Origin of the sequence: Sinomonas notoginsengisoli, from assembly GCF_021554725.1 — a bacterium.
Taxonomy (GTDB): domain Bacteria; phylum Actinomycetota; class Actinomycetes; order Actinomycetales; family Micrococcaceae; genus Sinomonas; species Sinomonas notoginsengisoli.
In genome coordinates this window covers 57,237-286,828 of the sequence record NZ_JAIZDP010000002.1, presented here as the reverse complement: position 1 = coordinate 286,828, position 229,592 = coordinate 57,237, and the positions used below count along the sequence as shown (strand labels likewise).

General features: G+C 69.4%; 198 protein-coding genes, 2 tRNA genes and 2 pseudogenes (1 of these 202 only partly in view). 106 read left to right on the top strand and 96 right to left on the bottom strand.

The features are described from left to right. The first annotated feature begins 44 nt into the window (after positions 1–44). Positions 45–305: an immunity protein Imm33 domain-containing protein gene (locus LF262_RS06910; protein WP_308190498.1), complete on the top strand. Its 261-nt coding sequence runs from the start codon at positions 45–47 to the stop codon at positions 303–305. A 56-nt stretch (positions 306–361) separates the two neighbouring features. Here LF262_RS06910 and LF262_RS06905 read toward each other — a convergent pair whose 3' ends face one another. Next, a complete protein-coding gene (locus tag LF262_RS06905) occupies positions 362–592 on the bottom strand; it encodes a hypothetical protein (protein WP_235779554.1) in 231 nt (76 codons plus the stop codon). A 334-nt stretch (positions 593–926) separates the two neighbouring features. On the opposite strand from LF262_RS06905, the gene LF262_RS06900 reads away from it, so the two are divergent. From LF262_RS06900 to LF262_RS06890, 3 genes are all read left to right on the top strand, one after another. Beyond that, complete coding sequence (locus LF262_RS06900) at positions 927–2,249, top strand: hypothetical protein (RefSeq protein ID WP_235779553.1); 1,323 nt, start codon at positions 927–929, stop codon at positions 2,247–2,249. Positions 2,250–2,406: 157 nt separating this feature from the next. Further along, positions 2,407–3,858: a TIGR00366 family protein gene (locus LF262_RS06895; protein ID WP_235779552.1), complete on the top strand. Its 1,452-nt coding sequence runs from the start codon at positions 2,407–2,409 to the stop codon at positions 3,856–3,858. After that, positions 3,851–5,116, top strand: coding sequence for an amidase (locus tag LF262_RS06890; protein ID WP_235779551.1), 1,266 nt, complete (start codon positions 3,851–3,853; stop codon positions 5,114–5,116). Before LF262_RS06895 ends, LF262_RS06890 begins: the two co-directional genes overlap by 8 nt. 135 nt (positions 5,117–5,251) lie before the next feature. Here LF262_RS06890 and LF262_RS06885 read toward each other — a convergent pair whose 3' ends face one another. The 3 genes from LF262_RS06885 to LF262_RS06875 all read right to left on the bottom strand — a co-directional run bounded on the left by LF262_RS06885 (position 5,252) and on the right by LF262_RS06875 (position 8,503). Further along, positions 5,252–6,859, bottom strand: coding sequence for a carboxyl transferase domain-containing protein (locus tag LF262_RS06885; protein ID WP_235779550.1), 1,608 nt, complete (start codon positions 6,857–6,859; stop codon positions 5,252–5,254). A 129-nt stretch (positions 6,860–6,988) separates the two neighbouring features. Then, the gene (locus LF262_RS06880; RefSeq protein ID WP_235779549.1) at positions 6,989–8,206 is read right to left on the bottom strand and encodes an aminotransferase class I/II-fold pyridoxal phosphate-dependent enzyme; all 1,218 of its coding nucleotides are present in this window, start codon (positions 8,204–8,206) and stop codon (positions 6,989–6,991) included. Positions 8,207–8,245: 39 nt separating this feature from the next. Then, positions 8,246–8,503, bottom strand: coding sequence for a metal-sensitive transcriptional regulator (locus LF262_RS06875; RefSeq protein WP_235779548.1), 258 nt, complete (start codon positions 8,501–8,503; stop codon positions 8,246–8,248). A gap of 133 nt (positions 8,504–8,636) precedes the next feature. On the opposite strand from LF262_RS06875, the gene LF262_RS06870 reads away from it, so the two are divergent. From LF262_RS06870 to LF262_RS06860, 3 genes are all read left to right on the top strand, one after another. Then, positions 8,637–9,419, top strand: coding sequence for a sulfite exporter TauE/SafE family protein (locus LF262_RS06870; RefSeq protein ID WP_235779547.1), 783 nt, complete (start codon positions 8,637–8,639; stop codon positions 9,417–9,419). A 192-nt stretch (positions 9,420–9,611) separates the two neighbouring features. Continuing rightward, the gene (locus LF262_RS06865; protein ID WP_235779546.1) at positions 9,612–10,430 is read left to right on the top strand and encodes an oxidoreductase; all 819 of its coding nucleotides are present in this window, start codon (positions 9,612–9,614) and stop codon (positions 10,428–10,430) included. Positions 10,431–10,468: 38 nt separating this feature from the next. Then, positions 10,469–11,014, top strand: a complete 546-nt coding sequence (locus LF262_RS06860) for an SRPBCC domain-containing protein (protein WP_235779545.1) — start codon at positions 10,469–10,471, stop codon at positions 11,012–11,014. A gap of 105 nt (positions 11,015–11,119) precedes the next feature. On the opposite strand, the gene LF262_RS06855 is transcribed toward LF262_RS06860, so the two are convergent. Next, entirely contained in the window at positions 11,120–12,409 is a 1,290-nt protein-coding gene (locus LF262_RS06855) for a serine/threonine-protein kinase (protein ID WP_235779544.1), read from the bottom strand. Between the two features lie 305 nt (positions 12,410–12,714). On the opposite strand from LF262_RS06855, the gene LF262_RS06850 reads away from it, so the two are divergent. The 3 genes from LF262_RS06850 (at position 12,715) to LF262_RS06840 (ending at position 15,656) form a co-directional block, all read left to right on the top strand. Then, positions 12,715–13,131, top strand: coding sequence for an SRPBCC family protein (locus tag LF262_RS06850; RefSeq protein ID WP_235779543.1), 417 nt, complete (start codon positions 12,715–12,717; stop codon positions 13,129–13,131). After that, the gene (locus LF262_RS06845) at positions 13,128–14,525 is read left to right on the top strand and encodes an MFS transporter (RefSeq protein ID WP_235779542.1); all 1,398 of its coding nucleotides are present in this window, start codon (positions 13,128–13,130) and stop codon (positions 14,523–14,525) included. The genes LF262_RS06850 and LF262_RS06845 overlap by 4 nt, the downstream gene beginning before the upstream one ends. Positions 14,526–14,600: 75 nt before the next feature. Continuing rightward, a complete protein-coding gene (locus tag LF262_RS06840; protein WP_235779541.1) occupies positions 14,601–15,656 on the top strand; it encodes a lactonase family protein in 1,056 nt (351 codons plus the stop codon). 65 nt (positions 15,657–15,721) lie between these two features. On the opposite strand, the gene LF262_RS06835 is transcribed toward LF262_RS06840, so the two are convergent. Continuing rightward, positions 15,722–16,297 (bottom strand): hemerythrin domain-containing protein, encoded by a 576-nt coding sequence (locus LF262_RS06835; RefSeq protein WP_235779540.1) that lies wholly within the window; start codon positions 16,295–16,297, stop codon positions 15,722–15,724. 145 nt (positions 16,298–16,442) lie between these two features. Continuing rightward, positions 16,443–17,048 carry a LysE/ArgO family amino acid transporter gene (locus LF262_RS06830; protein ID WP_235779539.1) on the bottom strand — a complete coding sequence of 202 codons (606 nt, stop codon included), beginning with the start codon at positions 17,046–17,048 and terminating at the stop codon, positions 16,443–16,445. 69 nt (positions 17,049–17,117) lie between these two features. On the opposite strand from LF262_RS06830, the gene LF262_RS06825 reads away from it, so the two are divergent. Both LF262_RS06825 and mgrA read left to right on the top strand, forming a co-directional pair. Next, entirely contained in the window at positions 17,118–18,023 is a 906-nt protein-coding gene (locus tag LF262_RS06825) for an ArgP/LysG family DNA-binding transcriptional regulator (RefSeq protein WP_235779538.1), read from the top strand. Between the two features lie 62 nt (positions 18,024–18,085). After that, positions 18,086–19,117 (top strand): L-glyceraldehyde 3-phosphate reductase, encoded by a 1,032-nt coding sequence (mgrA, locus tag LF262_RS06820; protein ID WP_235779537.1) that lies wholly within the window; start codon positions 18,086–18,088, stop codon positions 19,115–19,117. Here mgrA and LF262_RS06815 read toward each other — a convergent pair. The 3 genes from LF262_RS06815 to LF262_RS06805 are packed head-to-tail and all read right to left on the bottom strand — an operon-like array spanning position 19,086 to position 23,771. Beyond that, complete coding sequence (locus LF262_RS06815) at positions 19,086–21,365, bottom strand: MMPL family transporter (protein ID WP_235779536.1); 2,280 nt, start codon at positions 21,363–21,365, stop codon at positions 19,086–19,088. The two genes, mgrA and LF262_RS06815, sit on opposite strands and share 32 nt — an antisense overlap. Further along, positions 21,355–22,902, bottom strand: a complete 1,548-nt coding sequence (locus LF262_RS06810) for an SDR family oxidoreductase (RefSeq protein ID WP_235779535.1) — start codon at positions 22,900–22,902, stop codon at positions 21,355–21,357. Before LF262_RS06810 ends, LF262_RS06815 begins: the two co-directional genes overlap by 11 nt. Then, positions 22,899–23,771 (bottom strand): TspO-related membrane protein, encoded by an 873-nt coding sequence (locus LF262_RS06805; protein WP_235779534.1) that lies wholly within the window; start codon positions 23,769–23,771, stop codon positions 22,899–22,901. The genes LF262_RS06810 and LF262_RS06805 overlap by 4 nt, the downstream gene beginning before the upstream one ends. A 101-nt stretch (positions 23,772–23,872) precedes the next feature. Here LF262_RS06805 and LF262_RS06800 point away from each other — a divergent pair, with 101 nt between their 5' ends. From LF262_RS06800 to LF262_RS06735, 14 genes are all read left to right on the top strand, one after another. Beyond that, the gene (locus tag LF262_RS06800) at positions 23,873–24,979 is read left to right on the top strand and encodes a polyprenyl synthetase family protein (protein WP_235779533.1); all 1,107 of its coding nucleotides are present in this window, start codon (positions 23,873–23,875) and stop codon (positions 24,977–24,979) included. 1 nt (position 24,980) lies between these two features. After that, positions 24,981–25,910 (top strand): phytoene/squalene synthase family protein, encoded by a 930-nt coding sequence (locus LF262_RS06795; protein ID WP_235779532.1) that lies wholly within the window; start codon positions 24,981–24,983, stop codon positions 25,908–25,910. Next, positions 25,907–27,685 carry a phytoene desaturase family protein gene (gene crtI / locus LF262_RS06790; protein WP_372462747.1) on the top strand — a complete coding sequence of 593 codons (1,779 nt, stop codon included), beginning with the start codon at positions 25,907–25,909 and terminating at the stop codon, positions 27,683–27,685. The genes LF262_RS06795 and crtI overlap by 4 nt, the downstream gene beginning before the upstream one ends. Then, entirely contained in the window at positions 27,673–28,011 is a 339-nt protein-coding gene (locus tag LF262_RS06785) for a lycopene cyclase domain-containing protein (protein ID WP_235779531.1), read from the top strand. Before crtI ends, LF262_RS06785 begins: the two co-directional genes overlap by 13 nt. Next, on the top strand, positions 28,008–28,451 hold the full coding sequence (locus LF262_RS06780) for a lycopene cyclase domain-containing protein (protein WP_235779530.1): 444 nt from the start codon (positions 28,008–28,010) through the stop codon (positions 28,449–28,451). Before LF262_RS06785 ends, LF262_RS06780 begins: the two co-directional genes overlap by 4 nt. Then, on the top strand, positions 28,448–29,362 hold the full coding sequence (locus LF262_RS06775) for a prenyltransferase (RefSeq protein ID WP_235779529.1): 915 nt from the start codon (positions 28,448–28,450) through the stop codon (positions 29,360–29,362). The genes LF262_RS06780 and LF262_RS06775 overlap by 4 nt, the downstream gene beginning before the upstream one ends. Further along, positions 29,359–30,855, top strand: a complete 1,497-nt coding sequence (locus tag LF262_RS06770; RefSeq protein WP_235779528.1) for a cryptochrome/photolyase family protein — start codon at positions 29,359–29,361, stop codon at positions 30,853–30,855. The genes LF262_RS06775 and LF262_RS06770 overlap by 4 nt, the downstream gene beginning before the upstream one ends. Positions 30,856–30,865: 10 nt before the next feature. Further along, on the top strand, positions 30,866–31,480 hold the full coding sequence (locus tag LF262_RS17090) for a MarR family winged helix-turn-helix transcriptional regulator (RefSeq protein WP_235779527.1): 615 nt from the start codon (positions 30,866–30,868) through the stop codon (positions 31,478–31,480). Positions 31,481–31,692: 212 nt separating this feature from the next. Further along, on the top strand, positions 31,693–32,592 hold the full coding sequence (locus tag LF262_RS06760; RefSeq protein WP_235779526.1) for a ribonuclease Z: 900 nt from the start codon (positions 31,693–31,695) through the stop codon (positions 32,590–32,592). 15 nt (positions 32,593–32,607) lie between these two features. Next, positions 32,608–32,856 carry a hypothetical protein gene (locus LF262_RS06755; RefSeq protein WP_235779525.1) on the top strand — a complete coding sequence of 83 codons (249 nt, stop codon included), beginning with the start codon at positions 32,608–32,610 and terminating at the stop codon, positions 32,854–32,856. A gap of 222 nt (positions 32,857–33,078) precedes the next feature. After that, a complete protein-coding gene (locus LF262_RS06750; RefSeq protein WP_235779524.1) occupies positions 33,079–33,900 on the top strand; it encodes a histidine phosphatase family protein in 822 nt (273 codons plus the stop codon). After that, entirely contained in the window at positions 33,869–34,819 is a 951-nt protein-coding gene (locus LF262_RS06745) for an ADP-dependent NAD(P)H-hydrate dehydratase (protein ID WP_372462746.1), read from the top strand. The genes LF262_RS06750 and LF262_RS06745 overlap by 32 nt, the downstream gene beginning before the upstream one ends. An 83-nt stretch (positions 34,820–34,902) precedes the next feature. After that, positions 34,903–35,238 carry a hypothetical protein gene (locus tag LF262_RS06740; protein ID WP_235779522.1) on the top strand — a complete coding sequence of 112 codons (336 nt, stop codon included), beginning with the start codon at positions 34,903–34,905 and terminating at the stop codon, positions 35,236–35,238. Between the two features lie 173 nt (positions 35,239–35,411). Further along, positions 35,412–36,191, top strand: a complete 780-nt coding sequence (locus tag LF262_RS06735) for an isocitrate lyase/PEP mutase family protein (RefSeq protein ID WP_235779521.1) — start codon at positions 35,412–35,414, stop codon at positions 36,189–36,191. Here the strand turns inward: LF262_RS06735 and LF262_RS06730 are convergent. Beyond that, the gene (locus LF262_RS06730) at positions 36,188–37,609 is read right to left on the bottom strand and encodes a 2-dehydropantoate 2-reductase N-terminal domain-containing protein (RefSeq protein ID WP_235779520.1); all 1,422 of its coding nucleotides are present in this window, start codon (positions 37,607–37,609) and stop codon (positions 36,188–36,190) included. The genes LF262_RS06735 and LF262_RS06730 overlap by 4 nt on opposite strands. 323 nt (positions 37,610–37,932) lie before the next feature. Between LF262_RS06730 and LF262_RS06725 the strand changes: the two genes are divergently transcribed. After that, complete coding sequence (locus LF262_RS06725) at positions 37,933–38,559, top strand: nucleoside/nucleotide kinase family protein (RefSeq protein WP_235779519.1); 627 nt, start codon at positions 37,933–37,935, stop codon at positions 38,557–38,559. Positions 38,560–38,564: 5 nt separating this feature from the next. On the opposite strand, the gene LF262_RS06720 is transcribed toward LF262_RS06725, so the two are convergent. Next, positions 38,565–39,506 (bottom strand): 5'-3' exonuclease, encoded by a 942-nt coding sequence (locus tag LF262_RS06720; RefSeq protein WP_235779518.1) that lies wholly within the window; start codon positions 39,504–39,506, stop codon positions 38,565–38,567. A gap of 61 nt (positions 39,507–39,567) precedes the next feature. After that, a complete protein-coding gene (locus LF262_RS06715) occupies positions 39,568–40,257 on the bottom strand; it encodes an HAD family hydrolase (RefSeq protein WP_235779517.1) in 690 nt (229 codons plus the stop codon). A gap of 252 nt (positions 40,258–40,509) precedes the next feature. On the opposite strand from LF262_RS06715, the gene LF262_RS06710 reads away from it, so the two are divergent. Then, positions 40,510–40,971 (top strand): DUF4383 domain-containing protein, encoded by a 462-nt coding sequence (locus LF262_RS06710; RefSeq protein ID WP_235779516.1) that lies wholly within the window; start codon positions 40,510–40,512, stop codon positions 40,969–40,971. A 98-nt stretch (positions 40,972–41,069) separates the two neighbouring features. Here the strand turns inward: LF262_RS06710 and LF262_RS06705 are convergent, their stop codons facing one another. Both LF262_RS06705 and LF262_RS06700 read right to left on the bottom strand, forming a co-directional pair. Beyond that, positions 41,070–41,699: a phosphoribosylanthranilate isomerase gene (locus LF262_RS06705; protein WP_235779515.1), complete on the bottom strand. Its 630-nt coding sequence runs from the start codon at positions 41,697–41,699 to the stop codon at positions 41,070–41,072. Then, positions 41,699–42,400, bottom strand: a complete 702-nt coding sequence (locus tag LF262_RS06700; protein WP_235779514.1) for an alanyl-tRNA editing protein — start codon at positions 42,398–42,400, stop codon at positions 41,699–41,701. Before LF262_RS06700 ends, LF262_RS06705 begins: the two co-directional genes overlap by 1 nt. 78 nt (positions 42,401–42,478) lie before the next feature. Here LF262_RS06700 and LF262_RS06695 point away from each other — a divergent pair, with 78 nt between their 5' ends. Genes LF262_RS06695 through LF262_RS06685 form a run of 3 tightly spaced genes read left to right on the top strand, consistent with a single transcriptional unit; the run spans position 42,479 to position 45,250 of the window. Then, the gene (locus LF262_RS06695; RefSeq protein WP_235779513.1) at positions 42,479–43,498 is read left to right on the top strand and encodes a zinc-dependent alcohol dehydrogenase; all 1,020 of its coding nucleotides are present in this window, start codon (positions 42,479–42,481) and stop codon (positions 43,496–43,498) included. A gap of 56 nt (positions 43,499–43,554) precedes the next feature. Beyond that, on the top strand, positions 43,555–43,956 hold the full coding sequence (locus LF262_RS06690; RefSeq protein ID WP_235779512.1) for a 6-pyruvoyl trahydropterin synthase family protein: 402 nt from the start codon (positions 43,555–43,557) through the stop codon (positions 43,954–43,956). A 1-nt stretch (position 43,957) separates the two neighbouring features. After that, a complete protein-coding gene (locus LF262_RS06685) occupies positions 43,958–45,250 on the top strand; it encodes a glycosyltransferase family 4 protein (RefSeq protein WP_235779511.1) in 1,293 nt (430 codons plus the stop codon). Between the two features lie 73 nt (positions 45,251–45,323). Here LF262_RS06685 and LF262_RS06680 read toward each other — a convergent pair whose 3' ends face one another. Further along, positions 45,324–45,581, bottom strand: coding sequence for a hypothetical protein (locus tag LF262_RS06680; protein WP_235779510.1), 258 nt, complete (start codon positions 45,579–45,581; stop codon positions 45,324–45,326). A gap of 47 nt (positions 45,582–45,628) precedes the next feature. Continuing rightward, a complete protein-coding gene (locus tag LF262_RS06675; RefSeq protein ID WP_235779509.1) occupies positions 45,629–45,955 on the bottom strand; it encodes a cell division protein CrgA in 327 nt (108 codons plus the stop codon). Positions 45,956–46,125: 170 nt separating this feature from the next. Between LF262_RS06675 and LF262_RS06670 the strand changes: the two genes are divergently transcribed. Continuing rightward, the gene (locus LF262_RS06670; protein WP_235779508.1) at positions 46,126–46,767 is read left to right on the top strand and encodes an aminodeoxychorismate/anthranilate synthase component II; all 642 of its coding nucleotides are present in this window, start codon (positions 46,126–46,128) and stop codon (positions 46,765–46,767) included. A 33-nt stretch (positions 46,768–46,800) separates the two neighbouring features. On the opposite strand, the gene pknB is transcribed toward LF262_RS06670, so the two are convergent. From pknB to LF262_RS06635, 7 genes are read right to left on the bottom strand one after another with little or no spacing between them, the layout of a single operon-like run. Further along, positions 46,801–48,813 (bottom strand): Stk1 family PASTA domain-containing Ser/Thr kinase, encoded by a 2,013-nt coding sequence (gene pknB, locus LF262_RS06665; RefSeq protein ID WP_235779507.1) that lies wholly within the window; start codon positions 48,811–48,813, stop codon positions 46,801–46,803. 49 nt (positions 48,814–48,862) lie between these two features. After that, positions 48,863–50,527, bottom strand: coding sequence for a serine/threonine-protein kinase (locus LF262_RS06660; protein WP_235779506.1), 1,665 nt, complete (start codon positions 50,525–50,527; stop codon positions 48,863–48,865). Continuing rightward, entirely contained in the window at positions 50,524–51,987 is a 1,464-nt protein-coding gene (locus LF262_RS06655) for a peptidoglycan D,D-transpeptidase FtsI family protein (protein WP_235779505.1), read from the bottom strand. The genes LF262_RS06660 and LF262_RS06655 overlap by 4 nt, the downstream gene beginning before the upstream one ends. Next, complete coding sequence (locus LF262_RS06650) at positions 51,984–53,417, bottom strand: FtsW/RodA/SpoVE family cell cycle protein (protein WP_235779504.1); 1,434 nt, start codon at positions 53,415–53,417, stop codon at positions 51,984–51,986. The genes LF262_RS06655 and LF262_RS06650 overlap by 4 nt, the downstream gene beginning before the upstream one ends. Beyond that, on the bottom strand, positions 53,414–55,147 hold the full coding sequence (locus LF262_RS06645) for a PP2C family protein-serine/threonine phosphatase (RefSeq protein ID WP_235779503.1): 1,734 nt from the start codon (positions 55,145–55,147) through the stop codon (positions 53,414–53,416). The genes LF262_RS06650 and LF262_RS06645 overlap by 4 nt, the downstream gene beginning before the upstream one ends. Positions 55,148–55,149: 2 nt before the next feature. Beyond that, on the bottom strand, positions 55,150–55,623 hold the full coding sequence (locus LF262_RS06640) for an FHA domain-containing protein FhaB/FipA (RefSeq protein WP_235779502.1): 474 nt from the start codon (positions 55,621–55,623) through the stop codon (positions 55,150–55,152). Next, positions 55,620–56,342, bottom strand: coding sequence for an FHA domain-containing protein (locus LF262_RS06635; RefSeq protein ID WP_235779501.1), 723 nt, complete (start codon positions 56,340–56,342; stop codon positions 55,620–55,622). The genes LF262_RS06640 and LF262_RS06635 overlap by 4 nt, the downstream gene beginning before the upstream one ends. A 312-nt stretch (positions 56,343–56,654) precedes the next feature. On the opposite strand from LF262_RS06635, the gene LF262_RS06630 reads away from it, so the two are divergent. Continuing rightward, positions 56,655–56,737, top strand: a tRNA-Leu gene (locus LF262_RS06630). Positions 56,738–56,798: 61 nt separating this feature from the next. Here the strand turns inward: LF262_RS06630 and LF262_RS06625 are convergent. Next, positions 56,799–58,313, bottom strand: coding sequence for a lipase maturation factor family protein (locus tag LF262_RS06625; protein WP_235779500.1), 1,515 nt, complete (start codon positions 58,311–58,313; stop codon positions 56,799–56,801). 63 nt (positions 58,314–58,376) lie between these two features. Between LF262_RS06625 and LF262_RS06620 the strand changes: the two genes are divergently transcribed. Together LF262_RS06620 and LF262_RS06615 are read left to right on the top strand one after the other, a co-directional pair. Then, positions 58,377–58,967, top strand: a complete 591-nt coding sequence (locus tag LF262_RS06620) for a fluoride efflux transporter FluC (RefSeq protein WP_235779499.1) — start codon at positions 58,377–58,379, stop codon at positions 58,965–58,967. Continuing rightward, positions 58,964–59,341 carry a fluoride efflux transporter FluC gene (locus LF262_RS06615; protein WP_235779498.1) on the top strand — a complete coding sequence of 126 codons (378 nt, stop codon included), beginning with the start codon at positions 58,964–58,966 and terminating at the stop codon, positions 59,339–59,341. The genes LF262_RS06620 and LF262_RS06615 overlap by 4 nt, the downstream gene beginning before the upstream one ends. Positions 59,342–59,361: 20 nt before the next feature. Here LF262_RS06615 and LF262_RS06610 read toward each other — a convergent pair whose 3' ends face one another. Further along, entirely contained in the window at positions 59,362–59,898 is a 537-nt protein-coding gene (locus LF262_RS06610) for a YbhB/YbcL family Raf kinase inhibitor-like protein (RefSeq protein ID WP_235779497.1), read from the bottom strand. Between the two features lie 158 nt (positions 59,899–60,056). Here LF262_RS06610 and LF262_RS06605 point away from each other — a divergent pair, with 158 nt between their 5' ends. From LF262_RS06605 to LF262_RS06590, 4 genes are all read left to right on the top strand, one after another. After that, a complete protein-coding gene (locus LF262_RS06605; RefSeq protein WP_235779496.1) occupies positions 60,057–60,791 on the top strand; it encodes an alpha/beta hydrolase in 735 nt (244 codons plus the stop codon). Positions 60,792–60,912: 121 nt separating this feature from the next. Next, on the top strand, positions 60,913–61,800 hold the full coding sequence (locus LF262_RS06600) for an ABC transporter substrate-binding protein (protein WP_235779495.1): 888 nt from the start codon (positions 60,913–60,915) through the stop codon (positions 61,798–61,800). Positions 61,801–61,875: 75 nt separating this feature from the next. Further along, complete coding sequence (locus tag LF262_RS06595) at positions 61,876–62,790, top strand: LysR family transcriptional regulator (protein ID WP_235779494.1); 915 nt, start codon at positions 61,876–61,878, stop codon at positions 62,788–62,790. Positions 62,791–62,834: 44 nt separating this feature from the next. Then, positions 62,835–64,895 (top strand): thioredoxin domain-containing protein, encoded by a 2,061-nt coding sequence (locus LF262_RS06590; protein WP_235779493.1) that lies wholly within the window; start codon positions 62,835–62,837, stop codon positions 64,893–64,895. 45 nt (positions 64,896–64,940) lie between these two features. Here LF262_RS06590 and LF262_RS06585 read toward each other — a convergent pair whose 3' ends face one another. Next, positions 64,941–65,933: a LacI family DNA-binding transcriptional regulator gene (locus LF262_RS06585; protein WP_235779492.1), complete on the bottom strand. Its 993-nt coding sequence runs from the start codon at positions 65,931–65,933 to the stop codon at positions 64,941–64,943. 175 nt (positions 65,934–66,108) lie between these two features. On the opposite strand from LF262_RS06585, the gene hisD reads away from it, so the two are divergent. From hisD to LF262_RS06565, 4 genes are all read left to right on the top strand, one after another. Then, positions 66,109–67,455 (top strand): histidinol dehydrogenase, encoded by a 1,347-nt coding sequence (hisD, locus tag LF262_RS06580; RefSeq protein ID WP_235779491.1) that lies wholly within the window; start codon positions 66,109–66,111, stop codon positions 67,453–67,455. A 3-nt stretch (positions 67,456–67,458) separates the two neighbouring features. Then, entirely contained in the window at positions 67,459–68,205 is a 747-nt protein-coding gene (locus tag LF262_RS06575) for an SDR family NAD(P)-dependent oxidoreductase (RefSeq protein WP_235779490.1), read from the top strand. A 43-nt stretch (positions 68,206–68,248) separates the two neighbouring features. Next, the gene (locus tag LF262_RS06570; protein ID WP_235779489.1) at positions 68,249–69,247 is read left to right on the top strand and encodes a 3-hydroxyacyl-CoA dehydrogenase family protein; all 999 of its coding nucleotides are present in this window, start codon (positions 68,249–68,251) and stop codon (positions 69,245–69,247) included. Between the two features lie 120 nt (positions 69,248–69,367). Next, positions 69,368–69,820, top strand: coding sequence for an acyl-CoA thioesterase (locus LF262_RS06565; protein WP_235779488.1), 453 nt, complete (start codon positions 69,368–69,370; stop codon positions 69,818–69,820). A 12-nt stretch (positions 69,821–69,832) separates the two neighbouring features. Here the strand turns inward: LF262_RS06565 and LF262_RS06560 are convergent, their stop codons facing one another. Then, positions 69,833–70,744: a LysR family transcriptional regulator gene (locus LF262_RS06560; RefSeq protein ID WP_235779487.1), complete on the bottom strand. Its 912-nt coding sequence runs from the start codon at positions 70,742–70,744 to the stop codon at positions 69,833–69,835. A gap of 128 nt (positions 70,745–70,872) precedes the next feature. Here LF262_RS06560 and LF262_RS06555 point away from each other — a divergent pair, with 128 nt between their 5' ends. Beyond that, positions 70,873–72,009 (top strand): PrpF domain-containing protein, encoded by a 1,137-nt coding sequence (locus tag LF262_RS06555; protein ID WP_235779486.1) that lies wholly within the window; start codon positions 70,873–70,875, stop codon positions 72,007–72,009. 60 nt (positions 72,010–72,069) lie between these two features. Then, a complete protein-coding gene (dctA, locus tag LF262_RS06550) occupies positions 72,070–73,380 on the top strand; it encodes a C4-dicarboxylate transporter DctA (protein ID WP_235779485.1) in 1,311 nt (436 codons plus the stop codon). Positions 73,381–73,470: 90 nt separating this feature from the next. Here the strand turns inward: dctA and LF262_RS06545 are convergent, their stop codons facing one another. From LF262_RS06545 to mmsB, 4 genes are read right to left on the bottom strand one after another with little or no spacing between them, the layout of a single operon-like run. Continuing rightward, complete coding sequence (locus LF262_RS06545) at positions 73,471–74,313, bottom strand: enoyl-CoA hydratase/isomerase family protein (RefSeq protein ID WP_235779484.1); 843 nt, start codon at positions 74,311–74,313, stop codon at positions 73,471–73,473. Next, the gene (locus LF262_RS06540; protein WP_235779483.1) at positions 74,310–75,542 is read right to left on the bottom strand and encodes a CaiB/BaiF CoA transferase family protein; all 1,233 of its coding nucleotides are present in this window, start codon (positions 75,540–75,542) and stop codon (positions 74,310–74,312) included. The genes LF262_RS06545 and LF262_RS06540 overlap by 4 nt, the downstream gene beginning before the upstream one ends. Continuing rightward, positions 75,539–77,050 carry an aldehyde dehydrogenase family protein gene (locus tag LF262_RS06535; protein WP_235779482.1) on the bottom strand — a complete coding sequence of 504 codons (1,512 nt, stop codon included), beginning with the start codon at positions 77,048–77,050 and terminating at the stop codon, positions 75,539–75,541. Before LF262_RS06535 ends, LF262_RS06540 begins: the two co-directional genes overlap by 4 nt. Before the next feature lie 31 nt (positions 77,051–77,081). Then, a complete protein-coding gene (gene mmsB / locus LF262_RS06530; protein WP_235779481.1) occupies positions 77,082–78,002 on the bottom strand; it encodes a 3-hydroxyisobutyrate dehydrogenase in 921 nt (306 codons plus the stop codon). A 132-nt stretch (positions 78,003–78,134) separates the two neighbouring features. Here mmsB and LF262_RS06525 point away from each other — a divergent pair, with 132 nt between their 5' ends. Then, positions 78,135–79,040, top strand: a complete 906-nt coding sequence (locus LF262_RS06525; RefSeq protein WP_235779480.1) for a LysR family transcriptional regulator — start codon at positions 78,135–78,137, stop codon at positions 79,038–79,040. An 83-nt stretch (positions 79,041–79,123) separates the two neighbouring features. Here LF262_RS06525 and LF262_RS06520 read toward each other — a convergent pair whose 3' ends face one another. Next, positions 79,124–80,509: an MFS transporter gene (locus tag LF262_RS06520; RefSeq protein WP_235779479.1), complete on the bottom strand. Its 1,386-nt coding sequence runs from the start codon at positions 80,507–80,509 to the stop codon at positions 79,124–79,126. A gap of 236 nt (positions 80,510–80,745) precedes the next feature. Here LF262_RS06520 and LF262_RS06515 point away from each other — a divergent pair, with 236 nt between their 5' ends. Beyond that, positions 80,746–81,501, top strand: coding sequence for a MerR family transcriptional regulator (locus tag LF262_RS06515; RefSeq protein WP_235779478.1), 756 nt, complete (start codon positions 80,746–80,748; stop codon positions 81,499–81,501). A gap of 79 nt (positions 81,502–81,580) precedes the next feature. On the opposite strand, the gene LF262_RS06510 is transcribed toward LF262_RS06515, so the two are convergent. Continuing rightward, positions 81,581–82,603, bottom strand: a complete 1,023-nt coding sequence (locus tag LF262_RS06510; RefSeq protein WP_235779477.1) for a zinc-dependent alcohol dehydrogenase family protein — start codon at positions 82,601–82,603, stop codon at positions 81,581–81,583. 204 nt (positions 82,604–82,807) lie between these two features. On the opposite strand from LF262_RS06510, the gene LF262_RS06505 reads away from it, so the two are divergent. Beyond that, the gene (locus LF262_RS06505) at positions 82,808–83,674 is read left to right on the top strand and encodes a helix-turn-helix transcriptional regulator (protein WP_235779476.1); all 867 of its coding nucleotides are present in this window, start codon (positions 82,808–82,810) and stop codon (positions 83,672–83,674) included. A 127-nt stretch (positions 83,675–83,801) separates the two neighbouring features. Further along, entirely contained in the window at positions 83,802–84,308 is a 507-nt protein-coding gene (locus LF262_RS06500) for an MEDS domain-containing protein (RefSeq protein ID WP_235779475.1), read from the top strand. 130 nt (positions 84,309–84,438) lie between these two features. On the opposite strand, the gene LF262_RS06495 is transcribed toward LF262_RS06500, so the two are convergent. From LF262_RS06495 to LF262_RS06485, 3 genes are all read right to left on the bottom strand, one after another. Beyond that, complete coding sequence (locus tag LF262_RS06495) at positions 84,439–85,041, bottom strand: class I SAM-dependent methyltransferase (protein ID WP_235779474.1); 603 nt, start codon at positions 85,039–85,041, stop codon at positions 84,439–84,441. Positions 85,042–85,088: 47 nt separating this feature from the next. Then, positions 85,089–85,718 (bottom strand): TetR/AcrR family transcriptional regulator, encoded by a 630-nt coding sequence (locus LF262_RS06490; protein WP_235779473.1) that lies wholly within the window; start codon positions 85,716–85,718, stop codon positions 85,089–85,091. A 93-nt stretch (positions 85,719–85,811) separates the two neighbouring features. Next, positions 85,812–86,774, bottom strand: coding sequence for a metal ABC transporter solute-binding protein, Zn/Mn family (locus tag LF262_RS06485; RefSeq protein ID WP_235779472.1), 963 nt, complete (start codon positions 86,772–86,774; stop codon positions 85,812–85,814). 224 nt (positions 86,775–86,998) lie between these two features. Between LF262_RS06485 and LF262_RS06480 the strand changes: the two genes are divergently transcribed. From LF262_RS06480 to LF262_RS06465, 4 genes are all read left to right on the top strand, one after another. Beyond that, on the top strand, positions 86,999–88,342 hold the full coding sequence (locus tag LF262_RS06480; RefSeq protein ID WP_372462745.1) for a YibE/F family protein: 1,344 nt from the start codon (positions 86,999–87,001) through the stop codon (positions 88,340–88,342). 213 nt (positions 88,343–88,555) lie between these two features. Then, positions 88,556–88,774 carry an alpha/beta fold hydrolase gene (locus LF262_RS06475; RefSeq protein ID WP_235779470.1) on the top strand — a complete coding sequence of 73 codons (219 nt, stop codon included), beginning with the start codon at positions 88,556–88,558 and terminating at the stop codon, positions 88,772–88,774. 223 nt (positions 88,775–88,997) lie between these two features. Continuing rightward, positions 88,998–89,372, top strand: a complete 375-nt coding sequence (locus LF262_RS06470) for a VOC family protein (RefSeq protein WP_235779469.1) — start codon at positions 88,998–89,000, stop codon at positions 89,370–89,372. A 120-nt stretch (positions 89,373–89,492) separates the two neighbouring features. Next, positions 89,493–90,323 (top strand): glycoside hydrolase family 25 domain-containing protein, encoded by an 831-nt coding sequence (locus LF262_RS06465; protein ID WP_235779468.1) that lies wholly within the window; start codon positions 89,493–89,495, stop codon positions 90,321–90,323. 179 nt (positions 90,324–90,502) lie between these two features. Here LF262_RS06465 and LF262_RS06460 read toward each other — a convergent pair whose 3' ends face one another. After that, complete coding sequence (locus LF262_RS06460) at positions 90,503–90,955, bottom strand: DUF5997 family protein (RefSeq protein ID WP_372462744.1); 453 nt, start codon at positions 90,953–90,955, stop codon at positions 90,503–90,505. A 22-nt stretch (positions 90,956–90,977) separates the two neighbouring features. On the opposite strand from LF262_RS06460, the gene LF262_RS06455 reads away from it, so the two are divergent. The 3 genes from LF262_RS06455 (at position 90,978) to LF262_RS06445 (ending at position 92,853) form a co-directional block, all read left to right on the top strand. Next, the gene (locus tag LF262_RS06455; RefSeq protein ID WP_235779467.1) at positions 90,978–91,730 is read left to right on the top strand and encodes a LysR substrate-binding domain-containing protein; all 753 of its coding nucleotides are present in this window, start codon (positions 90,978–90,980) and stop codon (positions 91,728–91,730) included. Positions 91,731–91,829: 99 nt separating this feature from the next. Then, the gene (locus LF262_RS06450; RefSeq protein WP_235779466.1) at positions 91,830–92,042 is read left to right on the top strand and encodes a hypothetical protein; all 213 of its coding nucleotides are present in this window, start codon (positions 91,830–91,832) and stop codon (positions 92,040–92,042) included. 10 nt (positions 92,043–92,052) lie between these two features. Beyond that, the gene (locus LF262_RS06445; RefSeq protein ID WP_235779465.1) at positions 92,053–92,853 is read left to right on the top strand and encodes an alpha/beta fold hydrolase; all 801 of its coding nucleotides are present in this window, start codon (positions 92,053–92,055) and stop codon (positions 92,851–92,853) included. A 161-nt stretch (positions 92,854–93,014) separates the two neighbouring features. Here LF262_RS06445 and LF262_RS06440 read toward each other — a convergent pair whose 3' ends face one another. The 3 genes from LF262_RS06440 to LF262_RS06430 all read right to left on the bottom strand — a co-directional run bounded on the left by LF262_RS06440 (position 93,015) and on the right by LF262_RS06430 (position 100,011). Further along, entirely contained in the window at positions 93,015–95,756 is a 2,742-nt protein-coding gene (locus LF262_RS06440) for a cation-translocating P-type ATPase (protein ID WP_235779464.1), read from the bottom strand. A gap of 84 nt (positions 95,757–95,840) precedes the next feature. Next, positions 95,841–96,308: an NUDIX hydrolase gene (locus tag LF262_RS06435; RefSeq protein ID WP_235779463.1), complete on the bottom strand. Its 468-nt coding sequence runs from the start codon at positions 96,306–96,308 to the stop codon at positions 95,841–95,843. A gap of 46 nt (positions 96,309–96,354) precedes the next feature. After that, the gene (locus LF262_RS06430; protein ID WP_235779462.1) at positions 96,355–100,011 is read right to left on the bottom strand and encodes a proline dehydrogenase family protein; all 3,657 of its coding nucleotides are present in this window, start codon (positions 100,009–100,011) and stop codon (positions 96,355–96,357) included. A 100-nt stretch (positions 100,012–100,111) separates the two neighbouring features. Between LF262_RS06430 and LF262_RS06425 the strand changes: the two genes are divergently transcribed. Then, positions 100,112–101,023 carry a LysR substrate-binding domain-containing protein gene (locus tag LF262_RS06425; protein ID WP_235779461.1) on the top strand — a complete coding sequence of 304 codons (912 nt, stop codon included), beginning with the start codon at positions 100,112–100,114 and terminating at the stop codon, positions 101,021–101,023. A 29-nt stretch (positions 101,024–101,052) separates the two neighbouring features. Here LF262_RS06425 and LF262_RS17215 read toward each other — a convergent pair whose 3' ends face one another. The 3 genes and pseudogenes from LF262_RS17215 to LF262_RS06415 all read right to left on the bottom strand — a co-directional run bounded on the left by LF262_RS17215 (position 101,053) and on the right by LF262_RS06415 (position 102,566). Further along, positions 101,053–101,214, bottom strand: coding sequence for a hypothetical protein (locus LF262_RS17215; RefSeq protein WP_372462743.1), 162 nt, complete (start codon positions 101,212–101,214; stop codon positions 101,053–101,055). A gap of 106 nt (positions 101,215–101,320) precedes the next feature. Beyond that, a pseudogene (locus LF262_RS17210) lies at positions 101,321–101,509 on the bottom strand (Dps family protein); the annotation flags it as partial. A 70-nt stretch (positions 101,510–101,579) separates the two neighbouring features. Continuing rightward, the gene (locus tag LF262_RS06415; RefSeq protein ID WP_235779460.1) at positions 101,580–102,566 is read right to left on the bottom strand and encodes a bile acid:sodium symporter family protein; all 987 of its coding nucleotides are present in this window, start codon (positions 102,564–102,566) and stop codon (positions 101,580–101,582) included. Positions 102,567–102,808: 242 nt separating this feature from the next. Between LF262_RS06415 and LF262_RS06410 the strand changes: the two genes are divergently transcribed. Further along, positions 102,809–104,404: a S53 family peptidase gene (locus tag LF262_RS06410; protein ID WP_235779459.1), complete on the top strand. Its 1,596-nt coding sequence runs from the start codon at positions 102,809–102,811 to the stop codon at positions 104,402–104,404. 15 nt (positions 104,405–104,419) lie between these two features. On the opposite strand, the gene LF262_RS06405 is transcribed toward LF262_RS06410, so the two are convergent. Continuing rightward, the gene (locus tag LF262_RS06405) at positions 104,420–105,520 is read right to left on the bottom strand and encodes a GTP pyrophosphokinase (RefSeq protein ID WP_235779458.1); all 1,101 of its coding nucleotides are present in this window, start codon (positions 105,518–105,520) and stop codon (positions 104,420–104,422) included. Between the two features lie 320 nt (positions 105,521–105,840). Here LF262_RS06405 and LF262_RS06400 point away from each other — a divergent pair, with 320 nt between their 5' ends. The 4 genes from LF262_RS06400 to LF262_RS06385 all read left to right on the top strand — a co-directional run bounded on the left by LF262_RS06400 (position 105,841) and on the right by LF262_RS06385 (position 108,777). Then, on the top strand, positions 105,841–106,797 hold the full coding sequence (locus LF262_RS06400; protein ID WP_235779457.1) for a carbohydrate kinase family protein: 957 nt from the start codon (positions 105,841–105,843) through the stop codon (positions 106,795–106,797). Next, a complete protein-coding gene (locus tag LF262_RS06395; protein ID WP_235779456.1) occupies positions 106,794–107,312 on the top strand; it encodes a YbhB/YbcL family Raf kinase inhibitor-like protein in 519 nt (172 codons plus the stop codon). The genes LF262_RS06400 and LF262_RS06395 overlap by 4 nt, the downstream gene beginning before the upstream one ends. Before the next feature lie 45 nt (positions 107,313–107,357). Then, on the top strand, positions 107,358–108,200 hold the full coding sequence (locus LF262_RS06390; RefSeq protein ID WP_235779671.1) for an HAD family hydrolase: 843 nt from the start codon (positions 107,358–107,360) through the stop codon (positions 108,198–108,200). A 67-nt stretch (positions 108,201–108,267) separates the two neighbouring features. Continuing rightward, positions 108,268–108,777, top strand: coding sequence for an OsmC family protein (locus LF262_RS06385; RefSeq protein WP_235779455.1), 510 nt, complete (start codon positions 108,268–108,270; stop codon positions 108,775–108,777). Between the two features lie 37 nt (positions 108,778–108,814). Here LF262_RS06385 and LF262_RS06380 read toward each other — a convergent pair whose 3' ends face one another. From LF262_RS06380 to LF262_RS06370, 3 genes are read right to left on the bottom strand one after another with little or no spacing between them, the layout of a single operon-like run. Next, entirely contained in the window at positions 108,815–110,095 is a 1,281-nt protein-coding gene (locus LF262_RS06380; protein WP_235779454.1) for a hypothetical protein, read from the bottom strand. 52 nt (positions 110,096–110,147) lie between these two features. Further along, positions 110,148–111,686, bottom strand: coding sequence for a S8 family serine peptidase (locus LF262_RS06375; RefSeq protein WP_235779453.1), 1,539 nt, complete (start codon positions 111,684–111,686; stop codon positions 110,148–110,150). A gap of 2 nt (positions 111,687–111,688) precedes the next feature. Next, a complete protein-coding gene (locus LF262_RS06370; protein WP_235779452.1) occupies positions 111,689–112,216 on the bottom strand; it encodes a DUF4231 domain-containing protein in 528 nt (175 codons plus the stop codon). 349 nt (positions 112,217–112,565) lie between these two features. Here LF262_RS06370 and LF262_RS06365 point away from each other — a divergent pair, with 349 nt between their 5' ends. Continuing rightward, complete coding sequence (locus LF262_RS06365; RefSeq protein ID WP_235779451.1) at positions 112,566–113,282, top strand: hypothetical protein; 717 nt, start codon at positions 112,566–112,568, stop codon at positions 113,280–113,282. Between the two features lie 72 nt (positions 113,283–113,354). Continuing rightward, entirely contained in the window at positions 113,355–114,053 is a 699-nt protein-coding gene (locus LF262_RS06360; protein WP_235779450.1) for a hypothetical protein, read from the top strand. 82 nt (positions 114,054–114,135) lie between these two features. On the opposite strand, the gene LF262_RS06355 is transcribed toward LF262_RS06360, so the two are convergent. Together LF262_RS06355 and LF262_RS06350 are read right to left on the bottom strand one after the other, a co-directional pair. Then, entirely contained in the window at positions 114,136–114,285 is a 150-nt protein-coding gene (locus LF262_RS06355; protein WP_235779449.1) for a hypothetical protein, read from the bottom strand. A gap of 133 nt (positions 114,286–114,418) precedes the next feature. Then, positions 114,419–114,568 carry a lmo0937 family membrane protein gene (locus LF262_RS06350; protein ID WP_235779448.1) on the bottom strand — a complete coding sequence of 50 codons (150 nt, stop codon included), beginning with the start codon at positions 114,566–114,568 and terminating at the stop codon, positions 114,419–114,421. A 149-nt stretch (positions 114,569–114,717) separates the two neighbouring features. Between LF262_RS06350 and LF262_RS06345 the strand changes: the two genes are divergently transcribed. Further along, on the top strand, positions 114,718–115,662 hold the full coding sequence (locus tag LF262_RS06345) for a S1C family serine protease (protein WP_235779447.1): 945 nt from the start codon (positions 114,718–114,720) through the stop codon (positions 115,660–115,662). Between the two features lie 32 nt (positions 115,663–115,694). Here LF262_RS06345 and LF262_RS06340 read toward each other — a convergent pair whose 3' ends face one another. Then, positions 115,695–116,180 (bottom strand): NUDIX domain-containing protein, encoded by a 486-nt coding sequence (locus tag LF262_RS06340; RefSeq protein ID WP_235779446.1) that lies wholly within the window; start codon positions 116,178–116,180, stop codon positions 115,695–115,697. A gap of 56 nt (positions 116,181–116,236) precedes the next feature. Here LF262_RS06340 and LF262_RS06335 point away from each other — a divergent pair, with 56 nt between their 5' ends. Next, positions 116,237–116,977, top strand: a complete 741-nt coding sequence (locus tag LF262_RS06335) for a glycerophosphodiester phosphodiesterase family protein (protein ID WP_235779670.1) — start codon at positions 116,237–116,239, stop codon at positions 116,975–116,977. Between the two features lie 43 nt (positions 116,978–117,020). Here the strand turns inward: LF262_RS06335 and LF262_RS06330 are convergent, their stop codons facing one another. Next, a complete protein-coding gene (locus LF262_RS06330; protein WP_235779445.1) occupies positions 117,021–117,611 on the bottom strand; it encodes a TMEM175 family protein in 591 nt (196 codons plus the stop codon). 78 nt (positions 117,612–117,689) lie between these two features. Here LF262_RS06330 and LF262_RS06325 point away from each other — a divergent pair, with 78 nt between their 5' ends. Then, positions 117,690–118,805, top strand: a complete 1,116-nt coding sequence (locus LF262_RS06325; protein WP_235779444.1) for a glycerate kinase — start codon at positions 117,690–117,692, stop codon at positions 118,803–118,805. A gap of 26 nt (positions 118,806–118,831) precedes the next feature. Here the strand turns inward: LF262_RS06325 and idi are convergent, their stop codons facing one another. Genes idi through LF262_RS06260 form a run of 13 tightly spaced genes read right to left on the bottom strand, consistent with a single transcriptional unit; the run spans position 118,832 to position 131,259 of the window. Beyond that, entirely contained in the window at positions 118,832–119,374 is a 543-nt protein-coding gene (idi, locus tag LF262_RS06320; RefSeq protein WP_235779443.1) for an isopentenyl-diphosphate Delta-isomerase, read from the bottom strand. 31 nt (positions 119,375–119,405) lie between these two features. Then, positions 119,406–120,707, bottom strand: coding sequence for a uracil-xanthine permease family protein (locus LF262_RS06315; RefSeq protein ID WP_235779442.1), 1,302 nt, complete (start codon positions 120,705–120,707; stop codon positions 119,406–119,408). Positions 120,708–120,750: 43 nt separating this feature from the next. Then, positions 120,751–121,176, bottom strand: coding sequence for a MaoC family dehydratase (locus LF262_RS06310; RefSeq protein ID WP_235779441.1), 426 nt, complete (start codon positions 121,174–121,176; stop codon positions 120,751–120,753). 14 nt (positions 121,177–121,190) lie between these two features. Next, positions 121,191–121,961, bottom strand: coding sequence for an SDR family NAD(P)-dependent oxidoreductase (locus LF262_RS06305; RefSeq protein WP_235779440.1), 771 nt, complete (start codon positions 121,959–121,961; stop codon positions 121,191–121,193). Further along, positions 121,961–123,232 (bottom strand): acyl-CoA dehydrogenase family protein, encoded by a 1,272-nt coding sequence (locus LF262_RS06300; RefSeq protein ID WP_235779439.1) that lies wholly within the window; start codon positions 123,230–123,232, stop codon positions 121,961–121,963. Before LF262_RS06300 ends, LF262_RS06305 begins: the two co-directional genes overlap by 1 nt. Then, entirely contained in the window at positions 123,225–124,082 is an 858-nt protein-coding gene (locus tag LF262_RS06295; protein WP_235779438.1) for a 3-hydroxyacyl-CoA dehydrogenase family protein, read from the bottom strand. The genes LF262_RS06300 and LF262_RS06295 overlap by 8 nt, the downstream gene beginning before the upstream one ends. A 5-nt stretch (positions 124,083–124,087) precedes the next feature. Beyond that, complete coding sequence (locus LF262_RS06290; RefSeq protein WP_235779437.1) at positions 124,088–124,882, bottom strand: enoyl-CoA hydratase/isomerase family protein; 795 nt, start codon at positions 124,880–124,882, stop codon at positions 124,088–124,090. A 4-nt stretch (positions 124,883–124,886) separates the two neighbouring features. Beyond that, a complete protein-coding gene (locus LF262_RS06285; protein WP_235779436.1) occupies positions 124,887–126,107 on the bottom strand; it encodes an acyl-CoA dehydrogenase family protein in 1,221 nt (406 codons plus the stop codon). After that, complete coding sequence (locus tag LF262_RS06280) at positions 126,104–127,768, bottom strand: AMP-binding protein (protein ID WP_235779435.1); 1,665 nt, start codon at positions 127,766–127,768, stop codon at positions 126,104–126,106. Before LF262_RS06280 ends, LF262_RS06285 begins: the two co-directional genes overlap by 4 nt. Before the next feature lie 38 nt (positions 127,769–127,806). Continuing rightward, positions 127,807–128,553 carry an SDR family NAD(P)-dependent oxidoreductase gene (locus LF262_RS06275; protein WP_235779434.1) on the bottom strand — a complete coding sequence of 249 codons (747 nt, stop codon included), beginning with the start codon at positions 128,551–128,553 and terminating at the stop codon, positions 127,807–127,809. A 27-nt stretch (positions 128,554–128,580) separates the two neighbouring features. Continuing rightward, a complete protein-coding gene (locus LF262_RS06270; protein ID WP_235779433.1) occupies positions 128,581–129,726 on the bottom strand; it encodes an acyl-CoA dehydrogenase family protein in 1,146 nt (381 codons plus the stop codon). 9 nt (positions 129,727–129,735) lie between these two features. Beyond that, positions 129,736–130,578 (bottom strand): enoyl-CoA hydratase-related protein, encoded by an 843-nt coding sequence (locus LF262_RS06265; RefSeq protein WP_235779432.1) that lies wholly within the window; start codon positions 130,576–130,578, stop codon positions 129,736–129,738. A gap of 12 nt (positions 130,579–130,590) precedes the next feature. Further along, positions 130,591–131,259 carry a TetR/AcrR family transcriptional regulator gene (locus LF262_RS06260; protein WP_235779431.1) on the bottom strand — a complete coding sequence of 223 codons (669 nt, stop codon included), beginning with the start codon at positions 131,257–131,259 and terminating at the stop codon, positions 130,591–130,593. A gap of 198 nt (positions 131,260–131,457) precedes the next feature. Between LF262_RS06260 and LF262_RS06255 the strand changes: the two genes are divergently transcribed. Next, positions 131,458–132,066, top strand: coding sequence for a malonic semialdehyde reductase (locus LF262_RS06255; RefSeq protein WP_235779430.1), 609 nt, complete (start codon positions 131,458–131,460; stop codon positions 132,064–132,066). Positions 132,067–132,246: 180 nt separating this feature from the next. Here the strand turns inward: LF262_RS06255 and LF262_RS06250 are convergent, their stop codons facing one another. From LF262_RS06250 to LF262_RS06225, 6 genes are all read right to left on the bottom strand, one after another. After that, positions 132,247–133,770, bottom strand: a complete 1,524-nt coding sequence (locus tag LF262_RS06250; protein ID WP_308190497.1) for an MFS transporter — start codon at positions 133,768–133,770, stop codon at positions 132,247–132,249. Beyond that, positions 133,767–134,234, bottom strand: coding sequence for a MarR family winged helix-turn-helix transcriptional regulator (locus tag LF262_RS06245; protein ID WP_235779429.1), 468 nt, complete (start codon positions 134,232–134,234; stop codon positions 133,767–133,769). The genes LF262_RS06250 and LF262_RS06245 overlap by 4 nt, the downstream gene beginning before the upstream one ends. An 81-nt stretch (positions 134,235–134,315) precedes the next feature. Then, positions 134,316–135,968 (bottom strand): phosphoglucomutase (alpha-D-glucose-1,6-bisphosphate-dependent), encoded by a 1,653-nt coding sequence (pgm, locus tag LF262_RS06240; protein WP_235779428.1) that lies wholly within the window; start codon positions 135,966–135,968, stop codon positions 134,316–134,318. A 128-nt stretch (positions 135,969–136,096) separates the two neighbouring features. After that, positions 136,097–136,423: a protealysin inhibitor emfourin gene (locus LF262_RS06235; RefSeq protein ID WP_235779427.1), complete on the bottom strand. Its 327-nt coding sequence runs from the start codon at positions 136,421–136,423 to the stop codon at positions 136,097–136,099. 8 nt (positions 136,424–136,431) lie between these two features. Beyond that, complete coding sequence (locus LF262_RS06230; protein ID WP_235779426.1) at positions 136,432–137,721, bottom strand: M4 family metallopeptidase; 1,290 nt, start codon at positions 137,719–137,721, stop codon at positions 136,432–136,434. Then, positions 137,708–138,580 (bottom strand): DNA/RNA non-specific endonuclease, encoded by an 873-nt coding sequence (locus LF262_RS06225; RefSeq protein ID WP_235779425.1) that lies wholly within the window; start codon positions 138,578–138,580, stop codon positions 137,708–137,710. Before LF262_RS06225 ends, LF262_RS06230 begins: the two co-directional genes overlap by 14 nt. Positions 138,581–138,750: 170 nt before the next feature. On the opposite strand from LF262_RS06225, the gene LF262_RS06220 reads away from it, so the two are divergent. Further along, positions 138,751–139,446, top strand: coding sequence for a DUF4190 domain-containing protein (locus tag LF262_RS06220; RefSeq protein ID WP_235779424.1), 696 nt, complete (start codon positions 138,751–138,753; stop codon positions 139,444–139,446). On the opposite strand, the gene LF262_RS06215 is transcribed toward LF262_RS06220, so the two are convergent. Next, a complete protein-coding gene (locus LF262_RS06215; RefSeq protein WP_372462752.1) occupies positions 139,440–140,894 on the bottom strand; it encodes an amidase in 1,455 nt (484 codons plus the stop codon). The genes LF262_RS06220 and LF262_RS06215 overlap by 7 nt on opposite strands. 96 nt (positions 140,895–140,990) lie before the next feature. Here LF262_RS06215 and LF262_RS06210 point away from each other — a divergent pair, with 96 nt between their 5' ends. From LF262_RS06210 to LF262_RS06200, 3 genes are read left to right on the top strand one after another with little or no spacing between them, the layout of a single operon-like run. After that, complete coding sequence (locus LF262_RS06210; RefSeq protein WP_235779422.1) at positions 140,991–141,317, top strand: rhodanese-like domain-containing protein; 327 nt, start codon at positions 140,991–140,993, stop codon at positions 141,315–141,317. Between the two features lie 10 nt (positions 141,318–141,327). Beyond that, a complete protein-coding gene (gene pheA / locus LF262_RS06205; RefSeq protein WP_235779421.1) occupies positions 141,328–142,251 on the top strand; it encodes a prephenate dehydratase in 924 nt (307 codons plus the stop codon). Then, positions 142,244–143,116: an arylamine N-acetyltransferase family protein gene (locus LF262_RS06200; RefSeq protein ID WP_235779420.1), complete on the top strand. Its 873-nt coding sequence runs from the start codon at positions 142,244–142,246 to the stop codon at positions 143,114–143,116. The genes pheA and LF262_RS06200 overlap by 8 nt, the downstream gene beginning before the upstream one ends. A 9-nt stretch (positions 143,117–143,125) precedes the next feature. On the opposite strand, the gene LF262_RS06195 is transcribed toward LF262_RS06200, so the two are convergent. Then, positions 143,126–144,172 carry a diacylglycerol/lipid kinase family protein gene (locus tag LF262_RS06195; protein WP_235779419.1) on the bottom strand — a complete coding sequence of 349 codons (1,047 nt, stop codon included), beginning with the start codon at positions 144,170–144,172 and terminating at the stop codon, positions 143,126–143,128. Between the two features lie 101 nt (positions 144,173–144,273). Here LF262_RS06195 and serS point away from each other — a divergent pair, with 101 nt between their 5' ends. Then, on the top strand, positions 144,274–145,560 hold the full coding sequence (gene serS, locus LF262_RS06190; RefSeq protein ID WP_235779418.1) for a serine--tRNA ligase: 1,287 nt from the start codon (positions 144,274–144,276) through the stop codon (positions 145,558–145,560). A 110-nt stretch (positions 145,561–145,670) separates the two neighbouring features. Continuing rightward, a complete protein-coding gene (locus LF262_RS06185; RefSeq protein WP_235779417.1) occupies positions 145,671–146,507 on the top strand; it encodes an HAD family hydrolase in 837 nt (278 codons plus the stop codon). Positions 146,508–146,529: 22 nt separating this feature from the next. Here the strand turns inward: LF262_RS06185 and LF262_RS06180 are convergent, their stop codons facing one another. Both LF262_RS06180 and LF262_RS06175 read right to left on the bottom strand, forming a co-directional pair. Continuing rightward, positions 146,530–147,159 (bottom strand): hypothetical protein, encoded by a 630-nt coding sequence (locus LF262_RS06180; RefSeq protein WP_235779416.1) that lies wholly within the window; start codon positions 147,157–147,159, stop codon positions 146,530–146,532. Positions 147,160–147,295: 136 nt separating this feature from the next. Next, complete coding sequence (locus LF262_RS06175; RefSeq protein ID WP_235779415.1) at positions 147,296–147,784, bottom strand: inorganic diphosphatase; 489 nt, start codon at positions 147,782–147,784, stop codon at positions 147,296–147,298. A 163-nt stretch (positions 147,785–147,947) separates the two neighbouring features. On the opposite strand from LF262_RS06175, the gene LF262_RS06170 reads away from it, so the two are divergent. From LF262_RS06170 to panC, 14 genes are all read left to right on the top strand, one after another. Further along, positions 147,948–149,447 carry a D-alanyl-D-alanine carboxypeptidase/D-alanyl-D-alanine-endopeptidase gene (locus tag LF262_RS06170; RefSeq protein ID WP_235779414.1) on the top strand — a complete coding sequence of 500 codons (1,500 nt, stop codon included), beginning with the start codon at positions 147,948–147,950 and terminating at the stop codon, positions 149,445–149,447. Between the two features lie 74 nt (positions 149,448–149,521). Further along, positions 149,522–150,628 carry an Rv3626c family coenzyme F420 biosynthesis-associated protein gene (locus LF262_RS06165; protein ID WP_235779413.1) on the top strand — a complete coding sequence of 369 codons (1,107 nt, stop codon included), beginning with the start codon at positions 149,522–149,524 and terminating at the stop codon, positions 150,626–150,628. A 74-nt stretch (positions 150,629–150,702) separates the two neighbouring features. Beyond that, complete coding sequence (gene tilS, locus LF262_RS06160; RefSeq protein ID WP_235779669.1) at positions 150,703–151,773, top strand: tRNA lysidine(34) synthetase TilS; 1,071 nt, start codon at positions 150,703–150,705, stop codon at positions 151,771–151,773. A gap of 55 nt (positions 151,774–151,828) precedes the next feature. After that, positions 151,829–152,380: a hypoxanthine phosphoribosyltransferase gene (gene hpt, locus LF262_RS06155; protein ID WP_235779412.1), complete on the top strand. Its 552-nt coding sequence runs from the start codon at positions 151,829–151,831 to the stop codon at positions 152,378–152,380. A 214-nt stretch (positions 152,381–152,594) separates the two neighbouring features. After that, positions 152,595–154,625: an ATP-dependent zinc metalloprotease FtsH gene (gene ftsH, locus LF262_RS06150; protein WP_235779411.1), complete on the top strand. Its 2,031-nt coding sequence runs from the start codon at positions 152,595–152,597 to the stop codon at positions 154,623–154,625. Between the two features lie 46 nt (positions 154,626–154,671). Beyond that, positions 154,672–155,286 carry a GTP cyclohydrolase I FolE gene (gene folE / locus LF262_RS06145; RefSeq protein ID WP_372462742.1) on the top strand — a complete coding sequence of 205 codons (615 nt, stop codon included), beginning with the start codon at positions 154,672–154,674 and terminating at the stop codon, positions 155,284–155,286. Between the two features lie 8 nt (positions 155,287–155,294). Continuing rightward, complete coding sequence (folP, locus tag LF262_RS06140) at positions 155,295–156,200, top strand: dihydropteroate synthase (RefSeq protein WP_235779410.1); 906 nt, start codon at positions 155,295–155,297, stop codon at positions 156,198–156,200. 29 nt (positions 156,201–156,229) lie between these two features. Beyond that, positions 156,230–156,616: a dihydroneopterin aldolase gene (folB, locus tag LF262_RS06135; RefSeq protein ID WP_235779409.1), complete on the top strand. Its 387-nt coding sequence runs from the start codon at positions 156,230–156,232 to the stop codon at positions 156,614–156,616. Then, positions 156,606–157,133: a 2-amino-4-hydroxy-6-hydroxymethyldihydropteridine diphosphokinase gene (gene folK, locus LF262_RS06130; RefSeq protein ID WP_235779408.1), complete on the top strand. Its 528-nt coding sequence runs from the start codon at positions 156,606–156,608 to the stop codon at positions 157,131–157,133. Before folB ends, folK begins: the two co-directional genes overlap by 11 nt. Then, the gene (locus tag LF262_RS06125; protein WP_235779407.1) at positions 157,130–157,639 is read left to right on the top strand and encodes a DUF3180 domain-containing protein; all 510 of its coding nucleotides are present in this window, start codon (positions 157,130–157,132) and stop codon (positions 157,637–157,639) included. Before folK ends, LF262_RS06125 begins: the two co-directional genes overlap by 4 nt. Then, positions 157,632–158,153 carry a PH domain-containing protein gene (locus tag LF262_RS06120; RefSeq protein ID WP_235779406.1) on the top strand — a complete coding sequence of 174 codons (522 nt, stop codon included), beginning with the start codon at positions 157,632–157,634 and terminating at the stop codon, positions 158,151–158,153. The genes LF262_RS06125 and LF262_RS06120 overlap by 8 nt, the downstream gene beginning before the upstream one ends. After that, entirely contained in the window at positions 158,150–159,712 is a 1,563-nt protein-coding gene (locus LF262_RS06115) for a PH domain-containing protein (protein WP_235779405.1), read from the top strand. The genes LF262_RS06120 and LF262_RS06115 overlap by 4 nt, the downstream gene beginning before the upstream one ends. Then, the gene (locus LF262_RS06110) at positions 159,709–160,656 is read left to right on the top strand and encodes a Rossmann-like and DUF2520 domain-containing protein (protein WP_235779404.1); all 948 of its coding nucleotides are present in this window, start codon (positions 159,709–159,711) and stop codon (positions 160,654–160,656) included. The genes LF262_RS06115 and LF262_RS06110 overlap by 4 nt, the downstream gene beginning before the upstream one ends. After that, positions 160,656–161,618 carry a pantoate--beta-alanine ligase gene (panC, locus tag LF262_RS06105; protein WP_235779403.1) on the top strand — a complete coding sequence of 321 codons (963 nt, stop codon included), beginning with the start codon at positions 160,656–160,658 and terminating at the stop codon, positions 161,616–161,618. The genes LF262_RS06110 and panC overlap by 1 nt, the downstream gene beginning before the upstream one ends. Before the next feature lie 24 nt (positions 161,619–161,642). Here the strand turns inward: panC and LF262_RS06100 are convergent, their stop codons facing one another. Next, on the bottom strand, positions 161,643–162,491 hold the full coding sequence (locus tag LF262_RS06100; RefSeq protein WP_235779402.1) for an alpha/beta fold hydrolase: 849 nt from the start codon (positions 162,489–162,491) through the stop codon (positions 161,643–161,645). Positions 162,492–162,601: 110 nt separating this feature from the next. Between LF262_RS06100 and lysS the strand changes: the two genes are divergently transcribed. From lysS to LF262_RS06080, 4 genes are all read left to right on the top strand, one after another. After that, the gene (gene lysS / locus LF262_RS06095; protein ID WP_235779667.1) at positions 162,602–164,056 is read left to right on the top strand and encodes a lysine--tRNA ligase; all 1,455 of its coding nucleotides are present in this window, start codon (positions 162,602–162,604) and stop codon (positions 164,054–164,056) included. After that, a complete protein-coding gene (locus LF262_RS06090; RefSeq protein WP_235779401.1) occupies positions 164,056–164,202 on the top strand; it encodes a hypothetical protein in 147 nt (48 codons plus the stop codon). Before lysS ends, LF262_RS06090 begins: the two co-directional genes overlap by 1 nt. A 170-nt stretch (positions 164,203–164,372) precedes the next feature. Continuing rightward, the gene (locus LF262_RS06085; RefSeq protein ID WP_235779400.1) at positions 164,373–164,720 is read left to right on the top strand and encodes a histone-like nucleoid-structuring protein Lsr2; all 348 of its coding nucleotides are present in this window, start codon (positions 164,373–164,375) and stop codon (positions 164,718–164,720) included. A gap of 304 nt (positions 164,721–165,024) precedes the next feature. Further along, positions 165,025–167,547, top strand: a complete 2,523-nt coding sequence (locus LF262_RS06080; RefSeq protein WP_235779399.1) for an ATP-dependent Clp protease ATP-binding subunit — start codon at positions 165,025–165,027, stop codon at positions 167,545–167,547. Positions 167,548–167,639: 92 nt separating this feature from the next. On the opposite strand, the gene LF262_RS06075 is transcribed toward LF262_RS06080, so the two are convergent. The 7 genes from LF262_RS06075 to LF262_RS06045 all read right to left on the bottom strand — a co-directional run bounded on the left by LF262_RS06075 (position 167,640) and on the right by LF262_RS06045 (position 175,656). Then, entirely contained in the window at positions 167,640–168,533 is an 894-nt protein-coding gene (locus LF262_RS06075) for a DUF6454 family protein (protein WP_235779398.1), read from the bottom strand. Further along, the gene (locus LF262_RS17085; RefSeq protein WP_235779397.1) at positions 168,523–170,157 is read right to left on the bottom strand and encodes an inositol monophosphatase family protein; all 1,635 of its coding nucleotides are present in this window, start codon (positions 170,155–170,157) and stop codon (positions 168,523–168,525) included. Before LF262_RS17085 ends, LF262_RS06075 begins: the two co-directional genes overlap by 11 nt. Then, entirely contained in the window at positions 170,154–171,245 is a 1,092-nt protein-coding gene (locus LF262_RS06065) for an ABC transporter ATP-binding protein (RefSeq protein ID WP_235779396.1), read from the bottom strand. Before LF262_RS06065 ends, LF262_RS17085 begins: the two co-directional genes overlap by 4 nt. Positions 171,246–171,252: 7 nt before the next feature. After that, entirely contained in the window at positions 171,253–172,077 is an 825-nt protein-coding gene (locus LF262_RS06060; RefSeq protein ID WP_235779395.1) for an ABC transporter permease, read from the bottom strand. Then, positions 172,077–173,060 carry an ABC transporter permease gene (locus LF262_RS06055; RefSeq protein ID WP_235779394.1) on the bottom strand — a complete coding sequence of 328 codons (984 nt, stop codon included), beginning with the start codon at positions 173,058–173,060 and terminating at the stop codon, positions 172,077–172,079. Before LF262_RS06055 ends, LF262_RS06060 begins: the two co-directional genes overlap by 1 nt. After that, positions 173,057–174,214, bottom strand: coding sequence for an extracellular solute-binding protein (locus tag LF262_RS06050; protein ID WP_235779393.1), 1,158 nt, complete (start codon positions 174,212–174,214; stop codon positions 173,057–173,059). Before LF262_RS06050 ends, LF262_RS06055 begins: the two co-directional genes overlap by 4 nt. 251 nt (positions 174,215–174,465) lie before the next feature. Further along, on the bottom strand, positions 174,466–175,656 hold the full coding sequence (locus tag LF262_RS06045) for an ROK family transcriptional regulator (protein ID WP_235779392.1): 1,191 nt from the start codon (positions 175,654–175,656) through the stop codon (positions 174,466–174,468). A 231-nt stretch (positions 175,657–175,887) separates the two neighbouring features. On the opposite strand from LF262_RS06045, the gene dhaK reads away from it, so the two are divergent. From dhaK to LF262_RS06025, 4 genes are all read left to right on the top strand, one after another. Next, positions 175,888–176,889, top strand: a complete 1,002-nt coding sequence (gene dhaK / locus LF262_RS06040) for a dihydroxyacetone kinase subunit DhaK (RefSeq protein WP_235779391.1) — start codon at positions 175,888–175,890, stop codon at positions 176,887–176,889. Continuing rightward, positions 176,886–177,539, top strand: a complete 654-nt coding sequence (gene dhaL / locus LF262_RS06035) for a dihydroxyacetone kinase subunit DhaL (RefSeq protein ID WP_235779390.1) — start codon at positions 176,886–176,888, stop codon at positions 177,537–177,539. The genes dhaK and dhaL overlap by 4 nt, the downstream gene beginning before the upstream one ends. Next, positions 177,536–178,210, top strand: a complete 675-nt coding sequence (gene dhaM, locus LF262_RS06030; protein ID WP_235779389.1) for a dihydroxyacetone kinase phosphoryl donor subunit DhaM — start codon at positions 177,536–177,538, stop codon at positions 178,208–178,210. Before dhaL ends, dhaM begins: the two co-directional genes overlap by 4 nt. A gap of 96 nt (positions 178,211–178,306) precedes the next feature. Next, positions 178,307–180,424: a S9 family peptidase gene (locus LF262_RS06025; RefSeq protein ID WP_235779388.1), complete on the top strand. Its 2,118-nt coding sequence runs from the start codon at positions 178,307–178,309 to the stop codon at positions 180,422–180,424. A gap of 61 nt (positions 180,425–180,485) precedes the next feature. On the opposite strand, the gene LF262_RS06020 is transcribed toward LF262_RS06025, so the two are convergent. The 3 genes and pseudogenes from LF262_RS06020 to LF262_RS06010 form a co-directional block, all read right to left on the bottom strand. Then, entirely contained in the window at positions 180,486–182,075 is a 1,590-nt protein-coding gene (locus LF262_RS06020; RefSeq protein WP_235779387.1) for an HNH endonuclease signature motif containing protein, read from the bottom strand. Between the two features lie 822 nt (positions 182,076–182,897). Then, a pseudogene (locus LF262_RS06015) lies at positions 182,898–183,895 on the bottom strand (IS1595 family transposase). Positions 183,896–184,084: 189 nt separating this feature from the next. Then, on the bottom strand, positions 184,085–184,891 hold the full coding sequence (locus tag LF262_RS06010) for an alpha/beta fold hydrolase (RefSeq protein ID WP_235779386.1): 807 nt from the start codon (positions 184,889–184,891) through the stop codon (positions 184,085–184,087). A 270-nt stretch (positions 184,892–185,161) separates the two neighbouring features. Here LF262_RS06010 and LF262_RS06005 point away from each other — a divergent pair, with 270 nt between their 5' ends. After that, positions 185,162–185,716 carry an amino-acid N-acetyltransferase gene (locus LF262_RS06005; protein ID WP_235779385.1) on the top strand — a complete coding sequence of 185 codons (555 nt, stop codon included), beginning with the start codon at positions 185,162–185,164 and terminating at the stop codon, positions 185,714–185,716. Positions 185,717–185,842: 126 nt separating this feature from the next. On the opposite strand, the gene LF262_RS06000 is transcribed toward LF262_RS06005, so the two are convergent. Continuing rightward, the gene (locus tag LF262_RS06000; protein WP_235779384.1) at positions 185,843–186,304 is read right to left on the bottom strand and encodes a hypothetical protein; all 462 of its coding nucleotides are present in this window, start codon (positions 186,302–186,304) and stop codon (positions 185,843–185,845) included. Positions 186,305–186,394: 90 nt separating this feature from the next. Continuing rightward, complete coding sequence (locus LF262_RS05995; RefSeq protein ID WP_235779666.1) at positions 186,395–187,393, bottom strand: iron-sulfur binding domain-containing protein; 999 nt, start codon at positions 187,391–187,393, stop codon at positions 186,395–186,397. A 250-nt stretch (positions 187,394–187,643) separates the two neighbouring features. Here LF262_RS05995 and LF262_RS05990 point away from each other — a divergent pair, with 250 nt between their 5' ends. After that, a complete protein-coding gene (locus tag LF262_RS05990; protein ID WP_235779383.1) occupies positions 187,644–188,399 on the top strand; it encodes a hypothetical protein in 756 nt (251 codons plus the stop codon). Positions 188,400–188,420: 21 nt separating this feature from the next. On the opposite strand, the gene disA is transcribed toward LF262_RS05990, so the two are convergent. The 3 genes from disA to LF262_RS05975 all read right to left on the bottom strand — a co-directional run bounded on the left by disA (position 188,421) and on the right by LF262_RS05975 (position 192,296). Then, positions 188,421–189,497: a DNA integrity scanning diadenylate cyclase DisA gene (gene disA / locus LF262_RS05985; protein WP_235779382.1), complete on the bottom strand. Its 1,077-nt coding sequence runs from the start codon at positions 189,495–189,497 to the stop codon at positions 188,421–188,423. Between the two features lie 130 nt (positions 189,498–189,627). Next, positions 189,628–191,061: a DNA repair protein RadA gene (gene radA, locus LF262_RS05980; RefSeq protein WP_235779381.1), complete on the bottom strand. Its 1,434-nt coding sequence runs from the start codon at positions 191,059–191,061 to the stop codon at positions 189,628–189,630. A 68-nt stretch (positions 191,062–191,129) separates the two neighbouring features. Further along, entirely contained in the window at positions 191,130–192,296 is a 1,167-nt protein-coding gene (locus LF262_RS05975; RefSeq protein ID WP_235779380.1) for an FUSC family protein, read from the bottom strand. Between the two features lie 237 nt (positions 192,297–192,533). Between LF262_RS05975 and pstS the strand changes: the two genes are divergently transcribed. The 4 genes from pstS (at position 192,534) to pstB (ending at position 196,681) form a co-directional block, all read left to right on the top strand. Continuing rightward, complete coding sequence (pstS, locus tag LF262_RS05970; protein WP_235779379.1) at positions 192,534–193,652, top strand: phosphate ABC transporter substrate-binding protein PstS; 1,119 nt, start codon at positions 192,534–192,536, stop codon at positions 193,650–193,652. A 78-nt stretch (positions 193,653–193,730) separates the two neighbouring features. Further along, on the top strand, positions 193,731–194,747 hold the full coding sequence (gene pstC / locus LF262_RS05965; protein ID WP_372462741.1) for a phosphate ABC transporter permease subunit PstC: 1,017 nt from the start codon (positions 193,731–193,733) through the stop codon (positions 194,745–194,747). A gap of 1 nt (position 194,748) precedes the next feature. Beyond that, positions 194,749–195,855: a phosphate ABC transporter permease PstA gene (gene pstA, locus LF262_RS05960; RefSeq protein ID WP_235779378.1), complete on the top strand. Its 1,107-nt coding sequence runs from the start codon at positions 194,749–194,751 to the stop codon at positions 195,853–195,855. A 46-nt stretch (positions 195,856–195,901) separates the two neighbouring features. Beyond that, the gene (pstB, locus tag LF262_RS05955) at positions 195,902–196,681 is read left to right on the top strand and encodes a phosphate ABC transporter ATP-binding protein PstB (RefSeq protein WP_235779377.1); all 780 of its coding nucleotides are present in this window, start codon (positions 195,902–195,904) and stop codon (positions 196,679–196,681) included. A gap of 12 nt (positions 196,682–196,693) precedes the next feature. Here pstB and LF262_RS05950 read toward each other — a convergent pair whose 3' ends face one another. The 3 genes from LF262_RS05950 to LF262_RS05940 all read right to left on the bottom strand — a co-directional run bounded on the left by LF262_RS05950 (position 196,694) and on the right by LF262_RS05940 (position 199,240). Continuing rightward, entirely contained in the window at positions 196,694–197,710 is a 1,017-nt protein-coding gene (locus LF262_RS05950; RefSeq protein ID WP_235779376.1) for an inorganic phosphate transporter, read from the bottom strand. Position 197,711: 1 nt separating this feature from the next. Then, positions 197,712–198,329 (bottom strand): nuclease PIN, encoded by a 618-nt coding sequence (locus tag LF262_RS05945; protein WP_235779375.1) that lies wholly within the window; start codon positions 198,327–198,329, stop codon positions 197,712–197,714. Between the two features lie 254 nt (positions 198,330–198,583). After that, positions 198,584–199,240, bottom strand: coding sequence for a hypothetical protein (locus tag LF262_RS05940; RefSeq protein ID WP_235779374.1), 657 nt, complete (start codon positions 199,238–199,240; stop codon positions 198,584–198,586). A 146-nt stretch (positions 199,241–199,386) separates the two neighbouring features. Between LF262_RS05940 and LF262_RS05935 the strand changes: the two genes are divergently transcribed. After that, positions 199,387–199,462 (top strand) — tRNA-Lys (locus tag LF262_RS05935). A gap of 114 nt (positions 199,463–199,576) precedes the next feature. Here LF262_RS05935 and LF262_RS05930 read toward each other — a convergent pair. Then, positions 199,577–199,786 (bottom strand): dodecin, encoded by a 210-nt coding sequence (locus LF262_RS05930; protein WP_235779373.1) that lies wholly within the window; start codon positions 199,784–199,786, stop codon positions 199,577–199,579. Between the two features lie 76 nt (positions 199,787–199,862). Here LF262_RS05930 and LF262_RS05925 point away from each other — a divergent pair, with 76 nt between their 5' ends. After that, positions 199,863–200,696, top strand: a complete 834-nt coding sequence (locus LF262_RS05925; RefSeq protein WP_235779372.1) for a putative protein N(5)-glutamine methyltransferase — start codon at positions 199,863–199,865, stop codon at positions 200,694–200,696. A gap of 95 nt (positions 200,697–200,791) precedes the next feature. Here LF262_RS05925 and LF262_RS05920 read toward each other — a convergent pair whose 3' ends face one another. Beyond that, positions 200,792–201,307, bottom strand: coding sequence for a hypothetical protein (locus tag LF262_RS05920; protein ID WP_235779371.1), 516 nt, complete (start codon positions 201,305–201,307; stop codon positions 200,792–200,794). 292 nt (positions 201,308–201,599) lie between these two features. Here LF262_RS05920 and LF262_RS05915 point away from each other — a divergent pair, with 292 nt between their 5' ends. Together LF262_RS05915 and LF262_RS05910 are read left to right on the top strand one after the other, a co-directional pair. Further along, the gene (locus tag LF262_RS05915) at positions 201,600–202,358 is read left to right on the top strand and encodes an SDR family NAD(P)-dependent oxidoreductase (protein ID WP_235779370.1); all 759 of its coding nucleotides are present in this window, start codon (positions 201,600–201,602) and stop codon (positions 202,356–202,358) included. A gap of 366 nt (positions 202,359–202,724) precedes the next feature. Next, on the top strand, positions 202,725–229,592 hold the 5' portion of the coding sequence (locus LF262_RS05910; RefSeq protein ID WP_235779369.1) for a hypothetical protein. The gene runs 9,834 nt beyond the window's last position; the window shows 26,868 of its 36,702 coding nt (coding positions 1–26,868); it begins with the start codon at positions 202,725–202,727; its stop codon lies beyond the right edge, outside the window.

Below are 229,592 nucleotides of genomic sequence, written 5' to 3'. Positions count from 1 at the left end.
ACGAACGTACCTCGCACAATCACAACTACCGGAGTCGGTAGAAGGTGTTGGTCAGCCGTCGAAGCCTAGAGAGGGACCTTCGTCCGGAGTATGTGTATCGTGAAAATCCCGACAATGAACGTGATTCTGGCTGGGGTGCCATGATCGGTGACGAGACTGACACCGAAATCAACGACGCTTCGAACGTGATGGTCCAGGCGCTTGAGTATCTGCGGAACCGCTGGCCGGAGCTGCGGCCCGTATTCGAAACGGAGCCGCGCAGGCTGCGATCGATCACCATGTCCGGCAAGCGCACGCCCGAGTGATTGCCGACGCGGGGCGAACCCTCGAGTTATATCGCAATTGGAACGGGTCCGGCGCTCTAGGCGAAGAGGGACCGTGCCTCTTCGAGCGAGATCTCGCGCCCCGGGTAGTCTCGTCGTCGCTGTGGGAGCCTGGCCGGTCCGTAGGAAGCATCGCTGTCGGCAGGGATTCCTAGCGCAGCCAGATACTCGAGGAGCAGTGTCCGATCGAACCTGTGGCGGATACGACGGGCGGTGTACCGTTCTGGCCTCTCGAAGTCGAAGAGATATCTCCCGAGGAGAACCCTCATCGGCCATCAGTCGTTGTCGCTGATATTGACCGGACCTACATGAGCGGCGGGCTGCCGGTGGGCCCGAAGACTTCTCATTGGGTTTCGCTGTGCTCGGGGCCATACGGAGGCCGCAGCTCGCCACGGCACATCGAACTCCGAGGCGGCTGGACAGAGCCGGGCGAGGGGCCGTCTTCCGAGCGGGCGAGCGAGCTGTAGACGAGGCCGAGGTGAGCACACCGTAGACGCAGTGGAAGACAAAGTTGCTCAAAATGTACTTCCAGCCGAGAAGCGATCACCGCGCTATGGTGTCTCCGGGACAGGGAACCGATCGGTCGGCCGCTTAGGAGTTCCGATGACCAGCACGCCAGTGACCAACGCCCAGGAGCTCGCGGAGGCCCTCAGCAGCGGGGCTAGCGAGATCGAAGTGCAGGGGACCATCACAGGCTCTGGGATGATCACGCTGCCGCCGGGCACTACGCTGCGCGGGGGGACGCTGCAATTCGGTGCGAAGGGCGTTCGCCTCACCAAGGACAACACGCTCGACCGCGTCACGGTGCTCACTGAGCCAGACGAGATGGCCATCCTCAACGACACCTCTGTCGAGGACTTCGGCCGGCTCACGCTCAAGAACGTGACGACGCGGGGCCAAGTGTGCCTCATGGCACAGGACGCCGTCCGGGCGGGCCACGTGCAGATCGAGGGCCTAACAATCGAGGCTGCCGATGTGCGCGGACGTGCGCTGCGCCCGCACGGATTCGGCGTCGAAGCGCTCCAAGGGGCGCTCACCGTCTGGAACCGCCAGCCCGACCCCGTCGTGACGATCACCGCCGAGGTGCTCGACGTCGTCGTCGGTTCAAAGGAGCAGCCGGTGTGCGGCAGCGGAGTGCTCGTGGGCGGCCACGGCGACTGGTCCGGCAAGGCCGACGGCGGCGCCCTCTCCGTCGGTGAGCTGCGCACCGGGGAGATCCACACCGACGGGCGCATCCCCGGGGGCACCCCGGACGTCATCTCTGGAGGAGTGTTCGTCATCTCCGGGGCAAGCGTGGACAGTGTGGTCAACGCCGGCCCGGTCACCACTTACGGGCAGAACGACATGGTGCTGGACAACTGGGGCATGGTGAAGAGATGGACGGCGCAGGCGCCGGTGACCTCGCACGGGCCGAGTGGGATCGGGTTCGTGAATTTCGGAGACATCGACGTGCTGGATGTGGAGGACACCATCCGGACCACCGGCAAGGGTGCCCGGGGGTTCAACCTCTACGACGGCTCGCTGCGCGAGGCCCGCTTCGCCTCCATTGAGACGACCGGGGACGGGTCGGTGGGCATCCAGATCAGCAAACCTCTCGGTAGCCTCTCGGTGGTCGGAGATGTCATTACCAGTGGCGGCGAGGGCATGAGCCTCGTCAAGGGCGTCCAGATGCCGCTCAAGGCCATCGCGCTGAGCATCAAGCCCGGAGGCGAGGTCGACTCGATCACCATCGGCGGCAGGCTCGCGACCACGGGGGACAACGTGGCCACCGTCGAGATCGAGGGCACGGTCAGGGAATTCGAGGTCGCGGGCGGAATCAGCGCCGAAGGCAAAGGCTCTGATGCCGCCTGGCTCGGGCCGAGCGTGGCCGCCCTCGAGGGGGCGGACATCACGGCCTCCGACGGCGAAACCGTCGTCCGCCTCTGATGCGGGTGGACATGGGCACCGAGGAGTTCGTAGCCTCAGAGTGATCCGGACCACCGGCGTTGCGCCTTGATGTGGTCCTACCAAGTGGTAGCTTCCCGTCTGTCGGCCAACGGAGCCCAGACAGCGGGACGAGCCGACCCGATCACTGAGGAAGACCATGTCCAGCTCACCGAAGACCGGCCCACACGGCGCCACCGCGGTCGAGGCCCCGCGGAAGACCCTGATCCAGCGCTTCACGGACCTCTGCGTCCGCTACGTCGAGCGCTTCATGCCGGATCCGTTCCTCTTCGCGGTCATCCTGACCCTGCTCGTGGTGGTCATGATCGTGTTGTGGGTCCCGCACGCGTCGCCCCAGGGCATCCTCGAGGGCTGGTACCAGGGCGTCTGGGGCACCAACAACATCTTCACCTTCGCGCTGCAGATGGTGCTGATCCTCGTTAGTGGCTACACGCTCGCCGAGGCACCGGCCGTGAAGAGGGGCCTGATCTGGCTGGCCTCGAAGCCGCGGAACCAGATCGAGGGCGCGTTGATGTGCTTCGGCGCCGCCGCCGTGGCGAACATCCTCAACTGGGGCCTCGGCCTCGTGGTTGGCGCGCTGCTCGGTCGCCGTGTCTTCGCGCGACTGTCCAAGGCCAACTTCGGATACATGATTGCCGCGGGATACATGGGCTACATGCTCTGGACCAACGGCTTCTCCAGCTCGATCGCCCTGGCCAACACCGACCCGACGAGCAAGCTCAACGTCATCTACACGGCGACCCACCAGCTCGTGCCGCTCGAGCTCACCATCCTGCAGCCCTACAGCTGGGTGACCGTTCTCGTGGTCACCGCGGCACTGGCACTGCTGATCTGGAAGATGGCCCCGCACGAGACGGACGAGGTGGACCGCGAGGCCCTGCTGGGTGCCGACGCGATGGGCGCTCAGCCGCCGCAGGCGGGGGCGAGGCCGGGCGTCCGGCGGTCCTTCGCCGAGCGCCTCGAGGGGCTGTGGATCCTCAACGTGCTGCTCTTCCTCGCCGGCGCCACCTACTTCGTCATCAGCGGCTTCAACCTGAACATCTCCTCCATGGTGATGCTCTTCACCATCCTCGCCGCCCTCCTGCACGGCACGCCGATCCGGTTCATCCGGGCCTTCACGGACGCGGCCAAGACCTGCGGGCCGCTGCTGCTGCAGTACCCGCTCTACGGGGGCATCGTGGGCCTGCTCGCCTATGCCCCGGACACGCACACCAGGCCGCTGCAGGCCGTCATCTCCGCGTCCATCGTGGCGGGTGCCACGACCGCGACGCTGCCGTTCCTGAACTTCATCGGGTCCATCATCATCTCCCTCTTCGTCCCCTCGGGCGGCGGGCACTGGGGTGTCCAGGGCCCCATCGCGGTCGAGGCCGCCCGGCAGCTGGGCGAGAACTCGCCCGCCTACCTCGGCAAGGTCTCCATGTCCGTCGCGGCAGGAGAGGCGGTGGCCAACATGATCCAGCCCTTCTGGCTCCTGCCGGTGCTCGCGATCGCCAAGCTCAGCGTGCGGAAGGTCATGGGGTACACGGTGGCCGCGTTCCTGGTCGGCTCCGTCATCTTTGGCATTGCGATGCTGATCATGCCGCATGTCTGACCTGCCTGGGCAGGGCCGCGGCGTGAGCGTGGCCGAGGCTGCCGAGGCGTGCCTCGCCGTGATCAGAGAACGGGAGCCGGCCCTGAGGGCGTTCGCCCATCTGGACGAGGACGCAGTGCGCCGGGCGGCCAGGGGGCTGGACGAGGCTGAGGATAAGCAGCTCCCGCTCAGGGGACTGCCTGTGGGGGTCAAGGACTTGATCGACACGGCGGACATGCCCACGGAGTACGGATCGCCGATCTACCGCGGGCACCGGCCGGTGGCCGACGCGGCCGTGGTGCGTGCCCTCCGCGCTGCTGGGGCAATTCCCATGGGCAAGACGGTCACCACCGAATTCGCCCTGTTCCAGGCTGGCCCCACCCGCAATCCGCTCGATCCCGACCGGACCCCGGGTGGCTCCTCCAGCGGCTCCGCGGCGGCCGTCGCGGCGGGCCTGCTCCCCATCGCCTTGGGCACCCAGACCGCCGGCTCGATTACCCGGCCCGCCTCGTTCTGCGGAATCGTCGGATTCAAGCCGACCTTTGGAGCGATCGACCGCGAGGGCGTGCTCCCGGTCAGCGGGACGCTGGACACTGTGGGACTGCTGGGCCGGGATGTGGAACGCGTGGCCGCGGTGTTCGACGTGCTGCGTGCCGATCAGCCTGCCCCCCAGCCGGTGCCGCCAGCGCGGCCAACCCTCGGATTCGCGCGTCCTGCAGAGTGGGAGCAGGCGGAGCAGTACACGCGGGACGGCATCGACGGGCTGGAGCAGCGCCTGCCGGACGGCGGATTCGGTGTGGTGGACGTCGAGCTGCCCGCGAGCTTCGTTGGCCTGAGCGCGGCCCAGAACACGGTCATGGAATACGAGGCCGCCAGGAACCTCGGGCCTCGCTGCGAGGGGAACTGGGCCTTGGTTAGCCCGCGGCTGACCGAGCTGCTGCACCGCGGCGCCTCAATCCCAGAGCGCGACTACCGTCAGTCCCTCGAGCTCGCCGAGGCATGCCGGGACGAGCTCGGTTCCGTCTTCTTTGGGATCGACGCTCTGGTTGTCCCAGCCGTCCTGGGCGAGGCCCCGCCAGCCTCGGAAGGGACCGGTGATCCGCTCTTCTGCCGCGCGTGGACGCTGCTGGGGTGCCCTACCGTGGCGCTGCCGCTGCTCTCCGGACCGTCCGGGCTCCCGGTCGGGATCCAGCTGGTCGGCAACCTCCACGACGACGACCGCCTGCTGGCCACGGCGGCGGCCCTTGCTCGGTGGAAGCAGGCCTACGCCTCCCACTGACACGACCAGGGGCGGACGGGGACGCACGACGCCGGTGCGTGGGCTGGCGTCGTCGGCCCGCCTCAGGCGATCTCGCCACAATTGGCCACGAGGACCTTGGCGAAGAGTGGGGCTTCCTTCAAGTGGGTCAGGTCCTCACATCCTGAAGACGCCGAACGAGGTGTCCGGCAGTGGCGATTGGGCCACAACTGCGAGAGCCATCCCGAGCACGCGGCGCGTGTGGGCGGGATCGATCACGCCGTCGTCCCAGAGCCGGGCGGTCGAGTAGTAGGGGCTGCCCTGGTGCTCGTACTGGTCCTTGATGGGCGCCTTGAAGGCCTCTTCGTCTCCGGCCGGCCAGTCCTCGCCGCGCGCCTCGAGCTGGTCCCGCTTGACCGTCGCGAGCACGGAGGCGGCCTGGTTCCCGCCCATTACCGAGATGCGGCTTGCCGGCCACATCCACAGGAATCTGGGCGAGTACGCGCGGCCGCACATCGAGTAGTTTCCCGCGCCGAACGAGCCGCCGATCACCACAGTCAGCTTGGGCACGCGTGTGGTCGCGACCGCGGTGACCATCTTCGCCCCGTGCTTCGCGATCCCCCCGTGCTCGGCCTCGCTGCCCACCATGAAGCCGGAGATGTTCTGCAGGAACACGAGCGGGATGCCGCGCTGGTCGCACAGTTCGATGAAGTGCGCGCCCTTCATGGCCGACTCGGAGAACAGGACCCCGTTGTTCGCCACGATCCCGACGGGGTGGCCATCGATGCGCGCGAAGCCAGTGACGAGGGTCGCCCCGTAATCCTTCTTGAACTCGTGGAACTCGCTGCCGTCGACAAGCCGGGCAATGACCTCGTGCACGTCGTACTGGGCGTTGACGTCGGTGGGCACCACACCGTAGAGCTCGGCCTGATCGGCCTTGGGCTCGACGGCGGTGCGCACCTCCCAGGCCGGGCCCGCAGCGGGCGGCAGGGTCTCGACGATGCTCCGGACCGTCTCGAGGGCGTGCTCGTCGTTCTCCGCCAAATGGTCCGCGACGCCGGAGACAGCGGCGTGGACGTCTCCTCCGCCCAGCTCCTCCGCTGTGACGATCTCGCCGATCGCGGCCTTCACGAGAGGCGGGCCGCCCAGGAAGATGGTGCCCTGGTTCCGGACGATCACGGTCTCGTCGCTCATCGCGGGCACGTACGCCCCGCCGGCCGTGCACGAGCCCAGGACGGCGGCGATCTGCGGGATCTTCGCCGCCGACAGCCGGGCCTGATTGTAGAAGATGCGGCCAAAGTGCTCCCGGTCGGGGAACACCTCGTCCTGCTTGGGCAGGAACGCGCCGCCGGAGTCGACGAGGTAGATGCACGGGAGGCGGTTCTCGAGCGCGATTTCCTGGGCGCGGAGGTGCTTCTTCACGGTCATCGGGTAGTAGGTCCCGCCCTTGACAGTCGCGTCGTTCGACACGACCATGACGTGCCGGCCGTGGACGAGGCCGATGCCGGCGATGATCCCCGCCGCCGGGGACGCGCCGTCGTACATCCCGTCCGCAGCAAGCGGAGCGATTTCTAGGAATGGGGAGCCCTCGTCGAGGAGCACATCGATTCGTTCCCGCGGGAGCAGCTTGCCTCGCGCAAGATGCCGCTCCCGGGACCGCTCGGGACCGCCGAGCGCCGCTGCGGCGAGGCGCTCGCGCAGCTCGGCGGCGAGGGCACGCTGGGCGGCGTCGTTCCCGGCAAAGTCTGCACTCCCGGGGTCGACGCGGGTGAGCAAGGTCTCCATCGGTCCTCCGTTGAGTTAGTGGTAATTAACTGAACTCAAATTTACCCGAACGAACTCAAATGTCTACAGGTGTCCCGATGCGGAGGATGTGCGAAGTGACCCGGGAACCTGCGCCTTTGCCCGGTGCGCTCAGGCGCGGCGCTGGAAGCGGAGGATGCGCTCGATCGCGGTCTCCACGGCCTCCTGGCCCGCCGCGAAGGAGAGCCGCACACCCCGGGTGCCGTGCAGGCCGTCGAAATCAGTGCCCGGGACGAGGGCGACCGCCTCGGCCTCGAGCAGCTGCCGGGCATACTCCCGGGAATCCCCGAACCGCTCGAGCTGGTTCCCCAGCTCGGCATAGAGGTAGAACGCGCCATCAGCGGGGGCCGCCGGCCCCCAGCCCAAGGCTGGAAGGGCGTCGAGCAGTGTCCGCCGGGTGCGTGCGTAGTCCGTGACCCAGGCATCCGCCTGGGCGTACGAGTCGAGCGAGAACGCCTCAACCGCCGCGAGCTGGGACGGCGCCGGCGGGCACAGGGCCACGTTTCCCGCGAGGGCGTCCACCGCCCCCACGAGCTCCTCGGGCAGGAGGGCCCAGCCGAGCCGCCAGCCCGTCATGCCCCAGTACTTCGAGAAGCTCGAGATGACGATGCTCTCCCGATCCAGCTCCCACGCGCACACGCCGCGTGGGTCATCCTCCGTGGCGCCGGAGGCATCCGGGTACGTGATCCCGTGGTAGATCTCGTCGCTCACAAGCCGCACGTCGTTGATCGCGCACCAGTCCGTCAACGCGGTGAGCTCGGCGCGGTCCACCATGGTCCCTGTCGGGTTGGCGGGCGAGGCGAGCACTAGTCCGGCGAGCGGGCCACGCGCGGAAGCGGCGGCGTCGAGCATCGCAGGGGTGGGCTGGTAGCGGGTGTCCGGACCGGCGTCGAGCTCCACGACCTCGCAGCCCAGCGCGGCGAGGATGTTCCGGTAGGCGGGGTAGCCAGGACGGGCGAGGGCCACCCGGTCGCCGACCTCGAATGAGGCGAGGAAGGAGAGGAGGAACGCGCCCGAGGAACCTGTGGTCACCGCGACTTGGGCCGGATCGACGTCCAGGCCGTACCAGCGGTGGTAGTGGCCGGCGATCGCAGCGCGGAGTTCTGCGGTGCCGAGGGCGGGGGTATACGTGAGGGCCCGGCCGGAGGCGTGGATCGCAGCGGCCTTCGCGGAGACGGCTGCCGGCGCCCCGCCCGAGGGCTCGCCTGCGCACAGGCTTACGACGTCCCGCCCAGCCGCCCGCAGCGCGTCGACGCGGGCCAGGATGTCCATGACCGCGAACGGAGGGACCTGCGAGCGAGACGAGGCGGCGAGGCGGCGGAGGGTCATGGCCCCCAGCTTGTCATACGAGGTTAGAGGGCGGCCGCCTCAGGCGAGGCTGAGGAACATCTTCTCGAGCTCGGCCACGTCTCCGCCGCGCTCTGGGTGGGCGATGCACTGCTGCAGGTTCGTGGCGATGATCGCGAATCCTGCCTTGTCCACCGCGCTCGAGACGGCCGAGAGCTGCGTGATGATCGCCTTGCAGTCCTGGCCCTCCTCGAGCATGCGCACCACCGCGTTGAGCTGGCCCTGCGCCCTCTTCAGCCGGTTGATGGCCGCCCTCATCGACTCAGGCTCGACATCCATGGAAATCCTCCTTCAAGTAGTCGCGCCGCAAGACGCTTCATTCAGTGTACCCCTGTGGGTATTTTGACATACCCCCTACGGTATTACATACTCGAACTACGTGATTGGCCGCACCATTCCCCAGGAGCTCAGCATGATCGCCCTGCCTCTGCTCGCGGCGCTCGCCGTAGGCGCCGTCATCGGCCTCTTCGGCTCCGGCGGAGGGATCCTCGCCGTCCCGGCGTTCGTCCTCCTCGGGCTCGAGGCGCACGACGCCGTCGCCGCCTCGTTGCTCGTCGTCGCATCTGCCGCCGTAGTCGCCCTCATCGGGGGTGCATGGCGGAATGCGCGCTGGGGGATTGCCGGGACCTTCGCCATCCTCGGTGCCCCTGCCGCAATGGCTGGCGCCGCAATCGGGCGCGGAATCCCTGGGCCCTACCTCCTCCTCGGTGTCGCCGTCCTCGCGGCAGCGGCCGCGGTCGCCGCCCTGCGGCGCAAGACCGAAGCGGGCGACGAGATCCGCTGCTCGACAGGCAGCACCGCCGCTCGCCTGCGCTGCTGGGCGCCGAGCGCGCTGGCCGCGATCGGTGTGGGCTTCCTGACCGGACTCCTCGGCGTGGGCGGCGGCTTCCTCCTCACCCCGGTTCTCCTGGTCGCCATGCGGCTCCCCCTCCGCGCCGCCGCGGCGACGTCCCTGCCGGTCATCGCCGTCAACTCGCTGGCCGGGCTTGCCCAGCACGGCGAACAGCTCCTGCGGGCCGGTGCCACGGGGGTGCCCCTAGCGCTCCTGGCCGTGGCCGCCGTCGTGGGATCCCTCGCTGCCGCGCGCCTCGGCGGCAAAATCCCGCCCCACGCCCTGCAGCGCGCGTTCATCGTGCTGCTCGCGGCGGTCGGCGCCGGCACCGCCGTCGTGGGGACCGCCGGCCTCCTCGCCTGAACTTCCGTAGACCCGCCGCCCACGGATGGGGGCATGGCGCGCCGCGGGCCTTCAATGATAGTTTTCCCGCCAACTGTTAAATAAACTGGTAGACACCCCGTGGGGTATCGAGGCCTGGTGGGGTCCCCCCTTCCCACCAGCGCCTCTGCTCCACGGGGCCCACTTCCGCAGGGGCAGGGTAGCGTGGTCGGCATGCAGGTTGCTCTGGTGACAGGTGCGTCGAGCGGGATCGGCGAGGCTACGGTGCGCGCCCTCCTGCGTGCGGGCTACATCGTCTACGCCGCCGCACGCCGGGTGGAGCGGATGGAGGGCCTGAGGCACGACGGCGCCCGCCTCCTAGCGCTCGACCTCACCGACGACTCCTCGCTCACGGACGCAGCCCGCAAGGTCCTGACAGAGGCCGGCCGCATCGACGTTCTCGTGAACAACGCCGGCTATGGCTCCTACGGGGCGCTCGAGGAGGTCTCGATCGCGGAGGGCCGTCGTCAGTTCGAGGTCAACGTCTTCGGGCTCGCCCGCCTGATCCAGCTCGTCATCCCGGGCATGCGCGAGCGCCGCTCCGGCACGATCGTGAACGTGTCGTCAATCGGCGGGCAGTACTACGAGCCGCTCGGGTCCTGGTACCACGCGACCAAGTTCGCGGTTGAGGGCCTCTCCGACTCCCTGCGGATCGAACTGCGCCCCTTCGGCGTCCGTGTCGTGGTCATCCAGCCGGGATCCATCAGGTCGGAGTGGGCCGAGATTGCCCGCTCCTCCCTCCTCGAAACGTCGTCGAAGGGCCCGTACGCGAAGAACGCCCGCCGCGTTGCCGGGGTGCTCACGTCCGCGTACCTCCCCGGGATCGCGTCTCCGCCGGAGGTCGTTGCGCGCGTGATCGTCCGTGCCGTCCAGTCCCCGAATCCGGCGCCCCGCTATCGCGTGGGGATGGGTGCCAAGCCGATCCTCGCGCTGCGCAAGATCCTGCCGGACCGGGTCTTCGACGTCATCGTGCGCGCGGTCTACCGCCACTAGGCATAGGGAACATCCCGACCTATTCATGAGGGGAAGCGATGGAGGAACTTGACGGCCAGTACGCCGAGATCGAGGGCCGCGGGGCCGTGACGTTCATCCGGTCCTTCCCGGTGGGCGCCAGCCACGCGTGGGCGGCCGTGAGCACTGCGGAGGGGCTCGCCGGCTGGTTCCCCTCGAGCGCAGCGGTGGATCTTGAGGGCGGAACGGTGACGTTCAGCGGTGACCCGAATGCAGCTGCTGGAGCAGAGGGCAGCCCCGAGCGGATTGTCGACTGGGATCCACCCCGGCGCTGGGCTTTCGAATGGGGCGGGGACCTCATGGAGTTCCTCGTCGAGGGCTCCGAGGCGGAGGCCGAGCTCACGCTGCGGAACTGGCTCGCCGACAACTCCGCCGCGGCGCGCAACGCCGCTGGGTGGCATGTATGCCTCGGCGAGCTCGCCAAGAAGTTCGGGGGAGCGCTCCCGGCGGGTCCGCATGCCACGCCGGGGCCCGAGGGGCCGGCGGACTGGGGACCACTGTACGAGGGCTACGTGAAGGCAGGCCTTCCGAGTGGGGCGCCGATTCCCGGGCGAGACAGCGCCTGATCCATGTGGCGGCGGTCTTGGCGAGTCCAGAGCACCCGCAACGGGCCACCAGAGACCCCCTCACGTGGGGCAGAGGCGGGGGCAGGGCCGGGGAGTCTGGCCGGCTCAGTCGTCGGCGGACTGTGGTGCGCTCTGGGCCTTCTTGGCCTTCCCGTTGGCCTTGGGAGGTTCGGGGGCGGGGACCGAACTAGCGGCCGGCGTTGGCTCCGCGGCCTGGGCGGGCAGCACGTCGGCAGGAGGGGAGGCGAGTTGGCTGGGTGCGACTGAAGACACCGTGGCCGGCGGCACCTCCTGAGATGGTGCGGGGATGGCGGCCCTGAGGATGAGCGGAACGACCACGAGCAACGCCGACAGGACCCCTACTACTGTGGCGCCCCAGACGAGGCGGCCGCGCCGAGGCCGGCTCGTTGCCCCCGGCCGCGCTCCCGAACGCGCGCGCGAGTGCCCGCGGTGGGGTTCGTCGGCCAGTCCGAGAACCCTCGTCCCCAAGGCAGGAGTGGCCGGGGCCATCGCCTCTGTCACCACCTCCGTCGCGGATGCGGTTGTCCCGGCGGCCGGGAGATCGCCTCGGAGAACCCCGAGGACTTCGGAGGCCTCGGGGCGGTCGGCGACATTGCTCGACGTCATGCGCGTCAGGAGAGCGACCCAGGACTCTCCGAGGTGCGCTGGGATGTGCGGGGAGCGCAGGAGGCGCGCCACAGCCGCCTCGACCGCGCCACCGGTGAACTCCATGGCGCCCTTGAGGGCCTCGAGCAGCACGAGCCCCAGCGAGTAGATGTCCGAGGCGGGCCCGACCTTCTCCCCGCGTGCCTGCTCCGGACTCAGGTAGTTCGCGGTGCCGATCGTCGTGTTGGTCACGGTGAGCTTCGAGGCATCAGTGAGGCGTGCTATCCCGAAGTCCGTGAGCTTGGCCGGCCGTTCGCTGCCGGAGGCGGCGGGGACGAGGATATTGGCCGGCTTGATATCGCGGTGCACGATCCCGAGCGAATGGACATACGCGAGCGCGGAGGCGAGGTCGACGCCGAGCCGCCGCACGGCGTCGGACGTGAGCCGTCCGGCGGCAAGATGCTGGCGCAGGTCCGTCCCGTGCACGAACTCCATGACGAGGTAGGCAACGTGGGCGGTGCCGTCTTCCTGGGTGTCCGTTCCGGCGTCGTAGAGCCGGACAAGGCTGGGGTGGTTGAGGCGCGCGAGGACCTGCATCTCGCTCCGACGCCGCTCTTCGTGGCGCGGATCCGGGGCGTGCGTGCGGAACGTCTTGACGGCCACATCGCGGCCCAGGACCTCATCACGGGCCCGGTGCACTGTGGCCATCGCACCGCTTCCCGCGAGCTCGAGGAGACGGTACCTGCCGCCGACAATGACAGGCTCGAGCTCAGTCTTGCCCTCGGCCACGTCTTGCCCCTTCTCGCCCCTCCACCCGCCTCCTTAAGCCTAGTCGACGCAAGGGCGTGCACCGCGCAAGACTCGGCGCACGAGAAGGCCCGATCCTGCGCGGGAACCACGTGTGGTCGGGCCTCTCGTACATGGCTGGAACCACACCGACTGGCAGGTGTATTCCCTGCGGCGATTCTCAGCCGTCGATGACTTGCGGCCGGCCGAGGGCTTGAGGCCTTCGACGCCAGCCTTGACCGGCCGCGCCCGCTGCTTGACGCGGCGTCCACGGTTCGGGCTGGCGGCGCCTGGCGTACCCTGATCGGGTGTCTGAGTTCCGTCATCTGGGCGTCCCGATCGCCCTGTCGCAGCGCGCCGTCGCGGCGTTCGCCGGCAACCCCGCGAACCTCCCGCGGTGGGCGGCGGGCCTGGCCGCGGGGATCCGCGAAGAGCGCGGGCGCTGGCTCGCAGAGTCACCCATGGGTCCCGTCGAGGTGCGCTTCGTCGGGGACACCGCCGCGGGCATACTCGACCATGAGGTCGCCCTCCCAGACGGGACCAGAGTTTTGAACCAGTTCCGCATCCTCGACGACGGCCCCCACAGCCTTGCGGTGTTCCACCTGCGCCGCGCAGAGGGCGCCACGGAAAAGGCCTTCGAGGCCGACGCCGCAGCAGTCCAGTCGGATCTCGAGGCACTCCGCCGTGTCCTCGAGGGCGGTTTGCCCGAGGCGGGTGCTGTATGACCGAGACATCCCAGCAGACCCGGGCGCGCGGCGCCGTGCGCGTAGCCCTGCGTGGCGGGCCGCACCGCGCATGGCTCGTCGCCGCAGTGACCCTGCTCGCCCTCGTGGCCGCGGCCGCGTTCCGCTCGACCACCGGCGCTCTGTTCGAGCCGCTCGAGGCCGAGTTCGGCTGGACGCGCGCCGAGACGTCCGGCGCCGTGACCGCGAACCTCGTCATCTACGGGCTCGTCGCGCCGTTCGCCGCGGTGCTCATGGAGCGGTTCACGCTGCGCAAGGTTGTGGCCGCGGCCCTCCTGCTGGTCGCGGCGGGGAGCGCGCTGACCACCGTCATGACGGCCGCGTGGCAGCTGTGGGCCCTGTGGGGGGCGTTCATCGGGGTCGGGACGGGCATGCTCGCGCTCGTCTTCGGCGCTGTCGTGGCGAACCGGTGGTTCGCTCAGCGGCGGGGCCTCGTCATGGGCTTCTTCTCAGCGGCGAACGCGTGCGGGCAGCTCGTGTTCCTGCCCGTCGTGGTGCACCTGGCCGCTCACGAGGGCTGGCGGACCGCCGCTCTGCTCGTCGCGGTGTTCGCGCTCGCGATCGTGCCCCTGCTCGCGTGGCCGTTCGCGAACTCGCCCGCCGAGGTGGGCCTCGCCCCCTACGGCACCGCCCCTGTTGACGCTGTTGGCGCTGCTGGCACTGATGGCGCGGGAACGGAAGCAGCGCACGACGCCGCCCGGTCACCCGAGCGCGAGGCGCCGGCCCAGCGGGAGGAGGCACCCGCCGTCGTGCGCCGGAACGCAGCCGCCGAGGCGCTCGCGGTGCTCCGCGAATCGCTGCGCTCGCGCCCGTTCTGGATCCTGCTCTTCACGTTCTGGGTGTGCGGCTGGAGCACCAACGGGCTCATGCAGACCCACTTCATCCCCGCCGCCCACGATCATGGCATGCCACCCACCACTGCCTCGGGGCTCCTCGCGCTCATCGGCGTCTTCGACGTGATCGGCACCGTCGCTTCCGGGTGGCTCACCGACCGCATGCGCCCCTGGATCCTGCTCGTCGCGTACTACGCGCTGCGCGGAGCCTCGCTGCTGACGGTCAACGCGCTGCTCGGGCCGGACGTCGAGCCGCCGCTGTGGATCTTCATCGTGTTCTACGGCCTCGACTGGGTCGCGACCGTTCCACCCACCGTGGCGCTGTGCCGCGAGTACTTCGGGGCGGCGAGGAGCTCGGTGGTGTTCGGATGGGTGTTCGCCTCGCACATGGTGGGCGCCGGGGTGGGTGCGTTCCTTGCTGGATGGGGCCGTGAGGCGACCGGGACGTACCTGGCGGCATGGATTTCCGCAGCAGCGCTGTGCTTCGCGGCCGCCGCGAGCCTGTTCTTCCTGCCGCGGAACCGGCCTGCGCTCGTGGGCTGAGGCCTCTTGCGTGTGCGGCGCGGGAGTTCGGGGTAGGACCGGGGGACACACCTCCCACCGGAAGGCGGACCGCCCGTGACCGACCAGCGAACCCTCGTCGCCATCGCCTGCGCCGGAGCCGGCGCCGTCGACCTCCTCGCGCTCCATACCGCGAGCGGCAAGCTCGAGCCGCTCACCCGGCACACCGGGCTCGACGGCGTGGCCGCCCTTGCCTTCGGTCCCGATGGCACGCTTAGCGCCGCGTGCAACGGCGAGCCGCCGCGCGTCGTCGTGCTCCCTGCGGACGGCGGCGGGGAGGGCCAGGCGCGCAAGCTCCCGGCCTCGACGTGCTTCATCACGCTGGCGCCGGGCGGTGACGCGCTGTTCAGCGCATCGTACGGGGAAGGGCGGCTCGACCTGGTTCCCCTGCCGGGCAGGCCGGGCGCGGTGCACACCTATCAGACTGGGCGAAACACGCACTGTGCGGTGGTCAGCCCTGACGGCCAGTTCCTCTATGCGACCTCCCTCGGCGACGACCGGGTGAGCTGGTTCGCGCTCGATCCGTCCGGTCTAGGGGAGGCGGCGCACGACGCCGCGACCTCCCCGAGCGGCCACGTCGCCGCGGAGCAGGGCTCCGGGCCAAGGTACATCCGGCTGAACCGGGCCGGCGACCGTGCCTACGTGGTGCACGAGCTTTCCGGTGAGGTCGCGGTCTACGAGCGGTCTGCCGAGACAGGCCGGCTCAGCCTGCTCCAACACGTTTCCGCCGTCCAAGGGCTGGACCTGGCGCCGGGCGAGGTGCGCTCGGCCGAGAGGCCGGATCCGGGGCCGCACGTCATCTGGGCAGCTGACCTGCGCCTCACCCCCGACGAGCGCTTCGTGTACGTGACCGAGCGCTCCACCAGCACCGTGGCAGGGTTCGCGGTGCGCGGGGAGGGCCTGCTCGAGTTCCTGGGCCGCATCGAGACCGAGAATCAGCCGTGCGGAACGGCCGTGGACCCCTCCAGCCAGTTCCTGCTGGTGGCCGGCGAGGGTTCGCATCACGTGACGGCATACCGGATCGACCAGGACGGGGCCCTGTCAGAGGCGTCCGGGGCGCGGACCAGCTCGGGGCCGCTCTGGATTGAGTGCGGCCCCATGGCCACCGGGTAGTCCGAACTTTCCGGCGGGTAGTCCGGGCTTGTCGGCGGGTGGTCCAGGCTTTCTGAAGGGGCCGTTCAGCCCGTGTGACGTCCGCTGAGCTTGTCCAGCAGGCGGTCCACCATTCCCACGCCGGGTCCCACCGTTTTGTGGAACAGCTCGGAGTGCGGCGCGTGCGGGTGCGGGCGGGTGGGGGCGAGCTTCTTGGCGCCCTCGACCTTCTTGCCCATCTCGACGAGATCGTCGTATGGGATGTGGGCGCGCAGCTTCGGGAACTGCTCGGACTCCTCGTCATGGGCGTGGTGGCGCAGCTTCTCCTCGAGCTCCTGGACGAGCGGCATGAACCCGGCGTTCGCCGCGTCGACTGCCTCGAGCTGCTTCATGAGGTGCACGAGTTCGGCGTGCTCGCCCTTGTCGTGCTCGACCTCTTCGGTCCCGTTGGGGATGTGCTTCTCCATGGCGGGGTACACGTACATCTCCTCGGCGACGGCGTGGCGCATCACTTCGGCGATCACGGTGTCCGCCAGATCGCGACGACGGGCTGGATCGCCGGCCTCCTCGATAGTCTCTATCAGGTCCACCATGTCTTGGTGGTCTCGCGTGAGGATGGAGACGACGTCCGGCTCGGTAGGCCCTGCGGGAACTGCGGTCACGGCTTCCTCCTTGGTCGTGGGGCACTCATACCGCGTGCTTACCCCGTCCCGAGGATGGCAAGCAGCCAGGAGGGCCGCCGGCCTGCGGCCCACGGTGCGCCGCAGGCCGATGCGCCCGTGCGCTTCGACAGCGGCTTGCCGTGGATCACCCACTGAAGGTGAGCATCGCCGCGAGGCTGACCATGAGCGCGGCCACGAACCCGTCCAGCACCCGCCATGCGGCCGGGCGCGCGAAGAAGCCGCTCAGGGCCCGGGCCCCGTAGCCGATGGTGGGGAACCAGACGGCGCTCGCGGTCGCGGCACCGGCACCGAAGGCCCAGCGGCCGTCTCCCTGGGCATTGGCCAGCGAGCCGAGGAGCACGAGCGTGTCGAGGTACACGTGCGGGTTGAGCCAGGTGAGCGCGAGGGCGGTGCCGAGCGTGGCCCACAGTGTGCCGTTGCCGCGGCCCTCGGCGGCGTGCAGCGTGCCGGGACGCAGTGCGCGTTTTGCCGCGAAGAACCCGTACGCCACGAGGAAGGCAACGCCCACCCAACGGATCACCTGCAGGACTGCCGGCGCCCCCTGCACCACGGCTCCGATCCCTGCGACGCCGGAGAAGATGAGCATGGCGTCGCTGGCGGCGCACACGAGCACCACGGCCAGCACCCATTCGCGTTTGATCCCCTGTCGGAGCACGAACGCGTTCTGAGCGCCGATCGCCACAATGAGGCCCAAGCTCGCGCCGAGGCCGGCGAGGTAGGAGAGGAACACTCTTCGACGGTACGGGTCGAATATATGAAGATCAACTAACCCATTTTCAGCCTCCATTAGAATCTTTTCATGGACTTGGAGCAGCTGCGGGCGCTGGCCGCCGTCGTGGACCAGGAGACGTTCGAGGCCGCCGCGGATGAGTTGCGGATCACGCCTTCCGCCGTGAGCCAGCGGATCAAGGCACTCGAACGCAGCGTGGGCAGCGTTCTGGTCCGGCGCCTCAAGCCCGTGGTGCCCACGCCTGCGGGGGAGCGGCTCCTGCGCTCGGCACGCCAGCTGCTCCTGCTCGCCGACGAGGCGCTGCTCGCCCTCCGTTCGGACCACGCGCACGACGCCGCCGGGCCGGGTTACGAGGGCGGCGCCGGCACCGAGCGGCTGCGGGTGCCGATCGTGGCCAACGCGGACTCGATCGCCACCTGGCTGCCGCACGCGATCCGCGAGGTCGCGCTGGGAGGACGGATCGCCGTCGAGCTTCTCCGCGACGACGAGCACGCGACCGCCGACCTGCTGCGCTCCGGGGATGCCGTCGGGGCAGTGACGGCGGACCCGCGGCCGGTGCAGGGGTGCAGCGTGCGGCCGCTGGGGACGATGGTGTACAGGGCCAAGGCCTCGGCCGAGTTCGTGGCGCGGTGGTTCCCCTCGGGGGCGACGCCCGAGGCGCTCGCGGCCGCTCCGGTGATGCAGTACGACCGCAAGGACAGCCACCAGCTCGCGCTCCTGGCACGCGTTGCGCCGGAGGCAACGCCGCCACAGCACTTCATCCCCGACTCGGTGCAGTACGTCGAGGCCGTATGGGCCGGGCTCGGGTGGGGCATGGTTCCGGACCAGCAGGACCCGGACGGGCTGCTCGTGGAGCTGGACCCCTCATGGAGCGAGGACCTCGAGCTGTACTGGCAGTCATGGACCCTCGACTCGCCGGGACTCGCGGAGGTCGGCGACGCGATGGTGCGCGCCGCAGAAGTGCTGCGCCGCTGACGATGGGGATCATGGTTGAGCAGGGTGGGGCGCGTCGTGGCCAGCCCCCGTAGGCTGTGGGGATGACCTATACGGCAGCCGAGAACCGCTACGACACCATGGAGTACCGCTTCACAGGCAGGAGCGGGCTCAAGCTGCCCGCCCTCTCGCTCGGGATGTGGCAGAACTTCGGCAAGGACCGGCCGAAGGAGACCCAGCGGGCCATCCTTCGAAGGGCGTTCGACCGCGGCGTCACCCACTTCGACCTCGCGAACAACTACGGCCCGCCCTACGGCCGCGCCGAAGAGAACATGGGCCGCTACCTGAAGGATGACTTCGCACCGTACCGGGATGAGCTCATCATCTCCACCAAGGCCGGGTGGGACATGTGGCCCGGCCCCTACGGACAGGGCGGCGGGTCCCGCAAGTACGTGCTGGCGAGCATCGACCAGTCCCTCAAACGGCTCGGCCTCGACTACGTGGACATCTTCTACAGCCACCGGTTCGATCCGGAGACACCTATCGAGGAGACCATGATGGCCCTCGACGCCGCAGTCCGCTCCGGCCGGGCGCTGTATGTGGGGATCTCGTCCTATTCGGCGGCGAAGACCCGCGAGGCGGCCGAGATCGCCCGGGACCTGGGCACGCCGCTGCTCATCCACCAGCCCTCCTACTCGATGCTGAACCGGTGGATCGAGGCCGACCTCCTCGACGAGCTGGCCGCGCAGGGCATGGGGTGCATCGTCTTCACGGCCCTCGCCCAGGGAGTCCTCACCGACCGCTACCTCAGGGGCATCCCCGAGGACTCGCGCGCCGCCCGGGAGGGCTCCACGATCAAGTCCGACCACCTCGACGAGCGCACGCTGGACCACGTCCGCGAGCTCAACCGCATCGCCCAGAGCCGCGGTCAGAAGCTCGCCCAGCTCGCCCTCCAGTGGGCACTGCGGGACCCGCGCGTGACGTCCGCGGTCATCGGGGCCTCCTCCGTCGAGCAGCTCGACACCAACCTCGACGCGCTCGCGGGGCCGCCCCTCACGGTGGCGGAGCTGAACGTCATCGACCAGCACGCCGTCGATTCCGGCGTCAACCTCTGGGCGAAGCAGACTGCCGAGTGAGGCTCGCCCCGGACCGCGGTGAGGGGTCATGTCCCTGGGGTGAGGGGTCATGTCCCTGGGGTGAGGGGTCATGTCCCTGCGATGCCAGGCGGGACGGCCACCAGATCGCACGGCCGAGGTCGTAGGCCACGGCCGGGACGAGCAGGGACCTCACCACCACGGTGTCCAGGAGCACGCCGAACGCCACGATGAACGCGATCTGCACGAGGAACAGGATGGGGATGACGCCCAGCGCGGCGAACGTCGCCGCGAGGACGACGCCCGCAGACGTGATCACCCCTCCGGTCAGGGCGAGGCCCCGCAGGATCCCGGGCCGCGTGCCGTGGGCGAGCGACTCCTCCCGCACCCGGGTCATGAGGAAGATGTTGTAGTCCACGCCCAGGGCCACGAGGAACACGAAACCGAACAAGGGTACCGTCGCATCGGCCCCGGGGAACCCGAAGGCGTTATTGAACACGAGCGCGGAGACCCCGAGGGCGGCGGCGTACGAGAGCACCACGGACCCGATGAGGATCAGCGGCGCCACGAGCGAGCGCAGCAGCAGGATCAGCACCAGGAGGATCACCCCGAGGACTAACGGGATGATCTTGCGCAGGTCGGTCTGCGCGGTCACGTTCGTGTCCAGGGCAATTGCGGTCACTCCGCCCACGAGCGCGCCGGGGTCGGCGGCGTCCAGCGAGGAGCGGAGGTCCGTCACCGTGCGCTCGGCCTCGGGGGAGTCGGGCTGATTCGCGAGCACGGCGTTGATGAGCACCCGCCCGTCGCGCACGACGGCGCCGCTCGCCGGAGCGCCCGGGGCGCCGGGTCCGGGACGCGCGGCCCCGGTGTACACGGCCGCGGAAGCAATCCCGGGCGTCTCCTGGACCTTCTTCAGGACCGCATCAGCAGTGCTCTCAGAGGCCACGATCGCCAGAGGGCTGCCCGAGCCGGCGTCGAAGTGCCTCGCGAGGGTCTTCTGGCCGGCCACGGAGTCCGTGGCAGTGAGGACGAGCTGCGTCTGCTCGACTCCGTTGGCCTTGAGCTGGGGCAGGCCGGCCACTCCGAGGACGAGCAGCACAAGCGCCGCGACCCACGTGATCCGCGGTCGGCGGGAGATGAGCGTCCCGACACGGCGCCACACTCCACGGACTCCCTCGAGGCCACTCGCGCCGTTGGCGGAGTCGGCGGCCCACGCGCTCGGTGCGGTGTGCCGCGCAGGTGAGTGCGCGGCGTCGTGCGCGGGCCGCAGGGGCCAGAACGCAGACCGTCCGAAGAGCACGAGCAGGGCGGGCAGCAACGTGAGCGAGGACAGCAGGGAGAAGCCGATGCCCACAGCGGCGATCGGGCCTAGGCTCCGATTCGAGTTCAGGTCTGAGAAGAGGAGGCACAGGAGGGCGAGGATCACGGTCGCCCCCGAGGCGAGGATGGGTTCGAAGGCCGCCCGCCAGGCGCGGCGCATCGCCTCCCACCGAGACTCGACGGTATGGAGGGCCTCACGGTAGCGGGCCACGAGGAGCAGGGCGTAGTCGGTCGCGGCGCCGATCACGAGGATCGACAGGATGCCCTGGCTCTGCCCATTGAGGGTGATCCATCCCGCGCGCGCCAGCCAGTACACCGCGAGGACAGCCCCGCACAGGGCGGCGACCGCGGCGAAGAGGACCACGAACGGCAGGACAACCGAACGGTAGACGAGGGCAAGGATCACGAAGACTGCGCCGCCCGCCACGAGCAGCAGGATCCCATCGATCCCTCCGAAGGCCGAGACGAGGTCTGCCGTCAGCCCAGCCGGTCCCGTCACGTAGGCCCTCATCCCGTCGGGCACCCCGGCGGCCGCATTGCGCAACGAGGCGACGACGGCCCGCAACCGCCCGCTGTCCGCGATCGGGACCACGAATTGCGCAGCGAGTCCATCCTTCGAGGGGATTGGCCCTGCGACACTCGACGCCGCCCCTGCCGGGGGCGCAGCCACCCCTTCGACCGCACTCAGCTTCCCCGAGAGGGTGCCCAAGGCCGCAAGATCTGACGGGTTGAGTGGCGAGTCCTTCTCCACGACCACGAGCGCAGGAATCGCGTTCGATGCGGTGAACTTCTCCTGCCAGGCCCTTACCTCAGTCGATTCCGCGCTTGCTGGCAGGAACGATGCCTGGTCATTGCTCGAGACCGAGGAGAGCTTGCCGAAGGTGGGTCCGCCGAAGCCGCTCAGCGCGAACCATACGGCCACGAGGCCCACGGGGAGCAGCCATCGGACCCATCGCGCCCTACGAGTCATGGGTGGTGTTCCTCTGCGTTCTGGGCGCTGGGCGCCGGGCTGCGTCCGTGCGTGGTTGCCCGGGGGTGGCTTTCAGGTCTGTCTCGGCTCTGGCGGCGATACGCGAGGCCATGGTGCTGAAGATGATCCCGTGGAACGGCAGCACGGCGAGCCAGTACAGCCGGCCGGCGAGCCCCTGGGGGACGAACACGGCACGCTGGGCGTAGACGCTGCCCCCACGCCGGGGCTCCACGGTCATCTCGAGCCACGCGCGTCCCGGGACGAGCATCTCCGCCCGCAGGCGCAGGAGTCGCCCCGGTTCGAGCGCCTCCACCCTCCACCAGTCCAGGGCCTCACCGAGCTGCAGCCGGTGTGGATTCCGGCGGCCCCGCCGCAGGCCGACCCCACCCGCGAGCTTATCGATCCAGCCCCGCACGCCCCACGCCAGGGGAAGCGAGTACCAGCCGTTCTCCCCGCCGATCCCCTCCACGACGGACCACAGCCGCTCAGGCGAGGCGGAACTCTCCGTAGTGCGCAGGTCGGTGAATACGGTCCCGCCAGACCAGTCGGGGTCGCTCGGCAGCGGGTCGCTGGGAGCGTCCAAGGGTGAGGAGCTGGCCCACGTCGTCTCGACCTCGCCCCGCTCGATCTTGCCCAGCGCAAGCTCGACTGCCCTCTGGTAGCCCGTAAGACCGTCGGGGGGCCGCGGTACGAATTCGTCGATGCCGTGCTCGCGCACCACGCAGTCGTTCTGCAGCGACTCCACGAGGGGGATCGCCAAGGCCCGGGGGATCGGCGTGACGAGGTTGACCCACTGTGCCGCGAGCCACGGCGTGAGGACGGGCAGGGCCAGGATGACCGGCTCGCGCAGCCCCTTGGCGCGCGCATAGCCGCGCATCATGTCCGCGTACGTGAGGACGTCCGGCCCGCCAATGTCGAAGGCCCGGTTGACGTTGGCCGGGAGGTCCGCGGCGGCTTCCAGATAGTGCAGCGCGTCCCGCACTGCGATGGGCTGGACCCGGTTGAGCACCCAGTGAGGAGCGGGCATCACAGGCAGGACGTCGGTGAGGTGCCGGACCATCTCGAAGCTCGCGGAGCCCGAGCCGATCACGAGCCCGGCCTGGAGGACGGCGGTGGGGACCCCCGACTCCATGAGGATGCGCCCGACTTCTGCCCGGGAGGCCAAGTGGCGGCTGAGGCCTGCGCCGGGGTTGAGGCCGCTGAGGTAGATGATCCGCTGCACTGCGGCCTCCTGGGCGGCTGCCGAGAGTGTTTCGGCGCACGCACGCTCCCGGGCGGCAAAGTCCTCGTCACCGCGTGCGCCCATCGAGTGCACGAGGTAGTAGACCACCTCCGCCCCGTCGCAGAGTGAGCTCGCCGCATCGGCGTCGTCGAGACTGCCGACGACCACCTCGACGTCGCGCCCCCACGGCACATCGCGGAGCTTCGCGGCGTCCCGCGTCAGGACGCGGACGCGGTGGCCCGCGGCGAGGAGCCGCGGCACGAGCCGGCCCCCGATGTATCCGGTGGCGCCTGTGACGCTGATGACGCGGCTCACGCGTGGGCCTCGCGCGAGGACGTCCGCAGGCGGAGGCGGGGGCGCCGGAGTCCGAGAGCCCCGGCACCGAGCACCACGACGGCGGCGGCCGCCGCTGCCGCCCCCACTGACGGCATCTCGAGAGGCCCGGCAATGCGGCCCGCCGCGATCCACGCCAGCCCCCACGCTATTCCAAGGGGAGGGACCCAGTGGCCTCGGACGCCGAGGGCGAGCCCGAGCGCGGTTGCCGCCGCGAGCACGACGACGGCCAACGCCTCCGCGGGCAGCGCGCCGGGGAGGACGGGGGCCGGGTCGCCGGGACGGACGCCGAGGGCCCACCCGAGCAGCGCTGCGAGATTCGCCATCGTCGCAACGCTGATCCATCCCAGATAGAGCCCGAACGTGCCATCCGAGAGGAGGGCCTCTGCCCCTGACCCTGCGGGAGAAGAGCGGTGCAGGACGACCATGCGGCACAGGACTGCGAGCAGGACGAGCATGACTGCGAGGGTGGCCGGCAGCGCAATGGCCGGAACCGGGATCTGGGACGCCCACAGCCACGCGGCGTTGAGCAGCATCGACGCTGCGGCCCACGGCCGGACTCTGCGTTGGCGCTCGCTGGCGCGTGCGGCTGCCAGCGGCTGCCAGATGGCATATGCGAGCAGGCCCGCGTAGATGACGCTCCACACTGCGAAGGCGGCTGCGGCAGGAGCGACCGGCGTCGCAGTGGCCGAGAGGTAGCCACCGCCGGTGTCCTGGACACGGGTTCCCCCGAAGGCGCCGCTGCCGAAAGTGGCCAGAACGAGTGCAGCCACAGCTGCGAAGGCCGTCAGCGCCGCCGGTATCAAATGCCGGCGACGTGCGGCTTCGGGCCGGACGTCGGAATGTTCCATCGCTGACTCTCCCTAGGGCCTTTACTTCCACACCGTTCTCGACGATCATAAATCTCGATAAGCGAGACATCAAGAAAACGAGAATCCTGAAGGAGGACCTCGTGCGAACAGCCACCCGAAGCCCCGAGAGGCCCACACCTGACACCACCGGCGAGCCCATGACGTGGGAAGGGGTGGCGGCAGAGACGGAGAAGGTGCTCGCCGACGCGGTGAACTCCTTCCGGACTACGGCGGCGACCCCGGGCCTCGCACTCCTGTGGGAACGGATAGGCGAGGGCCTGGCCGGAGGGAAACGCCTCCGGCCCCAGCTCACCTTCCATGCCTACGCAGCCTTCGGGGGCCACGACGCCACTGCCTGTGCGACTCTAGGGGCCGCCCTCGAGCTCCTCCATGGCGCGCTCGTGGTGCACGACGATGTCATTGACCGGGACTTCGTGCGCCGTGGTCGTCCCAATGTGGCGGGGCTCTACCGAGACGACGCCGCGGCGCGCGGGCGGAGTGATGCTGAGGCGCGGCATCTCGGCGCCTCGGTGGCAGTCATCGCCGGCGACCTTCTCCTCGCCGCGGCCTTCCGCCTCGCCGACCGGGTCAGTGACGATCCGGGCATCCGCGATCGGATCAGCGGCGTCATGCACGCGGCGGTTGCCGACGCAGCCGCGGGGGAGCTCGATGATGTCCTGATGGCCCATGACTCCGAGCGCACCCTCGAGGACGTCCTTGAGATGGAGCAGCTCAAGACCGCCGCCTATTCGTTCGCCGCCCCCCTCCGGCTCGGCGCGATCCTCGCGGAAGCGCCCTCCGGCCGCGCCGAGGCCGTGGCGCGGGTCGGGATGCTCGTAGGAACCGCGTACCAGGTCATCGATGACGTTCTCGGCACGTTCGGCGACGAGGAGCAGACCGGCAAGCCTGCCACGTCCGATCTACGCGAGGGCAAACTCACCGTGCTGACCGCGTACGCGCGAAAGAACCCGGACGTTGAGCGGCTCCTTGCGCCAGTCACCGAGGAACTGGACGAGCCGGGTGGGGCGGGTGAAGTCGAGCGCGTCCGTGCAGCACTTCAGGGCGCCGGTGCGGACGCCTACGCGCTCACCCTCGCGCACTCGATGGTTGCGGACGCACTCGAGGAGGCGGGGCGGTCCGAACTCCCGCCGGCCCTGCGCTCCGAGCTGACCCGGATCTGCAACCACGTCCTCCACCGGGAGCGCTGACATGGGCACACGGCAGGGCTCCCCGCTCGAGCGCTACTCCGGTATGGCAATGGCGGGCGCCGCAGTCGTCATCCGCCGCTACTCGACGTCATTCGGGCTCGCGTGCCGTCTGCTCGGGCCGCAGAAGCGAGCGGACATCGAGAATCTGTACGCCCTCGTGCGCATCGCGGACGAGGCGGTGGACGGCGCCGCCGCGGAAGCCGGGCTCTCTGTCGACGCCGTCCTCGCCCAGCTCGGGCGACTCGAGGAGGAGGCGATGGCTGCCCTCGCAGCCGGGTACAGCACCAACCCGGTGGTCCACGCGTTCGCCCTTACAGCCAGGCGCGCAGGGATCGGCGCCGACCTCATCGAACCGTTCTTCGCCTCGATGCGCCGCGACTGCGACCCCCGCGCACATTCCGAGGACTCCCTCGGCGCCTACATCTACGGCTCGGCCGAGGTGGTTGGACTCATGTGCCTGCGCGTGTTCCTCACGGGGCTCACCGTCCTCCCCGCCGAGAGCGCCGTGCTCGAGGAGTCCGCGCGACGGCTCGGAGCCGCGTTCCAGAAGGTCAACTTCCTCCGAGACCTCGGGCAGGACGGCGAGGAGCTCGGGCGCCGCTACTTTCCGGGCGTCGAGCCCAGCAGCATCACTGAGGAGCAGAAAGGCATCCTCTTGGCGGACCTCCAGACGGACCTCGATGCCGCGCTTCCCGGCCTCCGCCTGCTTCCCGGGACCTCCCGCCGGGCGGTCGCCCTCGCCCACGCCCTCTTCTCTGAGCTCGCCGCCCGGATCGCCGCGTGTCCCACGGAGGTCCTCGTCACTACCCGGATCAGGGTCCCCACCCACGTCAAGCTGCGTCTTGCGGCCGGCGTGCTGGCTGGCGCCGGGCCGGCGTTTGCGCACGACGGCGCGCGGTCGGCTGCGGGGTTCGAGGGGAGGGCGGCATGAACCGGCCCGAGTGGAGGCGGCGCGAGCGGATGGTGGGCAGGCCGCGGCCATCGCGCACTGTCGTCGTCATCGGCGGAGGCATCTCCGGGCTCGCCACGGCAGGGCTTCTGGCCCGGGACGGGTATGCGGTGCGGCTCCTCGAGCAGAACGACGTCCTCGGCGGCCGCGCGGGCCGCTGGGAGTCAGAGGGCTTCGCCTTCGACACAGGGCCCTCGTGGTACCTCATGCCCGAGGTGATCGACCACTGGTTCCGGCTCATGGGCTCGAGCGCACAGCAGGAATTGCGGCTGTCCCGTCTCGACCCGGCGTACCGGGTCTACTTCGAGGGGCAGGCCGCGCCCGTGGACGTGCCCGAGGGACGGGCGGGTGCGGAGGCCCTCTTCGAGTCGCTGCGGCCCGGCTCCGGCGCCGCCCTCGGAACGTACCTCGATGAGGCCGAGGAGGCATACGGCGTCGCGCTCGAGCACTTCCTCTATGACGACTTCCGCAGCCTCCGAGGCCTCACCCGCCCCGCAGTACTCCGCCGAGGTGCCCGGCTCGCCGCGCTGCTCGCGCAGTCTCTGCACGAGCGCGTCGAGCGGCGCTTTGCGGACCCGCGACAGCAGCAGATCCTCGGCTACCCGGCCGTGTTCCTGGGGACCACCCCCTACCGGGCGCCGGCGCTCTATCAGCTGATGAGCCACCTCGACCTGACCCAGGGCGTCCTCTACCCTCAGGGCGGGTTCGCGGCGCTGGTCGATGCCATGGAGCGGCTTGCCCGCGCGGCGGGGGTACGGATCCACACGGGCGCCCGCGCCACGCAGATCGTCACCGGGCCGGCCCCCGGCGGTCCACGGGTCGAGGGGGTCGTCTGGACCGACCGCATGGGGCACGAGCACCGAACGGGAGTCTCGACGGTCGTCGGCGCCGCAGACCTGCACCACCTTGAGACGGAGCTCCTTCCCGAGGGCCTCCGGACCCACTCCGAGCGGTCGTGGAATCGTCGCGATCCGGGCCCGGGGGCCGTGCTGGCGTGCCTCGGCGTACGCGGACGGTTGCCGCAGCTCGCCCACCACACGCTCTTCTTCGCGCGAGACTGGCAGGACAACTTTGCCCGCATCGGTGACGGCCGCAGCCCAGGGGACCCCACGTCGATCTATGTGTCCCGAACGAGCGCGACCGATCCGGGCACCGCGCCCGCCGGAGACGAGAACCTTTTTGTCCTCGTACCCACCGCTGCGGCGCCATCATGGGGTCGCGGGGGCGTGGGCGGGGCCGGGGCTCCCGCCGTCGAGTCCGTCGCAGACGCCGCCATCCGCCAGGTGTCGGCATGGGCCGGCGTCCCTGATTTGGTCAACCGAATTGCTGTCCGCCGAACCTACGGCCCAGCTGACTTCGAGCACGACGTCAATGCGTGGCGCGGGGGAGCGCTCGGGCTGGCCCACACCCTCCGGCAGAGTGCTTTCCTCCGCCCGGGCAACGCGAGCTCCAAGGTCTCCGGGCTGCTCTACGCGGGTGCCTCGGTGCGACCCGGGATCGGGGTGCCGATGTGCCTCATCAGCGCGGAGCTCGTGCTCAAGCGTGTCCGAGGCGAACGCCGGCCTGGACCAGTGGGGCCACCCGTTGTTCCTGTACGGGTGCCCGCGCTGGCCGGACCAGCCTCGGCTCCACGGGCCCTTGACGAGGCGCACATGGCGGGTGAGCACACGCGGACCCGGAGAGGTGGGCGCGGCACGTCCCCGGACGTCCTGGCGGATGAGTCCCACATGCCTGAAGGGGTGCCATGGCCTACCTGATCGCCCTGCTGGTCTCTGCCTCGGGGGTCGCCGTCCTCGATGCGCGCTTCCGGCTCGCGTTCGGACGCGATCCGCGCGCTGCGGCCCTCACGGTCGCCGCGGGGACGGCCTTCTTCCTCGCGTGGGACGCCGCGGCGATCGCCGCAGGCATCTTTGAGCACCGCGCGTCGCCGCTCACGACTGGACTGATGCTCGGGCCCGAGATGCCGGTCGAGGAGCCCGTCTTCCTCGCCTTCTTCTCCTACACCGCGCTCGTGCTCTACAGCGGCGCCAGGCGTGTCCTCGTCCGGCGCCCCGCGACCCGGGCGGCAAAGGAGTCGGCATGAGCTATCTGGCCCTTGACGTCGTATTCCTCGCGGCGGCGATCGCTCTCACAGTGCTCGCGTCCATGCGGCGCCGGACACAGCCCACCACTCCCCAGGGTCTTCAGCGCGGCCAGCGGCTCCGGCCCGTACCGATTCTCGTCAGCGGCCTGGTCCTTGTGGCGCTCACGGCGGTGTTCGACAACGCCATGATCGCCAGCGGACTCTTCGGCTATGCTCCCCACGCCCTCAGTGGGATCGCGCTCGGCCTCGTCCCGGTCGAGGACGTCGCCTACCCGGTCGCGGCGGCATTCCTGATCCCGGCCCTGTGGCACCGGCTCGCACGGCATGACGATGACGCTGGTGACCGACACGGTGGGCTGGACACCCGTGACGGAATGCCCGTTCGGAAGCACCCGGCGAGGCGCGCGATGAGGCGCTCGGCAAGTGGGTCGCGCCCGTGACCGCCGCCTCGCTCCCCACCCATGCCGGGCCCGCCGCCGGGCTGGCCCGGGCACTCCTGATCTCCTCCCGGCCGCTGTCCTGGGTGAACACGGCCTATCCGTTCGCAGCGGCGTACCTCCTCGCCGCCGGGGCAGTGGACTGGAGGCTCGCGGTCGGCACGTTGTTCTTCCTCGTGCCCTACAACCTCGCCATGTACGGCACCAACGACGTCTTCGACTATGCGTCCGACGTCCTCAATCCCCGCAAGGGCGGGGCCGAGGGGGCCGTGCTGCCGCCGCCGTTGCACCGTGCCGCGCTCGCGTGGGCGTGGGGCGGGTGCGTGCCGTTCGTCGTCGTGCTCGTCGCTGCCGGCCCGCCGGCGAGCTGGGGGGTGCTCGCGGTCTCGCTCTTCGCCGTCGCGGCGTACAGCGTCCCGGGGCTGCGATTCAAGGAGCGCCCGGTTCTGGACTCTGTCACGTCCAGCACCCACTTCGTCTCACCCGCCGTGTATGGGATGGCGCTTGCAGGCGGGGCGGCGACGCCGATCGCCCTCGCCGTCCTCGGGGCCTTCTTCCTGTGGGGGATGGCGAGCCACGCGTTCGGGGCGGTGCAGGACATCGGCCCGGATCGCGAGGCCGGCATTGGCTCGATCGCGACCCTCTTCGGGGCGCGGGCCACCGTCCGGCTGGCCGTGGCAGGCTACCTCGTGGCGGGCGTGCTCCTTCTGGCACTCGCGGGCGGGGCGTCCGGACCGGCCCGCTTCGCGGCAGTCCTCGCCCTCCCGTACGCTGCCAGCTCGGCCGTGTTCTGGAACGTCACCGATGACGACGCGGGGCGCACCCGCTCAGGATGGCGCCGCTTCCTCTGGCTCAACTACGTGACGGGATTCCTCGTCACGCTCCTGCTCATCTCCGTATGGATGCTTCCATGACCCAACCCAGCAGCCGCACCGGCGCCACCTCCCTCGTGTGGTTCCGGGACGATCTCCGTGTCCGCGACAACCCGGCGTTGCGCGCTGCCCAGGCCCGCGGGCGGGTGGTGGCCCTGTACGTCCTCGACGAGGAGTCGCCCGGGATCCGCCCCATCGGCGGTGCGGCCCGATGGTGGCTCCACCACGCCCTCGAGGAGCTCGCGGCATCGCTCGGGCAGCTCGGCGTGCCGCTCGTCCTCCGGCGCGGCCCAGCCGCCCGTGTGGTGCCCGAGGTCGCCGAAGAGTGCCGCGCAGGCTTCGTGGCGTGGAACCGGCGCTACGGGGGGCCGGAACGGCGGGCGGATGCGGCGGTGAAAGCGCTCGTCAGCAGGTCAGGCCGCGAGCCGGAGAGCTTCCACGCCTCGCTCCTGCACGAGCCGTGGGACGTCCTGACCCAGCAGGGCACCCACTACAAGGTCTTTACCCCCTTCTGGAAGGAGCTCTCGAGGCGCGACCACCGCCATCCGCTGCCCCCGCCGGAGCGCCAGCGAGCGGTGCCGGAACGCGTCCCGGCGAGCGATGATCTCGCCACGTGGCATCTGTTGCCCCACGACCCGGACTGGTCCGCGCCGCTGGCCGAGGCGTGGGTCCCAGGGGAGGAGGCTGGGCTCGCCGTCCTGGCTGACTTCCTCGGCCCCGACACCGCCGAGAGCGCGCTTGCCGAATACCCTGAGGCCCGGGACCTTCCCGGGCGTCCCGGCACGAGCCGCCTCTCGCCCTACCTGCGGTGGGGGCACGTGAGCCCCTTCCAGGTCTGGCATGCCGTAGCCGAACGGCGGCGCGCGGCCCCCGAGGGCAGCGCCGTGTTCGCCTCCGAGCTCGGGTGGCGGGAGTTCGCCTGGCACACGCTGTACCACCGCCCCAACCTGGCCACCGAGAACCTCCGCCCCGAGTTCGATGACTACCCCTGGTGGCTTCCCCGCGCAGGGCACGGTGCGGTGCACGACGCCGACCGGCGCCGCCCGCAGGAGGAGGCACCCGCCGTCGTGCGGGGAGAGCGGGAGGCGCGGCGCCTGCTTGAGGCGTGGAGGCGGGGGCGGACCGGGTTCCCGCTCGTGGATGCGGGCCAACGTCAACTGTGGGCCACCGGCTGGATGCACAACCGGGTCCGGATGGCCTCGGCGAGCCTGCTCGTGAAGAACCTCGGCATTCACTGGCGGGTCGGCGAGGAGTGGTTCTGGGACACGCTCGTGGATGCGGACGCCGCGAACAACCCGTTCAACTGGCAGTGGGTCGCGGGATCCGGGGCGGACGCGGCGCCGTTCTTCCGGATCTTCAACCCCCGCACCCAGCAGAAGAAGTTCGACCCGGACGGAACCTATGTTCGGGCCTGGATCCCCGAGCTGGGGGGCGGCGGGTACCCGGAGGAATGCGTCGACCTGACCGAGACGCGCACCCTCGCGCTCGCTGAGTACAAGGCACTCGGTCAGGCTGAAGGGAGGAGGCGAGCTTAGAATGTCCAGCGTGCACCACCCGAGCCACCCCGAGGGGATCCCTGTGCCCCGGGAGCCGGAGACGGGAGCTCCCATTGGTCCACCCGACATCGCTTGGTCGGAGGACGTCCGCTTCGAGCCCGAGGGGGCGGATGATCCAGCGCGAAGCGCGCTGCGCTCATCCCCGGGCTTCGAGTTGTTGTTCCTCCTGCAGAGGTTCACCAATGAAGCCGACCGCTACGCCGAGACAGTTCGGCGCATGCATGGACTCGCCCGAAACGACGTCCACGCACTCAACGCCGTCATGGAGGCCGAGCGGCAGGGCGAGACGGCAACCCCGGGGGCGCTCCGCGAGCGGCTCGTGCTGAGCTCTGCGGCGATGACCTCCGTGATCGACAGGCTCGAAGCGTCCGGGCACCTCGAGCGGAGGCATTCGCTCGAGGACAGGCGCCAGATCGAGGTGAGCCCCACGCCCAGTGCCCGCGAGACGGGGCGCGAGATGTTCGACCCGATGGTCCAGCACATGCTGCCAGTTCTCGCGGAGTACACGCCCGAGCAGCTATGGCTCGTGACAGGGATGATCAACCGGCTCACACAGGCGATCACCGAAGCCCGCATCGATGCAGCGCACGGGCAGGCGCACTAGGCCGCATCAATCCCCCGCCCAACGCGTGGTCGCCTTTCCGCAACGAGGGGTCACCTCTCCGCGTTGCGGGGTCACATCCCTGAGATGCGGAGCCGGTTTCCTGCCGTGGCTTCGTGCACGCGCTCCTCGGCGGACTCCTCCCGCGCGGCTGCACGCTGCTGTAGCCGCTGTGCAGCAGCCCAGCTGCATCGCGCTGGGACATACTGAGCAGCATGCGCGAACTCGTGGTGCTCGGCACCGCCTCGCAGGTTCCGACTCGGGCTCGGAACCACAACGGCTATCTCCTGCTGTGGGACGGTGAGGGCCTCCTGTTCGACCCGGGCGAGGGGACCCATCGCCAGATGGTCTACGCCGGGGTCGCCGCCACGCATGTGACTCGCATCTGCCTCACCCACATGCACGGGGACCACTGCTACGGGCTCCCCGGCGTGCTCTCGCGCATGTCTCTCGACCGTGTGGAGCATCCGGTCTTCCTTCACTATCCCGCCTCCGGGGAGGCAATGGTCCGGGCGCTCGTGGCCATCTCGTCCCCGGGCCTGGACCTGCGCCTCGTGCCGCATGGTGCTCCGGGGGCGGTTGCCGACGGACTCGAGGTGGGCCCGCTGCGCCACCGGATCGAGGCCTACGGGTACCGGCTCGCCGAGCCGGACGGACGGACGATCATCCCCGAGCGCCTCGCCGAGGCCGGGATCGCGGGGCCGGATGTCGGGCGGCTCCAGCGCGAAGGGCGCCTTGGGCAGGTGACGCTCGACGACGTGAGCGTCGCCCGCCGCGGGCAACGCTTCGCGTTCGTCATGGACACCGCGCCCTGCTCCGGCGCTGACGAGCTCGCGGAGGACGCGGACCTCTTGGTCACCGAGTGCACCTTCAGCGACGACGACGCGTCGCTCGCCGAGCAGTACCTTCACCTCACCGCGGGGCAGGCGGGGGAGATCGCGGGCCGCGCCCGGGCGCGGAACCTCGTGCTCACACACTTCTCGGCCCGCTATACCGAGGTGGGCGAGCTGGAACGGCAGGCACAGCGGCGGGCGGGCGGCGCCGTCGTGCGCGCCGCGGATGATCTGGACCGAGTCGGGTTGCCGCGGCGGCGCGGGTGGCAGGTGTCGGGATAGGTTCCGGGCGGGGAGGTGTTCAGCGCGGGGCTGCGTATCGACAGCCTTCCGAGGGATGGGATCCGCCCTGTTGCGCCTGTGGACGTTGCGCAGTGGCGGGCTGGGGGCCTCGCTCCGCGCCTGGTCGGCTTCGTTGAGCACGACGGCGCGGGGTTCCGGGCCGACGTTGAGCTCCGGCTGTATCGGGGGGACCATCCCTTCGCGCTGCTGCACGGAAGCATGAAGGGCCTCTGCGCCGTGACGGAGGAGATGTGGACCGTGTGACGGTGACCGGGGGAGCGTCCGATCCCACGGCGACTGCGGCGGCGGCGCTGAAGGACCTTGAGCATGTGCTGGGCGCGCTGTGACGGTCTCACGCACTGTAAGCGTGGTGGCGGCTAGGCCCGCTACGGCGCGCGGCCGACGTCGTCCGTTATTTTCTGTCGCTCCCCGGGTATGCCGTTGGTAGTGTTCGTGCATTCGGCACGGCGAGGACGGGGTGATTTCTTGAAGGGCACTTCAGCGGCCGGTGATTCGGCCAATGGTGATTCGGCCAGCGACGACGGCCTGACGGAGGCGGTCCAAGAGGCCGGGGCGGTGGAGCTGCTGCTGATCCGGCATGGTGAGAGCGAAGGCAACGTCGCGGCCACGGACGCGCGTGAGGCCGGCGTGGAGGTCATCGACGTCCCCGCGCGGGATGCGGACGTCGACCTGTCCGGAACCGGTCGGGACCAGGCCAAGGCCCTGGGTACCGCATTGGGCCGGATCGCCGCTGAGCTCCGCCCGGACGCTGTGGTGTCCTCCCCCTACGCGCGGGCCCGTCAGACGGCCGAGATAGCGGTGGAGACAGCAGGCTGGCCCCTGCAGGTGCGTGCTGACGAGCGGCTGCGCGACCGCGAACTCGGCATCCTGGACCGGCTCACCCGATTGGGCGTGGAGAACCGCTATCCCGAGGAGTCCGAGCGCCGGAACTGGCTGGGCAAGCTGTACTACCGTCCGCCGGGAGGGGAGTCCTGGGCGGACGTGGCACTGCGGCTGCGGTCCGTGCTGGCGGAGCTGAACAATTTGGGCATGGGACACCGGGTGATGCTGGTGTGCCACGACGCCGTGATCATGCTGTTCCGGTATGTGCTCGAAGGCCTCAGCGAGAGGGAACTGCTGGACCTTGCAGCCAGGGAATCCATCCTGAACGCCTCGGTGACCCGGTTTGTCCGCCCCTCCGGCGTGGGGCCGTGGACGTTGGAGAGCTTCAACGTGGCCAGCCATCTGGCGGAGCAGGGCGTCGCGGTCACAGAGCATGCCGGAGACACCAGTGCCCGGCCGGAGTGATTCCTCCGGCGTTACCCTGGTGACGCCGTCGCTCCTGAGGGAGTGGCCGCTCCCGGCGCCCGGCCAGGACAAGTATTCCCGCGGATCCGTGCTGGTGGTCGGCGGAGCCCGGGCCACCCCCGGCGCCGCCCTGCTGGCGGGGGCAACGGCCCTGCGCGCCGGGGCTGGAAAACTCACAGTGGCAGTGGCCGAATCGGTGGCCGTGCAGCTGGGGGTGGCGTTGCCGGAGTGTGGTTCTATCGGCCTGCCGGAAACCGCGGACGGCTCGGTCAAGCCAGACCTGGACCGGATCTCGTCATATCTGGACCAGGCGGACACGGTCCTGGTGGGGCCGGGGCTGGACGATCCCGACCTTGCCGGGGAGCTGCTGGCCGCGATGCTCACACGCGAGGCGGGCGACGGCGGTCCGCCCGGCGGTGACGCTGGCGGTCGGGGAGGGTCCGCCGTCGTCCTCGACGCCTACGCCCTGGGCGCCCTGGTGCCGCTTCAGGACCAGTTGGACCCGTGGCGCGGCCGGCTGATCCTCACCCCGAATCTCAGGGAGGCGGCGGTCCTGCTGGGCCGGGAGGTGGACCACCTCGAGAAGGACCTCGCGGAGATTTCCGACAGGTTCGACGCCGTGGTCAGCTGCCACGGGCTGATCACCCAGCCGCCCGGACGGGGTCCGAAGGAACCGGAATTGTGGAAGATCACCACGGGATACGGCGGCCTGGGCACCTCCGGCAGCGGGGACGTCCTGGCCGGGGCGATTGCCGGTCTCCGGGCCCGGGGAACCAGCAGCGTGCAGGCAGCCTGCTGGGGCACCCACCTGCACGCATCAGCGGCGGACCGGCTGGCAAGCAGGCTGGGGCCGCTGGGGTTCCTGGCCCGCGAACTTGCCGACGAACTGCCTGCCCTGATGCTGGAGCTCAGCGCCTGACACCCTGGCGCATTCTCCCGGAGCGGGGCCAGTTCTAGAATGTGGGCATCCAGCTCCGGGGACCGACTGAAAGGACACCAACGATGTCCGTCATCGAACAGGTACGTGAAGGGATGCATGTAGTTGGGCCCGATGGGAAGAAGATCGGCAAGGTCGAAGACCTCAAGATGGGCGACCCGGAGGCAGTGACAGCCGATGGGCAGACCGATCCCGAAACCGGGGGGCTCGCCGGGACCCTCGTCGACGACTTCGCCCAAACGTCCAAACTGCCTCGGCACGAAGCTGAAAGGCTTCTGCGGCTGGGTTTCGTGAAGATCGACAAGTCCGGCCTGTTCGCAGGCCACGAGTACCTCGCCTCGGACGAGCTGGACCGCGTCGAGGGAGACACGCTCTGGCTCAAGGCAGGCCAGCGAGGCTGACCAGTGAGCGCAAAGGCCAACGGCCTTGCTCTGAAGGGGGGCGGCGATCTCTCCGACCGCCGCCCCACCCAATTCGCCCCGGACGTCGACAGCGTCGCCGCACCGGCGGTTGCAGCACAGGAGCTGAGGTCGAGGTCGCTGATGCTCACCATGGCCACAGAAGGAGAGAGAGCATGACTGCCACCGATACGGCCGAGCGCGCCAACCGTCTCAAGGCGCTGCACGAAGCACCGGAGATCCTGCGTGTGGTCAACGTCTGGGACGCTGTGAGCGCCGCGACGGTTGCCGCCGTTCCGGGAACCCGTGCCATCGCCACTGCTGGCCACTCCATCGCGTCCTCCCGCGGGTACGCCGACGGGACGATGCCCTTGGAGACAGCACTCGCAGGGATCAAGACGGTCGTGGACGCTGTCGACCTTCCGGTGACCGCTGACCTGGACGATGGGTACGAGGACCCCGCCGAGACGATCCGCCGTGCCATCGCGCTCGGAGTCGTGGGGGCGAACGTTGAGGACAGGCTCCGGCCCTTCGACGAAGCCGTCGCCCGCGTCCAAGCCATCACATCGGCCGCGGCGGATGAGGGCATCGCCTTCCAGCTCAACGCCCGCACGGACGCGGTCTTCCGGGGCGGCAACCGCCCGATCGAGGACAGCATCCAGGATGCGATACAGCGCGGCCGGGCCTTCCTGAATGCCGGTGCGGCACTGGTGTTCGTCCCGGGCGCCCTCACTCGGGAGGTCATCGAGCCGTTGGTCGAGGGGCTCGGGAGAGGAAAGCTCTCGGTCATCGGCGCGCCGGGCGCCCTGCCCGCCGGGCAGATGCAGGAGCTGGGGGTGGCTCGGATATCGTACGGGCCCTACACCCAGAGGGTCGCCCTCAGGGCACTGCGCGACCTCGCATCTGACCTCTACGGCACTGGCGTTGTCCCAGCCGACACCCCCGCTCTGAACTAGCCAGACTCGGTCGACAAGCCCACGGCCCGCCGGCGGCTCGCCCACATGCCCAGACCCAGCGCCGCGCCCCATGCCAGGAACAGCGGGTCCCACAGCCAGGCGTGCCCGACCATCGCATCACGGTCGAATCCCCCGGCTGGCCGCACGATGCCTGCGAGCACCAGATTACCGACAATGGTGTTCAGCCCGCCCCAGCACACCAAGACCGCAGCTCCCGCCCAGCAGGTAGGGCGCCAGAACTTGGGCGCAGGCCACGACAGCCAGTCCAGTACGGCAGGGCCCGCGGCGCAGGCCAGCTTCACCACGCCGATCACTGCCAGCACCCATGCCAGGTCGGCGAACCGGGCCGGAAGGTCAGGCCCCAGCGTCTCGACCAGCCATCGGCCTCCGCCTGCCCAGTAGAAGGTGACCAGCGCGTGGGCGCTCCCGAGGCGCGCCACTCGGCTCGCGATGCGGCTCAGCCGCGCGTTGATCGGCGCATCGAGGCCGATTCGGCGGGCAATACGGACGATTTCCCCGTTGAGGTAGTCCGATTCGATGCTTCCCCGGCCGAGTGCCAATGACTGCCACGACGACGAGCCTGGTCGGGGCTGGCCCGGCAGTGGCGCATAGCCCGGCCTGTTCTCGTTTTCGGCCACTTCCTCCAGATCGGGAACCAGCGAAATTCCCGCCGCGCGCAGGACGTGTCTGCCTTCCTCACGGGTCAATTCGACCAGGTCGATCGCACCGCCCACGTCGCCCACCAACGCGTCGACAGCGTTGCCGAGATTGGCTACCAGCTTGCTGTATTTCCACGGCATGACATCCGAGGGGAGGTCGACCCGGAGCAGGGCTGCTGACCATACCCGCTGGATGGCAGTGAGGAGGCGCTGGTCTTCCGCGGTGGCCGCGGCGGCCGGTACCCTGCCCATCTTGAGTACGGCCGAGGCCCCGGTGAAAAATGCGGCCACTACACCGGGCTCGAGATGGCTGCACGGCGCCAAGACGCGGACGCCGAACACCCGGCGGAAGAACCGCTGCGCCAGGTCCTCTCCGGCGACCCCGTTCAGGCAGACGAGCAGAGGCAGGGTCTCCCCCGCCGAGGTGCCATCCGGTAGCGGCGCGTCGGCCCATTCCGCCAGCGCGGCACCAGCGTCTTGGGCCTTCACTGCCAATACCAGCACGTCGCCGTGGTCAAGCCTGGCCTGCTCGGCCGAGCTCCAGACCTTCGGGTGTACGAGGGTATCGCCATCGGGGGTGCGCAGCCGCAGTCCGTGGTCGGAGATCGCCCGCCCATGTTCGCCTCGGGCAACCGCGATGGCTTGTACCTCGTGTTGGGCCAGGCGCGCGGCGATTGTCCCGCCGACCGCCCCTGCACCGATCACGATATATCGCCGCGGTGTCGTCTCGTCGACGCCCGGATCGCGGTCTTCAGACATGTGCACCCTCAGTCAAGTCAGACTGCCCTTCATAGCCGGGGATGCCATCACGCTATGATCCACGGGGCCGGAAGGACAAGATCTGTTCTCGTCCGCGCCGGAGACCGCGATGTCAGAACAGCGTCAGCTGCACGAACTCATCCACGGATCCCTCCGCGGACCACACCTCGCCTATGTCGGCCAGGGCCTCTTCGATCGAGGTCTGGCCGTCGAGTACGTCCACCGTGATCATGCTCTGACCGTAGAGATCCAGGGGCTGCATCTCGCTGAGGCTCGCTGCATCCGGGCACCGCAGCCGGACGAACGGCTGGGTAGGCTGAGGCATGGACCTCGCCACTTTGACACGACGGGCCGCTGCGCTCGCATCAGAGAACGGCGCACGGGCCATCCTCGGGATCTGCGGCGAACCCGGAGCCGGCAAGACGACCCTCGCCGACGCGCTTCTCCGCAGCCTCCGCGGCGAGTATGGCGAGCGCTCGGTCGCGCATGTGCCGATGGACGGCTTCCACCTCGCAGACGCCCAGCTCGAACGCCTCGGCCTCCTCGACCGGAAGGGCGCGCCGGAGACCTTCGACCCCGACGGCTACGCTGCGCTCTTGGAAAGAATTGCCGCCAGCTCGGGAGCCGTTGTGTACGCGCCGGGCTTCGAGCGCACGCTGGAACAGCCCATCGCCGCGGCCATCGCCGTCCCACCCGAGGCCCGCCTCGTTGTCTCCGAGGGGAACTATCTCCTCCTCGAGGAACCGCAGTGGGCGGCCGCCCGCTCATGGATGCGCGAAGTCTGGTATGTCGACACCGAGCCCTCCACCCGCATCGACCGGCTCGTCACGCGCCACATCCAGTTCGGCAAGGCCTCCGAGCAGGCCAGAGAATGGGTGCTCCGCTCGGACGAGGCCAACGCCCGCCTCGTCAGGGCGACCAAGCACCGCGCTGACCTCGTGATTGGCTGAGGCCCTCAGCGCCCATAGCGGTCGAGCGCTGCGAGGAGGCGCTTCACCGACCCGCCGAGGTTCCAGCCTGAGGCGAGCTGTTCGAGCTCGAGGCGAGGCTCGCCGTCGACCGCCCGGAGCCGTGCCCCCGCCGCCTCCAGCGAGGGCAGTGTGAGGTCGCGGACCACGTTCACGACGACGGGTGCCACCTCGAGGTAGTCGGCGGCGGCGGAGAGCTTGGCCTGCATCGGTGCGGGCAGGCCGCCTTCTGGATCCTCTGCCGCCTCGAGCAGGCCGTCAAGGGTGCCGAAGCGCACGAGCAGCGTCGCCGCGGACTTCTCTCCGATCCCGGCCACCCCGGGCAGTCCGTCCGAGCTGTCGCCCCGCAGCACCGCATAGTCGGCGTACTGCTCCGGCAGTACCCGGTACTTCCCTACCACGACCGCATCCGTCACGACCTCGAGATTCTTCATGCCACGCGCGGTATAGATGACGCGGACCTCATGCTCGTCGTCGACCACTTGAAACAGGTCGCGGTCCCCGGTCACCACATCCACGGCCATGTCCGCGCCCGTCGCATAGGTGCCGATCACGTCGTCGGCCTCGTGCTCTGCCGCACCCACGACGGCGATCCCCGCCAGAGTGAGGACGTGACGGATGAGTGGGACTTGGGACACGAGGTCGGCCGGCACCGTCTCGATGTCGGGACCCCCAGCCACGCGCCGCTCGACCCTGTGGGCCTTGTACGAGGGGATGATGTCCACCCGCCACTTGGGCCGCCAGTCGTCGTCCCAGCACGCCACGAGATGCGTGGCCCCGAAGTCGGTGGTGAGGCGAGCGATCATGTCCAGCAGCCCGCGCACGGCATTGACGGGCGTCCCGTCCTCGCGCCGGATGTTCGCGGGCACGCCGTGGAAGGCCCGGAAGTACAACGAAGCGGTGTCCAACAGCATCAGGCGCTCGGGCATAGCCCATCCTGACACGGCGCGTCACCCGGATCCCGGAGGAGCCGCCTCCAAGGCCCGGGCTCTAGCCGGACTCGGCGCCGGAGAGCGCTCGCCCCATCAGGCTCGACTCGAAACCTTCCACGAGGGCGCGCGGCGAGTCGAACACCTCCGCGGCCCCGGCATCCTCGAGCTCGGCGGCGCTGTACCCGCCGCACGCCAGGCCGATTGTCCGGATGCCCAGGGCCGAGGCCGCCTGCACGTCCCACACCGCGTCGCCCACGAAGAGCACCTCGGAGGCCTCGAGGCCGCCTGCCTTGAGGGCCGCGACGAGGATGTCCGGCGCGGGCTTGGACTCCTTGGCGTCGGCGGAGCTCGTCGCTGCATCCACGAACTTGTCCGCGCCGATCACCGCGCGCAGCACGTCGAGGTCCTGCTGGCGAGCCGAGGAGGCCAGCACCACCGTGAGCCCAGCGCCCTTGCAGCGCCCCAGGAGATCCCGCGCGCCGTCGAACCGGCGCAGGTGCGTCCAGAATGTCGAGAACACCGCGGCGTGGGTATCCAGGATCTCCTGGTCCTGGGAGGCGTCCCGCTCGGGCCCGAGCAGGTGCTCCACGATTTTCTGACCGCCCATTCCCACCCGTCGATGGATCTCGTTCATCCGCACGTCATGCCCGAACCGGCGGAATCCGTGCCACCACGCGAGCGTGTGGAAGTAGGTCGAGTCCACGAGCGTGCCGTCCACGTCGAACAGCACGCCCCGCAGCGCCCCCATCTACCGGACCCGATCCGAGAGTTCCGCCGCGCCGCTTGCCGTTGCGAAGCTGCGCATCGTTCCGGTCGTTTCCCCTGAAGCGAGGGTGGAGGTCTTCTCGTGCTCATTTCCGCACTTGTCACGCATACCCATGCCCCAGTGCTACCCGCACCGCCGGAGAACCAATCCGGCTCGGCGGCGGCTTCGAAGTGGAGATGCGGGCATACCGCACCGGCGCCCGGTAGGGCCGCCGGACCACCATTAGGAGTAGTTATGTCCACCTCAGTCCTCTCGCAACGCCGCACCGCCGTCCAGATCGCCGCGTCGGCCGTGGGCGCCGTCTTCCTCCTCGTCGGCGTGCTGGGCTTCATCCCCGGCATCACCTCCGGCTCGGGCCTCGGATTCGCGGGGCACCACTCAGACGCGTACCTGCTGGGCCTGTTCCAGGTCTCGGTCCTGCACAACGTGGTCCACCTGCTGTTCGGCGTGGCCGGGCTTGCTCTCGGCCGCACGGCGGGCGGAGCCAAGGCCTTCCTCACGTGGGGCGGCGCGGTCTACCTGGTCCTGTTCGTGTATGGCCTCGTGTTCGGCGGGGAATCCGCGGGGAACTTCGTGCCTCTCAACGCGGCGGACAACGGGCTGCACCTGCTCCTCGGCGTGGGGATGCTCGTGCTGGGCCTCATCCTCGGACGCACGACGGCGGCCTCCCGCGCCGCGCACCCTACCCACCACTGAGTCGGGTCGCCCCCGGCCCCAGACCAGATGCACTCGGGGAGCCGGTGTCACGCACCGGCTCCCGAGGGAAGCGGATGGGCGGCGAGAACCGGGGGAGGTCAGAGGGCCGTGCGGGCCGCCGCGATGAACGCCCGGATGAGTCCAAGGTCCTTAATGCCGCGCGAGGACTCCACCCCGCTCGAGACGTCCACGCCTCCCGGCCGCAGCGCCGCAACGGCCTCGGCCACGTTCTCCGGGGAAAGGCCGCCCGCCAGAGCCCAGAACCCGGCGGGCGCGGAGCCGAGCTCATCGTCGGAGAACCGGGCGCCGGAGCCCGGCACGGCCGCGTCGAGCAGGAGCCGGTCCGGCGAGGACCAGCCCTCGGCGGTGCGGCGCGTGTACTCGCCCGCGGCTAGGGCCCGGATCACGCGGAAACCGGCCGCGCGGAGCGCTGCGGCAACGGCCTCCGGCTCGTCGCCGTGAAGCTGGACAGCGTCCACGTCCGCCGCGCGCGCGAGCCGCGCGACGTCGTCGAGCGTCTGGTTGCGCACCACAGCCACCGTCTCCACGGAACGCCCCGCGCGGTGAGCAGCCTCCCGGGCTGCGCGGACCAGCGAGGCCGCTAGCGCGGCGTCGACCGTCCGGGGGCTGCCCTCAGAGAGCACAAACCCGACCGCGTCGGCGCCTGCCTCGACAGCCGCCTCGACGGCCTCGGGCGTGGACAGCCCGCAGATCTTGACCCAGAGCATCAGGCCGGTCCCTTCGTGGCGTGCTCCGCCTCGTATCGGACCTTGATGGCGCCGCGCTTTACCTTGACCTCGAGGATCCGCACGCCTGTCAGGTCTGCGAGCGTGCGCACGTGCGTGCCGCCGCACGGCTCGGTGCTGACGCCCTCGATCGTCACCGTCCGGTGCCCCTGGGGGTCCACAGATGAGGAGACGGCCCCTCCGCGCGCCAGCACCTCGTCCATCTGGGCCTGGAACTCCGCCCGCACGGCCTCGCGCAGCTCTGGGCTGGCCAGCTCGTCCTCGTGCCCGGCGGGCTCGAAGTCGAGGCGCGCCTGCCCGGGGAAGTGCGAGTGCCCGGAGTGCTGCCAGCCCCGCGACTCGCCGAGGTGGCCCAGGATGTGCCCCGCGGTATGGAGGGCGGCGTGCCGGCGGCGGAGCTCGGGATCGATGCGGCACACGACGCCGGCACCCACCTCGGTCTCGGACGCCACTCCGGTGAGGACCACCAGTCCGGACTCGGTGCGCACGGGGGTGACCGGCGCGCCGTCGAGCGACCCCTCGTCGCTGGGCTGCCCGCCGCCCTTCGGGTGGAAGATGTTCGGGGAGACCGCGGCCCACGCGCCCTCTTCGCCTGCACCCGAGGCGACCACCGTGGCGGCGGTCTCGGTGAGGTAGGTGTCGTCGAAGTACGCGTTGGTCTGCTGGGTCAGGGCCGTTTCCACCCCTCTAGTCTAGGCGAGCCGCCGCGCCCGGCCCGGGCATTCTGGTCCGAGGGCGGGCGGCGTGGGTAGTGTCGGGGCATGGCCGAGCCCGGCAGGACCACCCCGCACACCGCCACCGCCTACTGGACCACGGGTCCGTACCGCGGCGAGCTCCGCAGTGCACCGCTGCCCACTCTGCGCAAGGGCGAGGCGCTGGTCCGCACGCTCTACTCGGGCCACTCCCGCGGGACAGAGAACCTGGTCCACGCCTGCCGGGTCCCCCCCAGCGTCGAGGACCTCATGGAGGCGCCGCATCAGGCTGGCCGCTTCCCCGCGCCAGTGAAGTACGGGTACCTCTCGGTAGGCGTGGTCGAGGAGGGGCCAGCCGAGCTCGAGGGCCGCACCGTCTTCTGCCTCTTCCCCCATCAGGACCGCTACGTCGTGCCCGCCTCGGACCTCACCCCCGTGCCGAGCGACGTCCCGCCCCAGCGCGCGCTCCTCGCCGGTGCCGTGGAGACCGCGATCAACGCGCTGTGGGAGGCGGGTCCGAGGATCGGTGACCGGCTCGCGGTGGTCGGCTGCGGGCTCATCGGCGCCTCGGTGGCCGCGCTCCTGCGCCGGTTCCCCCTTGAGCGGCTCGAGGCTGTTGACTCGGACCCGGCCCGGGCCGAGCTCCTTGAGTCGCTGGGTGTGGCGTTCGCCCTCCCGGAGGCGGCCTCGGGGGACTGCGACATCGTCATCCATGCCTCCGCCACTGCCGAGGGCCTGACGCGCTGCCTCGAGATCGTCGGCGACGACGGCGAGATCATTGAGCTCTCCTGGTACGGCGAGGGCATCGTGGGCGTTCCCCTCGGCGGGGACTTCCACGCGCGGCGCCTCACGCTGCGGGCCAGCCAGGTGGGCGAGGTCGCTCTGCCACGCCGGTTCCGGCGCACCACGGCGCAGCGGCTCGCCCTCGCGCTGGATCTCCTCGCGGACCCCTCGTTCGACCAGTTCCTCGGCGCGCCATCCGACTTCGCCGACCTCCCCGCCACGATGGACCGGCTGGCCGAGGGCCGTGATGTCGCCGGCCAGTGGCCGGGGTTGTGCCACGTGATCCGCTACCCGGGCGCGACGTAGCACCGGCCCCAGAATCCCTCACCGCCCGCCTACCCGCCCCGCCACCAAGGAGGAGCATGTTCAGCCTCACGGTCCGTGACCACATGATGATCGCCCACAGCCTCCCGCACCCCGCATTCGGCCCAGCGCAGGGCCTGCACGGCGCCACATTCGTCGTCGAGCTGACGGTCCGAGCCGACGCCCTCGATGCGAATTCGATTGTCATGGACATCGGCGAGGCCTCGGGCCTCCTCGCCGAGATCCTCGACGGCCTGCGGTACCGCAACCTCGACGAGCACCCCGATTTCGCGGGCCGCCTCACCACCACCGAGGTCCTCGCCCAGTACGTCGCGGCGGTGGCTGCGGACCATCTGCGCCGCCTCGATCACCTCACGGCCGTGGAGGCCACCCTGCGGGAGAACCCGGACGCATGGGCCTCGTGCACCGTGGAGCTGCCCGGCGCGCGGCAGCGCGCGTGAAATGAGTACCCCGGTGGCCGGGCCGGCCCGGCCGAGCGTCCGGTTCGTGGTCCCCAAGGGGCTCGGCTATGCGTCCGGCGGCACGGTTTACAACACGCGCCTCGCGGAGGCCCTGACCGGGTTGGGCATTGCGGTGGAGGTTGTGGGGGTGCCCGGTGCGTGGCCAGTCGGGACGCCAGAGGACCGGGCCCGACTCGCCGCGGCACTCGCCGTCCGCCTCGTTCCGCAGCGCAGACCCGCGCACGACGCCGCCCCGACCCCTCCACTCTCGGCTCACGCCCGCCTTGCTACCGTCGGTTCGTCCCCCGGCCCGGTCCCCGTGGGCCGCACTCGCCCAGACCCGACCTTGGCCAGCGGCGTCACTGTGGACGGCATCCTCGTCGACAGCCTCCTCGGGCTCGGGGCCCCCGAGGAGATCCGAGTGGCAGCGTGCGCAGCCGGGCAGGCGGGGACGGTCGTCGGCCTCTTGGTCCACATGTCCCTCGCTGACGCTTCCGGCCTCCCCGCGCCTGAGGCCGCGCGGCTCGCCGCCCTCGAGCGCGAGGCCCTCGCCGCGGCGCCTGTGGTCCTGGTCCCGAGCGAGTTCGCCGCGCGGAGGCTCGCCGAGCGCTACGGTCGGCCTCCGCACGTGGCGAGGCCCGGCGTCGTGCGCGTCCCAGAGGCGGTCGGTAGCTTCACGGTGGGCGCACCCCCGCACATCCTGTGCCTTGCCGCGCTCCTGCCCGGCAAGGGGCAGCTGCGGCTCGTGCACGCGCTTGCGGCCGTCCGCGACCGGCCCTGGACGGCGACACTGGCCGGGTATGACGGCGCCGATCCCGCCTACGCGCGCAGCCTACGGGATACCGTGGCGAAGCTGGCCTTGGCCGAGCGGGTGCGCGTGCCGGGTGAGCTGCGTGGGGACGCACTCGAGGCGGAGTGGGCCAGGACAGACCTCACGGTGCTTGCGTCCGAATCTGAGACGTTCGGCCTTGCCGTGGCGGAGTCACTGGCGCGCGGCATCCCCGCCGTCGTTGCTGGAGGCACGGGTGCGGTCGAGGCCCTCGGGCTTTCGCTAGTCGGCGGGCTGGGGCCTGCTGGCGCGGTCGCGGGCCCCGCGGGGGACGGTCAGCAAGGGTTGGGGGACCCGCTCGCACGGGAACTCGCGGGGTGGCTGGATGAGGCGGCAGTGCGTGCCCGGTGGCGGGCGGCGGCTCTCGCAGCGCGCCCGCTCCTGCCCGGCTGGGAGGCCACAGGACGGGCGGTGCTGCTTGCGCTCAGCGGGCAGCGCGACGCGCCCGCGGCTTCCGGCGCCTGAGCCACAGCGCTATCCACGCCGCCTCTGCCACGGCGTCAACGAGGTACATTCGGCTGATCCGCCCCGGAATGGCTTATCGGAGATCGATGGCCAGCAGTGTCGCCGCGGTCCCGACGCCGATGCGCCGGGCATGCTCCGCCCCCGCGGGTGTCGCGGCTGCCTGCAGCTGCGCATAGCCGTTCCCGAGCAGGAGGCCCGCGACCGTCCGCACGAGCCAGGTGTCCACCTTGGGGCCGAAGACAGCCTCGAAGCTGCGCATGTGCAGGAGGGGCCACGCGCCGTTCGCGGTGTTGAACAGTCCCTGGAGCCGGGCCAGCTGATCGTGCTGCATGGTCGAGGACCTACCCCGTCACGGGCAGTTCAAGCAGCCGGGGTGGGCTACTGGCCGCGCCAGCGGAGGGTCATGAGGAACCCTGCGATCGCGATGGCGAACCCGATCATGATGTTCCAGTTCCCGAGCTCCGGGAAGGGCAAGAGGCCCTGCGTGACGTAGAACGTGATGATCCAGAGCAGGCCCACGATCATGAGCCCGAACATGACGTACTTGTACCACTGGGGAGTCGGGCCCGCGACCCGGGCGGCGCGCTGCTGGCGCTTGGCCTTCTTTGCAGCTCGGCGGGCGGCGTCCTTGGTGGACGCGCCCCTGCTCGCACGGGCTCTACTCGCGCCGGCCTTCTGCTGAGGCTTGTCCGTCGACTCGGGCACTCGTCCTCCTCGGAGCCTGTCCGCCGACGCGGCAGGGCCTGCTTGATATCCTGCTGACACCGCCCACGTGCCGGGGGTGCCGCTGTTGACTTCTCCTCAGTGGCTGCCACTGGTCTGCTAGCCAGTCTATCCCGGCCCGCGGGCCCGCCCACTCCACGATTGGCCCATCAATGTCCACCCGCATTCTTGTCATCGACAACTACGACTCGTTCGTCTACACGCTGGTCGGCTACCTCCAGCAGCTCGGCGCCGAGACCACCGTGGTGAGGAACGACGATGTCTCCCTCGCCGAGGCGATCGAGCTCGCAGAGGCCCGCGACGGCGTCCTCATCTCCCCTGGGCCGGGCAACCCGGCGGAGGCAGGCGTGTGCATCGAGCTCATCAAGTGGTGCGGGGAGAACAGCAAGCCCATGCTCGGGGTGTGCCTCGGCCATCAGGCCCTCGCGGAGGCATACGGGGGGACGGTGACGCATGCCCCGGAGCTCATGCACGGCAAGACCTCCCTCGTAGAGCATGAAGGCCGAGGGGTGTTCGCAGGACTTCCCAGCCCATTCACCGCGACCCGGTACCACTCGCTCGCCGCTGCCGCTGACACCATCCCCGACATCCTCGAGGTCACGGCGCATACCCATTCCGGCGTGGTCATGGGCCTCCAGCACAGGACCGCGCCCCTGTGCGGCGTCCAGTTCCACCCCGAGAGCGTCCTGACCGAGGGCGGCTACCAGATGCTCGGCACGTGGCTCGAGTCCCTCGGCCTGCACGGTGCCTCGGAGAAGGCCTCGCACCTGAGCCCGCTCATCACAGCCGGCTGAGCCCTCGGCGCGCCGGGCGCCGAGGGAGCTGGTTCAGCCGTTCCCGCCGCCCTTCTTGGTGGGCGATGGCGTCGGGGCGGTGGGCGATGGCGTCGGGGCGGTGGGCGATGGCGTCGGGGCGGTGGGCGAGGGCGTCGGAGTGGTCGCCGATGGCGTCGGGGTTGCTGTGGGACTCGGTACGCGCGGGGGGCTCGGCGGTGGCGGAGCCTTGGCCACCGTCAGCGTCACCGTACCGCCCTGGTCGACGGTGCCATCGGCGGCAGGCGACTGGTCCGTGACTGTACCCGGCGGCACCACAGAGTTCTCCGCCTCCTGGGTGCTGGTCTTGAGGCCCAGGTCCGCGAGGGCCTTCTGTGCGGCCTCGAGGGACATGCCCCGCAGCTCCGGAACGGCGACCTTGCCGCTGGAGAGCGTCAGTTCCACCTCCGTGCCGAGGCCCACGGTCTGTCCCACCCCGGGGTTGGTGGAGATAACCGTGCCGTAGGGGGCCTTGGGGTCGTTCGCGAAGATCGGCTTCGGCTTGACGGTGAGCCCCAGCGATTGGAGCGTCGAGCGGGCGCCGGCCTCGGTCGCGCCGATGATTGATTCCGGAATGGTGGCATTCGCCGGGCCGTCGGAGACCAGGAGTGAGATCGAGGAGCCGTTCGCGAGCTGCGTTCCCGCGTCCGGGACAGTGCGGATGGCCTTGCCCTTGGGGACGGTCGAGTCCTTCGGGTGGTCGATCGTGGGCTTGAGCCCCATCGACTGGAGCTTGAGTGCAGCCTCCGTCTCGGTCATGTTCGCCACTGACGGGACGGTGACCATCTGGACTGCGGCCGGCTGGTTCATGTAGGTGTACAGCACGATCCCGCCGGCTGCGGCGAGCAGCAGGGCTGCGATCACGAGGGCTACGATCCACGTCCGGCGGCGCCCCCGGCCTCGGCGGGCACGCTCCTCGTCGCGGTCGTCGTCGAACTGGATCAGTTCCGCCGGTGGAGGTGCGACCACGGGGATCTCTCCGGTGTCGCCGAGGTGGGGCGACGCCGATGCCTCGCCCGGGGCGTTCCCGCCGCTCCCCGCGTCCTCTGCCGAAGCAGCTCGGGCTCCGACGAGCCCGACTGGCTCGGTGGGGCCGGCGTCGTCGAGCGCGGCAGCTCCCGAGACGGCAGCCGCGGCGCCGACCGCGGCGACGCCGGACCGCGCGGGCACCGGCACACCGGCACGGGCGGCGCGCAGCGCGCGCTGGAAGGCCGCGGCGCTCTGGAACCGGTCATCCGGGTCCTTCTGGAGCGCGCGCTCGAGGACACTCTGGAGCGCCGGAGTGACCTCGGGATTGAAGTCCGAGGCAGGCGCAGCGGCACTCTGGACATGCTGGTAGGCGAGGGAAACGGCGGACTCGCCGATGAACGGCGGTCGGCCTGCGAGGAGCTCGTAGAGCAGGCAGCCGGTCGAGTATAGGTCTGTGCGGGCATCGACGACCTCGCCCCGCGCCTGCTCCGGGGACAGGTACTGCGCGGTTCCCACCACAGCCTGGGTCTGAGTCTGGGTTGCTCCCGCATCCGCCATGGCTCGGGCGATCCCGAAGTCCATGACCTTGACCTCGCCGGGATCGCTGCAGACCATCACGTTTGCGGGCTTGATGTCCCGGTGCACGATCCCATGGCGGTGGCTGTACTCGAGTGCCGAGAGGATGCCGAGCACATAGTCCACGGATTGGTCGACCGTGAGGCTGTCCTCGTGCGCGACCTCCCGCAGCGACTTCCCGGCGACATACTCCATGACGATGTACGGCACGGCCACGCTGTGCGGGGCTAGGGGTTCGGCGTTGTGCTCGCCCGTGTCGTAGACCGCCACGATCGCGGGGTGGTTGAGACCGGCGACCGCGCGCGCCTCCCGCTCGAACCGGACCCGGAACTGCCCATCGCGGGCCATGTCGGGGCGGAGCATCTTCACAGCCACCGTGCGGCCAAGCCGCCGGTCCCGGCCCTCGTACACATCCGCCATTCCGCCCCGGCCAATCAGGTCACCGAGCTCGTACCGGCCCGAGAGGACGACGGGAGCGGGCATGGGCTCGTCCTCTCGTTGCAGGGGCGGATGGGCGGAAGATGTCATCGTCTCAGCTGCTCGGTGCGGTCGAGACGCTCGGGAGCGCCCCTCCGGATGCCCCTGCTGACGACGGCCTGGCCGGGGTCGTCTGCGTAGGCGAGGGGGTCTGTGTGGGCGGCATGGCGGCCTGGTAGGTCACGTACAGCGTAGAGCCGACGACGATTGCGCCGCTCGGGCTGACGTCTGTGACCTGGCCCGTGCCGGTCTGCGATTGGACCGGGTTGAGTGCGACGATCATGCCGAGAGCCTCCAGCTGCGCCTTTACCTGAGTGTAGGGCTTTCCGAGGTATGCGCTGGGGATGATGTTGACCGTGGCGGGTTCTTGGACCGGGGGCACGGCTGGCGGCGAGCTCGGGCTCTGGGCCGCGCTGCGGCTCGTGGCGGTCGTCGACGGGGTCGGCGAGGCACTCGAGATGCTCGGTGCCGCCGAGCTCGGGCCCTGGGACGGCAGCGGGGACGGGCTGAACAGGCCAGCGTTCGAGAGCCACACGCCGATCACCACGAACAGGAGCAGCAGCACGAGCGCCACGAGCGGCCACGTGAGCGGGCTGCGCTTGCGCTGCCGCCGGCGCTCGGGCTCCTCGGGCTGCTCGTCATCGTCAACCGGCGCGTACAGCGGGTGGTAGGCGTCCTCGGTGGAGGAGGGGCGGGCGCGTGGACCTTCTTCGCCGACCACCGGGAGGGCCGACGTCGCGGGCGTGCCCCGTGATGCAGCCGCACCGGCCGCCGCTCCCGCTACAGCTGCCCCGCCCACGACCGCCGTCGGGGCCGTCTGCCTCCTGACCGGAGCGGTGATCGCCTCCGTCGAGTCGTCGTGCAGCAGCATCCCGGGCACAGCCGCCTGGGCCGCTCGGATGTCGCCGCGGCGGATCGCCTCGGCCGCCTCGGCAAGCTTGATCGCGTTCGCCGGGCGGTTGCGGGGATCCTTGGCGAGCATGGACATCAGCAGAGCGCGCACGGGCGCGGGAAGGTGATCGGGCAGCGGCGGCGGGGCATCGTTGACCTGGGCGAGCGCGATAGCGATCTGGCTCTCGCCCGAGAACGGGCGGTGCCCGGTGAGGCACTCGTAGCCGATGACCCCGAGCGAGTAGATGTCACTCGAGCCCGTGGCCTGCTGGCCCGTGGCCTGCTCCGGCGCGAGGTACTGCGCCGTGCCCATGACCTGGCCGGTCTGGGTCAGCGGCACCTGGTCGGCGAGGCGGGCGATGCCGAAGTCCGTGACCTTGACCCGGTGGTCAGGGGTGATCAGCAAGTTGCCAGGCTTGACGTCCCGGTGCACGAGGCCCTGGCCGTGGGCCACCGCGAGGGCACGGGCCGTCTGCGCGATGATGTTCAGCGTCCGGTCCGGCGACAGGACACGCTCGCGCTCGAGGATCGCGGACAGGGGCTCGCCCGGGACGAGCTCCATGACGAGGTACGCGGATCCCTCGGCCTCGCCGTAGTCGAAGACGTTCGCGATGCCGTTGTGGTTCAGGAGCGCCGTGTGGCGCGCCTCGGCACGGAATCTCTCGAGGAAGCTGGGATCGCCGGCGTACTCCTCCTTGAGGATCTTGATCGCCACGATACGGCCCAGGACGTCATCTCGGGCGCGCCACACCTCGCCCATGCCACCGATGGCGATCCGGCCCTGCAGCTGGTACCTGCCGCCCAAGGTGATGCCTGACGTCGGTCTCACTTCTTCAACACCGCCTCAAAGATCTTGCTCGCTGTGGGACTTGTCAGCGCGGCTCCCGTCTTGACGTCGACGCCTTCCATGACGACGGTCACCTGCACCTGGGGGTTGTCCGCCGGGGCGAACCCGGTGAACCAGGAGTTGTTCAGGCCGGAGGAGCCCAGCTCCGCCGTGCCGGTCTTGCCTGCCACCTTGACTCCGGGCACCGCCGCACGGCCCGCAATGCCCCGGGAGACCACGTTGGTCATCCACTGCGTGATCTGGTTCGCGATCTCCGGGGTTGTGGATGTGCGCAGCACCTGGGGCTTGGGCTCAGAGACCACTCGCAGGTCCGGGGCCGTGATGCTCTTGACGAGCGAGGGCTTCATCTGGACCCCCCCGTTCGCGATCGCACTCGTCATGAGCGCGATCTGCAGCGGCGAGGCCTTCACGTCGAACTGGCCGATTGCGGACTGGGCGAGCTGCGCCTGGTCGAGCTTCTGCGGCCACACCCCTGAGGAGTAGTCGAGGTGCAGCTGGTCGCCTGCCTCCTGGCCGAACCCGAACGCCGCGGCCTGCTTGCCGATCGCATCCTGACCCAGGTCGACGGCGATCGACGCGAACGGCGTGTTGCAGGACTGCTCAAGGGCGAAGGAGAAGTCCGCGGTATCCCGCGTGTAGCAGTTGCCGCCGGCATAGTTGGGAAGCTTCGCGGAGGAGCCCGGCAGGGACATCTCGGCGGGGTTCGGGAGCGTCGAGTCCTTGTTGTACTTCCCTGAGGCCAAAGCCGCGGCGGTGTCGACGAGCTTGAACACCGAGCCCGGGGCCAACAGCCCACCCGTGGGCCCGCTCACGCCCTGATTGAGGTTGATGCCCGGCTCGGCTTGGATCTTCGCCATCGCGGCCTGCGCGGCCGCCTTGTCCTGGGTGGCGATCTGGTTGGGATCGTAGCTGGGCTTGGAGACCATCGCGATGATGGCGCCCGTCTTCGGGTTTGTCACGACGATCGAGCCTCGCTGCCCCTCCGGGATCAGGTCGTAGGCAAGCTTCTGGATGGCCGGGTCGATCGTGAGCTCCACCGAGGCGCCCTTTGGCTGCTGGCCGAGGAAGAGCTGCCGGATCCGGTCCATGAGGAGCTGGTCCGACGTTCCGGTGAGCGTCGAGTTCAGTGAGTTCTCGAGCCCGGTGGAACCGAACACGTTGGAATAGTAGCCCGTGAGCCCGGCGTACAGTGCGGCGTCGCCTGGGTATGTGCGCTGGAACGCGCAGGTGTCGGACCCGCTGGCCATCGACTGCGCGATCGGCTTCCCCGCCACGAGGATGGGCCCGCGCTCCTGGCAGAACGTCTGCAGGATCGCGCGGTTGTTCAGGCTGTTCTTGTTCAGGTCGTCGGCGCCGATCACCTGGACGTAGCTGATCGCACCGAGGACGAGGCCGAACATGACCGCGATGGCCACCCACGCGTTGCGGATTGCCTGGTTCACCGGCGCCTCACCACCTGCGTGGTCGTGGTGTCCGAGCTGGTGTTCCTCGGTGTTCGCAGTGATGGCGGCGCGTCGGGCCCGTGCCCGCGGTCAGACGCGAGCGGGGCGCTGTTGACGGGCCGCCTTGCCGCGTTGGAGATCACGAGCAGGAGGGCCACGATGATCCAGTTCGCGAGGAGGGACGAGCCGCCCGCGGCCAGGAATGGAGTGGTGAGTCCCGTCAGTGGGATCAGACGCGTCACGCCGCCCATGATCACGAACACCTGGAGGCCCACGGCGGCGGCGAGACCGGCTGCTAGGAGCTTGCCGAACGAGTCACGGGCGCCGAGCGCGGTGCGGAAGCTCCGGGAGACGAGCATCGCGTAGAGCATGACGATCGCGAACAGCCCGACGAGGCCGAGCTCCTCGCCGAACGAGGCGACGATCATGTCCGAGTGGGGGAAGGGGACGAGATCCGGTCGGCCCTGGCCGAGCCCGGTGCCAAGCAGGCCGCCGTTGGCCATCCCGAACAGGCCCTGGACGATCTGATAGCTGCCCCCGTAGGTGCGCCCGTAGACGTCGGGGGAGAACGCATTGAGCCAGCCGTCGATGCGCAGCCGGATGTGCGGCAGCACCAGGCTCGCCGCCATGGCACCGCCGAACATGAGCAGGACGCCGATGATCGCCCAGCTCGCCCGGCTCGTCGCGATGTAGATGGTGGAGATGAAGATGCCGAAGAACAGGATCGACATGCCGAGGTCGTGCTGGAAGATCAGGATCCCGATCGCGGCGACCCATGCGACCACCATGGGCCCGAGGTCCTTGAAGCGGGGCAACTGGAGCTTTCCGATGCGGCGCCCCGCGAGGAGGATGAGGTCGCGGTTCGTGGAGAGGTAGCCGGCGAAGAAGACAGCGATCGTGATCTTGGCGACCTCGCCGGGCTGGAAGGTCGAGCTTCCGATGCGGATCCACACCTGGGCGCCGTTGATCTCGCCCGCGGTGATGCCCGGGACGAGCGGCAGGAGCAGCAGGACGGCGCTCACGATGAGCGAGATGTAGGTGAAGCGCCGCAGGATCCGGTGGTCCCTGAGGAACCAGATCACCGCGATGGCGAGGACCATGCCCACGACGGTCCAGCGGGCCTGGGTGTTGCCGTAGTCGGTTTGGGGAGTGTCCAGCCGGTGGATCATGGCCAGCCCCAGCCCGTTGAGGGTCACGACGATGGGAAGGATGATCGGGTCGGCATATTTCGCCCGGAAGCGCAGAACTATATGCAACGCGAGGGATGGAACGATCAGGAGTGCGGCCTGCAGCCAGAAGTCGTTCTCGAATACCGTGCCGTCCTGCAGCCACTTCATGGTGTTTGCACCGATGGCCACGGCCCAGGCCAGGGCCAGGAGCGCGAGCTCTACGTTGCGCCGCGGCCTCACCACAGTCTCGACGCCGCTCATCGGGTACCTCCCAGGCAGGGGTCGGGGGTGGTGGTCGGGCTTGCACTCGGCGAGGCTCCGGGGCTGGCCTCGGAGGGGGTGGGCGACGGCGGCGCGCTTTCTGAGGCTGTCCCCCCTCCAGCGGCTCCGGCGGTGGGGCTCGCCGTGGCGCCACTGCCGGGCAGGCACCCGCGGGGATCGGACTTGATGCCGTTCACGATGTCCTCGGCAGCTTCGAGCCCGTCGGCGGGTACACCCGAGCGGAGCCGCTGCTGGGTGTAGGGACTCAGGGAATCGAGAGGGACGTTGGTCGCGGTGTGGACGTGCGAGAGCGAAATCGGGCCGAGCTGCTGTGAGACGCCGTTGTAGATCGCGACCCGGTTGTCGTAGACCCCGACGTAGTAGCGGGTCTGGGTCCACGTGTAGCCGAACCAAGTGCCCACGACCAGGGTGAGTGCTGCAATTGCCCCCAGCCCCATGCGGAACCAGCGCCGCAGCCGGCGGCTGCTCGACGGCGCCGAATCCTCGGCCTCCTCGGTGGCCTCCGGGCCACCGTGCGTGAGGACCGCGGCGGCACGGCGTGCTGCGGTGCGGCTGGCAACAGAGGGCAGCGAGCCGCTTTCGGCGGCGGCCGCCGCGGCGCCGACGAGTTCATGCGGGCGCGAGTCCAGCTCTCGGCGGAGAACCTCCGCCGAGAGGTGTGCACCGAGGTTGGGGTCCGTGGGCGGTTCCTCACGGCTGGGCGCAGCGGCGGCCTCCGCACCGGCATCGGGGTTTGCGGGCGCCCAGCTTCCGTCGTGGGCGGCCTCCGCCGTCGGTGCCGCGTCCGGCGCCTCGACAGGCCCTCCGGGCTCGACCTGTCTTGTCCTTGCCGTGACCGGACGGACGTGGCCGGCATCGGGCCGTGGCGGCTGGGCAGCCGAGGCCGAGGTCACGGGGGTGCGGGTAGCCGCCGCAGCGGTGAGCGACGCGGCAGCGGCGGCCGGCGGCAGAGGCGCCTCCTCGCCGTCGTCCTCCTCGCTTGCGACCACGTCTGCGACGATCACTGTGACGTTGTCCGGTGCGCCCGCGGCGAGGGTGAGCTCGACGAGACGGTCTGCGCACTCGTCCGGTTCCTCGAATTCGCGCAGAGTACGCGCCACGAGGGGGAGGGGCACGTAGTTGAGGCCGTCGGAGCACAGGAGCCAGCGCTCGCCCGCGACCGCCGGGAAGCTCGCCAGGTCCAGCTCGGGGCTCGCGTCGACATCCCCGAGCACGCGCATGAGCACGTTCTTGTGGGGATGCGTCTCGGCCTCCTCGGGGCGCAGCCGGCCCTCGTTGATGAGCCTCTGGACGAAGGTGTGGTCCGTCGACATCTGCTCGAGGTCGTTGCCCCGCAGGCGGTAGGCGCGCGAGTCGCCGATGTGCGCGAACGCGAAGGACCCGTCCGAGAGCAGGACGGCCGTGACGGTGGTCCCCATGCCGGCGAGGAGCGGGTTGGCGCTCACCAGCTCGGACAGCAGTGAGTTGGCAGTCTGGATCTCGTCCGCGAGCTGAGTGCCCGCCTCGCCCTCTGCGTACCCGCCATGGTCGAGGTGGATGAGGTCGAGCACCGTCGAGGCGCTCGCCACGTCCCCGCCTGCATGCCCGCCCATGCCGTCGGCGACAACGGCAAGATGACGGCCCGCGTAGGCGGAGTCGTCATTCTTCGAGCGGAGCCGGCCCACGTCGGAGCGGGCCGCGAAGCGCAGGATGAGCGGGGCGTCGGCCAAGATCAGGGCCTCAGCTCGATCACTGTCTTGCCGATCCGGATCGGCACCCCGAGCTCAACCGGCTGGGCGCGTGTGAGCTGCTGGTCGGCGAGGTACGTGCCATTGGTGGACCCGAGGTCCTCGATGAACCAGCGGCTGCCCTGCGGGAAGAGGCGTGCATGGCGGCCGGAGGCGTAGTCATCCTCGAGTACGAGAGTTGCCTCCTGCGCACGGCCGAGCAGCACGGGGCTGCCTTCGAGCGGGACAGTCGTGCCGGACAACGGTCCCTCGACGACGATGAGCCGGTGAGCCTGCTGCCGCATCGGCTGCTCCGCGAGCTCCGGGTTCTTCCGGACCTGACGGGCTGTGGGGGCGCCGGTCTTGTGGCGGCGCCCGATCGCGAGGTCGCGGCGCATCGCCCCGACCACGCTGAAGACGAGGAGCCACATGAGCAGGAGGAAGCCCAGCCGCAGAGCGGTGAGCGTCAGTTCATTCACGCGTTCCCTCCCCGAGGTGCCGGGAGCATGCGAAAGGCGATCCTGGTACGTCCCATCGTGATGGTGGTGCCGTCGTGGAGCACGGCGCTGCCCTCGATGCGGTGACCGTTGATGTAGCTGCCGTTGGTCGAGCCGAGGTCCACGGCGTAGGTGGTGCCGCCGTCCGTGCGGATCTCGAGGTGGCGGCGGGAGACGCCCGTGTCTTCCACCACGATGTCCGCCTCGGTGGAGCGGCCGAGGACCACCGAGTCGCCCTTGACGGCGTAGCGCTGCCCGTCGATCTCGAGGACCGGCGTCAGGGCCACCGGCTGCCTTGTGGGGGCTGCGGGGACAATGGGCCGCGACTGGCCCTTCTCCATGCGGGAGACGACCGCGAACTCCCCGGCCTTGAGCGATGCATCGTGGCGGAAGGTGAAGCGCACCGGGCCCTGCAGCGTGTAGCCCTGCGAGCGTGCGTGCCTGACCGCCACGTCGCACAGCTCCTCGGCCAGCGGCTGGCCCCAGCCGCGGGCCCGCTCGAAGTCCGAATCCGACAGATGCGCCTCGAACACGTTCGGTGCAAGCGTCCGGCCCTGATCGACCGCGAATGCCTCGTGGTCCATCTCGCGGCGCAGACGGCTTGCGATCTCGACCGGCTGCACTTGGCCCTTCCTGCCAGTGGAGAAGACGCCGTGGACGGCCTTCTCGATGCCGCGCTCGAGCTTATCCAGCAGTCCCATACCTCCTCCTTCACCGGTCTCCTGCCGCGGTTTTCCGCGGCGGCGGGCATACTCGGGCCCTATCCGCGCCTGCTCCTGGGCACGCACAGTCCTCAACCGATAGTACTGGGCGCCTCTTGGTCTTACCTGATCCGCCCGGTTCCGGCCCGATAACGATGGATCGCGACCGCGCCTCCCGCGCCCCCGCCGCGCGCCCTGTCCGCCGGCGCCGGCTCTCGGCCTGATTTCGCAATCCGTGTTTTGCTCGGCTATGCTGGTCCTCGCTGCTTTCGCGGGACTGGGCCTTGCGTCCATGCCGTGCGGAGGTGTTGCGCGCGAGTGGCGGAACGGCAGACGCGCTGGCTTCAGGTGCCAGTGTCCGAAAGGGCGTGCGGGTTCAAATCCCGCCTCGCGCACCGCTGCAAGGAGCCCCGGCCTGCCGGGGCTCCTTGTTTTTCCCGTGAATGTCCTCCGGCCTCAATCTTCCCGTAGGCCGATGGGCCGGATGAGCACCCGGAGCGGCGTGATCACCCACCGGTTGCCGGTCTCCCTGAACTCCTCGTGCGTGGCGAACTCGTACAGCGCGCTGCGGGCCCTCACCCACCGGGGCTTCGCCCCACGGAAAGGGTCCTCGCGCAGCAGCTTGAGCGTGGCCGGGTCGGCGCCCAGGAGCTTCATGAGGAGCGCGTAGAACCAGTCCTCGTGCACCGTCCGCAGGGGCAGGAACCACATGAGCCAGTCGAGGCGCAGGTGGTACGGCGCCCACTGCCGGGGCACCCTGTCGGGCTCGCCGGGCTTGCCGCGGAAGCGGTACTCGCGCCACTCCGAGTCTTCCGCGGGTATGGCATCGAGCGTGCCCTCCACGACGATCTCCACCCGGTTCTTCGTCACCGATCCGAACGCGCCGTACGTGTTGACGAGCTGCCACCGGTTGAAGGCGGCGTTCATGAGCTGGTGGCTCGAGAAGAGGTTCCGCAGCGGCCACCACGAGAGCACGAGGAGCAGCAGCGATGCGGCGAGCACGACGACGACCCACACCCAGGTGACCCCGTCGCCCGAGGCGGGCCACGGCGTCGTGCTTCCCGTGTCCGCAGACGAGGCGCTGTTCCACGGGGCGGAGGAGAGGTGGGCCGGGATGAAGGGGAGGAGCCAGTGCACCGCCGAATCGCCCACGCCGGCGAACGCGAGCACGATCGCGGACCAGTTGAGCCACGCGAAGTTTCCTGAGAGCACGAGCCACACCTGCGTGACGATCACCACGGCCGCGGCGATCGTCCCGAGGGGCTGAGGGAAGAACAGGAAGAAGGGGACCACGAGCTGCGCGAAGTGGTTCCCCGCCGCCTCAGAACGGTGCATCCACTTCGGTAGGAGGTGGAACTGGCGGCTCAACGGCCCCGGCATCGGCTGAGTCTCGTGGTGGTAGTACAGCGCCGTGAGGTCACGCCATTCGGGGCCGCCGCGGATCTTGATCATCCCCGCGCCGAACTCCAGCCGGAACACGAGCCACACGGCCAGGATCAGGATGGGCCGCGGCGGCGGGACTTGGTCCGAGCCCAGGAACGCGACCGTGAACCCGGCCTCGAGGAGGAGCATCTCCCACCCGAAGCCGTAGAAGGTCTGGCCAACGTTCACGATCGACATGTACAGCCCCCACAGCACCAGGAACGCCGCCAACGGGACCCACCACGGGCCCGCCTGAGGGATGCCGAGGACGAGGAGGCCGGACACGAGGAGCCCCACAGCGCAGACCCACCGGAACAGCCGGTCAGAGTACCGGTAGCGGAACAGGGTGGGGCGGCGCATGCGGTGGAAGCCCTGGAGGTACTCAGGAACGGGCAGGAGGCCCCGCTCGCCGACGAGCGCCGGAAACTGGTTGAGGCTCGAGAGGAACGCGACGAAGAACAGCGCCGCGACACCGCGCTGCAGCACCCAGCGGGCCACCTCGGAATCGGGGGCCGCGAACCAGGCCATGAACCCGGACACCGCGTCCATGCTTCCCACGCTACCTTTTTGCGCCGGGTGCGGGCAGTCCAAACGAGATAGGCTCTACCCGCCGTGACTTCCGACCCCCGCCGTCCCCTTCGGGACCCCGCGCACGACGCCGCGCCCGCGCCTTCCGGCGCCCACGCGCCGTCGCGCCTTCCTGCCCCGGCACGGTTCGCCCACCCCTTCTCCCCGGCGGTTTTGGCGCTGGTGTTCGCCGGCGGGGTGCTTGGGGCGCTGTCTCGGTGGGCGCTTGGCGTCGCGATTCCCGCCCCGGGCGGCTGGCCGCTACCGACCCTGATCATCAACCTCGCCGGCGCCCTCGCACTCGGGGCGCTCCTCGAGTCCCTCGCGCGCCGGGGACCAGACGTGGGCGCGCGCCGACTCGTCCGCCTCACCGCGGGGACCGGCTTCCTCGGCGCCTACACCACCTACTCGACCCTCGCCGTCGAGGGCTCGCAACTGCTACTAGCGGGTCGCGCGGCCGACGGCGCGTGGTACCTCGCGCTGAGCCTGCTCGGCGGGGCGGGCGCCACCCTGCTCGGGATTGCGGGTGCTGCCTGGCTCCACCGTTCGGACCGGCGCGGACTCGCCGCCGAGGCGCACGTGGCGGCCCACCCGCACGGGTCCCACATCCACGAGGGCCCGGAGGAGCCCCGGTGAGCCCAGCCGAGGCGCTGCTGCTCGGGGCGGCGGGCGGAGTCGGCGCCGTGGCGCGCTATGTGCTCGACACCGCTGTGAGCCGGCGGATCAAGGCTGCGCTCCCGGTAGCGACGATCGGCATCAACGTCACCGGCTCGTTCCTGCTGGGCCTCGTCGTGGCCCTCGTGCTCGCCGGTGCCGACCCGTCGCTGCAGGCCGTTCTCGGCACAGGGTTCCTCGGCGGGTACACGACCTTCTCCACGGCCAGCTACCAGAGCGTGAGCCTCGCACTGAACGGGAGGTGGGCGGCCGCCGTCGTCAACGGCGTGGGGACGCTCGCGCTGTGCCTCGCCGCGGCGCTCGCCGGGCTTGGGCTCGGCGGCGCCCTCCAGTAGTCCGCGCGAGCGGCGGGCAGCTACTCGATCTCGGCGGTCACGATTATCATGGCGCGCCCGAGGGTGTGGGAGAACATGTTGAAGCCAAGGAACGCGGGGCTCGAGTCGCCGTTGACTCCGATGTCCTCGGTGTCGAGGGCGTGCACCACGATGAAGTACCGGTGCATCCCGTGCCCGGCCGGCGGGGCGGCGCCGACGAATTGGGGAGTCCCGCCGTCGTTCTTCAGCTGGATCGCGCCGTCCGGCATGTCCTCGCCCGTGGCAGTCCCTGCGCCTTCGGGCAGCTCGGTCACCGACGCAGGGATATTCGCCACGGCCCAGTGCCAGAAGCCGGACTGGGTCGGAGCGTCGGGGTCGTAGACGGTGACGGCGTAGCTCTTGGTGCCCTCGGGCGCGCCGGACCACGAGAGCTGGGGCGAGATGTCCTGGCCGCCTGGGACGCCGAATGCGCCCGAGTACTGGGGCTCAGGCCACGCCTCGCCGCCGTTGACGGTCGAGCTCGTGACCGTGAAGGCCGCCTTCTCCGGGATGCGGTCGAACGGATCGTTGCCACTCATTGCGGCTCCTCTCTCCGGTGGAGGACGGCGTCCGCCGCCCTCACGTCCCGATCATACGGACGCTGCTCGTTCTGCGGGTTCGCCGCCGTCGATGACGACGTCGTCGTGTGGTCCCAGCCGCACAGCGCTACTGCCTTGCTGGGCAGTAGAGTCAGCAGATGATCCCACGCCGGGCCGCGATGAGGCTCATGATGTGCAGCGCCGTGCTGCCGCTCCTGGGCGGATGCGACGGCGCGTTCGAGCGGAGGCCGGCCGCCCTGCTCGCTCGGCCGCAGGGGATTGCCGGCCGGATTGACCCGGGGGAGTCCAACCTCGGTTCGCCGTCCGGTCGCGAGGTCCTCCTCTACGCGCCTGCCTCCCTCGCGGCCGACGGCCCGAGTCCGCTCATTCTCTCCCTCCATGGTGCCGGAAACGACGCCAGGGGAGGTCTGTTCACGCAGGCGCTGGCAGATCGCTTCGGGGCGCTGGTCCTGGCGCCGTCTTCAGCGGGACGCGTGTGGGACCGGGCGTTTGGCCCGGACCTCACGACCATCGACATGTCCCTTCAAGAGACCTTCAGAAGGGCACGCGTCGACCCGTCGCGCATCGCCGTTGCCGGCTTCTCGGCCGGCGCCTCGTACGCGCTGGGTCTCGGCCTCGCCAACGGCAGCCTCTTCAGCAGCATCATGGCCTTCTCGCCTGGATCGATCCCCGACGGAGGGCGTGAGGGATGGCCGCGAGTCTTCATCTCCCATGGCGTCGGCGACGAGCGGCTCCCGATCGACCAGACCAGCCGGAGGATTGCGCCGGTTCTGCGGGGAGAGGGATACGAGGTCGACTATGAGGAGTTCGACGGGGGCCATACCGTTCCGCCGGAGAAGCTGGCCAGGGCAGGGGACTGGCTGGGATGGTGAGAAGCGGGCATCGCGCTGCGCCGCCCATCGAAAAGTTCAATAGGTCCATCGATCCCAGCCCGTTGTCCCGAATTCCTCTCCGAGTAGCGTTGTGATGAAACAGATCACAAGGAGGAGAACGGTGGGAAAGTTTCTGATTCAGCCGCACGTCCGTCTGCAGGAATGGGTTGCCGAAGAGAACGGCTACTTCGAGGCCGAGGGCCTCGACTACGAATTCGAGGACAACGGCTTCGGGGGTGCGACCAAGACGACGACGGCGAACCGTGACGAGGCTCCGAAGGAAGTTCAGAGTGGGGCCTTCGAGGACATGCAGCAGGGCCGCACCTGTGACATTTCCTCGGCGTGCCATTGGGCCGTGAACGCCGCCGCGGCGGGCTCTGACGCCCGGATGTACGGTAAGGCGTACTCCGTCGCCCCGGCAGGCATCTTCGTTGCCGCCGATTCCGGCTACAACCGCCCCGAGGATCTCGCTGGCGTTCCTGTGGCCGTCGGATACCACTCCGGCAGCCATTACTCAGCAATTCAGGGTCTGGAATCCTTCCTCGACCGCCCGGACATCAAGCTGTCCTTCTCGGGGACGCCTTGGGACCGGGTCCGCCTCCTGATGCGAGGGCATGTTCCTGCCGCCAATGTCTTCGGCGCGCAGTATTACCTCATGGAACAGCTCGGCTTCCGCAAGCTCGTCGACACCACTTTCGTGATGGGCGCGCACATTCCGGCCAAGGCCAACACCGAGGACATCGCCAAGTACTACCGCGCACTGGAGAAGGCACAGCGGGACATCGACCTCTTCCCGGAGCGCTATAAGAAGCACTGGCTGAAGCAGATGCCCGAGGATCTGGCCGCCATCGCCGACGTCCGGCGCTTCGGCCCGGGGGAGCGCGTCGTCTTCCAGCCCTACACCCGTGAGATGTACGAGGTTACCCAGAAGTGGATGAAGAGCTGGGACCTGCTGGACCTGGAGATCGGTACGGAGTCCGCAAGCTACGAGAAGGCCGTGCTCGTCTGAGTCACCGGAGAAGGTGACGGGCTGGCGACCTCTGCGGGCCGCCAGCCGGCAAAGCCGTTGTTCTAAGGTTGCTCGATGGGAGTGAACCTTCTGGCGCTTGACCTCTTTCGGCTGCGCGTCTTCGTGACGGTCGTCGAGCGCAACGGCTATTCCGCCGCCGCCCGTCACCTGCATCTGGGGCAGTCGACGGTGTCACACCATGTGGCGGAACTGCAGAAGGCCCTCGGCTCGGAACTCCTGCGCTATGAGCAGCGTGCGGTGCACCTGACTCCCGCAGGCCACGAAGTCTTCCGGTCGGCTCAGCTGATGCTGCGAGAGCAGGAATCGCTGCAGGAATCGCTGAGGGACCTGCGGCACGGGCGGCGGGGCCGGGTGCGGCTTGGGGCGAGCATCGCCTTCGAGCAGAAGTACTTCATGGATCAGGTCGTCGCACCCTTCTGCCGGTCGTACACGGGAACCCTGCTGTCCGTCCGGTTCGGCCACAGCGGGCAGTACGCCCAGGCGGTGTTGGACAGGGAATTGGAGCTGGCCTATGTCATCGACTGGCAGTTGCCGCCTGACGTCGCCTTGGAGCCGCTGCACGAGGCATCTCTGCGCTTCCTGGTCCCGGAAACCCACCCCTTGGCCCGCGAGGAGACGGTTGAGCTGGAGGATATCGCGGCGGCCGGGCTCATCACCGGTCCCCTCACCAGCCTCGAATCGACCTACTACCGCCAGATTCTCCGGGAGAGCGGCCTCGTCGGGGACCATTCCGTCATCGAAGTGGACGGCATGCAGGCGAGGGTGTTGGCCGCACAGGCGGGATTGGGGGTAGTCGCCACGTTCGTCCCACCATACGCGAGCGGCACTGTCATGGCGCCGCTCGTCCAGCTCTCCGTCAATGGTCCGGTGGCCCAAGTCCAGATCGGCCTGGTCCGCCGGCCCGGGGACGAAGGGTCGGAGAGCGTCGATGCCCTCGCAGACTGGCTGCGCCACCTGACCTCCCCATGAGATCAGGACGGCCGGCCTCTTTCGAACAGAAGCAGGAGCTTGCCATGGCGAACCGTCTGGCCCTCGAGACCTCCCCCTACCTCCTCCAGCACGCCCAGAACCCGGTCAACTGGTTTCCCTGGGGCGAGGAGGCGTTCGCAGAAGCTCGGGAGCGCGACGTTCCCCTCTTCCTGTCCGTCGGCTACAGCACGTGCCACTGGTGCCACGTCATGGCCCGTGAATCCTTCGATGACCCCGCGACGGCGTCCCTGCTCAACGAGCATTTTGTCAGCATCAAGGTCGACCGGGAGGAGCGGCCAGACGTCGACGCCGTCTACGCGGCCGACGTCCAGGCCATGACGGACAAGGGCGGCTGGCCGATGTCTGTGTTCCTGACCCACGAGGGCGAGCCCTTCTATGTCGGCTCCTACTGGCCCAAGGAGGCGCGTGACGGACTCCCTTCGTTCGCCTCGGTGGTGGAAGCGGTTGCACGCGCCTGGCAGGACCGGCGCCACGCCATCACTGCGTCTGCCCAGGCGATCTCGGCCCGACTCGAGGGGTTCACCCCGCCGCAGTCAGGAGGGCTGGAGCTCGGCGTGTCGGACGACGCCGCCCGGACAGTGCTCGGTCAGGCGTGGGACCGGCGCAACGGCGGCTTCGGCACAGCCCCCAAGTTCCCGCACGCCATGGCCATCGAATGGCTGCTGCACCGCACCCTGCGGACCGGGGACGAGGATGCGTTGGCAGCCGCCGTCCAAGCGCTGGACGCCATGGCCCGCGGCGGCATCCACGACCAGCTCGGCGGCGGCTTCGCGCGCTACACCACCGATGGTCGCTGGCTTGTTCCGCACTTCGAGAAGATGCTGTACGACAACGCCCTTCTGCTCCCCGCCTACGCCTTGGGTGCAGTGCTGACGGGCAGGGCTGACCTTGCCCGCACGGCGCGCACCACCGCCCGTTACCTCCTGGACGGACTCCGCCTGCCGCACGGGGCATTCGCCGCCGCGACGGATGCGGAAACGGAGGGGGCTGAGGGAGGCTATGTCGTCTGGTCCTTCGAGGAACTGGCCCGTGCCCTGCAGGAAGCAGACGCTGATCCCGTCCTCTGGGCGGCGTTCCTGGGAGCGACCGAAGAGGGCAACTGGGAGGGCACGAATGTCCTGCACGAACCCCATCCCCGCGAGCGTTTCGCGGCGGACGCCGGCCTTCCGCCCGAGGAGTTCGACGCCGAGTGGGAGCGGATCAGGTCTCACCTTCGGGCTTGGCGCGCCTGGCGGACGGCGCCAGCCATGGACACCAAGGTCCTCACGGACTGGAACGCCCTGGCGGTCCGCGGGCTCGTCCGGGCCGGCCATCTGTTGGGAGAACCGGAGTGGGTGGCTGCTGCCGCCCGCACGGCTGATTTCCTCCACCGCGAGCTCGTGGTCGACGGCCGGCTCCACCATGTGTGGAAGGACGGAGCGGCTGCCGTGGAGGGTTTCCTCCTGGACCACGCGGCTCTGGCCCTGGCCGACCTTGAACTCTTCCAGGTCACGGGCGACACTGTCCGGTTCGAGCGCGGCGTCGCCTTGGCCGAACGGGCGAACTCCCGTTTTGGAGACGACGACGGCGGGTGGTACCAGACACCGTCGGACGACGCGCTGCTCTACCGCCGCCAGAGGACAGCCCCCGACGACGCTGTTCCCTCCGGCACGTCAGTCATGGTGGAGGTCAGCCTGGTCCTGGCCGCGCTCACCGGTGATCTCCACCACCGCGATCGGGCCCGTGCTGCCGTCCGGGCGCAGCAGCACGCCTTGCGTGAGAGCCCGACGCGGCACGGCTGGCTGCTGCGCCAGGTGGAGTTCCTCCGCGGCAGCCCGCGGGAAGTGGCCGTCGTTGGCGCCCCGGGTCCTGGCCGTGAGGCCTTGATGCGCATGGCCAGCGTTCCGCCCCGGCCTGGCGCCGTCGTCGTGGTTTCGGACCCTGGCCACGGGGACCGGGTGCCGTTGCTCGTCGGGCGCGGTGAGATCCAGGGCCTGCCGACTGCGTACGTGTGCCAGGACCTGGCGTGCCAGCGGCCGGTGTCGCAGCCTGACCAGCTGGCCGCTCTGCTTGCCGATTCCGAGCGGCTAGGCCGCGCGGACTGAGCATTCCTGTGTTCCGGAGTCCCAGCGTAGTCACGCGGCTGTCGCCTACGCCGGGGCCAGCTCGCTGCTGCCCCGGACGATGAGCTCCGAGGGGAAATCGACCCTCCGAGCAGGAGCACTGGGGGATTTCAGTCGTTCGACCAGCAGGCGCACGCCGGCGCTGGCCATCGCGCGGCTGGGCTGCCGCACCGTGGTCAGGCTGAAGGAGGCCCAGGCGGCCATGTCGACGTCGTCGTAGCCGATCACCCAGCAGTCGCAGCTCGTGCGGCCGGCCCGGCGGAGGGCATCGAGGACGCCGAACGCCATGAAGTCGTTGGCGCAGAACACGGCCTCGGGGCTGTCACCCCGGGCGAGCACGCGCTCCATGATCTGGGCGCTGAGACCGTGGTCGAAGTTGCCGGTGAACCGGCAGTGCTCGGGGACGGGGTGGCCGAGCTCCGCCATCCTTCCGAGGAACCCCTGCGCGCGATCCCGCGACGTCTTGGCGTTCTCAGTGCCCCCGATGAAGGCCACCCGCTGCCGTCCGTGCCGCACCAGGTAGTCGGCGACGGTCACGCCTCCGCTGACGTTGTCGCTCGTGACCTGGTCGCACTCGAGGCCCTCGACGGAGCGGTTGATGAGGACGATGGGGCTGCCCTTCTCGATCGCCGCCCGCAGCTCTAGCGAGTCCTCCGTCGCGGTCGTGAAGATGACTCCATCCACGGCGTGCTCGCTGATGGCCTTGAGCGCATCGACGTGGCTGCCTCCGCCCGCGTTCCAGATGACCACCCGTAGGCCAGCCCTGTCCAGCTCGCGACTGAGCTGGTCCAGCACCTCGGAGTAGAAGGGGTTGGTCAGTTCAGCCACCACGACGCCGACCGTGTTGCTGCGCCGCGTCTTCATCGACTGGGCGCCCAGATGCGGCACGTAGCCGAGCTCCTCCATGGCGGCCCGGACCTTGGCCATCGTTGACGGCGCCAGTTTCGACGGCGATGAGATGAGGCGCGAGACGGTGGCCTGGGAGACGCCGGCGAGTTTCGCGACGTCGCGGCTTGTCACCACTGCAGGCCTCCGCTTCTTCCCACTGCTGCCATCCTCAGAATGTATACGTATTCATTCCTCAGATCAATCTCTTGCACCACGCAATGTATACGTATACAGTCGATTGATAGCAAGCCTTCGGGCAAGGGTGCTCACCAGAGGCCCATCGACGACGATGGAAAGGTCCAACCCCATGACTGTTCAGGAAACCGGCGGTTCAGCCGTCTCCTCGATCCTGCTGAAGCGCCCCGCGAAGGACAACGTCTCCCTTGGCAGCACCCCTGAGGTCCGCGCGACGGTCGAGGCCGTCCTCCAGGACATCCGCGACCGCGGCGACGCTGCCGTGCGGGAGTACTCGGAGAAGTTCGACAAGTACTCCCCCGAGTCCTTCCGGCTCTCGGAGGAGCAGCTGGCGGAAATCATGGCCCGCGTTCCCCAGCAGGTGATCGATGACATCACCTTCGTGCAGGAGCAGGTCCGCAGGATGGCGCAGAAGCAGCTCGAATCCCTGTCCGACTTCGAGATCGAGACGCTGCCCGGAGTCAAGCTGGGCCAGAAGAACGTCCCAGTCCGGGCGGCCGGCGCCTACATTCCCGGTGGGAAGTACCCCCTCCTCGCCAGCGCGCACATGACGATCGTGACCGCGAAGGTCGCGGGCGTCGAGCGCGTCGCGGCCTGCACCCCGCTCATTCGCGGGGAGGTGCCGGACGCCACCATCGCCGCCATGCACCTTGCCGGTGCCGATGAGATCTACCTCCTCGGCGGAATCCAGGCCGTCGGGGCGCTGGCACTCGGCACTGAGACGATCGCCCCCGTGAACATGCTCGCCGGCCCGGGCAACGCGTTCGTGGCCGAGGCCAAGCGCCAGCTCTTCGGCGAGGTTGGCATCGACCTGTTCGCCGGCCCCACCGAGGTGCTCATCGTCGCCGACGAGCACGCCGACCCGTTCGTCGTCGCAGTGGACCTGCTCTCTCAGGCCGAGCACGGTCCGGACTCCCCGGCGGTGCTGATCACCACGAGTGAGGACGTGGCCCAGAAGGCGATGCAGCACATCGAGGAGATCCTCCCCGGCATGCCGACGCGCGACTACGCCGAGGCCGCCTGGCGCGACTGGGGTGCGGTGCACGTCGTCGAGACCCTCGACGATGCGTACACCCTCGCCGATGAGTACGCCTACGAGCACGTCCAGATCCTCACCGCAGAGCCCCGCGAGGCCCTGGAGAAGATGCACAACTACGGTGCCCTGTTCCTGGGCGAAGGCACCTGCGTCTCCTACGGGGACAAGGTGATCGGCACGAACCACGTCCTCCCCACACGCGGTGCCGCCCGGTACACCGGCGGCCTGTGGGTCGGGAAGTACCTCCGCACCGTCACCTACCAGGAGGTCACGGACAAGGAGTCCAGCGCCTTCTTCGGAGAGCTGTGCGGTCGCGCCGCCCGCGTGGAGCTCTTCGAGGGCCACGCCCGTTCCGGTGATGTCCGGGTCGCCAGATACCGCGGCCAGGCCCTGCCCTGGTCGGACCACAACTTCACCGACTAGCCGATGGAGAGCTTTCGCCTCGACGGCAAGAGCGCGCTCGTCACCGGAGCGGGCCGTGGGCTCGGCAAGGCCATCGCGGATGGCGTTGCCGAGCTCGGCGCGACTGTCTACGGCACGAGCCGTGACCCTGCGACCGCCCGGAAGATCGGCCAGCGGTACGGGACTCCGCCGCTGCAGCTGGAGCTGACGGAGACGGACGGACTCGGAGACTTCGTTGACGAGCTGATGTCCGCCAGCGGGGGCATCCAGCTCCTGGTCAACAACTCGGGCATCAACATCCCCAAGCCAGCAGTCGAGGTGACACGCGCCGACTGGGACGCCGTCTTCACCACCAACCTGACGGGGAGCTTCTTCCTGTCGACGGCGGTGGCGAAGCACTGGCTCGCGGACGGCACCAAGGGCTCGATCGTGAACGTGGCCTCGCAGGCGGGCATCGTGGCGATCGAGGAGCGCGCGGCCTATGGAACCAGCAAGGCCGGGCTGATCCACCTCTCCAAGGTCCTCGCCCTGGAATGGGCGTCGGCTGGCATCAGGGTCAACGCGGTGGCCCCGACCTTCGTGCGGACCGAGCTGACGGAATCAACGCTCAGCCGCAAGGACTGGGCGGAGGAACTGCTCTCGCGCATTCCCGTGGGCCGCTTCGGCGAACCCCAGGACATCGCCGGGGCGGTGTGCTTCCTGCTCAGTGACGCCGCAGGGCTCATCACCGGCCACACGCTGACCGTGGACGGCGGCTACACCATCCGCTGATGCCGTAGGGCCAGCAGCCAGAGGGCCAGCACAGGAGGAAGAGATGACAAGCATGCAGCAGCAGTCTGTCAGCGACAAAGCGGCGGCCGCCGTCGTCGGCGCCGGCTACATGGGCGGCGGGATCGCCCAGGTCCTGGCGCTGCACGGGCACCACGTGTTGCTCGCCGACGTTGACGCCGAGGCTGCGGAGCGGTCGCGGAGCCGCCTCACGGAGCAGGCGCAGCGCTTCGAGGATGAGGGGCTCATGCCCGCGGGCGCCGGACAGACTGTGGCGGCGAACCTCCACGCGGCCCGGAGCGTCGAAGACGCTGTCGCCAGCGCTGACTACATCACCGAGGCGGTGCCGGAAATCGCCGAGGTGAAGTCTGAGGTCCTCGGCCGCATCTCGGCGGCGGCGCCGGAGGGGTCCATCATCGGCAGCAACACCTCGGCTCTGCCGATCGGTGAGCTCGCCGCGTCTGTCACACGCCCGGAACGCTTCCTGGGCGTCCACTGGATGAACCCGGCGCCCTTCATCCCGGGAGTGGAGATCATCCCCGGGCCGCAGACCCCGGACGCGGTGCTGACGGCGGCGGAGGATCTCATCGGCGGGCTCGGCAAGCGGACGGCCAGAGTCGCGGACACCCCCGGCTTCGTGGCGAACCGGCTCCAGTTCGCCCTCTACAAGGAAGCCGCGCGCATGGTGGAGGAGGGCACGGCCCGCCCGGAGGAGATCGACACTGTTGTCAGCAACACCTTCGGCTTCCGCCTCGCCCTGTTCGGCCCCTTCGCGATCGGCGACATGGCCGGGCTCGACGTCTACGAGTCCGCCTACCGGACGCTGGAGCGGGCCTACGGGGAGAGGTTCTCCGCGCCTCGCATGGTCGCGGACGCCGTGGCCGCCGGCAACCTCGGCGTCAAGACCGGCGGGGGAGTGCTGGACATCGGGGGGGACGAGCTCGAGGCCCTCCTGGCCTACCGGGACGCGGCTTACGCCCAGCTCTCCCAGCTCCGCAGCCGCCTCGGGTTCGCCCCCGGCCTCGAGGGCGCCGCCCAGCACTAGGGTTGTCAGGAGTTGCCGCACCGAGTGGCCACTGCCCAACCATTGAGGGGCCAGATCCTTCCGTCCGGCGGGGTGTGGCTCCTCTAAAGTTGACCCAACCCCGCTACCAAGGAGGATTCCGTGACCGAGGCGAGCACCGCCGTCGTGCGTGAAGAGGTCACTCGAACCGTCGAGTGGGTCGACACCGATGCGGCGGGGCACCACCACAACTCGTTCGTGCTGCGCAGCGTCGAGGCCGCGGAGGCGCGGCTGTTCCGGCGCCTGGGCGTGCTCGAGGAGTACTTCGGGGCGGCGCCGCGGGTTCGCCAGGAGGTGGACTACCTCGCGAAGCTCTACTTTGGGCAGGAGGCGACGACGGTACTCGAATTGGAGGCGGTGGGACGCTCCTCGATGACGTTCCGCTTCCAGGTGTGGGGTGAAGCGCACGACGGCGGGCCCTCCGGCCGCGTGGAGCGTCGCCTTGCGGCGGCGGGCCGGTTCGTGACCGTGCATGTGCCCAAGGACAGCGAGGCCTCGGCGCCGTGGCCGGAGACAATCCGGGCCGCCGTCGCGGCGCCGGGAAGCGCCGATTAGGGCAGCCGCGCGTCAGGCGCCGGCGAGCGCCTGCCGAGCCGTTGAGCGGAACACCGCCACAGACTGTTCTCCGGCGGGACTGAGCCTGCGGCCGGCCAGATGGGCGAGGAGGATGCGTCGCGCCGGCCCCCCGGCCAGCGGCACGGCAACGACATCGGGACGCAGGGCGCTCAGGGCAAGGCGCGGCGCCAGCGCGATGCCGATCCCGGCCGCCACCATGCCCTGCGTCTCCTGGTAGTCGTTCGCGGCGAAGGCGATCCTCGGCTCGAAGCCGGTCTCGCGGCAGACCCGGCGCAGGACATCGGCGACGGGATGCTCGTCGCGCACGATCCACTCCTCGTTCCGCAGGGCCTCGATCCGCACCGACCGGCGCCCTGCGACCGCGTGCTCGCGGGGTACGAGCAGGGTGGTGGGGTCCTTCATGAGCGGGATGAGGGCCAGCTCATCGTCCTGGATCTGCTGCCAGGGGTAGTCCCACAGCAGCGTGAGCTCGATGTCCCTCCGGCGTAGGTGTTCGAGGAGGCCGTCGCGCCGCGCGCTGACCACGCTGACAGCGATGTCCGGGTACTGCGCTCGGAACGCGCGCACGACATCCGGCATGAGGGAGGCGCCCACGGTCGGAAAGGTTCCGATGCGCAGTTGCCCGCGCCGGAGCCCCGCGAACTCGTCCATCTCGGCGAGGGCGGCGCCGATGGTCCTGTCGATGTTGTCCGCATAGCCCAGCAACGCGGCACCGGCGTCGGTCAGAGCCACGCCACGGGGATGCCGCTCGACAAGGGCGACTCCCACCTCGTGCTCGAGCTTCGAGATCTGCTGGGAGACCGCCGAGGTCGTGAAGGAAAGGGCCGCCGCGGCCGATGTCAGGGAGCCGGACCGTGCCACTTCGCGGAGCACATGGAGCCGGTGCAGGTCGAGGCGGGGCATGCATCCGACTTTAGCAGAACTAGATACTCGTCAAAATTTCCGAGATTGTGCTGAAACCTTGAAACCCGGATCGTAGAGGGAGCAGGTGCTGTGAGGCACGGCACCCCACGATCTGAAAGAGAGAGGCCATGCGACTCCGCGGGCACTGGTACCGAGGCGGCACGAGCAAGTGCTGGCTCTTCGACGCCGACGACGTGGCGAGGCACGCAACCAGTCCCGAAGGCATCCAAGGCCTCCTGGCGGACGCCTTCGGTGCTGCCGACGCGCGGCAGCTCGACGGCGTCGGTGGCGGCACCTCGACCACCTCCAAGGCAGCCGTCGTCCGGCCCACCCCCGGAGGGCCGGCGGACCTCGAGTACCTGTTCGCCCAAGTCGGCATCGGCGACTCGAGCGTGGAGCTCGGCTCCAACTGCGGCAACTGCGCCACCGCGATCGCCCTCTACGCAGTCCAGACGGGGCTTGTCCCGGCAGGTGACGGCAACACGCGCGTCAGCATGCGCAACGTGAACACCGGCGCCATGCTCAGCGGCACGATCCCGACCCCCGGCGGCCGAATTCCGACGTCGGGAAACGCCGCCGTCCCCGGAAGCAGGGCACTCGGTGTGCCCGTGAGCCTGTCCTTCCACGCTCCATGGGGGCAGACGACGGGGGCAGTCCTGCCGGCCGGGACCCCGGCCATGGAACTCGCCGTCACCGGGACCCCGATCACAGCGACCCTCGTCGACGCCGGGGCGCCCGCGGCCTTCGTCAGTGCCGAGGAACTGGGTATCGACCTCTCGTCGATGACCGGGGACCTCGCCGAGCACCTCGGCCAACTCATCGCCATCCGCGGCTCCGCCGGCCTGGTGATGGGACTGAGGAGTCCCGAAGACCCGCCCCAGCACGCAGTTCCGAAGGTCGGCGTCGTCGCGTCCCCAGCGGACTACAGGGCCGCCGATGGAACACGCATCTCCGCCGAGAGCCACGACCTCCGGGTGCGCATGCTCTCGATGCTCGCCCCGCATCCGGCGATCGGCCTGACCTCCGCAGTCGCCATCTCGGTCGCTGCCGCGCTGCCGGGATCCGTCGTGGCCAAGGCCCTCTCGGCCGCGCAGGCCTCGGGAAGGACACGGCTCCTGCGCATCGGCACGCCGGCCGGAGTCGTCACGACCGAGATCGTCATGTCCAGCGCAGGCGAGATCGAGGAAGTCGCACTCCACCGTGCCGCCCGCCACCTCGCCGTCGCCGACATCGACGTCGCACACCCCGCCGCCCAGGCGGCCTAGCCCCATCAAGTCCGGCTCTGTCATCATGGTGGGGCCGCTCATCACCCAGGAAGTTGTTCAATGAAGATCAAGGCCATCCTCGGGCACCTCTATGTCCAAGTCCTCATCGGTGTTGCACTCGGCATCCTCGTCGGCGCGCTCTGGCCCGACCTCGGCGCCTCACTCCAGCCTCTCGGAGACGGCTTCGTCAAGCTGGTGAAGTTCCTCATCGCCCCCATCGTCTTCTGCACGATCGTCAGCGGCATCACCTCCCTGACGGACACCAAGAAGGTCGGTCCCACGCTGCTGCGCTCGCTCGGGCTCTTCTACACGCTCACGGTGCTGGCCCTCGCCCTCGGCCTCGCCGCGGTCATGCTCTTCCAGCCCGGGACCGGGATGCATATCGACCCCGCCCACCTGGACAACGGCATCGCGGCTAAATACACGAGCCAGATCCACAACAACACTCCCGCGGACTTCCTCCTGAGCCTGATCCCTACCACCTTCGTCGGGGCCTTCGCCAACGGCGAGGTCCTGCCCGTACTCCTGATCGCGCTCCTGTGCGGCTTCGCCTTCACCAGGCTCGGTGCCCCCGGGAAGCTGGCCCTCGACGTCATCAACAGCTTCAACAAGCTGCTCTTCGTCGTCTTCGGCTACATCATGAAGGTCGCCCCGATCGGGGCGTTCGGCGCCATGGCGTTCACCGTGGGCAAGTACGGAGCCCACTCCATCGGCAACCTCGGCATGCTCATCCTGGCCTTCTACGCGGCCTGCATCGCCTTCGTGGTCATCGGCCTGGGCATTCTTGCCAAGGTCACCGGCTTCAGCCTCTGGCAGCTCCTGCGCTACTTCAAGGACGAGTTCCTCATCGTCCTCGCCACGTCCTCGAGCGAGCCGGTGCTGCCCCGCCTGCTCTCCAAGCTCGAACGCGTAGGGTGCGAGCGCGGCGTCGTGGGCCTGGTGGTCCCCACCGGCTACTCCTTCAACCTCACCGGCACCGCCGTGTACCTGACGCTCGCCTCGATGTTCATCGCCCAGGCCTGCGACATCCACCTGAGCTGGGACCAGATCCTGCTCATGCTCGGCATGATGCTGCTGACCTCCAAGGGCGCCGCCGGGGTCACGGGCAGCGGCTTCGTGGCCCTCGTGGCCACGCTGACCGTCATGCCCACGCTCCCCGTAGCGGGTGTGGCCCTCATCGTGGGGATCGACCGGTTCATGAGCGAGGCCCGCGCCCTGACCAGCACCGTCTGCAACATCGTCTCCTGCATCGCCATTGCCAAGTGGGAGGGTGCCCTCGACGCGGAGAAGCTCCGCACCGAGCTCGAGGCGGGCCACATCCCCACTGAGTCGGAGAAGGCCGCGCTGGCGGAGCCCGCGCTCGCCCACTGAGGGGCCGCCTCTGCCTCGACGAAGTCCTCAACGAGGTGAGCGCACGACGCCGGGTTCCCACCCGGCGTCGTGCGCTCACCTTTCCCGGGGTCACCCTTCGACGGGCGCCGCCCACGTGAAGGCTGGCCGCTCCTTGGCGAGGAAGGCGCGGATGCCGATGGCGGAGTCCGGGCCCGCCGCCATCTGCTCCTGCCAGAATCCGCTCCGGCCGGCCACATCTCCGCCAGCGCTGATGGTGTCCACGAGGTCCTTGTGCGCCTGCACGGAGAACTGCGACCTGCTCGCGATGCGCTCCGCGAAGTCGTGCACCTCGGCCCAGAAGCCGTCGTCGGGCGCAACCCAGGAGGCCATTCCTAGGCGTGCGGCGTCGACCGCCTCGACGAAGTCCCCGCTGAACAGCAGGTACTTTGCCGTGGCGGGCCCCACGAGGCGGACGAGCCGCTCGATGCCAGAGAGCGGATAGACGATGCCGATCTTGCTCGGGGTGACGCCGAATACGGCCCCCTCCGCGGCCACGCGGATGTCGCACGCGCCGGCGATCTGCCACGCACCGCCCACGCAGTAGCCCTCGATGGCCGCGATCGTGGGCTTGCGGAAGGCCGCGATCGCCTCCTCCGCCCGGGTGATGTCCCCGCCGTCGCGCTGCCCGGTCGAGGGATCGTGCAGGATGCGCTCGAGCGCGGAGATGTCCGCACCCGCCGAGAACGTTCGCCCCGCGCCACGGAACACCACGACCTTGACCCGGTCATCGGTGTCCAGCTGCTCCAGGATCGGGCCGAACTGCCTCCACATCTCCTGCGTCAGGGCGTTGCGCTTCGCCGGGTTGTCGATGGTGATCACCGCGACTGCCCCCGCAGCCTCGACCCGGAGCGAGCCCTCGCCGGAGGGCCGAATCCCGGGGCCAGCCCCTATGGGAGCGGCCTGGGTGGTCATGCGCTCGCCCCGACGCGCACTGGCACGGCGACCGCACCGGCCTCGACGAGTGCAGCGATGGCCTCTTCGCCGAGCCCGAGCCCCACGAGGACGTCCTGGGTATCCTCGCCCAGGGCGGGAGGCGCCTTGCGGATCGCCGGCCGCTGCCTGTCCACCGAGAGCGGGCCGCGCAGGAGCGGCAGGTCGGTCCCATCGCTGCGCTGAACGGTGGTGACCATCCCGAGCGAGCGCACCTGGGCGTCGTCGAATGCCTGTTCGTAGGTGAAGATCGGGCCGGCGGGGATGGCCGCGGACCGCAGGGCTGTCAGCCAGTGCTCCCCGGCCTGGGTCTTCAGGCGCGACTCGAGCGCGGCCGTGAGTGCGTCGCGATTGGCCCTGCGGAGGCTGCCGTCCGCGTAGTCCGGGTGGTCTGCCAGCCCGGGGTCGCCGAGGAGTGCGCAGAGCTGGCGCCACTGCTTCTCATTGCCGACGGCGATGATCACCGGAATGTCCGCGGTGCGGAAGACGCCGTAGGGGGACAGGACGGGGTGGCTGTTGCCCTGCGGAACCGGCACCTCCCCGGTGCTGAGGAACCGCTGCCCTTGGAATGTCGCCAGCGAGAGCCCGGCCTCGAGCAGCGAGGTCGACACCTCCGCGCCGGCGCCCGTACGGGACCGGCCCGCGAGGGCCGCCGCCACTCCGAGCGCGGTGTAGATCCCGGAGACCATGTCGATGATGGGAACGCCGACCCGGAACACGTGATCGGGGTCCGCGCCGGTGACGGACATGAGTCCGCTCATGCCCTGCGCCACCTGGTCCAACCCTGCGGCGTTGGCGAGGGGCCCGGTGGCGCCGAAGCCGGTGACTGAGGCGATCACGAGCCCCGGGTTCGCCTCGCGCAGGGCGTCCGGGTCAAGGCCCATCTTGGCCATCACGCCGGGCCGGAAGTTCTCCACGAGCGCGTCGGCGCTCATCGCGAGCTTCCACAGTAGGTCGCGGCCCTCGGGCGAGTAGAAGTCGACGGCGATCGATGACTTCCCACGGTTGGTCGAGTCGAAGTAGAGGCTGTGCTCTCCGTCGAACGGGGGCCAGGCCCGGGACGAGTCGCCTCCCGAGATTCCCTCGACCTTGATGATCTCCGCTCCGAGGTCCGCGAGCAGTGCCGTGGCATATGGTCCGGCGAGCGCCCGGCTCAGGTCGACGATGCGGATGTCGCTGAGGGGAAGTGCCCTCTCGGGGGCGGCGCTCATCGGATGCCTCCCATGCTGCCGAGGCGGACGTTGACCTGCTTGGTCTGGGTGAAGCCCGCGAGCATCCCCTCCAGCGAGACTTCACGGCCGATGCCGCTCTGCTTGTACCCGCCGTAGGACTGGCCCACGATCTGGCCGCCGCCCTGGTTCACCTGAACCCAGCCGGCCTCGACGCGGTGCGCGGTGGACAGTGCGGCGTCGAGGTCGTGGCTCCACACGTACGCGGCGAGGCCGAAGTGCGTGTCATTGGCCATGCGGATCACCTCATCGGTGTCCCTCCATGGGATGGCAACGAGGACGGGCCCGAAAATCTCCTCCTGCGCGAGCCGGAAGTCGTTCCGCGCTCCCGAGAAGACGGTGGGCAGGTGGTAGAACCCTTCGAGGAGGGCAGGGGCGGTGGGGGCGGAGCCGCCGAGGACGGCCTCCATGCCGGGAGTCGCGTTGCCCTCCTCGAGGAAGGAGGTGATCTGGCCGTGCTGCTTGGCGTTGATCACCGCGCCCATGTCCGTCGCCTCGTCGAGCGGGTCGCCGACCACGAGTGACTCCAGCCGCGCGGTCAGCGCGCCGAGGACCTCGTCGTGGATGTCCTGGTGAAGGAACAGCCGGGACCCGGCGGTGCAGCTCTGGCCCTGCCGGGTGAAGCGCGAGGCGCTGAGGAGCCCGTCGAGCAGGCCCTCGGGGTCCGCGTGCCAGGCGTCCGGGAAGACGATGGATGGGTTCTTCCCGCCCAGCTCGAGGGACATGTGCGCGAGCCTGCCTCCCGCTTGGGCGCCGACGCCGCGGCCCACCTCGGTCGACCCGGTGAAGGAGACCTTGTCCACCCCCGGGTGCCTGGCGAGTGCATCGCCGATCACCGAACCGCGCCCGGTCAGCGCGTTCACGACGCCGCGCGGCACGTGCCGGTTGCAGACCTCCGCGAGCGCCAGGATAGTCAGGGGCGCATCGTCTGCTGCCTTCATGATCACGGTATTCCCGGCCGCGAGCGCCGCTGGCACCTTGAACCCCGCGATCATCAGCGGCGAGTTCCACGGCAGAATGCAGGCCACGACGCCGAGCGGCTCGAGCCGCGTGTACTGGAGCTGCCCGTCTCCAGCGGGGAGGGTCGTCCCCTTCACTTCCCCGGCCACCCCAGCGAAGTACCTGAAGAGGGAGATGAGCGTTGTGACCTCCGGGCGTGCCTGCGTGCGGAGGGCGTTTCCCGTGTCCAGGGCGGTGAGCAGGGCGAATTCCTCCGCGCGCTCCTCGATCTCGTCCGCGATGGCCAGCAGCGCGCGGCTGCGGGCGGTGAAGTGCTGCGCCCGCCAGGCGGGGAAGGCGGCGCGGGCCGCGGCGACGGCACGTTCGACATCGGCGGGCCCGCTCGCCGGGACGCGGGCGATGACCTCGCCCCGCCGCGCGGGAGTGTGGACGTCGCGCCATTCGCCCTCGGCAGCGGCGGTCTCGGCGCCGTCGATCCATTGCAGTCGGTCCATGTCGACGCGCACAGGGGTGGGGGTCTGGGGTGTCATCTCGGTGTGCCTCTCCGGCGTGTGGTGGGGATTAGACGGCGGCCGCGCGGGCGGCGTCGTCCGCAAGCGAGCCGTCAACGAAGGCGACGATCTTCGAGCAGTCCAGCCCGCCGAGGCCGAGCTCGATGAGCCGCTCGAACTGGGCCTGCACCTGCTCGGCGAGCACCAGCGGGGTGCCCGTGGCACGGGCAGCGTCGAGGGCCAGGCCGATGTCCTTATTCGCGAGCTCGGTGGTGAAAGTGGGCGAGAAGTCGCGGTTGGACGCGGCTGTCGGCACGACGCCGGCCAGCGGGTACCAGGTCCTGAGGGCCCAGCTGTCGCCCGAGGAGACCGAGGCGACGTTCCAGAAGACCTCCTTGTCGAGCCCGAGGCGGTCGGCGAGGACCGCTCCCTCGCACGTCGACGCGAGGTTGTTGAACAGGATGAGGTTGTTGCAGATCTTCGCTGCCTGGCCCGTGGTGGGGCCGCCCGTGGCGATGATGTTCCCGCTCATCGGCTCGATCAGGACCGACGCGTCCGCCACTGCGTCGGGGGCGCCGCCGACCATGAACGCGAGGGTGCCGGCGGCGGCCCCACTCATGCCGCCGGATACCGGCGCGTCGACGAACCGGAAGCCAGCCGCTGCGGCCGCCTCGTGCACGGTACCGGCGGACTCGATGTCAATGGTGGAGGAGTCGATCAGGAGGGTGCCGGTCGAGGCCGATTCGAGGATTCCTCCCTCGCCCAGGTAGACCGAGCGAACGTGCTGGCCCTTTGGGAGCATGGTGAAGACGGCGTCGGCGCCCGAGACGGCCTCGGCGATGCTCGCGGCCGGCCGGACCCCGTTCGCCTCCGCCGCGGCGAGCGCCTCGCTGCTGAGGTCGTAGCCGCGGACGATGTGCCCGGCCTTGACGAGGTTCGCCGTCATGGGGCCACCCATGTGGCCCAGTCCGATCCATGCGATGACAGCCATGTCACAAGCCCTTTGCTCTCGCTGTTTCCCCGGCGCTCAACGACCGGGTATGACCACGATCACACACTTGCTAAAGTGCAAACAAGAACAGAATTGGCAGATAACATGTGCACGAATGCACGAAGGGATGCGATGGATACCAAGAGGCTCCCGAGCCCGGACGACCTCCTGATCTTGCTCACCGTGGCCCGCCTGGGCAGGTTCACGGCGGTCGCAGAGGCGCTCGGGACCACGCACACGACCGTCTCCCGCAGGATCCTCGCCCTCGACAAGAGCCTCGGCGGGCGCACACTGGAGCGTACGCCGCACGGCTGGGAGCTCACGGAGCTTGGGCGCGCCGCCGTCGCGGCGGCGGAGGGGATCGAGAAGGACCTCGCCGTCCTGGCCACACGCACGGAGCAGGGCCAGCAGGGGTTTTCGGGGCTCGTGCGCATCGCGTCGTCGGACGCGTTCGGAGCCTACTTCGCCGCGCCCGCGCTCGCGGACCTGCAGCGGCGGAACCCGTTGCTACGCATCGAGCTGCTCAGCGCCACGCGCCGTGCCAGCCAGAACCGGTCCGGCGTGGACCTCGAGGTCGTGGCCGGCGCCGTCGAACGCGGCCGGTCGGAGGCCATCCACCTGTGCGACTACGCGCTTCGCCTGTACGCGAGCCCACGCTACCTTCAGCGGCACGCGGCACCCCAGAGACTGGAGGACCTCAGGGGCCACTCGATCGTGTCCTACGTCGAGTCGGCGCTCCAAATCGCCGAGCTCGGTCTTCGGGTCACGACCCAATCGGACGAGCCGGCCGCGTTCCAGGCCACGAGCGTCTTCGCGCAGCTCGAGGCCGTCCGGAACAATGCTGGGATCGGGAAGCTCCCCGCCTTCATGGTTCACGGGCAGGAGGGGTTTGTGCAGGTGCTCTCCGACGAGGTGGACCAGGTGGTCGGGTTCTGGGTCGCCGCCCGCCCAGAGGCCCTCCGCTCGGCGCGCGTGCAGGCTGTCCTCGGAGCCCTCCGCGGCGAGGTCGAGCGCCGACAGGGCGAACTCCTCCCCTGAGCCTTGCACGCCTCTTGGCGTGTTCCCGTCCGCCGACGGCGGCGGCCGCCTCCCGCCGGGAGGCCGCCGCCGTGTGGGGTGCTTCAGCGGACCGGGGCAGTGTCCTGGCCGGTGGAGGCCGCCCGCGCGAGGGGAGCGGCGTCGGCGTCGTCAATCGCCTTCAGGTCGATGCCCTTGGTCTCCCTGAGGAAGAACACGGCAATTGCCGTGACGGCGCAGGCGCCGAGGAGGTACAAGGCGACCGGCACCGAGGACTTGTACGCGTCCAGGAGCGCCGTGGCGATGATCGGCGCCAGGGAGCCGGCCACGATCGAGGTCACCTGATAGCCGAGCGAGACACCCGAGTACCGCATCCGCGTCGGGAACATCTCCGCCATGATTGCCGGCTGGCTCGCATACATGAGGGCGTGGCACCCGAGGCCGAGGATGACGGAGGTGAGGATCAGCAGGTCATTCTTCGAGTCCATCATGGGGAAGGCGAAGAAGCCCCACGAGGCGCCCGCGAGGGCCCCGAGGAAGTACGTGGGCCGGCGGCCGATGGAATCCGAGAGCTTCCCGACGAGCGGCACGATGAAGAAGTGGATGGCGTGCGCGATGAGCAGCAGCAGGAGGATCCTGGCTGTGTCCGCGTGGACGACCACCTTCAGGTACGTGATCGAGAACGTCACGACGAGGTAGTAGATGATGTTCTCCGCGAACCGCAGGCCCATGGCGGTGAAGACGCCGCGCGGGTACCGCTTGAAGACCTCGACCACGCCGTAGCCTGCGTGGGCGTTCGATTCGGCGGCCTCGCGGGCCTCGACGAAGATCGGCGCGTCGCTGACCTTCGTGCGGATGTAGTAGCCGATCACCACGATGACCGCGGAGAGCCAGAACCCAATCCGCCAGCCCCAGCCGAGGAAGGCCTCCTGGCTCAGGGTCGAGGAGAGCAGTAGGAGCACACCGGTTGCCAGGAGGTTGCCCATGGGGACGGCAGACTGCGGCCAGGAGGCCCAGAATCCGCGGGACTTGTTGGGTGAGTGCTCGGCGACGAGGAGTACCGCGCCGCCCCATTCGCCGCCGACTGCGAAGCCCTGGATGAACCGCAGGCCCACGAGCATTGCGGGCGCCCAATAGCCAGCCTGGGCGAAGCCGGGGAGGCAGCCCATGAGGAACGTCGAGGCGCCGACCAGGATGATGCTCAGCTGCAGGAGGTTCTTGCGACCGAACTTGTCGCCGAAGTGCCCGAAGACGATCCCGCCCAGCGGCCTGGCGACGAAGCCCACGGCGTAGGTCATGAAGGCGTCCATGATGCCGTCGAGCTCGGTGTGCGCGTTCGGGAAGAACATCTTCCCGAAGACCAGGCTCGCCGCCGTGGCGTAGAGGAAGAATTCGTACCATTCGACAACGGTCCCCGCCATCGAGGCCGCCACCACTTTGCGCAGTCCGGAGGTCCCCCGGTCCGCTCGGCCTTGGCTGCTCACGTTCATCGTGGATGTCCCTTCACGTCATTGCTCGGCCGTCGTCTCGACGGCAAGGGGCCGGTGCCTGCCACAGTGATGTGAGCCACATCGGTCGTTCTGGAGTATTCCAGCGGCCCCAGCGGGCAACAACGGAAATTCGTGCAGAGGCAGTCTGCAGAAATACACAGAGATGCCATGAATTCGCCTCCCTTGACGTTGACGTTGCGTCAACCCATACCGTGGAAGCCACGAAGGAGGAAAGCATGGACTTCAGCATCCAGCAGATCGCGAAGCTGGCTGGAACCACGAGCCGGACGCTGCGCCATTACGGCAGCATCGGCCTGCTCGAGCCGACCCGCACGGGCCACAACGGCTACCGCTACTACGACCGTGACGCGCTCGTGAGGCTCCAGCGGATCCTCCTGCTGCGCCAGCTCGGCCTCGGGCTGGACGACATCGCCGAGGTGCTCGCGCACGACGGCGACCCCATCCTCGCGCTGCGCCGCCACCTCGAATGGCTGGGCGCCGAGCGGGAGCGGCTCGACCGCCAGGAGCGGGCCGTGAGGCAGACGATCAAGGCATTGGAGACGGGAGGGCCACTCATGGCCACGGACATGTTCGACGGATTCGACCACACCCAGTACAAGGACGAGGTCGAACAGCGCTGGGGCACGAAGGCCTACGCAGACAGCGACGCTTGGTGGCGCGGCCTCGGCGCGGAGGGGCAGAAGGAGTGGCAGGCCCGGGTCGCGCAGCTCAGTGCCGACTGGCAGGCGGCCTTCGCGTCCGGCGAGCCGCATGACGGCGCCGCCGCCCAGGCCCTCGCGGGCCGCCACGTGCAGTGGCTCGCCAGCATCCCGGGCACCCCCGGATATCCGGAGGGTCCCGCCAAGGAGTACGTGCTGGGCCTGGCCGACATGTGCGTCGCCGACGAGCGCTTCGCGAAGAACTACGGCGGCACCGAGGGGGCGGCGTTTGTCCGCGACTCCCTTCACGCCTACGCAGACCGGGAGCTGTAGCAGCCCAGCGAGGAGGCGAGCGCACGACGGCGGGTGCCCACCCGCCGTCGTGCGCCTCCTCCCGCTCGGCGCGGCCCGCTCAGGGGGTAAGGAGCACCTTGGTGGCGCGCCGCTCGTCCATGGCCTCGTAGCCCTCGGCCGCCTTCTCGAGTGGGAGGGTCAGGTCGAAGACCGCCCCTGGATCGATCTCGCCGTCCATGATCAGCCGGATCAGCTCGGGCAGGTACTCGCGCACGGGGGCTGGGCCGCCGTGGAGGTGCACGCCCGAGAAGAACAGCTCGCGGCCGGGCAGCTCGACATCATGCGAGACGCCCACATAGCCCACGTGGCCGCCGGCGCGGGTGGCGTTGATGGCCTGCATCATGGACTCCTGCGTGCCCACGGCCTCGATGGTCGAGTGCGCGCCGAGCCCGTCGGTGAGCTCCTTGATCTTCGCCACGCCGGCGTCGCCGCGCTCCTCGACAATGTCGGTCGCGCCGAAGCGGCGGGCCAGCTCCTGCCGTTCGGGATGGCGGCTCATCGCGATGATGCGGTCGGCGCCCAGCTGCTTCGCCGCCATGACCCCGAGGAGTCCCACGGCGCCGTCGCCCACCACGGCGACCGTCTTTCCCGGGCCGGCCTCCGCGGCGACGGCCGCGAACCAGCCCGTGCCCAGGACGTCCGAGGCGGCGAGCAGCCCGGGGACCTCCTCGGGGCGCGGGGCTCGCGGTGTGGCCACGAGCGTGCCGTCGGCGAGCGGGACTCGAAGGCGCTCCGCCTGCGTGCCGAGCGAGCCCATCCCGACCCGGTGCACGCAGTGCGACTGGTAGCCGGCCCGGCAGATCTCGCACGTGTTGTCCGAGGCGAAGAAGGAGCCGACCACGAAGTCGCCCACCTTGAGGTCCTTCACCTCGTCGCCGATCTGCTCCACGACGCCGACGTACTCGTGCCCCATGGGGCTGGGCGCGGAGACTGTGTCGGCGCCGCGGTACGGCCACAGGTCCGAGCCGCAGATGCAGGCGGCGGCCACTCGGATGATGGCATCGGTGGGCTGTTCGATGACGGGGTCGGGGCGCTCCTCGACGCGGACGTCTCGGGGCGCGTACATGATCACTCCACGCATCTGGGTGTTCCTTCCGTTGTGGTTCGGGGGCGGATCCGTCAGTTGACTGCTCGGGCGCGCGGCGGCACGGCCGGGGTCCGCCATATGGCATCCCTACAGCAAACCCCTTGTGAGTGGGCCGGGGGAGTCCCTGCTGAAACCTGTACTGACAGGGCACCCCTCGTGGGCAGCGCCGGCGGGAGCACGCCGCGTACCCTCGAGGGCATGGACAACCGAGCCGAGGTGCGCGAGTTCCTCATGTCGCGCCGGGCGAGGCTCTCGCCCGAGCAGGCTGGCGTCCCCGCAGGATCCAACCGTCGAGTGGCGGGCCTGCGTCGCTCCGAGGTCGCGACGCTCGCCGGTGTGAGTGTCGAGTACTACGCGAAGCTCGAGCGCGGCTCTATCGCCGGCGCCTCCGCTTCCGTCCTCGAGGCGGTCTCGCAGGCGCTGCAGCTCGATGACACGGAGCGGGCCCACCTCCTCGACCTCGCCCGCGCCGCAGACGGAATCCCCACCTCGGGACGCGCACGACGCCGCGCCTCACCGAATCCCTCGACGCGCCCGAGCCTTCATTGGGCGCTGGACGCGATCACCGACGGCATCGCGTTTGTCCGCAACGCGCGCCAGGACCTCCTGGCCACCAACGCCCTCGGCCGCGCCTTCTATTCGCCGCTCATCGGCGATGGCGGGCGCACCCCGAACCTCGCGCGGTTCCAGTTCCTCGACTCCGCCTCCCGCGACTTCTACCCTGACTGGGACCTCTTCGCGCAGATGTGCGTGGGCGTCATGCGCGCCGAGGCTGGCCGCGACCCCCACGATAAGGGCCTGCAGGACCTCGTCGGGGAGCTGTCCATGAGGAGCGAGGTATTCCGCCGCCTCTGGGCCGCTCACGACGTGCGCACCCACGGGACGGGGACCAAGCGCTTCGTGCATCCGGTGATCGGTGAGGTGACGCTCGCGTACGAGGAGCTCGCAATCACCGCCGAGCCAGGCCACGTCCTGCTGATCTACACTGCGGAGCCCGGCTCGCCCTCGGCGGAGCGGCTCAAGCTCCTCGCCTCATGGGCGGCCGAGCATCCGGCGCTGCGCTGATTCCGGGGCGCCGAAAGGAGTGAGCATTTAGGCCCTGCCGTGGCCTCCGGGCGATGGATACCGTTGAAGGGCTAGGCATCAAGGGCTAGGCCGCCCTGTTTGAGAAGAGGCACCTGTGCATCAGCACATGAATCGATCCCCTGCGGGCTCCCGTTGGCCCCGAGGCCATCTGGGGTGGGCCTACAGCGGGCTGCCCGAATTCGAGGGCCGCGCAGCCTCCTTCCTTGCCGACGGGCATGTCCTCGGGGAGCGCCAGATCTTCATCTGCGACGACCCGCACGCCGGGCGTTGGCCCAAGGACCTCCTGGAGTGCGGCGACCTCCTCGTCCACAGCACCGCCGAGCTCTACGGCGAATCGCGGGTCGTCGATGCCACCGCACAGGGGGCCGTCTTCCAATCCATCCTGGATGAGGCGAGGGCGCTCGGCTACACGGGCATCCGCGTCGTCGCGGACAACACGTCCCTGACGTCCACCCCTGAGCGTCTCGAGGCCTGGATGTGCTGGGAGGAAGAAGCTGACATGCTCATCCAAAGGCGGCCCATCACTGGGCTGTGCGCCTTCGACCGCACCAGGACGGCCCCCGCCACCCTGAAGGCCCTGATGGATGTCCACCCGGAGACACTGGCCGCGTAGGCGCCACGCCTCCCGTGGTCAGGTGGGCGCACGACGGCGGGTGCCCACGCGTCGTCGTCCGCGCGCCGGGGGGCAGGGGCAGGTCGGTCAACGTGGGCGAGCACGGGCCCCTGTCCACGGCGCCAACCGCTCAGTGGCGGGTCATCAGGTAGACAGCCCAGCCACGAGGCCATCCCCGCAGCCCGGATTCCCCGGAGATCCGCTCGACGTCGAAGTCAGTGCCGAACCAGCGCTCGGCCTCGCCGGGCATGAGCGCGAGGCCGTCGAACGGCAGGACCGAGATCACAGCCCGCTCCCAGAGCCGCGGCTCCCATTCGAAGCACCACAGGAGGAACTTCGCGCCGGGCCCCGCGAGCGGGACGACCTGCTGGACGTACGCCGCCCGCTGCCGGGCGCTGAGGTCGTCGAAGACCCCGTAGTCCACAAGCAGGTCGAACTCGCCGCTGACCTTGGTGAGCCGGGTGAGGTCATCCACCAAGAAGTTGACCTCCACCCCGGCTTGGCGTGCCTTCTCTTTGGCCTTGGCGATGGCCGCGGCTGCGAAGTCAACCGCCGTCACTTCGAAGCCGTGCTGGGCGAGGAAGACGGCGTTGTCGCCGACGCCGCATCCCAGGTCGATCACCCGGCACGGACGCAAGGTGCCGGACTCAACGAGGCCCGTGAGGTCAGATCTGGCCGGGCCGACCCACGGTGGCGTTCCGTACCGGTACCAGGTGTTGTAGAAGAGCTTCATCGCCGGTCCTTCCATGTGAAATGGGGCAGGGGTCCGTGCGTGGCCCGTCAGGTGTTCCAGCCGCGGCGAAGGGTCGCGATCCCCTCGTGCATGAGGGTGCGCAGGTCGCCCGGCACGATCTGCGGAATCTGGTGCATCGAGCTCAGGCGGCCTAGGCCATGGATGAGCCCCCAGGCGGCGCTGCAGCGCTTGAGGACCTCGCCCTGTGCGACGCCGGGCGGCTGGCTTGCTTCTACGACTCCTTGGAGCAGGCGCCAGTAGTGGGCGGCCGCCCGTTGGAGGCCGGGATGGTCGGCTTTGGCTACGAGCGGTCCGAAGGCCAGATCGTGAAGGTTGGACTCCTGGGTTGCGAAGGCGTGGTAGACGTCCACGAGCGCGTGGAGTCGCAAGTCCGGATCGCTGCCCCCGGCCTCGACGGCGGCTCGTGCCCGCTGCGCGGCTGCTTCGAGGCCGACGCCCGCCACCGCCGCGAGGAATCCGCGCTTGCCGCCGAAGTGCACGTACGGAGCCTGATGGCTCACCTCGGCGGCCCGCGCCACTTCGCGGACACTCAGACGCTCCGGCGGGGTGTGCTCGAGGTGGGCGAGCGCCACCGAGACCAAGCGGGACTTCAGGTCCTCGGTACCGCCCTGCGCCACTTCGCCCCCATCGGTGATTGACACTGTCAATCTGTTCATGGACCAGTCTAGGCACCACTAGGGGTTGACAGCTACGGCGGCACCGGCGTGGGGCCGACGCGTGACCGCCTCGTCGTTCAAGAGGACAGGCGGTTATTTGGCTGAGCCGAGTGCGGCGCTGAGGGCGTCGGCGTTGGCGGTCATCCAGGTGACGTATTCGGTGCCTTCAGGCATGGTCTCGGTGAAGTCCACAACGGGGACCCTGGCGTCCTGTGCAAACTTCTTCAAGGCCTGGGTCTGGGGGCTCTCGGTCTGGGGGTTGTGGGCGAGGAGGGCAACCTGGTGGGCCGAGATGAGCTCCTGCATCTGCTTGAGGGCGGCCGGGGGGACGTCGTTGCCTGCTTCTACCGCGTTGCTGAAAGCCTCCGGGGTCTTGTTCTCCAGCCCGGCGGCCTCGAGCAAGTACAGCGGCACGGGTTCAGTCACGGCGACTGCTTCGGAATGGTGCGCGGCCTTGATGGCGTCGAGCTTTCCAGTGATCCCCGTGAGCTTGGCCTCCCATTGTGCAGCGCGGTCCTTGAAGGACTGGGAGTCGGTGGGGTCGAGGGCGGCCAGCTTCTCGGCTACGGTGTCGGCGACCTTCTTCATCGCGTCGGTGCTGTACCAGACGTGCTCGTTGAACTCGTCTTTCCCGCCCGCGGCGGCGGACGGGCTGGGGTCGAGGCCGGAGGCATCGACGGCATTGAGGAGGCTGTTGGCGGGGAGCTTGGCCTCATTGGCGAGCTTGAGCATGAAGTCGTCGTAGCCGTGGCCGTTGAAAACGACCAGCCTGGCCTTGGACACCGCGGCGCGGTCCTGGGTGGTGGCCTCATAGGAGTGCGGGTCTTGGCTCTGCTTGGAGATGACCGAGGTGACGGAGACCTTCTCCCCGCCGATGGACTTGACGATGTCCCCGTAGACCGAGGTCGAGGCGACGACGGGGATGGGCCCGGAGCCGCTGCTTTGGGCCGGGTTGCCCTGCTGGGCGCCGCAGGCTCCGAGCAGCAGCGCGCTGGCGAGGACTGGGGCGACGCGGGCGAGGTTCGCCAGCAGACGGCGGGTTGAGGGGGTCTTCATTGCTGTGGTCCTCAGTCTGTAGGAGGCTAGTTCCCTGAGAATGATAACTGATCTCATTAGCGTCGGTCGACGCTCGCTCCTTTGGCCTCCCGCCGGGGCCGGTGGGTGGGGCCTGCGGCGCTGACTGCCTTCGTGATGCAGGGTGGGTCGGGCCGGTGCTGGCGGCCGGGTCGCCGGTAGGCTCGTGGGCATGAGGTTGTACGGGTGATGGGGCACTGCGGGTAATGGCGCACGGACATTCGAATGTCCCGGTTCCGGCCGCGGGGCTATCGCCGGCGGCGCGGGCGGGGCGGCGCAGGGCGCATGTGCTGCTGATGGCGGTGCTGGTGCCGCTCGCGGGCCTGACGGTGTTGGCGATGGTCCTGCTGTGGCCGACGGGGGATCGAGGGAAGGTGCAGGTCGGCAGCCCGTATACGGCCGCGCCGGGGGTGACGTTCGAGACCGGCACAGTCAAGGTGGCCAGGACCCAGGACTGCCCGTCCGCGGGCCCCGGGGCGGGGGCTGGCGGGGTGGCGCCGCGCCAATGCCTGGTCGCCCGCACCCAGCCGGACCGAGGCGGGGCCGAGGTTCCGGTGGAGGTGACCCCGGAGATCGCCAAGTCCCACGGGGTGAAGGCCGGGGACCGGATCCGATACCTGGACCTCTCGGGCGTGACCTCTGCCGGGTCGGTGTACATGTTCGCCGACTTCGTGCGCACGGTGCCGATGGTGCTGCTGGCGCTGCTCTACGCCGTCGTGGTCATCGCGGTCGCGCGCTGGCGCGGCCTGCGCGCGATCGTGGGGCTCGGCGGGGCCTACGCGGTCTTGGCACTATTCGTCCTGCCGGCTCTGGCAGAGGGGCGGCCAGCGCTGCCGGTGGCGTTGGCGGGTTCGGCGGCGATCACGTTCGGGGTCCTCTATTTCGCCCACGGGTTCTCGGCCCGCACCTCCACGGCGCTACTGGGGACCCTCTTCGGTCTCGGGGCCATCGCCCTGCTGGCCGACTGGGCGACCGGTGCGGCGTACCTGACCGGGACCGGGGACGAGAACACGTACACGCTCATCAACGGTGCGGGCAGGCTCTCGGTCTCGGGGATGATCACGTGCGGCCTCGTCATCTCTGGCCTGGGGGTGCTCAACGACGTGACGGTCACGCAGTCCTCGGCCGTGTGGGAGCTGCACGAGCTCGCCCCGGGCACCGGTTCCCGCAGCCTGTTTGCCTCGGCGATGCGGATCGGGCGGGACCACATTGCCTCCACCGTCTATACGATCGCGTTCGCCTACGCGGGGGCGGCCCTGCCCGTGCTGATCCTGGTGATGCTCTACGACCAGCCCGTGCTGGACGCCCTCACCTCGGGCCAGTTGGCCGAAGAGGTGGTCCGCACGCTGGCAGGCTCGGTCGGCCTGGTCCTTGCCGTGCCCGTCACCACCGCATTGGCCGTCCTCGTCGTCAAGGCCAGTGCCCGGGCAAGGGACCTCGAGCTCGGGGCCGGGGACGGCCCGCGTCTGGACGTCGACAGGGCCTTGGATGGCGGGGCTCTGGATGCGGTGCACCAGAGCAGGCGTGCTCGCCGGGAGGCCGGGGCCTGAGCAGCCCCGACCAGCCGGACCCGGAGCGGGACAGTCTGGCCATGCCCGCGTGAAGGGACCCGCCCCGTGGACGGAGCAGGCGCGCCGCCTTGGGAACCGAGCAATGGCGTGCGTGCGGTGCCGCAATGGGCAGCGTGTCGCTGACACCCTGCCCGTAGCGGCGACCCCGGCCGTCGCTACTCAATCAGCGAGGTCGTTGACTCCTCAGTCGCCGTGCTCGACAGTCTCGGCATCCAGGAGCCGGTGGACTGGGTCGGCAACGCCCTTGGCGGCCATGTGGGCATACTGTTCGCCGCCTCGTACCCGGACCGATGCCGCTCCCTTGCGGTGCCCGGCGCGCCCGTGCACGGACCGTCCCTGTCCCAACGCCCGCGAGGATCTGAGCGGCGTCCTACCCTCGATCCTCGCTCCGACGCTCTTCGCCACAGGTGATGACCACAGCGAGTGGACACCCGCCGAGGCCGAGTCCGCTGCCGGGCTCACACCCAGGGGATCCTCCGTGAGCCTGCCCGGCACGGCTTACATCCTGCCGCTCGAAGCACCCGCTCAGACCGCAACTCTCGTCATCGACCACTGGCGGGCCAGCGCAGACGCGCCCTGAATTTCCTGATCCCAACCGACTGCCAGTGTCGGAGGGCGTGCGTAGGCTGAGCCCATGAGGATCAAGATGTGTTCCATCCACGTGGTCGACCCCGCCGCCGCGCACGAGTTCTACACCGGCGTCCTCGGCTTCGACACGCTGCTCGCCATGCCCGAGGCGAGCCTCTTCATCGTCAGCTCCCCGGATTCCGGCGGGGTAGGTCTCCTGCTCGAGCCGAGCGACAATCCGGTCGCCGCGGCATACCGCAAGGGGGTGTACGACGCCGGGATGGCGGCCATCGTCCTCGGCTCACCGGATGTGCGGGCCGACTACGAGCGGCTGAGCGACGCGGGCATCGTCTTCCGCGGCGAGCCAGTCGAGGACCCGTCGGGGCTCATGGCGGACTTCGAGGACACCTGCGGGAACCTCATCCGCCTCCATCAGGACTGACTCGACTTGGCTCCTCGCCCTCGATATCTGGGACGTGCGGGACGTCGTGGTGCTGACGATGGCTACGTTTGGCTGTGTCCCACTAGACGATCGGGCGGGGTCATGGGCCATACTTGCGAGGTGAGACGCGCCGCAGCAGCTATCGCCCTGACACTGATCCTCGCCGCCTCCGCTCAGCCGGCCATGGCCGCGCCGTCCGGTGGGAAGGGTGCTGCGCCGTCGACCCTCGGGATCGACATCTCCTGGCCGCAATGCGGCACGAGCGTCCCCACGAACCAGGCGTTCGGCATTGTCGGGGTGAACGATGGGCTGGCCAACACCACTAACCCGTGCCTGTCAGACCAGCTGAAGTGGGCTGCGGCCTCGAAGGGCGGCACCGCGCAGGCCAAGGTCCAGCTCTACGTCAACACCGCCAACCCGGGCGGGCTCAACACGGCGTCGTGGCCCACATCCTCGACGCCGCAGAACCCGTATTCGCAGGCCTGCACCGGAGGTGACACCCCGGCGTGCGCCTGGCAGTACGGCTGGAACCGGGCGTCCGAGGACGTCGACACGCGCTTCGCACCGGCTGCCTCGGCGGCAGGCCTCTCGGCCGACCCCGCGGCCTACAGGTGGTGGCTGGACGTGGAACTCGACAACACCTGGAAGACCGGGGGCACCAGCGCCGACCAGACGAGCAACCGTGCGGTCCTCGAGGGCATGACCGCCCACTTCACCTCGCGCGGGGCCAAGGTGGGGCTCTACGCGACCGCGTACCAGTGGGGCCAGATTGCCGGGGCAGTGCCGGCGTCCAGCAATCTCACGGGCCTGGACAACTGGCGCCCCGGCGCCACCACCCAACGAGCCGCCCAAGCGGCGTGCGCCGCTGCGCCGCTCACCGCCGGGGGGCACGTGACGCTGGCCCAGTTTGTCTCGGGCGGAATCGACTACAACGTCTCCTGCGTCGGGTAGTCCAGGCGCGGCGGGGCCCCGAGCGGACCGGGGCCAGATTCCCCGGTGGTAGCCCTCAATCCGCGGCGTGTTTTCGGTTGTGCCCGCGTGTCGGGATGCAGAACAGCTGAAAGCTGGGGAGTTGTGGCCCAGCTTTCAGCCCAGCTCAAGCACATGTGACCGCCTCAACCCAGCCGGCTTTAGCCGTGGCGCCCCCCGCGCAAGGACCGCTCGGCCGCTGCGCCGTGCTTCGCGGATGCGGACTTAGCCGCCTTCTCCTCCTCGGCAGCCTTGACCCGCCGGGCTTCCTCGCGCACGGCTGCCATGTTGGCCCGCTCGGCTTGAAGCCATTCGGGGCGGTTGGCCAGGAGCGCGGAGATCTCCTCGGTGGTCAGTGCCTCGCTGATGCCCGCGCGGGCGAGGCCCGAGATGGTCACGTTGAGCTTCTGCGCCACGATCGGCCGCGGGTGCGGGCCCTTCTCGCGCAGCTCCGTGAGCCACGCGGGCGGGTTCTCACGAAGGGCGTCGAACTCCTCGCGCGTGACCACGCCCTCCTGGAACTCCGCCGGCGTGGCGGGCAGGAAGACGCCGAGCTTCTTCGCGGCGGTGGCCGGCTTCATGGACTGGGACGCGGCCTTGGGGTTCGAGCTCATGGATCAAGGCTACCGTTGACCCATGCAGTCCGAGAGTGCTCCGGCCCTGACGGTCGCCTTCGTCGTGGGCGTCGCGCCCGGCAAGTGGTTCCAGCGCTGGGAGGAGCGCTTCCCGGACCTGCCGCTCGCCTCCGAGATGGTTGACGACGCCGAGCAGCTCGCCGTCCTGCGCGACGCCAGGGCGGACGTCGCGTTTGTGCGCCTGCCCGTGGACAAGGAGAAGGAAGGCCTCCACGTCATCCCGCTCTACGAGGAGCTCCCCGTGGTCGTCGCCCCGAAGGGCCACGAGATCCAGGCGTTCGAGGAAATCCCCCTCGCCGAGGTCGAGGACGAGCTCTTCGAGTACAGCGGCGGGCCCTCCGAGCGCTTGGACCTCGTCGAGGGCGGTGCTGGGCTCGCGATCATGCCGATGTCCGTGGTAAGGCACTTCAACCGCAAGGACCTGCGCTATCGGCCGGTGACCGGCGTCGAACCCTATGCGGTCGGGATCGCGTGGCGCCGCGAGGACGAGTCTGACCTGATCCAGGAGTTCATCGGCGTGGTCCGCGGGCGCGGGGCGAACAGCTCCCGGCAGGCGTCGGTGCAGCGGGACCAGCAGGAGGCCGCGCAGCAGCGCCGCGAGAACTTGGCCGCCACACAGTCCAAGCAGGCCAAGGCCCGCAACGAGGCGTCCCGGGCCGCGAAGGCCGCGCGTGGGGGAGCGCGTGGCGGATCCAGAGGGCGGCCGACTGCAGGCAGGGGCCGCCCAGGGGGCGGGAAACGCCGGGGCCGCTGAGGCGCGTGTCCGTTCCTGCTCAGTTGAACGCCCGTAACGGTTCCCTCGGCGGCGCGTTTCCCCTCCCCTCGTGGCGTGTCGGAGCCTAGAGTGAGCACGATGGAACGCGCTCCCGGCGCGATGCCGCCCGAGATCACCGTAGTGCCCGCCCATGAGGCCCCAGGGGAGGACCTCATGGCGGTTTTCGGGGCGCCCCGAGACGCTTCTCCACGCCTTGCACCCATGGACCACCCCTGGCTAGCGGAGACTGGCTTCACACAGGCCAGCCACTCGTCCGCGCGGCGCGTCGTCATGCGCATCGACTTCGGCTGAGGTGCCGGGGATGGGGGAGGACGCGGTATCGGAGAGCCCATTCGAGGGCATGCCCTGGTTCAGGATCGGCGCCGGACCGCCTCTGGTGGTGCTGCCCGGCCTCACGCCCCGCCACGCGGTGCCCGGGGGCCCGGCGTTCCTCGCGGAGGCCCGTCCACTTGGTCCTCTGGCGCGGCGGCGCGAGGTGTGGTGGGTCAACCGCCGCGCGGGTCTGGCCCCCGAGACCACGATGGCGGACATCGCTGCCGACTATGCCGAGCGGCTCCCCAACCTCGGGGGCCCGGTGGATGTCCTGGGGATCTCGACCGGTGCGTCGGTGGCACTGCAGCTCGCCGCGGACTATCCGGGGCTCATCCGCCGGCTCGTGATGGTTGCCGGCGGGTGTCGCCTCGGGCCGGGAGGCAAGGCCGGCCAGCGCGCTCTGCTGCGCAGACTCGAAGCGGGCGACCTCCGCGGCGCCGGAGCCGAGATGGTCCGCCTGGTGGGCGTCCGTCCGGCTAGCCGGAGCCTTGAGGGATGGGCCGGTTGGATGATCGGCCCATGGATGTACAGGGGCTCCACCGAAGACGTCGCCGCGGTGCTCCGTGCCGAGGACGCCTATGACCTCACCCCCCGGCTCGACTGCATCACCGTTCCGACCCTCGTGCTCGGTGGCGATGAGGACACGCCGTACGGCCCCGCCGTGTTCCGCGAGACGGCCCGCGGCATGCCCCGTGGCCAGCTCATCATCTACTATGGCCGCGGCCACGTGGGTGTCATGCTCACTCCGGGCTTCTCCCGTGATGTGCTCGCGTTCCTCGACGCCCCATAGCCCACCTTCGCCGCGCACGACGCCGCCCGCTCGCCTCCTGCTGCAGTCCCGCCCCCCGCGGGGGCACGGCGGAGGCTAGCGCACGTTCTGAACGCCTGCCGCCTCGGCGAGCCTCTTTGCCCCGGGTGAACCAGGGGCCGGCACGCGAGTCGTCTCAGGTGTCAAACGGTCGCGGGCTCGCTGTACGGCACACGGCGGCGCAGGCCTGCCCGCAACGCCTCGTCGGCACCCCAGACGACGAACGGGAACGGCAGCAGCATCAGCAGCTGCCACGGGTGCGGAGCCGCGGTGCCGAAGACCGCCTGGAGCGGCGGGATGTACACGATCGCGGCCGAGAAGACGATCTCGAATGCGATGCCCCACAGAAGGAACCGGTTCGAGCTGAAGCCGATCTGGGCCAGCGACGCCGTTTGGGTGCGTGCCGCGAAGGCCGTGCCGACCTGGCACGCCACGATGCCGAGGAAGGTCATCGTCGTCGCCTGCACCCACACCTCGTGCAGTGGCCCGGTGGCCGTGTCAGCGCCCCAGCGCCAGCCCCCGGAAAGTAGCGTGGCGAGGAATGCTCCCGTGACGAGCACGGCTGAGATCCCTCCGAGCAGTCCCCAGGCCCGGGCCAGCATGGGCCCGTCGATCACGTTCTGCCCGCGCTTGCGCGGCGGACGGTCCATGGTGCCGGGCTCCTCGGGCTCGCGGCCTAGGGCCAAGGCCGGGAGCGTCTCTGTGCCGAGGTCCACTGCGAGGATCTGCATGACCGTGAGCGGGAGCGGGATGGCGCCGCCGGCCACCGCGTAGAGGAGGAACGGGACGACCTCCGGGGTCGCGTGGGCGAAGATGTAGACGATGAACTTGCGGATGTTGTCATAGACCCTGCGACCCGAGCGGACGGCGCTGACGATCGAGGCGAAGTCATCGTCCGTGAGCACCATCGCAGACGCTTCGCGGGCCACGTCCGTTCCGGAGCGTCCCATCGCGACCCCGATGTCGGCGCGGCGCAGCGCCGGGGCGTCGTTGACCCCGTCGCCAGTCATGGCCACCACGTGGCCAAGGTCCCGCAGCGCGTCCGCGATCCGCAGCTTGGCCTCCGGCGAGCTGCGGGCGAAGATGATCTCCTGGTCCGCGGTGAGGAGTGCATCGAGCTCGGCCTCCGGCATGTGGTCCAGCTCCGTGCCGCTGACGATGCGGATGCCGCCGTCGCCGATCCCGACACGCTGCGCGATGCCCTTCGCTGTGAGGCCGTGGTCTCCGGTGACGATGATGAGGCGGATACCCGCGGCATGGCAACGGGCAACGGAGTCCGCTACCTCGGGCCGCGGGGGGTCCAGGAAGCCGATGACGCCGAGGAGAGTGAGCCCGCGCTCGGCCTCTGGCCTCGTGAGGGTGGCGGCGTCCTCTTTGGGGACGGACTTCTCGGCGACGGCGAGGACGCGGAGGCCCTGCTGCGCCCACGTGTTGACCGTCTCGGTTACGTGCGTGCGGTCGCGCTCAGCGAGGGGTGCCCGGCCGCCGTCGGGCGTGGCAATCCAGTCGCACAGCGGGAGCAGCTCTTCGGGTGCGCCCTTGGTGTGGACGCGGGCCTCGCCGCCGGCGGCGTCGACGGTCGACATGCGGCGCAGCCCGGGGTCGAAGTGGAACTGGACAAGCCGCTCGATCCCGGATCGGTCATGCGGGAGGCCCAGGGCCGCAGCCGCGTGGAGGAAGGCAAGCTCCGTGGGGTCCCCGCTCTCCACTCCGTCTGCGGCAAGGTGCGCGTTGTTGCACGCGACCGCAGCCAAGGCGAGCCTTGCCGTGGCCGAGCTCGGCCCTGCGGGAGGCACCGGTCCGTCGAGGGGGAGCGTGCCGCCGTCGGGCGTCCAGAGCGTCACCGCTCGCATCATGTTCATGGTGAGCGTGCCGGTCTTGTCCGTGCAGATCACGCTCGTGGAGCCGAGTGTCTCGACGGCGGAGATCCGCTTCACCAGGGCCCCCTCGCGCGCCAGGACGCGGACGCCGACAGCGAGGGCAAGAGTGATGGTGGGCAGCAGCCCTTCGGGCACGTTGGCCACGATGAGGCCGATCGCGAAGCTCAGCGTGTCTCCGAGCGGCAGGCCGGCGAGCAGTGTGCCGGTAGGGATGAAGGCCGCCGCCATCACGATCGCCACGATCGCGATGACCCTCGCCACGCGGGTCACCTGCTTCTCGAGCGGACTGCTCTCATGGCCCACGCGCTCGGACAGTGCGGCGATCCGGCCGAGTTCCGTGTGCATCCCGGTGGCGAACACGACGGCCGTCGCCTCGCCTCCTGTGCAGCTCGTGCCGCTGAACACCATGTCCGAGGCGTCCAGGAGACGCTCCGCGAGGGAGTCGCCGTCCGCGCTGCGCAACACGGGAAGGGATTCCCCTGTGAGTGTCGAGACGTCCACGTCGACCGAGCCCTCCAGGAGCCGGGCATCTGCCGAGACACGGTCGCCTTCGCGGACCACGATGACGTCGCCGGGGACGAGGAGCCGCGCATCGACGAGGGTCTCCTGTCCGTCGCGGATGGCTCGGGTCGAGGGCGGCAGGTACGCGGCGAGCGCCTCGACGGCGTGCTCTGCATGCCGTTCCTGGAGGAACGCGAATGCCGCGTTGAGGAGGATGACGGCGATGATCGCAGCCGCGAGCGCTCCCGATCCGGTGATGTAGCTCAGCGCGGCAGCGAGCCACAGCAGCAGGGCCAGCGGCTGGGTGAGCTGGCCAAGGATCTGCCGGGGCCACCTCCGCCCGCCCTTGCGGGTCAGCATGTTCGGGCCGTAGACAACCTGCCGCCTCTCGGCCTCGCGTGCGGTGAGACCGCTAGGGGCTGAGCGGAGGTCGCGCAGGAGTCTGTTGACGGATGAACGGGGATCGACGTGCTGGGCGGCCTCTACTTCGGCCTCACGGTTCATAGGGGCAGTAGACCGCCCGTCCGGGAGGGCTGTTAGGGTCCAAAGTCGCTATCGAACGCCAGAGGGCAGTGACGTTGCCCACGCCTAGACTCGGCCCAGGCGCTCGCCCAGGGCGTCGAGGAGCGGCGTCTGGCCCTTGACGAGCTTGATCCGGGCTGTTGGCTCGGGGAACCACTCCGCCCGGTCGATCTCGGGGACCTCCTGCACGCGCCCTGAGCCTCTGGGCCATTCGAGGGGAAAGGTGTTGCTCACGATCTCCGCTGGGGCGAAGTCTGCCTCTGTGGCGAAGACAGTGAGGCGCTTGCCCGAGGGCTGCCGGAACTCGCCGAGGCTCATGTACTCCGCGTCCGGCGCGGGTACGCCCATCTCCTCGGCAAACTCTCGTCGGGCCGCCTCGAAGGGATCCTCGCCGTCGTCGTACTCGCCCTTCGGGATCGACCAGGCGCGCTCGTCCTTGCGGGCCCAGAATGGGCCGCCCATGTGGGCGATCCACACCTCGAGCGCCCCGTCGGAGAACCGGTACAGCAGGAGTCCCGCGCTCTTCACGGGCATGTCGACTCCATGCCGCCAGCGTACGCGACGCCGCGATGAGGACGGGTTACAGGCTCACTCCCAGCGCCACCGGGTTCGGGGTCCCGAAGCGGTGTGCCGTCACGGACACCGCCTGCTCGTGCAGGAACGGCAGCAGCTCCACCCGTCCGGTGGACACCACGGGGTGCGCGTACACCGCCATATCCGGCGTGCCGCCAACGGCCTCAGCGAGATTGCTCGCGGAGGACGCCGCGCCGTCGCCCGCGATGAGCCGCACCCGCCCCGACCCGAGCGCCGCCGCGCGCCGGAGCCACGCCTCTGCGTCCTCAACCGTCACCGAGACGCCGTGCCGGCGCAGAACCTCAGCGGTCTGGCCGGAAAGCACGACGGCGCTGCTCACCGTCACGCGCGACCCCGCCGTGAGCCCCGCGGCAGCCACCCGGAGGAGCTCCGCGACACCGTGTCCCGAGGTCCCGGACTCGTACCGCACGGCCACGGGCACGGGCCGGTACCGGAACACATTGCGCTCGCTGGCCAGGCCGGACACGTCCTTCGAGACGCCGAACTCGGTCTCCCACAGGGCCGCATCGGTGCCGAGCGCGGCAGCCAGCCACGCGGCGTCGTGCGCGGGAAGCGCGGACGAGGCTGCGCCCAGGACCTCTCCGGCTGGCCCTGCACCTGCAGCACGGGCGCCGCCCTCAACGTGCGCGTCCACCCACGAGCCCAGGCCCACGAGGTAGTTCGGCCCGCCGGCCTTGGCGCCCGCGCCCACGGCGGACTTCTTCCACCCGCCGAACGGCTGGCGCTGCACGATCGCACCGGTGATGCCGCGGTTCACGTAGAGGTTGCCGGCGGCGATGTGCTCGGCCCAGTACTCGATTTCGCCGCCGTCGAGCGAGTGCAGCCCGGAGGTCAGCCCATAGTCCACCTGGTTCACCATGGCCACGGCCTCCTCGAGCGTCTCGGCGGTCATGACGCCGAGCACGGGCCCGAAGTACTCGGTGAGGTGGTACTCGCTCCCCGGCTGCACGCCGGCACGGACGCCCGGGCTCCAGAGCTTGCCCGAGCCGTCGAGCTGGCGCGGCTCGAGCACCCAGTGCTCGCCCGGCCCAAGCTGCGTGAGGCCGCGCCGCAGCTTGTCGCCAGGCGCCTCGATGACGGGGCCCATCTGGCTGCGTGGGTCCCACGGATACCCGACGTGCAGGGACTGCACGGCGTCGACGAGCTGGTTCCGGAAGCGCTTGGAGCGCGCCACGGATCCTACGAGCACCACGAGGGATGCCGCCGAGCACTTCTGCCCCGCGTGCCCGAACGCCGAGTAGGCCAGGTCCTTCGCTGCGAGGTCCAGATCGGCGCTCGGGGTCACGATGATCGCGTTCTTCCCGGACGTCTCAGCGAGTAGCGGCAGGTCTGCCCGGAAGGAGCGGAACAACTGGGCGGTCTCGTATCCTCCGGTGAGAATCACACGGTCCACGTCGGGGTGCGCGATGAGCTTCTGGCCCAGCTCCCGCCCCGGCTTCCCGGCAGGGAACTGCACGAGCTGCAGCACCTCGCTCCCCACCCCCGTGGTCCCCTTGGTCGCCTCGAGCGCCTCCCAGAGTGCGGTGACCATGACCGCGCCTGAGCGGCGCGCCTGCTTCGCGGGCTTGATCACGACGCCGGAGCCCGCCGCGAGAGCAGCGAGGGTGGAGCCCGCGGGGATCGCCACCGGGAAGTTCCAGGGCGGCGTGACCACCGTGAGCCGGCTTGGCACGAACCGGGCGCCGTCCACGGCATCGAGCTCGCGGGCCAGGGTTGCGTAGTAGTGCGCGAAGTCCACCGCCTCGGAGACTTCGGGGTCGCCCTGGTCGAGGGTCTTGCCGGCCTCGGACGCCATGGCCTCGAGCAGGTCCGCGCGGTGCCGCTCGAGCGCCCGGCCCATCTCGTCGAGCACGTCCGCGCGCTGCGCGCCGGTGAGCGCACCCCAGACCCCACCAGCCGTTGCGGCCTGATGCACGACGCCGGCTAGGTCGCCTTCGGTGGTGAGCGCCGCCTTCTCAACGGCATCCATGCCAATGCGGCTATATTCCGCACGGGCGATGATATCCCGGCCCCAGGAGCGGTTCGCCGGCAGGTCCGGATCGGTGTCCGGCGTGTTGGCGAACCCGGCACCCGGGCTCGTTGACGTGGCGCCGGAAGCGGCGGCGAGTGACGCGCGGGGGCGGGGGGCGGCGTCGTGCGCGCCGACGAGGCCCGCGTTGCCGGCCGCGCGGTCCTGGGTCCGGTTCGGGGACGGGAGGGTGCGGTGCCCGGAGTGGTCGGCGAAGGGCGGCGCGTTCAAGGCCGCGAGTGCGGCGAGGAAGCGCTTCTTCTCGCGCTCGAACAGCACCTCGTTGGAGTCGAGTTCGAACACCGCGGACATGAAGTTGTCCTGGCTCGCGCCCTCCTCGAGGCGGCGGATCAGGTAGGCGATCGCAACGTCGAACTCGTTGGGATGAACCACGGGCGTGTAGAGGAGCAGGTGGCCAACATCGGCGAGGACCGCCTGCGCCTGGGCGGATGCCATGCCAAGGAGCATCTCGAACTCCACGAGGGCACGGCCACCCGAAGCCCCCGTCTCAACCCCGCGGGCCTTGGCGAGGTGCCATGCGAGCGCGACGTCGAACAGGTTGTGCCCGGCGATGCCCACACGGACGTTGGCGAGCCGCTCGGGGTGGAGGGCGAAGTCCAGGACCGCCTTGTAGGACGTGTCGGAGTGCTGCTTGGTGGGCCACGTTGCCGCAGGCCAGCCGTGGATCTCGGCGTCCACGTGCTCCATGGGGAGATTGGCCCCCTTGACTACGCGTACCTTGATCGGGGCCCCGCCCGCCTCGACGCGCGCGGCCGCCCATTCCTGGAGGTGCATCATCGCCCCGAGGGCGTCGGGGAGATATGCCTGGAGCACGATCCCGGCCTCGAGGCCGCGGAGGTCCTCGTGCTCCAGGAGCCGGGTGAAGACCGCGATGGTCAGGTCCAGATCCTTGTACTCCTCCATGTCGAGGTTGATGAACTTCGGCGTGCGGGAGGTTGCGGCGAGCCGGTAGAGCGGGGCGAGGGAGTCCACGATGTGCTCCACCGCCTCATCGAACGCCCAGTGGTTGTGCGGGGCCACGGTCGCGGAGACCTTGATGGAGACGTAGTCCACGTCGTCGCGCTCGAGCAGCCGGCGCGTCCCGTCGAGACGGCGGTCCGCCTCGTGCTGGCCAAGGATGGCCTCGCCGAGCAGGTTCACGTTGAGGTGGATTCCGGGCTTGCGGATCTTCGCAATGGCGGGACCCAGCTTGGCGTCGGAGGCGTCCACGATGAGGTGGCCCACCATCTCGCGCAGCACCCGCCGGGCCACGGGCACGACGACGCTCGGCGCCACCGGGGCCAGCGCACCGCCCAGCCCGACCGCCTTGCGCAGCGGCCACGGGAGGAACGACGGGACCTTCGGCGCGAGCTCCTTCAGGTTGCGGGCTGCGACGGCAAGGTCCTCCGGGCGCACCACGCCGTCCACGAAGCCCACTGTGAACGCCAGCCCGTTGGGGTCCCTGAGCACGCCGGCAAGCTGCTGGGCCGAGGAATCGACCGGGTACTCCGCCGCCGCGTCGAGCCAAGTGCGCACCTGGGCGACAGCCGTCTCGGCGAGGTCTTGCGGGCGGATGTGGGCCGCGGGTGGCGTCTGCGGGGTGGGGGAGGCCGCGGCGTAGTTCGGGGTGGTCATGAAGCCAGTATGTGACGGAGAATACGCAAGGAGAAGCGATGATTTCCGATGGATAATCATTGGTAAAGCCGAAGGGAAGAGAACGCTTGAGGAGCGCCCCATGCTGGAGATCCGCCGCCTGCGCCTCTTGCGCGAGCTGAGCATCCGCGGCACCCTCGCGGAGGTGGCCGAGGCCCTCGCCTACAGCCCGTCCTCGGTCTCCCAGCAGCTCGCGCTGCTCGAGAAGGAGACCGGGGTGGAGCTCATGAGGAAGTCCGGCCGCGGCGTGCTCCTGACCCCGCAGGCACAGCTCCTCGTCGCCCACACCGAGGAGCTCCTCGACGCGTTCGAGCGAACCGAGGCCGCGCTCGCCGCGAGCCAGAGCGAGGTTAGCGGGACCGTGCGGCTCGCCGTGTTCCAGACCGCCGCGCTCGCGCTCATGCCCTCCGCGCTCAGGGCCCTGCGCGAGCGCCATCCCCAGCTGCGGGTCGAGATGGTCCAGCACGAGCCTGAGACTGCGCTGCGGGAGACCTGGGCCCGCAGCTTCGACCTGGTGGTGGCGGAGCAGTACCCGCACCATGCGGCACCGCACTATGAAGGGCTCGAGCGGCAGGGGCTCACGCGGGACACCATCCGGCTGGCTGTCCCGCCGCTCGGAACGGACGCGGCGTCCGACGCCGTGTGGCGGCTTCCCGACGCCGCGCGCCTCGCGTGGGTCATGGAACCCCACGGCGCGGCGTCGCGGCACTGGGCGGAGCAGGCATGCCGAATGGCGGGGTTCGAGCCGGATGTCCGCTACGAGACCGCTGACCTGCAGGCGCACGTGCAGCTCGTCGAGTCCGGCAACGCCGTGGCGCTCCTGCCGGACCTCGTGTGGGTGGGGCGCACCCCCGGGGCCCGGCTCCTCGGGCTGGAGGGGGCCCCGCAGCGAAGCGTCTTCACCGCGATGCGCTCCTCGAGCACCAAGAACCCGGTTATGCGGGCTGTGCGGCAGGCCCTCGAGGAAACGGCCGGCGCGCTCCTGCCCGCATGAACCTGCCGTCGCGCACAGGGCCAGGGGCGCTACGGTGTGATGGTCTTCTCCTTCTCGGCGCGGACCATCCAGGCGAGCTTCTCGAGGTCCAGGAGGATCTGGTTGAGGATGTCCGTCGTGGCGGGATCGTCCTTCTCTACCGCGTCGTAGACTCCGCGCACCGTGGCGCATGCGGATTCGATGGCCCCCACGGTCGCGTCCACGGCGTCGGAGGTGCTGATGAGCCCCGGCGGGCTCCTCCAGCGAGGTGGTCTTCGCGATGGTCGCGGTGCGGCCGTCCGGCACGGCATGGAGGGCGCGCAGGCGCTCGGCGACCTCGTCCGCGTGCAGCCGCGCAGCCGCGACGATCTCGTCGAGTTGGAGGTGCAGGTCGCGGAAGTTGGTCCCGACGAGGTTCCAGTGCACCTGCTTGCCCAGAAGAGAGAGCTCGACCAGGTCCACGAGCACCGCCTGCAGGCCGTTCGAGAGTTCCTCGGTTGCCTTCATGGGAAAGTCCTTTCGCTTCGGGGTATACAGCTTGCTTTACCCCAAAGCCGACCGCCCGAAAACTGGGGGGTCAGTGCTCGGCGGCCCACTCCTGAGCGGGGAGCGGCCTCCGCGCGAGCCACGCAGCAACCACTGCGCCTGAGAGGTTGTGCCATACCGAGAACACGGCTGAGGGCAGTGCTGCGAGGGGGCTGAAGTGCGCGGCGGCGAGCGTTGCAGCGAGCCCTGAGTTCTGCATGCCCACCTCGAACGCGAGGGCGCGGCGGGCCTTGTGGTCGAGCCGGCCCACCCTGCCGGCGAGGTAGCCGAGGCCGAGCCCGAACCCGTTGTGCAGCACCACCGCGAGGAGCACGATCCCGCCCGCGGCGACGAGCTTGGACGCCGAGCCGGCCACCACGATTGCCACGATCGCGGCAATGACCAGGGCTGAGATCCACGGCAGCGCCGGAAGCAGCTTGGCTACGGCCTTCTTGAGGGACACGCGCACAGCGAGGCCGAGGACCACGGGCAGCAGCACTGTCTTGACGATGTCCAGGATCATCCCGCCCGCATCGACGTGGAGGAAGGAGCCTGCGAGGAGGAGCGTGAGGGCGGGCGTCACGAGAGGTGCGACCAGCGTCGAGACGGTCGCGACGGCCACCGACAGCGCGACGTCGCCTTTGGCGAGGTATGCCATGACATTGGACGCTGTGCCGGACGGCGCGCAGCCCACGAGGATCACGCCGACCGCGAGCTCGGGCGGCAGCTGCAGGGCCATCGCGATGACCCAGCCGGCACTGGGCATGATCACGTAGTGTGCCACGAGCCCGAGTGCCACGGCCCAGGGCCGCTTCGCCACTGACGCGAAGTCCGGGGGCGTGAGCGTGAGCCCCATGCAGAACATGATCACGCCGAGGAGGTACGGTACGGCCGTGGCGCCTGCCTTCACGGTGTCCGGGAGCAGGAACCCTGTGAGTCCGGCGAGGATCACGAGGACCGGGAAGATGGTGACGGCGAGCTTCGCGTCACGGTCGGCGGCCGAGGGCGCGGGGGAGTGCTGCTGGGTCTGGGTGGACATGGCCACATCGTTGCATCGGGCACCTAAATAGCGCAACTGACGATCATGATGCGCGACGAGGCCTCGGAACAGGGAGGCCTCCTTCTGCCCCACTGGATGTCGGATCAAGTCAAGAAACCGATGGCACGGGTCGCCGTGCCGACTGTGGCCACCGCGCCGTGCCGCGCCTATCCTCGGGGTGAACCGACCGCACCCTCCCTCAGCACCCCGGCCGCCGGCCGGACTGACGAACGGAGCATGCCATGACGAACCGCCCAGCAGGCCCCACTCCCGAGCCCAGCGTCCCGCTCGAGGGGTCCGAGCGCCCGCCGGCCCCGGGGCTCACAGCCCGCGGGCTCGCTGACCCCGAGCAACGGATCGAGGTCACCGTTGTCCTGCGCAGGAAGGCCCCGCTGCCAGAGCGGCCCGAGGGGCACCTGACCCGCGAGGCGCTCGCCGAAGGCCACGGCGCCTCCGACGATGACGTGCGGCTGGCCACCGAGACCTTCACCCGGCTTGGCGCCGAGGTGATCGAAGCGGACGCCGCCTCGCGGCGCCTGCGCCTGGCAGGGACGGTCGGCGGGCTCAGCAGCATCTTCGGCACGAGCCTCGAGACGGTGACCAGCGAGGGGTCCCATGGCCAGGAGGTCGAGCACCGTCACCGCACGGGGAGCCTGAGCATCCCCGCGGCCCTTGACGGGGTGGTCACCGCTGTGCTTGGCCTCGACAACCGGCCCCAGGCGCGCGCCCAGTTCCGTGCGATCCCGCTGGCCGGGGCCAGCACTAGCTACACGCCCACGGACCTCGGCAAGATCTACAAGTTCCCCGCCAACACGGACGGCACGGGCCAGACTGTGGCGATCCTCGAGCTCGGCGGCGGCTTCGGGCAGGCGGACCTCGACGCGTACTTCAAGGGGCTTGGGCTCGCTACGCCGACGGTGACGGCTGTGGGGGTCGACGGCGCCGCGAACCAGCCCGGACAGGATCCGCACGGTGCGGACGGTGAGGTGCTGCTCGATATCGAAGTGGTCGGCGCGCTGGCACCCCGGTCCAGTGTGCTCGTGTACTTCGCGCCCAACACGGACGCCGGGTTCCTCGACGCGCTCGCCCAGGCCTCGCACGCGACCCCTGCTCCCGCGGCCATCAGCATCAGCTGGGGCCAGAGCGAGGACGCCTGGACGGCCCAGGCCCGCAATGCCTTCGACCAGGCGCTCGCGGACGCCGCGGCACTCGGCGTCACGGTCACGGCCGCGGCCGGTGATCGCGGGAGCACAGATGGCGTCGGTGACGGCCACGACCACGCAGACTTCCCCGCCTCGAGCCCCCACGCGCTGGCCTGCGGCGGCACCCGCCTCGAGGCCGACCCGGCGACCGGCGCCATCACCGCGGAGACCGTCTGGAACGACTCGCCGACCACCTCCGCTACGGGTGGCGGGTACAGCGACGTCTTCCCCGTCCCGACGTGGCAGGCGTCCGTTGCGGCGCCCGCGGCCCATCGCAAGCCGAAGCCGACCCCAGGCCCCAAGCCGCACGGCCGCGGCGTCCCCGACGTCAGCGCCGTGGCCGATCCCCAGACCGGCTACCGGGTCCGCGTGGACGGCGCGGACATGGTGATCGGCGGCACGAGCGCCGTCGCCCCGTTGTGGGCGGCGCTCGTCGCGCGGCTGGCCCAGGCCACCGGCAAGCGTTTCGGCCTCATCCAGCCCATGCTGTACGCGCAGGGCACCGGCTTTCGGGACATCACCGTAGGCAACAACGGCACGTACCACGCGGGGCCAGGCTGGGACGCCTGCACGGGCCTCGGCTCCCCGGACGGCACGGCCCTGCTGAAGGCGGTGACCACAACCACGGCTCCCTGAGCTCGCGCGCCGGCGTCACGTCAGCCTGTAGCGCTCGATCTGCTTGAGCCGCCGCTGGAGGGAGTCGCGCCGCGGGTGGGACTCGGCGTCGGCCGGCTCCGCCGTGAGTTCGATGTGCCGGGGTCCGTACTGCCACAGGAGGAGGTCGTCGAGGAGACGGTCGGGCCCGGGGGAGTACCGGTGATCGAGGGCCTTGCGGACCTCGGTGATCCGGTCCGAGTCGAGGAGCTCCATGAGCTGGCGGGTCTCGGTGAGGCCGTGGGCGCCGACGAGTTCGGCAGCCCAGCCCCAGTCGTCGTCCACCTTGCGGTCCACGTGCGGCAGGAGGGTCAGCCAGACGTCGCGGATCCGGTCGGGCGTGAGCGGCCCAGCGCCCTCCCCGGCCTCGTCCCAGAAGCCCCGCACCTTCTCGTACCGGTCGTGCAGGTCGGCGAACTCCTTCTCCACGACCTCGAGCATCGCGGCGGTGGCCGTGAACTGCCGGTCGAACTGGGGGCTCCACGCGCGAGGGTCCTGGCCCTTGAAACGGATGTCGTGCTCGATCTCGCTCCACGCGTGCGCGAACACTGTGCGGATCTGGCACTCGAAGAAGTACGAGCCGTTGGCCGGCAGCTCGGGGTTCAACACTGACTGGTAGGCGCGCACGGTGTCGTTCTGAAGGGTGCGCAGGATCAGGTGCCGGCTCGAGTACCCGTATGTGCCCGACTCGATCGAGCCAATGGCCTTCTCCCGGTCCCCGCGGCAGTCGAAGATCTGCCGCTGGCGCTTGATGAGGTTCGCCACCACGGCGTTCTCGGCGGGCAGCTTGGTGATCACCCGGACTCCCACCATGTCATTGAGCGTGCGGAAGGGATCGGGGAATTTGAGGGTGGGCTCGCCACCAGCAAGTGACGGCGGATCGAGCCGCGAGACCTTCTCCCTGAACGACTCGATGGTCTTGGTCCGCCCGGTGATGAACAGCGGATCGACTTCGGCGTCCTTGAACATCGCGATGAGGGTTACGAGCACGTCCCTCGTGACGTTCTTCAGTTCGGGCCGCACCCGCGCGTACGTCGCGACGGACGCGTCCACACTGGCGCGCTGTCCGGCGTCAAGGCGGTCGTAATTGGAGGCCATGCCCAAAACGGTAGCAACCGGCACCGACACGTGGGCCGGCCCGGCGGCCACACGCGGCGCGTCCAGCGGCGCCGCCCGTTGCTGAGCGTCCCTTCCTGCTCAATTGGCCCGCCGCCAAGCGCAGATCGCCGGCGTGTCGCAGATCGACACGCCGGTGATCACCGTCGACCCGAGCAGGAGCGGACGCACTGCCGTACGGGCCCCCTACTTCTTGTGCCCAGAGGTAGACCGCGCCGGTGCAGCGAGCCCCGGCTCGTGGTGCGCGTCTCAGCCGCGCCGCCAAGTGCTCCCGGGGGGCGACGGCTGTTACCGTGATTCCCATGCTCACAGTCATCGGCGAGGGCCTCATCGACGTGGTCCGGCGCCCTGGGGGCACCGAGGCGCACCCCGGCGGGAGCCCGCTGAACGTGGCCGTCGGCCTCGCGCGCCTAGACCACCCTGTCCAGTTCATCGGCCGCTACGGAGACGACGCGAACGGTCGCATGCTCACGGACCACCTCCGTGGCGCCAATGTCCTCGTCCCGCTGCCGCCGGATGCGAGCCCCACCCCCGTGGCGACAGCCGAGCTGGACCACCGCGGTGCGGCCACCTACCACTTCGAGCTGGACTGGTACCTGCCAAACCTGCGCGACCGCCTCGACACTCTTCTCGGTGCCACGACCCTCGTGCATACCGGGTCTATCGCGTCGGTCCTCGAGCCGGGCGCGGACCAGGTGCTGCACGCGGTGGAGCGTGCCCGGCCTCGCGCCACGATTGGCTTCGACCCGAACTGCCGCCCCACGATCACGAGCGATGCGGATGTGGTCCGGGGGCGCGTGGAGCGGTTTGTGGGGCTCGCGGATGTGGTCAAGGCCTCGGACGAGGACCTCGCGTGGCTGTACCCGGGCGCGGACCCGCTGGACTCCGCACGGCGTTGGCTCACTCTCGGCGGCTCCGAGGGACCGGCGTTCGTGGTCGTGACGCGGGGGGCCCAGGGCCCATGGGCGGTGGGGCACAGCGGTGAGGTGTCAGTCCCCGCGCCGCCTGTCCGGGTGGTGGACACCGTGGGTGCGGGTGATTCCTTCATGGCCGCGCTGCTCTCGGCAATCGTGGACAGGGAGCTCGACGGCGCGCAGCGGCGCAGCGAGCTACGGCGCCTCGACATCCGCGAGCTGGGTCGCATCCTCGAGTTCGCCGCGCGCGCGGCAGCGGTGACCGTTTCGCGTCCCGGCGCGAACCCGCCGTCGCGCGTTGAGATCCGCGCCGGAGGCGGCGCGCAGACCGGAGGTGCGCAGTGACATTCCAACTCGGCAGCCAGGACCTCGTGGACGGCGGCAAGCTCCCGCGTGCGCAGGTGAGCGCGTACTTCGGGCTCGATGGGCAGGACCTCTCGCCGCACCTCGCGTGGAGCGGTGCGCCGGAGGGGACGCGCAGCTTCGCCGTGACCGTCATGGACCCGGATGCGCCGCGTGCCGGGAGCTTCTGCCACTGGGCGGTGGTGAACATCCCCGACGAGGTGGACGAGCTGCCTGAGGGCGCCGGTGGTTCGCCGGACGGGATGGGACCGGCGGACACCGACGCGGGCCTGCCCAACGGCTCGCTCGAGCTGCTCAACGATGCCGGGTTCACCGGCTTCGTGGGCGCCGGGCCGCCGCGCGGATCCGGCCCGCACCGGTACGTGTTCACGGTGCACGCGCTCTCCGCCGAGGTGGTGCCGGGGACGCCGCGCAGCAAGGGCTCGCGGGTGATCAGGGACATCGAGGCCAACGAGCTCGCGGCCGCGAGCATCACCTGCACCTACGAGGTCCGCTGAGTGGGCGGTCTGGGCAGCGTGCGGGCTGGCGCCGTCGAGCAGCTCATGCGCCTCGTGGCGAGCGACATCGACGGCACGATCCTGCGCCGCGACGGTCGGATCACCGAGCGCACGGTGCAGGCCCTGCACGCGTGCGAGGCGGCCGGCGTCGAGCTCGTGTTCGTCACCGGCCGGCCAGCGCGCTGGCTGACGCCGCTGAGTGAGCAGCTGGGGCACTCGGGGACAGTGATCTGCTCCAACGGCGCGCTCGTGTATGACCTCGAGACCATGTCCGTGGTCTCCTCGGAGGCGATCCGCAAGGAGACGATGCTGGAGGTCCGCGAGATCGTGCGCGGGCTGTTTCCTGAGACGGCGTTCGCCGCCGAGACGCCCGCAGAGTTCGTCATGGAGGACGCATTCGCCGAGCCCCGGCACCAGCGGCTCCTGGCCGAGGTGCGCCACGGCGACCTCGGGGACCTCATCGACGGCGACGAGGTGGTGAAGTTCATGGCCAAGATCGAGGGCATCACCGCTGAGGAATATCTCCGCGTCGTCGCCCCGCACGTGGCGCACCTCGTCTCCATCACCCACTCGGCCGTGGACATGACGATGCTCGAGATGGCACCGCTCGGCGTCAACAAGGCCGTCACCCTTGCCGAGTACGCGCACGCTCTCGGGATCGCTTCGGCGCAAGTGGTCGCGTTCGGCGACATGCCGAACGACGTCGAGATGCTCGCCTGGGCGGGCGAGGGCTATGCGATGTCCTCGGGCCATCCCGACGCGCTCGCTGCCACCGAGCTGCACGCACCGGGCATCGAGGACGACGGCGTCGCGCAGGTTCTGGAGCGGAAGCTGGCCACGGCGGTGGAGCGGAGCGGGGTGGAGTCGAAACCCCGCCGCGCGAGTTGAGCGGCGGGCACCGCGAGAGTCTGGCCGCACTCTGGTCCACGCTCGGATTCGCGCGGATCATGGGCACATGATCACCACACGCGCGGAGCTCCGGGCTGCCCAGGCCCCCCTCAAGCAGCAGTACCGGGAAGACCCCAATTTGGCTATCACCCCGATCTCGGGGGCTGCCACGTGGTCCGAGCCAGGCATCACGGCCACGGTTCAGACGTGGACCGGGCCCGTCCGCGCGGGCCTGCACCGCGCCGTGGGCGGAGATGGAAGCGATGCGTGCTCGGCGGACATGCTCATGGAGGCTCTCGTCGCCTGCGCGAGCGTCACGCTGCGCAGTGTCGCCACTGCTATGAACCTCACGATCAGGTCCGGGGAGATCCGCGGGGACGGCGTCTTCGACGCGCGCGGCACGCTCGGCGTGGACCGCGAGGCGGAGGTGGGCATCCAGGACGCCCGCATCATCGCGACCTTCGACACTGACGCAAGCGATGAGGAGCTCGAGAAGCTGGCCACCGTCGCCGACCGCTACTGCGTCGTGGCCCAGTCCCTCAAGCGGCCGCCGCGGATCGAGGTCAAGCGGGCATGACGGACGACGGCGCGTGCCCGCCTATGTCCCTGTCGTCCTAGGTGCCCGCCGTCGCCGCCGCGACGATCAGCCCCGCCACCTCGGGGTGCTGGATGTCCGAGTGCGCCCCGGCGAAGGACGACTGGGACGTGTCCTTGATGACGCTGTTGGCGTCGGCGCGGTAGAAGGTCCCCGCGGCCAGCGGCGTCCCGGGTCGAAGCGGGAGGGAGATGTCGGCGCTCGGGGTGACGCTCTGGTATCCGTCAGAGCCCAAGCCACCCCACCGGTCCGGCGCGGAGGTGTCCTGGTTGTCCTGCTGGGCGAGGAAGGATGCCTTCGGGTACCACTTGCCCACAGCCCAGTCGGCAGCGGTGAACGTGGACATCAGGGGTCCGGCCACGCGGTCCGCCACCGCGCACAGGGCCCCGGCTTCCGCGAACGGGCTGTCCGCGGCCTGGGTGAAGGACCAGTGCGAGAATGCTCCCTGGAGGAGGGTGACAGAGGCGACCGGGCTCTCGCCCGGGGTGCCGATTCCGTTGAGCGCGAAGGAGACGAGCCGGGCGCCGAAGCTGTGCCCGATCAGGTGCACCCGCAGCGCCGGCGCGGCGGCATGCAGCTGCGTCAGGAACGGGCCCAGGCCTTTGGCGCCGACGGTCCCTGCTCGGGCCTTCATCTGATAGAACGATGCGACCCGCAGCGCGTCCTTGGCTCCGTTCCAGACGGGGCCGAAGATGTCGCCGAGGCCCTCGGTGTCCCCGGCCGGCTGGGCGCTGCCCATCGTCGTCGCCAGCGCGGCGTAGTCCCGCTTGGGGTTCTCGCTCGCGATGAGGGCGCTCTCGCCGTCGTCCTCCGTGCTCGCCGTGGTTCCGCCGAACACGTTCTGCAGCAGGCCGTGGAACTGGTCGACGGCGGCGCCCTGCTCGGCGGGGGTGGCGGTGCCCGCTTCGACGTGCCCGAGTCCGGTGTCGATGAGCGAGCCCATGGTGGCCAGCGGTGCCGCGGCCTCGGGCACGCTGCGGGCGAGCGACGTGGCGATCTGTGCCCCCGAGAGTGCGGCGTCCGTCCCGCCGGCGGGCGGGTCGGGGAACCAGATCGAGGGCCAGAACACCCCGAGGTAGCGCGACTGCGGTGGGACGCCGGGAGCCGCGTCGATGAGCGGGAACATTCCGGAGTACAGGGCCTCGGCATCGCCTTCGGAGTTGTTCCAGCCGTGGCTCATCAAGAACAACTCGGCGGCGCCGCTCGCGGCGATCTCGGCCACGAGGCCGGCGGAATCCGTGGCCGTGCCGTTCTCGTCGAAATGCAGCTGCCAGTAGTCGCTCGCTGAACCGTCCACCATGTGCTCCTCTCACTGTTCCGGGCAAAGGCAAAGGCAAGGGCAAAGAAGGGTGTCAATAGTCCAAGAGCATCGCCATCGCGTCCGCGAGCCCTGCTCCCTGGGCGTACCGATCACGGCCGAGGTCCAGGGCGGTGCGCATCAGCAGCGCCTTCACGTCCGCTGCGCGGCCGATGTACTCGGGCCGCCCGGACAGGAACGCGGCGATGATCCCCGAAACATGCGGTGCCGCCATGCTCGTGCCGGACAGCTCCGCGTAGGTGAGGGAGGCGTCGTCGCCCGTGAGCGCAGCGAAGCCGGCGCGGGTCCGCACGGCCCCCGTCGCGGCCGAGCAGATCCATTCGCCGGGCGCGACGACGTCCGGCTTGGGCCGCCCGTCCAGCGTGGGTCCCTTGGAGGACGTCCAGGAGACCCCGAAGGCGTGCGGCGCATCCCGGTGCGTTGACCCGACCGTCACCACGGCGGCGGTGTGCCCCGGCTCAGTGATCGAGGCGAGCACGCCCGTGGACTGGTTGGCGGACTGCGCCGCCGCGGCGCTGCCGTTGTTCCCCGCGGACACCACCACGTTCACCCCCGTGGAGACCAGCTCGGTGAGCATCTGGTCCAGGGGCGATTGACCAGCGGCGTAGTGGCTCGGGTCCCACTCGCACCCCAGGCTCAGGTTCACTCCGTGCACGCGTAGCGGTGCACGGGTCACGTTGACCTCGGTCAGCAGGTACTCGATCGCGGCAATGACAGCGGAGGACGACGTCACGGCCACCCCGGCAACGCGCCGGAACACCTTCAGGCTCACGAGCTCGCAGCGCGGCGCCATCCCACTCAGCATTCCGGTGTGCGCGCGCGCCACGAACCCTCCGTCCGGCGCCTCGTCCGAAGATGCGACGTGCGCGATGCGTCCTTCGGGGCAGGCGCCGGCGATGATCCCCGCCACGTGCGTCCCGTGGCCCTCCTCGTCCACGAGCGGCGCTTCCGGCGCGGTCGGCACCCCGAGGCTCGGGTGCACGAGCCCGGAGAAGTCGCGGTGGAGCCCGCCCGTCCGTGGCGAGGGGGCGGCGTCGTGCTTCCCTTCCCGTGCGAGCTCGAGCGAGGAGAAGTGCGGGTGTGCCGCGTCGATGCCCGTGTCGACAACAGCCCATACAATTCCGTCGCCGACCGCGCTGAAGGAGCGGTGCACTGCGTCGATCTTCACCGTGGGCGCGGAGCGGTCGATGTGCGGGTACAGCTCGTAGTCCGGCCAGGCACGGAAGATGATCCGCGCGCCGGCGGGGCCCGGCACGTCGAGGTCCATGAGCAGCGAGAGGGTGGCCCGGGTCAGGACGCACTGGTAGAGCTTCCGGGAGATCTTGGTCTTCTGGAACAGCACCTTCGGCACCGCACCGTCCGGGGCGGCCTGCTCCATGAACTGGTGCCACAGGGCCTCGAACGCTTCGTGGGTAGCGGTCGCCGGTCCTGGGCGCCGCGCGTCGAGCTCGATCACCACATCGATGGGCTCGTCCGGATCGGGGCTGTCGAGGCCACGGGCGCCCGACGGCGGCACGGTGAGGTTGCCCACAATCCGTGACTTGGCCTCCTGCCCGGACCCGATCCCAACCATGCCTACGCCCCCTTGGCCTGTGGCTCAGCAGGAGCGCCCGTACTGCCCTTGTCCGTCATCATCCAGGACGAGTTCTCGCTCATGACTACGCCCTCGGTGCGCTGGGCGAAGAGCGCCGCGGGGTTGGGCGCGGCGCCGTACTCGCCGGCCCCCGCAGTGAACAGGGCGAGCTGTGAGGCGAGCGCGATGTTCGCCGAGCGGTACCGGTACCAGTTCGTATGGAACTGGAAGAGCTGCTGGACGCCCTCGAGGACCACGATGACGACGCCCAGGGCTGCGGTGACCGCCACCCAGCCCGCGTTGGCGGTCTGGACGGAAGCGGCGAACGGGACGAGCGCGCCTGACACAATCTGGGCGAGCTTGATGGTCACATACCCGATTCGTGACCTTGTTGCATGCTGGGCGAACCAGGCAGCCTGGGTCCTCGCGCGGCGCACCGCCGCGGCTTCCGCTGTCTGGGAGACGGCCCCGGGAGCCGCCGTTGGGAGCGGCGATACCGTGGCCGGCGTATCTGCTGAGTCAGCTGCCATTGTAATCCACCTTTGGGTTTGGTCCTCCCCGAGAGAATGATCGGCTCGCGTCGTGGCCCGATTCAAGATCCGTGCGGCACCTGACGGCGATTGTCGAGGAAGGTAAGGTGTGGTCTCCGATTTGTGCGGCGGCTTGACTCTCCAATGTGGGGTGGGCGTGCATTAGCCCCATTCGTTGGACACTGCTTCCACGCCGACATACAGTGTCGCTAGAAGCACCCGTCTGTCGATGCTCCACGAATTCCGACGGGTACATCTGCGGGGGCATCGGTTGGAACGTCAACCCCTCCCTCGAGAAGCGGCACGATCCGAAACGGCAGGGGGGCGAGTGGGTCGACACACAAGGAGGGTGAGCCCAGGGTGGCGATGGCTGCGGGCCACCGCGCTCGGCCTCGCCGTGATCCTTGCCGTGGCCGCGATGGTCTACCAAAGCGCTCGGGACTCGGAACAGCGCCGACGCATCGATGCCGCGAACGAGCTCGCCGCCTCTGCCTCGGTTGCCGCTGTTCCGGCCCCGCCGACTACTGCCTCGCCAGCACCCTCTGCGAAAGCGCCCGCGCCTAGCCCCAGCCAAGCCGCCACGCAGAAGCCAGCCCGGACGGACGTTGCGCTCCCGCCGGCCAGCTTCTCGTGGCCCGCCGCGGGGCTCGCCGTGAACATCGTGCCGACGGACTGGGACCCGGCAGTACCAGTCAACCCGCCCTTGGACGCCAACGGCTTTGACCCCGTGGCGCATTGGCTCAAGGGCACCGGTCAGTCCGAGGACCAGTTGCCGGTGGTGCTATCCGCGCACACCTGCCACGCCGGCGTCCCGCTGTGCACCGACTCGACCTTCCCGTTCAACCGGCTCAGCTCCGACAGCTGGGCCGTTGGCCAGCCGGCGTCCATCAGGGACGCCCGCGGCACCGTACTTCCGTGCACCCTTGAGGAAAGGAGCCTCGTCGACAAGTCCAAGCAGTTCTCGTTTCCGAACGACCCGTGCCTCGTCGTGCTGTTCACCTGCAATTTCGAACGGCCCGATGACGCCATCACCCTCGTGACCTTCAGGTGTGGCCAATGCACCTGAATCATGTGGCACAAGGAGTTCCGCGCCGAGCGCGCGCATTCATCGTTGAAAGATTGAAAGGAGGTGGGGGGCGTGGCGCTGCTCTCCACAATTAGCAAGAAGAAGACTGGACTCATTGCCGCCGCAGCCGGGGGCCTCCTGGCGGGCGGCTTCCTCACTATGCCGGCGGCCGTCGCGGCAAATGGCAACGACAACGGCGTTGGACACACCCCGGTGACCATCTGCCATCACGTGGGAGACACGAAGGACCCGTATAGAGTCATCACCCCGGATGCTTCCGGGGTTTACGACGGCCACCTCGACCACCAGTATGCGGACGACATCATCCCGCCGTTCAGCTATATGAATGGACAAGGTCAAACGATCAGCTTCGCTGGCCAGAACTGGACCCCCGCGAACGAGGCAATCTTGAACAACGACTGCAAACCGGTCGTCGTGAAGCCGCCTACGACCGAAACGACGCCACCGGCCACCGAGACGTCGACTCCGCCGGGGACCCACTCGACGCCGCCCTCGGGAGTGAAGCCTCCGGCCTCGTCCTCCTCCCCCGCTGTAGTGCCTCCGGCCACCACGAAGGCGCCGCCAGCTAAGGGCCCCGCTGCGGTAAAGCCGGCCCCGGCGAAGTCGATGGCCGTCTCGGCCAAGACGTCCGCCAACACCGCCCCGGCGGACTACACGGTGCCCGGACTGCTGATGGGCTCCGGCACACTCCTGGGTGCCTGGCTCGCACTCACCCTCTGGATGAAGCGCCGCCGCGGCGGACACGAGTAGCCTGCACAGCTGGACATAAGTGAGGGCCCCGGGTGCAATAGATGCACCCGGGGCCCTCACTCGTTACTGGCCTGTGCGAATGTTAGCCGGCGGGTCTGGCCACTTTCATGGCCCCGAGGACCACGACGATGAGACCGACCCACAGGAACATGAAGACACCGTCGCCGATATTCGCCCACAGGCCAAGAGCGAAAATGGCCAGAAGCACCAGGCCCCATATCAACAGCTTCATCGCGAACTCCCTTGATTGGTGTCCAATGCCCACATTGTGACCATTGGAGGACGTTCTTGACTATGCCCCGACACGACGTGCGGGGAGCTGTCTACTGATACGGCATAGATGCCGCGGTGCCGCCAGTGTCCTCCTAGGTGGCCCTGCGCCCCATGACGAAATGCACGATCAGGGCGATCACCGCGAGGACGATCAGGATGTGCACGATACCGCCAAGGCTCGGAAGCGCGATGAAGCCGAGTAGCCAGAGGACGAACAGGATGACAGCGATCCACAACAGCACGGTGGTCTCCTTAGGTCGGTGCGGATAGTCCGTGCGGACGTAATCGTAAGCTTTCCCGGCATGCGAGATCCCAAACAACATCCATGGAAGCCGCGTTCGCCTCAGGCGATATCAGGCATCCCAGCCAATTGTGTGTCGTTGAGGATGGCATGAGTGAAGATCGTGACGGGCGCCACATCACTGACGACGCGGACCTGGACGCGTACTCGCGCACGGTCACGGGGGTTGCGAGGCATGTGACCCCTCGCGTCGCTTCGGTGAGGACGGAGCGCGGGGCGGGGAGCGCCGTCGTGCTTACCGCCCTAGGCCATCTCGTGACAAACGCCCACGTGGTGGGGCGAGCCAATCACGGCGAGGTCGCGTTCGCCGACGGTACAAGCGGGCCGTTCGGCGTGGTGGGCCGCGACCCGCTGTCCGACCTCGCCGTGCTGTGCACTGGGATCGCGGTGCCCGAGCCTCCCGAGTTCGGCGACGCGGACATGCTGCTCGTCGGGTCCCTCGTGGTCGCCGTGGGGAGTCCGCTCGGCCTTGAGGGCAGCGTGACAGCGGGGGTGGTGAGCGCTCTGGGGCGGTCCATGCCCGCGAGGGGGCGCACGGCGTCGCGCCTCATCGAGGACGTCATCCAGACTGACGCCGCGCTGAACCCCGGCAACTCCGGCGGCGCACTTGCCGACTCGCACGGCCGGGTCATCGGGATCAACACGGCTGTCGCGGGCTTCGGACTGGGCCTCGCTGTGCCGATCAACGCAACGACCCGCCGCATCCTCGACTCCCTGCGCGAGGACGGACGGGTGCGGCGCGCCTACTTGGGGCTCGTGACTGTGCCGACGCCTCTCGAGGAGCGTTGGGCTGCCCGTACCGGGACCCGGAGGGCACTGCGGGTCGCCGAGGTGGTGGGGGGCAGCCCCGCGGAGACGAGCGGGGTCCGGGCCGGGGACCTGCTCATCGCGGTCAACGGTGCTCCCCTCAAGGACGCCCAGTCCCTGCAGAAGCACATGTTCGCCGACGCGATCGGCCGGCGGACTGAGATCACGGTGCTGCGCGGCGAGGCGATGGTGGACGTTGTCACGGAGCCCACCGAACTCGTCGACTGAAGGGCGGACGGCGTCGGTCTGGCTCGACCGCCCTACAGCACCTCGACGCCGTCCTCGAGCTCAAGCGTGCGGGCCTCCGCGAGACCTGTGAGCGCGGCCTGGATGTGCAGCGCGCCGTGGTCTCCGAAGTACGTCTCGAACTCATCCGGCCCGACGAACCTCCACTCCGTCAGCTCCTCCTCCTGGAGGGTGACGTGCGCCCCCTCGGGGAGGCTGCCGCCGTCGTACAGGAAGCTCAGCCCGTCCCCGATCGGGTCAGGGAATGCCGAGTGCGCGATCAGGAGGAGCGCGCCCGGCTCGACGTCCAGCCCGAGCTCCTCGCGGCCCTCGCGGCGGGCGGCCTTGCGGGGTGCCTCGCCCGGGTCCACCGTGCCGCCCGGAAGGAGCCACCCGTCCTTGTAATTGGGCTTGACCGCGAGCACGCAGCCGTTCCCGTCCCTGATCACGAGGCCGGCGGCCAGGCGCCTGCGGGGGAGGGTGCGGTAGTACTGGATGCTTACTGGGCTCAGCTGCTCCATGCTTTCCAGCCTACCGGCGTAGCGTGGGGCGCGTGGCGTTCCTGCATTCAGCGCCGATGGCGTTCGCGCACCGGGGATTCTCCCGCGACGGGCTGGAGAACACCCTCACCGCGTTCCGGGCCGCGTGGGATCTGGGATTCACGCACCTCGAGACGGATGTGCGGGCCACGCACGACGGCGCGTTGGTCGCCTTCCATGACGAAAGGCTTGACCGCGTCACGGACCGGTCCGGGGCGGTGGCACAGCTGGATTGGGCCTCCGTGGCCGCCGCGAGAATCGGCGCCGCAGAGCGCGTCCCCCTGTTCGCGGAGCTTGCGGAGGACCTGCCCGATGCATACTTCAACGTGGATGTGAAGTCTGCTGAGGCAGTGGCGCCCCTTGCGGAGCTCATCGAGTGGATGGGGCTGCACGAGCGGGTGCTTGTCACGTCGTTTTCGGATGCGCGACGGCGGGCGGTGCTTGCGCGGCTGTCACGGCCGGTGGAGTCGTCCTCGGGAGTGGAATCCGCCGGCGCCGTGCGGCTGCTCGGGGCGCCGCTGCCGGGTGCGCTGCTGCGCCGCGCGGTGAGGGACATCGGCGCCCTCCAGGTGCCCGAGTACTTCCGGGGCCTGCGCGTGGTCACGCCCCCGTTCCTCGCCCGGGCGCACCGGCTCGGGCTGCAGGTGCACGTGTGGACCGTCAACGAGGCCGGGGACATGAACCGGCTCCTCGACCTTGGCGTGGACGGCCTCCTGACAGACAGGGCCGATGTGCTGCGCTCGGTGCTCGAGGCCAGGGGCACCTGGCCGCCCAGGTAGTGAGCCGGCGGGCGAGGGGAGCGGCGGTGAGGTGCCGCGGCGCCTAGGCGTCGGCGTCGCCCGCGGCGAGAGCGCGCTCGATCCGGCGGTCCGGCACGATCCACATCGCGGCGACCGCAATGTACGCCGCCACACTCACCCACACGGACAGGAACGCGCTGGCGCACCCGAGAACGTAGAGGGCCATCGACCACTTGCCCTTCGTGTCGTTACGGATGGCCCGGGCCAGGCGGCTTTCCGCACCCTGGACGTGGACCAGCCGCCTCTGCAGGATCGAATACGACACGGCTGCGCCGAGGAGATTGACGCCGTACACGAGCACGGGCAGGGTCGCGAGCGTGCTCTCATCCATCCAGCGGGTGGTGAACGGCACCACCGAGAGCCAGAACAGCAGATTGAGGTTCCCCCACAGGGACGCTCCGTCCACCCGTTGCGTGAGATTCATGAGGTGGTGGTGGTTGGTCCAGTAGATCCCGATGTACACGAAGCTCAGCACATAGGTCAGCAGGGTCGGCAGGACGCTGAGGAGCCCGTGGAGGTCGGGGGTCTGCGGGGTCTTGAGCTCGAGGACCATGATGGTGATCGCGATGGCCAGGACGCCGTCGCTGAACGCCTCGACGCGGGTGGTCTCCACGCGCTCATTGAACCACCGCGAGTCAAGGTCCGGACACAGGGCTCCACGACTGTCGGCAGCGGCTGGCAGGATGAGGCAATGCACATTCTCATCGCCCCGGACAAGTTCAAAGGCTCCCTTACCGCTGCCGAGGCCGCGGAGGCCATGGCGGAGGGCGCGCTGAGCGTCTACCCGGACGCCGCGATCACGCGCGTCCCAGTCGCCGATGGCGGCGAGGGCACCCTCGAGGCGGCCCTCGCGGCGGGGTTCGAGGAGCGCATCAGGGCTGTCACCGGGCCGCTCATCAAGCCGGTGGGAGCGGCATGGGCCATTCGCGGCACGACCGCGGTCATCGAGACGGCGCAGGCGTCCGGCCTCGCGGCACTCGGGTCCGATCCCGATGCCCAGACCGCCCGCCGGGCGCACTCCTACGGCGCGGGCCAGCTCGTGGCCGCGGCGCTGGATGCGGGGGCCACCGAGATCCTGCTGGGCCTCGGCGGCTCTGCGATGACCGACGGCGGGTCCGGCGCGCTCCGGGCGCTCGGGCTGCTGCCCCTCGACGCCGCCGGGAACGTTGTTCCCCTGGGTGGGGCGGCGCTGGCGGACATCGCCTCCATTGACGCGTCCGCGCTCGATCCGCGCCTCTTTGCTGCTGCGCTGCGCATCGCCGTCGACGTCGGCAACCCGCTCGTCGGACCGGATGGTGCGGCCCACGTGTTCGGTCCGCAGAAGGGCGCCGATCCGGAGACGGTGGAGGTGCTCGACGCCGGCCTGCGGACGTGGGCGAAGGCGCTCGCCGACGCGACGGGCCGCGATGTCGACATCCCCGGCGCGGGTGCAGCCGGCGGCTTCCCGGCCGCGTTCCTGGCCTTCACCGACGCGCGGCTCGAGAGCGGGTTCGACCTCGTGGCCGAGCTCGTGGAGCTCGACGTCCAGCTTGATGGAGCGGACCTCGTCATCACGGGCGAGGGCTCCTTGGATGAGCAGTCGCTCACCGGCAAAGCGCCGATTGCGCTCGCGGATCGGGCGCGTGCCCGCGGAATACCGGTGATCGCCGTCGCGGGCCGAATTCTTGCCACCCCCGAGCAGCTGGCAGCGCACGGCATCGAGGCGGCCGGTGCCCTCGTGGACCTCGCGCCCAGTCCCGCTGAGGCGATGGCGGACGGCGCCCAGTACCTCCGCCGCGCGGTCGCGGAGCTCCTCGCTGGCGCCTGAACGGCGTTGTGCCGCACCGACCGCGTCTATTGCCCCTGGGCCGCCAACGCGTCGAGCTGCAGGACCAGCCAGGGGCTGAAGGCGTAGGGCGCCGCCGCGACGGCGGAGCGGAACTCCTCGGGATCAGACCAGGCCCACTCGGCCACCTCATCCGGGTTCGGCGCCGGATCCGCGGCGGCTACGGCCCGGAACACCGGGCAAATCTCGAACTCGACAATCCCGGACGCATCCACCGCCCGGTACCGGAAGTCCGGAAGCACGGGCTCGATCGCGTCGACCGAGAGCCCGAGCTCCTGCTCCGCGCGGCGCCGGATCGCCTCTTCGAACGCTTCGCCCGGCGAGGGGTGCCCGCAGAACGCGTTGGACCAGACCCCGGGCCACGTCCTCTTCGACAGCGCCCGCCGCGTCACGAGAACACGCCCGTCCCAGCTGAACACGTGGCACGAGAAGGCGAGGTGAAGTGGCGTGTTCTCGGTGTGGACGGCTGCCTTCGGCGCGGTGCCGAGGGGGGTGCCGTCGTCGTCCATGAGCTGCACGAGCTCTTCGGTGATGTTCTCCGCACTGGCCATCCGTCTATTCTCCCAGCTGTGGCCGCCTGGCTCAGCGGCTGCGGACGTCGGGCTCCACGGCATCGTCCGTCGCTGTCCCGCGCCACCGGGCGAGCGCCCTCATGCCGTGATAGACCACGAGGGCGGCGGCGGAGCCGAGCGCGATCCCGGCGAACGCGAGGTCCGCGATCTTCCACGTGTAGTCCGCGATGCCCACGATCAACGCCACTGCCGCCGTGGTGATGTTCACCGGGTTGGAGAAGTTGACCCGGTTCTGCACCCAGATCTTCACGCCGAGCACGCCGATCATGCCGTACAGCATCGTCGCGGCGCCCCCGAGGACGCCGGCGGGGACGGTGGCGATGAGCTCGCCGAACTTGGGAGAGAAGCTCAACAGGAGTGCCGTGATGCCCGCGACCCAGTACGCGGCCGTCGAGTACACCTTCGTTGCCGCCATGACCCCGATGTTCTCGGCATAGGTCGTGGTGCCGGAGCCGCCGCCGAACCCCGCGAGGACGGTTGCGGCGCCATCGGCCATGAGGGCGCGGCCGGCCATGTCGTCGAGGTTCGCGCCGGTCATTGCCGCGACGCTCTTCACATGCCCCACGTTCTCGGCGACCAGCACCAGCACCACGGGCACGAACAGCCCGAGCACGCCCAGGTGGAACGCCGGTGTCTGGAACTGGGGAAGTCCGATCCAGGCAGCCGCGTCGACCTTGGAGAAGTCCACTTCCCCGCGCCACACGGCCACGAGGTATCCGACCACTACGCCGACGAGGATGCTCAGCCGGCCCAGGATCCCACGGAAGAGCACCGAGACGAGGATGATCGCGGCAAGGGTGACGAGCGCCGTGACCGGCGCGGCGTCGAAGTTCTGCTTCGCCGCGGGCGCGAGGTTGAGCCCAATCAGGGCCACGATCGTGCCGGTCACCACGGGCGGCATGACGATGTTGATCCAGTGTGCCCCGAAAGCCTGCACCACGGCTCCCACCGCCGCGAGCACGACGCCGGCCACGACCACCCCGCCGAGCGCCCCGGCCACCCCGAACTGCTGCTGCGAGGCCAGGATCGGGGCGATGAACGCGAACGATGAACCCAGGTAGCTCGGAACCCGTCCGCGCGTGACGACGAGGAACAGCAGCGTGCCGATACCCGAGAAGAACAGGGTCGTGGCCGGAGGCATGTGCGTGAGGATGGGCACGAGGAACGTCGCTCCGAACATCGCCACGACGTGCTGGAGGCCCACGCCGACAGTGATCGGCCACGCGAGGCGCTCGTTCGGCGTGACAACCTCGCCGGGGCGCACCGAGCGGCCGTCCCCGTGGAGGGTCCATGTGGTTCCGAGCATGCTCATGGGGCGCCTTTCGAGCGGCGGAGTGGGCGGGTCGGGGGATATTTTATCCCCGAACCCACTTGACCACGTGGCGGGCCACGGCGGTCACCTCGCCGTCCGCGCGCAACTCGACGTCCGCTGTGGCCCGCCCGGCGTCCGCATCGTAGTCCGCCCACTCGTGGCGCAGCGCGAGGGTCTGGCCTGGAAATACGGGCCGGATGAAGCGGATGCGGTCGTAGCCGAGGGAGACCGGCGTGAGCCCCGCGGGCCGCGCGTCCTCGAGCGCCCGCGCCGCGACGGCGGACATGAACCCGACGAGGAGCGCCCCGTGGACCTGGCGCGTCCCGAACGGGGTGCCCCGCATGTACTCCTCGTCGGTGTGGTTGCTCGCGAAGTCACCGGTGATGCCGGCGAACAGCACGAGGTCGGTCTCCGTGACCGTCTTGCGGAAGGTCGTGACCCGGGTCGGGTCGAAGGGTGCGGCGTCCAATGGGTCTCCTGGGTCTACATCGTGAGGCCGCCGGACACGGACAGGACCTGGCCCGTCGTAAATCCGGCGTCGGTGGAGGCGAGGTACGCGACCGCCGCGGCGATCTCCTCGGGGCGCGCCGCCCGGCCCTTCGGCACGGCCTTGACCGTCCCGGCCATGACCTTCCCGGTGAGGCCGTCGGCGGCGAGCATGCCCTCGAGGAGCCCGGTGTCGGTGGGGCCGGGGGAGACCACGTTGATGGTCACGTCCTTCCGGGCCGTCTCGCGGGCGACTGCACGTACGAGCCCGTGCAGTCCGGCCCGGGCGGACGACGACGCGGCGTCGCCGAGGGTGCCCGCCTTGCCGCTGTCTGACCCCACCAGGACGATCCGTCCGAAGCCCGCCTCGAGCATGCCCGGGAGCACTGCCCGCACGAGCAGCAGGGGGCCAAGCAGTTCGGTGCGGACGATGTCTTCGAGAGTGTCCGGTGCGGTGGCCGTCAAGAGCGCGAGCGGGTGGCGGTGGCCGGTGGTGACCACGAGGGTGTCGAGTCCCCCGAGGGCGGCGGCGGCCCTCCCGGCCGGCCCCGCGACGTCGTGCGCGGACTGGGGATCTGCGGCGTCGAGCGGTGCGGAACCCGCCCACGAGCCGGCAGGGAGCAGGGCACCGAGGGCGGCGGCGCCGTCGTGATCGGAGCGGTACGTGCCGAAGACGCGCGCGCCCTCGCCCGCGAGCCGCCCCGCGACCGCGGCGCCAATCCCGCCGGTGCCCACGAGCAGGACGCGCCGGCCCTCGAAGGTTCCCATCAGAATGCCGACTTCCCGGTGACCTTGCGCCCGATGAGGAGCGACTGGACGAACTCCGTCCCCTCGTACGTGTGCACCACCTCCATGTCCGTGAGGTGCCGGGCCACGTGGAAGTCGAGGAGCAGGCCATTGCCGCCGAGGAGGTCACGGGCCTGCTGGGCGATGGTGCGGGCCTTGTTCGACGTGTGCATCTTCGCGATCGAAGCCATCGTTCCGCTCCACGTGCCGGCCTCCTGCAGCTCTGCCGTGCGGAAGCACAGGAGCTGCATGGCCGTGAGCTCCGAGAGCATCGATGCGAGCGTGGCCTGGACCAGCTGGTAGTTCGCGACGGGCTGACCGAACTGCTCGCGGATCTCCGTGTATGCGACGGCCGCCTCGAAGCACGCGATCCCATGCCCGAGGGCCTCCCAGCTCGCTCCGCCGCGCGTCGTCGCGAGCACGCGGCTCGTGTCGCGGAAGCTGTTCGCCTCCGGGAGCCGGTTGGCGTCCGGGACGCGCAGGTTGTCGAAGGCGAGATCAGCCTGGAGGATGGCGCGCTTGCCGACCTTCCCGTCGATGGTGCGCGCGGAGAAGCCCGCGGGCAGGCTCTTCGGGTCGCGCGGGTCCTCGCGCTCCATGACGAAGGCCTTGACCTCGCCGTCCGCCTCGTCGCGGGCCCAGATCACTACGAGATGGGCCATCGAGCCGTTGCCGATCCACCGCTTGGCGCCGTTGATCACCCATGAGTCGCCCTCGCGGCGCGCGGTCGTCTCGAGGTGCGCGGAATCGGAGCCGTGCCGTGGCTCGGTGAGCGCGAACGCGCCGACCTTCTCCAGGCGCACCATGCCGGGCAGCCAGCGGTCCTTCTGCTCCTGAGAGCCGAGGAGGTTGATGGTGCCCATGGTCAGGTTGGCCTGGACGCCCAGGAATGTGTTGACCGACCCGTCGCCGCGCGCTAGTTCCGCGGTGGCCAGCCCCGCGGCGAGTCGCGAGAGGCCCGCGGCGCCGTGGCCCTTGATGACGCCGCCGACGAGGCCGGTCGCGGCGAGGTGCGGCAGGAGCTCCCACGGGAATTCGGCGCGCTCCCAGTACCCGTTGATCACCGGCAGCACCTTTGCGTCCACGAACGCGCGCATACGGGCCCGCGCGTCTGCGGCGTCCGCCGGGAGGTTCTCGCCGAGGAGCATGTAGTCCGTGTCCCGCGGAACGGTGAGGCGCTCGCGGAGCGCCGCGAGGTACTCGTCCGTCTCGGCGAAGCCGGTTCCTGGCCCGGCGTCGAGCAGCTCATCCATACGTGTACCAGCCCTTCCCGGTCTTGCGGCCGAACTGGCCGGCCTCGTACTTGGCGGTGATCAGCGGGTGGGGAAGGTCCTTCTCGTCCCCGGTCTGGGCGTAGGCGGCTTGGCGGATGAGGTACGTGACGTCGAGGCCCACGAGGTCCATGAGCTCGAACGGGCCCATCGGGTACCCGAGCGCGTCCTTGGCCGCGGTGTCGATGTCCTCGAGCGAGGCGACGCCTGCGGCGTACAGGGCCAGGGCCTCGTCGCGAACCGCCCCCATCAGCCGGTTCGCCACGAACCCCGGAATCTCCCTGTTCAGGAGCACCGGGGATTTGCCCATCGCACGGGCCACGCCGATGACCGTCGCAACGGTCTCGTCCGAGGTCTGCGGGTTCCGCACGATTTCCACGGCCTTCATCACGAGCGCCGGGTTGAAGAAGTGCATGTTGCAGACCTTCTCGGGCCGGTCGGTCGCGTCCGCAACCGTCGAGGAGGCCAGGGTCGAGGAGTTTGTCGCGAGGATCGCGTGGGCCGGGGCGAGCTCGTCGAGCTCGGCGAAGATGGCCCGCTTGATGTCAAGCCGCTCCGTGGCGGCCTCGATTACGAGGTCCGCGTCCGCCGCAGCGCCCGTGAGGTCCGTGGTGAACGTCAGGCGCTCCCCCGCCTCCGCGGCGTCCGCCTCGGTGAGCCGGCCCTTCGCGACCCGTCCATCGAGCCAGCGCCGCATGTCCGCCTCGGCAGCGGCGACGGCGTCGGCGCTCAGGTCGCGCACCGCCGTCGTGAATCCCGCAACGGCCGCTGCCATACCGATCTGCCGGCCCATGGCGCCCGAGCCGACCACGAGGATCTTCCGCACATCCACCCCAATCACCGTCCCGCGAATTCTGGCGTGCGCTTCGCAAGGAACGCCGCGGCGCCCTCGGCCTTGTCTTCGGTCGTGTACAGGAGCGTCTGCGCGAGCCGCTCGAGCAGGAGGCCGGTCTTCTGGTCCGTTTCGGCGCCCTGGCGGATCACAATTTTGCCGAGCCGCACCGCGAGTGGGCCCTTCGACAGGATCGTCGCGGCAGTCGCGGCGGCGGTCGCCTCGAGCTCCTCGCGATGTACGACGGCGGTCACGAGCCCGTAGCGCTCGGCCTCGGCCGCCGTCAGTACCCGGCTCGTGAGGATCATCTCGACGGCGCGGCCGGTGCCGACCAGACGCGTGAGGCGCTGCGTCCCGCCGGCGCCCGGGAGGACGCCGAGGGTGGCCTCGGGTAGGCCCATCCGCGCGCCGTCGGCCGCGATGCGGATGTCGCAGCTCATGGCGAGCTCGAGGCCGCCGCCCATCGCCACGCCGTTGATCGCCGCGATGGTGGGCTTCGGGTAGTCCTCGATGCGGTCGTAGAGCTTCTGCATGTGTGCTGCGAGGCCGTACGCGAGGTCGTAGCCGGCGAGTTGGCTGATGTCCGCACCGGCCACGAACGCCTTCTCGCCGGCGCCGGTGAACACGATGGCACCGACAGCGGGATCGTCCTCCCACGAGTCGAGGACCGCGCCGATCTCGGCGAGGACGGTCTTCGAGAGGGCGTTGCGGACCTCGGGCCGGTTGATGGTGATGGTCCCGATGGCGCCAGTGCCCGTCGCGCTGATCGACGTGGTGATCGTCTCGGAGGTCGTTTCCACCGCGTTACCTCCCCGCGGCCTGGAACGCGCCGACACCCGTGAGCGCGCGGCCCAAAATGAGCTGATGGACTTCGTCGGTGCCCTCGTAGGTGCGCACCGACTCGAGGTTGTTAGCGTGCCGCAGGGGCGAATGGTCGAGTGTGATGCCGTTGCCGCCGAGCATCTCCCGCGCGTCGCGGGCGATCTTGATGGCCTCGCGGCAGTTGTTGAGCTTGCCCACCGAGATCATAGTCGGGGTGAGGTTGCCCGCGTCCTTCGCCCGGCCGATCTGGAGCGCCAGGAGGTAGCCCTTTGTGATCTCAAGCGACATGTCCGCCAGCTTGGCCTGGGTCAGCTGGAAGGCGGAGAGCGGGCGGCCGAACTGGGTCCGCTCGGAGCTGTAGCGCAGCACTTCCTCGAAGCTGTCCCGGGCCGCACCCATGACGCCCCAGATGATCCCGTAGCGGGCCTCGTTGAGGCACGAGAACGGGCCCTTGAGGCCAATCGCGCTCTCCGCGGGGAGGATCGCGTCGGCCGGAAGCCTGACGTCCTCGAGCGTGATGTCGCACTGCACCGAGGCGCGCATCGACAGCTTGGGCTCGATCGCCTCCGCCTTGAATCCCGCGGTATCGGTGGGGACCACGAACCCGCGGACGCCCCGTGCATCGCCGTGCTCGGCGGTCTGCGCCCAGATGATCGCGACGTCGGCGATCGCGGCAAGGCCGATCCACCGCTTCGCGCCGTTGAGCACCCAGTCCCCGCCGGGCTCCTGCACGGCGGTGGTGCGCATCGAGGCCGGGTCCGAGCCCGCCGTCGGCTCCGTGAGCCCGAAGCAGCCGACAGCCCGTCCCGCCGCCATCTCGGGCAGCCAGCGCTGCTTCTGCTCCTCGGAGCCGTGCTTGTGGATCGCGGACATCGCGAGCGAGCCCTGGACGGAGACGAACGTGCGCAGCCCGGAGTCGCCGGCCTCGAGCTCGGAGGCGGCGAGCCCATACATCACCGCGGAGCGTCCGGCACAGCCGTAGCCCTTCAGGTGCATGCCGAGCAGGCGGAGCTCGGCAAGCTCGGGGATGATCTCCTTCGGGAAGACGGCCTTCTCATACCAGCCCGCGATGTTCGGGCGGATGTGTTCGTCGACGAGACCACGTACCGCGAGGGCGAGGTCCTTCTCCTCGGCGTTGAGCTGGCCGTCGAGGCCCGTGAGGTCGGCGGGCCCGAAGACCGAGCCGGTGCTGTTGACGGTCACGCCTGTGCCTCCTGCTTGGACTCCACCGACAGTTCCTGCCGGATCTTGAATTTCTGGATCTTCCCGCTGGGCGTCCTGGGCAGCTCATCAACGACCTTGAGGATCTCCGGCCAGTACGGCTTCGCGAGGCCTTTGGCCTCGAGGAAGACCTTGAGGTCGTCGAGTGTGAACGGGTCCGAGTCCTTGAGCTGCACCACCGCGCCGCCGATCTCCTGGAGGCGAGGATGGGGGACTGCCACGAGCGCGACGGCCGCGATCCGCGGGTGCTCGTAGAGGACGTTCTCCACGTAGGCGACGGGGACGTTCTCGCCGCCGCGCATGATGATGTCCTTTGTCCGGCCCGCAAGCCGGACGTAGGAGTCCTCGTCCTGCGTGCCGAGGTCGCCGGTGTCGAACCACTCGCCGTCGAACTCGTTGAGCGTCGCGTCGAGCTGTTCGAGGTAGCCGCGGAAGAGGAAAGAGCCATGGATCTGGATCCTGCCCTCGGTTCCGGCGGGGGCTGCAGTGCCGTCATAGTCCACGATGCGCAGCTTCATTCCCGGCAGCACCCGGCCGTCCGAGTCGAGGACCTTCTCTACCGGGTCCGCCGGGCTGCCCATTGTCACGAGACAGCACTCGGTCTGGCCCCAGCCGCCGAACACGTTCAGACTGGGGAGCTTCTCCTTCGCGGCGTGGAGGACTGCCCGGGGGATCGGGGCGCCCATGCAGCAGAACCGGGCGAGGCTCGAGACGTCGTGGTCGGCCAGGTTCGGCGCGGTGAGGATGTCCTGGAGGAACGGCGTGGCGCCGGAGGTGTGCTGGATGCCGTGCTTCTCGACTAGCTCGACGAACTCTGCGGCCTTCCAGACCTCCTGGAAAACGGCCGTCCCGCCGAGCATGATCGGCAGCGCGACGCCGAAGAGGTACCCGGTGAGGTGGCCGAACGTCGAGGCCATGTGGATCACCGAGTCAGTGCCCATCCCGAGCCGGTCGGGCCATGGCAGCGCGCCAGAGAGCACAGAGTTGTGGCTGTGCATGACGCCCTTGGGCCGGCCCGTTGTCCCGGACGTGAACATGATGAGCGCGAGATCGTCCGGGGACGGGCGCCGCGCCACCACCTCTTCCGCGGAGATGCCGCGTGCGCGGCCGCGCTCGGCGAGGTCCGCCCATGAGAGGAAGAGGCCTCGCTCCTGCGCGGGGGGCGTTCCGAGCACGACGGCGTGGCGCAGTTCGGGCAGCGAAGCGCGCAGCCGTCCGATCATCGCCGCGTAGTCGAAGTTTCGGAACGTGTCCGGGATGAAGATGACCTTGGCGCGCGCCTTCGCGGCCATGTACTCGATCTCGCGGTCGCGGTAGATCGGGATGAGCGCGTTGGTGACCGCGCCTACGCGCTCGACGGCGAGGTGCGCCACAATCCACTCGTGCCGGTTCGAGAGCTGGATCGACACGGTGTCACCGGCCTCCACCCCGAGGTCGAGGAGGCCGGCGGCGACGGCCTCGACTTCTTGCGCCATCTGGCCATAGGTCGTCGCGCCGGAGGAGTCGATCGAGGCGACCTTGCCCGGATCCGCAGCGACGGCGTCGTCGAAGTAGTCGATGAGGAGGCGGTCCCTCCAGTACCCGTGGGTCCTGAAGTCGTCCGCGTCCGCGGGAAGCGGGAGCATCTCGAAGGGCGAGCTCATGGTGGGGTCCGTTCGGCTAGTCGGGGAGGGGATCCGGCTCACGCCATCGTGAGTCCGCCGGAGACCGAGAGGGTCTGGCCGGTGATGTACGCCGCCTCGTCCGAGGCGAGGAACGCGACGGCGTTGGCGAGGTCCTCGGGCTGCGCCAGGCGGCGCAGCGGGATGGCCTTCTCAAGGGCCGCCCGCAGCTTGGGGTTCTCGGCGCTGATCCCTGCGAACAGCGGCGTATCGGCGGGGCCAGGGGACACGCAGTTCACGGTGAATCCCTGGCGGGCGGTCTCGCGGGCAAGGGTCTTGCTGAACGAGATGATGCCGCCCTTCGCGGCGGAGTAGACGGCCTCGCCCGAGGAGCCGACCCGGCCGGCGTCGGACGCGATGTTCACGATCGCCGCCCGTTCCTGGCCCTCCGCGGCACGCAGGAACGCCTGGCTGCAGTGCAGCGTCCCGTAGAGGTTGATCGCGACGACGCGGTCCCAGTCTGCGACCTCGCTGTCCACGAACGGGCCGACCTTGTCCCAGCCTGCGTTGTTCACGAGGACATCGATGCGGCCAAATTCCTCCTTCACGGACCGGATCATCTCGTCGACGGACTCGCGCGCCGTGACGTCGGTGCGCACGCCGATCGACCGGTTGCCGAGCGCTGCCGCGGTCTCCTTCGCGGCGGGCTCGTTGAGGTCGCTCACGACGACGGTGGCGCCCTCCGCTGCGAGTTTGGTGGCGATGCCCTTCCCGATGCCGGAGGCACCGCCCGTGACGATCGCGATCTTGTTCTCGAGCTTTCCCATGGTTCTCCTTTGAATGGGTGCGGGGGCTCAGGGCGCGTAGGCGCGGCCCGCGATGTTCCTGGCGATGATCATCTTCATGATCTGGGCGGTTCCATCGCCGATCTGCAGGCCCAGGACGTCCCGGAGGCGCTGCTCGATCGGCTTGTCCGTGCGGTAGCCGAACTGGCCGTGCAGGAGGAGGCACGAGTTGATGACGTCGTACGCCGTCTTCGGCGCCCACCACTTGCACATGGCGGCTTGGGCGGTGTGCGGCAGCCCGTTGTCCTTCAGCCACAGCGTCTGGTGGCAGAGCAGGCGGGCTGCGGCGAGGAGCGTCTCGCTCTCGGCGAGGGGGAACGCGACGCCCTGGAATGTGCTCAGCGGCTTGTCGAAGGCCTCTCGGCCCTTGACGTACTCCCACGTCTCCTCGACGGTCACGGCCGCGGTTCCGAGGCACTGCAGGCCGATGAGTGCCCGCGAGAAGTCGAACCCGTGCATGACCTGGGTGAAGCCCTGGCCTTCGGCGCCGAGGAGGTTCTCGTCCGGGATCCACGCCTCGGTGTAGTGGGCGAAGCCCCGCGTCACGGCCTTCGTGCCCATGTCGTCCACGGCCTCGAGCTCCACGCCGTCGGCATGCAGGTCAGTGACGAAGGCGCTGATGCCTCGGCCGCGACCCTGCTCGGGATCCGTCTTCGCGAAGACCACGGCGGCGTCCGCCTGGAGGGCGAAGGACATCGACTTCGTCCCGTTGAGGACCCAGCCGCCGCGCTCACGGCGGGCCGTGAGGGAGGGACTGCCGGCGTCTGAGCCCGCGTTGGGCTCGGAGAGCCCGATCGCTACGATGCCCTCGCCGCTCGTGATGCGAGGGACGTATTTGGCCACGACCTCCGGGGCCGCGTTGGCCGCGAGGATCTGGCCCACGAGCGAGCCGACCACCTGGACGTACGCGACGTTGAAGTCGCCGCGGGCGATCTCCTCCGTGATGAGGCCGGACGTGAGGCGCTGTTCCCCGCGGCCTCCGAGCTCGACCGGAAGCTCGGGGGCGATGAGGCCCCGGGCGCCCATCTCGCGACGCACCTCCGGCTCGATGCGGCGCTCGGCTTCGCGCTGCTTGTAGCCGGGCGCGATCTGTGCGGCGACCTCGCGGGCCTCCTTGATGAACTGCTGCTGTGGTTCGGTGAGCGTGAAGTCCATGGCTGCCCCCTAGTGGTACTGGACTTTGCTGGCGAAGTCGGGCGTGCGTTTCTCGGCGAAGGCCGCCGCCCCCTCCATTCCCTCGGGCGAGGCCACGAACAGGTCGAGGGCGGACATGGCCATATTGCTCAGTCCGGCCTGGTGGTCGGTGTCCGCGTTGAAGGACTGCTTGAGGAAGCGGATCGCCGTCGGGCTCTTCGCCGAGATCTCGTCGGCCCACGCCATCGCCTCCTCCATGAGACGCTCCGGCTCGACCACCGCGTTGGCGAGGCCCCAGCGCTCGGCGGTCGCGGCGTCGTACTGGCGGCACAGGTACCAGATCTCGCGGGCTCGCTTCTCGCCGACCACCCTCGCGAGGTAGGCCGAGCCGAACCCGGCGTCGAACGAGCCGACGCGGGGGCCGGCCTGCCCGAAGCGGGCGGTCGAGGACGCGATCGTGAGGTCGCACAGGACGTGCAGTACGTGCCCGCCGCCCACCGCGACGCCATTGACGGCCGCGATGACGGGCTTCGGGATGTCCCGAATGAGCTTGTGGAGGTTCCCGATCTCGAACATGCCGGACTCGGTGGGCCCGTAGTCGCCGGTCTCGGCCCGCTGCTTGACGTCGCCGCCGGTGCAGAAGGCCTTCTCGCCGGCGCCCGTGAGGATGACGGCCTGGACTCCGCGGTCGGCCCACGCGAGGCGGAAGGCCTTGATGAGCTCGTCGACGGTCTTGCCGCGGAAGGCGTTGTACCGCTCCGGTCGGTTGATGGTGATGACCGCCGCAGCGTTGCGGCGCTCGTAGATGATGTCCTCGAACGCTGGGACCGCGGGGGCGGTCGGTGCGCTGACGGCGGTGGTCTGGTCAGTCATGGCGGTGTCCTTTCAGGCGAGGGGGCCGAGGAGGTCTGCGTAGTCGGCGCGGTGTTCGGGCCGCAGTACCGAGGAGAGGGAGAGCGCGGTGTGCTGGGCCACGTACTCCCCATGGGTCATGAAGCGGCTGAAGTACCAGCGCTTGAGGGCCCAGAGATGAGCCGTGGTGAGGAGGTCGTAGGCGAAGAGGCGCGGATTCACATCGCGGAGGAGGCCGGCGTGGATCGCCTCGCGGGTGGCGGCCATGAGGGGCTCAGCGCTTTCGACCTCGAGGTCCTTGACGGTCTCGCGGCCTTCAGGTTCGAGCGTCTTGGATTCCTGGTAGGCGAGGACGGCGGCGTCCCGGAGCTCCTGCACCACGGAGCAGTAGCCCGCGAACGCTGCGGCGATGCGCCGGACTGGGTCGGCCTCGTCCTGAACGGGTTCGGCGACGCGGACGCTGAACTCATGCAGCACGTCTTCGATGACCGCCTGCACGAGCTCCTGTTTGTTGCCGAAGTACCGGTAGATGAGCCCGACGCTCACACCGGCCTCGTCCGCGACGTTCTGCATGGACACGGATTGGGAGCCAGCGCGGCCCAGGAGCCGTGCGGCCGCATTGAGCAGCTGCCTCCTGCGGGAGTCCACGAGCGCGGTGCGTGCTGCCTCCGCGGCGTCGATGCGGGCTTCGCTGGTCTGCATGTGCACTCCATAATGAGTCCGGATTCAGAGTGAATGAATCTTCATTCACTCCCTTGAGACTAGTGATCGGGCTCACGTTAGTCAAGGCATCCCGCTCGTGGATGTGGTGGAACTCACCGTCCCCTCTGGGAAGGGGAGCGCACGACGGCGTGTTCCCTCTTTCGGAGGCGACCGCCGGGCCGCCGTGAGGAGACACATATGAGCATCGCCCATCAGGAAGCCGCGCTGGACGCCGCCGCAGTCGACGCCCTCTTCGCCGAGGCACGCACGGCCAACACGTTCACCGGCGAGGTGACCGAGGAGCAGGCGCAGGCCATCTACGAGCTGACCAAGTTCGGCCCGACCGCATTCAACAACCAGCCGCTGCGCATCACGTACGTGCGCACGCCGGAGGCGCGCGAGCGCCTCGTGGCGCACATGAGCGGCGGCAACGCGTCCAAGACCCTGGCCGCGCCGCTCGTCGCGGTGCTCTCGTTCGACACCGAGTGGCACGAGGGTGCCGACACATTCCTGCCCGCCGCGGCCGAGTGGGTCAAGGGCACGTATGAGGCGGACGATTCCCTCCGGTACGGCACCGGGCGGGACAACGGGCATCTGCAGGCCGGCTACTTCATCATCGCCGTCCGCGCGCTCGGTCTGGCCGCCGGCCCCATGACGGGCGCCGACTTCGCAGCGATTGACGCAGAGTTCTTCCCGCAGGGCGGCCGCAAGAGCTTCCTCGTGGTCAACATCGGCCAGCCCGGGGAGGACGCCTGGGGCCCGGCCAAGACCAAGTTCGCGTACGAGGACGTCGTCGAGACCATCTGATCCCGGCGCGGCCCGCGACAGGGGTCACCCAACAGCGAAGATCTGGCCACTCGACCATTCAGCGGTCGAGTGGCCAGATCTTTCCCGTTGAGGGGTCACCTCCCTGCACTGAGGGGTCACCTCCCTGCACTGAGGGGTCACCTCCCTGCGTTGAGGGGTCACGTCCGGTGAGTTGAGGTGTCAATGGCCAGGTGCCGGCGCGCCCTTCCGCGGCTGCTCGGGCCGCAGGGTGACGGCCGGGTGCTGCCCCGTCGCCAGCGGTGTGCGCGGTGGTCGTGCCGTGGCGCGGGCGGGGCTGGGCGCTCCCGCGAGGGGCGAGTGGCCGCCGTCGTGCGCGGCCGGTGACCCCGCATCGCTGGGATGTGACCCCGCAACGCTGGGACGTGACCCCTCAACGCTGGGACGTGACCCCGCATCGGGGACGACCACCGGGAGCGTTCCCGTGGCGATCTGCTCGGCGCGGCGGGCTGTCCAGGCGGCACGGAGCTGGTCGCGGAGCGTCCCGTCGCCCCAGCGGGCGAGGGCCCAGACGCCCACGAGGCCTGCGATGAGCGCCGCCAGCCCTCCTGCGAGCAGCGCCCACCGGGTCCCGACCGCGTTCGCGATCCATCCGACAAGGGGCGCCCCGATGGGGGTCCCGCCTTGGATCACGGCCATGTAGAGGGCTAGGACACGGCCTCGGTACTCGGGCTCTGTGGTGAGCTGGATGATCGTGTTGGCGCTGTTGAGGAACGTGAGCGCCGTGACGCCCACGAACACGAGGAGCACCGCATAGGCGATGTAGCTCGGCATCGCCGCTGAAGCCATCGTGGCCACGCCCAGGCCCACGGCGGAGGCGACGAGCAGCGTGAGCCGTGGTTGCTTCCGGCGCGCCGCGAGCAGGGCGCCACCCAGGGTGCCGATGGCTTGGATGGAGCCGAGGAGCCCGTAGGCGTCGGCGCCGGTGTGGAACACGTCGGCCGCCATGAGCGCGTTGGTGACCTGGAAGTTGAGAGTGAACGTCCCGACGAGCCCAGCCATGACCAGGATGAGCAGGATCCTCGGCTGTGTCCGCACGTACTGGATGCCCGCGAGGATCTGGCCCTTGCCGCGTCGCAGCGGCGGTGTGCGGTGGAGCAGGTCTTCCCGGAGGCGTGTGAGCGAGATCAGGACGGCTAGGAACGTCGCGGCGTTGAGCATGAACACCCAGCCGGTGCCGATGGCGCCGATGAGCAGGCCCGCGACCCCCGGGCCCGCAAGCCGCGCGAGATTGAATGAGGCGGAGTTGAGGGCCACGGCATTCGGCACGTCCGCGCGGCCCACGAGCTCCGAGACGAACGCCTGCCGGGGCGGGACGTCAAGTGCGCTGGCCACGCCCAGTGCGAGGGCAATCGCGTAGATCTCCCACAGCTGCGCAGTTCCGGTGAGGACGAGCACGCCCTGCAGGAGTGCGAGCAGGCCCATCGCCGACTGGGTGGCGAGGAGCAGCTTGCGCTTGTCCAGGCGGTCGCCGAGGAGCCCCGCGTAGGGTCCGAGCAGGAGGATCGGCAGGAATTGGAGGCCCGTGGTGATTCCCACGGCGGCGCCGTCGTGGTCGGTGAGCTGGGTCAGGACCAGCCAATCCTGGGCCACTCGCTGCATCCACGTGCCGACGTTGGAGACGAGGGCGCCAGCGGCCCAGAGGCGGTAGTTGGGGTGCCGGAGGGCGCGGAACATGCGGCTCATCGGGCGCTCATCTCCAGCAGCAGCTCGGCGGCGCGGTGCAGTGTGGCCTGGTCGGCGGGCGGAAGGCCTTCGAGGCGCCCCGCGAGCCACGCCGCGCGCAGCCGCCGGGATTCCTCGAGGACCTGCCGGCCGCCCTCGGTCAGGGAGACCACGACCTGCCGGCCGTCCGTCGGGTGCTCGGCCCGGGCCACGAACTCGCCTTCGCACAGGTGGTTCACGGTCCGGGTCATGCTCGGGGCCTGCACGTGTTCGATGTCCGCGAGTTGGCGCATGGTGAGCGGGCCGCGCTTGTGCAGGAGGGCGAGGACGGTGAGCTGGCTGGGGCTGACGGCGTCGCCGCTCGCCTGCGTGCGCAGGATCCGTGACGTGCGCATGATCGCGGCTCGCAGCTCGGCGGCGAGTTCGAGGATGCCGGGTGTTGTGGTTGCGTCGGGTTCGATGTCAGTTGCGTTCGGGGGAGCCATTGATACTTAGCCTAGCTCATTAGCCACGCTAATGATATGTGCTGTGTCACCCCGACGCTTGGGGTAGATCACGCTGAACGGCTAGGCGATGACCGAGTCCACGAGCGCCTTGGCCTCCGCCTGGACCTGCTTGAGGTGGTCGTCGCCCTTGAATGATTCGGCGTAGATCTTGTACACGTCCTCCGTCCCGGAAGGCCGTGCCGCGAACCACGCATTCTCGGTGGTGACCTTGAGGCCGCCGATCTTCGCGCCGTTGCCCGGCGCCTCGGTGAGCTTGGCCGTGATCGGCTCGCCCGCGAGCTCGGTCGCGGTGACGTCCTCGGCGGAGAGCTTGCCGAGCTTTGCCTTCTGCTCCCGGCTCGCCGCGGCGTCGATCCGGGCGTACGACGGCGAGCCGTACTTCGCGGTCAGCTCACCGTAGAGCTCGCTCGGGGACCTGCCGGTGACGGCCCTGATCTCGGAGGCGAGGAGGCACAGGAGGATGCCGTCCTTGTCCGTGGTCCACACGCCGCCGTCGCGCTTGACGAAGCTCGCGCCCGCGGACTCCTCACCGCCGAATGCGCCCTGACCGCTCAACAGGCCGGGGACAAACCACTTAAAGCCCACCGGGACCTCGACGAGCTTCTTTCCGAGCCCGTCGGCGACTCGGTCGATCATGGACGAGCTCACGAGAGTCTTGCCCACCACGGTGTCCGGGCGCCAGCCGGTGCGGTGGCGGTAGAGGTAGTCGATGGCCACCGAGAGGTAATGGTTGGGGTTCATGAGCCCGCCGTCCGGGGTGACGATGCCGTGGCGGTCGGCGTCGGCGTCGTTGCCCGTCGCGATGTCGTAGTTCGCGCCTTGGGAGACCTTCTGGATCAGCGAGGCCATGGCAAACGGGGAGGAGCAGTCCATCCGGATCTTCTCGTCCCAGTCGAGCGTCATGAACGCCCACTGCGGGTCTACGGTCGGGTTGACCACGGTGAGGTCGAGGTGGTGGCGCTCGCCGATCTCGCCCCAGTAGTCCACCGAGGCGCCGCCCATCGGGTCGGCGCCGATGCGAACGCCGGCGTTGCGGATGGCGTCCAGGTCCAGGACCTGCGGGAGGTCGTCCACGTAGGAGGAGAGGAAGTCGAACTGGCCGGTGGAGTCCGCTGCGAGGGCATCGGCAAGCGGCACGCGCTTGACGCCCGAGAGGCCTGCCTCGAGCAGCTCGTTGGCCCGGTTCGCGATCCAGCCGGTGGCGTCCGTGTCCGCGGGGCCCCCGTGCGGCGGGTTGTACTTGAAACCGCCGTCCGAGGGCGGGTTGTGGCTCGGCGTCACGATGATCCCGTCCGCGCGGCCCGGGTCGTTCTCGGCGCGGCCGGCGTTGTACTTGAGGATCGCGTGGCTCGCCGAAGGCGTGGGTGTGTAGCCATGCCGGGCGTCGACCAGGACCTGGACGCCGTTGGCGGCGAGGACCTCAAGCGCAGTGTTGGTGGAGGGCTCGGAGAGGGCGTGCGTGTCCTTCGCGAGGAACAGTGGGCCCTCGATGCCCTGACCGGCGCGGTACTCCACGATGGCCTGGGTGATGGCGGCGATGTGCTTCTCGTTGAACGAGGCCTTCAGGCTCGAGCCCCGGTGGCCCGACGTCCCGAAGGCGACGCGCTGGCCGGGATCGTTCAGATCCGGGGACACGTCGTAGTACGCGTCCAGGAGCGCGGTGATGTCCACGAGGTCGTTGGGGAGGGCAAGAGTGCCTGCACGGTTCGCCATGTGCCTAGCTTTGCAGACAAGGCCAACAATGGGTGTCGGCAGGGTAAAGATTTCGGCAGGCTGTCACCCACCCCTCTCCTCCTGGCTTCACCGACCCTTATTCACTTCCTTGTTTCACTGCCCTCGATTCACTGACCCTCGGCGAGGACCCTTTCCGCGAGCTCGCGGAGCGCCCCCGCGAGGTTGCTGTCGGGGACTTCGATGCGCTCGCGCCCGAGGCGGAGCGTCCACTGGAACGCGTCCCTCACGTGCGACGCCGGTCCCTCACCGCCGCGGGGCCCCGAGCCCCCCGCGCTCTCGGCGACAGGAAGCCGTTCCCGTTCGCTGCGTGCCTGCCTGTAGAGCGCGGCCCACTCGTCGTCGGACTGTTCCCTGGCCCCGCGCATGGCGAAGTGGACGGCGCCCGTCCGGGCTATCCCCGCGACGCCGCCAGAACGGGTGACCTCGACCTTCAACGCGCCTCCTAGGGCTTGGCGCGGGCCGGCTTCCCGTTGCGGTCCGGGCCCTTGCCAGCGGCTCCGCTTCCGGGTTCGGTGAGCCGCACTGTGATCCCCACGCCGCGCCATCCTCCACGCACGGCCCGTTCCTCCGCGGACTCGCGGCCGTACAGGGACCGTGCCACACGCACAGTCTCCCGCGCGAAGCCACGGAAGTCGACGTCGAGGGGGAGCTTGCGCAGTGCGATCGTCTCGAACCACACCCGGCCCGCCCGCTCCCACGCGTGGCCGCCGAGCGCCTCCGCAGCGAGGTAGAACGCTCGGTTGGGAATTCCTGAATTGACGTGCACACCACCGCTGTCCTCCCGAGTGCGCACATAGCCGTCCATGTGCCCGGGCTGGGGGTCCTTCCCGAGCGCCGGGTCGTCGTACGCCGTGCCGGGCGCCTTCATCGAGCGCACGCCCTCGCCATGGATTCCGGGCAGGAAGATGCCCTCGCCCACGATCCAGCTCGCCGACTCGACTGTGTCGCCTCGGGAGAACTGCTCGACGAGGACGCCGAAGACGTCCGCGAAGGATTCGTTCAACGCTCCCGACTGCCCGTCGTATCTCAGGTCCGTGGTGTGCTGCATGAGCCCGTGCCCGAGCTCGTGGGCGATGATGCTGAGCGAACTGGTGAACGAGCCGAACACCTTCCCGTCCCCGTCGCCGAAGACCATCCGGGAACCGTCCCAGAAGGCGTTGTCGTACCCGATTCCGTAGTGCACGGTTCCCTCGAGTGCGAGGCCCGCACCATCGATGCTGGACTGGGCGAAGGCCTCCTCCAGGAACCGGTACGTCTCACCCAGCCCGTCATAGGCACGGTTCACGTCGGCGTCTGCTGCCGGCTCCTGGCCCTCCTTGCGCACGAGTTTCCCGGGCAGCGACTGGGTCCTCTCGGCGTCGCTGATCTCCCGGTGGAGCGTCCCGTGTTCCCGGAGGATTCCGTGCATACCAGGCCCGCGCGTGTGCGCCTCGCGTCGCTCACGTAGGCGGTGATCTTCGAGGAGCGTCCGCCTGGCGAGCTCCGCGACCGCCTCGAGCCCCCGTGTGTCCTCGACCCAGCCGTTCGGAGGACCGTCCCCGCGGAGAGCCCGCGCCCGCCGTTCGTCGCACGTGGCGAGGTGCTCCAGGAGGTAGGGCGGCACTGCGCCCTGGTGCCGCTCTGTCCGGACGGCACGAGACGGGGCGGACGACGGCGGCGCGCCACCCGCCGTCGTCCGCCTACTGGGCGAGCTGGGGGGCCCAAGGAGCTTGGCCCGATCAGAGCTGGACATCGGCGAACCTTCCGATCTCCCGCCAACGCTCCGTCATGGCGCGCGCGCCCCGGGGAACCGAGTAGCGGTCCGCGGCCGTGAGCGGGCCGAGGTCCAGACCGGTGAGCTGGGCGATGTCCACCACGGGCACTTGGAAGGTCCTGAATGGGCCGAGCGGCGGGGCCTCCCGGGCGGCCTCGTGCAGGACGGCGTCGAGACCATTGGACTGGTCGAGGATGTACCCGGTGCAGGCCAGGACTGCGCCGGTCTCCCCGGGCCCGGTGTTCCAGGCACCGATCTTGAAAAACTTCCGGGGGATCCTCGCTCCCCGGTATTCGGGGTCGCCCACGTCGAACACCGGACCGGAGAACACGGAGAGCCGCTGCTGGTGCGCGCCGGCGTGGCCGAGGATGTAGTCCTCGAGGCCGAGCCACAGCTCCCGGCCTTGGTTGAAGTAGTCCGCCTGCGGCGCGCACACGGTGTAGTGGAACGTGTCCAGATTCGCCTTCTCCGCCGTGGCCTGGTCGCCCCACAGCGGGTCCTGCCGGCGCACAAGGTGCCCGCGGTCGAACCTGTTCTCCGAGTACAGCTCCGCACCCCACTGCTGCTCCTTGCCGATGCGCGGATCCAAGTTCCACGCCTCGCCGCCGCGGGGGATGTCCACGAGGGTCGGCCCGTCGATGTTCACGGCCGTCGCCGCAGGCAGGCGGCGGACCGGATCCTGATGGATGGTGAAGTGCGTGTACGGGAGTTCGATGAGCCCCGGGCCGGTCGGCACCGGCACAGGATCCGGCGTGCCGAGGAAGGCCGGGTCATATCCCGAGCCGCCCGGGAAAGGCTTGGGCTTCTTGCGCGGCATAGCTTCGTGGGTGCTGGACATGGTCTTGGTCTTGCCCCTTCCGCTGGTGCGAGATGCCTCCAGCATTGCATCGCGCACTGACAATCCTCGTAGCGTTGCCGACGTGCCGTCTCAGGGCAGGGAAACCGCCGATCGGCAGTCACCGTGAGGGTAGTCTGAGGGCAAGCACAGGTCAGGGGGAGGGGCAGGTCATGTCGCACGAGCCGTCGCAGCAGCCGGAAGAGCCCAAGGGCGCCGAATCCACCAGTGGACGCGACGCCGCGAACCCTCGGGAGTCCAGCCCAGGCGAACCCGAGAACGGCGTCCCGCATGCCGAACGCCCCAGGCACACGCCGCCGCCGTACGTCCCGCCGGTGACCCTGGACAAGGACCGCGGCAACCCGACCGAACCCATCCCCAGCAATCCCACCCAGCCGCTCCCGCCCGGCGCCCCCACCGATAGTCCGTATCCCGGCGACACCGCGTACGGTCAGGGCGGGCATGACTTCAGCCAGCCCTCCTCGGGCGCGCAGCCCCCGTACCCCGGCGTCCCGTACCCGGGCCAGCAGGGCTACCCGGGCCAGCAGGGCTACCCCGGTCAGCAGGGCTACCCAGCGGCAGCGATGCCCCCGGACTACCCCCAGTACGGGTACATGGCCGCCGAGCCGAAGGGGCTCAGCATCGCCGCGATGGTGTGCGGCATCTCGGTCTACATCGGTTTCGGGTTCTTCGTGCTCCCGCAGATCGCGGCGGTCGTGTTGGGGCATATGGCCCTTTCACGCGAGCCGGCGGGCCGCCCCATGGCGCTGGCAGGACTGATCATGGGGTACGTCGGGATCGCGCTCACGGTACTGGGTTTGGCCTTCATCATCATCGTGGTCGCGTCGGCGTCGCAATACACCTACTGACGGGGGCTGCCGGCAGGCCCGCTGGGTGGCTCCGCAAGGTGCAGCAGGCGCGCGAGCTGTAGCAGCACCGCCTCCGAGCCCAGATGCCCCACGGCCTGCACGCCCATCGGCAGCCCGGCCTCCGTCCAGTACGTGGTCGCGACGACGGCTGGCAGGCCGCACACGTTGACCCATGACGACCACGGCGCGAACTCGCACTGGCGCCGGTAGTCCTCGTCCGCCGTCCACCGCCATTCCGGCCCGGAGAACCAGCCGACCGGCCGCGCTGTCTGCGCGAGCGCGGGGGAGAGCAGCACGTCCCACCGTGAGAGTTGGGCCACGACGTCCCGCTCGAACTGCCGCAGGAACGCGAGCGCCTCCTCGAGCTTCGCGTGGGAGCGCTGCTGCGCCCGGCGCCGGAAGGAGCGCGTAAGCGGCGTGAGGAGCGGCTCGCGCTCGGGCCGGATCCGCGCGGCCCCGACTCCGGCGGTCCAAGCAGCCGTGAATGCGTCCGGGTAGCGGTTGTCGAACCGCACGTCCTGCTCGACGACGAGGTGCCCCGCCGCCGCGAGCATCTCCGCCCCGCGCCGTAGCGCCTCCCGTGCTTCAGGGTCCGCGCGTACCTCGTACCGCGCATCCCACGGGCTCGCGAGGCTCACGGCGACCCTCAGCCTCCTCGGTTCGCGCACGACGGCGTCCACGAACGTCCCAGCGTGCCGCCCCGAATGGGGGTTCTCGCCTCGGGCTTCCCCGGAGAGGAGCACATCCATCATCAGCGCGGCATCCTTGGCGCTGCGGGCCAGGGGCCCGGCCACGACGAGCCGCGCGGCGTCCCCAGTGCTCTGCCCCTCCGGAATGAGCCCGCGTCCTGGCTTGAGCCCGATGATCCCGCAGGCGGCGGCAGGGATGCGGATGGACCCTCCGCCGTCGGAGCCGGGGGCGAACGGCGCCAGAGCCGCAGCCACGGCCGCGGCCGAGCCGCCCGAGGAGCCTCCGGAGCTCAGCGCGGGCCCGTACGGATTCCGTGAGGGCGGCGCGATCCGGTTCTCCGAGTAGGCCGTGAGGCCGAACTCCGGCACCTGGGTCTTGCCGAGCGAGATGGCACCGGCGCCTCGCAGGAGCGCGGCAATCGGCGAGTCGGCGGGCGCGGGGCGGGCGTCGAGAGCCGCGGAGCCGTGGGTGGTCGGCACCCCGGCCACGTCGGTGAGGTCCTTGAACGCCGTGGGCATCCCGTGCAGCGCGGGCAGTTCGTCGAGCCGCCCCGAGCGGGACAGCCGCGCATGCAGGGAGTCGGCGGCAGCGGCGGCGTCGTGCGCGTGTTCTGCCGTGACGGTCAGGTAGGCGCCGAGGAGGCGGTTCTGGGACTCGATCTGCCCGAGGAAGGACGCAACCGCCTCGCGGGCGGACACCTCTCCCGTCCGGAGCGCGTCCCGGAGTCCGGTCGCGGAGCCGAAGGCGCCCTCGGGCATCGCCATGGTCCTCCGTCAGTGTCGCTGCCCGCCGACGCGCTGACCCGTCGTGAGAACCACTATAGGCTGGGAGGAAACCACTTCCGGAGGCGAAGAATGTCTGATTTCGAGACCGTCCGCGTCGACTCGCTGCCTGAGGGCGGCATCCTGCTCGATGTGCGCGAGGACTACGAGTGGGAGGCCGGCCACGCCGAGGGCGCCGTCCACATTCCCCTCGAGCAGCTGCCCGCGCGCCTCGACGACCTGGACCCGGATGACGACCTCCTCGTCATCTGCCGTACCGGTGGCCGCTCGGCCCGGGCCACCCAGTGGCTCGTCGCCAACGGCTACTCCGCGGTCAACGTGGCCGGCGGCATGGATGCCTGGCTCACGGCGGGAAAGCCCATGGTCGCCGAGAACGGGCAGACCCCCACCGTCCTCTGACGCCGACTCCATGATCTACACATTCCTCGGCCCCGAGGGCACGTTCACCGAGGCTGCCCTCCTCAAGGTCCCCGGCGCCCGCGACGCCGCGCGGGTCCCCGCGACAAATGTCAACGCCGCGCTCGACGCGGTGCGCGACGGTGCCGCGCACGCAGCGATGGTCCCCATCGAGAACTCGGTAGAAGGCGGCGTGACGGCGACCCTGGACGCGATTTCCACGGGAGGAGAGCTGCGGATCGTCCGCGAGGAGGTCGTGCCCATCACGTTCGTGCTGGTCGCCCGGCCCGGGACCCGCATCTCGGAGGTGCGCCGCATCTCGACCCACGGGCACGCGTGGGCCCAGTGCCGCGGCTGGGCCGCCGCAAACGCGCCCGACGCCGTCCATCTCGCCGCGAGCTCGACCGCTGCGGGTGCGCTCGCCCTCCTCGACCCGGCCTCGCCTGCCGGGGACGCGGCGATCTGCGCCCCCATCGTGGCCGAGGAGCACCCCGAGCTCGAAGTCCTCGCGTCCGACATCGGCGACAACCCCGGCGCCGTCACCCGCTTCGTCCTCGTGTCCAGCCCGGGCGCCCTCCCGCCGCGCACCGGCGCCGACAAGACCTCCGTGGCCGTGCCGCTGCCGGAGGACCGGGCCGGCGCCCTGATGGAGATCCTCGAGCAGTTTGCCGCCCGAGGCGTCAATCTCTCCCGCATCGAGTCCCGCCCCACCGGCCGGTACCTGGGGCACTACTTCTTCTCCATCGACGTCGACGGGCACGTCCAGGACGCCCGCATCGCCGATGCTCTCCGCGGCCTCCACCGCATCAGCCCTGAGACGAGATTCCTCGGCTCGTACCCTCGCTCAGACGGCGCCCGTCCCCAGGTGAAGGACTACGTGTCCGACGACTCGTTCGCCTCGGCGCGGGACTGGGTGGAGGCGATCCTTGGTGGCTGAGGACTTCCTGTCCGCCTATCTGGCGCGCATCGGCTATGCCGGGGAGGCCGCCCCCACGCTGGAGAACATCACGGCGATCCACGCCCACCACATCCGGGCGATCCCGTTCGAGAACCTCTCTCCGGCCACGGGCACTGCGGTGGACATCTCACCCGAGGGGATCGAGGCCGCCCTCGTCCGCCGCAGCCGTGGCGGCTACTGCTTCCAGCACGGCGGCCTGCTCTCCCGGGCCCTGACCGAGCTGGGAGCGGAGGGCGTCGAGAACCATCTCGGACGCGTCTACTGGCAGCGCGAGCCGGGCACTGGCGCGCCCGCGCGGACCCACCAGGCCACCGTCTTCACGCACGACGGCGCGCGGTACCTCCTCGACGCCGGCTTCGGGGGGTTCAATCCCTCGGGCGCCCTGCCGATCGACCCGGAGGCCCGTGGCACGGAGGTCGTGACGCCACTGGGCACGTTCCGCGTCGTGGACGTCCCCGCAGCAGGACTTCCTCAGGGCGACACCGCGACGATCGACCTCATGGTCCAGGCCCGGATCGGGAACGCGTGGACAAACCTCTACGGGGTGGATCTGCGGCCCAACGCGCCCTCGGACTTCGCGGTTGCGAACTGGTTCGTCTCCACCTCGTCGATCCCGCCGTTCACCCGTTCGCTCATGTTCGCCATCACGACGCCCACCCAGCGGCTCACCCTGGCCAACCTCGCGCTCTCCGTGCGGACCTACGCCGCGGATGGGTCCTCGACCGTCGAGAAGCACACCCTCGGCAGTCCCGACGAGCTCCGTGAGGCGGCCCGCGGCCTGTTCCGTATCGAGGACGATTCCCTCGACTGGGCCCGCGCCTACCGGGTGGCGTCTTCGGCCTGAGCCGAGCCCTCAGGTGACCCGGACGAGCAGGCTCGCCGGGTGCACCTCGACGTCCACCTGGGTGGCGGGGCCCACGACGTCGCCGTCCGCCTGCGTCTGGATCGGCTCGGGCACGCGGATGGAGACCTTGCGGGCGCCGTAGAACTGCATGACCGGCAGCTGACGTTTGTGCTGGACCATGATCTTCACATACATCGCGACCCAGCCGATGAGGCTCCGCGGGCTCATGATGGCGACGTCCAGGATCCCGTCGTCGATGTATGCATCCGGGATGAAGTCCACTCCGCCGGGCAGTTTGGAGCAGTTCGCGAACAGGACGCTGCGCACGCGGCGGGTCTGGAAGTCGGCATCGTCGAGCGAGATCTCCACGCGGCGGCGCCGTTGGCCGGGCATATGCCGGATTCCCGCCTCCGTGTAGGCCATCCAGCCCACCACCCGCTTCAGGTCCTCGCTCGTGTCGTTGAGGATCTCAGCGTCCATGCCCACACCCGCGATCACGAGGAACGTGTGCGTCGAGGTCTCGCCGTCCGGGGCCGTCAGCGTCATGGTTCCCGTGTCGATGCGGCGCTGGCGCCCGAAGATCGCGGTGTAGACGCACCGGGTCAGGTGCGTGACGTCCAGGTCGAGGTTGCGGGCCAGAAGGTTTCCCGTGCCCAGGGGCACGAGGCCCATTGCGGTGTCCGTCCCCGCCAGGACCTCCGCGACCACTCGTACGGTGCCGTCCCCGCCGCACGGGATCACGACGTCGGCGCCCGCCTCCACTGCCCGGCGCGCCGCTGTGTGGCCAGGGTCGGCCTTCGTGGTGTGGAAGATGAGCGGCTCGGGCCACCCGGCCCCACGGCACGCGGCCTCGATGAGCATCCGTGCCTCGTGTGCGCGGTACTTGATCGGGTTGAGCACCACGGCGACCTGCTGCGGCCCCGGCGGCGGTGCGACCGCTGGCTCGCCGACCGCGGATCGGGCGTGCTGCACCTGGAGCCTGCGCACGCCCCACCAGCTGGCGACGGCGACGCCGCCAGCAGCGGCAACGGCACTCGCTATGATCCACCCGCGCATGATGTCCCCACTCTAACCCGGCCCGCACACCCCTTCCGGCGCCTACGGCCTCCACCCTGCCGAGTCCCGCCCCGGCAGGGTGTCCGGTTAGTCTTGGACTCGTGATCGACGTCAAGGACCTTACCGAGAACCCCGACAAGTACCGTGCGAGCCAGCTGGCGCGCGGGGCGGACGAAGCCCTGGTGGACTCGATCATCGCAGCCGATACGCGGCGTCGTGCGTCCCTGACCGAGTATGAGACGCTCCGGGCCGAGCAGAATGTGTTCGGCAAGAAGGTCGCCGCCGCCAAGGGCGAGGAGAAGCAGGCCCTGCTCGCCGAGGTGAAGGACCTTTCGCAGAAGGTCAAAGCCGCCCAGGGCTCGGCCGATGAGGCGCAGGCCGAGATGGACGAGCTCATGCGCGTCGTGCCCAACCTCATCATCGACGGCATCCCGGCCGGCGGCGAGGACGACTACGCCGTGGTCAAGACGGTCGGAACGCCGCGCGACTTCGCGGCTGAGGGCTTCGAGCCGCGCGACCACCTCGAGATCGGCGAGCTCCTCGGGGCGATTGACATGGAGCGCGGCGCCAAGGTCTCCGGCTCGCGGTTCTACTTCCTCCGCGGGGTGGGGGCGCGGCTTGAGCTGGCGCTCCTGCAGATGGCGATGGACCAGGCCATCCAGAACGGCTTCATCCCCATGCTCACCCCCACGCTCGTGCGTCCCGAGACGATGCAGGGCACGGGCTTCGACGTCAAGCACGACGCCGAGATCTACCGCCTCGCCGAGGATGACCTCTACCTCACGGGCACGTCCGAGGTGGCCCTTGCCGGGTACCACGCGGACGAGATTCTCGACCTCACGGCCGGGCCGGTCCGGTACGCCGGGTGGTCCTCGTGCTACCGCCGCGAGGCCGGCTCGCACGGCAAGGACACCCGCGGGATCATCCGCGTGCACCAGTTCAACAAGGTCGAGATGTTCGTCTACTGCAACCCGGAGGAGGCCGAGGCGGAGCACGCACGGCTGCTCGCGTGGGAGGAGGAGATGCTGGCCAAGGTGGAGCTGCCCTACCGCGTGATCGACACCGCCGCGGGCGACCTCGGCATGAGCGCGGCGCGCAAGTTCGACTGCGAGGCCTGGGTCCCCACTCAGGGCCGCTACCGCGAGCTCACCTCGACCTCCAACTGCACGGGCTTCCAGGCCCGGCGCCTCAACATCCGCGAGCGGGTGCTCGACGCCGAGGGCTCGTCCCGCGGGACGCGCGCGGTCGCGACCCTGAACGGCACCCTCGCGACCACCCGCTGGATCGTGGCCATCCTCGAGCACCACCAGAACGCGGACGGCTCGGTGAACGTCCCCGCGGCGCTGCGCCCGTACCTCGGCGGCCTCGAGGTCCTCCCCGTCCGGTAGACGGGCCGTCGTCGGTAAGGCGCACGACCACGTGAGTGTTCATTGCGTGTTCACTCCCATGTGGTGCCTGTCCTAGGGGGCGTGCAGGCGGGGATGTTTCACTAGTACCCATGACAACAACACTGAATGCTGGCATCGACGACCAGCTGAAGACCATGAACCGCAAGCTTGTCGGCCTCGATGTGGACGGGACCCTCGTCGACCACTACGGCCATATGTCCCCGGCCATCCGTGAGGTGGGCGCCGCCGTGGTGCGGGCCGGCCACGAGGTGGTCGTCGCCACGGGCCGCTCCCTCGGGGCGACCCTGCCCGTCGTCGAGCTCCTTGGGGTTGACCGCGGCTTCGCGGTGTGCAGCAACGGCGGGGTGGTCGTCCAGATCCACGCGGGGGCCAACGGCGGCTACACGGTGATCGACCGCCGCTCGTTCGATCCGGCGCCCGCGCTCGATGCCCTGCGCCACCGGCTCCCCAACGCGAAGTATGCCCTCGAGGACATCGACGGCAACTTCCTCTCCACCGAGCGTTTCCAGGACGCGAGCTTCGGCGTCGAGGCCAAGGGCGTGCCCTTCAGGGAACTGCTGGAGGCCGAGGCCGTCCGACTCGTCGTCTTCTCCACCGACGCCACAGCCGAGGAGTTCGGTGAGGCTGTGCAGTCGATCGGCCTGCAGGGCGTGACCTACTCGGTCGGCTGGACGGCGTGGCTCGACATCGCGGCCCACGGTGTGACCAAGGCCAGCGGCCTCGAGCACGTGCGCAGCCTGGTCGACGTGGACCGCGCCGACACGGTGTGCATTGGCGACGGCCGCAACGACATCGAGATGCTCCAGTGGGCCGGCCGCGGTGTGGCCATGGGGCAGGCACCGGACGAGGTCAAGGCCGCCGCGAACGAGGTCACCGCATCGGTCGAGGAAGACGGCGCCGCCGCGATCCTCCGCTCGCTGCTCTAGCGCCGCGCACGACGGCGCCCGATCACCGTCTCGGTGACCCGTCGCCTGCCGCGTCGAGGAGACCCAGGAGTCTTGCGGCCGCGGGCCGGGCGCCCCATTCCTCGGGCCAGTGCGCCCTCGCGATCGCCTTGGACACCGCCTGGGTGGTAATGCCGAGAGCATCCGCTGCCGCCTTCTGCTGCCCGCGGACGCCCGGGGTCAGCAGGTCCAGGACCCGCCATTCGGCGACGGTGCGCTTCACGATGGCGAGGCCGAGCAGGCGAAGCACGCCCTCGGCGTCGTGCGCGAGGCGCGGGTCCGCGCCGTCGACGGCCACCGCAGGCCCCTCGCCGGTGCCCTGGGCGCGCTCAACCGCGCTGCGCGAGTAGACGAGCCCCGGCCCGCGCACCTCGCCCACCCCGAGAGGGAGCGGCTCCTCGAGCGGCCCCACGCCGATGCCCACGTTCCAGCGCACCCCGCCGCACGCGTCCGGCCGGAGGGCGATCAGCGCGGCGTCGAGCGCGGGCTCGGGTGCGGTGAAGACTGCCTGGGCCTCGTCGCCCACGGTCCGGTCGAACGGCACCTCAGGGCGCAGCCGAGACAGCGCCCGGAGGAGTTCCGGCACGCGGTCCCCGCCGCCGCGGTCGCGCTGGTTGATCGTGACCGTGTACATGGCGGCCAGCCTAGCCGCGGGCCGGTGTGAGGGGCAGGAAGCGGCCACTCGACATACGAGAAGTGGCCACTCGACGGCGCACGTCGAGTAGCCACTTCTTCAGCGATGAAGGCCAAACCCTCGATGAGCGTGCCTGCTAGTGCCCCTGCTGCTCGAAGCGCTTGATGGACGCCTCGAGCTCAGTCTCGGCGGCTGCGCGGTCGGCCCAGCCTGCGGGCTTGACCCACTTGCCCGGCTCGAGGTCCTTGTACCGGGAGAAGAAGTGCTCGATCTCCTTGATGAGCCACTCGTCCAGGTCAGAGGCCTCCTGGATGTGGTCGAAGCGCTTGTCCGCCGGGACGCACACGAGCTTGGCATCTCCGCCGGACTCGTCTTCCATGTTGAAGATGGCGATCGGGCGGGCCTCCATGACGATGCCGGGGAAGAGGTCCACGTCCGGGTACCAGACGAGTGCGTCGAGCGGGTCGCCGTCCTCGCCGAGGGTGTTCTCGAAGTACCCGTAGTGGGTGGGGTACTGCATCGAGGTGAAGAGGACGCGGTCGAGGCGGACGCGGCCCGTCTCGTGGTCCACCTCATACTTGACGCGCGAACCGCGCGGGATCTCGATCGTCACATCGTGCTTCATAGTGCTCCTTGCGTGGCCCGTCGGGGCGGGATGGCATCGAATCTGCGGCCGCCTGGCCCGGCGCACGGCAGGGCTATGGCGGCGACTACCATGAAGGATATCTGCCCCGGGGGCCCTCGATCCCCGCGCCAAGGCCATCCACACCCCGAGGACGGAGATCTCCATGACCCCCGAGCGCGGCCGCCGCACGCCCGTGGGGGGCCTGGGGGCGCTGATCGCATCCGCCTTTGTGGTGTGCGTGCTGGTCGCCGTCGCCATGGTCTCCTCCGGCACGGCGACGGCCACACGGGCGGCCCTCTTCCCACACCCGACGCCCACGGCGACGGTCCCCGCGTGGCTCACTGCGCCGTCGTCCGCCCCGACCATTGGGGGTGCGACGCCCCTCTCCGACTCCGCCCCCGTCCCAGCGGCGTCCGCGCTCGCGCGGGAACTCAACCAGCGGCTCACGCCCGGCAGCGGGAGCATCGCCGCGGCGGTGCTCGACGGCGCGACCGGCCAGACGCTCTACTCGAAGTCCGGCGACGAGCCGCAGGTGCCCGCATCGAACCTGAAGCTCCTCACGGCGGCGGCGGTGCTCACCACGCTCGGTCCGGATGCGACGCTGCGCACCCGGGTGGTGCGCGGGGCCGATCCGGGGACGGTGGTGCTCGTGGGCAGCGGCGACGTCATGCTCGGTGCGGGCGCCTCGCAGCCTGGAGCCGTCATGGGGCGCGCAGGGATGGCAACGCTCGCCTCCGAGACTGCCGCCGCGCTCGCGGGGACGCACGACGCCGCGGGCTCACCGGGCGCCAGTCCCTCACCTGCCGCGGACCACGGCACGGTCACGGTACGCCTCGACGACACCCTGTTCACCGGCCCGTCCCTCAACCCGGCCTGGGCGCCTGAGGACGTCGAGGCCGGCGAGATCGCGCCCCTCTATGCGCTTGCGCTCAACGCCGGCCGCTCCGCACCGGGGGCAGCCGGCGCACGGCCTCGGGACTCGGCGATGGAGGCGGCCACGGCCTTCCGCGCTGAACTGGCCAGGGCGCTCGCCGCCTCCGGCATGAAGGTCGCGGCCGGGGTCGAGCGGGCCGCGGCACCGGCGAACGCAGCCGAGCTCGCGTCCGTTGAGAGCGCGACGATCGCCGAGCAGACCGGCTACGTCCTCCGTGAATCGGACAACTACGGTGCTGAGGCCCTCGGCCGGCTCGCGTCCCATGCGGCCGGCGGCGCGGCGAGCAACGATGGCGCCGTGTCAGCGCTCAAGGCCACCGCGGGCCGAATCCTCGGCAGCTCGGACGGCCTCGTACTCGTCGACGCCTGTGGCCTCGCGATCGCGGACCGCGTGACCCCTGCGGCTCTCGCCGGCGTGGTCCGCGCGATGACCTCCGGGGCGGACTCTCGGCTGCGCGCGGCCCTCGATGGGCTCCCGGTCGCCGCGCTCGACGGCACGCTCGCCCGCCGGTTCGGGGGTACGGCCTCTGCCGGGGCCGGCGTGGTGCGCGCCAAGACCGGAACTCTCAACACGGTGGCCGCGCTGAGCGGGTACCTCGTGGACGTGGACGGGCGGCTGCTCGTGTTCTCCCTCGTGGCGAACGGCGTGGACCCGGCCGCCCGCCAGCGGGCCATTGCGGCCATAGATTCAGGTGTTGCTGCCCTCGCGGGATGCGGGTGCCGAAGCTGATCGCCGGCGGCGAAAGGGGATCCGGGAGGCGCCCAGCGCAGCGGATTGTCACCCAGATGTGATCGAATGGGGGGATGGATGCCCCGCAGATGGCCAGCCAACTGATCAACTGGGATCTCGCCGCCTCGACGGCAGCACGCCTTGCGCCTCCGGGGCCGGCGATGCGCCGGCCGGACGCGATGGAGGTGGTCGAGAGCCTGCGCCGTCTTGCGGATGCCTCGGTCCCGCACGTGCACCGGATCACGGGACTCGCCGTCGCCGAGGACCTCCGCGACTCCCAGCTCCTCATCGTGGACCGCGCCTCGTGGGCCAAGGCGAACGCCCAGGGGTTCGAGGTGATGATGGGGCCGGTCCTGACCAAGCTGGTCGAGAAGAAGACCAGCGAGCTGACGCCAACCGCGGCCCGGGTGGGCGGCGCCATCACTGGCACGCAGCTCGGCGCGATCCTCGCATACCTCGCGAGTCGCGTACTGGGTCAGTATGAGCCGTTTGCGGCCCTCGCCGAGGGGTCCACGCTCCCTCCCGCAGGCCGGCTCCTGCTCGTGGCGCCGAACATCGTCCACGTCGAGCGCGAGCTGGGGGTGGACCCCGAGGACTTCCGGATGTGGGTGTGCCTGCACGAGCAGACCCACCGGGTCCAGTTCGCCGCGGCGCCCTGGCTCCGGGGCCACATGATCGAGCAGATCAGCAAGCTCAGCGAGAGCCTCGTGGGCAACATGGACAGCCTCATGGAGCGTGCGACGGCGGCGGCGAAGTCCCTGCGGGACCGCACCGCGGACTCGTCGGACCTTCCCAGCAAGGGCGCGATCCTGGACCTGCTCCAGGATCCTGAGGAGCGGGCCGCGATCTCGCACCTGACCGCCGTCATGAGTCTCCTCGAGGGCCACGCGAACGTGGTCATGGATGCCGTCGACGCGTCCGTGGTGCCGAGCGTCAAGACCATCCGCCAGCGTTTCCAGGCCCGCAACGAGAACCGCGGCCCGATCGAGATGTTCGTCCGCCGCTTGCTCGGCATCGAGGCGAAGATGCGCCAGTACACGGACGGGCAGGAGTTTGTACGCCACGTGGTGGAAGCGGTGGGCATGGAGGGGTTCAACCGCGTATGGGAGGCCGCTGAGAACCTGCCCACCGAGGAGGAGATCCACGATCCAGCCGCGTGGATCGCCCGGATGGGGCTGTGAGCCCAACCGGACCGTCGGGTGAGGGTCTCGAGCCGGGCCCCGACCGTGATTCCGCTTCGCCCGCGCGTCGACGGCTGCACCCGGCTGTGGGCAGCGCCCGCAACGCCGTCAGGGCATCGCTCGAGGAGGCGGGCTGGCCGTCCCGGATCCTGGTCGCCTGCTCCGGCGGCCCCGATTCGCTCGCGCTTTCTGCGGCCGTGGCGCACTTCGCGCGTCGCGGGCGGATCCCCGCACCGGGAGGGGGGAGCCATCCGCTCGAGGCGGGGGCCGTCGTCGTCGACCACCAGCTGCAGGAGGGCTCGGGCGAGGTAGCGCGCACTACGGCGCGTGTGCTGGCCGAGCTGGGCCTGGAACCGGTGCGGGTGGTCGCAGTCGAGGTGCAGCTCGCGGGGGAGGGGCCAGAGGCCGCAGCCCGATCGGCACGGCACGCCGCGCTCCTCGCCGAGGCCACGGAGCGGGGTGCGGACGCGGTGCTGCTCGGCCACACCCTGGATGATCAGGCCGAGCAGGTCCTCCTGGGCCTCGCACGTGGGTCCGGGCCCCGCGCACTCGGGGCCATGCGGAGAGTGCGCGGCCGTTTTGTTCGCCCGTTCCTGGGGCTGCGGCGCGCCGACACCCTCGATGTATGCGTCGCAGAGGGCCTCGAGCCGTGGTTCGACCCCACCAACGAGGACCCGACGTTCATGCGTTCTCGGGTGCGCAGCGCCATCATGCCCTTCCTCGAGGCGGAGCTCGGACCGGGCGTCGCGGAGGGCCTTGCCCGAACCGCCTCACTCCTGGGCGCAGACGCGGACTACCTCGACGACGAGGCCCGGCGCGCCTACACGGCGCTTGCCGAGGTCGGGCCGCAGGGCGCCGAGGTCGGGCCGCAGGGCGCCGTCCTCCGTCGGGTTGTGCTGGACGCCGACTCCCTCCGGGCGCTCCCATCGGCCCTGCGCGGCAGAGTCCTCTCGTTGGCCGTGACCGAGCTGGGCGGCCAGCCCACCTTCGAGCGGCTCGGGGCCGTCGAGCGGCTCCTGGACCGGCGCGGTTCCGCGGGCCCGATCGAGGTCCCGGGCCGGGTGAGCGCCTACCGGGAGCCGAGACGGAAAGGCGCCAGAAGGTCGGAGCCCTATGGGAGGCTAGTCTTGGTATCGCACCGCTGAACCAGCCGCGCCCCGCCAAGACCCAGCAGACATGCTCGTAACCCAGGAGCCGTAGGTGGAATCGACCGACGTCCAGTCAGACCTCAAGCACGTCCTCAAGTCCAAAGAGGAGATCCAGAACCGCATCGCGGAGCTCGCCGCGGAGATCGATCGTGACTACGAGGGCCGCGACCTGCTGATCGTTGGCGTCCTCAAAGGCGCGGTCATGGTGATGGCGGATCTCGCCCGCGCCCTGCACTCCCACGTGACGATGGACTGGATGGCGGTCTCCTCCTATGGCTCGGGCACACAGTCCTCGGGCGTGGTGCGGATCCTCAAGGACCTTGACACCGACCTCATGGGCAAGCACGTCCTCATCGTCGAGGACATCATCGACTCCGGCCTCACGCTCTCGTGGCTCAAGACGAACCTCGAGTCCCGCGGCACTGCGTCCGTGGAGATCTGCACCGCCTTCCGGAAGCCGGGTGCGGCGAAGGTCAAGATCGATGTCAAGTACGTGGGCTTCGATATTCCCAACGAGTTCGTGGTGGGCTACGGCCTCGACTACGCCGAGAAGTACCGCAACCTGGACTTCGTCGGCACGCTCGCGCCCCACGTCTACGAATAGAGGCGGTGCCGCGCCAGCCTTGGCCGCGACGGACGACGGCGCGTGGTCCGGGTTTCGCCGTGAGCGCACCCCGGCGGGATCTTCTCCCGACGGGGGAACTTTTGCGCCGTTCCGTGCGTGAACGGTTCCGAACGGTGTCATGCTGGTGGCCACGAGTGGCGCTGCGTGACGGTACCGGTGCATGAGAGAAGGGACGGGGCCTGACCCCGAGTTCATGAAAGTCAAGAGCTTCGTCAAGGGTCCGGGCATCTGGATCATCGTCGTGATTGTCCTGCTGCTGCTGGCCTTCGGGACGCTCGCGCCGGGCGGAAGCACCCGCGTGGACACCTCGGTGGGGCTCCAGCTCCTCAAGGACAACAAGGTCTCCCAAGCCAGGATCTTCAACGGCGATGAGCGCGTGGACCTGGTCCTCAAGGACAACTACGTGGTCGATGGCCAGGACAAGGGCAAGAACGTCCAGTTCTACTTCATCACCCAGCGCGGCGGTGACGTGATCACGGCGGTGAACAACGCCAGCCTCCCGCAGGGCTTCTCCGACCAGCCGGTGGAGAACAACTGGTTCAGCTCGATGCTGTCCCTGCTCATCCCTGTGGTCTTGCTCGGCGCCCTGTTCTGGTTCCTCCTCTCCCGTATGCAGGGCGGCGGCAGCCAGGTGATGAAGTTCGGCAAGTCCCGGGCCAAGATGATCACCAAGGACATGCCACAGGTGACCTTCACGGATGTCGCGGGCGCCGACGAGGCGGTCGAGGAGCTCCACGAGATCAAGGAGTTCCTCCAGGAGCCGGGCAAGTTCCAGGCCGTTGGAGCGAAGATTCCGAAGGGCGTTCTGCTCTACGGCCCCCCTGGAACCGGAAAGACCCTCCTCGCGCGGGCCGTCGCAGGCGAGGCCGGCGTTCCCTTCTTCTCCATCTCCGGCTCCGATTTCGTCGAGATGTTCGTCGGCGTGGGCGCCTCCCGTGTCCGCGACCTGTTTGAGCAGGCCAAGGCCAACGCCCCGGCGATCGTCTTCGTTGACGAGATTGACGCCGTTGGGCGGCACCGCGGGGCGGGCATCGGCGGTGGCAACGACGAGCGCGAGCAGACCCTCAACCAGCTCCTCGTCGAGATGGACGGCTTCGACGTCAAGACCAACGTCATCCTGATCGCCGCGACCAACCGACCGGACGTCCTCGACCCTGCGCTGCTGCGCCCTGGCCGGTTTGACCGCCAGATTCCTGTCGAGGCCCCTGACCTGCTGGGCCGCGAGCAGATCCTCAGCGTCCACGCCAAGGGCAAGCCCATGGCGTCCAACGTGGACCTGAGGGCCGTGGCGAAGAAGACCCCCGGCTACACCGGTGCGGACCTCGCGAACGTGCTGAACGAGGCCGCCCTGCTCACGGCCCGCTCGAACGCCCAGCTCATCGACGACCGCGCACTGGATGAGGCGATCGACCGGGTCATGGCGGGTCCTCAGAAGCGTTCCCGCGTGATGAAGGACCTCGAGCGCAAGATCACCGCCTACCACGAGGGCGGCCACGCCCTGGTAGCCGCCGCGCTGCGCAACTCGGCACCCGTCACGAAGATCACGATCCTTCCGCGCGGGCGCGCCCTCGGCTACACGATGGTGGTCCCGGAGGAGGACAAGTACTCCGTGACCCGCAACGAACTCCTCGACCAGTTGGCCTACGCGATGGGCGGCCGCGTTGCCGAGGAGATCGTCTTCCACGACCCGTCCACGGGTGCCTCTAACGACATCGAGAAGGCCACGGGAACGGCCCGGAAGATGGTCACCCAGTACGGCATGAGCGAGCGCGTGGGGGCAGTGAAGCTCGGCCAGGGCGGCGGGGAGCCGTTCCTGGGCCGCGACGCCGCGCACGAGCGCAACTTCTCGGACCAGGTCGCCTACGTCGTGGACGAGGAGGTGCGCCGGCTGATGGACCAGGCGCACGACGAGGCCTACGACATCCTCACCGACAACCGTGACGTCCTCGACCGCCTCGCCTCGGCACTCCTGGAGCGCGAGACGCTCAACCAGAAGGAGATCGCCGAGATCTTCACGGACGTGCGCAAGCGCGACTTCCGGCAGATCTGGCTCTCCAAGGAGACTCGGCCGGTGCAGGACCGCCCGCCGGTCGAGACGGAGGCCGAGCGCAAGGCCCGTGAGGAGGCCTCGAAGGCCCGCCACGAGGAGCCCCTTGACGTAGCGCAGGCTCACCACCCGCATGGCGAGCAGGAGTACGCACAGGGTCAGCACGACGATGCATGACCGGCCCGACAAGGACCTGTCAACAACGCACCGCTAGGATCGTCCCGTGACCCACTTCGACGACGACGACGTATCCGAGCTGCCCGATGCGGGGGAAGGCATGGACCTGCCCCGCATCGAGGCCGCTGTGCGGGAGATACTCCTCGCGATTGGCGAGGATCCGGACCGCAGCGGGCTGAAGGACACCCCGACGCGCGTCGCCAAGGCGTACGTGGAGGTCTTCGCCGGGCTCAACCAGAACGCGGAGGAGGTCCTGGGCGTGACGTTCGACATGGACCACGAGGAGCTCGTGCTCGTCAAAGACATCCCGTTCTACTCGACGTGCGAGCACCACTTGGTGCCGTTCCATGGGGTTGCCCACGTGGGCTATATTCCCTCGCACGATGGCCGCGTCACCGGGCTGAGCAAGCTGGCCCGCCTCGTGGACATCTACGCGCGCCGGCCACAGGTGCAGGAGAGACTCACGAGCCAGGTGGCTGACGCCATCGTCCGGCACCTCAAGCCCCGCGGGGTGATCGTCGTCGTGAGCTGCGAGCACATGTGCATGTCCATGCGCGGTGTGCGCAAACCAGGCGCGCACACCGTGACGAGCGCCGTCCGCGGCCAACTGCACGACCCCGCTACCCGCGCCGAAGCCATGAGCCTCATTCTCGGAAGGTGACCACGACTATGGACTCTCTCGCAGCAGCGCCCGGAACCGGGCCCAACACATCACCCCTACCGGTGCTGCGCAGGCCGCGCGCGCGGGCTACCTTCGAAGGCCTGCCCCGCGACCGTGCTGTCGTCATGGGCATCCTCAACGTCACGCCTGACTCGTTCAGCGATGGCGGCGCGTACGCGAGTGCGGACACGGCGATCGCGGCGGGCCTGCGCATGCTCTATGCGGGGGCGGACATCATCGACGTGGGCGGCGAGTCCACGCGTCCGGGTGCCGCCGAGGTGCCTGAGGACCTCGAGCAGGAACGCGTCCTTCCCGTAGTCGAGGCGCTCGTGAAGGCCGGTGCCCTCGTCTCCGTTGACACCCGCCGGGCCACCACCGCGGCCAAGGTGCTGGACGCCGGGGCCTCGATCATCAATGACGTCTCTGGCCTCGCCGTCACCGACGAGATGATCCGCCTCATCGCGGATCGCGACGCGCACTACGTGCTGATGCACAATCGCGGTGACTCGAAGTCGATGGACAAGCTCGCCTCGTACGAGGACGTGGTCGAGGATGTCATCGCCGAGACGCTCCAGGTGCGCGACCGCCTGCGGGCCGGGGGCGTGAGCGATGCACGGATCATCCTCGACCCGGGCCTTGGGTTCGCCAAGAACGGTGAGCAGAACTGGGAGCTCGTCAAGCACATGGCCCGGTTTACCGGGCTCGGCTACCCGGTCCTCGTGGCCGCCTCCCGCAAGCGCTTCATCGGCGAGCTCCTCATGACCGCGGGGAAGGCGGCTCCGCCGCAGGCCCGCGATGGGGCCACGGCTGCGATCACGGTGCTCGCGGCAGCGGCCGGGGCGTGGGGTGTCCGCGTGCACGACGTCGTAGCGAACCTCGACGCCGTCAAGGTCGCCGCCAGGGCGAAGGCCTAGGACGACGTGGGCGTCCCCCGGAGGGCGGGATGACAGTGAGCACCCATCCGGACCGCATCACCCTGACCGGCGTCTCGGCAACCGGACACCATGGGGTGCTGGACTTCGAGCGGCGCGAGGGGCAGCCGTTCGTGGTCGACGCGGTCCTACACACCGACTTCGGCGAGGCCGCATCCTCGGACAACATCTCGGCGACGGCGAGCTACGCCGAAGTGGCCGAGCGCATCGTAGGGATCATCGGGGGCGAGCCGGTGGACCTCATCGAGACGCTCGCGGTGCGCCTGGCCGAGGCGATCCTGTCCGAGTTCCCCGTGGACGCCGTCGAGCTCACGGTGCACAAGCCGGAGGCACCCATCGCCGTGCCGTTTGCCGACGTGTCCGTGACCGTCTTCAGGGAGCGTGCCCGTGGAGACTGAGCACCACGACTGGGTCAGGGCGGTCCTGGCCCTCGGCAGCAATCTTGGGGCCCGCGCCGAGACGTTGGCCGACGCGGTCGCGGATCTCGTGGACCGCCCGGAGGTGCGCCTCGTCGACGTCTCGCCGGTGGTCCAGACCAAGCCCGTGGGCGGTCCCTCAGGCCAGCCGGACTTCCTCAACATGGTGATGATCGTCGAGACGACGCTCGGCCCCTATGATCTCCTCGAGCACTGCCACGCCGTCGAGGCCAAGCACCACCGCACCCGTGACGTCCGGTGGGGCCCGCGCACCCTCGATGTGGACATCATCGTGTACGGCACCCTCCGCCTCGAGGACCCTGAGCTCACGATCCCGCACCCGCGCGCCGCGGAGCGCGCCTTCGTGCTGTTCCCCTGGGTCATGATCGATCCGCTCGCGGTCCTCGAGGGCCACCCCATCGTCGGGCTGCTCGAGGACTGCGCCGATGCCGAGGGCGTCGAGGGGTATGACCTGCTGACTGACGGGGGGACCGTGTGACACCGCTCAAGCCATGGATCCTGGTGGTCGTCGCGATCGTGGTGGGGCTCGTGGGTGTGGCAGCCAACGTCTTCGCCATGCGGTCCTCCGCACCGACGCCGGTGCTGCCCATCAGCGCGCTCGGGTCAATGGCAGCCATCGCGATCGTGACGCTCGTCCTCGGGATCCGCGTGTTCCGCTGGCGCACAGGCCACCGGTCCCGGATGCTCGACCCGATCTTCGCCGCCCGGACCCTTGTCCTCGCCCACGCGTGCGCGTATGCGGGGGCGGTCCTCCTGGGCTGGCACGGCGGCGTGATCGCGGACCAGGTTCCCCTGCTGTCTTCCCGCGCAGGCACCCCTGCGGTGGAGACGGCGCTGCTCATGATCGCCGGCGGGTTCGTCATGGTCGCGATCGGCTTCATCGTCGAGCGATTCTGCCGGATCCCGCCGGAGGAGGGTGACGAGGACGAGGGGTTGAGTGAGGGCGGTGGCAGGGCCCCTGACACCGAGGGCGGCCTTGCCTAGCCAGAAATCACGCGCGGCCATTGATCCCCCGGGGATCCAGTGGCGCAGCCTCGACCCCCGTTACCGGACGCTGCGTCTAGCCAGTGCGGGCATAGGGGCCGTCGTCTGGGCAGCGCTCGCCTCTGTGCCGCTCGCCGCGGGTGCACTGGGCCTCGCCTCGCCCCCGGGGTGGCTCGCAGCAGGCCTTCCGGCGGCGGCGCTGCTGGCCGGGCTCGTCAACGTGCTGCTCACGCCGCGGCGGGTCCGCGCGACGGGGTACGCCGAGCGCGAGGACGACCTGCTCATCCGCCGCGGCCTCCTCGTGCGCCGGGTGAGCGTGGTCCCCTACGGCCGCATGCAGTATGTCGATGTGTCCGTGGGGCCGCTCGAGCGCGTCCTCGGCCTTGCGACCGTCAGGCTCCACACCGCCGCCGCCGCGACCCGCGCCGAGATCCCGGGCCTTCCCGCGAGCGAGGCTGCGCGCCTGCGCGAACAGCTGGCCGTGCGCGGCGAGGCCCGGCTGGCGGGGCTGTGACCCCGCTCCAGCCCGCAGCGCCAGGGCGCGGCCCGGCTGAGGGGGCGCACGACGCCGCGTGGCAGCGCGTGCACCCCCTCTCACCGTGGGTGCGGGGCTGGATCCTCTTGCTCGCGCTCTTCGTGGGGGTCGGGCGTGACTGGCTGCAGTCGATCCTCACGGGGGAGCCGATGCGCGGCTGGTGGAGCGATGTGCCAGTTCCGGTGCTCGGGTGGGCCGGGGCCGCCGTCATCCTCATCGTGGGCGGCGGGTTCGTCCTCTCGTGGTGGACCACGAGATACCTCGTCGACGAGACAATGGTGCGCGTGGACACCGGGATCCTCTTCCGACAGCACCGGCAGGCGCGTCTCGACAGGGTCCAGGCCGTCGATGTGGTGCAGCCGTTCCTGGCCCGGGTGTTCGGCTTGGCCGAGCTGCGCTTCGAGGTGGCCGACGCGCACGAAAACGCTCTCCGGTTGGCCTTCCTGCCGGAGGCGGAGGCCCAGCGCCTCAGGGCCAGCGTCCTCGCGGCGGCGGCGACGGCGGCGATGGCGGTCGGGGGCGCGAAGGCGTCCACAGCTCACGCCGAGGCCGGGCGCCCGGGCGAGGGCACGCCGTCGTCCGTTCCCGCCGGCTCGGGCGAGACGGGGTCCCCAGAGACGCTTGTGGCCCGGGCACCCGTCGCGCGAATCCTCGCGTCGACGGCTCTCACGCCGTTCGTGATCGTTGCCGCGGTGGTGGGTGCATTGGGAATCCTGCTCGAGGTGTCCACCGGGCTTCGGGGCCTGGGAGCGGCGATCATCCCCGCCCTCCTCGGCGGCGCATTCAGCGCGTGGAACCGGGTCAGCGCCTTCTGGGACTTCCGGGTCCTGGCCGTCGGCGATGGGGTCAGGCTCTCCCGAGGCCTGCTCGAGGCGCGGAGCCAGACCGTCCCGGCGGCGCGCGTCCAGGCGATCCTCATCCGCCAGCCGCTCCTGTGGCGCCCGTTCGGATGGTGGTCTGTCCACGTCAACGTGGCCGGCTACAGGCACACATCGGAGCGCGAGGGCTCCAAGTCGACGCTTCTGCCTGTCGGGACGTCCGAGGACGTGTTCCGCGTACTAGGCCTCGTGTTCCCTGATCCCGGGACGGATCCGGGCACGGGGCGCGGTGTCATCGCCGCTGGCCTCACCGGCACGGGGGAGTGGTGCGGCTTCGTCGGCTCCCCGCCGCCTGCCCGCTGGCTTGATCCGCTTGCCTGGCGGCGCACCGGGTACCTCGCGACGCGCACGGCGCTGCTGTGCCGAACGGGGGCGGCGTCCCGCCGGCTCGTGATCGTCCCGCACGAGCGCACCCAGTCCATTTCCCTCACCCAGGGGCCGCTTGAGCGGCGGCTCGGTCTGGCGGGTGTCGAGCTGCATTCGACGCCCGGACCCGTCCGTCCGGCCGTGCCGCATCTTGCAGTGGCGGCGGCCGAGGACCTGTTCGCCGAGCAGGCGGCCCGCGCCGCCCGTGCCCGTCGACAAGCCCGTCCCGCAGCCGGACTTCCAGCTGGCGAACATCCAGTAGCAGAGAAGCCTATTCCAGGAGGAGCAGCATGACCCAGCAGCCAGCGCGGCCCGGACGTTTGGGAATCGGCGTCATCGGGGCCGGCAAAGTGGGTGCCGTCTTGGCGGCAGCGCTGCGCGCGGCCCAGCACGCGCTCGTCGGCGTCTCCGCCGTGTCAGAGGCGAGCCGCGAGCGCGCGGAGCTGCTGCTGCCGGGGGTGCCGGTCCTGGAGATCCCGGACATCGTGGAGCGCGCCGAGCTGGTGCTGCTCGCGGTGCCCGACGACGCGCTCGCGCCCCTCGTCGACGGCCTCGCGAAGCTCGGCGCATGGCAGGCCGGGCAGCTCGTAGCGCACACGTCGGGGCGGCACGGCGTCGGTGTGCTCGCGCCCGTACGCGCTGCCGGCGCGATCCCGCTCGCGATCCATCCGGCCATGACGTTCACAGGCATGTCCTTGGACCTCTCCCGCCTCACCGACTGCTGCTTCGGTGTGACGGCGGACCCGGCGATGCTGCCCGTGGCCCAGGCGCTCGTGGTGGAGATGGGAGCCGAGCCCGTGGTCATTGCGGAAGGCGATCGGGTGGCCTACCACGCAGCCCTCGCGCACGGGTCGAACCACCTCGTCACGCTCGCTTCGCAGGCGGCCGAGGTCCTGGGCCAGATCGGCGTTGCCGATCCCGCGGCGATGCTAGGACCCCTCTTGCGGGCCTCGCTCGACAACGCGCTCTCCGCCGGCGAGTCCGCACTCACGGGGCCGGTGGCGCGGGGCGACGTGGGGACCGTCAGGGCGCACGTCGCTGCCCTGAGGGAACTCGAGGACCTCCCCGATGGCGGGGTGGGTTCCGCCGATATCCTTGAGGCGTATCGCGCCATGGCGCATGCCACGGCCGTCCGCGCTGAGCGCCGCGGCCGGCTCACGGGGCAGGTGCGGGAACAGATTGAGCATGCGCTTGCGGATGCCGGCGAGCCCGGCGAGGACACGGAAGAGGATCGGTAATGCCCAGCGAGGCTATCCAGGTGGTGCACACACGCGCTGAGCTCCAGCCAGCGGTCGCGCGGCTGCTCGCGGGTAAGACGCCCCGCACCATTGAGGTGGGCGCCGAGAACGCCACGGTGCGCCGGGCCATCGACGGCCCTTCCCTCGGGCTCGTGCCCACGATGGGTGCCCTGCACACCGGACACCGCGCCCTCGCCGAGGCTGCAGTGGCGGCCAACGACGTGGTGGTCGCGAGCGTGTTCGTCAACCCGCTCCAGTTCGGCGACGCCACGGACCTCGAACGCTACCCGCGCACGCTTGAGGCGGACACGGCGCTGCTGGAGGAGGCCGGCGTCGACCTCGTGTTCGCACCTTCAGCGGGGGAGATGTACCCGGGGGGCGAGCCGGAAGTGCGCGTGAGTGCTGGCCCGCTCGCGTCGAAGTGGGAGGGTGCCTCTCGGCCCGGGCATTTCGATGGCGTATGCACCGTGGTCTCGAAGCTGCTGCATCTGGCGATGCCGGGAGGGTTCGACGGCGCGCGGGTCGCCTACCGCGCCTACTTCGGCCAGAAGGACGCCCAGCAGGTCGCGGTGGTGCGCCGGATGGTAAAGGACCTCGACTTCCCCGTCGAGGTGGTGGCCGTGCCGATCGTGCGCGACCCCGACGGGCTCGCCCTCTCGAGCCGCAACCGGTTCCTCTCCGCGACGGAGCGCGACGCCGCGCTGGTCCTCTCGCGGGCGCTGCGGCTCCTCGAGGCCCGGGCCTGGGCACACGAGCCCCTCAATCCAGAGGACGCAGAAGACCTCATTCGGTCCCAGCATCTCGTGGAGCTCGACTACCTGGACGTCGTGGACAACGACACCCTCGAGCCGCTGGCGTTCAACTGCAAGGAGACCCCGTTCACGGGCGAGGCCCTCGCAATCGTCGCGGCCAGGGTGGGGCCGGTGCGGCTGATTGACAATATGCCGCTGCGCGCCCGCTGACTCACCGCGGCCTTGCGCGAAGCGTCAGCTCGAGAAGAACTGTGCAAGCCGGTCGATGAGGGCCTTGGCGGGCCGGGTAGGCGCATCGTGCGCGAGTTTGGGCAGGACGTCGAAGTCGGAGGCGGGCAGCACGCCGTCGAGCTTCCGGGCGGCTTCCGCGAAGTACTCTGGGCTCGCCTCGCCAGCGAGGATGAGCGTCTCGAGGGGCAGCTCGTCGAAGCCCTTGGCCTCGGCGTCGGCGGCGACCACGGCCCGGATCTCCGCCGGCCCGGTCGGGAGGAGCCGCGAGAGCACCTTGCCGACGGGCATGCGACTGCCGATCCGGTTCAGGACCGTGAGCACGGGCAGCGGCAGCTTTGCGATGGGCCCGGCGGTCTGGAGCCCGCGCAGGAGCACGGCGAGCGCCTTCTCCTCGTCCTTGGACGCGACGGCCTCCTCGAACTCAGGGAGCCATTCGGCCTTGATGCTGCCCTCGAACGAGATGATCGGGTCGTACACCGCGAGCTGGCCGATCTCTAGCTCCCGGCCAGCGTGCAGTGCGATGCAGCCGCCGTAGTTGTGGCCGAACACGGAGTCGCTGCCGGTGTGCGCGAGGACCGAGGCAAGGTCAGAGATCTCGGTCGCGAGCGAGTAGTCCTCCGGCTGCGGCGACGACGCCCCGCGCCCACGGCGGTTGTACACGTGCACGGGAGCTTGCAGAGCCTCGGCGAGCCGAAGCGCGAACTCCTTGTACAGATCGGCGGTCACCATCGAGCCGTGCACGACGACGACCCCTCCTCGGGCGGTCATCGACCCCTCCGGGGCGGTGAAGAGCTCCAGAGTGGCTCCGTCCTTGGTGGACACTGTCGAGGAAGCGAGCTGCAGGGCGGCCATGCACCGAGCCTAGCGGCAATGGCAGGGCAGAACCCTCACCGGCGGCTGGCTTAGAATTGAATGCTGTGACCGCAGAGAACAACACGGAGCCCGCCGATGCCAGCGAACAGATGCACATTCGCCGCGACAAGCGGGAGAAGCTGCTGGCGAACGGCGAGGCGCCGTACCCGGTCACGCTCCCGCGCACGCACTCGCTGGCGGAGGTCCGGGCGAAGTACCCCGAGCTAGAGCCGGACGCGGCCACCGGAGAGAAGGTCGGCGTCGTCGGTCGCGTCGTGTTCATCCGGAACACGGGCAAGCTCTGCTTCGCGACCCTCCAGGAGGGCGACGGCACGCGCCTCCAGGCCATGCTGAGCTTGGCCAACGTCGGCGAGCAGCGCCTTGCGGACTGGAAGGCGCTCGTCGACCTCGGCGACCACGTCTTCGTCTCGGGCGAGGTGATCTCGTCCCGCCGGGGCGAGCTCTCCGTCATGGCGGACGAGTGGCAGATGGCCTCCAAGGCCCTGCGCCCCATGCCCACGCTGCACGCCAGCCTCAACGAGGAGACGCGTGTGCGGCAGCGCTACGTGGACCTCATGGTCCGCGAAGAGGCCCGCCAGATGGTGTACACGCGCTCCAGGATCACCAGGAGCGTCCGGGACACGCTCGACTCCCACGGCTATGTCGAGGTCGAGACCCCCATGCTCAACCTCATCCACGGCGGCGCGACGGCCCGCCCGTTCGAGACGCACCTCAACGCGTTCGACCAGAAGATGACACTTCGCATCGCCACAGAGCTGTACCTGAAGCGCGCGGTGGTCGGCGGCATCGAGCGCGTCTACGAGATCGGCCGCGTGTTCCGCAATGAGGGCGTCGACTCGACCCACAGCCCCGAGTTCACCACTCTGGAGTGCTATGAGGCGTACGCGGACCAATTCACCATGGCGGACCGCATGAAGGAGATCATCCTCAATGTCGCGGACGTGGTCGGCACGCGCCAGATCGAGACGCCGGAGGGCACGATCGACCTCGACGGCGAGTGGACGTGGCTTGGCGTCTACCCGGGCCTGTCCGAGGCCGTGGGGGAGGAAATCACGCCGGACACCCCGCTCGAGCGGCTCCTCGAGATCGGCGACGCGCACGGCGCGACCACGGATCCGCTCTGGACCCAGGAGAAGGCAGTGATCGAGCTGTTCGGCGAGATCGTCGAGCCCACGCTCCTGAACCCGACGTTCGTCTACGACTATCCGCCCTCGGCCCAGCCGCTGGCGCGCCCGCACCGTGAGGACCCGCGGCTCATCGAGGCGTGGGACCTCATCATCGGCGGCATGGAGCGCGGCACCGCATTCTCCGAGCTCATCGACCCCGTCATCCAGCGCGACCGGCTGACCGAGCAGTCGCGTCTGGCTGCCGAGGGCGATGACGAGGCCATGGCCCTCGACGAGGACTTCCTCCGCGCCCTCGAATACGGAGCCCCACCCATGGGCGGAATCGGCCTCGGCATCGACCGTCTGGTCATGCTGTTCACCCAGACCGGCATCCGTGAAACGATCCTGTTCCCCCTTCTGAAACCTGAGGCCAACTGATGGATTACGTCTTTGCCCTTCTCCCGCCCCTTGTGGTGGGGCTGATTTTCTGGTTTTCGATGCGCGCTATCTTCAACGCGGACAAGTCGGAGCGCGAGGCCCTCGCGCAGGCTGAGCGCGAGTCAGGCGATACCCAGAGCAATTGATCGCCCTTTAGTGCCGGAACGCGTGTTTCTTTGACGTGTGGGCATTGTTAGCTACATACTGTGATTGCGCGGTACCCGAATCCAATTTCGCTCGATACATTGGGGAGCCGATGGTTGCCTTGGACAATGGCCACGCCCCCCAGCGCTGACACGGAAGAGAGCCAACACAAATGGCACAGAAGGTCCAGATCATTCTTGAGGACGACATCGACGGCGGCAAAGCTGACGAGACAGTCCGTTTCAGCCTTGACGGGTCCAGCTACGAGATTGACCTCTCCACGGCAAATGCCTCCAAGCTGCGCGATGCCCTCGCGGAGTTCATTTCTGCTGGCCGCAAGGCGACGGCCCGGGCCGGTGCGGCCCCGAAGGGGCGTTCTGCGTCTTCCGCATCGTCGGGCTCACGCAATTCGGAATCCGCCAAGATCCGGCAGTGGGCTCGTGACAATGGCTACAGCGTGAATGCCCGCGGCCGTATCCAGCAGGAGGTCCAGGAGGCCTACCGCCACGCCAATGGCTGATCTGGCGTCAATAGCGACTGAAGGCCGTTTGGCCAACGGAAATCCCGGTGCCGGTGCGCCGGGATTTCCTGCTTCTCGGGCGGAGATATTCGCGCTTTTGAGGGTCCGGGCGCTTCCTCGGGGTTCGCACGACGGCGCGGCGAGCCGTCGCGCGAGACGAGCGGGCGGCGTCGTCCGCTCGGGAACGGGTGGCCGCGGGCAGCGTCACCGGTTCACCCTGTGGCGAACACCGCTTTCGAAAGGGTCTTCGGCACGTAGCATCGAACTACGCAGTGCACCCAAGCTAAACCGGGGAGTTCGAGCAATGTTCGAGAGATTCACAGACCGCGCCCGTCGCGTGGTGGTGCTGGCCCAAGAAGAGGCCCGCATGCTCAACCACAACTACATCGGCACCGAGCACATCCTCCTGGGACTGATCCACGAGGGTGAAGGAGTCGCGGCCAAGGCTCTCGAGTCCCTGAGCATCTCGCTGGACGGTGTCCGCGAGCAGGTGCAGGAGATCATCGGCCAGGGCCAGCAGGCCCCGTCCGGTCACATCCCCTTCACACCGCGTGCCAAGAAGGTGCTCGAGCTCTCGCTCCGCGAGGCGCTCCAGCTCGGCCACAACTACATCGGCACCGAGCACATCCTCCTCGGCCTCATCCGTGAGGGCGAGGGCGTGGCCGCCCAGGTCCTGGTGAAGCTCGGCGCGGACCTCAACCGTGTGCGCCAGCAGGTCATCCAGCTCCTGTCCGGCTACCAGGGCAAGGAGTCGGCAGCGACCGGCGCTGGCCCTGGCCAGCCTGAGGGTACCCCTGCGGGCTCGGTGGTGCTGGACCAGTTCGGCCGCAACCTCACGCAGGCCGCGCGGGAGAACAAGCTGGACCCGGTGATCGGGCGCGAGCACGAGATGGAACGCGTCATGCAGGTCCTCTCGCGCCGCACCAAGAACAACCCTGTGCTCATCGGTGAGCCCGGAGTCGGCAAGACCGCCGTCGTGGAGGGCCTCGCCCAGGCGATCGTCCGCGGCGACGTGCCGGAGACTATCAAGGACAAGCAGCTCTACACGCTGGACCTCGGGTCCCTCGTGGCGGGCTCCCGCTACCGCGGTGACTTCGAGGAGCGCCTGAAGAAGGTCCTCAAGGAGATCCGCACGCGCGGCGACATCATCCTGTTCATCGACGAGATTCACACCCTCGTCGGCGCGGGCGCCGCCGAGGGCGCGATCGACGCAGCGAGCATCCTCAAGCCGATGCTCGCCCGCGGCGAGCTCCAGACCATCGGTGCCACAACGCTGGACGAATACCGCAAGCACATCGAGAAGGACGCCGCGCTCGAGCGCCGCTTCCAGCCGATCCAGGTATCCGAGCCCTCTGTTGCCCTCGCCATCGAGATCCTCAAGGGCCTCCGCGACCGCTACGAGGCGCACCACCGTGTGACGATCACCGACGGCGCGCTCGCTGCCGCCGCTAACCTCGCCGAACGGTACATTTCGGACCGTTTCCTGCCGGACAAGGCGATCGACCTCATCGACGAGGCGGGCGCTCGCCTGCGCATCCGCCGCATGACTGCTCCGCCGGAACTCAAGGCCCTGGACGAGCGGATCGCCGAGCTCAAGCTTGAGAAGGAGTCGGCGATTGACGCCCAGGACTTCGAGGGCGCCGCGTCGCTGCGCGACAAGGAGCAGAAGCTCATTTCGGAGCGAGCCGAGCGCGAGCGTGCCTGGAAGTCCGGCGACATGGACGGCGTCGCCGAGGTGGACGAGGACCTGATCGCCGAGGTCCTCGCGAACTCGACCGGCATCCCGGTGTTCAAGCTCACCGAGGAGGAGTCTTCGCGCCTGCTCCACATGGAGGACGAGCTCCACAAGCGTGTGGTCGGCCAGGACGATGCGATCAAGGCGCTGTCCCGTTCGATCCGCCGCACGCGGGCGGGCCTGAAGGACCCGAAGCGCCCGGGTGGGTCGTTCATCTTCGCCGGTCCGACCGGCGTCGGCAAGACCGAGCTCGCCAAGGCCCTCGCCGAGTTCCTGTTCGGCGAGGAGGACGCGCTCATCACGCTGGACATGTCCGAGTTCTCCGAGAAGCACACCGTCTCCCGGCTTTTCGGTGCCCCTCCGGGGTACGTGGGCTACGAGGAGGGCGGCCAGCTCACCGAGAAGGTCCGCCGCCGCCCGTTCTCCGTGGTGCTGTTCGACGAGGTGGAGAAGGCCCATGCGGACTTGTTCAACTCGCTCCTGCAGATCCTTGAGGACGGCCGCCTCACCGACTCCCAGGGCCGGGTGGTGGACTTCAAGAACACCGTGATCATCATGACCACCAACCTCGGCACGCGGGACATCTCCAAGGGCGTCATGACTGGCTTCCAGTCGGGGACGGACACGAAGACGGGCTACGAGCGCATGAAGTCGCGCGTGACGGAGGAGCTCAAGCAGCACTTCCGCCCGGAGTTCCTCAACCGCGTCGACGATGTCGTCGTGTTCCCGCAGCTCACGCAGGAGGAGATCATCGAGATCGTGGACCTCATGGTCGCCCGCCTCGAGCAGCGCCTCAAGGACAAGGACATGGGCATCGAGCTGACGCACGCCGCCAAGGTCCGGCTCGCCACGACCGGCTACGACCCGACCATGGGCGCTCGGCCCCTGCGCCGTACGATCCAGTCCGCGATCGAGGACCAGCTGTCCGAGAAGATCCTCTTCGGCGACCTGTCTGCCGGCGACATTGTGGTGGTGGACGTCGAGGGCGAGGGAGATGAGGCGAAGTTCACCTTCACCGGCACGCCGCGTCCCGAGGTTCCGGAGGTCGTCTCGCTCGCGAAGGGCGGCTCCGGCAAAGAGCTCGGAGCCTAGCTGCTGGATGCCGCCCGCTCGCAGGGCGGGACCGAATCTGCGCACGACGACGGCCCCTCACCTCCCGGGAGGTAGGGGGCCGTTCGCGTGGGTCACCGCGGGTTGTGCACCCTATACGTCAGGATCTCGGTCCCGGCTGCTTCGTCACCATCATCGGGGGCGACGTGCAGGAGCACCGCGCCGTCGGTGTCGCGGGATAGGACAAACGGATTGCGCAGAATGTTGTGTCCTGCCGAACTGAAGACGGGGAGAGGGACCTCGGCCTCGATCTTGCGTGCCGGGAAGTCGACGACGGTGAGGCCACCCAGCTCGTACCGTCCCCCGTGGGCGTCCGGAAGCTCGGTGATGCCCGCGCAGACCAGCCTTCCCTCGCCGTCGTACTGCGCTTCTTGGAAATCAACATGCCAGCTCGGGTTGTCCCAGGCCTCTGGCTCACCGGTCACGGTGTGGCCCTTCACATCCCACCGGTAGAGGCGCCGGGAGCCCCAGCTTGCCCCGTAGAGAAACCCGGTTTCGGGGGCCGGGGCAAGCCAGGTGATGTGGTCGTCCACTTGGAAGCGCTCGGTGAGCTCGAGGCTGGAAGGATCGAGGGAGTAGACGATGCTGCGGCTGTCGGCGCGGTACTCCCCGACCGGCACCCAGAGCGTCGTGTCCACGAAGTCGATTCCGCTCGGATGGTAGGCGTCACCGTCCCCCACGACGAGATCTTCGACGAGCGTCCCGTCCGGCGCGATGACGAGAATGTGGCCTCGTCCGCGCCCCGGCGCCCGGCGGGCAGGGTCGCCGTTGCCACCCGGAAGCGCAAGCGGAGGGTCGAGGACCTCGACGGTCGTGAGGAAGATGCGACCGGCGGCAAACGCCATGCCCTGTGGATGATAGGTGGGGAACTGCAGCGGCATGCGGCGGACGAGGTCGAAGCCGGTGCGCCGCGTCCACATCGCTACCTCTGCCGAGAGGCTGCCATCGCGAACAGGCTCAGACCACATGGTCCGGCTCCTTCGCCGTGCTACGGGACGAAGACCAGAGCGCATAGAGCTCGGCGGCGTAGTCCGGATGTGCCGCAAGGATCCCGCCGCGCTCCGGCCAAGCCGTTGCATTGCCGTCGTCGTCGAGCAGCACCCCCCCGGCCTCCCGAAGGATGAGCGCGGACGCAAGGTGGTCAATGGGGCTGAAGCGCTCGATGACGGCCCCAACGCCCCTCTCTGCGGCCGGTCCAGCCACTGAAAGAGCCCCAGACCCCATGATGCGCGCCGTACAGAAGCTGTCTCTGAGCGCGTCGATGAAGGCACTCATGCCGGGCCAGGCGTTGTGGCCCTGAAGCTCGGTGTGCACCATCTTCCCCGCGAGCGAATTTCCTGCGGATCCGTCGCCGGTCTGGCCCGCGGTAGTTCGTCCTTGCCTGAGATCGAGGCGTTCTCCGTCGAGCTCAGCGCCGTAGCCGGCGACGGCGGCAAAGACCTGTCCCTGCCAGACGTCTGCCACCACGCCGACGAGCGGCTCGTGGTCGATAGCGAGGGCAAGGGAGAATGCTGTCCACGGGACACCGTTCGCGAGGTTGGCCGTCCCGTCGACGGGGTCGACGTACCAGCACGGTACTCCCGCCACAGGCGTCCCGCCGAGCTCCTCCCCGACCACGACGTGGTCGGGGAGGCGATCAGCTATCACTTCACGGACGTACTTTTCCACGGCAACGTCCACGTCGGTGACGTGGTCGGCGGCATTCGCCTTGGCGGCGATGGCACCGAGTTCGGCACCGCGGGTGTACTCGATCGCCCAATGAGCGAGTTCGTCGGCCACGGCCGCCGCCAACGCGAGTTCCTCGCTCGCCAGATGCCGCGGGCGGGGAGCGGCAGCCCAGGCTGCGGGGCCCTCAGCGATGACTCCACGGAGGATGGAGAGCCGGTTGGTCGTCACGGCGTCGGCGCCTAGGGCGAGCGCCCAGCGCATCCCGTCCTCAGAGTCGACTGTCCAGCAGGCCATGAGGGCGCCCGCCGCGTGCACGGCTTCCACGAGGGCAGGGCTGAGAACCGCGTAGGCGGAGTTCACTGCCGCAGGCCGGATGCGCTCGAGGAGCTCTGCCGTGGGCAGTTCACGTCGGTTCCAGGGAAGCCAGACGTGGGCCTCCGGATCGAGATCGCGGACCGCTGTCACGGCTTCGAGGCATCCGCACCAGGCAACCCGTGCCGGCGTGGTGCCGGTGCTGCGGGCAGCGGTCTCGTGCTGGCGGACGACGGCCACGCTGGGCGCTGCCGGCTCTACGGCGTCCATGTCGATGAGGAGCGTCGAAGAGCTGCCGGCGACGAGATCCAGGGCATCAGCGAGGAGCGGAATGCGGTCTTCTCCGCGGCCCAGCACCGCGATGTCCGACCACGCCACGTCGCTGAGGTCCCGGGGGTCCTCCCAGAGCCGCGCGAGCGTTGAATCGTGGAGGAGGACGACCATTCCGTCCCGGGTCACCCGGACATCAACCTCGACGAAGTCGGCGCGGGCGCCGACGGCTGAGCGCACCGCGGCAAGCGTATTCTCGCGGTGGTGCTCGACGTCGCCGCGGTGGGCGGTGACGAGCGGCGCAGTCGCGGGGCCGAGGTGGGAAAGCACTGTGGTGCTCACGCGCCCTGCCTCGTGCCGACCCGCTTGCCGTCCTCGAAGTCGAGCCACTTCGCCACACGGGCGAATCCGTGGCTGCCGACGGTGGGCGGAGTGCCAGTGACGAAGCTGCGCAGTTGCGCGTCCTCGCGGGAGAGGTAGAGCTCGGCGAAGTGACCGCGCGGGACAACTCGCTCGACGGTGGCGGAGTGCCAGCCGGTGACGGCCTCTGTGCCGAGGAGGTCCGATGCGAAGACCACATCCTCGGGCCGCACGCCGACGACACCGCTGCCCGCGACGAGGCGGCCGTCCTCGACTCGCCCCTCGAGTCGGTTGAGGCTGCCAATGAAAGTCGCGACGAACTCCGTGGCCGGTGCACTGTAGAGCTCGGCTGGTGTGCTGAACTGCTCGATCCGCCCCGCGTTCATCACGGCGATGCGATCCGATATTGACATGGCCTCCTCCTGATCGTGTGTGACGATCAGGGTCGTGATGCCGAGACGCTGTTGGATCTGCCGGATGTCTTCGCGGACCTTGACACGCAGCTTGGCATCGAGGTTGGAGAGGGGTTCGTCAAGGAGGAGGAGTTCGGGCTCCTGGACGAGCGCGCGGGCGAGCGCCGTACGCTGCTGTTCGCCGCCTGAAATGCGCGCGGGCCGGGAATCCTTGTGATGCAGGAGGTTGACGAGAGCGAGAGCAGCGTCGACACGCTTGGCAATCACCGTCTTGGACAGCTTCGGATTGTTGCGCAGTTTGAGCGGGAAGCCCACGTTCTTCGCAACGGTCATGTGGGGCCAGAGGGCGTAGTTCTGGAACACCATAGCGCTCGGGCGCTGCTCGGGCCCGAGGTGCACGACCTCCCGGCCGTCAACCTTGATGGATCCGGCGTCGGGGGCCAGGAAGCCGGCGACCATGCGGAGCGTCGTGGTCTTACCGCAGCCGGACGGCCCGAGAAGCGAGACGAGCTCACCGGGCTGGACCGTCATGTCGAGGTTGTCGATGATCGTTCGTCCCCCGAGCACCTTGTGGAGGCCTCGGATCTCAAGTCCTCCCGCCGACTCGGGCCGTGTCGGGGTGTCGGCGGTCGTCGCGGATGTCGTCTTGCTGGTCATGGGTGCCTCACTTGATCTGGAAGCCCTCGGCGAGCTGGCCGCCGACGATGTGCTTGTGCGCCGCCAACAGCAGCGCGACGGAGGGAATGGCGAGCAGGATCGAGAAGACCGCTGCCACTTGTGTTGGGTAATTGAGCACGAGGCTGTACATCTGCGTCGGCATCGTCATGTAGTCGGGCGCCCCGACGAGGTAGGTGCCCTGCGCCTCGTCGAAGGAGGCGAGGAAACTCATGATCGCCCCGACGAGGATTCCCGGAAGTGCCATCGGCAACGTGACGCTGAAGAATGCACGCAGTTTCGATGCACCGGCGTCGCGGGCGGCCTCTTCGAGGCTGCGCGGCACCGCGGCGAACGCGGCCGCGGGGATCCAGGTCATGAAGACGACGGTGCCCAGCAAGTGCACGATGAGGATGCCAAGGATCGAGTTCATCAGGTTGAGCGCATAGAACAGCGCGGCCAGTGAAACGAACAGGCCCATCTTCGGGAACGCGTTTGCCGCGAACAGCCCGATCAGGAAGAACCTCCGGCCCGGGAATTCGAAGCGTGCGAATGCATAGGCCGCAGGGAGGCAGATGAGCGCAGACACGAGCACCGTGACGGGGGCGAAGAACAGCGAGTTCTGTACCGCGACGCCGAGTGCGTTGTCGCTGAACACGAGCTCCCACCACTTGAATGTCCATCCGTCGGGCGCAAGGTTGGGATACGTCCAGTTCGTCGCGAAGGCCCGCACGGCGAGCCATAGGAGCGGGCCCACGATGAACACCGCCAGGGCGAGGGCGAACAGGACCACGAGAGTGCCTGTGACGCCGCGCCGCGTTGAGGGATTCCGCATCAGAGGGCCCCGCTTTCCTTGGCCGAGCGGAAGTTCGCCCACACGTACACCGCGGCGATGCCCGAGGCGATCGCGAAGACGACGAACGCCATGACGACTGCCTGCTGAGGCTGGTTGAACGCGGAGAAGTAGTTGGACATGTCCACGCCGAGCATGTTCGGCGAGTTCGGGCCCGTGAAGTACGGAACCGTGAATGATCCGAGGATGCCTATTGCCGTGAACGTCGTGGCGATGATGATCGGCACCCCCGCCATGGGGACCACGACGCTGGCGACAACGCGGAGGAAGGAGGCACCGGCGTCGCGCGCGGCGTCGATCATTGCCTGCGGAACGGCCTGCAGCCCCGACGTGATGAGAAGGGTCGCGAACGGCAGGGACGTCCACACCGAGCCAATGATCACGGTGACCATCGTGAACGACCAGACCGGGAACTCGACCCCGAACTGTGCAGCCACGCTGCGCAGGAATCCGTCCGCCGAGTAGAAGCCGAGGATGGCCCACGAGGCGATGACCACCGGGATGAAGAGCGGGATGACGGCGAGTGCGGAGAGCACCTTCCCGACGATCCCGCCCACGAACTTCAGGTACAGCCCGATCCCGGTTGCGAGGAGGATCACGACGGCGGTGCTCACCACGGTGACGATCACCGTGACTGTGAGGTCTCCCAGGAATCGGGGGTTGGTGAACATTTCGGAGTAGGCGCCGAATGTCGGTGCGCCGTCGGCCTCGTGGACGTTCTGGCCGATGAGCGCGATCGTTCGGTTGAGCCCGTCCGTGAATCCGATGCTGAAGGTGAAGGCGAGGACGATCGGGAAGCCGATGAAGAGCGCGATGAGGAGGATGGGCGGCAGCGCCATGATGAGGCCGCGGGCCCGTGCCGCCGGCGCACGCCCGGCCCGTGCCTGGCGTGCGGGGCGGATCGGGGCCGGGAGGTCGGCGAGGTCCTCCCGGCCCGTGCGGATCGCAGGGGACTGAGAGGTCACTGGCCGGGGACCTTCTGATCCCAGAGGTTGTTCATGTCTTTCGAGATCTGGTCGAAGTAGCCCTTGCGCAGGTTGTTCGTGTCAGCGTTGGCGAACTTGCCCTTCACGTCCGCCGGGAGCTTGGCGAGCGAGATGGCAGGGTAGCCAGAGATCTCCTTGACGATCTCCGCCTGCTGCTCGGACTGCAGGACGAAGTTCGCGAGCTTGAGTGCGGCCTCCTTGTTGGGGCTGTTCACCGGGATGCCGAGGTACGCCGCCCCGCCCGTGAACGAGGGGTTGGAAATCTGCGTGGACTTGACCGTCGCCGGAATCGTTCCGTTGGTCGACCCAGTGAGGAACTGGTCGCTCCAGACCGGCGCCATCGAGATCTGGCCGCTCGCAAGGAGCTCGAGGGTCTGCTTGTTGCCGTTCGGGTAGACGCCCTTCTGGTACACGAAGGGGTTCAGGCCGCGAAGCTCTTCCCAGCCGCTGTCCCAGTTCGACTCCAGGTCCTTCTCGTAGCCCACCGTCATCTTCTGGCGTGCATCCGCGGGGACGTACTTGTCCAGGACAGTCGTGACAAAGGCCGCACCCGAGCCACCGGACTTCGGTGAGTTGTATGTGAACTTGCCGGGGTTGGCCTTGATCCATGCGAGGAGCTCGTCGAGGGTCTTCGGCGGGGTCGCAACAGTCTTTGTGTCGTACGCGAGGAGCACCGAGGAGCCGCGGTACGGGATGCCGCCCTGGCCGCCGGCCTTGACCACATCGCCCGGGATGTCGGCGAGGGCCGCGATCGAGTTTGTGTCGACCTTCTCGAGAAGGTTGGCGCCCGAAGCCTTGGGGACGAACCCGCCGTCGACGAGGTCGAAGTCGGCGTCCTTCTTCTGCTCGACAGAGCTTGTGAGCTTGGCGAGGGTCTGGGAATCGTGCTCGCCGTGGAGGTCGATCTGTACCTGGACCTTGTAGCCGGGGTTGGCTTTCTCGAAGCTCGGGGCGAGATCTTTCTCCCAGAGGTTCTGGATGTTGGTATCGCCGCTGATGAAGACCTTAACGGTCTTGCTGCCGGTGTCGCCAGCATTGTTCTTCGCGGCGGTGCTGCTTTGGGCGCAGCCCGATACAGCCAGCGTCAGCGCGGCGATGGCCACGCCGGAACGCAGAGCAGTCGTGAACTTCATAGGGGTTCTCCTGTGTGAGGACTCGAGTAGATCGCTCAAGCCGGTGTTGGCCCGCGACTGTGAGTGGGGGGTCTCCGTCGGGCCGAATTAAGGTTCTGTTGGATGTGTGGCTAATTGCAGCTGTTGGCCTTAAATGGGATGAACCTTTTGGTTAATTCTGCCTTAACTTGCCCTTTTATGAATGCATGCGTAATAACCCCTGATGCCCGGCACCAAAGGTTGATTATTGGGCTCCCTATTCCGCGCGGGCCTCAGGCTACGCTATGCGACCTGTGATGTGAAGCGGATATTGCACTGTCGATGGCTGAAGGATCGAACACCTTCCGGACGACGAGGGTGGCTAGTCCACGTACCGCGCTCCGGTCGTCAGGAGCCCCAGTCTGCACGGCGAGCCCCTCGGAGATGCGGTCGACAACGTCCACGAGAATTCTTTCGCGGACCGCATCTGCAAATGCCCGAAGTGTTCCTATTCGTCCTCCTAAGACAAGGCGATGCGGATTGATGGTGGTCACGGTGGCATTCAATTCGCTCGCGAGGACTGCTGCCGCGTGCTGCAGAATTCGGATGACTTCCTCGTCTCCCTGCTCGGCCGCGTAGCGTATTTGATCCAATGTGAGGTGGCGATGCGGTTTCAGCTGTTGCATAATGGCGAGGCCTGAGCTGAATGCGGCCAAACAGCCGTGTCTCCCGCATTTGCACAGTGGACCGCCGGGTGCCACGCGAATGTGGCCGATGCTTCCGGCTGCTCCGGCCGCTCCGCGGAGGATCGATCCATCCACCACGATGCCGCAGCCGATACCTGAGCCCACCTTGACGTAGACCAGGGTCTCGTGGTCTCCCGAGCGTTCGCCGAGGGCTGCCGCCATCGTATCGTTCTCGAAGACGAGGGGGACGTCCCAGGTCTCGCCGAGCAGCGTGACGGCGGCGTCTGCGCTCCAGAGGGGGACGGTTGTGGCGTTGACGACTCGGCCGGTCTCGGCGTCGATTGGCGCGGGAAGGGCGACCCCGACGCCCACAAGCCGCTCGCGGGCGCCCCCCTGCTCGAGGAGTGCCTGACCGGCGTGGATGAGCGGGCCGAGCACGTCCGACGCGGGCGCGGCGATGTCGTGCTTGAGCACGACGGAGCGGAGGGAAGTCCCCGTTGTGTCCGCGACGCTGGCGGTGGCCCTGGTCTGCCCGACCGCGAGGGCCAGGATTACCCGGCCGCGGTCGTCGAACCGGATGTTCCTCGGCCGGCGTCCGCCTGTGGCTGCGAGCGACTCGGCCTCGTAGACGTACCCGGCCCGTTCCAACGCGTCGAGACGCTCGTACAGCGTTGCCCGGGACATCCCGGTCGCGCCCAGGAGTTGCTGGCGTGAAAGCCCGTCGCCGCTTCGGATGAGCTCGAGGATGCGCCCGTGGGACGCCGCTCCTGCGGCGCCGGTGAGCGCTTCATCTGGCATGGGTGGACCTTCAATCGGCGGATGGGATCAGTCTCGGTGCGGTCTGCTTTCGTTCAATCATCAGACAGAAGTGCCGCGGAGTCAAAGGGAGATGGGCGCGCCTCCGCCCTGCCCGTCGTCGGGGTTCTTGCGCCGTGTGCGCTCGGGCCAAAGCTGTCCTTCCCCCGCACCCCGCGGTACGCTCCAACCACACCCCCCGACGACGCGTGCGAGCGTGCGAAGGAGCGACACATGAAGAAGCTCATCAACGATCCCCGGAGGGTGGTGAACGAGTCGGTGGAGGGCTTTGGCCTAGCCCATGCGGACCTCGTCACCGTCCATCCCGACCCGATGTTCGTCAGCCGCGCCGGTGGTACCGTCCAGGGCAAGGTGGGCCTAGTCTCCGGCGGTGGAAGCGGCCATGAGCCCCTCCACGCGGGCTATGTGGGCCGAGGGATGCTCGATGCCGCCATTCCCGGCGCCGTCTTCACGTCGCCCACCCCGGACCAGATCATCCCGGCGACGCAGGCCGCGGACGGTGGCGCCGGTGTGGTGCACATCGTGAAGAACTACACGGGGGACGTCCTCAACTTCGAGACCGCTGACGAGATGTGCGCCGCCGAGGGAATCGAGGTCCGGACGGTCCTGGTCAACGACGATGTGGCCGTCGAGGACTCCCTCTACACTGCTGGACGCCGCGGGGTGGCGGGCACGGTCCTCGTGGAGAAGATCGCGGGGGCGGCGGCGGAACGCGGTGACTCCCTCGATGAGGTCGAGGCGGTGGGCCAGAAGGTCGTGGCGAACGTCCGCTCAATGGGCCTCGCCCTGACCCCGTGCACGGTCCCACACGCGGGCAAGCCGAGCTTCGAGCTCGCCGAGAACGAGATCGAGATCGGCATTGGCATCCATGGCGAGCCGGGCCGCCACCGCGTGGGGCTCGAGCCCGCGGACGCGCTCACGGAGCACCTGCTCACGCCCGTGGCCGAGGACCTCGGCATCGGTACGGGCGAGAAGGCCCTGCTGTTTGTCAACGGCATGGGCGGCACTCCGCTGTCCGAGCTGTACATCGTCTACCGCAGGGCCGTGCAGCTGCTCGAGGACCGCGGCATCACCGTGGAGCGGAGCCTGGTGGGCAACTACGTCACGTCGCTGGAGATGCAAGGCTGCTCCGTCACTGTCCTGAGGCTCGATGACGAGCTCACGGAGCTCTGGGACGCACCCGTCCACACGGCGGCCCTCCGCTGGGGTGCATGATGGCGGGCTCGGACAACGCGGTGCTGGACAAGGCCTGGGCCGAGCGCTGGCTTCGCGAGAGCGCGCGCGTGATCGGGGTGCACCGAGAGGAGCTGATCGATCTGGACCGTGCGATCGGCGACGGCGACCACGGGGAGAATATGGACCGCGGCTTCCGCGCCATCGTCGCCAAGCTCGATGAGGAGTCGCCGGACTCGGTGGCGGCCGCGCTCAAGATGGCGGCGATGATGCTCATGAGCAAGGTGGGCGGTGCCGCCGGGCCCCTCTACGGGACGGCGTACCTGCGCGCCTCCACCGCGGTCGGCGATGGCGTGGCGCTCGACGGGCAAGCCGTCGCTGCGATGCTCGCCGCCGCCCGCGACGGAATTGTGGCTCGTGGAAAGGCCCAGGCCGGGGACAAGACGATGGTGGATGCGTGGACGCCCGCGGTCGACGCCGCCGGGAAAGCCGCCGACGGCACGGCCGCGCTCGCTGCTGCGGCCGCCGCCGCTGAGGCGGGGGCCGAGGCCACCAAGCCGCTCGTCGCCCGCAAGGGCCGCGCAAGCTATCTGGGCGAACGCAGTGCCGGGCATGTGGACCCGGGCGCCGTCTCGACCGCATACATCCTGCGCGCCGCCGTCACAGCGACGATGAGCAAGGCTGACGCGTGACTCCTGTCGGGCTACTCATCGTCTCCCACTCGGCACGGCTCGCCGAGGGGGTGGTCGAGGTTGCCGGGCAGATGGCGGACGGTGTTCCGCTTGCCGCGGCGGGTGGGACGGATGACGGCGGTGTGGGCACCTCGTTCGAGAAGGTCATGGACGGCGTCGGCTCCGCGGACAGCGGGGAGGGCGTCGTGGTCCTGACCGACCTCGGCTCGGCCGTCATGACGGCGGAATCGGTGCTCGAGTTCCTCGACGACGATCAGCGTGCGCGAATCCGGATCGCCGATGCCGCCCTCGTCGAAGGGGCAGTGGCGGCTGCCGTCGCCTCGAAGGCGGGCGCGGGTCTCGACGGCGTGGCGAGGGCCGCCGAGGAGGCAGTGCGCGGCGCCGAGGCCGAGGAACCGCCGGAACTCGGCGAGCCCACGGAGTCCGCAGTCCTGACGCTGGAGAATCCCATGGGCCTGCATGCCCGCCCCGCGGCGGTACTGGCCGGGCGCCTCTCGGCGTTCGACGCCGAGGTGACCATCAATGGCGTGGACGGCCAGTCCGTCATGGCCCTGATGGCACTGGGTGCGCGTCAAGGGCAGCAGCTGGTGGTGGAGGCCTCGGGGCCGGATGCCGCCAAGGCGATTGCGTTTGTCAGGGGCCAGGTCGAGGCGGGTTTTGGTGAGGTCTGAGGGCCAGGTTTCCGGCGGTAGCGAGGCCTGAAAGAACTGTTTCACCAACAGTGAACGGGTCTGTGCTTTGCGCCACAATCCGAGTTGAATCGGGACATGACTGCCGAGACCGCCGCAGAATCCCACCCCGACGCCGCAGAGCCCGCGCCGCGGCCCGAGACCCCGTTCCACGACCTCGACCACTATGTGGCCATCCCGCGCCTCTCCGGCCTCGCGCTGAGTCCCGACGGTACTCGGCTTGTGACCACGGTAGCTACCCTCAACGGCAAGGGCACCGAGTACGGGACCGCACTCTGGGAGATCGATCCTGCCGGACGGACGCCGGCACGCCGCATCACGCGCAGCGCCAAGGGTGAGGCCGGCGCCGCCTTCGCCGCCAACGGCGACCTCTACTTCACCTCGGCCCGTCCCGACCCTGAGAAGCCCGACGAGGACCCGGTCAACGCGCTGTGGCTCCTGCCCCGGGCCGGCGGCGAGGCGAGAGTCGTGCTCAGCCGTGCGGGCGGCGTCGAACGCGTCATCACTGCACAGAAGGCGGATGCGACGTTCGTGCAGGCCTCCGTGCTGGCGGGCAGCACTGACGAGTCGGACGACGAGGCGCGCCGCAAGACGCGCAAGGAGGGCAAGGTCGCAGCCATCCTGCACTCCTCGTACCCCGTGCGCTTCTGGGATTCGGATCTGGGACCCGCGCAGCCGCGCCTGTTCGCCGTCGAGCGTTCGAAGGCCGAGTCCGAGAGCGGAAAGCCCTCCACGGTCGACGAGGCGCCGGCCCTCGAGCTGCGCAACCTCACTCCGGACATCGGCGCGGGACTCCGCTTCGGCGACGCGTTCGCGAGCCCGGACGGCCGCACGCTGTATGCCTCCGTGGCGAAGCACTTGGCCAAGGGCGATCTGCGCAGTGAACTCGTCGCGATCGACGTCGCCTCGGGCACTCGCCGCACCATCCTCTCCGAGGAGCGGATGGACTACCTCCCGGGGCCGGTCAGCCCCGACGGCCGGACCGTCGCTGTGGTAGTAGAGCCGCACACGACGCCGACCAGCGCCTATCGCTCCGAGCTGCACCTTCTGGACGTGGAGACCGGCCAGCTCCGACGCCTTGCCCCCGATTGGGACCGCATGCCGCACCCGTGCGACTGGGTGCCCGACGGCTCCGCGCTGCTCGTCACCGCTGACGATCAGGGCCGCTCGCCCGTGTTCCGCATCGACGTCGCCACTGGGGAGGTCGCCCGTCTGACGCACGACGACGCGGCGTACACCGACGTCGTCGTCTCGCCGGACGGGGAGCGCGCCTACGCGCTGCGCAGCTCTTACCTGATGCCCCCCGAGGTCGTGCGGATAGACCTCGGCTCCGGTGAGACGGTGCGCCTCAACAACCCTGCCGAGCGGCCCCAGATCCCAGGCCGGCTCGAGGAGGTGACGGCGACGGCCGCGGACGGCACCCCCGTGCGCGCGTGGCTCGCGCTCCCTGCTGCGGCTCCGGAGGGCGGCAAGCATCCGCTCCTCCTGTGGATCCACGGCGGGCCGATCGGCTCGTGGAACGCGTGGACGTGGCGGTGGAATCCCTGGCTTCTGATAGCTCAAGGCTACGCCGTGCTGCTGCCGGACCCCGCGCTGTCAACCGGCTATGGACAGGCGTTCATCGACAGGGGCTGGGGACGCTGGGGCGACGCACCCTTCAGGGACCTCATGGCGATCACCGACGCAGCCCTCCGGCGCGACGACCTCGACCCCGCTCGGACCGCCGCGATGGGTGGCTCGTTCGGCGGGTACATGGCCAATTGGGTGGCGGGGCACACCGACCGCTTCCGGGCGATTGTGACGCACGCGAGCCTCTGGGCGCTCGATGCGTTCGGCCCCACCACCGACATGGCGCTGTACTGGGCCAAGGAAATGGATGAGGCCATGATGCAGGCCAACTCGCCGCATCGCTCGGTCGCTGAGATCCGCACGCCCATGCTCGTGATCCACGGCGACAAGGACTACCGCGTCCCGGTCGGCGAGGGGCTGCGCCTGTGGTGGGAGCTGATCTCCGCCTCTCAGCTCGCCGCCGATGACGCGGGCCGGACCCCGCACCGATTCCTGTACTTCCCGGACGAGAACCACTGGATCCTCCAGCCCCAGCACGCAAAGGTCTGGTATGGGGTTGTGAGCGCGTTCCTTGCCGAGCACGTGCTGGGGGAGACCCGCGAGCTCCCAAAGGAGCTGGGGCTGTAGGGCTGTACGTTGCTGCGTGCAGGGCAGGGGGCTGACAGCCGTGCGCACAAGCTGCCGCGGTCTAGAACGGCGGCGGTTGCAGGGGTGGCGGCTGTAGTTGCGGCTGCTGCGGTCTTGGTTGCGTTGGCCCGGGACCAGGGGGCCGATCCACCGAGAGCCGATCTGTTGCCACTGACGTTGTCGTTGCGGCGCCGGGATCGAGTTCGACGGCACGCGGGCCGAGAATATGGCTTCGATCGAGGGGTTCGGCCGAATACTCGAAGCCCAGCAACGTCTTCCAGATGAGCTTGCTGCTGATGGGCCCTTCGTCACCGACCCGGCCCTCTTCATCGTGTGCCTCGCGGCGAATGGTGAAGACCGCGAGCGACTTGAGCGCGTGGTGCTTGGGACACAGCAGTGCGAGGTTGTCTGCGTCGGTTGTCCCGCCGTCCTGCCATTCAATCGTGTGGTCAACCTCAGAGCGTCGAGCCGCGCGGGTGCATCCGGGCACCACGCATGTTCCATCCCTGTACCGGATGAAGCGCTTGAGCGCTTCGGGCGGTCGATATGCGGAGCGTCCGAGTCGGACCGGTGTGCCGTCAGCGTCCGTCCAGATCCGTTGCCACGTGGGCGCCGCTGCGGCGAGTGCGCGGGCAGTGTGGGCGTCGATGACCCCGTGGCCCTCGAGCTCCGCGACGTTGTCCGAGGCGCCGAGCGCGACGCTGGCGGGGATGTGCACAACGATCTCCGCTCTGACGAGGTCCGCGAGGTCCTCGGGGATGTGGACCGGTGCCGGGCGCGTCGCATCATCGAGTCTTGTCAGGCCGGAGACGTCGCTTGCGCTCCTCGGCCCGGCCCCGGCGTCGACGAGCAACGCCTGCGCCAGGGCGTCTGCGCGCAGTTGCGGCATGGTGCGGTGTTCCCCCTCCGCGCCATGCGAAGCACGGGCCGTCGCGTCGATGCGTTTGTATGCCGCGAACCCTATCTCGACGGGGAGCAGGGCCGTCAGCGTGCACAGGCCGTCGTCCTCGGGCTGGAGCCACACCCCGCGGTCAGCCGTGGCGCGTGCCGTGCGACGAACGATGGATTCGGGGTGCAGGCGTTCCCGCAGGGCCTTGACCACCGCGCGGAGTTCGCCGGGCGTGCGTGGGTGGCCTTTGCGAGAGCGAAGGCGCTGCAGCGCCTCGGCTCCCAGCGCCTCGGCCGCCTCCTCAGGGAGGGTCGAGGCCTGGTCCAGGATGACCTTGATGTGGGCCTCGGTGGTATCCCCGGACGCAAGGGCATCGTGGAGGGCAGGATGGCGATCGACGAGCGCGTTGGAAAAGTTCACCATACGCGCTGCCACAGCCTCCGACGTGTTCGTCAGCAGTGCGACCTCCGAGACAGTCGCAGCGTGTGCGAGCTCCCCGCCGAGCCGTGTGGGCTGGCCCGCGCGCCCTTCAAGCGGCTCCTCGGCGATCTGTTGCCCGAGAAGGTTCACCAGAAACGCTCTCGCGGCCGCGCTGTAGGCGTCGAAATCCGCGAGCGCCTTGATTGCACGTGCTGTCTGCTCGGGCCGTGCAAGCGAGGCGGGATCAATCCACAGGGCGCCGTGCAGCGCGCCCGGGTCGCGGGAGGCGAAGGCAACGGACGCCGAAGCCGGCAGGAGGGTGGCCGCGGTCGGAGCGTGCATGGTTCCCTCCCCCCAGTGCATTGGTTCGATGGCATCTGATCCGGTGCATTCGAATATATCTTCGATACTAGTCGAAGATGTGGAAGATGGCTAGTAGTTGGAAGTTGGGTATCTGCTTAGCTGAAGTAGTCACACAGATACGGAATTGCTCGGCTCATTCACTCGTCTGAGGCGGTGCGGGCGCGCTGCTGGAGCTCGCTGGTGACTCTCGGCCGCGGTGCCCGCCAGCAGCGCTTAAGCTTTGGGCATGAGCGTCAGCGCAGCTCTGGCAGGCACGAAGGGGACGCCTACTGGGCCCATCCAGGCTGGACACCGCTTGGTCCGGGTAGCGTCACGCACAGGAGCAGTTCTCCTAATAGGGCTTCTGGCTTGTGGGTGCGCCAGTCCCCCGGAGCCCAACCCCGTTCACACCGTCCCCCCGCAGGGCCCGGGTAACTACCTCGCGGTTCTGTTCGCCTATCGGACCGACCAAGCGTCCAACTCGATCACCGTCACTGCCGGATATGGTGCGTGCGACGGAAGCCAAGGAACAGGCCGATTCCGTCACTGTCACCATCACTGTTTCCCGAGGACCCGATTCCTCAAGCACCTGTCAGGTAGCCAAGAATCATGACATCACCATCACGCTCAAGGCTCCGCTCGGATCTAGCACGGTGATCAACACCGACGGTTCCACGATCAGGACAGCCAAACCAACCCCCTGACTGGAAACAGAGCCAAGCCAACGCGATCTCCGGAAATCCACCGATTATCGCGCTGAGCGAACGGTTTCGGAACCATTTCCGGAGAACCCGGCCAGGAGGTTGGATCGGGCCGAGTTCCTCATCCCCGCCGGAGTCCTTTCATTCGTGGTGCCGGGCGGGGATCGCTGTCGTGGGGAATAACGAGGTCCTTCAGCGGCGCGGGGTCAGTGTTCGTGGCCTGCTGAAGGAGCCGGTAGAAGAGCAGCCCGCGGCTCTTGGCGGTGCGCCGGTTGAAGCGGAACGTGAACTCGTCCAAGTAGTAGGCCAGCTGCTCTCGGGAGAGGCCCTGGTGCAGGGTGCCGTCGATCCAGCGCTTGAGCTGGGAGGCCGCCATGTGCACAGCCGGCATGTTCACGTGCGCGGGGATGTCCGAGCCCAGCTGGGTGAAGTACTCGTGCTGGTAGCCGAGGTCGGCGAATCGCCGCAGCTGCCGCGCCCCGTCGGTGCGGATGGTGGATCCGGGGCGACGACTCGCTGGCCGAATTTGACGAGTGCGAGCCTGCGGTCGGACGGGCCGGGCTCGAGGCGGATGCGCCCGATCCGGTTGCGGTCCAGGTGCTCCGCGGCGATCAGGACCGAGATCTTGTCCGGCCCGACCCCGGGCAGGCCGCGGTGGACCCCGCCGATGAAGCTCTCGTCGACCTCGACAAGACCGGAGAGCATCTCGCGCTCGGGCCGGACCATGGCCCGACGGAGCTTGTGCATCCACGCCCATGCCGTCTCATACGAATTCAGCCCCAGGACGCGCTGGAGGCCGAGGGCGGACACGCCGTTCTTCTGGGACGTCACGAACCACACTGCCGCGAACCAGGTCCGCAGCGGGGTCCGAGTGCGGTCGAAGATCGTCCCGGCCGTCACCGACGTCCGGCGCGAGCACACCTTGCACATCCACAGCCCGGCGCCCGTGCGCCAATAGTCGCGGCCACCGCACTTCGGGCAGGCGAACCCTCCCGGCCACCTCAGCCCAGCCAGATACTCGAGGCAGGCCTCGTCGGTGCTGAACCACTCCTGGAACTGACCGAACGTTTTGGGGTAGTCCACGCCTGCGCGTGGCATCTGAGGCGATGAATCGGCCATACCCCAGCCTACTTCAGCTAAGCAGATACCCAATAGTTGGAAACTGGGTATCAGCTTCGCTGAAGCCGCCGATGCCTCATGCAGGCGCGGACTAACCCAAGACGTTCGGGGGCGCACGCAGTACTGCTGAAAGCGTTCCGCGCCCACCAAATTCAGCTAAGCCGATACTGTCTTCGCAGAGCTGAACTTCTACTGCAGGAATTCACCGACCGCTGCGACGAATTCGTCGGGGTGCGTGGCTTGGGGCAGGTGGCCGGCACCCATGAAGAGGTGATGCGTAGCGTGAGGGAGCACCTCGCGGAGCTGGCCAATAATCGCCGTGAACATGGCCGGGCTCATGCTGCCTTGGGTGAGCTGAACGGGTGTCCGGAGCGTCCGGAGGCGGTCGACGTCAATCGCGAGGAAATCCGGGTCCCTTGTCTCGCCGAGGAAGGTGCGCGCGTTGCGGATGAACATGTCCTGCACGGGCTCGGGCAGGGTTGGCCATGTGCCTGGCCCGAGGGCGATGTTGTCCACGAAGTGCTCGGACGCCTCTGCCAGCCTGCCAGCTTCAACGAAGGCGATCACAGGCCCGGCGTCGGCCAGGAAAGAGTCTTGGAGGGGCTTGGTCGCCGGGTCGTTGCCGAGAAGCCACACGAAGGGCGGTTCGTGGACGGAGACCTTCCTGACCAGGTCGGGATATTCCGCAGCGAGTCGGAGGCTGATGCATGCCCCGCCAGAATTCCCTACGAGGTTCACCGGTGCCACGTCGAGTTCTCGGATGAGCGCGGCCAAGTCCTCCACATCGTCGTGAACGGTGCCTTGGACAGGGTCGGCGGTGCTGCGACCGTGCCCGCGTCGGTCGTACCTGACGACCTTGAAGGATTGGGCCAGTCCGGGGACAACGAGGTCCCACACACTGGTTTCGGCCCACGAACCGTGCACGGGCACAAGGGGTGCACCGTCCCCCTCGATGTCGAAGTACAGGGGCGTTTCGTTGATCGTCTGCGTCGGCATCCGATCATTGTGCGGCGGTCACCGCCGAAACACCACGGCGCAGCCCTTGCGGTTGTCAGCCGCAGCGGTCAGCCCCCCACTTCAACTAAGCAGATACCCAATAGTTGGCATCGAATAGTTGGCATCGAACAGTTGGCATCGAACAGTTGGCATCGAACTGGGTCATGCCCCGCCGTGGGGAGCGCCCCCACGGCCGCCCCTCGGGATAGCGCCAACCCAGCGCCGTCGTGCGCGGAGCCTCGGCGCGGGCCCGGAACTAGGATTGACCGCATGACTGCCGAGACCGCCACTGCACCCCCGGCCCCGCCGTTCACGCTCCGGCGCGCGCGAACGGGCGACGTCGCGGCGATCAAGCGCCTCGTAGCGCCTCTCGCCGAGCGGCGGATCCTCATCTCGAAGGAGTCAGTGGCGTACTACGAGGCGATCCAGGAGTTCCGTGTCGCCGAGACGCCGGACGGCGAGGTGATCGGCTGCGGGGCCCTGCACGTCATGTGGGAGGATCTCGCGGAGATCCGCACTCTCGCCGCCGCCGATGCATGGCGCCGGCACGGAGTGGGCCATGCACTTGTCGAGCTGCTGTTGAAGGAAGCGCACGACGTCGGGGTGCAGCGGGTCTTCTGCCTCACCTTCGAGGTGGGGTTCTTCGAGCGGCATGGGTTCGAGGTCATGGCCGACCAGTCCGGCGTGGACCCCGAGGTGTACTCCGAACTGCTGCGCTCGCATGATGAAGGCGTGGCGGAGTTCCTCGACCTGGCCCGGGTCAAGCCGAACACGCTCGGCAACACACGCATGATCCGTTGGCTGCACGGACGGGCGCGCGAGTAGTCCGGAGCTAGCCAGCCCGAAGGCCCAGCCGGTCGAGGGTGACAGTGGCGGTTGTGGGCCCGCCGCGCTCAAGGACAGGATCACAGCCACCGCACGCATGGTCACCATGGTCCGACCGTGTCCGGCCTACGGCATCGAGGGATGCAGACCTGAGCGGTCCCAGCTGACCTCCGCCGTGACCACCCGCGGGCACGAGGAGCCCCACGGGTATGAGATACGCGGTGCGAACTGGAGGCGGTAGTCGCCGAGATGCTGGCCCTGCAGGTCCTGGGCAGAGACGGTCAGGTCTATCGGCGTCTCCCTGAGGGATCCCATGCCGATCCGACCCACCTTTCCCGGTACCGAGGCTGAACCGGAAGCCTGCTCGTCCGCGAGTGCCAGCGGTCCACCGTGGCATCCAGCGTCTTGGCACGCCGTCGCGGTGACGGAGCCCGAGTTCAGCGTCGCCGCGAGGTCCGCCGAGATGTGCACGGTGAGAAACGGGGCCGCGGCGATCGCGGGGCATGCGACCTCTCCATGGCAGGCCACGAGGGATGTGGCCGTGAGGATCCCTGCCGAAGCGGCCATCATGAGCACCCTGCTGGCCATGCAAACGAGGCTAGGGGCCAGGTCCAGGGCGGTTCAATGGAGCCGCGGTCTCGATGCGGACGCAATTCGGTTGCGACGCCGCCGGCGCCATTATGGAAGGCGCAGGTGCCCGTCCGCTTCGACCGCGAGCCCGTCCGCGAGCAGCCCTGCGAGGGAGCGTTCCAGCTGGGCCGGGCTGGTGCCGAGCGCGTGGAATTGGGTTAGCGCTTCGTCCACGGCAACGGCAGTCCCTTCCGTGAATGGTCGGCGTTCTGCGGGGGCCGCCCCGACGGACCCGCGAATACTCGGCCATCCACGGGCACCAGACGGGGAGGCCTCGAACAGCTCGCGCGGGACGGGATGTGCCGAGACCCGCAGCACCGCCATGATCGCGCCTCGGACCTGCCGGTCCGTCCCGTGCCACGCCTGGCCCCGCGGCGTATGAGTCGGCGCCGGCTTTCCCGCCGCGAGCCATGCGCAGTCCCCGGACACTGGGCAGTCACCGCATCGGGGCGACCGTGCCGTGCAGACGACCGCCCCAAGCTCCATCGTGGCAGCATTCCACGTCACGGACAGAGCCCTGTCGTCGGGAAGAAGGTCGGTGGCGCGGCGCTGCTCGGCTGCCGTGAGCGAGGGCGCAGGGAGGGCCTCGCCGCCCACGAGCCTCGCGTGCACGCGCCGGATATTGGTGTCCACCACCGTGGTCCGGCGCCCGAACGCGAAGGCCGCGACCGCAGCAGCCGTGTACGATCCCACCCCCGGCAGTGCGAGCAGCCCCTCCTCCGTATCGGGCACCAGTCCGCCGTGCTTTTCGGCGATCACGGTGGCAGCCGCGTGCAGCCTGAGCGCTCGACGCGGGTAGCCGAGCCGGCCCCACGCACGCACGGCCTCGCCTGCAGGCACCCCCGCGAGCTCTGCTGGGTGCGGCCACCGCTGCATCCACTCCCGCCACACGGGCAGCACCCGCGCTACGGGCGTCTGCTGCAGCATGACTTCGCTCACGAGAACGCCCCAGGGTGTGCGGCCCGGAGCGCGCCATGGCAGGTCCCGCGCCTCGACGGCGAACCATTCGGAGAGCGCCGTGTGCAGGCCCCCGATCCGCTCCGACACCTGAGTGGGAGCGTCATCCTGCGCACGACGGCGGGTGGTCAAGGATGCGCTCACGCTTGCCTTTCGTCGGGGTGCCATCCGGAAATGTGGGTGGATTCAGGATATGGCTTCAGGGAGGTGACCCCGGGTTGTTGGCAGGTGACCCCGCGCCGGTGGTGGGCGGGGTGCCGGCGGACGTCTAGTGCTGCAGGAGTTGCTGCCTGCGGCGCGGCGCTGCGGGTCCACGCGCCGCGGATCTTAGCCTAGAGGCATGGGACGGCAGGGCAACGGTGGAGCAGGCATGCGGGCGTCGGCGGGGGGGCGGGTACGCCGTCCCGCCACTGGACGCCCCGAGCCCCGCCAGAGCGCCGCCGTGTACCGCCGCAGGCGCATCGCCGTACTGGTCCTTATGGTCATGATCCTTGGGGTACTCGGGGTCGGCGTCTGGGCGGCAGTAGCCGCTGTGGGCTCGGCCGCGGACGTCCCCAAGGGAGCCACGGGAGCGGCTCCAGATCCACGTGCCGTCCCTGTGCCCGAGGCGACCTCGTCTGCCCAGGCCGACCCGTCGCCGTCATCAGCCCAGGAGACGGCGGCGTCCGCGGGCCCGAGCTCGGCCTCCACGGCAGCCCCCACCGCCACTCCGTCCTGCGACCCGCACCTCATCACGGTCGCCGCGGCAACGGACAAGCCCAGCTACGCACCCAACGAGAAGCCGATGTTCACCCTCAGGGTGACCAACGCGAACCCTATGCCGTGTGAGGTCAACGTAGGGACCAAGCAGATGGAGTTCCTCGTGGTCAGCGGGACGGACCGGATCTTCTCCTCGAAGGATTGCCAGACGGACGCGCAGGACCTTCCCAAGACCATCGCGGCGGGCGCCTCGGAGAGCGCGAATTTCCCGTGGGACCGCGTCCGCAGCACGGAAGGATGCAAGGCGGTTGCAACTCAGCCCAAGCCCGGCTTCTACGTCATGACCGCGTCGCTTGGGGCGACGACGAGCTCGAAGGCCGTGTTCGAGCTGAAGTAGCTCCCTCAGGGGAATGAGGAATCAGAGGAAGCGGTCGAGGAGGCTGGCCTCCGCCATGCGCGAGAGGCCCTCGCGGACGGTCCGGGCCCGCTGCTCGCCGATGCCGTCCACCGTCATGAGGTCCTCGATCGTGGCCGCCATGAGGTTCTGGAGACCGCTGAAGTGGTCGACGAGGCGGTCCGCGACCGCGCGCGGCACAGGCTTGAGGCCCGAGATGAGGCGGTAGCCGCGCGGCTGCACAACGGCGTCGAGCGTCTCGGTGCCGCCGGCGTAGCCGAGGATCGCAGCGATCCTGTTGAGATCGATGAGGTCCACGCTGGAGAGGTCCATGAGGGCCTGGACGGCGGCCTCGATGGTCTCCGAGGAGGTGTCGTCCCCCGCGTAGTCGCGGATCACCACGTCGGCGCCCGGCCCGAGCCCGGTGGTGAGCTCCTCGAGCTGGAGGGCCAGGAGGCGTCCGTCGTCGCCGAGTTCGAGGACGTACTGGGCGATCTCCTCGGAGATGCGCTGGACCATCACCTGGCGTTGGAGCGTCTGGGCGACATCACGGACCGTGACCATGGCCTCGATCTCGAGAGCCGAGAGCGAATGCGTGACCTGGTCGAGCCGGGCCCGGTAGCGCTCGAGGGTCGCGAGGGCCTGGTTGGCCCGCGCGAGGACACGCTCGGAGTCCTCGATGACGTGCCGGATGCCCTGGACGTAGAGCGCGATGATCTGCATGGACTGGCTCACCGAGACGACAGGAAGGCCGGTCTGCTTCGCGACCCGTTCGGCAGTACGGTGGCGGGTTCCGGACTCGTGCGTCTCGATGGACGAGTCCGGCACGAGGTGCACCGCGGCCTTGACGATCGTGCGCGCATCGCGGTCGCAGACGATGGCGCCGTCCATCTTGGCCAGCTCGCGAAGGCGCGTGGGGGAGAACTCGATTCCGATCTCGAATCCGCCCGAGCAGAGCGACTCGACGGCGGGGTTGTAGCCGAGCACTATGAGCGCGCCTGTGCGGCCGCGGAGTATCCGTTCCAGACCGTCGCGCAGCGCCGTTCCGGGTGCGACCCGGGCCAAGGTGGCTTTGAGCACTTCCTCGGGAGTCCGAGCCATGTGAATTCCCTTCCCTGCGCCGCGGCTGGCGCGACGCACGGATCCCATGGTATCCGCGGGTGCGCGCACACATGGTGCGCGGCAGGATGAAGTAGGCAACGATTCGGGCACAGACCGGCCCGAGTGAGGCCTAGTCGGTGCCGGGGATCAGGAGCTCGAGCGCTTCTGCGACGTGGCTCACCTCCTTTACCCTGAAACCGGGCGGCACCTCGCCTGGTCCGTCGGGGCTTGCAGGGACCACCGCGTGGGTGAAGCCGAGGCGATGGGCCTCCTGGATGCGCCGACCGATCCCGGGCACCGGCCGCACCTCGCCCGCGAGCCCGACTTCGCCGAACGCGATGAGCCGTTGGGGGAGGGCGGTGCGGGTCTTCGCCGACGCAACGGCCAGGGCCACCGCGAGGTCCGTGGCCGGTTCGCTGAGCTTCACGCCTCCAACCGTCGCCACATAGGTGTCGTCCTTGTGGAGGAGGCAGCCTGCACGCTGCTGCAGGACCGCGAGGAGCATCGCGACCCGGGACGAGTCGAGCCCGCTCGTGGCCCTCCTCGGCTGGGCGGTTGCCGATTCCGCGAGGAGCGATTGGACCTCGGCGAGGAGCGGCCGGCGTCCCTCGAGTGTCACGGTGATGCACGTACCTGAGACGGGGTCCTTGGTGCGGGACACGAAGAGCCCCGACGGGTCCGACACGCTCACGATCCCCGTTTCGGTCAGATCGAAGCAGCCGACCTCGTCCGTCGGGCCATACCGGTTCTTGACGGCGCGCAGGAGGCGCAGGCGCGAGTGCCGCTCGCCCTCGAACTGGCAGACCACGTCCACGAGGTGTTCGAGGAGGCGAGGACCCGCGATCGAGCCGTCCTTTGTCACGTGACCCACGAGGAGGGTGGTCATGTTCCGGCGCTTCGCGGCGGCGATGATCGAGGCGGCAACTTCCCTCACCTGGGAGACACCGCCGGCGCTGCCGTCCACCTCGGGGCTCGAGAGCGTCTGGACCGAATCGACAATGAGCAGCTGCGGGGAGAGCTTCTCGACGTGGCCGAGGGCTTGGGACAGATCCGTCTCAGCGGCGAGGAAGAGTTGGGGTGCGACGGCGCCGATCCGCTCGGCTCGCAGCTTCACTTGGGCGGCGGACTCCTCGCCTGTCACGTAGAGGACGTCCCGTGCCACGGCCCCGCCGTACTCTGCTTCATCGCCCTGCGCTGCGCCGGCGACTTTTGCCGCGACGTCAAGCAGGAGGGTTGACTTGCCCACACCCGGCTCTCCGGCGAGGAGGATCACCGCGCCCGGCACGAGGCCGCCGCCCAGCACGCGGTCCAGCTCCCCGACTGCGGTCGGCAGGAACGCCGCGTCGGTCGCGTCGATCTCGGCAATCGGGCGAGCCGGCTCGAGGACGGAAGTCGCCGCCGTCGTGCGCGCAACGACGGCGCCGACCTCCTCGACAGTGCCCCACGCCTGGCATTCACCGCAGCGGCCCACCCATTTCACGGTGGTCCAGCCGCATTCCGCGCACCGATAGCCGGGGGCCCGGCCGGAGCGTGCCGGGCTGCGCGTGGAGGTCTTCATTGCCATGCGCCAAGGCTATTCCAGCCGCCTGACAGTTCTCGTCAGGCATCGCGTGCCCTACCGTGGCCCGCGGCTCAGATCCGGGGCAGGAAGGCCATGGCCTCCTCGTGCGAGTAGCCGGTGGCCTCAAGGAGGTCGATGATCATGGGCCGCAGCAGGATCACGAGCGCCTCGCCTTCGAGCCGCTCCACGTGGAGGTAGCGGGGGTGTGCGTGGGCGCCGATGTCCGCCAGTGCAAGCCGGGCTGCGCGCATCTGGGCGCTGCGTTCCTCCCGCCGCTCCGCGACCAGCCCGAGGGCCACGCTGTCGAGCGCGTCCGCCGTCTCAGAGAGTAGCCCGGCGATGCGCTCGGACGCGGTCTGGGAGAGGGCGGCGTTGTTGATGACCGAGCTCAGTCTCCGCGCGACGACGCGGGCGTTGCGCAGCCCGAGGTCCAGGAACTCAACGGCGTTGTCGATCTCCTCGATCTCGCCCCGGTGGCGGCGATAGGCGGGCGCGAGGCGGGCGACTTCAGTGGAGGACTTGAGGCTCGCCCGGATCGCGTCGACCTTGGCCTGTGAGCCGCGGCCGCGCACGAGCGCGTGCCAGGCGCGGGTCGAGTCCGCGTCCGCGAGGGCCTCGCCGCACTCCCGCAGCATCGTCGCGAACGTATCGAGGAGTTCCTTGACGTCACGCCGCGGCTGCACCCGCGGGTCTCGCGGCAGGACCGCGGTCAGCGCCAGCGCCATGAGACCGCCGATCACGGCATCGAGGCTACGGGTGAACGGGCCGCCGCTGGCCACCGGCAGAAGGACCACGAACAGGGACTGGACGCCGAGCTGGGTCGCGAAGATGACGCCGCGGTCCAGGAACCGGGCGAGCAGGATCGAGAGGAACAGGATGATGCCCGCCTGCCACAGCCCCGCCCCCAGAAAGTGCATGAGGAGGTCGCCGACCGCGATGCCGAGAGTGCAGCCTACGGCCACCTCGAGGACCTTGCGGACGGTGAGGTCGCGCCCGAATCCCAGCGAGATGAGGGCGGATGTTGCGGCGAAGATCGGCATGGTGTGGCCGAGGAGGTATTCCGCGATGAAGTAGGCGAGTACGGCGCCCACCGTCATGGCCATCGCCGGCATCAGCGAGCGGCGCACGCGCACGATGCCTGAGGACCTCAGGTCCCTGACATAGTCACGGGCGATCGCCCACGACCCTGCCAGGGCCGAGCGACCCGTCTGCACGGCCGTGCCACCCGTCTTGTCCATACAGGGAAGTCTAGGGAGGTCCGCGTGGTTCACCTGTGCGCTGCCCACTGCTGGTGCAGTGTTCCCCTAGTCACATGTGACGAAGATGGCAAAGCCGGACGCCGCGGCGTCACACTCCATCCTCGCGCCGTTCATCTTTCGTTAACCCTTGCCGAGCAAACTCTTTACCTGTCGGCTCTAGCTTCGACTTCAGTACGGCTTGTACGCACTCAACCACCCTGGAAGGGGCACATCTTCGTGAAGGCTCTCCGTATCGGCCGCCTCTCGGCCGTCGCTGTCGTCGCAGCTGGCGCTCTTGCGCTTTCCGCCTGCGGTTCGGACAACGCCGCTGGCACCACCAACACCGGCTCGGCCTCCTCCGGCCCCAAGGTCACCGGCACCCTCACCGGCACCGGCTCGAGCGCCCAGGCCTCGGCCATCGACGCGTGGAAGCAGGGCTTCACCGCATCCAACCAGGGCGTCACCGTCCAGTACTCCCCGGACGGCTCCGGCGCCGGCCGCAAGACCTTCATCTCTGGTGCGAGCCAGTTCGCCGGCTCCGACGCCGCGATGAAGGCGGAGGAGCTCAAGTCCGCCCAGGCCGTCTGCGGCCCCGACGGTGCGCTCGACATCCCGGTCTACATCTCCCCAATCGCCGTGACCTACAACGTCAGCGGTGTCAAGGACCTCAACCTGACGGCGGATACGATCGCCAAGATGTTCCGGGGCGAGATCACCAACTGGAACGATCCGGCCATCAAGGCGGACAACGGCAGCGCCAACCTGCCTGACCTGAAGATCACCCCGGTTCACCGCTCTGACGACTCGGGCACCACCGAGAACTTCACCGACTACCTGGCCAAGGCCGCCCCGAACGTCTGGAAGGACAAGTCCTCCCAGACCTGGCCTGCCTCGCTCCCGGGCGAGAACGCCAAGGGCACCTCGGGCGTCGTCAAGACCGTCACCGACACCCCCGGCGCCTTCGCCTACGCCGACGACTCCGCCGTGACGGGCTCGCTGGGCAAGGCCAACGTCAAGGTCGGCGACAAGTTCGTGCCGCTCTCCGCCGAGGGCGCTGCCAAGGCTGTCGAGCTCTCCAAGCCTGCCGAGGGTCGCGCGACCAACGACCTCGCGCTCAACCTCGACCGCGCGCCGAAGGACGCCTCGGCATACCCGATCGTTCTCGTCTCGTACCACGTGGTCTGCACCACCTACAAGGATCAGGCCACGACTGACCTCGTGAAGGCCTGGGAGACCTACGTCGTCTCGGACGCCGGCCAGAAGGCCGCCGCCTCTGCCGCGAAGAGCGCTCCGCTCTCCTCGGCCCTCGCAGGCAAGGCGAAGACCGCGATTGATTCGATCAAGGTCAAGTCCTAATCATCCGCACGGCGCCGCCCGCCTCGACCGATTCCGGCCGGGGCGGGCATTGCGCTGAGTACCGGAGGCCATGACAAGATGACGAGAACCGACGACAGGTATCCCGAAGCCATTCTCAAGGGACCGGATGTGACCACAACCCAGACCAACAAGAACTCCGATGAGTCCGGCGCCAGCCGCACGTTCGGCGCCGGCAGCGGAGCCGCCGGGGACCGGATCTTCTCCGGAGCGGCAGTCACGGCTGGCGTGATCATCCTTGTGGTCCTGTTTGCCGTCGCGGTCTTCCTCATTGCCCAGGCGTTCCCTGCCCTCGTCGCCCCCCAGGACCAGGTTGCGGGTGGCAAGGGCTTCTGGGCCTACATCGTTCCCCTTGTCATCGGCACGGTGATCGCCGCTGCCATAGCGCTCGTCCTCGCGACCCCCATCTCGATCGGCGTGGCGCTTTTCATCTCCCACTACGCCCCGCGTGGCCTTGCCCAGATCCTCGGCTACGTGATTGACCTGCTCGCGGCCATCCCCTCAGTCGTCTTCGGCGCGTGGGGCATCCTGTTCGTCGCCCCCGCTGTAGTACCCGGCTACATCTGGCTGGCCTCGACCCTCGGCTGGATGCCGGCCTTCAGCGGCCCGGCCTCGGCCACGGGCAAGACCATCCTGACGGCCGCGATCGTCCTCGCCGTCATGATCATTCCCATCATCACCTCGATCGCGCGCGAGATCTTCCTCCAGACGCCCAAGCTCCACGAGGAAGCCGCACTCGCGCTCGGTGCGACCCGTTGGGAGATGGTCCGCATGACCGTCTTCCCATTCGCCCGGCCCGGCCTGATCAGCGCGATCATGCTCGGCCTGGGGCGCGCCCTCGGTGAGACCATGGCCGTCGCGCTCGTCCTCTCCTCGGGGCCGCTCATCGCCAGCCTCATCAAGTCGGGGAACCAGACGATCGCCGCTGAGATCGCCCTGAACTTCCCCGAGGCCTCCGGGCTCAGCCTCAGCACGCTCATCGCGGCGGGCCTCGTGCTGTTCGTGATCACTCTCGCGGTCAACGTCATCGCGCGCTGGGTCATCAGCCGCCACAAGGAATTCTCGGGAGCGAACTGACATGGCCATCGCCGTATCCCCGCGCCGTAGCTCGGCGCTGACACGCAACCGGCTGCCGCGCTTTGCCCCCTGGGTCGCGCTCGTGGTCGCGCTCGTGGTGGGCGCCGCCCTCGCCTCCCTCATCGGCTTCACGCTGTTCGGCTGGGGCATCTTCGCCGCCATCGCGTTCACGATCGTGTACGTGGGGTGGAGCGCCGCGGTCGAGGGGCCCCGCAAGGCCAAGGACAAGCTCGCCACGTGCCTCGTTGTAGGGGCGTTCCTGATCGCCCTCCTCCCGCTCATCTCAGTCATATGGACCGTCCTGGTCGAGGGCCTGAAGGGCCTCACGACCCCGGGCTTCCTGGGCACGTCGATGAACGGCGTGAGCGGCATCCAGGACAACGCCTCGGTCAACGGTGGCACCAAGGTCTTGGGCGGCATTTACCACTCGCTCGTCGGCACGCTGCTCATCACGCTCTGGGCCACGATCATCTCGGTGCCGATCGGCCTGCTGACCTCGATCTATCTTGTCGAGTACGGCAATGACGGCCGCCTCTCGAAGGCGATCACGTTTTTCGTGGACGTCATGACGGGCATCCCCTCGATCGTGGCCGGCCTCTTCGCCGCCGCGTTCTTCGCCACGATCCTGGGCCCCGGCACCAAGACCGGCTTTGTGGCCGCCGTAGCCCTCTCGGTGCTCATGATCCCCGTGGTGGTCCGCTCGAGCGAGGAGATGCTGCGCATCGTCCCGAACGAGTTGCGCGAGGCCTCCTACGCCCTCGGCGTGCGCAAGTGGCGCACGGTGCTCATGGTCGTGATCCCGACCGCGATCTCAGGCATCGCCTCGGGCGTGACCCTTGCGATCGCGCGCGTCATCGGCGAGACCGCGCCCATCCTCGTGACTGCGGGGTTCGCGACGAAGATCAACATGAACGTCTTCGCGGACTGGATGTCCTCGCTCCCGACGTTCATCTACACGCAGATCCTCAACCCGACCTCTCCGTCGAACCCTGACCCGAGCACGCAGCGCGCGTGGGGTGCGGCCCTGGTGCTGATCATCTTCGTAATGCTCCTGAACCTCATCGCCCGGTTCATCGCCCGGATCTTCGCTCCCAAGACCGGCCGCTGACGCCCCGCACCGACCACGCCGAATCCGGCCGACTACGAAGGAAACCATGTCCAAGCGAATCGACGTCAAGGACCTGAACGTCTACTACGGCGACTTCCGCGCCGTTGAGGGCGTCACGATGAACATCGAGCCCAAGTCTGTGACCGCCTTCATCGGCCCGTCGGGTTGCGGGAAGTCCACGTTCCTGCGCACCCTCAACCGGATGCACGAGGTGATCCCGGGAGCCCGTGTGGAGGGTGAGGTGCTGCTCGACGGCGACGACCTGTACGGCGCTGGTGTGGACCCGGTCGCGGTCCGGACGCACATCGGCATGGTCTTCCAGCGCCCCAACCCGTTCCCCACGATGTCCATCAAGGACAACGTCCTTGCGGGAGTGAAGCTCAACGGGCGCAAGATCTCCAAGTCGAACGCGGATTCGCTCGTGGAGCAGTCGCTGCGTGGCGCGAACCTCTGGAACGAGGTCAAGGACCGCCTGAACAAGCCGGGCTCGGGGCTCTCGGGCGGCCAGCAGCAGCGCCTCTGCATCGCCCGCGCCATCGCGGTGAAGCCGGACGTCATCCTCATGGACGAGCCGTGCTCCGCCCTCGACCCGATCTCCACCCTCGCCATCGAGGACCTCATCGAGGAACTCAAGGAGAACTACACGGTGGTGATCGTCACGCACAACATGCAGCAGGCCGCTCGCGTGTCGGACAAGACGGCGTTCTTCAACATCGCGGGGGCGGGCAAGCCAGGCAAGCTCATCGAGTACGCGGGCACCACCACCATCTTCAACAACCCCTCCCAGAAGTCGACCGAGGACTACGTCTCCGGCCGCTTCGGGTGATCCTGGGTGCCTTTACCGGAGGTTCGCGAGCGGCGAGAGGGCGAGGGCAAAGACGAGGCCGAGTGCCGCCGTCGTCAATGGTGTGAGCAGCCAGAAGCGGATTAGCCGCACCACGAGCCGCCCATTGACGGACGCGTAGTCCTGGTTCGCACCGGCGCCGAGCACGGAGGAGACCACCGTGTGCGACGTTGAGAGTGGCCAGTGCAGGCCGAGAGAGCCGAAGACGAGCATCACGCTCGTCACGAGCTGGGACACGAAGGCCCGCAGCGGATCCATGCGGACGAGCCGGTGGCTGAGGGTGTAGGTGATGCGCCACCCGCCCGCGAGCGTGCCGGCCCCTAGGGCGAGCGCCGCCACGAGGACCGCCCATACGGGGACCGCGTCGTAGCCGGAATCGGAGCCCAGTGCCGCGATGACGAAGAGGGCGATGATGCGCTGCCCGTCCTGCAGCCCGTGGCCGAATGCCACGATGGACGCGCCGACGGACTGCGCCGCCCGGAGGCCGGAGTGCACTTGGCTCGGCTGGGAGTAGCGGACCACCCACGTCACCAGCGGCGTGATGAAGAACGCGGCTCCGAACGCGAGAAGCGGGGACAGGACGAGGGGCAGGCCGATCGAGAGCCAGAACACGCGGTCTAGCTCAGCCGGGCCGCGGCCGCCGAGGAGCGCAGCCCCGCCGCTCGCTCCGATGAGCCCGCCCACGAGGGCGTGGGTCGACGAGGCCGGGTAGCCGCGCCACCAACCGAACAGGCCCCACAGCGACGCCGCGACGAGCGTTGCGGCGAGCAGGGTGAGGCCGCCACTGCCCGCGGGGATGGGCACGAGCGAGATGCCCATGAACTTCAGCAGCCAGGCGCTCGCCAGCAGGCCCATCACATTGAAGCCGGCAGTGAGCACGACCGCGACGTCCGCCGTGAGAGCCCGCGTGCGGACGGTGAGGGCAACGGCCATGGACGCGTCGCGGAAGCCGTTGATGAACCCGAAGACGCCTACCAGCACGAGCACCGCGCCGATGAGCGCTGGCGTCATGTCAGGACTCCCTCACGATGATCCGGCCGACCTGGGCGGCGACGGACTGGAGGGCGTGCACGGCGGAGAGGAGAGCGCGGGCCACCTCGACGGTCCGGGCGAAGTGGCTGATCGAGAGCTCCCGCAGTGCGGTCGAGCTCCACACGCGGTACGTGTGCTCGGCACGTTTGGCGAGTCGGGACATGTCTGTCCAGTAGTCCTCGAGATCCTCGAGGCGAGCGAGGGAGCGCATGGCCGTGGTGGTGAGCTCGGCTTGCCGGTGGACGATGTCCAGCATGTCAGCGGCTTCGGATGGAAGCCTGTCGATAGCGTGCAGCTGGATGAGTTCGGCGACGGCCACCAGTTGGCCCACGGCCTGCGCCAGCGACTCGGACAGGACGAGCAGGTCCTCGCGGGGGAGCGGGTTGACGAAGCTCGTGCGGAGCTGGGTCAGCAGGGTCCGCGAGAATTCGGCCGTGCGGGCGTCGTTGGCGATGAGGGCGTCCACGAGCTGCTCGTAGTCGGAGCGACGGGCCCCGAACATCTCCGAGAGCGTCTGGACCCCGAGGACGGACTGCTGGGCCATGGATGCGAGCAGTTCGAGGCCCGCGGTTTCCTGGGGGAACAGCCTGAACTTCATGGATCTCCGGTGCACTGAAGGGCCGACGGGCGCCGGCCCTTCGCATCTTACGGGACTGGGCTGAATGGCCGTTCGGTCCATGTGCGGGCAAAGCTAAGGCGTCGGACCGGGACCGCCTCTCGGCGGATGGCCGCTCAAAGCGGCTAAAAGTTGGAGCCCGGGGGTGCCGCGGTCCGACGCCACATCCAGTGTTCCTCGCTCCCCGCGGAGGAGTCAACCTTGACTCTTGACGCCACGGACGCTACCCGCTGGTCTCAGTCGAGCTGCCCGCGGCGCCAGGCCTTGGCGCTCGCCTCGAGGTCTTCGGCCGTCTTCACGAGCTGGTTCGCGCTCTTCGTGAGCTTCGTCGCATGGTGGGAATTGGCCCATTCCGCGCCGTCCGCGACGGTGGCCTGGCCGAGTGCGACGACGCGGCAGAACGCGGCCGAACGCTCGAGCGCGACGTCGAATTCGCCGTCGAACGCGCCGGAGAGGATGGCGTCCGCCATCGCCGTGAGCTCATCCGCTCCGGGCGGGTCGGCGACACCGGCCACCACGTGGGAGACCTGGGCGGTGTCCTTACCGGCACGGAAGTAGACGGAGATCCTCTCGGGATCCTGCTTCGTGGCCGCGCGCAGGGCGTACAGACGCCACAGGGCTCCCGGGAGGGAGCGTGCGGGGCTCTCGGACCACATCTCGGCGATCGCGTCGAGCCCCTGCTCGTCGGCCAGGCGCACGAGCCTGCGGGTCACCTCCGGGTCCTCGCTCGCGCGTCCCCGGCTCACCAGGGCCTGCGCTGCGAGGTGCGCGGCCTCCGATACGCGCGCGGGATCCGCCCCACCAGCGAACGGCTCGAAGTCGAGTGGTGCGAACGGCTTCGGCTTGTGGTGCCGGAAGGGTTCCGATCCGCTGGATGCTGGGTTCTCGCTCATGCGACTGCCTCGTCCATGCCAAGTACGGTACTCTGCTTCGCTTCGGTGCACATGCGGGCCCTCCCGCCCAGTCGGCTGACCCATGGGCGTGCGACGCCGCGTGTGCGCCCTGCGATAGAGTGGTTCCGTCCGGTGCGTGCCGAGACGGGCCTCTAGCTCAGTTGGTAGAGCAGCGGACTTTTAATCCGCGGGTCGTGGGTTCGAAACCCACGGGGCCCACCAGCAGGATCAATTCCGAAGCCCACGTGGCGAAGGCCCCGGCGGACATCCCGAAGGTGTTCACCGAGGCCCTCGTGGCACGCACGCGGTGGGCGCCTCGTCCGCGGGACGGGGCGGTCAGCGTTCGAGACGGAAGCCGATCTTCAGCGTCACCTGCCAGTCCTTGATCTCGCCCTCCTCAAGGTGGCCCCGAACCGACTTGACCTCGAACCAGTCGAGGTTCCGCAGGGTCTGCGAGGCGGCAGACACTCCGTTCCTGATGGCCGCGTCGATGCCGTCCGGGCTCGTGCCGACGATCTCCGAGATGCTGTAGGTGTTGCTCGCCATGGTTCCTCCTCGTAGCTGGGGGCCCGCGGGCCTCATCGGGGGCAGATGCCCCTTTGGGTGCTGGCAGACTATCCCCGTGACCAGTGCTTGGCCAGAGTCTGCTGAGCTGCGCGCGGGGGCTCTCGCGGCGCGCCTCCGGGCGGCCGGCTGCGTGTTCGCGGAGGAAGAGGCCGCCCTCCTGCTCGACGCCGCTCCGGACGCGCCAGAGCTTGAGCGCCTCGTTCGGCTCCGCGTGGCGGGGGAGCCCCTCGAGCACCTCCTTGGGTGGGCCGAGTTCGCGGGGCTCCGCATTGCTGTAGGGCCAGGCGTGTTCGTCCCGCGCCGGCGTTCCGAGCTGCTTGTTCGGCTCGCCCTGGAACGCCTTGAGCACCGCGCGTACGACCCCGGCCGCCCGGTTGCCGTCCTCGACCTCTGCTGCGGTTCCGGTGCCCTCGGTGCGGGTGTCGCGGCCGGGCTGACCCTTGCCGGGTGGCTCCCGCGCGAGTTCGAGCTCCATGCCGCAGACCTCGACCCGGTTGCCGCCGGGTTCGCGCGGCGCAATCTCGCTCCGTTCGGAGGGCATGTCTCCATCGGCGACCTATTTGCGCCTCTTCCAGCTGGGCTCCGTGGCCGCGCCGACGTGATCCTTGCGAACGCGCCCTACGTCCCCTCGGGCGCGGTCCCGCTCATGCCCCCGGAGGCGCGTGACCACGAACCGCTCACCGCGCTGGACGGCGGAGCCGATGGTCTCGGCCTCCATCGGCGAATCGCCGCCGCCACGGGGGAGTGGCTCGCGCCGGGCGGGGCGCTGATCATCGAGGTGAGCCGGGGGCAGGTGGGGGCCGCACTCGGGTTCCTCGGCGCCGTTGGACATCGAGGAACTGTGGAGGAGGACGAGGACCTCGACGCCCTCGCGATCGTGGCCGCCTAGCCGGCCACGGCGGGGACGTATTCAGGCAGCACGAAGGCGCCCGACGCGTGCACTGGTCACGCCCCCGGCGCCTTCGAATCGGGGATCAGGAAGGGTTACGGCTGTGAGATCACGGGCTGCGAGAAGCCTGCAAATGTCACCGCGTACGCGTAGCTGTACGTCGGTCCATTGACGACCGGCGTCCAGTTCCGGTTGGGGCACTTGTACGCGAAGTCGGCAGCGGTCAGCCCCGTGGCGGACACCTGCGGGATGGCGATCTGGCCGTTCCTGCTGGTGGCCTTGTCCGAAACGGTGGGCTGCGACACCGACTTGGTGAACGGAGTGACCGGTTTGCTCGGGTTGCCCGGGTTGTAGCAGTAGCCGGTGAACGTTGTGGTGACAGTCAGGTTGACGGTCGCGTTCGTGTGTCCGATGCCGCCAATGACGGTCGAGCTGCACGTGGCGGTCGCTCCGCTCCAACTACACACGGGCTCGGAGCTGCCGCTGGCGTAATGCGCTCCCGAGGGAGCATTGCTGAAGTCCGTCGTCGCCTGCGCCGAGGCGGCGAATCCGAAGAACAGCAGGAGTGAAGAAGCGAGGATCATGACGACTCGCTTGAGGTTGCGCTGCATGGTTGTGGCTTTCTGAAGCTCCCTGAGCCCGAGCCCCAGGATCAATCGCAGGGTGTGAACGGGCCAGCAGGGCTGGCTCGCTGGCTCCCACCGGCTCCACCCATGCCAGCGAATGCCATCAGGTCACGGCGCCCGCGTGGCACGCCGTGGCACTTCTCGTGGACGCCGGCACTGGGTCGAGAGCCGGTGACGTCCATAACAAGGGTAGGCGTCTGGCGAGAAATGGTCCATCGTGTTGGGAGCCGCCCCGATGGCTCCCGGGACAAAGCGGCCGGTCGGTAGGCTAGAGCGCATGACGACGGCGCTCATCACCGGGGCCAGCAGCGGTCTGGGGGCCGAATTCGCGCGGCAGCTCGCGGCCCAAGGGCACGGACTGGTCCTCGTGGCCCGCAGCCAGGACCGGCTGGACGCGCTCGCTGCAGAGCTCCGAGGCGCGTACGGCATCGACGTCGAGGTGCTCACCGCCGATCTCACGGACCCCCTGGGCCTCGGGCTCGTCGGCACTCGCCTGGCTGATCCGTCGCGCCCGGTGGGAATCCTTGTGAACAATGCCGGGCTCGGGCTCCTGCACGATTTCCACCACACTCCGATCGAGGAGGAGGTCGCCCACCTCCGGTTGCATGTCGAGGCGGCATTGACCACCACACGCGCCGTTCTGCCAGGCATGCTCGCTCGAGGAGAGGGGCGGATCGTCAACGTCGCGAGCATCGCCGCGTATCTGCCCCGGGGGACGTACTCTGCCGCCAAGGCATGGCTGCTCTCCTTCAGCCGGTGGGCCAATGGCCACTACAAGCGCTCTGGTGTGCTGGTCACGGCGCTGTGCCCGGGAATGACCCGCACGGAGTTCCACGCGAGGATGGGCATGGAGACGCGGTGGATCCCCGGTTGGGCCTGGCTGCAGGCCGACCGCGTGGTCCGCGAAGGCCTGCGGGACAACCTCGCCGGCAAGGCGGTGTCCGTCCCGTCGATGCTGTATAAAACAGTGGCCGTGGCCTCTAGGGTCCTGCCTGCTCGGCTGATGGCGGGCCCCGCAAGACACCCCAGGCGCTGACGGCGGGCAACTCTCCGCCCGTGCGCGGCGGGTGACCGCGAAGCATCTGAAATCTGTGGAAAGACTTTGCCAAAACTGTCACACGCTCCACGGAAGTGAAGGTGCAACCGAAGACGTCAGTTTAGGGGGTTGACTCGGACTCAGATGCTGACCTACCTTCTATTTCGGAGCGGTTCGCCGCTCCACCCGCCGACGGGGGCGCCCCACACGGGGCGCTAGGCGGGAGGTCTTCGCGGGCCGGCAGGCATTCGCCGCGGCCAGTCGTCGAAGCACCGGTGGACGTCTCACCACTGGTCGCCGACACACAGCTACATGTGCTTTGTGGTCGACGGTGCTGCGCACCGTCCCGGCAATCGGTGACGCCTGATGCGACGGTCTGTGCTGTGGAAGGGGCTGAAGCGGCTCGTAGCCGTGGTGGCCGCCTTTGCCATGGCTCTTGCCATCGCGACTCCCGCAGGCGCAGCAACCCTCGCGGACCCGAATCCGAGGGCAGGAACGTGGGCTGTGAGCCCCGCGCAGGTTGCCAACCACCAGGACGCGGCTTCCCTCCCCGCAACACCGGTCACCACCGCGATCACACTCGCCGACATCCGCGCCGTCTCCGGCGCCGCCGCCAGCCTCTGGGCTGGTCACGACGTCAGCGCTGCGACCTTCGCGATCGCGCCCCTCGGCGGAACGACCCTCGCGGTCACTAACGGCACCGTCATCACGGTGAGCCCCACGGCGGCCGGCTGGGGTTGGAGCGTCGGCGGAGTGGCACCCAACCGGATGGACCTCCAGACGGTGATCGCCCACGAGTTCGGCCACGTGCTCGGCCTCGGCGACATCGAAGGCGGCTCCGACCTCATGAGCCGAGTCCTCAGCGCGGGCCAGCGGCGCACGGCGACGGTGCTCACCGTCCCGGATCCGGCTGCGGCGCCGGTTCCGGCTGCGGCGCCTGTTCCCGCGCCTGTTCCGGCTGCCGCGGCTCCGGCTGCGGCGGCTGCGGCGGCGATTCCGGCGCCAGCACCGGCTCCCGCGCCTGTTCCGGCGCCAGCACCGGCTCCCGCGCCTGTTCCGGCGCCAGCACCCGCTCCCGCGCCTGTTCCGGCTGCGGCACCTGCTCCGGCACCGGCCTCAGCGCCTGAGCCGGCGCCAGTTGCGTCCGCGGTGCCGGCTGGCACCACGCCCGCGAGCACCACGACGGCGAGCACCATGACGGCGAGCACGAACGCGGCGGCGACCAGCTCGCCGTCGTCCGTGTCTGCTCCGCCCACGACGGCAGCCCCGCCCACGCCCACCTCAGGAACCACGCCGTCGGGTACCACCTCCCTGACGGCCCCCCAGTCGGCCTCCGGTGCGACCGCCAGTGGGCCCGCCCCCTGGACGCTCCAGATGAGCGCCACGACCGCGACCCTCGCGTTCCACGCGGATGGGACGGTCACGTTCGGGAGCCAGACCCGGCAGCTGTCGACCGTCTCGAGCATCTCGGTGATGGGCACATCCGGCAACGACACCCTCACGGTGGACCGCGGCATGGTCAATCCGCACATCACGATCAGCTTCGACGGCGGTCCCGGCTTCGACACGTTGGCGACAGCGGGAACTGTCGTGAAGTTCCGGTCCGTGGCAGTCAATGCGAGTACCGGGACGCTGTTCCTCGATGCGACGACCATCAACTACACGAACATCGAGCCGATCACCGCAGGCGGCACCGCAACAGACATCGTGTACACCCTCGGCGGCGGCGACGACACGGCGACCCTGACCCAGTCCGGCGCGACCCTCACGCTCGCGAGCACCAACGGAAGCTTCGAATCGGTCGCCTTCGCGGCCCCGTCCGGGTCACTCACGATCGATGGCGCCGGGGGATGGGACTCGCTCACCCTGAGCGGCGCGATCACCCTCGGCCCCGCGGGACTCACCATCCACGCTGAGAAGGTCACGCTCGCCTCAGGGACGGTCCTGACCGCTGGCACCGTGCTCCTCGACGCCTCGGACAGCATCACTGGCGGCCCGCGAAACCCAATCAGCGATCCCCGCTCTTGCGCGTCACTCGCGACGCACTGCGGCGACGTCGAGGTCACCCTCCAGGACAGCCAGGTCACCTCGGGCGGGTTCACCGCACAGGCTGCCTCGAGCGTTGCCCCGGATGCGACCGATGCCCTTGCCTACGCCATCAACGCCTCGTCGAAGGCCCTCGTCTCGATCCTCGGCACCACGCAGATTGCCGCCTCAGGGGACGTGGTCCTCTCGGCCGCCTCGACCGTAGGCCCGGTCACGCTCATCAAGGACTACGGCGACGCCGCCATCGTCGCCTCCGACGCGGAGGTCACGATCGGCGGCTCGGCCGTGGTCAAGGCGGCCGGCAAGACCACCGTCAGCTCGATCTCGAAGGTCGACGTCGGCGCGACCCCCGGGGCCGCCGGCAAGAGCGAGGGCTCCGCCGACTCGAGCGGCGCCTCGGCAAAGGATGCGGCCGTTGCGATCATCACGGTGAGCACGACGGCGGTCAGCAAGGTCACGAACACGGCCCACCTCGAGGTCACCGGCGATCTGGCCCTGACGGCCACGAACCATGCGGGCCTCACCGGGACGGGCGATGCGAGGGCGGCCACCTCCGGTGCCGGCATCGCCGTCGTGAACCTGAGCCAGACCACGCAGGCGATCATCGACTCGACGGCCGTCACCCCGACCAAGGCCGCGAACATCACGCTCACCTCCAACGCGGACGGTGCCAGCGCGGCGTCGGCGAAGGCGAGCCCCGGCGGCTCCACCGCGAACGACAAGCCCACCAACGACCCGTCACGCGCGAACGGCCAGGCCACCACGGCGGACGGCGCGATCGGCCTCGCCGGGGCCCTCGCCGTCAGCGTCTTCACGGCCCTCACACAGGCCGTGGTCCAGACCGCGAATCTCGTCACGGGTGCACTGAAGCTGCTCACGACATCCCAGGCCTCCTCGAGCGCCGCGGGCGACGGGAGCACGACGGCGAGCGGCGCCCCGGGCGTCGGCGTTGGCGTGGGCATCGATGTGGCGAACGTGACGACAGAGGCGTACATCTCCGGCGCTACCATCCAGGCGACGTCGGTGACCATCGAGTCAGACGAGACCCGCACAGGCGGCTCCGGCTTCACCTCGAGCGCGACCTCGGGGGCGAGCGGCAACTCGGGCGGCGTCACAGCCGCTGGCTCGTTCGCCCTGACCCTGGTCAACGGCAAGACCCTCGCCGAGGTCCGCGGGGCGGGCAACACGCTCACCGGCACGCCCGCCGTGGCGCTGAAGGCCACGGGGAAGCACGCGAACTCGGCAACGGCGAACGCGGCCCAGAACGGGGGAGCGACAGGCATCGGCGCCTCGATCGCCCTCGGCATCATCGACTCGGTCGTCGCGGCGCGGCTCGTCAAGGATGCCGTCCTCGCCGGAGCCGGAGGGCTGACGCTGGCCGCAGCGGGCAGCGACGCCACGACCACCTCGGCCACCGGCGGGGCCAAGGGCGGCTCGAACGCCTCGCTCATGGGCGTGGTGGCGATCACGATCTCGAACGTGCAGACGGTCGCATCGATCCTTTCCGGTCCCGCACTCGCGCTGGCGGGCGCCCTGACCGGATTGGCGACCCAGGCCGCCTCGGCGACGACCACGGCGACGGGCAGCACCACCGCAGGCGCCGGTGCGAGCCTCGCCGCGGGCATCAGCCTCGCCCTCACGGTCGCGGACCACGCGGTCGATTCCTCGATCGCCCGGAACACCACCGCTGGCGGAGATGTTGCGATGAGCGCGGACGGTTCCTCCGCCACCTCGACAACCTCGACTGCCTCCGCCGCCGGCGCGCCGGGCGGCACGGCCAGCAGCCCGTCCAGCACCGATTCCACGGGCATGACGGCCAACCAGAAGGCCGACTCGCAGCTCGCCTTCGCAAGCGGAAAGTCCACCGCGAACGGCGGCAGCGGGGCATCCTCGCTGACCACGCCGGCTGCGACCGATTCGAGCGGCAACGCCATCACAGTCGCGGCGGCGCTGGCCTTCAACATCGTCACCTCGTCCTCGACGTCCCAGCTCGCGCCCGCCACTACCATCTCGACCCCTGGGAAGGTCGCCTTCTTCTCGGCCAACACGACCACGGCCCAGGCAACGGCCGACGGCTCGGCGTCCGGTGGGACCGGCCCGACCATCGGTGCTGCGATCGCGATCAACAAGGCAACGATTATCAACGAGGCCTCGACGGGCGCGGGTGCGACTGTCACGGCCACGGGCCTCACGCTCACCGCCGCCAACCACGCAGACCCCTCGGCGCCGGCCACCCCGCACCCGCACAGCACCGCAGCAACGGCGACGTCCGGTGCAAGCGGCGCAGGCTCGAATGTGGGCGTCGCCGGATCCTTCGCACTCAACATCGCGAACCTCTCGACGATTGCGGCCGTGCACGCGGCGACGGCCACGACAACGGAACCCCTCGGCGGGATCAACCTCGGCGGCCCCGGCAACGCCGCCGCGACCGCGGGCTCCTCGTCCGCTAACGGCGCCTCCGCCTCAGCGGCGCAATCCACCGGCGGCAGCGGCGGAACCTTCGGCATGGGTGCCTCGATCGGCCTCAATCTCGTGACGGACCAGGTCTTCGCGGGAGTCGACGAGCTCGCGGTCGGCACGCGCGGCCCCCCACTCACCGGCATCAACAACTTCACCATCCAGGCGACCAACAGCGATACGCTGACGACTGCGATCGACGGTGGAGCAGGCGGAGCGAACATTTCGCTCGCGCCGGCCATCGGGATCACGCTCGCGAACGTATCGACCACCGCCGGAATCGGCGGAGCCGACTCGACCGTAGTCGGCACCACGGCCCTCTCCGGAGCGGTCTCCGCGACCGCTGACCAGACGACGAAGGCCACCACCACCGCGAAGGGCGCTGCGACGGCGGCCTCCGGCGGGACCCTCGCCCTCGGCTTCGCGCTCGCCCTCGCCGTCGTCGACTCCGCCTCCTCCGCGCCGCTCGACCGCACGCTGTCCGCGGCCTCGGCCAGCTTCACGGCCCACCACACTGGGGCCACCACGACCACCGGCACCGCGAGCGCGGCCGGCGCCCAGGGCGAGGGATCCGACACGTCCGGCAAGGACGTCAATGGCAAAGCGGACGCGGCCCTTGCCGACGCGAAGGGCAAGTCCGCTGCAAACGGCGGCAAGCCCTCGGCAACGAGCTCGACGCCGAAGACCACCGTGGACAAGACCTCAGGTGGCTCGGGCAGCATCAGCGTCGCCGCTGCCATCGCCATCAGCGTGGTGGGGGTAAGCACGACGGCGCAGCTCGCCTCGGGCGCCACGCTCACCACCGCCGGCGGAGCCTCCTTCACGGCGGACACGAACGCGGACGCGATCACCGAAGCCAAGGGCGACGCGACCTCGCCGTCGGCCTCCGGCATTGCCGCCGCCGTGGCGATCACCAAGGCCACCGTGACCACGCAGGCACTGGTCCCCGCGGGGGCATCGGTCAACGCGGGAGCCCTGTTCCTCTCGGCCACCGAGCGCACGGTGGGCACGGACGGCGTCAACACGCTCTCGGCGAAGGCCACCTCGGGAGCAAGCGCGGGCAAGGACATCGGCCTTGCCGGTTCCTTCGCGTTGAACCTGACGAACATCGTGACGCAGGGCGAGGTGCTCGGGACCGCGTCGCTCACCGCGAACGGGTCCGTCACGGGGGCCACTGGCGACGTGTCGTTCACGGCCGGCCAGTCGACTGAGAACCTTGCCGCGGCCGCCGCCACCACCGCTGGCAGCGGAGGTGCCACGGGCATCGGCGCATCGATTGCGCTGAACCTCATCAACGACGACACAGCTGCCGGTATGGCCGCAGGTGCCACGCTGACCGGCGCCCACCAGCTCACCGGCAAGGCTGACGGCACCGACAAGGCCACCACGACGTCGGCCGGGGGTGCTGCGGCCGGTACGTCCGGCTCGCTCTCCCTTGCGGCGTCCCTGGCGCTGACGATCAGCAACGTCTCCACGACCGCATCGATCGATTCCGGTGCTGCGACAACCCTCACCGCCGGCGCCACGTTCAGTGCCACCCAGTCCGCGACGGTCGCCGACACGGCAAGCGGTGCGGCCGAGGGCGGCAGTACGCTCGCGCTCGGGATCTCGCTGGCCCTCACGATCGCCAACCACGCCGTCGACTCGTCGCTCAGCCGCGTTCTCTCCGCGGGCGGGGATGTCACATTCCTCGCGACGGGCACCTCGCAAGTATCAGACACCTCTACGGCGAGCGCGGCCGGCGCGGAAGGACAGGGCGGCTCCGGCACGGACTCCTCGGGTAAGGATGTGAACGGCAAGGCGGACTCCGCCTCCGGGACGGCGGCGGGCCTGCAGAACGCGAACAGCTCCAAGACCACCGCGGCCAAGGCCTCGCCGAAGGCCACCACTGACAAGGGCGGGGCTGGGGGTGGGTCCGGGACGATCTCCGTCGCCGCGGCCATTGCCATCACCATGTCCACCCACGCGGTGACCTCCCGGATGGCCGCGGGCCTCACGCTCGCGACCCCCGGCAAGGCGTCCTTCGCGGCATCGGCGAACACGGACGCGAAGGCCGTGGCGGACGGCTCCGCAACCTCCTCGTCCGGGGTCGGGATCGGCGCGGCGGTCGCGATCAACCTGGCCACCGTGACGGTTCTTGCCGTGGTGCCGGTGGGCGCGAGGGTGGATGCCGGTTCGCTGGCGCTAGCGGCGACAGAGCGGACGGTAGGCACGGACAGCGTGAACGCGTTCGGCGCCGAGGCGGTCTCAGGCGCGACGGCCGGGTCCAGCATCGGCCTGGCGGGCTCGTTCGCGCTCAACTTGGCCAACGTCACGGTCACCGCCCAGCTCGCGGGCACCGCAGTGCTGACGGCGACCGGGGATGCCTCGTTCTCCGCCGGGTCGGCGACCGAGAACACGGCCAAGGCCACGGCGGCGGCGAAGATCTCGGGAGGAACGCTGGGTCTGGGCGCGTCGGTGGCGCTGAACCTGATCAACATCGCGGTGGTCTCCGGCCTCGCCGCGGGCTCGACACTCACGGGTGGGCGCGCTGTGACCATGACGGCGACGAACAGCGACAAGGCGACCACCACCGCGGAGGGCGGGGCGGCGGCCACCGGCCAGACCACGGCGTCCCTCGCGGCGTCGCTCGCCCTGACGATCAGCGACGTGTCAACGACTGCGAGCATCCTCGCCGGCCCGGCGCTGAACCTCGCCGGGGGGATCACCGCGCATGCGGACCAGACTGCTTCTGTCACGGGCACCGCGAAGGGGGCTGCGTCCGGCGGCAGCACCCTCGCGCTCGGCCTGTCCCTGGCGCTGACGGTTGCCGACCACACCGTCGATTCCTCGCTCGGCCGCGCGGCGACGGCCGGCGGGGACACGGCGTTCCTGGCCGAGGGTACCTCGCAGGTGTCCGACTCCTCGACGGCGAGCGCGGCTGGTGCGGAGGGACAGGGTGGCGCCGGCACGGACTCCTCGGGCAAGGATGTGAACGGGAAGGCGGACACGTCCCTGGGGACCGCGAAGGGTATCCAGTCCGCCAACAGCGGCGGGAAGACCACGTCGTCGTCCTCGACGCCGAAGGCCACCACTGACAAGGGCGGCTCCGGCGGCGGCTCCGGGACTGTCTCGGTCGCGGCGGCGATCGCGGTGACGCTCTCCACGCACACCGTCACCTCGCAGCCGGCCGCGGGCCAGACCTTGGCCACGACCGGCAAGGCCTCCTTCGCGGCCGCGGCGAACACGGACGCGAAGGCCATGGCGGACGGCTCCGCAACCTCCTCCTCCGGAATTGGCATCGGGGCCGCAGTGGCGGTCAACCTCGTGAACGCGACCGTCGCTGCCGGCATCCCGGTGGGCGCGACAGTGAACGCGGGCTCGCTGGCGCTGTCGGCGACCGAGCGCACGGTGCCCGGCGTGGGGGGCGGCACGGACAGCGTGAACACGTTCGGCGCCGAGGCCACCTCGGGCGCAGCGGCGGGCGGAAGCTTGGGGCTGGCCGGGTCGTTCGCGCTCAACCTCGTCAACCTGACCGTCAGCGCCCAGCTCGCGGGCACCGCAGTCCTCCCCGCCGCCGGGGATTCCGCCTTCACCGTTGGCTCGGCGACCGAGAACACCGCCAAGGCCACCGCACAGACCACCGGAGGCACCACCGCGGGTCTGGGCGCGTCGGTGGCGCTGAACCTGATCAACGACGCGATGGTCTCCGGCCTCGCCGCGGGCTCGACACTCACGGGTGGGCGCGCTGTCACGGCCGCCGGGACGAACAGCGACAAGGCGACCACCACTGCCGAGGGCGGTGCCGCGGCCCCGTCCGGATCGTCGCTGGCCCTGGCCGGCGCGCTCGCCCTGACGATCAGCGAAGTCTCCACGGCCGCGAGCATCCTCGCCGGCCCGGCGCTGAACCTCGCCGGCGGGATCACCGCCCATGCGGACCAGACCGCTTCTGTCACGGGCACCGCGAAGGGGGCTGCGACGGGCGGGACCGTCGTCCTGGGACTCTCCCTCGCGCTGACCATCGCAGACCACGCCGTGGACTCCTCCCTCTACCGCAACACCACGGCTGGAGCGGACGTCTCGTTCGCAGCAGACGGCACGTCCCAGGTCTCCTCCTCCGCGACGGCAAGCGCGGCCGGCGTCGAGGGCCAGTCGTCGACGTCAACCGGCTCGACCGACTCCTCCGGCAAGGACGTTAACGGCAAGGCCGAGACAGCCCTGGGCACGGCCAAGGGCCTCCAGTCCGCCAACAGCGGCGGGAAGACCACGTCGTCGTCCTCCACGCCGAGCACCAAGCAGGACTCCGGCGGCTCCAACGTGACCGTTGCGGCCGCCGTCGCGATCAACCTCGTGACGTCCACGGCAACGTCGATCCTCGCCCCGGGTGTCTCGCTCACCGTCCATGGCGGCACCGCACGCTTCGCGACCACGAACAACACCGACGCCCCGGCCACGGCGGACGGCTCGGCGAGCAACAGCACCAAGGTGGGAATCGGTGCCGCCGTCGCGATCAACCTCGTCAAGGTCCGCAATGAGGCGAGCCTCGGCGTCGGTTCCCAGCTCTCCGCCAACGGCCTCACCCTGAGTGCAACAATGCGGGTACTAGGCACAGGCCCGACGGCGGACACGGAGCACACGGTGACCGCCACCGCGACGGCCGGCGCCGCCAACACCTCCGGGACACTCGGTCTCGCGGGGGCGTTCGCCCTCAACGTGGTGAACCTGACCACCGTGGCGACGGTCCACGCCGACCCGAGCACCACGCTTCCGGCCGGTGTCACGGGCAACGTCTCGCTCACCGGCGGTGCGGCGAGCATGACCGCTGCCTCGAACTCGAACAGCACCACCAAGGCCTCGGCCAAGCAGTCCGGCTCCGGAACCGTCGGCATAGGCGCCTCGGTGGGCATCAACCTCGTCAACGACACGGTCTATGCGGGCATCGACCAGGTCGCGGACCCGACGCGCGGACCCCCGCTCACGGGCGCGGGCAGCCTCACAGTCAACGCCACGACCACAAGCGCTATTGACAACGAGGTCGACGCCGGTGGCAAGGGCGGCAGCGTGACCGTGACTCCGGCCGTGGCCGTAACCATCGCGACCCTGCGCACGAGCGCGTCCCTGGGTGCAAGCACCACCGCGCTCACCTCAAGCGGAGCCGTCTCGGCGACCGCTACCCAGAACGCCGCTACCACCACCACCGCCAAGGGCGACACGACGGTCGGCTCCTCGGCAGGCTTCGGCATCTCCCTCGCACTTGCCATCGTCGACGACGGCGTCGACTCGGGTACCGCCCGGAGCATCACCGCAGCTGGCGGCAGCGGTGCCATTTCCTTCCGGGCCCTCGGGACTTCTGCGAACGTCACGACCGCCGAGGCCGCTGCCGAGGGCGCTGAGGGCCAGACGACCTCGGCATCCAACAGCAAGGACTCCTCCGGCACCGACGTGAACCAGAAGGCCGATTCCAAACTCGGTGCCGCGAAGCAGACGCAGGCGGACAACAGCAACGGCCAGACGACCGGCACGTCCTCGACTCCCAAGGCGGCGAGCAACGACAACGGCGGCGCCTCGGTGTCCGTCGCCGCCGCAGTGGCGATCAACGTGGTCGCCGTCGCCTCTCGCGCATGGTTCGCGAACGGCGTCGTCATCTCCTCCGGCGCCGTGGTGACCCTCAGGTCGACGGCGGATGCCGATGCCCGTGCGATTGGCCGCGGCGACTCGACCGCGGATGCCAAAGTCGGGATCGGGGCGGGCGTCGCGGTCAACAAGGCCGACATCACGAACACGGCACTGACGGGTACCGCCACGATCACGGGCACGGGCCTCGTGCTCTCTGCCGGGATGTCGGCAGGCGGCGCGGGCGACGTCCTGCGGGTGTGGAGCGATGCAGACCACGCCTGGAAGGTGATCGACGCCGGCAGGCAACTCCCGGGTCCGTCTGCCGGCGACCTCGCCGCCGCGAAGGCGAAGACGTCGTCGAACAATGCGGGCATCTACAAGTACGACGGCGCGACCGCCAAGTGGGTGCTCCAGACAGACGCCGGCGCCTCCATCGCCTCGGGCGACACCCTCCCCAGCGCACCGAGCGCGAACCAGCTCTTCGTCCTGGCGGCGCCCAAGGACAGCCACCCGACCGGCAGCGTCTGGCAGTGGAACGGCACAGCTTGGGTATTCGTGACCAAGGACGCGTACGACGACTTCGACGCCCTTCCGGCCGATTCCACCTCCAAGGACACGCTCTTCCAGCTCACCCAGCAGGACGGCAGCAACGCGCCCGGGATCTACAAGCGCTCAGCGAGCCACACGTGGGCCGCGGCCAGCACCACCGTCACCGACGGCGACCACCTGCCCGACAGCCCGACCGACGGCCAGGTCTTCCGGCTCTGGGAGCACGAGGTCACGGCCACCGCGTACGCCGGCGTGGGCAAGGCCACCTCCGTGGGCGTGGCAGGCGCCCTCGCGATCAACATCGTCACCGAGCACACGGCCGCGCTGCTGCAGACCGGCGCGTCCGCGACCCTCACGACGGTCGCCGTCTCGATCACCGCACTCGCCAACTCCTACGACCTCGCCAAGGCCACATCGAAGGCCGAGGTCGGCTCCGCGACGGGCGTCGGCGCGTCCGTCGCCCTCACGGTCCTGCCCGACAACACGGTGCGGGCAGGCGCACAGGACGGCGCGACGCTCACCGGTGGGACATCCCTCACCGTCGACGCGATGGGCCTCCGCGAACTTCCGACGACGGCGGAGGGCGGCACCTCGGGTGGCACTGCGGTCACCCCGGTCGTAGCCCTCGTCGTCAGCGTCGGAGATACTGTCGAGGCCCGCCTGGGAACCCCAGCATCAGGCGGGCCCGGCTACACCACCTCTGCCGGCACGGGCGCCGTCGTCGTCCATGCGACGCACGTCAACCGGATCGTGACAGAGGGCAACGCCGACGCCGCGGGCAAGAGCACCGCGGTGGGCATCGACGTCTCGGTCAACGCCGTCGTCAGCTGGAGCACGACGGCGACGATCGCCCGCGATGTCACGGCCGGCTCGGTCGACGTGCTCGCCTCCTCGGAGATGACGAGCGAGGCGAAGTCGGTCGCGAGCGCGAAGGGCTCGAGCGATTCCGAAACGAAGAGCGGCGACTCGAAGGCCAACGAGCAGGCGAACGGCAGCAACCCGAACACGCAGTCCACGAAATCCGCCACGGCGGGCATGCCCTCCTCGTCCGGCGGCACGAACGGTTCCAATGGCGCGACGGGCGCGAACTCCCAGTCCGGCTCGCAGTCCGGCAGCTCGGGCGGCGGGACGGGCGTCGCCGCGGCCATCGGCGTCAACTGGGTCATGGCGACGACGACGGGCAGCATCGCGGCGGGCGTCACGGTCACGGCGACGAGCGGCTCGGTGTCCGTCCAAGGCCTCATGCTCGCCGAGGCAACGGCACGCGGCATGGGCAGCGCGATCGACCTCCAGAAGGACACGGGTGTGGGCGCCGCGATCGGCCTCAATGTCCAGGTCCTCACCACGACGGCGACGATCGGCGCGGGCGCGCACGTCACCGGGCAGACGGGCGTGACCGTCAACGCTGGGACGCCGGACGCCAAGCACAGCACGTTCGTGATCTGGGGCATCTCCGCCGGCGCCGGCAACAACACCGCTGGTGTCGCGGCCTCCGCCGCCGTCCAGATCCTGCTCCTGACCACGACGGCGTCCGTGGGGACAGGCGCGGTGCTCTCCGCGCCGGCGGGCGGCATCACCGTCTCTGCGGCGGATGCGGTCATCTTCTCGAACATCGCCCTCTCCGGCGGCTTCTCGAAGGGCAACGGCACCGCGATCGGCGGAGCGATCGCCGTGAATTACTTCGAGATCAGCACGAAGGCCACGGTCGACTCCACGGCCCTGACCCCCACGTCGCTCGACGCATCCGGGGCGATCTCGGTGACTGCGTCCGCGACCCTCGCGGGCCAGGAGCCCGAGACCCCGCTCAAGGGCAAGATCACGCTTCCGTCCGTCACGAATGTCGCCGCAGGCGGCGGCGCGAGCAGCGGCGGCGCGGCCGTGAGCGGCTCGTTCATCATCCAGATCTTCTCGATAGACACCCAGGCCACGCTCGGCGCCGGAACCAAGGTCAACCAGAGCATCGGCCTCGGCGGCACCGGTCAGTCGCTCACGGTCAAGGCCACCGGCGGCCTCACCCTCATCGATTTCGCGGGCGCGCTCTCGCTCTCCAAGAGCTCCGCCGCGGTCGGCCTGACCGTCATCGTCGACGTCTTCAACATCAACGCCGTGGCGTCGATCGGCAACGGCGCCCTCGTCACCGCGGGCGGGACCGTCACCGTCGACGCCGAATCGGCGGAGACCATGACCGAGGTCTCCGTCGCCGGCGGCGTCTCGCTCAACTCGTCGTCTGTCACCGGCGCCGTGGTCGTCGTCGTCCTCAACCAGGGCGGGTCGTCGCCGAAGGTCGCCGCAGCCATCGGCTCGAACGCGTCGGTGACCGGCCAGAGCGGCGTGGCCGTCACGGCATCGAAGACCGGCACCGTGAACCTCGCCGCGGGCAACATCGCCGTGGGCGGCGGCTCGGCCGGGGTCGGCGCGTCCGCCGTCGTCGTCGTGCGCGATTCCACGGTCGAGGCGACTGTTGGAACGGGCACCACCGTCCACGCGGGCGGGACCGGACTCGTTGTCGTGGCGACGCAGGATGCGAACTACCTCTTCCTCGCCGTGGGCGGTGCGGGCGGCAACTCGGCCGGGGTGGCGGGTTCCGTCGTCGTCAACGTCACGAGCGACACGACCAAGGCGCACATCGATGCGTCCGCGACCGTCACCCAGGGCACGTCAACGGCCGTGTACGCGAAGGACACCACCAAGGTCCTCAGCCTCGCGGGCGTATTGACCGTCGGCGGCACGGCTGGCGTCGGCGTCGGCGTCGACGTCGAGGTCCTCACTAAGGACACCGAGGCCTGGGTCGGCCATGGGACGACGATCGCGGGCTCGGGCAACCTGATAGTCGATGCGGTCTCGAGCGAGAAGCTCACGTCCATCTCGGTGGGCGGCGGCTTCGCCGGAACCGCGGCCGTGAACGTCAACGCCGCAGTCCCCGCGATCACCGTCACCACGAAGGCGTACCTCGACGACGGCGCCTCCGCCTCCGACGGCGTCACCGCTACCATGGGCGGCACCGTGCGGGTGAGTGCGGACGAGGCTCTCACCCTCAACGTCATCGCGGGCAACATCTCGGCCGCTGGCACCGCCGCGGTCGGTGCCGCCGTCGCCGTCCCCGTGGTCTCCAAGGAGACCCACGCCTGGATCGGCAACTACGCGAACGTCAGCGGCGCGGGCGCTGCCGGACTCGACGTCGCGAGCGGTTCCTACACCGTCACGCCCCACGATCCGCGCTTCGCTCAGAGCGACGTGGCCGGTGCGGTGATCCATGTCGACAGCCACGGGTTCTCCGACGGAGACCAGGTCCAGTACGACGCCGGCTACGGCACCCCGTTCAGCCAGCTCACGCAAGGCGGCCAGTACTACGTCAAGGTCATCGATCCCAACCACTTCGAGCTGTTCGCCGGGGCGGACCTCAGCGGCTCGCCGATCACCCTCACGGGCGCCACGGGTGAGAGCCACCGGCTCTTCAAAACCTCCGAGGCGAACGTCACCCAGGATGCGACACCGCGCTTCAACCCGGACAACGCCGTCGACCTCGTGGGCAACCGCATCAAGCTGCCCTACGCGCTCGGGACCGTCAGCAACAACGACGCGGTCGTCTACAGCTCCGGTGGAGGGACGCCGATCGGCGGCCTCGTGGACGGCGGCACGTACTACTACAAGGACCTCGGAGGCGGCTGGTTCCAGCTCCTCGACAAGCCCTCCGACAAGGGCGGCAGCGTCATCACCCTCAGCGGCGGCTGGACCGGGAAGTCTCACAGCATTGTCCGCCAAGGCGACGCGCCCGCGGGCGACGCGAGCGCCATGGGCCCGCGCGCCATCTCCCCGGGAACGACGACGGGCTTCCGCGGCGTCGCGGTGACCGCCACCAACTCGGACAGCATCGGAGCCTTCGGTATTGGCCTTGGTTTCGCCGGCACCGCCGCAGTCACGATCGCTGGCTCGGTTGCCGTCGTCACGGTCCACACGTCCGCGCACATTGGCGCGAACGCGAAGGTCAACTGCTCAGCAACGTGCGCGTCCAACGTCGCAGGCGCCGACCCGGGCCAATCGGTCCAGGTCTCCGCGGCCAACCAGTTCTACCAGCTCGGCATCGCCGCAACCGTCGCGATCGGCGGCACTGCTGGAGTCTCGATCCCGGTGGCCGTCCGCGTCGTCAGTCTTGACACCTACGCCTACATCGGTACTGGCACGGCAGCCAACGCTCAGAACACGATCGCCGTGACGGCAGACGGCAAGGACACCGTGCTCTCGTTCGCCGTCGGTGCGGGCGGCGGAACGGTGGGCGTAGCCGGTACGGTGGCCGTCACCATCCTGAACGTGCACACGTTCGCGTGCACCGGCACGCCGGGCGGCTCCGATCCGTTCGCCTGCACGGGCAACGGTGCTACGCTCTCGGCCGGCAATAACGTGCTCGTGTCCGCGAACGACGCGACAAAGCTCCTCCTCATAACGGTCGCCCTCGCCGGGGGGTACGTGGGGGTTGGTGCGGCGGTGGGCGTCGCGACCCTCGACAAGCAGGTACGCGCCTACCTCGGCGCTGGGAGCGTCGTGGACGCCCTCGCCAAGGGCGCCCCGGTGGCTGGCATCCCGAACGGCACGATCGGCGGATCGCAGTCCTTCTCCGGAGTGATCGTCCACGCGGGTTCGAGCGAGAACATCTTCGGGCTTGTCCCAGCGATCGGCGGCGGGTTCGTCGGCGTCGCCGGTGGCGTCCAGGTCACCCTCCTGACGACCTCGACGGCGGCGTCGATCGGCGGCTACAGCCAGATCAACACTGCGGCGGGAGCGTCCACGGCCCAGGGCGTGAGTGTCACAGCGACCGATGACTTCGCATCCCTGACGATCGCGGGCGGTGCGGCAGGCGGGTTCGTCGGGGTCTCCGGCGGGGTTGACATTGGCACAGCCAACAGTTCGGTCCTCGCCCACATCGATGGCCCCTCGACCGTCAAGGCGCTCAGCAGCGTCGAGGTCTACGCACTCTCGACCAAGCAGGTCAGCACCTTCGCGGTGAGCCTGTCCATCGGTGCGGTGGGCGTGGCAGCCTCGGTGTCCGTATGGAGCATCGGCACCACGCCCGTCACGACGTACCAGGACAGCAACGGTGGCAATAGCCGCGGGCCTTGGGACGGCACGCATTCCTACGCCAAGGGCGATGTGGTCAGCTACGGCACCACGCAGTACACGGCCACGGACAACATCGCCGCCGGCGGTAGCAACCCGACGATTGACACGGCCCACTGGCGCGGTCCGTCCAACGCGACAAGCGGCGACGCGGGCAACAGCGTCACCCAGGCCGGCAGCACCGCCCAGGGCGGCGGCTCGAACGGCTACCAAAGCCACACGCTCGACGGAACGACGACATCCGGCCCGGCGCCCACGTGGAGCTCCGCGGTCAGCTACACGTCCGGCCAGCTTGTCAGCTACAACGGCAGCACGTACGGAGCGACGTCGAACATCGCCTCCGGCGGCCTGGACCCCGCGCACAACTCCGCGTGGCGCCTCAATTCCGGTACCGAGTCGTCGACCAACGCACGCCTCGCCGCGCGCCTCTCCGCCGCGAGCGCCAGGATCGCAGCGGCTGCGCCGACCACGAATCTCGGTACTGCGGCCCTCAGCACGTCTCCCACCGGCGGCACCGCAGCAACGATCGATGCGACGGTGATCGCGGGCGGACACGTCAACGTCTGGGCCATCGACCGGCTGCACGTGCTCGGCGTTGCCGGCGCGGGTGCGGCAGGGCTCGGAGGGCTTGGCGTCTCCGTGCTCGTGCTCAACGTCAACAGTGCGACGAACGCCGGCATCGGCGGAACCGCCACGATCCAGGCGGGCTCCGGCTCGGGCGGCGGCGTGAGCGTCAAGGCCCGCATGGACGACGAGACCGTGACGGGTGTGGGCTTCGTCGGGGCTGCGGGCGCCATCGCCATCGGCGCTCAGGTCGTGGTGATCAACGACTCGAGCACCCAGAACGCCCACATCGACTCGAGCACCACTGCTGCAACGCTCAACGGCCCTGTCACCGGTCAGGGCATCACCCAGGCAGGCGGCGGCATCGAGGTCGCGGCATACGCCAAGCGGAGTGCGAACAGCTACGCGATCGGCATCGGGCTCGGCGCCGTGGCCGTGGGCGTGTCCGCCGCGGTTGTGAACGTGACCGGCGGAGCCAGCGCGACGGTGGGCAACATCGCCGTCGGCGCCGTGGGCCCGGTTGACCACCTCAACGTCTCTGTCGTCGACAACGCGACCAACGACCTTCTGGCCATCGCGTTCCAGGCCGGCGTGGCCGGTGGATTCGCGGGCGACCTCGCCTTCGTGACGCTCGGGGGCACGGCGACTGCCTCGAGCGGGGCGCACGGCACCCTCGGCGCTGGAGGCGTGAGCGTCACGGCCGATGGCGTCCACACGGCCGCGGCCAGAACCCTCAACGTTGCGACGGGCGTGCTCGCGGTCTCTGTGACGGTCGCCCGCGTGGTCAACTCCCGCTCGACCGAGGCCCTGGTGGGCCCGACATCGGCGATCACCTTCAGCACACCGGCCCCGTTCTTGGCCAAGGCCACCGCGAGCAACTCCGCGATCGCGACCGCACCGGGCGGCGGTGCGGGCGGCGTCCAGGTCACCGCCCTCCTCGCGTTCGCCACGGTCTCCGGCCACACGACCGCCGAGGCCGACGGTTTCGCGTCGAACGCCGCCACGATCACGGTGCAGGCTTTCGCGGACAACACCGCTACAGCGTCGTCTACCACGATCGGCGTATCGGTCGTGGGACTGTCCGGCGGCGTGGCAACGGCCGATATCATCTCGGACGCGAAGATTGAGGCCACCATCGGCGCTGGTGCCTCTATAAGTGGCTCCGGCGCGGCCCTCATCGAGGCCGGGACCCGCAACGCCGGCAACAAGGCTGCGGCGACGGCCACTCTCGGCAACCTTGGCGGCATCGCAGCGCTCAGCGTGATGGCGGCGGCCGCCCACGACAACTCGGCTGCGCGTGTGAAGGTGTACGGCGTGGTCACAACGACGTCGTCGGCAGCGACCCCGGGTGCCGCGGCCATCGGCGTGCACGCGAGCGGGACGAACAATGCCACTGCTGATATCTTCGTCGTCACCGGCAGCCTGGGTTTCGCGGGCAACGGAAGCATGGCGTTCTCCGAGGTGGGCGGTAGCAGCGACGTCGAAGTCCTCGGGCAGGCCGGCGGAGCCCTCAACTCGAGCGGCCTCGTGGAGGTCACCGCGATCTCGCACAACCACGCGGAGGCGAGCACCGTCCTTGGCGCCGGTGGGTTTGCCGCCCTCGGCGTCTCCGTCCCCACCGCGAAGGTCGACGGCGGCACGGACATCCGTCTCGACGGCACCGCGATCACGGGCTCGGCCGCCTCGGCGACGGCCGAGAGCCACAACTTCGCCGAGGCCACCACGAAGGCCATCACGATGGGCGCGATCGCGGCCCAGATCGCCTCCGCGAAGGCTGAGATCGGCTCCAACGCAACCACCGAGGCGGGCATCGGCTCCGCCAACGTGCGCGCGGGCGCGATTGCTCTCACCGCCACCTCGTTCGATACCGCGACCGCGGAGTCGGGCGGCGCCTCCGGCGCCGGGCTCTCTGTCCAGGTGTTCACACCCGAGGCCCAGATCCATGGCTCCACGCGCGCCTATGTGGCCGGCGGCAGCGCCGTCGTCGCCGGTTCCCTCACGGCCAAGGCGATCGCGACTCCGAAGGCCACCGGTACCGCAAAGATGCTCGGCCTCGCCCTGCTCAGCGGCACGGGCGCGACGCCGGTGGCGAACGTGGACGGCACGACCGAGGCCTACGTCGGTGCAGGCAGCACCGTCTCGCTCGGCACGGGCGTCGCCGACCTCGAGGCAACGCGCAACGCCTCCGCGACGGTCACGAACGTCGACATCGCCATTGCAGCGGTCTCGATCGCCTTCATCGACCTCGAGGCCACGACGGCCGGCACGATCGCCGCCCACATCGACGACGGTGCGACGTTGACCGCCGGCAACCTCACCCTGTCCGCGGGCGGCACGAGCACGCCGACGGCGACGAATGCCCCGCCCGCCGGGTCCAATATCACGGTCGGCCTGGCCTCGGGCGCATTCATCAAGACCCACGCGACGGACGTGACAGTGGTCAAGGCCTACGTCGGCCCCGAGGGTGCGGCCGCCGATGCGACCCACCCGGCCGCGGTGACGGTGAGTGGGTCTGGTAAAGCGGCTTCCATCACGGCCAGCCTCACCTCGGCGCCAATGGCCTTCACCGACATGATCAGCGTCGGCCTCGGATTCAACCTCGTCATCGTCACCGAAATCACGTCGTCGGCCCCGACAGTGAAGGCGTTCTTGGGCGGCTCGGCGAAGGTGTCCGCCTCGAGCGGGACGGTGGAGTTCATTGCCTCGACGAACGCTACTGCGATTGCCGACGGCCGCGGTATCGGCATTGCGGGCGGCTTCAGCGCCGGCGCGACGACGGCCACGTCCGACTTCCGTCCGACCGTTCAGGCGTTCACGGTGGGCGGCGGCGAGCTCCACGGCACTGGCGTGACGGTCTCGGCGCGGGTCAACGTGGACTCCACGGGCAACCCAATCCGCCCCTCGGTGACCCTGGCCGGCGACTCAACCCCGTCGACCGTCGACCCGGCCTTCGCGCGGGTGCGCCTCACGGGCATCGCCGTGGGCGGTGCGGTGACGGCGGCGAGCTCGACGGCGACGAGCAGGCCCGAGGTCTCCACCACGATCGGCACAGGCACGGCCCTCAGTGGCCCCGGCTGGGTCCAGGTGACGAGCGTCGCGTTCAACGCCGCGACAGCCGAGGCCCGCTCGCTCTCGGCGGGAATCGTGGCCGGCGTTGGGCTCGCCCAGCCCACGGCCGAGGTGGGCGGGCACGTCAAGGCTGACTTCAATGGCACTGCCACCGGTGTGACCACGCTAACCGTGGGGTCGACGGTTAACTCGGCATCCACCGTCCATGGCCGCGCGGCTGCCGGTGGCCTCGGGGCCGGTGTCACGAGCGGCACCTACCGGGCCACCACGGACATGGGCGTCTCGGCCGGCGTCGGTGGAAGCATCGCCGCCACAGGAGACGTCACTATCCAGGCGATCGAGCAGAACTCGACGGTCGCGGACTACAGCGCTGTCTCGTTCGGCGGGTTCGGTGCGGTCGGCGTATCGACCGTCAGTGCGACCGACTCTTCGACGGTGTCCTCCGGCGTGACAGGGAGCGTCTCCAGCGGCGGAACCCTCTCCCTCTTCGCCTACCACAACTTCGACGGCTCCAACTTCCTCACCGACCACCTCGTCGACGCCTCGGGCAGTGCGCTCACGGCGGCCCTGGGCCTCGCGATCTCGAGCAACAACCTCTTCGCGAAGGCCGCATCGACGACGACGGCAACGCTCGCCGCGGGCGCGACCCTCGCCGCGCCGGGAGGGGTCATCGCCGTCCGGGCGGTGAGCGGCAACTTCGCGCACTCGAAGCTCGAGAACGCGGGCGGCGCGATCCTCAACGTGTCCGTGGACTCGAACCCGGACGCTGAGGCCTCGGGCACGACGACGGCGTCCGTCCTCGGCAACGTGCGCATGTTCGACGGCGTCAACAGCACTCCGGGTGCCGCGACCCTCACGGTCATGGCCAAGGGGAACGACACCGCAGTCGCCGGTATGGATGAGAGCGGCGGCGGCCTCTTGTCGGTCGCGAACTCCACCTCAACGAGCCACGGCACCCCGACCGTCGGCGTTGTCCTCGGCGGTTCGACGTCGGTCATCCGGGTCAGCGGGAACATCAGCGCCCAGTCGATCGGCTTGGCCGATTCGGACGCGAGCACGTCAAGCGCGACGGGCGGCGCCATCAACATCGGCTCGTTCAGCGCGACGGCGACAATGTCCCCGACATCGACGGCGTCCGTGACGGGCGGCGCGAGCATCAAGGCCGCGGGCTCGATCAGCGTCGACGCGTCGGCTAACCCGCCGCTCCCGCCGGCCTCGGACGGCACGTTCGACGGCGTGGGCGGAGTCTCGGACGCTGCCAACACGATCACGTTCACCGCGAACCACAGCGCCAACACGGGCGACGTCGTGACGTACGACGCGCAGGGCCACCCGGTTGTCGCGGGCCTCACCGCTGGCGCACAGTACTCAGTCATCGTGACGAGCCCGACGAGCCTCGAGCTCGGCGCGGTCTTCACGGGCACGAACGTTGACGCGGCGAACGACGTCATCGACTTCGGGCTCCGCCAGCACCACCTGCATGAGGGCGACGTCGTCTGGTACTCGGCGGTCCCGCTCGGAGCGGGCGGCGTGACCTCGGACGTCGGCGGGCTCACGAACAACACTCGCTACCGCGTCCACTTCCTCGACGCCTTCCGCGTCAAGCTCCAGCCCATCGGCCTCACCGCGGCGAGCGTTTCGGTCAACGCGGGCAGCATCAACGGCGGGACCGGCGTCATCACGGCCTCGAACAGCTTCCACGACGGCGACTTCGTGACGTACTACCAGCCGGGCCCGGTCGCGACGTTCAGCTCGGGCCAGGTGAACGTCCTCTGGGACGGCGGCCAGAAGAAGTGGGTCACGGCGACGGGCAACGACGCCAACGACGTCTTCTTCGCGGTGGAGGACCCGTCCAACCCCGGCAACTTCCTGGACATGGGCTTCTCGACCGGCACGCGCGTCTACTACTCGCCGAAGTCGGGCAGCAACATCGGCATCGCGGCTGGATACTACTACCTCATCCGGGTCAACGGCCAGGAGTACAAGTTCGCCGATTCGCTGTGCCACGCGACGGGCCTGAAGGCGGATTGCGGCACGTCGACGAACCAGCCGCAGGCTGCGCTCACGCTCGCGCCGGACACGTCGCCCGCGGGCAAGGCCGTCGTCCAGCAGCTCTGGTACGCCGCCAACGCACCGATCCAGGGCCTCACGGACGGACACGGCTACTATGTCGTCGGCTGCGGCGGCGCGTGCTCGTCGTCATTCTCCCTCTCGGACACGCCCGGCGGCGCTGCCAAGACCTACACGATCGCCTCTGGCCAGACGGGCGGGCTCCACACGTTCGCCCGCGACGGCATCGACCTCTCGGCGCCGACCGTCCCCTCGGGCGTCTCGGGCCTCGGGAGCCTCGTCTACACGCTCGTCGAGGACATCGCCCCCGCGAGCGGCGCGGGCACGCAGCGGCTCCACGGCATCGGAGACAACATCCCGTTCGGCGCGACGAGCGGAGACCTCATCGTCTCGGCGTCCGCGACTGGTGGCGGAGGCGGCGCGATCTCGGTCTCGACGGCGGCATCCCTCGTCCAGGCCACATCCACCCTGAGCGCGACCGTGGGCAACGGTGCGACGCTCGACGGCGGATCCGTCACGGTGACGACGCACGGCATCGTCTCGGGCAAGACGGTCTCCTCGAACGACAGCGGCGGGCTCATCTCGGTGAACTCGGCGAGCGCGGACACGCACCTCTACTTGGGCAACACGATTCTCGTCGACACCAACGCGGCGCTCAGCGCGGCCCAGGGCGTGACCGTTTCGGCGAACTCCGAGCTGCACCCGACGATGATCGCGTCCTCGAGCTCGGGGGGCCTCTTCGCGGGCGGCGGATCTGGCGAGACGATCCTCGCCGACTACTCGACGACCGTGACCGTCAAGGGCTCGGTGACCGCGGGCACGGCGGCGACGATCGAGTCCCACACCGCGGTGTTCGCGTATGGCAAGGGCACGGCAGACGTCGGCGGCCTCGGCGTCGACGGCACGACGAACCTCGCGATCCGCGTGGGCCGCGGCGACGCCTCGTGGGTTCCCGGATCGACGGCGGTCGCCACGACCCAGACGACGGTCGGTGGCTCCGTGACAGGCCGCTCGGTGGCCGTGGGCTCGTACGTCGACGCGCTCCAGCTCATCGGCACCTCCAGCTCGCGGGCCACGGCGTTCGGTGCGAACTCCGAGGCAACGACGTCGGTCGACGTGAGCGGCCTCACCCAGACCGTCCTCTTGAGCGGCGCGACGCTCACGGGCAACGTCTCGACCGCGCTCAACGCGGAGTACCGCGGGATCAACATCGACAGCTACGCGTCCTCGACGTGCCACTGCTTCGGCGGCCGCACGTCCCCGACCGCGAGTTCGGACGTCAGCACGACGGCCCAGGTCGCGGGGATGAGTGGGTCGACCATCACGACCTCGGACCTCACGGTCACGGTCAACCAGCTCGTGGACCACTACCTGCGTCACACCCACCGCACCGGTGGCTTCCTCGACTTCGGCGGCTCCGACAGCAGCGGCGGCAGCCAGAACTTCCAGCGCTGGATCTTCTGGGAGTCCACGGTCATCATGCTCGGCGAGCCGAATCCGTGGGTGGAAGTGGATTCCGCGGGCAACGTCACCAAGCTCGTCAACGCCACCGTGCGGGACCTCAACGGCCACGTCTTCACCGATGATCCGTTCAACAACGTCCACACGGTGGGCCAGCTCACGGGCACCCAATTCAGCGTGGACGACATCATCTACGACCACGGCGCCAACGCCCGGTTCCTCGCGAACGTGCCCACGAACATCTCCGGCGGAAGCATTCCTGTCGGTGTGATCTGGGGCGGCCGGGGTCAGTTCCAGTTCCAGCAGACGTGGAACTACGTCAAGCTCATGAACGCGTCCAGCCTGAACATGATCGTGAACAAGATCAACGTGGTGAACACGGTCAACTCGCCCGTGATCGACATCCGCGTCCAGTCGATCCAGCTGGGAACCGGCCATGCCACGAGCGGCCTGAGCCCGACGACCGTGGGCGGCAGCTTCGACTTCGACATCCACTACACGTTCCCGCCCACGCTCGTCCAGATCAAGAACACATGCCCGTTTACGTGCACCGGCCAGAACCCGTTCATCCGGCTCGACAACTTCATCGAGAACCCCATTGGCACCACTGAGGTGACGAACGCGAGCGGCGACATCCTCGCCGGACCGCTCGGCGCGGTCGGCACGAAGGTCATCCGCACCAACGTGCTCACGCTGTCCGCCCCGCACGGGAACGTCGGCCACCAGGCCGCCCAGCACCCGGTGTCCGGGACGCAGGACGCGGAGCGCAACCCGATCGCCGTCGAACTCGTCCGCTACCAAAGCGTGGACGGCGCCTACCACGACTTCACGATCACCGCCGACGCCGGCGCGGACCTCGTGCTCGACCTCACTGCGAACCGCCGCACCGATGAGGTCCTCGGCTCCGCTCTCACGGTCACTGTCCAGCGCCTGACCGCGGGCGACGACATCGACGTCGTCATCAACGACAGCAAGAACGGCAACGACCTCGCGACCAACGTCCTTGTGACGGTCAACGCCTACACGCCCAGCACGAGCTACTACCACTACGTCTTCCCCACGGGCTACAACCCTGCCCTCGGCGGCGATACCGGGCCCATCGGCTCGACGTCGACCAATCCCGGCAGTGGCCAGTACCAGACCCACTACGAGCCGGACACCGCAGATCCGAACCTGGCGCGGATCCTGCGCGCCTTCGGGACCACGACGACGGTGCTCGACTCGGCCTACGTCTTCACCGAGGCCCGTTCCGGCGACGACCTGGACATCTGCCACGTCTCCACGTCGTCCGCCTACGCGGCCCAGGAGCCCAAGTACTGCGCGACGACGGCGATCAATGACGCGACGCACGTCGTGGGAGCGGCGACGCCGACCACGACCGTGACCTTCACGATCAACACCGACGTCGCGTGGACCGGCGGCTCGCCGACCCCCACCCCGGTGGATGATCCGAGCATGTCTGGCGGCTACCTCGCAGGGGACGCCGCCCAGATCTTCCTCACGACGAACGGCAAGATCACCGCGACCGAGCTCGCCGGCGATATGCTCGTCGGCCACATCGACTCGACCCAGAACGACGTGGTCCTGTCCTCGCCGCAGCGTATCCTCGACGCGAACAGCCAGACGTCGATCGACGTCACGGGCGTGAACATCACGATGACGGCCGGCACCGGCGGCGTCTTGGGCGGCATCGGCCTCCCGACCGACTTCCTCGAGGTCAACGTCGACGTGCTCCGCACCAACACCGGGGTCCTGACCGCGATCGACACCGCGTCGACGAACACCCTGGGCGTGTTCCTCACCGAGATCGGCGACAGCAACCCGGCGACAACCGACGACCTTCGCATCCACCTCGTGCGTACGCGTGGCGGCGTGTCCCTCGCGACGGTCAAGGGCTCGGTCATCGACGCGAACGGCCCGTCGGGACAGACGGCGGCGGAGGTCATCGGCAACACGATCGACATCAAGGCCGTGGGCGGATCGATCGGTGCGGCCGACGGCACCAACGACCTCGACATCTCCTCCGGCCGCTTCGCGACGCCGTGGAGCGCATCGTCCGCGATGCCGGCGGCTACCGCGGCCTTTGAGGCGGACCAGGGCATTTTCGTCACGGAGATCCCCGACTCCTACGATCCGTTCGACCTTGGCACGCCGGCGCCGATGAACGTGGTGCTCGCCCGGACGTTCGCCGGCAACATCCGGCTCACCGTAGCGGAGACCACGGCGCAGGGTGAGGACCTGAACCTGCTCCCGTGCGCGGCGTCGACCGCGGGCGGACGCCAGGCCTGCAGCCTCCTCTTCGTCGAAAACGCGCCGCGGACGACGGCGAACGGCCAGATCCAGCGCGGCCTCATCCAGGCGGACGCCGGCTGGGTGCTCCTGCGGGTGGGCGACAACGTCACGACCGACGGCTACAACGCCGCGGGCGGAGGGTCGGTCGCGACCGACGGGAACCCCGCCCTCGTTGCGAGCATCCGCGCCGCTCAGTGGATCGACATCTTCGGCGACTTCTCCAACAGCGGCCCCGGGTCGGCGATCGGCGTCCCGGATACTGGCTGGGGCACGACCATGCACCTCCACGGCGAGCTGTGGTCTGGCACCGCCCAGACGACGAACGGCACCGCGGTGTTCGGCGGGACGCAGACGAACGCGTGTGTGAGTCTCCTCGATAAGGACGGCCACGCGTGCAACCTCACGCGCATCTTCGGCAATACCGATTCGGACATTATCAGCCTCGACCAGACCTACTTGCGCAACATCACCCGCGTCTACGGCTCCAACACGCCAACCCCGTTCGGCTCCTATGCCGCGGCCGGCGACGGCGAAGACTTCATGTTCGTCAACCAGCTCCAGACCATGGACGTGGCGGATGGCATGACGCTCACCCTCGACGGCCAGTCGGGCACGGACACGTACGTCATCAACACGACAGGCAGCCAGCCGTGCTTCGCTGGCGACCCGACCGGGTCCACGTGCCATAACTACGTGATCAACGTCCTCGACACGGGGGCTCCGGCCGACGGCTCGGACGTCCTCACGGTCAACGGCTACGACAGCCCGCGGTCGGGCTACGACGCCCAAGGCAACCCGTACCCGACCGACGACATCTTCCTCCTGCGCCGCTCGCGGTTTATCGCCTCGACGCCGACGTCCAACATAGCGAACGAACTCGCCGACAATCCGGGCTTCGTGGCGCTCCTGCACGGCCAGCTCGGCGCCCGCACGCCGGTCTTCACGGGCAACCTGAGCCTGTGCTTCACCTCGGCCTGTGGCGCCGGGACGGCCACGGGCCGGACGCTCATGGGCGCCCCGGCGGGCACCTTCGCCACGAGCCTGGCGGGCCTGCGGGTCCACCTGGGCGGCCCGACCGCTGGCGTGTGGGCCGGGGACTACACGGTGGCCAGCGTTGACCCGAGCGGAACGTGGATCACGTTCGCCGAGACCCTGCCGATCGGCGTCTCGCTCACCACGGAGCAGGTCCCGACGTCGAACGTCGCACTGCCCAACGTGACCGTGAGCCTGCTCGCGAACGACGTCACGACGTCGGACCCGACCGGCAGCGCGGCGATCCGCACCCAGGCCTACGAGCGCATCAACTACGACACGGGCATCAACGGCCGCCTGATCGTCAACGGCCTCGGCGGCAACGACGTCTTCGCCTCCGACGACGTCACTGTCACCACGACGCTCGACGGCGGTGCCGGCAACGACTCGTTCCAGATCGGCCAGATCTACGGCCGCCAGCGCGACGCGAACGCGTTCACCTCAAACCTGGGTGTCTCGCTGGACGGCATGACGCGGGACACGAGCGGCGGCGACCTCAACGCGCAGGACGTCTTCGGCACCGTCGCGACGACGCGCGGCTGGGTGTCGAGGGGCGCGTCCGCCCCCCTCGTCGCGGTGGGCGACGCCGGCGACGACACGTTCACCGTGTACTCGAACCAGGCCCCGTTGCGCCTCGAGGGCAACGACGGCAACGACCTCTTCGTGGTCCGCGCCTTCGCCCTGGCCGAGGTGCGCACCGGGCACGGCCTGCCCGCCTCGATGGGCGGCAAGTCCTGCACCGACCCGAGCGTGTCCCTGACCGACGCCGAGCGGGCCACGTGCGACATCGTGTGGATCAACGCCAACGACCAGATCGCGATGCCGCGCCTCACAAGTGGCTTCTCGACGGCCGCCGAGAGCGACATCCGCACGGGCGCCGGCCAGAACCAGGTCATGTACAACCTGAACGCGCCAGTCTCGATCGACGGCGGCACGGGCTTCAACAAGGTCGTGATCCTGGGCACCGAGTACGCGGACCACATTGTC

What these genes read in the sequence shown, in the direction of transcription:
- LF262_RS06905 (WP_235779554.1), bottom strand. Translation starts at nt 592, where the DNA reads ATGAGGGTTCTCCTCGGGAGATATCTCTTCGACTTCGAGAGGCCAGAA.
- LF262_RS06900 (WP_235779553.1), top strand. Translation starts at nt 927, where the DNA reads ATGACCAGCACGCCAGTGACCAACGCCCAGGAGCTCGCGGAGGCCCTC.
- LF262_RS06895 (WP_235779552.1), top strand. Translation starts at nt 2,407, where the DNA reads ATGTCCAGCTCACCGAAGACCGGCCCACACGGCGCCACCGCGGTCGAG.
- LF262_RS06890 (WP_235779551.1), top strand. Translation starts at nt 3,851, where the DNA reads ATGTCTGACCTGCCTGGGCAGGGCCGCGGCGTGAGCGTGGCCGAGGCT.
- LF262_RS06885 (WP_235779550.1), bottom strand. Translation starts at nt 6,859, where the DNA reads ATGGAGACCTTGCTCACCCGCGTCGACCCCGGGAGTGCAGACTTTGCC.
- LF262_RS06880 (WP_235779549.1), bottom strand. Translation starts at nt 8,206, where the DNA reads ATGACCCTCCGCCGCCTCGCCGCCTCGTCTCGCTCGCAGGTCCCTCCG.
- LF262_RS06875 (WP_235779548.1), bottom strand. Translation starts at nt 8,503, where the DNA reads ATGGATGTCGAGCCTGAGTCGATGAGGGCGGCCATCAACCGGCTGAAG.
- LF262_RS06870 (WP_235779547.1), top strand. Translation starts at nt 8,637, where the DNA reads ATGATCGCCCTGCCTCTGCTCGCGGCGCTCGCCGTAGGCGCCGTCATC.
- LF262_RS06865 (WP_235779546.1), top strand. Translation starts at nt 9,612, where the DNA reads ATGCAGGTTGCTCTGGTGACAGGTGCGTCGAGCGGGATCGGCGAGGCT.
- LF262_RS06860 (WP_235779545.1), top strand. Translation starts at nt 10,469, where the DNA reads ATGGAGGAACTTGACGGCCAGTACGCCGAGATCGAGGGCCGCGGGGCC.
- LF262_RS06845 (WP_235779542.1), top strand. Translation starts at nt 13,128, where the DNA reads ATGACCGAGACATCCCAGCAGACCCGGGCGCGCGGCGCCGTGCGCGTA.
- LF262_RS06825 (WP_235779538.1), top strand. Translation starts at nt 17,118, where the DNA reads ATGGACTTGGAGCAGCTGCGGGCGCTGGCCGCCGTCGTGGACCAGGAG.
- mgrA (WP_235779537.1), top strand. Translation starts at nt 18,086, where the DNA reads ATGACCTATACGGCAGCCGAGAACCGCTACGACACCATGGAGTACCGC.
- LF262_RS06815 (WP_235779536.1), bottom strand. Translation starts at nt 21,365, where the DNA reads ATGACTCGTAGGGCGCGATGGGTCCGATGGCTGCTCCCCGTGGGCCTC.
- LF262_RS06805 (WP_235779534.1), bottom strand. Translation starts at nt 23,771, where the DNA reads ATGGAACATTCCGACGTCCGGCCCGAAGCCGCACGTCGCCGGCATTTG.
- LF262_RS06795 (WP_235779532.1), top strand. Translation starts at nt 24,981, where the DNA reads ATGGGCACACGGCAGGGCTCCCCGCTCGAGCGCTACTCCGGTATGGCA.
- crtI (WP_372462747.1), top strand. Translation starts at nt 25,907, where the DNA reads ATGAACCGGCCCGAGTGGAGGCGGCGCGAGCGGATGGTGGGCAGGCCG.
- LF262_RS06785 (WP_235779531.1), top strand. Translation starts at nt 27,673, where the DNA reads ATGGCCTACCTGATCGCCCTGCTGGTCTCTGCCTCGGGGGTCGCCGTC.
- LF262_RS06780 (WP_235779530.1), top strand. Translation starts at nt 28,008, where the DNA reads ATGAGCTATCTGGCCCTTGACGTCGTATTCCTCGCGGCGGCGATCGCT.
- LF262_RS06770 (WP_235779528.1), top strand. Translation starts at nt 29,359, where the DNA reads ATGACCCAACCCAGCAGCCGCACCGGCGCCACCTCCCTCGTGTGGTTC.
- LF262_RS06760 (WP_235779526.1), top strand. Translation starts at nt 31,693, where the DNA reads ATGCGCGAACTCGTGGTGCTCGGCACCGCCTCGCAGGTTCCGACTCGG.
- LF262_RS06745 (WP_372462746.1), top strand. Translation starts at nt 33,869, where the DNA reads ATGCCGGAGACACCAGTGCCCGGCCGGAGTGATTCCTCCGGCGTTACC.
- LF262_RS06740 (WP_235779522.1), top strand. Translation starts at nt 34,903, where the DNA reads ATGTCCGTCATCGAACAGGTACGTGAAGGGATGCATGTAGTTGGGCCC.
- LF262_RS06735 (WP_235779521.1), top strand. Translation starts at nt 35,412, where the DNA reads ATGACTGCCACCGATACGGCCGAGCGCGCCAACCGTCTCAAGGCGCTG.
- LF262_RS06730 (WP_235779520.1), bottom strand. Translation starts at nt 37,609, where the DNA reads ATGTCTGAAGACCGCGATCCGGGCGTCGACGAGACGACACCGCGGCGA.
- LF262_RS06725 (WP_235779519.1), top strand. Translation starts at nt 37,933, where the DNA reads ATGGACCTCGCCACTTTGACACGACGGGCCGCTGCGCTCGCATCAGAG.
- LF262_RS06720 (WP_235779518.1), bottom strand. Translation starts at nt 39,506, where the DNA reads ATGCCCGAGCGCCTGATGCTGTTGGACACCGCTTCGTTGTACTTCCGG.
- LF262_RS06715 (WP_235779517.1), bottom strand. Translation starts at nt 40,257, where the DNA reads ATGGGGGCGCTGCGGGGCGTGCTGTTCGACGTGGACGGCACGCTCGTG.
- LF262_RS06710 (WP_235779516.1), top strand. Translation starts at nt 40,510, where the DNA reads ATGTCCACCTCAGTCCTCTCGCAACGCCGCACCGCCGTCCAGATCGCC.
- LF262_RS06705 (WP_235779515.1), bottom strand. Translation starts at nt 41,699, where the DNA reads ATGCTCTGGGTCAAGATCTGCGGGCTGTCCACGCCCGAGGCCGTCGAG.
- LF262_RS06695 (WP_235779513.1), top strand. Translation starts at nt 42,479, where the DNA reads ATGGCCGAGCCCGGCAGGACCACCCCGCACACCGCCACCGCCTACTGG.
- LF262_RS06690 (WP_235779512.1), top strand. Translation starts at nt 43,555, where the DNA reads ATGTTCAGCCTCACGGTCCGTGACCACATGATGATCGCCCACAGCCTC.
- LF262_RS06685 (WP_235779511.1), top strand. Translation starts at nt 43,958, where the DNA reads ATGAGTACCCCGGTGGCCGGGCCGGCCCGGCCGAGCGTCCGGTTCGTG.
- LF262_RS06680 (WP_235779510.1), bottom strand. Translation starts at nt 45,581, where the DNA reads ATGCAGCACGATCAGCTGGCCCGGCTCCAGGGACTGTTCAACACCGCG.
- LF262_RS06670 (WP_235779508.1), top strand. Translation starts at nt 46,126, where the DNA reads ATGTCCACCCGCATTCTTGTCATCGACAACTACGACTCGTTCGTCTAC.
- pknB (WP_235779507.1), bottom strand. Translation starts at nt 48,813, where the DNA reads ATGCCCGCTCCCGTCGTCCTCTCGGGCCGGTACGAGCTCGGTGACCTG.
- LF262_RS06650 (WP_235779504.1), bottom strand. Translation starts at nt 53,417, where the DNA reads ATGAGCGGCGTCGAGACTGTGGTGAGGCCGCGGCGCAACGTAGAGCTC.
- LF262_RS06635 (WP_235779501.1), bottom strand. Translation starts at nt 56,342, where the DNA reads ATGGGACTGCTGGATAAGCTCGAGCGCGGCATCGAGAAGGCCGTCCAC.
- LF262_RS06625 (WP_235779500.1), bottom strand. Translation starts at nt 58,313, where the DNA reads ATGGACGCGGTGTCCGGGTTCATGGCCTGGTTCGCGGCCCCCGATTCC.
- LF262_RS06610 (WP_235779497.1), bottom strand. Translation starts at nt 59,898, where the DNA reads ATGAGTGGCAACGATCCGTTCGACCGCATCCCGGAGAAGGCGGCCTTC.
- LF262_RS06605 (WP_235779496.1), top strand. Translation starts at nt 60,057, where the DNA reads ATGATCCCACGCCGGGCCGCGATGAGGCTCATGATGTGCAGCGCCGTG.
- LF262_RS06595 (WP_235779494.1), top strand. Translation starts at nt 61,876, where the DNA reads ATGGGAGTGAACCTTCTGGCGCTTGACCTCTTTCGGCTGCGCGTCTTC.
- LF262_RS06590 (WP_235779493.1), top strand. Translation starts at nt 62,835, where the DNA reads ATGGCGAACCGTCTGGCCCTCGAGACCTCCCCCTACCTCCTCCAGCAC.
- hisD (WP_235779491.1), top strand. Translation starts at nt 66,109, where the DNA reads ATGACTGTTCAGGAAACCGGCGGTTCAGCCGTCTCCTCGATCCTGCTG.
- LF262_RS06575 (WP_235779490.1), top strand. Translation starts at nt 67,459, where the DNA reads ATGGAGAGCTTTCGCCTCGACGGCAAGAGCGCGCTCGTCACCGGAGCG.
- LF262_RS06570 (WP_235779489.1), top strand. Translation starts at nt 68,249, where the DNA reads ATGACAAGCATGCAGCAGCAGTCTGTCAGCGACAAAGCGGCGGCCGCC.
- LF262_RS06560 (WP_235779487.1), bottom strand. Translation starts at nt 70,744, where the DNA reads ATGCCCCGCCTCGACCTGCACCGGCTCCATGTGCTCCGCGAAGTGGCA.
- LF262_RS06555 (WP_235779486.1), top strand. Translation starts at nt 70,873, where the DNA reads ATGCGACTCCGCGGGCACTGGTACCGAGGCGGCACGAGCAAGTGCTGG.
- dctA (WP_235779485.1), top strand. Translation starts at nt 72,070, where the DNA reads ATGAAGATCAAGGCCATCCTCGGGCACCTCTATGTCCAAGTCCTCATC.
- LF262_RS06545 (WP_235779484.1), bottom strand. Translation starts at nt 74,313, where the DNA reads ATGACCACCCAGGCCGCTCCCATAGGGGCTGGCCCCGGGATTCGGCCC.
- LF262_RS06540 (WP_235779483.1), bottom strand. Translation starts at nt 75,542, where the DNA reads ATGAGCGCCGCCCCCGAGAGGGCACTTCCCCTCAGCGACATCCGCATC.
- LF262_RS06535 (WP_235779482.1), bottom strand. Translation starts at nt 77,050, where the DNA reads ATGACACCCCAGACCCCCACCCCTGTGCGCGTCGACATGGACCGACTG.
- mmsB (WP_235779481.1), bottom strand. Translation starts at nt 78,002, where the DNA reads ATGGCTGTCATCGCATGGATCGGACTGGGCCACATGGGTGGCCCCATG.
- LF262_RS06525 (WP_235779480.1), top strand. Translation starts at nt 78,135, where the DNA reads ATGGATACCAAGAGGCTCCCGAGCCCGGACGACCTCCTGATCTTGCTC.
- LF262_RS06520 (WP_235779479.1), bottom strand. Translation starts at nt 80,509, where the DNA reads ATGAACGTGAGCAGCCAAGGCCGAGCGGACCGGGGGACCTCCGGACTG.
- LF262_RS06515 (WP_235779478.1), top strand. Translation starts at nt 80,746, where the DNA reads ATGGACTTCAGCATCCAGCAGATCGCGAAGCTGGCTGGAACCACGAGC.
- LF262_RS06510 (WP_235779477.1), bottom strand. Translation starts at nt 82,603, where the DNA reads ATGCGTGGAGTGATCATGTACGCGCCCCGAGACGTCCGCGTCGAGGAG.
- LF262_RS06505 (WP_235779476.1), top strand. Translation starts at nt 82,808, where the DNA reads ATGGACAACCGAGCCGAGGTGCGCGAGTTCCTCATGTCGCGCCGGGCG.
- LF262_RS06500 (WP_235779475.1), top strand. Translation starts at nt 83,802, where the DNA reads ATGAATCGATCCCCTGCGGGCTCCCGTTGGCCCCGAGGCCATCTGGGG.
- LF262_RS06495 (WP_235779474.1), bottom strand. Translation starts at nt 85,041, where the DNA reads ATGAAGCTCTTCTACAACACCTGGTACCGGTACGGAACGCCACCGTGG.
- LF262_RS06490 (WP_235779473.1), bottom strand. Translation starts at nt 85,718, where the DNA reads ATGAACAGATTGACAGTGTCAATCACCGATGGGGGCGAAGTGGCGCAG.
- LF262_RS06485 (WP_235779472.1), bottom strand. Translation starts at nt 86,774, where the DNA reads ATGAAGACCCCCTCAACCCGCCGTCTGCTGGCGAACCTCGCCCGCGTC.
- LF262_RS06480 (WP_372462745.1), top strand. Translation starts at nt 86,999, where the DNA reads ATGGCGCACGGACATTCGAATGTCCCGGTTCCGGCCGCGGGGCTATCG.
- LF262_RS06470 (WP_235779469.1), top strand. Translation starts at nt 88,998, where the DNA reads ATGAGGATCAAGATGTGTTCCATCCACGTGGTCGACCCCGCCGCCGCG.
- LF262_RS06460 (WP_372462744.1), bottom strand. Translation starts at nt 90,955, where the DNA reads ATGAGCTCGAACCCCAAGGCCGCGTCCCAGTCCATGAAGCCGGCCACC.
- LF262_RS06455 (WP_235779467.1), top strand. Translation starts at nt 90,978, where the DNA reads ATGCAGTCCGAGAGTGCTCCGGCCCTGACGGTCGCCTTCGTCGTGGGC.
- LF262_RS06450 (WP_235779466.1), top strand. Translation starts at nt 91,830, where the DNA reads ATGGAACGCGCTCCCGGCGCGATGCCGCCCGAGATCACCGTAGTGCCC.
- LF262_RS06445 (WP_235779465.1), top strand. Translation starts at nt 92,053, where the DNA reads ATGGGGGAGGACGCGGTATCGGAGAGCCCATTCGAGGGCATGCCCTGG.
- LF262_RS06440 (WP_235779464.1), bottom strand. Translation starts at nt 95,756, where the DNA reads ATGAACCGTGAGGCCGAAGTAGAGGCCGCCCAGCACGTCGATCCCCGT.
- LF262_RS06435 (WP_235779463.1), bottom strand. Translation starts at nt 96,308, where the DNA reads ATGCCCGTGAAGAGCGCGGGACTCCTGCTGTACCGGTTCTCCGACGGG.
- LF262_RS06430 (WP_235779462.1), bottom strand. Translation starts at nt 100,011, where the DNA reads ATGACCACCCCGAACTACGCCGCGGCCTCCCCCACCCCGCAGACGCCA.
- LF262_RS06425 (WP_235779461.1), top strand. Translation starts at nt 100,112, where the DNA reads ATGCTGGAGATCCGCCGCCTGCGCCTCTTGCGCGAGCTGAGCATCCGC.
- LF262_RS06415 (WP_235779460.1), bottom strand. Translation starts at nt 102,566, where the DNA reads ATGTCCACCCAGACCCAGCAGCACTCCCCCGCGCCCTCGGCCGCCGAC.
- LF262_RS06410 (WP_235779459.1), top strand. Translation starts at nt 102,809, where the DNA reads ATGACGAACCGCCCAGCAGGCCCCACTCCCGAGCCCAGCGTCCCGCTC.
- LF262_RS06405 (WP_235779458.1), bottom strand. Translation starts at nt 105,520, where the DNA reads ATGGCCTCCAATTACGACCGCCTTGACGCCGGACAGCGCGCCAGTGTG.
- LF262_RS06400 (WP_235779457.1), top strand. Translation starts at nt 105,841, where the DNA reads ATGCTCACAGTCATCGGCGAGGGCCTCATCGACGTGGTCCGGCGCCCT.
- LF262_RS06390 (WP_235779671.1), top strand. Translation starts at nt 107,358, where the DNA reads ATGCGCCTCGTGGCGAGCGACATCGACGGCACGATCCTGCGCCGCGAC.
- LF262_RS06385 (WP_235779455.1), top strand. Translation starts at nt 108,268, where the DNA reads ATGATCACCACACGCGCGGAGCTCCGGGCTGCCCAGGCCCCCCTCAAG.
- LF262_RS06380 (WP_235779454.1), bottom strand. Translation starts at nt 110,095, where the DNA reads ATGGTGGACGGTTCAGCGAGCGACTACTGGCAGCTGCATTTCGACGAG.
- LF262_RS06375 (WP_235779453.1), bottom strand. Translation starts at nt 111,686, where the DNA reads ATGGTTGGGATCGGGTCCGGGCAGGAGGCCAAGTCACGGATTGTGGGC.
- LF262_RS06370 (WP_235779452.1), bottom strand. Translation starts at nt 112,216, where the DNA reads ATGGCAGCTGACTCAGCAGATACGCCGGCCACGGTATCGCCGCTCCCA.
- LF262_RS06355 (WP_235779449.1), bottom strand. Translation starts at nt 114,285, where the DNA reads ATGAAGCTGTTGATATGGGGCCTGGTGCTTCTGGCCATTTTCGCTCTT.
- LF262_RS06345 (WP_235779447.1), top strand. Translation starts at nt 114,718, where the DNA reads ATGAGTGAAGATCGTGACGGGCGCCACATCACTGACGACGCGGACCTG.
- LF262_RS06340 (WP_235779446.1), bottom strand. Translation starts at nt 116,180, where the DNA reads ATGGAGCAGCTGAGCCCAGTAAGCATCCAGTACTACCGCACCCTCCCC.
- LF262_RS06335 (WP_235779670.1), top strand. Translation starts at nt 116,237, where the DNA reads ATGGCGTTCGCGCACCGGGGATTCTCCCGCGACGGGCTGGAGAACACC.
- LF262_RS06325 (WP_235779444.1), top strand. Translation starts at nt 117,690, where the DNA reads ATGCACATTCTCATCGCCCCGGACAAGTTCAAAGGCTCCCTTACCGCT.
- idi (WP_235779443.1), bottom strand. Translation starts at nt 119,374, where the DNA reads ATGGCCAGTGCGGAGAACATCACCGAAGAGCTCGTGCAGCTCATGGAC.
- LF262_RS06315 (WP_235779442.1), bottom strand. Translation starts at nt 120,707, where the DNA reads ATGAGCATGCTCGGAACCACATGGACCCTCCACGGGGACGGCCGCTCG.
- LF262_RS06305 (WP_235779440.1), bottom strand. Translation starts at nt 121,961, where the DNA reads ATGGGAACCTTCGAGGGCCGGCGCGTCCTGCTCGTGGGCACCGGCGGG.
- LF262_RS06300 (WP_235779439.1), bottom strand. Translation starts at nt 123,232, where the DNA reads ATGGATGAGCTGCTCGACGCCGGGCCAGGAACCGGCTTCGCCGAGACG.
- LF262_RS06280 (WP_235779435.1), bottom strand. Translation starts at nt 127,768, where the DNA reads ATGAGCTCGCCCTTCGAGATGCTCCCGCTTCCCGCGGACGCGGACGAC.
- LF262_RS06275 (WP_235779434.1), bottom strand. Translation starts at nt 128,553, where the DNA reads ATGGGAAAGCTCGAGAACAAGATCGCGATCGTCACGGGCGGTGCCTCC.
- LF262_RS06270 (WP_235779433.1), bottom strand. Translation starts at nt 129,726, where the DNA reads ATGGACTTCACGCTCACCGAACCACAGCAGCAGTTCATCAAGGAGGCC.
- LF262_RS06265 (WP_235779432.1), bottom strand. Translation starts at nt 130,578, where the DNA reads ATGACTGACCAGACCACCGCCGTCAGCGCACCGACCGCCCCCGCGGTC.
- LF262_RS06260 (WP_235779431.1), bottom strand. Translation starts at nt 131,259, where the DNA reads ATGCAGACCAGCGAAGCCCGCATCGACGCCGCGGAGGCAGCACGCACC.
- LF262_RS06255 (WP_235779430.1), top strand. Translation starts at nt 131,458, where the DNA reads ATGAGCATCGCCCATCAGGAAGCCGCGCTGGACGCCGCCGCAGTCGAC.
- LF262_RS06250 (WP_308190497.1), bottom strand. Translation starts at nt 133,770, where the DNA reads ATGAGCCGCATGTTCCGCGCCCTCCGGCACCCCAACTACCGCCTCTGG.
- LF262_RS06245 (WP_235779429.1), bottom strand. Translation starts at nt 134,234, where the DNA reads ATGGCTCCCCCGAACGCAACTGACATCGAACCCGACGCAACCACAACA.
- pgm (WP_235779428.1), bottom strand. Translation starts at nt 135,968, where the DNA reads ATGGCGAACCGTGCAGGCACTCTTGCCCTCCCCAACGACCTCGTGGAC.
- LF262_RS06230 (WP_235779426.1), bottom strand. Translation starts at nt 137,721, where the DNA reads ATGTCCAGCTCTGATCGGGCCAAGCTCCTTGGGCCCCCCAGCTCGCCC.
- LF262_RS06225 (WP_235779425.1), bottom strand. Translation starts at nt 138,580, where the DNA reads ATGTCCAGCACCCACGAAGCTATGCCGCGCAAGAAGCCCAAGCCTTTC.
- LF262_RS06220 (WP_235779424.1), top strand. Translation starts at nt 138,751, where the DNA reads ATGTCGCACGAGCCGTCGCAGCAGCCGGAAGAGCCCAAGGGCGCCGAA.
- LF262_RS06215 (WP_372462752.1), bottom strand. Translation starts at nt 140,894, where the DNA reads ATGCCCGAGGGCGCCTTCGGCTCCGCGACCGGACTCCGGGACGCGCTC.
- LF262_RS06210 (WP_235779422.1), top strand. Translation starts at nt 140,991, where the DNA reads ATGTCTGATTTCGAGACCGTCCGCGTCGACTCGCTGCCTGAGGGCGGC.
- pheA (WP_235779421.1), top strand. Translation starts at nt 141,328, where the DNA reads ATGATCTACACATTCCTCGGCCCCGAGGGCACGTTCACCGAGGCTGCC.
- LF262_RS06195 (WP_235779419.1), bottom strand. Translation starts at nt 144,172, where the DNA reads ATGCGCGGGTGGATCATAGCGAGTGCCGTTGCCGCTGCTGGCGGCGTC.
- LF262_RS06185 (WP_235779417.1), top strand. Translation starts at nt 145,671, where the DNA reads ATGACAACAACACTGAATGCTGGCATCGACGACCAGCTGAAGACCATG.
- LF262_RS06180 (WP_235779416.1), bottom strand. Translation starts at nt 147,159, where the DNA reads ATGTACACGGTCACGATCAACCAGCGCGACCGCGGCGGCGGGGACCGC.
- LF262_RS06175 (WP_235779415.1), bottom strand. Translation starts at nt 147,784, where the DNA reads ATGAAGCACGATGTGACGATCGAGATCCCGCGCGGTTCGCGCGTCAAG.
- LF262_RS06170 (WP_235779414.1), top strand. Translation starts at nt 147,948, where the DNA reads ATGACCCCCGAGCGCGGCCGCCGCACGCCCGTGGGGGGCCTGGGGGCG.
- LF262_RS06165 (WP_235779413.1), top strand. Translation starts at nt 149,522, where the DNA reads ATGGATGCCCCGCAGATGGCCAGCCAACTGATCAACTGGGATCTCGCC.
- ftsH (WP_235779411.1), top strand. Translation starts at nt 152,595, where the DNA reads ATGAAAGTCAAGAGCTTCGTCAAGGGTCCGGGCATCTGGATCATCGTC.
- folP (WP_235779410.1), top strand. Translation starts at nt 155,295, where the DNA reads ATGGACTCTCTCGCAGCAGCGCCCGGAACCGGGCCCAACACATCACCC.
- folB (WP_235779409.1), top strand. Translation starts at nt 156,230, where the DNA reads ATGACAGTGAGCACCCATCCGGACCGCATCACCCTGACCGGCGTCTCG.
- LF262_RS06110 (WP_235779404.1), top strand. Translation starts at nt 159,709, where the DNA reads ATGACCCAGCAGCCAGCGCGGCCCGGACGTTTGGGAATCGGCGTCATC.
- panC (WP_235779403.1), top strand. Translation starts at nt 160,656, where the DNA reads ATGCCCAGCGAGGCTATCCAGGTGGTGCACACACGCGCTGAGCTCCAG.
- LF262_RS06100 (WP_235779402.1), bottom strand. Translation starts at nt 162,491, where the DNA reads ATGGCCGCCCTGCAGCTCGCTTCCTCGACAGTGTCCACCAAGGACGGA.
- lysS (WP_235779667.1), top strand. Translation starts at nt 162,602, where the DNA reads ATGCACATTCGCCGCGACAAGCGGGAGAAGCTGCTGGCGAACGGCGAG.
- LF262_RS06090 (WP_235779401.1), top strand. Translation starts at nt 164,056, where the DNA reads ATGGATTACGTCTTTGCCCTTCTCCCGCCCCTTGTGGTGGGGCTGATT.
- LF262_RS06085 (WP_235779400.1), top strand. Translation starts at nt 164,373, where the DNA reads ATGGCACAGAAGGTCCAGATCATTCTTGAGGACGACATCGACGGCGGC.
- LF262_RS06080 (WP_235779399.1), top strand. Translation starts at nt 165,025, where the DNA reads ATGTTCGAGAGATTCACAGACCGCGCCCGTCGCGTGGTGGTGCTGGCC.
- LF262_RS06075 (WP_235779398.1), bottom strand. Translation starts at nt 168,533, where the DNA reads ATGTGGTCTGAGCCTGTTCGCGATGGCAGCCTCTCGGCAGAGGTAGCG.
- LF262_RS06065 (WP_235779396.1), bottom strand. Translation starts at nt 171,245, where the DNA reads ATGACCAGCAAGACGACATCCGCGACGACCGCCGACACCCCGACACGG.
- LF262_RS06060 (WP_235779395.1), bottom strand. Translation starts at nt 172,077, where the DNA reads ATGCGGAATCCCTCAACGCGGCGCGGCGTCACAGGCACTCTCGTGGTC.
- LF262_RS06050 (WP_235779393.1), bottom strand. Translation starts at nt 174,214, where the DNA reads ATGAAGTTCACGACTGCTCTGCGTTCCGGCGTGGCCATCGCCGCGCTG.
- LF262_RS06045 (WP_235779392.1), bottom strand. Translation starts at nt 175,656, where the DNA reads ATGCCAGATGAAGCGCTCACCGGCGCCGCAGGAGCGGCGTCCCACGGG.
- dhaK (WP_235779391.1), top strand. Translation starts at nt 175,888, where the DNA reads ATGAAGAAGCTCATCAACGATCCCCGGAGGGTGGTGAACGAGTCGGTG.
- dhaL (WP_235779390.1), top strand. Translation starts at nt 176,886, where the DNA reads ATGATGGCGGGCTCGGACAACGCGGTGCTGGACAAGGCCTGGGCCGAG.
- LF262_RS06025 (WP_235779388.1), top strand. Translation starts at nt 178,307, where the DNA reads ATGACTGCCGAGACCGCCGCAGAATCCCACCCCGACGCCGCAGAGCCC.
- LF262_RS06020 (WP_235779387.1), bottom strand. Translation starts at nt 182,075, where the DNA reads ATGCACGCTCCGACCGCGGCCACCCTCCTGCCGGCTTCGGCGTCCGTT.
- LF262_RS06010 (WP_235779386.1), bottom strand. Translation starts at nt 184,891, where the DNA reads ATGCCGACGCAGACGATCAACGAAACGCCCCTGTACTTCGACATCGAG.
- LF262_RS06005 (WP_235779385.1), top strand. Translation starts at nt 185,162, where the DNA reads ATGACTGCCGAGACCGCCACTGCACCCCCGGCCCCGCCGTTCACGCTC.
- LF262_RS06000 (WP_235779384.1), bottom strand. Translation starts at nt 186,304, where the DNA reads ATGGCCAGCAGGGTGCTCATGATGGCCGCTTCGGCAGGGATCCTCACG.
- LF262_RS05990 (WP_235779383.1), top strand. Translation starts at nt 187,644, where the DNA reads ATGGGACGGCAGGGCAACGGTGGAGCAGGCATGCGGGCGTCGGCGGGG.
- disA (WP_235779382.1), bottom strand. Translation starts at nt 189,497, where the DNA reads ATGGCTCGGACTCCCGAGGAAGTGCTCAAAGCCACCTTGGCCCGGGTC.
- radA (WP_235779381.1), bottom strand. Translation starts at nt 191,061, where the DNA reads ATGGCAATGAAGACCTCCACGCGCAGCCCGGCACGCTCCGGCCGGGCC.
- LF262_RS05975 (WP_235779380.1), bottom strand. Translation starts at nt 192,296, where the DNA reads ATGGACAAGACGGGTGGCACGGCCGTGCAGACGGGTCGCTCGGCCCTG.
- pstC (WP_372462741.1), top strand. Translation starts at nt 193,731, where the DNA reads ATGACGAGAACCGACGACAGGTATCCCGAAGCCATTCTCAAGGGACCG.
- pstA (WP_235779378.1), top strand. Translation starts at nt 194,749, where the DNA reads ATGGCCATCGCCGTATCCCCGCGCCGTAGCTCGGCGCTGACACGCAAC.
- pstB (WP_235779377.1), top strand. Translation starts at nt 195,902, where the DNA reads ATGTCCAAGCGAATCGACGTCAAGGACCTGAACGTCTACTACGGCGAC.
- LF262_RS05950 (WP_235779376.1), bottom strand. Translation starts at nt 197,710, where the DNA reads ATGACGCCAGCGCTCATCGGCGCGGTGCTCGTGCTGGTAGGCGTCTTC.
- LF262_RS05945 (WP_235779375.1), bottom strand. Translation starts at nt 198,329, where the DNA reads ATGAAGTTCAGGCTGTTCCCCCAGGAAACCGCGGGCCTCGAACTGCTC.
- LF262_RS05940 (WP_235779374.1), bottom strand. Translation starts at nt 199,240, where the DNA reads ATGAGCGAGAACCCAGCATCCAGCGGATCGGAACCCTTCCGGCACCAC.
- LF262_RS05930 (WP_235779373.1), bottom strand. Translation starts at nt 199,786, where the DNA reads ATGGCGAGCAACACCTACAGCATCTCGGAGATCGTCGGCACGAGCCCG.
- LF262_RS05920 (WP_235779371.1), bottom strand. Translation starts at nt 201,307, where the DNA reads ATGCAGCGCAACCTCAAGCGAGTCGTCATGATCCTCGCTTCTTCACTC.
- LF262_RS05915 (WP_235779370.1), top strand. Translation starts at nt 201,600, where the DNA reads ATGACGACGGCGCTCATCACCGGGGCCAGCAGCGGTCTGGGGGCCGAA.